Annotated in this window: 187 protein-coding genes, 2 tRNA genes and 4 pseudogenes; 146 read left to right on the top strand and 47 right to left on the bottom strand. The window is 53.2% G+C overall.

What is annotated here, in order from left to right:
- The 15 genes from VV869_RS10070 to VV869_RS10000 form a co-directional block, all read left to right on the top strand.
- A partial coding sequence (locus VV869_RS10070; protein WP_337734812.1) for an Hsp70 family protein occupies positions 1-1,049 on the top strand: 1,049 nt, incomplete at its 5' end.
- A 2-nt stretch (positions 1,050-1,051) separates the two neighbouring features.
- Positions 1,052-1,390 carry an ISC system 2Fe-2S type ferredoxin gene (fdx, locus tag VV869_RS10065; RefSeq protein ID WP_337734811.1) on the top strand — a complete coding sequence of 113 codons (339 nt, stop codon included), beginning with the start codon at positions 1,052-1,054 and terminating at the stop codon, positions 1,388-1,390.
- Between the two features lie 84 nt (positions 1,391-1,474).
- Positions 1,475-1,675 carry a Fe-S cluster assembly protein IscX gene (iscX, locus tag VV869_RS10060; RefSeq protein WP_337734810.1) on the top strand — a complete coding sequence of 67 codons (201 nt, stop codon included), beginning with the start codon at positions 1,475-1,477 and terminating at the stop codon, positions 1,673-1,675.
- Between the two features lie 450 nt (positions 1,676-2,125).
- A complete protein-coding gene (gene pepB / locus VV869_RS10055; RefSeq protein WP_337734809.1) occupies positions 2,126-3,409 on the top strand; it encodes an aminopeptidase PepB in 1,284 nt (427 codons plus the stop codon).
- Positions 3,410-3,487: 78 nt separating this feature from the next.
- A complete protein-coding gene (gene pepB / locus VV869_RS10050; protein ID WP_337734808.1) occupies positions 3,488-4,765 on the top strand; it encodes an aminopeptidase PepB in 1,278 nt (425 codons plus the stop codon).
- Between the two features lie 71 nt (positions 4,766-4,836).
- Positions 4,837-5,265: a nucleoside-diphosphate kinase gene (gene ndk / locus VV869_RS10045; protein ID WP_337734807.1), complete on the top strand. Its 429-nt coding sequence runs from the start codon at positions 4,837-4,839 to the stop codon at positions 5,263-5,265.
- Positions 5,266-5,498: 233 nt separating this feature from the next.
- Entirely contained in the window at positions 5,499-6,620 is a 1,122-nt protein-coding gene (locus tag VV869_RS10040) for a bifunctional tRNA (adenosine(37)-C2)-methyltransferase TrmG/ribosomal RNA large subunit methyltransferase RlmN (protein WP_337734806.1), read from the top strand.
- A gap of 77 nt (positions 6,621-6,697) precedes the next feature.
- Positions 6,698-7,453, top strand: a complete 756-nt coding sequence (pilW, locus tag VV869_RS10035; RefSeq protein WP_337734805.1) for a type IV pilus biogenesis/stability protein PilW — start codon at positions 6,698-6,700, stop codon at positions 7,451-7,453.
- A complete protein-coding gene (gene rodZ, locus VV869_RS10030) occupies positions 7,443-8,417 on the top strand; it encodes a cytoskeleton protein RodZ (protein WP_337734804.1) in 975 nt (324 codons plus the stop codon). Before pilW ends, rodZ begins: the two co-directional genes overlap by 11 nt.
- A 14-nt stretch (positions 8,418-8,431) precedes the next feature.
- Positions 8,432-9,547, top strand: coding sequence for a flavodoxin-dependent (E)-4-hydroxy-3-methylbut-2-enyl-diphosphate synthase (gene ispG, locus VV869_RS10025; RefSeq protein ID WP_337734803.1), 1,116 nt, complete (start codon positions 8,432-8,434; stop codon positions 9,545-9,547).
- A 101-nt stretch (positions 9,548-9,648) separates the two neighbouring features.
- On the top strand, positions 9,649-10,917 hold the full coding sequence (gene hisS / locus VV869_RS10020; protein WP_337734802.1) for a histidine--tRNA ligase: 1,269 nt from the start codon (positions 9,649-9,651) through the stop codon (positions 10,915-10,917).
- Positions 10,918-10,930: 13 nt separating this feature from the next.
- Positions 10,931-11,542 carry a YfgM family protein gene (locus tag VV869_RS10015; protein ID WP_337734801.1) on the top strand — a complete coding sequence of 204 codons (612 nt, stop codon included), beginning with the start codon at positions 10,931-10,933 and terminating at the stop codon, positions 11,540-11,542.
- Positions 11,543-11,554: 12 nt separating this feature from the next.
- Positions 11,555-12,712: an outer membrane protein assembly factor BamB gene (bamB, locus tag VV869_RS10010; protein WP_337734800.1), complete on the top strand. Its 1,158-nt coding sequence runs from the start codon at positions 11,555-11,557 to the stop codon at positions 12,710-12,712.
- Positions 12,713-12,891: 179 nt separating this feature from the next.
- On the top strand, positions 12,892-14,385 hold the full coding sequence (gene der / locus VV869_RS10005) for a ribosome biogenesis GTPase Der (RefSeq protein WP_337734799.1): 1,494 nt from the start codon (positions 12,892-12,894) through the stop codon (positions 14,383-14,385).
- Positions 14,386-14,461: 76 nt separating this feature from the next.
- Positions 14,462-15,349: an alanyl-tRNA editing protein gene (locus VV869_RS10000; protein WP_337734798.1), complete on the top strand. Its 888-nt coding sequence runs from the start codon at positions 14,462-14,464 to the stop codon at positions 15,347-15,349.
- Positions 15,350-15,590: 241 nt separating this feature from the next.
- Here the strand turns inward: VV869_RS10000 and VV869_RS09995 are convergent, their stop codons facing one another.
- Positions 15,591-16,595, bottom strand: coding sequence for a LacI family DNA-binding transcriptional regulator (locus VV869_RS09995; protein WP_337734797.1), 1,005 nt, complete (start codon positions 16,593-16,595; stop codon positions 15,591-15,593).
- 229 nt (positions 16,596-16,824) lie between these two features.
- Here VV869_RS09995 and VV869_RS09990 point away from each other — a divergent pair, with 229 nt between their 5' ends.
- Both VV869_RS09990 and VV869_RS09985 read left to right on the top strand, forming a co-directional pair.
- Complete coding sequence (locus VV869_RS09990) at positions 16,825-17,049, top strand: zinc ribbon domain-containing protein (RefSeq protein ID WP_337734822.1); 225 nt, start codon at positions 16,825-16,827, stop codon at positions 17,047-17,049.
- A 116-nt stretch (positions 17,050-17,165) separates the two neighbouring features.
- The gene (locus VV869_RS09985; protein ID WP_337734796.1) at positions 17,166-18,779 is read left to right on the top strand and encodes an ABC transporter ATP-binding protein; all 1,614 of its coding nucleotides are present in this window, start codon (positions 17,166-17,168) and stop codon (positions 18,777-18,779) included.
- A 98-nt stretch (positions 18,780-18,877) separates the two neighbouring features.
- Here the strand turns inward: VV869_RS09985 and xseA are convergent, their stop codons facing one another.
- The gene (gene xseA, locus VV869_RS09980; RefSeq protein WP_337734821.1) at positions 18,878-20,224 is read right to left on the bottom strand and encodes an exodeoxyribonuclease VII large subunit; all 1,347 of its coding nucleotides are present in this window, start codon (positions 20,222-20,224) and stop codon (positions 18,878-18,880) included.
- Positions 20,225-20,487: 263 nt separating this feature from the next.
- Here xseA and guaB point away from each other — a divergent pair, with 263 nt between their 5' ends.
- Positions 20,488-21,954: an IMP dehydrogenase gene (gene guaB / locus VV869_RS09975; protein WP_337734795.1), complete on the top strand. Its 1,467-nt coding sequence runs from the start codon at positions 20,488-20,490 to the stop codon at positions 21,952-21,954.
- Positions 21,955-22,105: 151 nt separating this feature from the next.
- Positions 22,106-23,689 (top strand): glutamine-hydrolyzing GMP synthase, encoded by a 1,584-nt coding sequence (gene guaA, locus VV869_RS09970; RefSeq protein ID WP_337734794.1) that lies wholly within the window; start codon positions 22,106-22,108, stop codon positions 23,687-23,689.
- A 160-nt stretch (positions 23,690-23,849) separates the two neighbouring features.
- Here the strand turns inward: guaA and VV869_RS09965 are convergent, their stop codons facing one another.
- The 3 genes from VV869_RS09965 to VV869_RS09955 all read right to left on the bottom strand — a co-directional run bounded on the left by VV869_RS09965 (position 23,850) and on the right by VV869_RS09955 (position 26,275).
- Complete coding sequence (locus tag VV869_RS09965; protein ID WP_337734793.1) at positions 23,850-24,200, bottom strand: DUF6616 family protein; 351 nt, start codon at positions 24,198-24,200, stop codon at positions 23,850-23,852.
- A 121-nt stretch (positions 24,201-24,321) separates the two neighbouring features.
- Entirely contained in the window at positions 24,322-24,849 is a 528-nt protein-coding gene (locus VV869_RS09960; RefSeq protein ID WP_337734792.1) for a MarR family winged helix-turn-helix transcriptional regulator, read from the bottom strand.
- A 232-nt stretch (positions 24,850-25,081) separates the two neighbouring features.
- Positions 25,082-26,275, bottom strand: a complete 1,194-nt coding sequence (locus tag VV869_RS09955; RefSeq protein ID WP_337734791.1) for an ISL3 family transposase — start codon at positions 26,273-26,275, stop codon at positions 25,082-25,084.
- 333 nt (positions 26,276-26,608) lie between these two features.
- Between VV869_RS09955 and VV869_RS09950 the strand changes: the two genes are divergently transcribed.
- Both VV869_RS09950 and VV869_RS09945 read left to right on the top strand, forming a co-directional pair.
- Positions 26,609-28,168, top strand: a complete 1,560-nt coding sequence (locus VV869_RS09950; RefSeq protein WP_337734790.1) for an AbgT family transporter — start codon at positions 26,609-26,611, stop codon at positions 28,166-28,168.
- 337 nt (positions 28,169-28,505) lie between these two features.
- Positions 28,506-30,062: an AbgT family transporter gene (locus tag VV869_RS09945; protein ID WP_337734789.1), complete on the top strand. Its 1,557-nt coding sequence runs from the start codon at positions 28,506-28,508 to the stop codon at positions 30,060-30,062.
- 147 nt (positions 30,063-30,209) lie between these two features.
- Here VV869_RS09945 and fghA read toward each other — a convergent pair whose 3' ends face one another.
- Positions 30,210-31,058 (bottom strand): S-formylglutathione hydrolase, encoded by an 849-nt coding sequence (gene fghA / locus VV869_RS09940; protein WP_337734788.1) that lies wholly within the window; start codon positions 31,056-31,058, stop codon positions 30,210-30,212.
- Positions 31,059-31,119: 61 nt separating this feature from the next.
- Positions 31,120-32,250, bottom strand: a complete 1,131-nt coding sequence (locus VV869_RS09935) for an S-(hydroxymethyl)glutathione dehydrogenase/class III alcohol dehydrogenase (protein WP_337734787.1) — start codon at positions 32,248-32,250, stop codon at positions 31,120-31,122.
- A 232-nt stretch (positions 32,251-32,482) separates the two neighbouring features.
- Between VV869_RS09935 and tadA the strand changes: the two genes are divergently transcribed.
- On the top strand, positions 32,483-33,067 hold the full coding sequence (gene tadA / locus VV869_RS09930; protein WP_443147304.1) for a tRNA adenosine(34) deaminase TadA: 585 nt from the start codon (positions 32,483-32,485) through the stop codon (positions 33,065-33,067).
- Positions 33,068-33,188: 121 nt separating this feature from the next.
- Here the strand turns inward: tadA and mltF are convergent, their stop codons facing one another.
- Positions 33,189-34,712, bottom strand: coding sequence for a membrane-bound lytic murein transglycosylase MltF (gene mltF / locus VV869_RS09925; RefSeq protein ID WP_337734786.1), 1,524 nt, complete (start codon positions 34,710-34,712; stop codon positions 33,189-33,191).
- A 422-nt stretch (positions 34,713-35,134) separates the two neighbouring features.
- Between mltF and purL the strand changes: the two genes are divergently transcribed.
- The 3 genes from purL to glnB all read left to right on the top strand — a co-directional run bounded on the left by purL (position 35,135) and on the right by glnB (position 40,087).
- Positions 35,135-39,040 carry a phosphoribosylformylglycinamidine synthase gene (gene purL, locus VV869_RS09920; protein ID WP_337734785.1) on the top strand — a complete coding sequence of 1,302 codons (3,906 nt, stop codon included), beginning with the start codon at positions 35,135-35,137 and terminating at the stop codon, positions 39,038-39,040.
- Positions 39,041-39,228: 188 nt separating this feature from the next.
- Complete coding sequence (locus VV869_RS09915) at positions 39,229-39,624, top strand: hypothetical protein (RefSeq protein WP_337734784.1); 396 nt, start codon at positions 39,229-39,231, stop codon at positions 39,622-39,624.
- A gap of 124 nt (positions 39,625-39,748) precedes the next feature.
- Positions 39,749-40,087 (top strand): nitrogen regulatory protein P-II, encoded by a 339-nt coding sequence (glnB, locus tag VV869_RS09910; RefSeq protein WP_261600737.1) that lies wholly within the window; start codon positions 39,749-39,751, stop codon positions 40,085-40,087.
- A gap of 94 nt (positions 40,088-40,181) precedes the next feature.
- Here glnB and VV869_RS09905 read toward each other — a convergent pair whose 3' ends face one another.
- Positions 40,182-40,793: a YitT family protein gene (locus VV869_RS09905; protein ID WP_337734783.1), complete on the bottom strand. Its 612-nt coding sequence runs from the start codon at positions 40,791-40,793 to the stop codon at positions 40,182-40,184.
- A 511-nt stretch (positions 40,794-41,304) separates the two neighbouring features.
- Here VV869_RS09905 and glyA point away from each other — a divergent pair.
- The 10 genes from glyA (at position 41,305) to VV869_RS09855 (ending at position 51,036) form a co-directional block, all read left to right on the top strand.
- The gene (gene glyA, locus VV869_RS09900; RefSeq protein WP_337734782.1) at positions 41,305-42,555 is read left to right on the top strand and encodes a serine hydroxymethyltransferase; all 1,251 of its coding nucleotides are present in this window, start codon (positions 41,305-41,307) and stop codon (positions 42,553-42,555) included.
- A gap of 179 nt (positions 42,556-42,734) precedes the next feature.
- On the top strand, positions 42,735-43,184 hold the full coding sequence (gene nrdR / locus VV869_RS09895) for a transcriptional regulator NrdR (RefSeq protein ID WP_261600734.1): 450 nt from the start codon (positions 42,735-42,737) through the stop codon (positions 43,182-43,184).
- 48 nt (positions 43,185-43,232) lie between these two features.
- Positions 43,233-44,357: a bifunctional diaminohydroxyphosphoribosylaminopyrimidine deaminase/5-amino-6-(5-phosphoribosylamino)uracil reductase RibD gene (gene ribD / locus VV869_RS09890; protein WP_337734781.1), complete on the top strand. Its 1,125-nt coding sequence runs from the start codon at positions 43,233-43,235 to the stop codon at positions 44,355-44,357.
- A gap of 12 nt (positions 44,358-44,369) precedes the next feature.
- Positions 44,370-45,029, top strand: a complete 660-nt coding sequence (locus VV869_RS09885; RefSeq protein ID WP_337734780.1) for a riboflavin synthase — start codon at positions 44,370-44,372, stop codon at positions 45,027-45,029.
- Positions 45,030-45,055: 26 nt separating this feature from the next.
- Positions 45,056-46,159, top strand: coding sequence for a bifunctional 3,4-dihydroxy-2-butanone-4-phosphate synthase/GTP cyclohydrolase II (gene ribBA / locus VV869_RS09880; protein WP_337734779.1), 1,104 nt, complete (start codon positions 45,056-45,058; stop codon positions 46,157-46,159).
- Positions 46,160-46,360: 201 nt separating this feature from the next.
- Entirely contained in the window at positions 46,361-46,831 is a 471-nt protein-coding gene (gene ribH, locus VV869_RS09875) for a 6,7-dimethyl-8-ribityllumazine synthase (RefSeq protein ID WP_261600730.1), read from the top strand.
- Entirely contained in the window at positions 46,831-47,301 is a 471-nt protein-coding gene (nusB, locus tag VV869_RS09870) for a transcription antitermination factor NusB (protein ID WP_337734778.1), read from the top strand. Before ribH ends, nusB begins: the two co-directional genes overlap by 1 nt.
- A 62-nt stretch (positions 47,302-47,363) precedes the next feature.
- On the top strand, positions 47,364-48,338 hold the full coding sequence (thiL, locus tag VV869_RS09865) for a thiamine-phosphate kinase (RefSeq protein ID WP_337734777.1): 975 nt from the start codon (positions 47,364-47,366) through the stop codon (positions 48,336-48,338).
- A gap of 3 nt (positions 48,339-48,341) precedes the next feature.
- Entirely contained in the window at positions 48,342-48,827 is a 486-nt protein-coding gene (gene pgpA / locus VV869_RS09860; RefSeq protein WP_337734776.1) for a phosphatidylglycerophosphatase A, read from the top strand.
- 172 nt (positions 48,828-48,999) lie between these two features.
- Entirely contained in the window at positions 49,000-51,036 is a 2,037-nt protein-coding gene (locus tag VV869_RS09855; RefSeq protein ID WP_337734819.1) for a hypothetical protein, read from the top strand.
- Between the two features lie 57 nt (positions 51,037-51,093).
- On the opposite strand, the gene dxs is transcribed toward VV869_RS09855, so the two are convergent.
- From dxs to xseB, 3 genes are read right to left on the bottom strand one after another with little or no spacing between them, the layout of a single operon-like run.
- Positions 51,094-52,953: a 1-deoxy-D-xylulose-5-phosphate synthase gene (gene dxs / locus VV869_RS09850; RefSeq protein ID WP_337734775.1), complete on the bottom strand. Its 1,860-nt coding sequence runs from the start codon at positions 52,951-52,953 to the stop codon at positions 51,094-51,096.
- A 21-nt stretch (positions 52,954-52,974) separates the two neighbouring features.
- Positions 52,975-53,877, bottom strand: a complete 903-nt coding sequence (gene ispA, locus VV869_RS09845) for a (2E,6E)-farnesyl diphosphate synthase (RefSeq protein WP_337734774.1) — start codon at positions 53,875-53,877, stop codon at positions 52,975-52,977.
- The gene (xseB, locus tag VV869_RS09840) at positions 53,870-54,112 is read right to left on the bottom strand and encodes an exodeoxyribonuclease VII small subunit (RefSeq protein WP_337734773.1); all 243 of its coding nucleotides are present in this window, start codon (positions 54,110-54,112) and stop codon (positions 53,870-53,872) included. The genes ispA and xseB overlap by 8 nt, the downstream gene beginning before the upstream one ends.
- A gap of 203 nt (positions 54,113-54,315) precedes the next feature.
- Between xseB and pomA the strand changes: the two genes are divergently transcribed.
- The 3 genes from pomA to thiI all read left to right on the top strand — a co-directional run bounded on the left by pomA (position 54,316) and on the right by thiI (position 57,646).
- A complete protein-coding gene (pomA, locus tag VV869_RS09835; RefSeq protein WP_337734772.1) occupies positions 54,316-55,077 on the top strand; it encodes a flagellar motor protein PomA in 762 nt (253 codons plus the stop codon).
- 9 nt (positions 55,078-55,086) lie between these two features.
- Positions 55,087-56,004 carry a flagellar motor protein MotB gene (locus tag VV869_RS09830; protein ID WP_337734771.1) on the top strand — a complete coding sequence of 306 codons (918 nt, stop codon included), beginning with the start codon at positions 55,087-55,089 and terminating at the stop codon, positions 56,002-56,004.
- 193 nt (positions 56,005-56,197) lie between these two features.
- On the top strand, positions 56,198-57,646 hold the full coding sequence (thiI, locus tag VV869_RS09825; protein WP_337734770.1) for a tRNA uracil 4-sulfurtransferase ThiI: 1,449 nt from the start codon (positions 56,198-56,200) through the stop codon (positions 57,644-57,646).
- A gap of 134 nt (positions 57,647-57,780) precedes the next feature.
- On the opposite strand, the gene yajL is transcribed toward thiI, so the two are convergent.
- From yajL to VV869_RS09780, 9 genes are all read right to left on the bottom strand, one after another.
- On the bottom strand, positions 57,781-58,401 hold the full coding sequence (gene yajL, locus VV869_RS09820; RefSeq protein ID WP_337734769.1) for a protein deglycase YajL: 621 nt from the start codon (positions 58,399-58,401) through the stop codon (positions 57,781-57,783).
- Positions 58,391-59,293, bottom strand: coding sequence for a 2-dehydropantoate 2-reductase (gene panE / locus VV869_RS09815; RefSeq protein WP_337734768.1), 903 nt, complete (start codon positions 59,291-59,293; stop codon positions 58,391-58,393). Before panE ends, yajL begins: the two co-directional genes overlap by 11 nt.
- A gap of 110 nt (positions 59,294-59,403) precedes the next feature.
- Positions 59,404-60,243: a nucleoside-specific channel-forming Tsx family protein gene (locus VV869_RS09810; protein ID WP_337734767.1), complete on the bottom strand. Its 840-nt coding sequence runs from the start codon at positions 60,241-60,243 to the stop codon at positions 59,404-59,406.
- Between the two features lie 329 nt (positions 60,244-60,572).
- Positions 60,573-61,364: a nucleoside-specific channel-forming Tsx family protein gene (locus VV869_RS09805; protein ID WP_337734766.1), complete on the bottom strand. Its 792-nt coding sequence runs from the start codon at positions 61,362-61,364 to the stop codon at positions 60,573-60,575.
- Positions 61,365-61,714: 350 nt separating this feature from the next.
- The gene (locus VV869_RS09800) at positions 61,715-63,097 is read right to left on the bottom strand and encodes an AmpG family muropeptide MFS transporter (RefSeq protein WP_337734765.1); all 1,383 of its coding nucleotides are present in this window, start codon (positions 63,095-63,097) and stop codon (positions 61,715-61,717) included.
- A 125-nt stretch (positions 63,098-63,222) separates the two neighbouring features.
- Positions 63,223-63,585 carry a hypothetical protein gene (locus tag VV869_RS09795; protein ID WP_337734764.1) on the bottom strand — a complete coding sequence of 121 codons (363 nt, stop codon included), beginning with the start codon at positions 63,583-63,585 and terminating at the stop codon, positions 63,223-63,225.
- A gap of 48 nt (positions 63,586-63,633) precedes the next feature.
- Positions 63,634-64,188, bottom strand: a complete 555-nt coding sequence (locus tag VV869_RS09790; RefSeq protein ID WP_337734763.1) for a peptidylprolyl isomerase — start codon at positions 64,186-64,188, stop codon at positions 63,634-63,636.
- Entirely contained in the window at positions 64,188-64,757 is a 570-nt protein-coding gene (locus VV869_RS09785) for a YajG family lipoprotein (protein WP_337734762.1), read from the bottom strand. The genes VV869_RS09790 and VV869_RS09785 overlap by 1 nt, the downstream gene beginning before the upstream one ends.
- Before the next feature lie 67 nt (positions 64,758-64,824).
- On the bottom strand, positions 64,825-65,955 hold the full coding sequence (locus VV869_RS09780; RefSeq protein ID WP_337734761.1) for a methyltransferase: 1,131 nt from the start codon (positions 65,953-65,955) through the stop codon (positions 64,825-64,827).
- Between the two features lie 224 nt (positions 65,956-66,179).
- Between VV869_RS09780 and bolA the strand changes: the two genes are divergently transcribed.
- The 11 genes from bolA (at position 66,180) to dinB (ending at position 76,821) form a co-directional block, all read left to right on the top strand.
- Positions 66,180-66,494, top strand: coding sequence for a transcriptional regulator BolA (gene bolA / locus VV869_RS09775; RefSeq protein WP_337734760.1), 315 nt, complete (start codon positions 66,180-66,182; stop codon positions 66,492-66,494).
- Positions 66,495-66,836: 342 nt separating this feature from the next.
- Positions 66,837-67,922: a TRAP transporter substrate-binding protein gene (locus VV869_RS09770; protein WP_337734759.1), complete on the top strand. Its 1,086-nt coding sequence runs from the start codon at positions 66,837-66,839 to the stop codon at positions 67,920-67,922.
- 408 nt (positions 67,923-68,330) lie between these two features.
- Positions 68,331-69,671: a Na(+)-translocating NADH-quinone reductase subunit A gene (locus VV869_RS09765; RefSeq protein WP_337734758.1), complete on the top strand. Its 1,341-nt coding sequence runs from the start codon at positions 68,331-68,333 to the stop codon at positions 69,669-69,671.
- A gap of 3 nt (positions 69,672-69,674) precedes the next feature.
- Complete coding sequence (locus VV869_RS09760; RefSeq protein WP_337734757.1) at positions 69,675-70,919, top strand: NADH:ubiquinone reductase (Na(+)-transporting) subunit B; 1,245 nt, start codon at positions 69,675-69,677, stop codon at positions 70,917-70,919.
- Complete coding sequence (locus tag VV869_RS09755; protein ID WP_337734756.1) at positions 70,909-71,700, top strand: Na(+)-translocating NADH-quinone reductase subunit C; 792 nt, start codon at positions 70,909-70,911, stop codon at positions 71,698-71,700. Before VV869_RS09760 ends, VV869_RS09755 begins: the two co-directional genes overlap by 11 nt.
- Entirely contained in the window at positions 71,693-72,325 is a 633-nt protein-coding gene (locus VV869_RS09750) for an NADH:ubiquinone reductase (Na(+)-transporting) subunit D (RefSeq protein ID WP_261600706.1), read from the top strand. The genes VV869_RS09755 and VV869_RS09750 overlap by 8 nt, the downstream gene beginning before the upstream one ends.
- A 7-nt stretch (positions 72,326-72,332) precedes the next feature.
- Positions 72,333-72,929, top strand: a complete 597-nt coding sequence (gene nqrE, locus VV869_RS09745) for an NADH:ubiquinone reductase (Na(+)-transporting) subunit E (RefSeq protein ID WP_337734755.1) — start codon at positions 72,333-72,335, stop codon at positions 72,927-72,929.
- A gap of 21 nt (positions 72,930-72,950) precedes the next feature.
- The gene (gene nqrF / locus VV869_RS09740; RefSeq protein WP_337734754.1) at positions 72,951-74,174 is read left to right on the top strand and encodes an NADH:ubiquinone reductase (Na(+)-transporting) subunit F; all 1,224 of its coding nucleotides are present in this window, start codon (positions 72,951-72,953) and stop codon (positions 74,172-74,174) included.
- A 142-nt stretch (positions 74,175-74,316) separates the two neighbouring features.
- Positions 74,317-75,327: an FAD:protein FMN transferase gene (locus VV869_RS09735; RefSeq protein WP_337734818.1), complete on the top strand. Its 1,011-nt coding sequence runs from the start codon at positions 74,317-74,319 to the stop codon at positions 75,325-75,327.
- A 9-nt stretch (positions 75,328-75,336) separates the two neighbouring features.
- The gene (gene nqrM, locus VV869_RS09730) at positions 75,337-75,558 is read left to right on the top strand and encodes a (Na+)-NQR maturation NqrM (RefSeq protein WP_261600703.1); all 222 of its coding nucleotides are present in this window, start codon (positions 75,337-75,339) and stop codon (positions 75,556-75,558) included.
- 174 nt (positions 75,559-75,732) lie between these two features.
- A complete protein-coding gene (dinB, locus tag VV869_RS09725) occupies positions 75,733-76,821 on the top strand; it encodes a DNA polymerase IV (RefSeq protein WP_337734753.1) in 1,089 nt (362 codons plus the stop codon).
- Between the two features lie 75 nt (positions 76,822-76,896).
- Here dinB and VV869_RS09720 read toward each other — a convergent pair whose 3' ends face one another.
- Complete coding sequence (locus VV869_RS09720; protein ID WP_337734752.1) at positions 76,897-78,357, bottom strand: aminoacyl-histidine dipeptidase; 1,461 nt, start codon at positions 78,355-78,357, stop codon at positions 76,897-76,899.
- A 131-nt stretch (positions 78,358-78,488) separates the two neighbouring features.
- Positions 78,489-80,123, bottom strand: a complete 1,635-nt coding sequence (locus VV869_RS09715) for a methyl-accepting chemotaxis protein (protein WP_337734751.1) — start codon at positions 80,121-80,123, stop codon at positions 78,489-78,491.
- 1,005 nt (positions 80,124-81,128) lie between these two features.
- On the opposite strand from VV869_RS09715, the gene VV869_RS09710 reads away from it, so the two are divergent.
- Both VV869_RS09710 and gpt read left to right on the top strand, forming a co-directional pair.
- The gene (locus VV869_RS09710) at positions 81,129-82,418 is read left to right on the top strand and encodes an NCS2 family permease (RefSeq protein ID WP_337734750.1); all 1,290 of its coding nucleotides are present in this window, start codon (positions 81,129-81,131) and stop codon (positions 82,416-82,418) included.
- 52 nt (positions 82,419-82,470) lie between these two features.
- Complete coding sequence (gene gpt / locus VV869_RS09705; RefSeq protein WP_337734749.1) at positions 82,471-82,929, top strand: xanthine phosphoribosyltransferase; 459 nt, start codon at positions 82,471-82,473, stop codon at positions 82,927-82,929.
- 67 nt (positions 82,930-82,996) lie between these two features.
- On the opposite strand, the gene VV869_RS09700 is transcribed toward gpt, so the two are convergent.
- Complete coding sequence (locus tag VV869_RS09700; protein ID WP_337734748.1) at positions 82,997-83,296, bottom strand: hypothetical protein; 300 nt, start codon at positions 83,294-83,296, stop codon at positions 82,997-82,999.
- 213 nt (positions 83,297-83,509) lie between these two features.
- Here VV869_RS09700 and frsA point away from each other — a divergent pair, with 213 nt between their 5' ends.
- The 4 genes from frsA to VV869_RS09680 all read left to right on the top strand — a co-directional run bounded on the left by frsA (position 83,510) and on the right by VV869_RS09680 (position 87,948).
- Entirely contained in the window at positions 83,510-84,769 is a 1,260-nt protein-coding gene (frsA, locus tag VV869_RS09695) for an esterase FrsA (RefSeq protein WP_337734747.1), read from the top strand.
- A 155-nt stretch (positions 84,770-84,924) separates the two neighbouring features.
- Positions 84,925-85,326: a sigma factor-binding protein Crl gene (crl, locus tag VV869_RS09690; protein WP_337734746.1), complete on the top strand. Its 402-nt coding sequence runs from the start codon at positions 84,925-84,927 to the stop codon at positions 85,324-85,326.
- 129 nt (positions 85,327-85,455) lie between these two features.
- On the top strand, positions 85,456-86,637 hold the full coding sequence (proB, locus tag VV869_RS09685) for a glutamate 5-kinase (RefSeq protein WP_337734745.1): 1,182 nt from the start codon (positions 85,456-85,458) through the stop codon (positions 86,635-86,637).
- A gap of 54 nt (positions 86,638-86,691) precedes the next feature.
- Positions 86,692-87,948 (top strand): glutamate-5-semialdehyde dehydrogenase, encoded by a 1,257-nt coding sequence (locus VV869_RS09680; protein WP_337734744.1) that lies wholly within the window; start codon positions 86,692-86,694, stop codon positions 87,946-87,948.
- Between the two features lie 210 nt (positions 87,949-88,158).
- Here VV869_RS09680 and VV869_RS09675 read toward each other — a convergent pair whose 3' ends face one another.
- The 4 genes from VV869_RS09675 to VV869_RS09660 are packed head-to-tail and all read right to left on the bottom strand — an operon-like array spanning position 88,159 to position 90,583.
- Positions 88,159-88,386, bottom strand: coding sequence for a DUF2897 family protein (locus VV869_RS09675; protein ID WP_337734743.1), 228 nt, complete (start codon positions 88,384-88,386; stop codon positions 88,159-88,161).
- Positions 88,387-89,082: a M15 family metallopeptidase gene (locus tag VV869_RS09670; protein ID WP_337734742.1), complete on the bottom strand. Its 696-nt coding sequence runs from the start codon at positions 89,080-89,082 to the stop codon at positions 88,387-88,389.
- Positions 89,079-90,212: a succinyl-diaminopimelate desuccinylase gene (gene dapE, locus VV869_RS09665; RefSeq protein WP_337734741.1), complete on the bottom strand. Its 1,134-nt coding sequence runs from the start codon at positions 90,210-90,212 to the stop codon at positions 89,079-89,081. Before dapE ends, VV869_RS09670 begins: the two co-directional genes overlap by 4 nt.
- A 14-nt stretch (positions 90,213-90,226) precedes the next feature.
- Positions 90,227-90,583 (bottom strand): ArsC family reductase, encoded by a 357-nt coding sequence (locus tag VV869_RS09660; RefSeq protein WP_337734740.1) that lies wholly within the window; start codon positions 90,581-90,583, stop codon positions 90,227-90,229.
- Between the two features lie 439 nt (positions 90,584-91,022).
- Here VV869_RS09660 and ompW point away from each other — a divergent pair, with 439 nt between their 5' ends.
- Complete coding sequence (gene ompW, locus VV869_RS09655) at positions 91,023-91,661, top strand: outer membrane protein OmpW (protein WP_337734739.1); 639 nt, start codon at positions 91,023-91,025, stop codon at positions 91,659-91,661.
- A gap of 246 nt (positions 91,662-91,907) precedes the next feature.
- A complete protein-coding gene (locus VV869_RS09650) occupies positions 91,908-92,189 on the top strand; it encodes a winged helix-turn-helix domain-containing protein (RefSeq protein ID WP_261600687.1) in 282 nt (93 codons plus the stop codon).
- A gap of 109 nt (positions 92,190-92,298) precedes the next feature.
- On the opposite strand, the gene VV869_RS09645 is transcribed toward VV869_RS09650, so the two are convergent.
- Together VV869_RS09645 and narQ are read right to left on the bottom strand one after the other, a co-directional pair.
- Positions 92,299-92,922 carry a response regulator gene (locus VV869_RS09645; protein ID WP_337734738.1) on the bottom strand — a complete coding sequence of 208 codons (624 nt, stop codon included), beginning with the start codon at positions 92,920-92,922 and terminating at the stop codon, positions 92,299-92,301.
- Between the two features lie 5 nt (positions 92,923-92,927).
- Entirely contained in the window at positions 92,928-94,625 is a 1,698-nt protein-coding gene (narQ, locus tag VV869_RS09640) for a nitrate/nitrite two-component system sensor histidine kinase NarQ (protein WP_337734817.1), read from the bottom strand.
- A gap of 365 nt (positions 94,626-94,990) precedes the next feature.
- Between narQ and napF the strand changes: the two genes are divergently transcribed.
- From napF to VV869_RS09610, 6 genes are all read left to right on the top strand, one after another.
- A complete protein-coding gene (napF, locus tag VV869_RS09635) occupies positions 94,991-95,476 on the top strand; it encodes a ferredoxin-type protein NapF (RefSeq protein ID WP_337734737.1) in 486 nt (161 codons plus the stop codon).
- 11 nt (positions 95,477-95,487) lie between these two features.
- Positions 95,488-95,760: a chaperone NapD gene (locus tag VV869_RS09630; RefSeq protein ID WP_337734736.1), complete on the top strand. Its 273-nt coding sequence runs from the start codon at positions 95,488-95,490 to the stop codon at positions 95,758-95,760.
- A complete protein-coding gene (gene napA / locus VV869_RS09625; protein WP_337734735.1) occupies positions 95,757-98,243 on the top strand; it encodes a periplasmic nitrate reductase subunit alpha in 2,487 nt (828 codons plus the stop codon). The genes VV869_RS09630 and napA overlap by 4 nt, the downstream gene beginning before the upstream one ends.
- Before the next feature lie 109 nt (positions 98,244-98,352).
- Positions 98,353-98,799 (top strand): nitrate reductase cytochrome c-type subunit, encoded by a 447-nt coding sequence (locus tag VV869_RS09620; protein ID WP_443147303.1) that lies wholly within the window; start codon positions 98,353-98,355, stop codon positions 98,797-98,799.
- A gap of 24 nt (positions 98,800-98,823) precedes the next feature.
- A complete protein-coding gene (locus VV869_RS09615; RefSeq protein ID WP_337734733.1) occupies positions 98,824-99,396 on the top strand; it encodes a NapC/NirT family cytochrome c in 573 nt (190 codons plus the stop codon).
- A 46-nt stretch (positions 99,397-99,442) separates the two neighbouring features.
- Positions 99,443-99,580 (top strand): TIGR02808 family protein, encoded by a 138-nt coding sequence (locus VV869_RS09610; RefSeq protein ID WP_337734732.1) that lies wholly within the window; start codon positions 99,443-99,445, stop codon positions 99,578-99,580.
- A 16-nt stretch (positions 99,581-99,596) separates the two neighbouring features.
- Here the strand turns inward: VV869_RS09610 and VV869_RS09605 are convergent, their stop codons facing one another.
- From VV869_RS09605 to VV869_RS09595, 3 genes are all read right to left on the bottom strand, one after another.
- A complete protein-coding gene (locus VV869_RS09605) occupies positions 99,597-99,818 on the bottom strand; it encodes a hypothetical protein (RefSeq protein ID WP_337734731.1) in 222 nt (73 codons plus the stop codon).
- An 80-nt stretch (positions 99,819-99,898) separates the two neighbouring features.
- Positions 99,899-100,342 (bottom strand): DUF1499 domain-containing protein, encoded by a 444-nt coding sequence (locus VV869_RS09600; RefSeq protein WP_337734730.1) that lies wholly within the window; start codon positions 100,340-100,342, stop codon positions 99,899-99,901.
- A gap of 63 nt (positions 100,343-100,405) precedes the next feature.
- The gene (locus VV869_RS09595) at positions 100,406-100,756 is read right to left on the bottom strand and encodes a DUF2956 domain-containing protein (RefSeq protein ID WP_337734729.1); all 351 of its coding nucleotides are present in this window, start codon (positions 100,754-100,756) and stop codon (positions 100,406-100,408) included.
- Positions 100,757-101,216: 460 nt separating this feature from the next.
- Here VV869_RS09595 and VV869_RS09590 point away from each other — a divergent pair, with 460 nt between their 5' ends.
- Both VV869_RS09590 and VV869_RS09585 read left to right on the top strand, forming a co-directional pair.
- A complete protein-coding gene (locus VV869_RS09590; RefSeq protein WP_337734728.1) occupies positions 101,217-101,678 on the top strand; it encodes a DUF2919 domain-containing protein in 462 nt (153 codons plus the stop codon).
- 6 nt (positions 101,679-101,684) lie between these two features.
- Positions 101,685-102,107, top strand: a complete 423-nt coding sequence (locus VV869_RS09585) for a hypothetical protein (protein WP_337734727.1) — start codon at positions 101,685-101,687, stop codon at positions 102,105-102,107.
- On the opposite strand, the gene VV869_RS09580 is transcribed toward VV869_RS09585, so the two are convergent.
- Positions 102,104-103,711: an ABC transporter substrate-binding protein gene (locus VV869_RS09580; protein WP_337734726.1), complete on the bottom strand. Its 1,608-nt coding sequence runs from the start codon at positions 103,709-103,711 to the stop codon at positions 102,104-102,106. The two genes, VV869_RS09585 and VV869_RS09580, sit on opposite strands and share 4 nt — an antisense overlap.
- A 167-nt stretch (positions 103,712-103,878) precedes the next feature.
- Here VV869_RS09580 and VV869_RS09575 point away from each other — a divergent pair, with 167 nt between their 5' ends.
- The gene (locus VV869_RS09575; protein WP_337734725.1) at positions 103,879-104,775 is read left to right on the top strand and encodes a Dyp-type peroxidase; all 897 of its coding nucleotides are present in this window, start codon (positions 103,879-103,881) and stop codon (positions 104,773-104,775) included.
- Between the two features lie 82 nt (positions 104,776-104,857).
- On the opposite strand, the gene crr is transcribed toward VV869_RS09575, so the two are convergent.
- The 5 genes from crr to cysZ form a co-directional block, all read right to left on the bottom strand.
- Entirely contained in the window at positions 104,858-105,367 is a 510-nt protein-coding gene (gene crr, locus VV869_RS09570) for a PTS glucose transporter subunit IIA (protein WP_261600672.1), read from the bottom strand.
- A 40-nt stretch (positions 105,368-105,407) separates the two neighbouring features.
- Positions 105,408-107,135, bottom strand: coding sequence for a phosphoenolpyruvate-protein phosphotransferase PtsI (gene ptsI, locus VV869_RS09565; RefSeq protein ID WP_337734724.1), 1,728 nt, complete (start codon positions 107,133-107,135; stop codon positions 105,408-105,410).
- 52 nt (positions 107,136-107,187) lie between these two features.
- Positions 107,188-107,445, bottom strand: a complete 258-nt coding sequence (gene ptsH / locus VV869_RS09560) for a phosphocarrier protein Hpr (RefSeq protein WP_261600670.1) — start codon at positions 107,443-107,445, stop codon at positions 107,188-107,190.
- Positions 107,446-107,758: 313 nt separating this feature from the next.
- Positions 107,759-108,727: a cysteine synthase A gene (cysK, locus tag VV869_RS09555; protein ID WP_337734723.1), complete on the bottom strand. Its 969-nt coding sequence runs from the start codon at positions 108,725-108,727 to the stop codon at positions 107,759-107,761.
- A gap of 187 nt (positions 108,728-108,914) precedes the next feature.
- Positions 108,915-109,673: a sulfate transporter CysZ gene (gene cysZ / locus VV869_RS09550; protein ID WP_337734722.1), complete on the bottom strand. Its 759-nt coding sequence runs from the start codon at positions 109,671-109,673 to the stop codon at positions 108,915-108,917.
- Between the two features lie 398 nt (positions 109,674-110,071).
- Here cysZ and zipA point away from each other — a divergent pair, with 398 nt between their 5' ends.
- The 3 genes from zipA (at position 110,072) to VV869_RS09535 (ending at position 114,918) form a co-directional block, all read left to right on the top strand.
- Positions 110,072-111,301 carry a cell division protein ZipA gene (gene zipA, locus VV869_RS09545; RefSeq protein WP_337734721.1) on the top strand — a complete coding sequence of 410 codons (1,230 nt, stop codon included), beginning with the start codon at positions 110,072-110,074 and terminating at the stop codon, positions 111,299-111,301.
- Between the two features lie 68 nt (positions 111,302-111,369).
- Positions 111,370-113,385, top strand: a complete 2,016-nt coding sequence (ligA, locus tag VV869_RS09540) for an NAD-dependent DNA ligase LigA (RefSeq protein ID WP_337734720.1) — start codon at positions 111,370-111,372, stop codon at positions 113,383-113,385.
- A gap of 504 nt (positions 113,386-113,889) precedes the next feature.
- Entirely contained in the window at positions 113,890-114,918 is a 1,029-nt protein-coding gene (locus VV869_RS09535) for a porin (protein ID WP_337734719.1), read from the top strand.
- Between the two features lie 152 nt (positions 114,919-115,070).
- Here the strand turns inward: VV869_RS09535 and VV869_RS09530 are convergent, their stop codons facing one another.
- Entirely contained in the window at positions 115,071-115,754 is a 684-nt protein-coding gene (locus VV869_RS09530; RefSeq protein WP_337734718.1) for a YccT family protein, read from the bottom strand.
- A gap of 704 nt (positions 115,755-116,458) precedes the next feature.
- On the opposite strand from VV869_RS09530, the gene gltX reads away from it, so the two are divergent.
- Complete coding sequence (gene gltX, locus VV869_RS09525) at positions 116,459-117,883, top strand: glutamate--tRNA ligase (protein ID WP_337734717.1); 1,425 nt, start codon at positions 116,459-116,461, stop codon at positions 117,881-117,883.
- 565 nt (positions 117,884-118,448) lie between these two features.
- A tRNA-Ala gene (locus VV869_RS09520) sits at positions 118,449-118,524 on the top strand.
- Between the two features lie 230 nt (positions 118,525-118,754).
- Here VV869_RS09520 and VV869_RS09515 read toward each other — a convergent pair.
- Together VV869_RS09515 and VV869_RS09510 are read right to left on the bottom strand one after the other, a co-directional pair.
- A tRNA-Arg gene (locus VV869_RS09515) sits at positions 118,755-118,831 on the bottom strand.
- Positions 118,832-118,891: 60 nt separating this feature from the next.
- Complete coding sequence (locus VV869_RS09510; protein ID WP_337734716.1) at positions 118,892-120,034, bottom strand: flagella assembly protein FlgT; 1,143 nt, start codon at positions 120,032-120,034, stop codon at positions 118,892-118,894.
- 193 nt (positions 120,035-120,227) lie between these two features.
- Here VV869_RS09510 and VV869_RS09505 point away from each other — a divergent pair, with 193 nt between their 5' ends.
- Together VV869_RS09505 and VV869_RS09500 are read left to right on the top strand one after the other, a co-directional pair.
- A complete protein-coding gene (locus VV869_RS09505) occupies positions 120,228-120,863 on the top strand; it encodes a FlgO family outer membrane protein (RefSeq protein WP_261600661.1) in 636 nt (211 codons plus the stop codon).
- A gap of 8 nt (positions 120,864-120,871) precedes the next feature.
- Positions 120,872-121,297 (top strand): LPP20 family lipoprotein, encoded by a 426-nt coding sequence (locus VV869_RS09500; protein WP_337734715.1) that lies wholly within the window; start codon positions 120,872-120,874, stop codon positions 121,295-121,297.
- A 309-nt stretch (positions 121,298-121,606) separates the two neighbouring features.
- Here the strand turns inward: VV869_RS09500 and VV869_RS09495 are convergent, their stop codons facing one another.
- The 3 genes from VV869_RS09495 to flgA all read right to left on the bottom strand — a co-directional run bounded on the left by VV869_RS09495 (position 121,607) and on the right by flgA (position 123,146).
- On the bottom strand, positions 121,607-122,035 hold the full coding sequence (locus VV869_RS09495) for a flagella synthesis protein FlgN (protein ID WP_337734714.1): 429 nt from the start codon (positions 122,033-122,035) through the stop codon (positions 121,607-121,609).
- 55 nt (positions 122,036-122,090) lie between these two features.
- A complete protein-coding gene (gene flgM / locus VV869_RS09490) occupies positions 122,091-122,414 on the bottom strand; it encodes a flagellar biosynthesis anti-sigma factor FlgM (RefSeq protein WP_337734713.1) in 324 nt (107 codons plus the stop codon).
- 72 nt (positions 122,415-122,486) lie between these two features.
- Positions 122,487-123,146, bottom strand: a complete 660-nt coding sequence (gene flgA, locus VV869_RS09485; RefSeq protein ID WP_337734816.1) for a flagellar basal body P-ring formation chaperone FlgA — start codon at positions 123,144-123,146, stop codon at positions 122,487-122,489.
- 175 nt (positions 123,147-123,321) lie between these two features.
- On the opposite strand from flgA, the gene VV869_RS09480 reads away from it, so the two are divergent.
- The 50 genes from VV869_RS09480 (at position 123,322) to VV869_RS09235 (ending at position 173,256) form a co-directional block, all read left to right on the top strand.
- Positions 123,322-124,239 (top strand): chemotaxis protein CheV, encoded by a 918-nt coding sequence (locus VV869_RS09480; protein ID WP_337734712.1) that lies wholly within the window; start codon positions 123,322-123,324, stop codon positions 124,237-124,239.
- An 18-nt stretch (positions 124,240-124,257) separates the two neighbouring features.
- A complete protein-coding gene (locus VV869_RS09475) occupies positions 124,258-125,088 on the top strand; it encodes a CheR family methyltransferase (protein ID WP_337734711.1) in 831 nt (276 codons plus the stop codon).
- A gap of 145 nt (positions 125,089-125,233) precedes the next feature.
- Positions 125,234-125,629, top strand: coding sequence for a flagellar basal body rod protein FlgB (gene flgB / locus VV869_RS09470; RefSeq protein WP_261600654.1), 396 nt, complete (start codon positions 125,234-125,236; stop codon positions 125,627-125,629).
- Positions 125,630-125,631: 2 nt separating this feature from the next.
- Entirely contained in the window at positions 125,632-126,048 is a 417-nt protein-coding gene (gene flgC / locus VV869_RS09465) for a flagellar basal body rod protein FlgC (protein WP_261600653.1), read from the top strand.
- Positions 126,049-126,066: 18 nt separating this feature from the next.
- Positions 126,067-126,780, top strand: coding sequence for a flagellar hook assembly protein FlgD (gene flgD, locus VV869_RS09460; protein ID WP_337734710.1), 714 nt, complete (start codon positions 126,067-126,069; stop codon positions 126,778-126,780).
- 22 nt (positions 126,781-126,802) lie between these two features.
- Complete coding sequence (gene flgE, locus VV869_RS09455) at positions 126,803-128,218, top strand: flagellar hook protein FlgE (protein WP_337734709.1); 1,416 nt, start codon at positions 126,803-126,805, stop codon at positions 128,216-128,218.
- A 231-nt stretch (positions 128,219-128,449) separates the two neighbouring features.
- Complete coding sequence (flgF, locus tag VV869_RS09450; RefSeq protein WP_337734708.1) at positions 128,450-129,199, top strand: flagellar basal-body rod protein FlgF; 750 nt, start codon at positions 128,450-128,452, stop codon at positions 129,197-129,199.
- Positions 129,200-129,219: 20 nt separating this feature from the next.
- Positions 129,220-130,008 (top strand): flagellar basal-body rod protein FlgG, encoded by a 789-nt coding sequence (gene flgG / locus VV869_RS09445; protein ID WP_337734707.1) that lies wholly within the window; start codon positions 129,220-129,222, stop codon positions 130,006-130,008.
- Between the two features lie 18 nt (positions 130,009-130,026).
- Positions 130,027-130,800, top strand: coding sequence for a flagellar basal body L-ring protein FlgH (flgH, locus tag VV869_RS09440; RefSeq protein ID WP_337734706.1), 774 nt, complete (start codon positions 130,027-130,029; stop codon positions 130,798-130,800).
- A 94-nt stretch (positions 130,801-130,894) separates the two neighbouring features.
- Positions 130,895-131,971: a flagellar basal body P-ring protein FlgI gene (locus VV869_RS09435; RefSeq protein ID WP_337734815.1), complete on the top strand. Its 1,077-nt coding sequence runs from the start codon at positions 130,895-130,897 to the stop codon at positions 131,969-131,971.
- Positions 131,972-132,018: 47 nt separating this feature from the next.
- Entirely contained in the window at positions 132,019-133,041 is a 1,023-nt protein-coding gene (flgJ, locus tag VV869_RS09430) for a flagellar assembly peptidoglycan hydrolase FlgJ (RefSeq protein WP_337734705.1), read from the top strand.
- 244 nt (positions 133,042-133,285) lie between these two features.
- The gene (gene flgK / locus VV869_RS09425) at positions 133,286-135,169 is read left to right on the top strand and encodes a flagellar hook-associated protein FlgK (RefSeq protein WP_337734704.1); all 1,884 of its coding nucleotides are present in this window, start codon (positions 133,286-133,288) and stop codon (positions 135,167-135,169) included.
- Between the two features lie 15 nt (positions 135,170-135,184).
- The gene (gene flgL / locus VV869_RS09420) at positions 135,185-136,375 is read left to right on the top strand and encodes a flagellar hook-associated protein FlgL (protein WP_337734703.1); all 1,191 of its coding nucleotides are present in this window, start codon (positions 135,185-135,187) and stop codon (positions 136,373-136,375) included.
- A gap of 49 nt (positions 136,376-136,424) precedes the next feature.
- Positions 136,425-136,580: a hypothetical protein gene (locus VV869_RS09415; protein ID WP_337734702.1), complete on the top strand. Its 156-nt coding sequence runs from the start codon at positions 136,425-136,427 to the stop codon at positions 136,578-136,580.
- Positions 136,581-136,722: 142 nt separating this feature from the next.
- Positions 136,723-137,868 carry a flagellin gene (locus VV869_RS09410; protein ID WP_337734701.1) on the top strand — a complete coding sequence of 382 codons (1,146 nt, stop codon included), beginning with the start codon at positions 136,723-136,725 and terminating at the stop codon, positions 137,866-137,868.
- A gap of 315 nt (positions 137,869-138,183) precedes the next feature.
- Complete coding sequence (locus VV869_RS09405; RefSeq protein WP_337734700.1) at positions 138,184-139,332, top strand: flagellin; 1,149 nt, start codon at positions 138,184-138,186, stop codon at positions 139,330-139,332.
- Positions 139,333-139,395: 63 nt separating this feature from the next.
- Positions 139,396-139,848 carry a flagellar protein FlaG gene (locus VV869_RS09400; protein ID WP_337734699.1) on the top strand — a complete coding sequence of 151 codons (453 nt, stop codon included), beginning with the start codon at positions 139,396-139,398 and terminating at the stop codon, positions 139,846-139,848.
- 22 nt (positions 139,849-139,870) lie between these two features.
- Positions 139,871-141,256 carry a flagellar filament capping protein FliD gene (gene fliD / locus VV869_RS09395; protein ID WP_337734698.1) on the top strand — a complete coding sequence of 462 codons (1,386 nt, stop codon included), beginning with the start codon at positions 139,871-139,873 and terminating at the stop codon, positions 141,254-141,256.
- Between the two features lie 23 nt (positions 141,257-141,279).
- Positions 141,280-141,564 carry a flagellar rod protein FlaI gene (locus VV869_RS09390; RefSeq protein WP_337734697.1) on the top strand — a complete coding sequence of 95 codons (285 nt, stop codon included), beginning with the start codon at positions 141,280-141,282 and terminating at the stop codon, positions 141,562-141,564.
- Between the two features lie 16 nt (positions 141,565-141,580).
- Complete coding sequence (gene fliS, locus VV869_RS09385; RefSeq protein WP_337734696.1) at positions 141,581-141,985, top strand: flagellar export chaperone FliS; 405 nt, start codon at positions 141,581-141,583, stop codon at positions 141,983-141,985.
- A gap of 286 nt (positions 141,986-142,271) precedes the next feature.
- Positions 142,272-143,729: a sigma-54 dependent transcriptional regulator gene (locus tag VV869_RS09380; RefSeq protein ID WP_337734695.1), complete on the top strand. Its 1,458-nt coding sequence runs from the start codon at positions 142,272-142,274 to the stop codon at positions 143,727-143,729.
- A gap of 142 nt (positions 143,730-143,871) precedes the next feature.
- Complete coding sequence (locus VV869_RS09375) at positions 143,872-144,936, top strand: sensor histidine kinase (protein ID WP_337734694.1); 1,065 nt, start codon at positions 143,872-143,874, stop codon at positions 144,934-144,936.
- The gene (locus tag VV869_RS09370; RefSeq protein ID WP_337734693.1) at positions 144,936-146,318 is read left to right on the top strand and encodes a sigma-54-dependent transcriptional regulator; all 1,383 of its coding nucleotides are present in this window, start codon (positions 144,936-144,938) and stop codon (positions 146,316-146,318) included. The genes VV869_RS09375 and VV869_RS09370 overlap by 1 nt, the downstream gene beginning before the upstream one ends.
- Before the next feature lie 160 nt (positions 146,319-146,478).
- Positions 146,479-146,790 carry a flagellar hook-basal body complex protein FliE gene (gene fliE / locus VV869_RS09365; protein ID WP_337734692.1) on the top strand — a complete coding sequence of 104 codons (312 nt, stop codon included), beginning with the start codon at positions 146,479-146,481 and terminating at the stop codon, positions 146,788-146,790.
- 16 nt (positions 146,791-146,806) lie between these two features.
- On the top strand, positions 146,807-148,555 hold the full coding sequence (gene fliF / locus VV869_RS09360) for a flagellar basal-body MS-ring/collar protein FliF (RefSeq protein WP_337734691.1): 1,749 nt from the start codon (positions 146,807-146,809) through the stop codon (positions 148,553-148,555).
- On the top strand, positions 148,548-149,588 hold the full coding sequence (gene fliG, locus VV869_RS09355; RefSeq protein ID WP_337734690.1) for a flagellar motor switch protein FliG: 1,041 nt from the start codon (positions 148,548-148,550) through the stop codon (positions 149,586-149,588). Before fliF ends, fliG begins: the two co-directional genes overlap by 8 nt.
- Before the next feature lie 39 nt (positions 149,589-149,627).
- Positions 149,628-150,431 carry a flagellar assembly protein FliH gene (fliH, locus tag VV869_RS09350; RefSeq protein ID WP_337734689.1) on the top strand — a complete coding sequence of 268 codons (804 nt, stop codon included), beginning with the start codon at positions 149,628-149,630 and terminating at the stop codon, positions 150,429-150,431.
- Positions 150,431-151,753, top strand: a complete 1,323-nt coding sequence (gene fliI, locus VV869_RS09345; RefSeq protein ID WP_337734688.1) for a flagellar protein export ATPase FliI — start codon at positions 150,431-150,433, stop codon at positions 151,751-151,753. The genes fliH and fliI overlap by 1 nt, the downstream gene beginning before the upstream one ends.
- Before the next feature lie 23 nt (positions 151,754-151,776).
- Complete coding sequence (gene fliJ, locus VV869_RS09340; RefSeq protein ID WP_337734687.1) at positions 151,777-152,220, top strand: flagellar export protein FliJ; 444 nt, start codon at positions 151,777-151,779, stop codon at positions 152,218-152,220.
- A 170-nt stretch (positions 152,221-152,390) separates the two neighbouring features.
- The gene (locus VV869_RS09335) at positions 152,391-154,244 is read left to right on the top strand and encodes a flagellar hook-length control protein FliK (RefSeq protein WP_337734686.1); all 1,854 of its coding nucleotides are present in this window, start codon (positions 152,391-152,393) and stop codon (positions 154,242-154,244) included.
- A 51-nt stretch (positions 154,245-154,295) separates the two neighbouring features.
- The gene (gene fliL / locus VV869_RS09330) at positions 154,296-154,790 is read left to right on the top strand and encodes a flagellar basal body-associated protein FliL (RefSeq protein WP_337734685.1); all 495 of its coding nucleotides are present in this window, start codon (positions 154,296-154,298) and stop codon (positions 154,788-154,790) included.
- 7 nt (positions 154,791-154,797) lie between these two features.
- Entirely contained in the window at positions 154,798-155,847 is a 1,050-nt protein-coding gene (gene fliM, locus VV869_RS09325) for a flagellar motor switch protein FliM (protein ID WP_337734684.1), read from the top strand.
- A gap of 12 nt (positions 155,848-155,859) precedes the next feature.
- A complete protein-coding gene (fliN, locus tag VV869_RS09320) occupies positions 155,860-156,252 on the top strand; it encodes a flagellar motor switch protein FliN (protein WP_443147302.1) in 393 nt (130 codons plus the stop codon).
- 8 nt (positions 156,253-156,260) lie between these two features.
- Entirely contained in the window at positions 156,261-156,671 is a 411-nt protein-coding gene (fliO, locus tag VV869_RS09315) for a flagellar biosynthetic protein FliO (RefSeq protein WP_337734682.1), read from the top strand.
- 19 nt (positions 156,672-156,690) lie between these two features.
- Positions 156,691-157,485: a flagellar type III secretion system pore protein FliP gene (gene fliP, locus VV869_RS09310; RefSeq protein WP_337734814.1), complete on the top strand. Its 795-nt coding sequence runs from the start codon at positions 156,691-156,693 to the stop codon at positions 157,483-157,485.
- Positions 157,486-157,499: 14 nt separating this feature from the next.
- Positions 157,500-157,769: a flagellar biosynthesis protein FliQ gene (gene fliQ, locus VV869_RS09305; protein ID WP_255388230.1), complete on the top strand. Its 270-nt coding sequence runs from the start codon at positions 157,500-157,502 to the stop codon at positions 157,767-157,769.
- A gap of 35 nt (positions 157,770-157,804) precedes the next feature.
- Positions 157,805-158,587 carry a flagellar biosynthetic protein FliR gene (fliR, locus tag VV869_RS09300; protein WP_337734681.1) on the top strand — a complete coding sequence of 261 codons (783 nt, stop codon included), beginning with the start codon at positions 157,805-157,807 and terminating at the stop codon, positions 158,585-158,587.
- Positions 158,587-159,717, top strand: a complete 1,131-nt coding sequence (flhB, locus tag VV869_RS09295; RefSeq protein ID WP_337734680.1) for a flagellar biosynthesis protein FlhB — start codon at positions 158,587-158,589, stop codon at positions 159,715-159,717. The genes fliR and flhB overlap by 1 nt, the downstream gene beginning before the upstream one ends.
- Positions 159,718-159,891: 174 nt before the next feature.
- Complete coding sequence (flhA, locus tag VV869_RS09290) at positions 159,892-161,988, top strand: flagellar biosynthesis protein FlhA (RefSeq protein ID WP_337734679.1); 2,097 nt, start codon at positions 159,892-159,894, stop codon at positions 161,986-161,988.
- 68 nt (positions 161,989-162,056) lie between these two features.
- The gene (flhF, locus tag VV869_RS09285) at positions 162,057-163,673 is read left to right on the top strand and encodes a flagellar biosynthesis protein FlhF (RefSeq protein WP_337734678.1); all 1,617 of its coding nucleotides are present in this window, start codon (positions 162,057-162,059) and stop codon (positions 163,671-163,673) included.
- Positions 163,666-164,553: a MinD/ParA family protein gene (locus tag VV869_RS09280; protein WP_337734677.1), complete on the top strand. Its 888-nt coding sequence runs from the start codon at positions 163,666-163,668 to the stop codon at positions 164,551-164,553. Before flhF ends, VV869_RS09280 begins: the two co-directional genes overlap by 8 nt.
- Positions 164,546-165,268 carry an RNA polymerase sigma factor FliA gene (locus VV869_RS09275; RefSeq protein WP_337734676.1) on the top strand — a complete coding sequence of 241 codons (723 nt, stop codon included), beginning with the start codon at positions 164,546-164,548 and terminating at the stop codon, positions 165,266-165,268. The genes VV869_RS09280 and VV869_RS09275 overlap by 8 nt, the downstream gene beginning before the upstream one ends.
- 54 nt (positions 165,269-165,322) lie before the next feature.
- Entirely contained in the window at positions 165,323-165,694 is a 372-nt protein-coding gene (cheY, locus tag VV869_RS09270; protein ID WP_036827714.1) for a chemotaxis response regulator CheY, read from the top strand.
- 36 nt (positions 165,695-165,730) lie between these two features.
- Positions 165,731-166,450 (top strand): protein phosphatase CheZ, encoded by a 720-nt coding sequence (locus VV869_RS09265; RefSeq protein WP_337734675.1) that lies wholly within the window; start codon positions 165,731-165,733, stop codon positions 166,448-166,450.
- 9 nt (positions 166,451-166,459) lie between these two features.
- A complete protein-coding gene (locus VV869_RS09260) occupies positions 166,460-168,724 on the top strand; it encodes a chemotaxis protein CheA (RefSeq protein WP_337734674.1) in 2,265 nt (754 codons plus the stop codon).
- Positions 168,725-168,901: 177 nt separating this feature from the next.
- Positions 168,902-170,050, top strand: a complete 1,149-nt coding sequence (locus tag VV869_RS09255; protein WP_337734673.1) for a protein-glutamate methylesterase/protein-glutamine glutaminase — start codon at positions 168,902-168,904, stop codon at positions 170,048-170,050.
- 10 nt (positions 170,051-170,060) lie between these two features.
- Positions 170,061-170,840: a ParA family protein gene (locus VV869_RS09250; protein WP_337734672.1), complete on the top strand. Its 780-nt coding sequence runs from the start codon at positions 170,061-170,063 to the stop codon at positions 170,838-170,840.
- A complete protein-coding gene (locus VV869_RS09245; protein ID WP_337734671.1) occupies positions 170,830-172,305 on the top strand; it encodes a chemotaxis protein CheW in 1,476 nt (491 codons plus the stop codon). The genes VV869_RS09250 and VV869_RS09245 overlap by 11 nt, the downstream gene beginning before the upstream one ends.
- A gap of 22 nt (positions 172,306-172,327) precedes the next feature.
- Positions 172,328-172,822: a chemotaxis protein CheW gene (locus VV869_RS09240; RefSeq protein ID WP_337734670.1), complete on the top strand. Its 495-nt coding sequence runs from the start codon at positions 172,328-172,330 to the stop codon at positions 172,820-172,822.
- A complete protein-coding gene (locus VV869_RS09235; protein ID WP_337734669.1) occupies positions 172,822-173,256 on the top strand; it encodes a DUF2802 domain-containing protein in 435 nt (144 codons plus the stop codon). The genes VV869_RS09240 and VV869_RS09235 overlap by 1 nt, the downstream gene beginning before the upstream one ends.
- 84 nt (positions 173,257-173,340) lie before the next feature.
- Here the strand turns inward: VV869_RS09235 and VV869_RS09230 are convergent, their stop codons facing one another.
- Both VV869_RS09230 and VV869_RS09225 read right to left on the bottom strand, forming a co-directional pair.
- Positions 173,341-173,634: an EscU/YscU/HrcU family type III secretion system export apparatus switch protein gene (locus VV869_RS09230; RefSeq protein WP_337734668.1), complete on the bottom strand. Its 294-nt coding sequence runs from the start codon at positions 173,632-173,634 to the stop codon at positions 173,341-173,343.
- A gap of 11 nt (positions 173,635-173,645) precedes the next feature.
- A complete protein-coding gene (locus VV869_RS09225; RefSeq protein WP_337734667.1) occupies positions 173,646-174,269 on the bottom strand; it encodes a hypothetical protein in 624 nt (207 codons plus the stop codon).
- 330 nt (positions 174,270-174,599) lie between these two features.
- Here VV869_RS09225 and ccmA point away from each other — a divergent pair, with 330 nt between their 5' ends.
- The 23 genes and pseudogenes from ccmA to VV869_RS09110 form a co-directional block, all read left to right on the top strand.
- Positions 174,600-175,250: a cytochrome c biogenesis heme-transporting ATPase CcmA gene (gene ccmA / locus VV869_RS09220; protein WP_337734666.1), complete on the top strand. Its 651-nt coding sequence runs from the start codon at positions 174,600-174,602 to the stop codon at positions 175,248-175,250.
- A gap of 3 nt (positions 175,251-175,253) precedes the next feature.
- Positions 175,254-175,922, top strand: coding sequence for a heme exporter protein CcmB (gene ccmB / locus VV869_RS09215; protein ID WP_337734665.1), 669 nt, complete (start codon positions 175,254-175,256; stop codon positions 175,920-175,922).
- Positions 175,923-176,155: 233 nt separating this feature from the next.
- Complete coding sequence (locus VV869_RS09210) at positions 176,156-176,887, top strand: heme ABC transporter permease (protein ID WP_261600609.1); 732 nt, start codon at positions 176,156-176,158, stop codon at positions 176,885-176,887.
- Between the two features lie 7 nt (positions 176,888-176,894).
- Positions 176,895-177,101 carry a heme exporter protein CcmD gene (gene ccmD / locus VV869_RS09205; protein WP_337734664.1) on the top strand — a complete coding sequence of 69 codons (207 nt, stop codon included), beginning with the start codon at positions 176,895-176,897 and terminating at the stop codon, positions 177,099-177,101.
- Positions 177,098-177,583: a cytochrome c maturation protein CcmE gene (gene ccmE, locus VV869_RS09200; RefSeq protein WP_337734663.1), complete on the top strand. Its 486-nt coding sequence runs from the start codon at positions 177,098-177,100 to the stop codon at positions 177,581-177,583. The genes ccmD and ccmE overlap by 4 nt, the downstream gene beginning before the upstream one ends.
- Complete coding sequence (locus VV869_RS09195) at positions 177,580-179,565, top strand: heme lyase CcmF/NrfE family subunit (protein WP_337734662.1); 1,986 nt, start codon at positions 177,580-177,582, stop codon at positions 179,563-179,565. Before ccmE ends, VV869_RS09195 begins: the two co-directional genes overlap by 4 nt.
- Positions 179,565-180,119, top strand: coding sequence for a DsbE family thiol:disulfide interchange protein (locus VV869_RS09190; RefSeq protein WP_337734661.1), 555 nt, complete (start codon positions 179,565-179,567; stop codon positions 180,117-180,119). Before VV869_RS09195 ends, VV869_RS09190 begins: the two co-directional genes overlap by 1 nt.
- The gene (locus tag VV869_RS09185) at positions 180,116-180,625 is read left to right on the top strand and encodes a cytochrome c-type biogenesis protein (RefSeq protein WP_337734660.1); all 510 of its coding nucleotides are present in this window, start codon (positions 180,116-180,118) and stop codon (positions 180,623-180,625) included. Before VV869_RS09190 ends, VV869_RS09185 begins: the two co-directional genes overlap by 4 nt.
- A complete protein-coding gene (ccmI, locus tag VV869_RS09180) occupies positions 180,622-181,845 on the top strand; it encodes a c-type cytochrome biogenesis protein CcmI (protein ID WP_337734659.1) in 1,224 nt (407 codons plus the stop codon). The genes VV869_RS09185 and ccmI overlap by 4 nt, the downstream gene beginning before the upstream one ends.
- A gap of 76 nt (positions 181,846-181,921) precedes the next feature.
- Positions 181,922-182,737, top strand: a complete 816-nt coding sequence (locus VV869_RS09175; RefSeq protein ID WP_337734658.1) for an MlaA family lipoprotein — start codon at positions 181,922-181,924, stop codon at positions 182,735-182,737.
- Positions 182,738-183,077: 340 nt separating this feature from the next.
- Positions 183,078-184,145 (top strand): dTDP-glucose 4,6-dehydratase, encoded by a 1,068-nt coding sequence (gene rfbB, locus VV869_RS09170; RefSeq protein WP_337734657.1) that lies wholly within the window; start codon positions 183,078-183,080, stop codon positions 184,143-184,145.
- Positions 184,145-185,005: a glucose-1-phosphate thymidylyltransferase RfbA gene (rfbA, locus tag VV869_RS09165; protein ID WP_337734813.1), complete on the top strand. Its 861-nt coding sequence runs from the start codon at positions 184,145-184,147 to the stop codon at positions 185,003-185,005. Before rfbB ends, rfbA begins: the two co-directional genes overlap by 1 nt.
- Positions 185,006-185,054: 49 nt before the next feature.
- Positions 185,055-185,813: an ABC transporter permease gene (locus VV869_RS09160; RefSeq protein ID WP_337734656.1), complete on the top strand. Its 759-nt coding sequence runs from the start codon at positions 185,055-185,057 to the stop codon at positions 185,811-185,813.
- On the top strand, positions 185,813-186,547 hold the full coding sequence (locus VV869_RS09155) for an ABC transporter ATP-binding protein (protein ID WP_337734655.1): 735 nt from the start codon (positions 185,813-185,815) through the stop codon (positions 186,545-186,547). The genes VV869_RS09160 and VV869_RS09155 overlap by 1 nt, the downstream gene beginning before the upstream one ends.
- A 3-nt stretch (positions 186,548-186,550) precedes the next feature.
- Entirely contained in the window at positions 186,551-187,510 is a 960-nt protein-coding gene (locus VV869_RS09150; protein ID WP_337734654.1) for an NAD-dependent epimerase/dehydratase family protein, read from the top strand.
- 2 nt (positions 187,511-187,512) lie between these two features.
- Entirely contained in the window at positions 187,513-188,643 is a 1,131-nt protein-coding gene (gene glf / locus VV869_RS09145; protein ID WP_337734653.1) for a UDP-galactopyranose mutase, read from the top strand.
- Complete coding sequence (locus VV869_RS09140) at positions 188,640-189,530, top strand: glycosyltransferase (RefSeq protein ID WP_337734652.1); 891 nt, start codon at positions 188,640-188,642, stop codon at positions 189,528-189,530. The genes glf and VV869_RS09140 overlap by 4 nt, the downstream gene beginning before the upstream one ends.
- Positions 189,531-191,408 (top strand): DUF4422 domain-containing protein, encoded by a 1,878-nt coding sequence (locus tag VV869_RS09135; protein ID WP_337734651.1) that lies wholly within the window; start codon positions 189,531-189,533, stop codon positions 191,406-191,408.
- A gap of 64 nt (positions 191,409-191,472) precedes the next feature.
- Positions 191,473-191,847: pseudogene (locus VV869_RS09130) on the top strand (transposase); the annotation flags it as partial.
- Positions 191,848-191,949: 102 nt separating this feature from the next.
- A pseudogene (locus VV869_RS09125) lies at positions 191,950-192,985 on the top strand (IS3 family transposase).
- Positions 192,986-193,275: 290 nt separating this feature from the next.
- The gene (locus VV869_RS09120) at positions 193,276-194,403 is read left to right on the top strand and encodes a glycosyltransferase family 4 protein (RefSeq protein ID WP_337734649.1); all 1,128 of its coding nucleotides are present in this window, start codon (positions 193,276-193,278) and stop codon (positions 194,401-194,403) included.
- A 268-nt stretch (positions 194,404-194,671) separates the two neighbouring features.
- Positions 194,672-194,878, top strand: a pseudogene (locus tag VV869_RS09115) (transposase); the annotation flags it as partial.
- Positions 194,879-194,954: 76 nt separating this feature from the next.
- A pseudogene (locus VV869_RS09110) lies at positions 194,955-195,278 on the top strand (IS110 family transposase); the annotation flags it as partial.
- Positions 195,279-195,403: the final 125 nt, after the last annotated feature.

The following is a 195,403-nucleotide window of genomic DNA, read 5'->3' as shown; positions in this document are numbered from 1 at the left end:
ATGTTGCGACCGAAGCCAAAATTGCCCTGACCGATAGCGATACCACGACGCTGGATGTGCTGGGCTGGCAAGGGGAGCTTACCCGCGCGCAGTTCAATGACCTTATCCAGCCACTGGTGAAGAAGACGCTGATGGCCTGTCGCCGGGCGATTAAAGATGCCGATGTCGCGCTGGATGAAGTGATCGAAACCGTGATGGTGGGCGGTTCGACCCGCGTGCCGCTGGTCCGTGAGCTGGTCGGCAACTATTTCGGCAAGACCCCGTTAACATCGATCGACCCGGACAAAGTGGTCGCGATCGGGGCGGCAATCCAGGCGGATATCCTGGCCGGTAACAAGCCGGATACCGAGATGCTGCTGCTGGATGTGATCCCGCTGTCCCTGGGGATTGAAACCATGGGTGGCATGGTGGAGAAAATCATTCCGCGTAATACCACGATTCCGGTGGCCCGCGCGCAGGAGTTCACCACCTTCAAAGATGGTCAGACCGCGATGTCGGTCCACGTGGTGCAAGGCGAGCGGGAAATGGTGGATGACTGTCGTTCGCTGGCGCGCTTTACCCTGCGCGGTATCCCGGCAATGGCGGCTGGCGCGGCGCATATCCGCGTGACCTACCAGGTCGATGCCGACGGTTTGTTGTCCGTCACGGCGATGGAAAAGAGCAGCGAAGTTCAGCAATCGATTCAGGTGAAACCGTCTTACGGCTTGACCGATGATGAAATCACCACCATGATCCGCGATTCCATGACCCACGCGCAGGAAGACAAAGACGCGCGTGCGCTCGCTGAGCAGCGGGTTGAAGCGGATCGGGTGCTGGAAGGGTTAATTTCTGCCCTGGCCGCAGATGGCGATACATTGCTCTCGAAGGAAGAACGTGACGCGCTGGAAGTGGTCATGATGGAATTGGTTCAGTTGCGTCAGGGCGATAATCCGCGCGCGATTGAAGAAGGTATAAAGAAAACAGATAAGGCAAGCCAGGAATTTGCGTCCCGCCGAATGGATCAGTCTATTCGTCAGGCCCTGGCAGGCCATTCGATTGATGAGGTTTAGGCATGCCTAAAATTGTTGTATTACCCCACGAAGAACTTTGCCCGGAAGGTGCCGTACTGGAAGCCAAGACCGGTGAAACTGTCCTGGACGTCGCGCTGAAAAACGGCATTGGCATTGAGCATGCGTGTGAAAAGTCATGCGCTTGCACCACATGTCATGTGATCATCCGTGAAGGTTTTGATTCGCTGGAAGAAAGTGACGAGCTGGAAGACGATATGCTGGACAAAGCCTGGGGACTGGAGCCTGAATCACGTTTGGGCTGTCAGGCGAAAGTTGCCGATGAAGATTTGGTGGTGGAGATCCCGCGTTACACCATCAACCTGGCATCTGAAAACCACTAAAGCGTCTCTGATTGTCTGTCTGCCCTGCTCGGGGCAGACAGGCGAGCTACAATAGAAGAACGGCGACCACAAACAGGTATCAGCATGGGACTGAAATGGAGTGATTCACGTGCGCTGGCCATCGAGCTGGCCGAGCAGTATCCGGACATCGATCCCCGAACCCTTCGCTTTACCGATCTGCGGGATTGGATCCTCGCCCTCGAGCATTTCGATGACGACCCGCACCACTGCGGCGAGCGGGTGCTGGAAGCCGTGCAGCAATGCTGGATTGAAGAGGCGGACTAATCGCGTCGTCTCGCTTCGATCTTGCCCCTTCTTTTACCCATCCAGTCCCAACAGTGCCTGACAATACGATCTTGCTCTTAGTCCTGATGTAAACAGCTTGTTTCTTTGGTGATACCTAGGCAGAGTACCAATCATTCTGATTTTTTGGTTTTTTTTGAAATGATTAACCAAGTTCCAGGCAAACTTCGCAGAACATCGCATTTTGAAGTTGTTTGGACAAAAGAGGCAGATCGATTGGTCTGCTTTGTTGTGATTGGGCTCGCCATTCCCTTGTAATACCTGACAACGCCCCCATAATCTCAGCTATATACGGTAACAGTGATGTCATCGTTTTGTTACTGCGTCTGCTTGGCGCGGGTGAAGTCAGCGTATCTGCTGGTGCGTCCGACAATAGGGTTTTGCCACACCGCAATGGACGGGTGGTGAAACACAGAACTCAAGGAGTAATTCATGTCTGCCAATATGTTTGTTTTTCTTTCCCGGGAAGCTGCCGATGAGAAGTGGGGCAACAATGCCCTGCTGACGTTTAACACCGAAGGCGCGGTCGTGCACCTGAACGGAAACCAACCGCTGATCGCTATCCAACGCGCCGGCCGCAAGCTGGACGGCCAGGGGATTAAGCAGGTGACATTGGCAGGTGAAGGCTGGGATTTGGAAGCGATTTGGGCATTCATCCAGGGTCATCGCAATGCCAAGCCAGGCAACGAAGTGAGCTGGAGCGGATTGAGCGAAGCCGATGAAGCAGAGCTGCAAGCGCGTCTGACCGCAACCGAGTGGGTCCGTGAGATTATCAACCAGCCGGCTGAAATTGTCCGTCCGTCACAACTGGCCGCTCGTGCCGGTGAATTCATCAAATCGCTGGCACCGGACCATGTCACGTACAAAATTATCAAAGGCAATGATTTGCTTGATGAAGGCTGGAATGGCACCCATACGGTCGGCCGCGGCTCTGCGTGTTCGCCGGCGATGCTTCGCCTGGACTATAACCCGACCGGTGATGCTAACGCACCGGTCCACACGTGCCTGGTCGGCAAAGGGATCACCTTTGACTCGGGCGGTTACAGCATGAAGCCGTCGGCCGGGATGTCGGCGATGAAAGCGGACATGGGCGGCTCGGCACTGGCGACCGGCGGTCTGGCGCTGGCGATTGCCCGCGGGACCAACAAGCGCATCAAGCTGATCCTGTGCTGTGCGGAAAACATGGTTTCGGGCAACGCGTTCAAACTGGGCGATATCATCACCTATAAAAACGGGACGACGGTTGAAATTCTGAACACCGACGCCGAAGGACGCCTGGTGCTGGCGGACGGCCTGATCTACGCCAGCGCGCAGAAACCGAAGCTGATCATTGACTGCGCCACTCTGACCGGGGCGGCGAAAAATGCCCTGGGCAACGATTATCATGCGCTGCTGAGCTTTGATCAGGCGCTGTCGCAAAAAGCCCTGAAGGCTGCGGCGGCTGAAAATGAAGGCCTGTGGCCGCTGCCACTGGCAGAAAACCACCGCGAGATGATGCCATCCAGCTTTGCCGATCTGTCGAATGTCTCCATGGGTGATTTCATGCCGGGAGCCAGCACCGCCGCTGCTTTCTTGTCGTACTTTGTCGACAATTACCAGCAGGGCTGGATGCACATTGATGCCAGCGGCACCTACCGCAAGAGCGGCAATGACATGTGGGGCACCGGAGCGACCGGGATGGGCGTACGGACCCTGGCGAATATCATCTGCCAGTAAGCGTCGAATCGACATGGAATCAATCGCAGGGCACCGTCTGCAGGTGGTGCCCTGCATCGAAACAAACAAGGGTAACCAATGTTAACAGTGCAACTTTCGGCAGAGCCGAGCAATGGCGTATGGGGCAGCAATGCGCTGATTTCTTATCAGGGCGAGAGCGCGACCATTCATTTCAGCGGTGATTTCCCGCTGCGACGGATCCAGCAGGCAGCGCGTCAGCTACAGGCTCAGGGCGTGACCCAGGCGAGCCTGGAAGGCGAGGGATGGAGCTATGAGCGTCAGTGGAGCTTTTACTGTGGTTTTGCCGCCACTTCAGTGCCGGTCGCACTGAAGTGGGCGTCTATCGACGAAGATGAACTGGAGTTGCTCAATGCCCGTCGCCGCAGCAACGACTGGGTCCGTCAAGTGGTGAATGCCACGCCGGAAGAGATGTATCCGGAAAAACTGGCTGCAGAAGCGATTGAATATCTGTCTTCGATTGCCGGTGACAAGGTCAGCCACGAGCTGCTGATCGGTGAGCAATTGCTGGCGCACGGTTGGATCGGGACCCACAGCGTGGGCCGTGCCAGTAGCCGTCCGCCGGTGATGCTGACCCTGGACTACAACCCGACCGGCAATGCTGATGCCCCGGTCGCAGCTTGTCTGGTCGGTAAGGGGATCACGTTTGACTCGGGCGGTTACAGCCTCAAATCAAGTGAAGGCATGGTGTCCATGAAGTGTGACATGGGCGGTGCGGCAACGGTCACGGCGGCGTTGGGCTATGCGATTGAGCAAGGTTTGCGTCAACGTGTGAAGTTGATCTTGTGTTGTGCAGAAAACATGGTGGCCGGTAACGCTTACAAGCTGGGAGATGTGTTAACGTACAAGAACGGGTTGACCGTCGAAGTCGTCAATACGGATGCGGAAGGACGCCTGGTGCTGGCGGACGGCTTGATTGCGGCCAGTGAAACCCAAGCGCCATTGATCATCGATGCAGCGACCCTAACCGGGGCAGCCATGATGGCCGTCGGCACGGACTATAATGCGCTGTTCTCGATGGATCGTGAGCTGCTGTACAAGGCGCAGCAGTTGTCTGAGCTGGTCAATGAGCCGGCCTGGCCGCTGCCGCTGGAGAAATGGCATCAGGGTAACTGCCCGTCACACTATGCGGATACGGCGAACAGCCGGGCGCAAAAAGGCGGCGGCATGGGTGGCGCGTCGAACGCAGCCGCATTCCTGTCCCGTTTTGTCGATACAGAGCAAAGCCGCTGGATCCACTTCGACCTGGCTTCTTGTTTCCGGGATGCACCGGACAGCCGCTGGGCGGCCGGGGCAACGGGTCTGGGTATTGCAAACATTGCGGCAATGCTGTTGTAATGGGGAAAGCAGGCCATGAGCGCCTGCTGACTCACCTGACAGTGATGAACTGATTCAAAGGAACAACAATAATGACAACTGAAAGAACACTCTCGATTATTAAGCCTGACGCTGTACAACGTGATTTGATTGGTGCGATTTACCAGCGCATTGAAACGGCTGGTCTGAAGATTGTGGCAGCGAAAATGCTGCATCTGGATGCGGCCAAAGCCCAGGGATTTTATGCCGAGCATGAAGGCAAGCCATTTTACGACGGACTGGTTGAGTTCATGACCTCCGGGCCGGTGATGGTACAGGTCCTGGAAGGGGAGAATGCGATTGCCCGTTACCGTGAGCTGATGGGTAAAACTAACCCGGAAGAAGCCGCGTGCGGGACCATCCGTGCCGATTATGCCGAGAGCATGCGTTTCAACTCCGTTCATGGTTCTGACAGCCCGACGTCAGCGGCACGCGAAATTGCGTATTTCTTTGCCGATGATGAAATTTGCCCGCGCGGCTAAGCGTGTGGTTAAATTTTAGTCGCAACAAGTGATTAACGGGAAGCCTTGGCTTCCCGTTTTATTTTCCTGTCGAAAACAGCTGCTTCACTACAATATCCTTAGGGTTAACAAGTGGAAACCGGGATGCAAAGGCTGTACAATTTCGCGCCTTGAATCGTCCTGTTCCATGCAACCCCCCTACACTTGGTTGCCAAGGCGCATCAACAGTCATTTTTTTTGTGAGGCAACAACCGATGACAACAGTCAAAACTAATCTGCTGGATTTCGATCGCAAGGGTTTGCGTCAGTATTTCGCCGACGAGTTGGGCGAGAAAGCATTCCGTGCTGATCAGGTAATGAAGTGGATTTATCATTTCGGTTGTGATGATTTCGATCAGATGACCAACATCAACAAGAAGCTGCGCGAGAAACTCAAGCGGGTGGCCGAAATTCGTGCGCCGTATGTGTCGGAAGCGCAGCACTCACAAGATGGCACGATCAAGTGGGCGATGCGTGTCGGTGATCAGGATGTTGAAACCGTGTATATCCCGGAAGATGATCGCGCCACCCTGTGTATCTCTTCCCAGGTCGGTTGTGCCCTGGACTGTAAATTCTGTTCAACGGCTCAGCAGGGCTTTAACCGTAACCTACGGGTGTCGGAAATCATCGGCCAGGTATGGCGTGCCGCCAAAGAAATTGGGGTTGAGAAAGAAACCGGTCGCCGTCCGATCACCAACGTGGTGATGATGGGCATGGGTGAGCCGCTGCTGAATATGAAAAACCTGATCCCGGCGCTGGAACTGATGCTTGACGATCTGGGCTTTGGCCTGTCGAAGCGTCGCGTGACCGTCTCGACCTCCGGGGTCGTTTCCGGCCTGGATCAGATGACCGGCAAAATTGACGTGGCGCTGGCGATTTCTCTGCACGCACCGACGGACGAACTTCGCTCTGAAATCATGCCGATCAATGATCGCTGGAATATTGATGATTTCCTGGCATCGGTGCGCCGTTACATCGCTTCTTCTAATGCCAACCGCGGCCGGGTGACGGTAGAGTATATCCTGCTGGATCATGTCAACGACGACATGGAACACGCCCGTCAGCTGGCGCACACACTGCGTGATACACCAGCCAAGATTAACCTGATCCCGTTCAACCCGTATCCGGGTTCGCCGTATAAAAAGCCGAGTAACTCCCGGATTGACCGCTTCATGAAAACTCTGATGGAGTACGACTTCACCGTAACCGTGCGCAAGACCCGCGGCGATGATATTGATGCGGCGTGCGGACAATTAGTGGGAGATGTGATTGATCGCACGAAACGAACGCTGGCCAAACAGGCAAAAGGTGAACAAATCCCTGTAAAAGCAGTCTAATAGCCGGGTGCTTCGCAGGTAGGGCTCCGGTGGTTTGTACCGGACCGTGAAGCGCGTGGATATCAGATGGGGATGTTATGGTACGATGGATTGTGTACCCGTTATTGTGCGGTGTGCTGGCTGGCTGTGTCACGATTGATGAAACAGGAAGCCTGCAACGTGTTGATAACATTGAAGCTTCTGAGGCCAGGGTCACCCTTGGCCTGAATTATTTAAAAGCTGGGCAATGGCAGCGTGCCCGTGATAATCTTGAAAAAGCCCTCGACTTTGCCCCGAACTATGATCGGGCTTTGGGCGCTATGGCCTATTATTATCAGCAGGTTGATGAGCCGGAGGCCGCAGAGGCGATGTATCGTCGGGCATTACGTCAGTCGCCGAAAAACGGTGACATGCAGAATAATTATGGTGTGTTTTTGTGCAGCCAGCAGCGTTATGATGAGGCGATTGCGGCATTTGAAAAAGCGCTGAAACAACCCGATTATCATCAGACTTCGGCCAGTTACGAAAATGCCGCGTTTTGCAGCCTGAAAAACGGCGCCGGACAACAAGCCAGAGATTACTTTTTGAAAGCTCTGGCATACGATCCACATCGTCCGAAGTCTATCTTGCAGCTGGCACGGCTGGAGATGGATGCGCAGAATGTGAAAGAAGCGCGTGCCAGACTGTTAAAGTTTAATCAGCGATACGGTTACCAGGCAGACAGCTTGTGGCTGCTGTACCAGCTTGAACTTCAAGCGGGACGCCCGGACACGGCGGCGCAGTATGTTGAACTGCTTGGGCAGAAGTATCCAAACTCACAGCAATATCAAAAATATCTAGCCAATGAATACTGAACAGAACGAAGAGATCTCAACAGAGGAAGTCATTCGCCCGGGGGATATGCTACGTCAGGCGCGTGAGCAGCTTGGTTATTCACAGAAGGATATTGCCAGCCGGTTGAGGCTGCGCCTCTCGGTGATCAATGACATTGAAGACAATAAGTTTGAACAATCGCAACTGGCCACGTTTACACGTGGCTATGTGCGTTCTTATGCCAAGTTTGTTGGCCTGGATGAGCGAGAGGTCTTAGCTCGTCTGGATCAGGAAGGGCATGCTCAGCCCGAAAACCATGAAATGCAGAGTTTTTCCCGCCGGACGAAGCGGGAGGCTCATGATAACCGGATTATGCGCCTGACCTGGGTCCTGGCCATCGTGATTATCGGCTTGACGGGGGTTTGGTGGTGGCAGAGCCTGCAAATGGAGCCGGATGCTCTGGAATATGCCGAGCAGCAAACTCAGCCGCTGGATGAGAGCCTGGCCGGTGCCAATGGCGAGAGCAGTCTCGATGCTGAAATGGCCGGGATCGACTATGAAGAGCCGGTGTTGACGGAAACGGGAAGCGCCTCGGATCTGATGGCTTCTGAAGCCGTCACTCAGGTTGAAGAGCCGGTGCCGGTCACCAGTTTTGACGAACCATCGATGCCGGTGGTGACAGAAGGTGAAGCTGGGGAGCTGGCTGATGCTCAGGCGGCATCCACCGCGCAGGAAGCCGAGCCGGCTCGGGTGATTGATGCGATGTCGGCCGATCTGCAACTGACCTTCAGTGGTGACTGCTGGATCGACATCCGGGATGCCAATGGCAAGCGACTGGAAAGCGGGATTAAAAAATCCGGCGATGTGCTGAGTTTAGAAGGCGCAGAACCCTATAAGCTGGTGCTAGGTGCGCCAAGTGTTGTTAAAATTAGCTATAAAGGTGAGCCGGTTGATCTGAGTCAGTACCCGGCCGGAAAAGTCGCGCGATTCAAGCTGCCGCAGTAAACAGAGTGAATGTAATGCATAACGAGTCTCCAATTAAACGTCGCCAGTCTACCCGGATCTATGTCGGGAATGTTCCGATTGGCGATGGTGCCCCTATTGCTGTTCAGTCGATGACCAATACGCGTACAACGGATGTCGACGCGACGGTTGCGCAGATCAAAGCGCTGGAAACGGTGGGGGCTGATATTGTTCGTGTCTCCGTCCCGACCATGGACGCGGCTGAAGCGTTCAAGCTGATCAAGCAACAGGTCAATGTTCCGCTGGTGGCGGATATTCATTTTGACTACCGGATTGCGCTGAAAGTGGCGGAATACGGCGTCGATTGCCTGCGGATCAACCCGGGCAACATCGGCCGTGAAGACCGGATCCGTGCCGTGGTTGACTGCGCGCGTGACAACAACATCCCAATCCGTATCGGGGTGAACGGCGGCTCGCTGGAAAAAGATCTCCAGCAGAAATACGGAGAGCCGACGCCGGATGCGCTGGTTGAATCGGCGCTACGCCATGTCGAAATTTTGGATCGCCTCAACTTTGACCAGTTCAAAGTGAGTGTGAAAGCGTCGGATGTGTTCCTGGCGGTAGAATCCTACCGCAAACTGGCGCAGCAGATTAAGCAACCGCTGCACCTCGGGATCACCGAGGCCGGCGGTGCCCGCGCCGGTGCGGTGAAATCTGCAGTCGGTCTTGGCATGCTGCTGGCGGAAGGCATTGGGGACACTTTGCGTGTTTCTCTGGCCGCTGATCCGGTCGAAGAGATCAAAGTCGGGTTTGATATTCTCAAATCGTTGCGCATTCGCTCGCGCGGGATCAACTTCATTGCCTGTCCGACCTGCTCCCGCCAGGAGTTTGATGTGATCGGGACGGTCAACGAGCTGGAGCAACGCCTGGAAGATATCACGGTTCCGATGGACGTGTCGGTGATCGGTTGTGTGGTCAACGGTCCGGGTGAAGCGGAGGTGTCGCACATGGGCATCGCTGGCGGTAACCGCAAGAGTGCCTTCTATGAAGACGGCGTTCGTCAGAAAGAGCGGTTCGACAACGATAACGTGATTGACCAGCTCGAAACAAAAATCCGTGCCAAGGCTGCGATGCTCGATCTGAACAATCGCATCCAGATTACGGAAAAATAGAGAAATACCCGAAATCACACCCTGAAACCGGGGTGTGGTTTCTTATTTCCGCAAGAACCTATATATTCAACTCCATTCCCCATCGATTAACGAGAATCAACGTGGCGAAACAAATTCAAGCTATTCGAGGCATGAACGACTGCCTCCCATCGCAATCTCCGCTTTGGCAAAAAGTGGAAACTACCATTAAACAAGTTGTGAGCGCATACGGCTACAGCGAAGTCCGGATGCCGATCGTTGAGTCGACCCATTTGTTTAGTCGGGCCATCGGTGAAGTGACGGATGTAGTTGAAAAGGAAATGTACACCTTTGACGACCGCAATGGTGACAGCCTGACCCTGCGTCCGGAAGGTACAGCCGGCTGTGTTCGTTCAGGGATCCAGAACGGCCTGCTGTATAACCAGGAGCAGCGTCTGTGGTATACCGGCCCGATGTTCCGCCATGAGCGTCCGCAGAAAGGCCGCTACCGCCAGTTCCACCAGTTTGGGGTGGAAGTGTTCGGCCTGAATGGCCCGGATGTCGATGCGGAACTGATCATGATGACGGCACGCATGTGGCGTGAGCTGGGGATCGACAAGCACGTTCGCCTGGAGCTGAACTCGATTGGTTCACTGGAAGCCCGTGCGAACTACCGTCAGGCCCTGGTGACTTTCCTTGAGCAATATGTCGAAGTGCTGGATGACGACTGTAAACGTCGCATGCACACCAACCCGCTGCGCGTGCTGGATACCAAGAACATGGCGATCCAGGAAATTCTGCGCGATGCACCGAAGCTGTCTGATTACCTGGACGAAGAATCTAAGCAACATTTTGCCGGATTGTGTGAACTATTAGACGCTGCGGGTATCGAATACCAGGTAAATGAACGTCTTGTGCGTGGTTTGGATTATTATAACCGCACCGTATTTGAGTGGATCACCGAGAGCCTGGGCTCCCAGGGCACGGTTTGTGGTGGTGGCCGCTACGATGGCCTGGTGGAGCAACTGGGCGGTAAAGCGAGCCCGGCCGTCGGGTTTGCCATGGGCCTGGAGCGTCTGGTGCTGATGATGGAAACCCTGGAGCTGACCGATGTGCGCCGTCCGGTGGACGTGTACATGGTCACCGCTGGCGAAGGTACTATGATGGCCGGCATGAAACTGGCTGAGAAGCTGCGTGAACTGGTTCCGGGCCTGCGTGTGATGACACACTTTGGCGGCGGGAACTTCAAGAAGCAGTTCAAGCGTGCGGACAATGTTGGCGCGGCGGTGGCGCTGGTGCTGGGCGAGAATGAAATTGCCGATCACAGCGTGGTGGTGAAAGATCTGCGGGGTGGCGAGCAAATCACCATGTCACAGGACGAAGTGGCAGCGAAGCTGGCAGAATTGATTTAAGAGAGGACAGGAAGTGGACGTCAACATCACAGAAGAACAGCAGGTCGAACAGATCAAAGCATGGTGGAAAGAAAACGGTAAAGCCGTGATTCTCGGTGCCGTTATTGGTCTGGGTGGCCTGTGGGGCTGGCGCTACTATCAAGGTGAAATCCAGGCCGCGAAAGAGCAGGCTTCGGAAGCCTACACACAGGCAATCACCAGCCTGGAAAGCAACCCTGAAACCAGCGTTGCACTGGTTCAGGCGTTTATCACTGAACATGAAAGCAGCCAATATTCCGTGCTGGCGGCCCTTCAGCTGGCCAAATCTCTGGTTGACCAAGAGAAACTGGATGCTGCGGCCGAACAACTGAGCTGGGTGATTACCCATACTCAGGATGAAGCCATTCTGCCGATTGCCCAGACGCGTCTGGCCCGCGTGCATGCCCAGATGGGACAACATGATGCGGCGCTGGCTGAGCTGGATAAAGTGACGGCGCAAGGCTGGCTGGCGAAAGTGGCTGAACTGCGTGGCGATATCTTGCTGGAGAAAGGGGATACCACCGCTGCCCGCGAAGCTTACGTTCAGTCGCAGCAGTTGGGTGCATCACCGGCACTGCAGATCAAACTTGACGATCTGGCACAGTAAAGGTTGAGACGTATGCAGAAGGTATGGAAGCAAGCCGTCTCAGTTGCCCTGGCGACCGCATTATTGGCTGGTTGTGCCGGTGAGGAAGATACCATCCAGATGGCCCCGTTGCCGAAGGTTGAGAGTGCTTTCACACCGCAGTCACTCTGGTCACAGTCTGTCGGAGAAGGGGTGGGACACTACTTCTCCGTCCTGAAACCTGCCGTGGGTTACGGCAAGGTGTTCGCAGCGGACCGGGACGGCGTAGTGAAGGCGCTGGACCCGGCAGACGGCAGTGTGCTCTGGGAGCAGGATCTGGAAGCAGATGTGACAGCCAAACTGGCTGGCGGGATTTCCCTTTCCTACGGCAAGCTGTTTATCGGCTCTGAAAACGGGGAAGTCATTGCCCTGGATGAAGAGACGGGCGAGATCGCCTGGCGCACACCGGTTGAAGGTGAAGTGCTGGCGAAACCTTTGGTCGATGAAGGGCTGGTGGTTGTCAACACCGGTCGCGGCGTGCTGCAGGCCCTGGATGCGGATACCGGTAAACCGGCCTGGCAACTGAGTAGTGAAGTCCCGAATTTGACCCTGCGCGGTGACAGCGCCCCGGTATCGATTTCCGGTGGAATTTTCTGGGGGCAGGCCAATGGCCGTCTGGCTGGTGCGCTGATGAATACCGGTCAGATGCTGTGGCAACAGCCGATTGGCTCACCGAAAGGCGGGACCGAGATTGATCGCCTGGTGGATGTTGATGCTGCGCCGGTGATTGCCGGTGATCGTCTGTACGCCGTGGGATATAATGGCAACCTGGTGTCGATTGAATTGCGAACCGGGCAGGCCGCCTGGAAACGCAGCTATTCTTCGGCCAAAGATTTTGTGATTGACGGCAGCCAGTTGTATCTGGTGACCGAGCAGGATCATGTGGTGGCAGTCGATATCCGCAGTGGTACGGAACTGTGGCAGAATCCGGATCTGGAATACCGGCTGCTCAGTGCCCCGGCGTTGATCAACGGTTATGTGGTGTTGGGCGACAGTGAAGGCTATCTGCACTGGCTGGATCCGATGAGCGGTGAGTTTGTTGCCCAGCAGCAGACCGATGGCAGCGGTATTGCTGTGCCGCCGGTTGCTCTGGAAGATGGCTATCTGGTGATCACCCGTGACGGCCGAATGAACAAAATGCAAATGCCTTAAATTGCCGCTATAATACGCGCCAGAATAAATGCCGGCTCCTGCTGTGGTCTACAGTCAGGAGCCGTTATCGTTATATCCATTCGCTATATTATTGTCGGATGAAGGGGGCCAAAGGGCCGCTGGAGGCAAGAATGAATGGAAAAATATGTCAGTAAGACTATGAAAAGTAAGAGGTAGTTATGATTCCTGTTGTTGCCCTTGTCGGGCGCCCGAATGTGGGTAAATCGACGCTATTTAACCGTCTTACCCGGACTAGGGATGCGCTGGTTGCAGATTTTCCTGGCCTAACAAGGGATCGTAAGTACGGTAAAGCTGAGCTCGAAGAGCACGAATTTATTGTGATCGATACCGGCGGTATCGACGGCACCGAAGATGGTGTGGAAACTAAAATGGCAGAGCAGTCGCTGGCCGCGATTGAAGAAGCAGACGTGGTGCTGTTTCTGGTCGATGGCCGCGCCGGTCTGACGGCCGCGGATGAAGCGATTGCCAAGCACCTGCGCAGCCGTGACAAGCCGACGTTCCTGGTGGTGAATAAGATCGACGGGATTGATGCCGACAGCGCCAGTGCCGAGTTCTGGCAACTGGGGATGGACGCCATGTACCAGATCGCCGCAGCCCAGAACCGTGGTGTGACGGCGCTGATGGAGCGCGCACTGGCTCCGTTTGCCGAAACGCTGAAGGCGCAGGCTGGTGAAGGGGAAGAAATTGCGATCGAAGATCTGACTTCGGTTGAAGATATCGAGAAAGCCAACCTGTCGGAAGCGGATGCGGAAGCGGCGTATAAGCGTCTGCAGGAGCAGCCGATCAAGATGGCGATTATCGGCCGTCCGAATGTCGGCAAATCGACCCTGACCAACCGGATCCTGGGTGAAGAGCGCGTGGTGGTGTACGATATGCCGGGAACCACTCGCGACTCGATCTACATCCCGATGGAGCGTGAAGGGCAGGAGTACGTCCTGATCGATACCGCCGGAATTCGCCGTCGTAAGAATATGCACCAGGCGGTTGAGAAATTCTCGGTGATCCAGACCCTGAAAGCGATTGAAGATGCCAACGTGGTGCTGATGGTGATTGATGCGCGGGAGAATATCTCGGATCAGGACCTGAGCCTGCTGGGCTTTGCGCTGAACGCCGGTCGTTCGCTGGTAATTGCAGTCAACAAATGGGATGGTCTGGATAACGAAGTCAAAGAGCGAGTGAAATCAGAACTCGACCGCCGTCTGGGCTTTGTTGATTTTGCCCGGATCCACTTTATTTCGGCGTTGCACGGCACCGGTGTCGGCCACCTGTATGAGTCGGTGAAGGAAGCTTACCAGTCTGCAACCAAGCGGATCAGCACCTCTATGCTGACGCGTATCATGCAGATGGCACAGGACGATCACCAGCCGCCGATGGTGCGTGGTCGCCGGGTGAAACTGAAGTATGCTCACGCCGGGGGCTATAACCCGCCGATCATCGTGGTCCACGGTAACCTGGTGCATGAGCTGCCGGGCTCGTACAAGCGGTATCTGATGAACTATTACCGCAAGTCGCTGGAAATGATGGGGACGCCAATCCGGATTCAGTTCCAGAGCAGCGAGAACCCGTTCGAAGGCAAGAAGCAAAAACTGACCATTTCTCAGGAACGTCAGCGCAAGCGTCTGACTACAGCCCTGAAGAACCGAGACAAGTAACAGTATCCCGGTGTGAAAACCCAGCTTCGGCTGGGTTTTTTATACCCGAAATTCGAGACTATTTAGAGGAGAGTGCATGTTTCCCGTGACCGCAACCCGCGTCCTGTTTGCCGATCATCAAACTCAGGCTCCGGCGACCCTGCAAGCTTGTGTTGCCGCCACTTCTGGCGGTACCTGGCTGGTCACTGATCAGACCCCGTTTCATCCGGTAAGCCATATCTGGCCGGATCATCCGGCAGATCGGGGCACGTGTGATATTGCCGGGGTGCCTTATCCGGTGATCGGCTGTTATACCGGCGCCGTTGAGCTGGCCTCTGGTCAGCTGTTTGTCGATCAGGCGATCCCGGTGAAGCGCAGTGAGCCGGGGTGGGTGTTTGTGGTGGTGCACCGGATCGCCGAGACCGTGACAGCCCAGCCGGGTGAGTCGGCGTTGCTGCAGGTGGATGCGACCTACCAGCAGGCTCTGAGCCGGGGTCACAGCGCCGGCCATTTGTCATCTCTGGCCCTGAATCAGGTGCTCCACCACGACTTCTGGCGTAAAGATGCTTCTCGCAAAGACGAGCTTGGCCATTATGACTTTCACGGGTATGCGCAGACGCAAAGCCGGGTCACTGAAGATTGCAGTACCGATACCTACCGGCTCGGCAAGACCCTGCGTAAGCGCGGTCTCAATAGCGCCGATTTGATCCAGCAACTGGATGTCGTCGCTGAGCGGGTCAATATGTTGCTGGAAACCTGGCGGCAAGGCGGCGCGGCGGTCACGATGCGTTGCGAAGGTCCGGCTCTGACGGATTCGCGCTATTGGCAATGTGAGCTAATCCCGGGGAGCCTGATCACTATCCCTTGCGGTGGCACGCATGTTCGTTCGCTGGCGGATTATGCCCGTATCACGGTCAGTTTTGAGCTCAAGGGAGAGCAGGAGTTGGTGATGATCACTCGGACGGCAGCCGCCGATGAATCTTGACTCCCTTCAGCGGACCGATAGAAAACCGAATTTTTTCGAGGCGAGCAGTCCGGAAATGTTGGGGATTTCCGGTTCAGAACCGCTGGTTTTTGGGGTTGATCTGATTTTAGGTCCTGCTTGATCTTTAGCATTCTACCGGAAGTGTAAGATGATTATCCTGCCTGAAATCCAAAAACAGAATATGTAACTTATGCTTTCGGGATGTGTATTGATAAATGTTCTTTTGGGTGCAGATCGCTGATCACGATGGCTTTTGAGGTTGATCAACCGATTCGCGAAGGATCAGCTTACCCGAAAATAAGCGGACAGGGCTGATCGGGTCGCCCTGAACCAAGCGCAATGCCTGCTCGACGGCGGCCTGTGCCATGGCTTCGATCGGCAGCATGATGGTCGTCAGGCTGGGGATGAGGTAGGCGCCGGCCGGATCGTTATCAAATCCCAGCACGGAAATTTGCTCAGGCACCCGGAAACCGGCTTCATGCAGCGCGCGAATCGCCCCCATGGCCATGTTGTCATTGGCGGCAAACAGCGCGCTGAAATCACAGCCGCTGGCCAGTAAACGTTGGCAGGCCTGATAACCACTGGCAGTGAAGTAATTGCCGTGTTCAACTGCAACCGGACTGAGCTGGTGGCGGGCGAGGGTGTCCTGAAATCCCTCCAGCCGCAGCCGGGAGTTCGAGGAATCCGGCGGCCCGCTGATGTAGGCGATCTGCCGGTGCCCCTGAGCAAACAACAACTCGGCTGCTTCACTGGCGGCTTCGTATTGCCCGAAACAGACGCATTGGGCCTCAAAGCCTTCGACCATTTGGTTCATCACCACCAGAGGCACCGACAGGGTGGTGATGAGCTGCTTTAATTGATCCATCGGCATTTGCCGGGTGTAGAGAATGACCGCATCGACCTGGCGCTCCACCAGGCTGGTGATGGCCTGGAGCTCAGATGCCTGGTTGTGGCCGCCATCCATAATGATCAGTTGCTTGCCGGCCTGACTTGCGGTCGCGGAGGCCTGTTGCAACAGGCTGCTGAAATAGGCCCCTTCGAAGGCAGACACCACCAGTCCCAGCGTATGGGTCCGTTTGCTGGCCAAGGCCCGGGCCAGGCTATTGGGTTTGTAGCTCAATGTCTGCATCGCCTGATAGACCGCTTCCGCCGTCGCAGGTTTGACCTGCCCGGTATTATTGATCACCCGGGAGACGGTGGCTTTGGAGACACCGGCCAGTTTACAGACGTCGTTAATGGTTGCCATGAATGGATCGTTTCCTGCTAAAAAGACGGAGGTAAAGGCTGACGGAAGAACCTGTGTGCCTATTGTCTGCGAAGATCCTCGGGCAGATCAACCCGGATCCACCTGAGATCAGTTATTGCGCTGAAGCGCAGGGGCTCGCAAAATTGTCGTCAGGGGCCAAGGCCTGTGTTTGTGATGTGAACGGCATGGCTGACCTGAGACGCGCTGCATGATGAAAGGAGAGAAGATGATGCATGAGAATACCTGCCCAAGCTGCCAGCACCCGCTCAGCTGGAAAGAGAACGGATATTACTGTGATCACTGTCGGCACCCGGTGCAGAAGCGGGCATTTTGCCCGGACTGCGAGCAGGAGTTGGAGACGTTGAATGCCTGCGGGTCGGCCAGTTATTTCTGTCCGCAGTGTAATGAACTCAAATCTAAATCCCGGGTACGGATTTGTTTTGAGCTGACCTGAATTGAGGTGCTCTGAATTGAGCTGATCTGCGTCTTTCCCGATTACCGGAGGGTTGAATGTTCTTGATTTTTGTTGATAATGATTATCATTAAATTATCAAGGAAAGGATGATGGTTATGGATTCAGCGGCGCCGCTATTGCAGGTCAGTCATTTGTCTGTGTCATTTACCATGGAAGATGAAACTGTTGCTGCGGTGAAAAATATTTCATTTCAGCTTGAGAAGGGCCAGACGCTGGCTCTAGTCGGGGAGTCCGGCTCCGGTAAGTCCGTTTCTTCCAGCAGTATCATGGGCCTGTTGCCGGCCAATGCGACGATTGCACCCGGGAGCTCGGTTCGTTTTCAGCAACAAGAATTGCTCACGCTGAGCGAAAAGCAGCTGCGACGGGTGCGGGGCGATCGGATCGCGATGATCTTCCAGGAGCCGATGACTTCGCTCAATCCGTACATGTCCGTCGGCGAGCAGGTTGCGGAAGCTATTATGTGCCACCGTAAAGTCAACCGGAAGCGCGCAATGGCTGAAACGATAGCGCTGTTTGAGAAAGTGCAGCTTCCGGATCCGGCCAAGCGACTCGGTCATTACCCACATGAGTTCTCCGGCGGCCAGTTGCAGCGGATCATGATCGCCATGGCGCTCGCCAACAAGCCGGACATTCTGATTGCCGATGAACCGACCACGGCGCTGGATGTGACCGTCCAGGCTGAAGTGCTCAAGCTGCTGAAAGATATTCAGGCAGAAATGGGGATGGCGATTTTGTTTATCACCCATGATCTGGGCGTGGTGAAGCACTTTGCCGACGATGTCGTCGTGATGTGCAAAGGCGAAGTGGTTGAAACCGGCAGCGTCCAGCAGATTTTTGAACAGCCCCGCCACAGCTATACCAAGATGCTGCTTGATGCCGAGCCGAAAGCCCATGGTCCGGCCAATGCTGCCCCGGCAGAAGCTGTGCTGACGGCCGAAGATGTCCGGGTGCGCTATGTGCTGAAAACCAACTGGCTCGGGCAGGAAACAGAACATCTCGATGCGGTAAAAGGGATCAGCCTGACGGTGCGCCCCGGCCAGACGGTCGGTATCGTCGGTGAATCCGGCTCCGGCAAGTCGACGCTGGGCAGGGCGCTGATGCAGCTGTTGCCCTCGAGCGGCCGGATTGCGTTTGAAGGCAAAAACATTCAGGCGATGAGCAAGCAGGAGCGCTATGCCCTGAAGCAGAACATGCAGATGGTCTTCCAGGACCCATATGGTTCGCTGTCGCCGCGGATGACCATCGGGGAAATTATCACCGAGCCGCTGACGGTGTTTACCACGCTGACCAAACCGGAACGGATGCAGCGCGCCCGCCAAGCGCTGGAAGAAGTGCGGCTGGATCCCCACTGCATCAACCGTTATCCGCATGAGTTCTCCGGCGGCCAGCGCCAGCGGATTGCGATTGCCCGGGCGCTGATTATGGAGCCGAAGTTTATTCTGCTCGACGAGCCGACCTCGGCACTGGATCGCTCGGTTCAGCTCACGGTGCTTGAGCTGCTGAAAGATATCCAGCAGCGCCATAACATCGGGTATTTATTTATCAGCCATGATTTGTCAGTGATCCGGGCGATTTCCGATGAAGTGATTGTGATGCAGCGCGGCGAGGTGGTTGAGCGGGGCACGGCGCAGCAAGTGTTCGATGCACCGCAACAGCCGTATACCCAGCGCCTGATTGATGCTTGCATGCTGATTGATGAAGCCGCCTGAATCAGGCGATTTGTCGGTAACATTCAGAAAAAAGAAGCCAAAAACGCCGCAATTGCGGCGTTTTTTGAACGGGAACTTTTTGATCGGGTACGCAGCGGTTAAGACTCACTGACCACCGAGCGGATCTCGCCATCGGCGACCCGGGTGTGAAGGCGGTCGCCGGCCTGAACCTGGCTGGTTGAGCGGATCACCTGGCCCTGGTCGTTGCGGGTGATAGAGTAACCGCGTCCGAGGGTTGCCAGCGGACTGACGGTCTCCAGTTTTTCTGCCAGCATGCTCAGGCGGTGGCCGGCATTGAGCAGGCGGCGGTCCATGGCATCATGTAACCGGCGTTGGGTTTGTTCCAGACGGCTGGCTTGTTGGGCCAGGGTTTGTGCCGGAGAGTGCAGTGCCAGCTTGTATTCGTTGCGATGAAGGTGCTGCTGGTGGTTGCTGAGCATCTGGCGCATGGCTCGCTCCATCCGGCTGGCCAGTTCGTCAAGGAGCTGTTGCTGCTGGTTGAGCTGGACCTGCGGGTGCTGGCGATCGAGTCGGTGTTGCAAGTTGATTAGCCGGGCCTGATGTGCGGTCAGATAATGGCGCAGGGCGTGACGGAGCTGTTGCTTCCGTTGGCTGATCTGCTGCGTTTGATGGGTCATATCGCGGCTGATCAGCTCAGCGGCGGCAGATGGGGTCGGGGCCCGGACATCGGCGACAAAGTCGGCGATGGTGACATCCACTTCGTGGCCAACGGCACTGACAATCGGGATCTGGCTGGCGACGATGGTGCGGGCGACGATTTCTTCGTTAAAGGCCCACAAATCCTCCAGCGAGCCGCCGCCACGCCCGACAATCAGCACATCACATTCCTGACGAGCATTGGCCCGGCCGATCGCCTGGGCAATTGAAATGGCCGCACCGTCGCCCTGAACCATCGTCGGATAGATGACCACCGGCAGACTGGGATCGCGTCGTTTCAGCACGTTGAGAATATCATGTAGGGCCGCTCCGGTTTTCGAGGTCACGATCCCGACCCGGCGTGGCTGCTCGGGCAGGGGCTTTTTGAGCGACTGGGCAAACAGTCCCTCGGCGGCCAGCGACAGCTTCAGTTGCTCAAACTGTTGCTGCAATCGACCGTCCCCTTCGGGCTGCATGCTCTCGATGATCAGCTGGTAATCCCCGCGTGGCTCGTACAGCGACAGCCGGGCTTTGACCAGCACCTGGATGCCGTTCGCCGGTTTAAACGTCACCCGGCGGTTGTTGCCGCGAAACATGGCGCATTTCACCTGGGCCCGGGAATCCTTCAGGGTAAAGTACCAGTGGCCGGAGACCGGCATCGACAGGTTGGACAATTCACCGATCAGCCAGACGACGCCCATTTCATTTTCCAGGATCAGACGAACCTGGGCATTGAGGCTGGAGACGGTATAAATGCGATCATTGGATTGGGTCTGTGGGGCGAACATCGTCACGAAGCAAGACACCTGTAATCGGAGGATGACGGTGCGGGAAAAAAGGTCGAAAAATCAACAGGCAGAATACTGGACAGATCTTGGCCGTTATTGAGAGACCGTAACACCGGAAACTTAACCGAAATATATTACAGATCAAGGAAAAATAAGCAAGAAAAAAATATAAAAAATTTCTAGCCAAACGATTGCACCCTACGTATAATTCGTTCGCAATATTTTATCCTTCTTTCCATTTCTACTTGGTGTGAGATATTGCAATGTTACGAATCAAACAAGAAGCTTTGACTTTCGATGATGTCCTGCTGGTCCCAGCTCATTCAACCGTCCTGCCGAACACTGCCGATCTGCGCACCCGTCTGACCAAAGACATTACGCTGAACATCCCGATGGTGTCGGCGTCAATGGACACGGTCACTGAAGGTCGCCTGGCCATTGCCCTGGCCCAGGAAGGCGGTATCGGTTTTATTCACAAAAACATGTCGATTGAGCAGCAGGCTCGTGAAGTCAGCATGGTGAAAAAATTCGAAGCCGGTGTGGTTTCTGAGCCGGTCACGGTCAAGCCGGACAACACGATTGAAGATGTGAAGCGCCTGACCGAAGAGAACGGCTTCGCCGGTTATCCGGTGGTCACCGACAATCACGAGCTGGTGGGCATTATTACCGGCCGTGACGTTCGCTTCGTGACTGACCTTTCCCTGAAAGTAGAAGACGTGATGACACCGAAGGGCAAGCTGGCTGCGGCCAAAGAAGGTGCTTCACGCGAAGAAGTTGAACAAATCATGCAGCAGCACCGCGTTGAGAAAGTGCTGCTGGTGAACGACAACTTCCAACTGCGCGGTATGATCACCGCCAAAGATTTCCAGAAAGCTGAACGTAAGCCGAATGCATGTAAAGATGATCGCGGTCGCCTGCGTGTCGGTGCTGCTGTTGGTGCCGGTGCCGGCAACGAAGCGCGTGTGAAAGCGCTGGTTGAAGCTGGGGTTGACGTACTGCTGATCGATTCCTCACACGGCCACTCTGAAGGGGTGCTGCAGCGTATCCGTGAAACCCGCGAAGCCTATCCTGAGCTGCCAATCGTCGGCGGTAACGTTGCTACGGCTGAAGGGGCCCGTGCCCTGATTGAAGCTGGTGTCAGCGCAGTGAAAGTCGGGATTGGCCCGGGCTCTATCTGTACCACCCGTATCGTCACCGGTGTGGGTGTTCCTCAAATCACGGCCATTGCCGATGCGGCTGCGGTTGCCAACGAATTCGGTATCCCGGTCATTGCTGACGGCGGTATTCGCTTCTCGGGCGATATGTGTAAAGCCATTGCGGCCGGTGCCTCATGTGTGATGGTTGGCTCAATGTTCGCCGGGACAGAAGAAGCACCGGGCGAAGTTGAACTGTACCAGGGCCGTGCTTATAAATCATACCGCGGCATGGGCTCACTGGGCGCGATGTCGAAAGGCTCTTCTGACCGTTATTTCCAAACTGACAATGCAGCCGACAAGCTGGTGCCGGAAGGGATTGAAGGCCGTGTAGCCTACAAAGGCCATCTGAAAGAGATCGTTCACCAGCAACTGGGTGGCCTGCGCTCCAGCATGGGTCTGACCGGTTCTGCGACCATCGAAGATCTGCGCACCAAAGCGGAATTTGTTCGCATCTCCGGTGCCGGGATGCAAGAATCTCACGTGCATGATGTGACGATTACTAAAGAAGCGCCAAACTACCGTATGGGGAACTAATCCCCTGTTTTTGGAAGCAAATGGCGTTTGGGTTAAATTTCGCCACCCGAATAGTGGGGCGGCGAAAACGTTTGCCTAAAGACAAAACTTGTATAAGATCGGGGGCGTTGTTTAGCCCCCACCTTTCAAACTGATTTGAGACAGCTCGATAATGACCACAACCACAAATATTCATGACCAACGTATCCTGATCCTGGATTTCGGTTCTCAGTACACGCAACTTATTGCCCGTCGCATTCGTGAAATCGGTGTTTACTGTGAGCTGTGGAGCTGGGATGTTGCTGAGTCGGATATCCGCGATTTTAATCCGAACGGCATTATTCTTTCTGGTGGTCCGGAGAGCGTCACGGAAGCAGGCTCCCCACGTGCGCCGCAATATGTTTTCGAAGCCGGTGTACCGGTGCTGGGTGTATGTTACGGCATGCAGACCATGGCCGAGCAATTGGGTGGCAAGGTGGCCGGTTCGACCGAGCGTGAGTTTGGTTACGCCCAGGTGAAAGTAGTTGAGCCGACTGACTTCTTCCACAACATCGAAGATGCGATTTCTGAAGACGGCAAAGGTCTGCTGGATGTCTGGATGAGCCACGGCGACAAAGTGGTTGAGATCCCGGAAGGCTTCGTGAAAGTGGCGGAAACCGAGACCTGTCCGTACGCGGCGATGGCCAATGAAGCCAAGCACTTTTACGGCGTGCAATTCCACCCGGAAGTAACCCATACCCGTCAGGGCATGCGAATCATTGAAAGCTTCGTTCTGGGGATCTGTGGCTGTCAGAAGCTGTGGACGTCTGAAAATATCATCGAAGATGCGATTGCCCGTATTAAAGAGCAAGTCGGTGACGATGAAGTGGTGCTGGGTCTGTCCGGCGGCGTGGATTCTTCTGTCGTTGCCATGCTGGTTCACCGCGCGATTGGTGACAGACTGACCTGTGTGTTTGTTGACAATGGTCTGCTGCGTCTGAACGAAGGCGAGCAGGTGATGGAAATGTTCGGTGACCACTTCGGCCTGAATATCGTGCACGTGAAAGCGGAAGAGCGCTTCCTGTCTGCGCTGGAAGGTGTGGATGAGCCGGAAGCCAAGCGGAAGATCATCGGCCGTGTGTTTGTTGAAGTCTTCGATGAAGAAGCCGGCAAACTGCAAAATGCCAAATGGCTGGCGCAGGGCACTATCTATCCGGATGTGATTGAGTCTGCCGCTTCGAAAACCGGTAAAGCACACGTGATCAAGTCACACCACAACGTGGGTGGCCTGCCGGAAGAAATGGAGATGGGTCTGGTTGAGCCGCTGAAAGAGCTGTTCAAAGACGAAGTCCGTAAGATCGGTCTGGAGCTGGGCCTGCCGTACAACATGCTGTACCGCCACCCGTTCCCGGGTCCAGGTCTGGGTGTTCGCGTGCTGGGCGAAGTGAAGAAAGAGTACTGTGATCTGCTGCGCCGTGCTGATGCTATCTTTATCGAAGAGCTGCACAAAGCCGATCTGTATAACAAGGTTTCTCAAGCGTTCACCGTCTTCCTGCCGGTTCGCTCGGTTGGCGTGATGGGCGATGGCCGCAAATATGACTGGGTCGTTTCCCTGCGTGCGGTTGAGACGATTGATTTCATGACCGCGCACTGGGCGCACCTGCCGTACGACTTCCTGGGTAAGGTTTCAAACCGTATCATCAACGAAGTCGATGGCATTTCCCGTGTGGTTTACGATGTATCCGGCAAGCCGCCGGCCACGATTGAGTGGGAATAATTCCTTACTCGTTTAACGCGGACGTTGATCTGCAATAAATGATAAAAAAGCCCATGTTCTCATGGGCTTTTTTGTTTTTTGAGGTTAAGAGACGGACGCCATCTACGCGGGTCAGAGACGAAGCCCTTCGGTTGCTGCGATGGCGCTTGAATGGCTCCCGTCAGTCACTGTGGTTCAGTGCGGCAAGTTGTGAAAGATGGCCATTCAAATCATCTCCCGCGCCTGATGCATTGATCGTTTCGAAATAATCATGCCACCCCGATGTGGCGATGCCGGAGATCAGGGCGTCTATCGCCGCTTCGTCAGGTGCTTGCCAGATGGCGAAAAATTGCTGGGATGCGGCATGCAGTTTTGTAGCATTGGTTTCGCCTAAGGCGATGGCTTCCACGCCAAGCGCTGAGAGCTCGGACATGCCTGCGCCGACGGCCGCAAAAAACTGACGGCGGGCGTCCAGGTCAAGTGCCAGCCAGGCGGGTTTCGGCGTGTAGAGTTCGGTTAGATAATGGGTCATGTGGGGTTCCTTTTACATGTTGACGGTGAATGGTTCGTCGCGTGCGTTTACAGATGTTGGCCGTTGCCGGTCTCGGATTTCCTGTCGAGCTGTGTGAGCAGAGGCTCTGCCATTGTACTCATCAACGTTCACCCGTAGCGGCACTGCGCTTCTCTTCTTGCATTTCGAGGTTTGTCCAGGCGCGTTTGAGCAGGGTACTGAGCGCCTCACATTCCTGCGGGTCAAATCCTGCGAACAGGGCGCTGATCCATTGGTTATGTTCGCTGAACAGGCGTCGCGCCATGGCCAGACCTTGAGCGGTCAGTTGTACCGAGACCCTGCGCCGATCTTTGGGATCCAGATGGCGTTCGAGATAGCCGTCGCGCTGTAGTCCGTCGAGCAGCCCTGTCACTGTGGCGCGTGTGACGCCGGCCTGTTTGGCCAGCTCATGCGGTGCCAGCCCTTCCGACACGTCCCGGAGCAAAAACAGCAGCACGAACTTCCCTTCTGAAAGGCGGTGGGGGGCCAGCCGAGCGGCGCAAGCCCGGTCAATGGCTGATGCCAGCGTCAAAACCTCGAAACACATTCGCATATTCTCGATGCCGGTTTGCCCGCAACGTTCCGCTTCATCCAGGAGGGCGAGGTGCTTCTGCTCCAGAGTCATCATCATAAAATGGCCTATAAAAATAGTATGGTGCCATACTATATGGCGACTAATTATGAGTCAAGATGCGCAATGATTGATTTGATTCGTATCTGGTTGGCGGTGATGGGATCAAGGACGGTTCGAGCGTTGATTGAACGCAGGGCTGGTTTCGCGGCGTGTTGCGTTTGAATCACCTTCGCGCGGCGGGACACATCCATGTGATCAAAAAGACACTTTCGAGTGTCTTTTTTGTGGTTCATCTCGGATCTCCGGGGAAGACGGATCGAATTTTCAGAAAGAAGTAATCAGTATCTCGATAGCCATAAGCCATTCGCTTCATTACTTTGATCCTGTTGTTCATTCCTTCCAGGCGACAAGTATGAAGCGCATGTACCGCAGAGGAAGTTATTCCAGACCGATACTTTTTAAGCTTTTGGGCAAACTGGATGAGCGGTTGAACACCGCTCTCCATGACCTGTCGCCACCAGACTCCCCACAGTCTCTGGCTTTCCTTTTCAGTGCGGCAATACCAAAGTTCCTTCAGTTGCTCTTTCATTAAGTAGGCCACCATTAAGTCTTTGTTCGCGGCGAGCAATTCTTCCAGATATCCTACTTGCTTATCATTCAGGTTGTTTCGGTTTTTCAGCAACACCCACCGCCCCCGCTTGACCCGACGACGAGCAGGTTTGTCGTGCTTAAGTTGGTTAGCGCAGTCAACCCGCACACGGTCAATCACCTCCCGGCCATACTTGGCAACAACATGGAATAAGTCATAAACAACCATGGCTTTAGGACAATGCGCTTGTACTTCTAAATCAAACGCTGTGTTCATATCCATTGCAACGGCTTCAATCTGCTTGCAGTGGTCACCCAACTTTTCAAAAAACGGGCGGATGGATTCTCGGCTGCGCCCTTCGTTAATCCAGAGAACTTGGTGTGTATCGGCATCAGCGATGACCGTGGCGTAGCGGTGCCCTTTGAACAGTGCAAATTCATCCATAACCAGGCGCTTTACTTTGCTCCAGTCTGGCTCTTTGACCTCTCGTGCCAAACGCCTCTTATCGATGTTTTTGATGGTCGTCCAGTGGAGCTTCACCAGTTCAGAAATATGTTTGATGGGAAGCTTGGTGAGCAGCTTTTCGACAAAGCGGACTAAACGGGTTGTTTGCCTAGAGTAAGGCTCAAGCCAAGTGATTTGTTCAGTCAGGATGCCACACTGAGGACACCGTAATCTCCTCACTGGAACCTTCAGGGTTACAGCATAGTCCATAATGTTTCTGTCCGAGATTGTCCGGATGGAAGTATCATGCACTTCAGCAGAAATTGAGCCGCACTGGCATCTTGGGTGGCTGGTTGGAGACAAGTGAATGGTCAGGGAATTGCTATGCTGCTCAATTTTAGCAGGTGTAAATCCTTCCCAAAGAGGGAAAGGTAATGTAGTGTTCAGCATGTAAAAACGGTTGGTTGTTATAGTGTTTTTTGGCGATTACACAATAACGTATCCAACCGTTTTTCGTATCTGTTACCCGCTAATCCGAGATGAACCTTTTTTGTTTGGTATTTGTGATTACCATTGATGCATATTGTTGGCTTGATGTTTTGTTTTAATATCATTTTACAAAATTTATTCTTGTGTGATATCGGTTATTGAGTTGAAAGTACGTTTTTGATATTGATGTTCGATACAATTTTCCAATCAGGTTTTTCCGGCCTGATCCGAGCGGCCATAAAACGATAAACAGAGCGCCGCGACAACCAACATCACACTTACCATGGAGCTCCCATGAGTCATCAAGCTGTCAATCACACGTCTGAAGCGCCGTCAGGGGCGATGAATAAATTCCTGAACTTCATTGAACGGGCAGGGAACAAGATCCCGGATCCGGCGCTGCTGTTTTTCTGGGCGTTGCTGCTCGTCTGGGCTTTGTCCGCCCTCCTTTCCCTGTTCGAATTCGGACTGATCCATCCTGTCACCGGACAAGCCATTGAAATTAATAACCTGCTCACCGGCCAGTCACTGGCTGAGTTTCTGGCCGGCATGGTGAAAACCTTTACCGGGTTTGCGCCGCTGGGCATTGTGCTGGTCGCGATGCTGGGGGTTGGGGTTGCAGAAGCGTCTGGCTTTATCAATACCGGCCTGAAGAAAATGCTGAATTTCACACCGGCCAAGTTGCTGACACCGATGCTGATCCTGGTCGCTATTGTGTCGCATACCGCGGCCGATGCCGGTTATGTGCTGGTGATCCCGCTGGGGGGGATCATCTTCCATGCTGCCGGTCGCCATCCCCTGGCCGGGATTGCGGCAGCGTTTGCCGGGGTGTCCGGCGGTTTTTCTGCGAACTTTATTCCATCCGGAATTGACCCGCTGCTGGCCGGTTTTACCCAGTCGGCGGCCCAGATCCTGGATCCGGCTTATATCGTTAACCCGTTGGCGAACCTGATGTTCACCGGACTTTCTTCCATTGTGGTGGTCAGTATCGGCTGGTATGTGACGGAAAAAATCATTGAGCCGCGCCTGAGCAAGACCGCGATTGATGAGGATGCTGAAGAAGCGCCGGATCTGGGCTCTTTTACGGCGATTGAATCGAAAGCCTTTAACCGTGCCGGTTGGGCGATGGTGCTGGGCATTGTGGCCTTGATTGCTGCGGTGTTCCCGGAGTCTTCACCATTACGTTCGCCTCAAGGCGAGATCACCGCGTTCGCGGCACCGCTGATGCAGTCCATTGTGCCGCTGATCTTTATTCTGTTTGTGATCCCGGGTGTGGTGTATGGCCGGGTGTCCGGGACCTTCAAGTCCAGTGACGACATTATCAAAGCCATGTCGAGCACTATGGGGACCATGGGCGGCTACATCGTAATGGCTTTCTTCTGTGCTCAGTTCCTGGCAGCCTTCAGTCAGTCCAACCTGGGTACCTTGCTGGCGTTGTCGGGCGCTGACTTGCTGAAAGCGATGAACCTGCCGGGCCAGGTGACCATTGTCGGGATGATTCTGTTGACCGCTTTTGTCAACCTGCTGGTGGGCTCGGCTTCGGCGAAGTGGGCCCTGATTGGTCCGATCCTGGTACCGATGCTGATGGCGGTCGGGATTTCACCTGAGTTGACGCAGGCGGCGTACCGGGTCGGGGATTCGGTGTCGAATATTATTTCGCCGCTGATGGTGTTCTTCCCGCTGGTGGTGGTTTATATGCAGCGCTACGTGAAGAGTGCCGGGATTGGCACCCTGGCATCGCTGATGATGCCGTACTCCATTGCGCTGCTGATTGGTTGGACCTTGTTCCTGCTGGCCTACTGGGCGTTGGGGATCCCACTGGGTATCCAGGCACCTTACACCTATCAGCTGTAATTTGACCATTTGTTCATCATGGGCCCTGCACTGCAGGGCCTTTTTTGATCCGGAGACTGGGGAGTCGGGGAAAGTGATAATTCCAATATGGAATATTGTTTTATATTCGTTGTTGAGATTAATTCACTAAAGAGTTTTGTATTAATAAATTTGTAAATTTTAGTGATCTTTTGTGGTGATATTTGTGAATCTTGATTAATATGACCGTCTTGTCATATTAGATTGGATTTAAAGTCTGATTTTGCTGATTTGTCACCAGTTAAACTATTGAATTAATCCTCTATCTCTGGTGTTAAATGAAGCATAAACTCAATCGAAGTAGTAAGGATGTACGATTATGAGTGATACCATGGCTTCACCACCGTCCCAATCGGGCGTGATTGGATTCATTGAACGCGTCGGAAAAAAAATTCCGGATCCGGTCATTATCTTCATGTCTCTGTTGGTGTTCTGTCTGGCGCTGACCGGGCTGATCGGTGGTCTTCAGTTTGAAACCACAGGGGCCGACGGGAATGCGGTCACCCACACCATTAAAAATATGCTGGCGACGGAAAATGTCCGTTGGATGTTCGATAATGCGCTGCTGACCAACTGGCTGTCATTCGGACGCGGCGTGCTGGGCGTGATCCTGATTGTGATGGTCGGGGTCGGGATTGCCGAGCATTCCGGTCTGCTGTCGACCGTCATCAAGAAAGTTGGCCTGCGGATCAACGACCGCTGGCTGCCGCTTTTGGTGGTGTTCCTTGGGATTATGAGCTCCATTGCCAGCGATGCTGGTTACCTGATCCTGATCCCGTTGGCCGGTCTGCTGTATGCCGGATTGGGCAAGAACCCGCTGATCGGGATGGCCGCTGCTTTTGCCGGTGTCTCGGCAGGCTTCTCGGCTAACCTGATCCCGGCCACGCCATCGGATGTGATTCTTGGGGTGAACGCCCGTATTTTTGCCGAATCTCAGGGGATCCCGTTTGTCACCGCCAGTGGCGATCCGATCAACCCGGCGACCATGCACTATTTCTTCATTGCCACGTCGACCTTCCTGTTGGCGGGTCTGGGGGCCTGGGTCACCGTGCGTTTCGTGACGCCGCGTCTGGAAAAGATGTCGTATCAGATCCCGGAAGATCTCAACCTGGATGACTTCCAGGTGACTGAAGCCGAAAACAAAGGCCTGCGTGCCGCCGGGATTGGCCTGATCCTGGCGCTGGGTGCAGTGGCGGCGCTGGCCATGGGACCGCTCGCGACCTATACCAATGACGCCGGCCGGGAAGTGACCCCTTACCTGGAGAATGTGATCCTGCTGATTGCGATGGTGTTTGCCACGATTGGGATCTTCTTCGGGGTGGCTACAGGCAAGTTCAAGTCGATGCAGGATGTCGTATCGGCGATGGTGAAGCAGATGAACACCATGGGTTATATCCTGGTGCTGACCTTCTTCTCATATAACTTCCTGGCGCTGTTAAGTTTCTCCGGTCTGGGCACGTACGTGACCTACCTGGGCGCGTCTTTCCTGGCTTCACTGGGCCTGCAGGACTTCCCGATTCTGCTGATTCTGGGCTTTATCCTGACTACGGCGGTGATCAACCTGTTTGTTGGTGGCCTGACATCGAAGTGGATGCTGCTGGGTCCGATTTTTGTGCCGATGTTGTACCAGGTGAACCCGGATATGACGCCGGATATGGTCACCGCGGCATACCGTGTTGCCGACTCCTCGACCAACATCATCACGCCGATGATGAGCTACGCCGGGGTGGTGCTGGCCTTCATGCGTAAATATAAGCCTGAACTGTCGTTTGGCGATGTGATCGCTATGATGGTGCCTTACTCGATGGCCTTCCTGGTGGTTTGGTCAGCGGTGCTGGTGGGCTTCTTTACTTTCGGTATTCCGTTGGGTTTCTAATTCGAACGGCAATGCATTCGCAGCCCGGCCTTGTGCCGGGCTGTTTGTTTTCAGACGCTGTCTTTCGGGGCACATGCTCAGAAGCCAGAAGCCAGAAGCCAGAAGCCAGAAGCCAGAAGCCAGAAGCCAGAAACTGGCGTGTTGCGATCAATTCGCTCTAAAGTGCCCGGCATGGAAGCGTAGGTGGTCTTCGATGAAGCTGGCGATGAAGTAATAGCTGTGGTCATAGCCGGTCTGCATACGCAGCTCCAGCGGATACCGACCTTGTTTGGCGGCATGCTGCAGGGCTTCGGGGTTCAGCTGCTCGTTGAGGAACGGGTCCTGATCGCCTTGATCCACCAGTGCCGGTATCGCGTCGGTGGCTTGTTTCATCAGCTCGCAACTGTCGTACTGGGCCCACTGCGATTGGTCATCGCCCAGATACCCGGTGAAGGCTTTTTGCCCCCATGGACAATTCATTGGGTGGCTGATCGGGCTGAAGGCAGACACCGAGCTGTAGCGGGTCGGATTGCGCAGGCTGATCATCAGTGCGCCGTGGCCGCCCATGGAGTGGCCGCAAATCGCCCGTTGCGTACTGACTGGGAAATTGGCCTCGATCAGGGCCGGCAGCTCCTGAACCACATAGTCGTACATGCGGTAGTGGCGGTTCCACGGCGGTTGAGTGGCGTTGACATAAAAACCGGCCCCGAGGCCGAAATCATAGCTGCCGTCCGGATCGTCTGCCACCTCGTCGCCGCGCGGGCTGGTATCCGGCGCGACGATGGCAATCCCCAGCTCGGCGGCAATGCGATGCGCCCCGGCTTTTTGCATAAAGTTCTCGTCGGTACAGGTCAGGCCCGAAAGCCAGTAGACCACCGGTACCTTGGTTCCGGTCGCGACCTGTGGCGGCAGGTAGATAGCAAAGCGCATCTCACAGTTGAGGGTGTCAGCGCGGTGGGTATATTGCTTGTGCCAGCCGCCGAAGCTTTTGTTGGCACTGATATTTTCAATCGTCATTCGTGATGGGCTCTCGCGTGTGCACCACAGCGTTGCCGGGGCAGCGCTGTGGTGGTGAAGATTATTTGGCGTAGTGGATCACACTGCGGATACTCTTGCCTTCATGCATCAGGTCAAACGCGTCATTGATGTCTTCCAGCGCCATGGTGTGGGTGATGAAATCATCCAGCTTGAATTTCCCTGCCATGTAGTCTTCCACAATGCCAGGCAGCTCAGAGCGCCCTTTGACGCCGCCAAACGCAGAGCCACGCCAAACGCGGCCGGTGACCAGCTGGAACGGACGGGTCGAAATTTCCTGTCCGGCGCCAGCGACTCCGATGATCACCGACTCTCCCCAGCCTTTGTGGCAGCACTCGAGTGCTGAGCGCATCACGTTGACGTTGCCGATACACTCGAACGAGAAATCCACCCCGCCATCGGTCATCTCGATAATCACCTCTTGGATCGGCTTGTCGTAATCGTTCGGATTGATGCAGTCGGTCGCGCCCAGCTTTTTCGCCAGCGTAAACTTGTCTTCGTTGATGTCGACCCCGATGATCCGGCTGGCTCCGGCCATGGCAGCGCCGATAATCGCCGACAGGCCGATCCCGCCCAGACCGAAGATGGCGACGGTATCACCGGCCTGAACCTTGGCGGTTTTCAGCACCGCGCCCATCCCGGTGGTGACCCCGCAGCCGAGCAGGCAGACTTCTTCCAGCGGTGCATCTTTGTTGACCTTGGCCAGCGAGATCTCCGGCAGGACTGTGTATTCCGAGAACGTCGAACAGCCCATGTAGTGGTAAATCGGCTGACCGTCTTTGTAGAAGCGGGTGGTGCCGTCCGGCATCAGGCCCTTGCCCTGGGTTTCGCGGATTTTCTGGCACAGGTTGGTTTTGCCGGATCGGCAGAACTTACACTCGCCGCATTCCGGTGTGTACAGCGGGATCACATGATCACCGACCTGAACACTGGTCACCCCTTCGCCGACCTGTTCGACAATCCCGCCGCCTTCATGGCCGAGGATGGCCGGGAAAATGCCTTCCGGATCGTCACCGGACAAGGTAAAGGCATCGGTGTGGCAGACCCCGGTGGCGACGATACGGACCAACACCTCACCGGCTTTCGGCAGCATGACATCGACTTCTTCAATCGAGAGGGGCTGGTTTGGTCCCCAGGCAATAGCGGCTTTGGATTTGATAAAGGATTCAGACATGGTTTCCCTCTTGGACTTGGCGGGGCGGACCCCGGATTGGCTCCTGATGCTGCTATAACAGTAGGAGACTTTATAGAAAGGGAAAAAGGGTGCTGGCCTTTTCCCTGGCTGATTGTGATGGACTTAGTATATTTATTTCGTTCAGGTTGATAATTGCCATATATTGAAAATAACTTTTACTCATGAGCAATAATTGGAGTGGTGCTTGGTGGTCCGGGGGATTGGCTCTATAATGCGCGGCCTGATTGAAAGCCGCGACTACGGGAAGAACGACGCCGTGACTGAGCAAAGCCAAGATGAACTGTTTATGCGCCGGGCGATGGCGTTGGCGGCAAATGCCGAAGCCGAAGGCGAGGTGCCGGTAGGGGCTGTGGTGGTCCACAACGGCCAGGTGATTGGCGAAGGCTGGAACCGCTCGATCGGCCAGCACGATGCAACGGCCCATGCCGAGATCATGGCGCTGCGCCAGGCCGGGCAGGCGTTGCAAAATTATCGTCTGATCGATACCACGCTGTATGTCACCCTGGAGCCTTGTCCGATGTGTGCCGGTGCTATGGTGCACAGCCGGGTGGGCAAAGTCATTTATGGGGCCAGCGATCCGAAAACGGGCGCTGCCGGCAGTATCATGAACCTGTTGAGCTATGACGAAGTCAACCACCATGTTGCTTACGAGGTCGGTGTGTTGGAAGCCGAATGCCGGGCCCAGTTGCAGGCCTTTTTTAAGCGCCGCCGGGCAGAGAAGAAAGCTGAAAAGAAAGCCAGGCAAGCAGCCGAGGCCCTGAAACCTGCTCAGGACTTAAAACCAATGGATGGCTAGTGTTGCCTGATGTTTGACGGCAGGCTGCTGCCGACAAGGGACAGAATATAGAAACAAATCAGCCCTGCAAATGCAGGGCTGAACGTTTTGGATTGATAGCCCCAATTGGGACTGATCAATTTTAATTGCTGGCCGTTCGGGTCGGTTTGGCAGCTTTGGCTGCTTCCTCAATGGCCTCAGGTTTCACCAGCGGCGTTTCCGGTGGCGTAATGGTGTGCAGGCCATCGACTTCGGCGATTTGCTCTTTCTGAAGCTGCTGCCGGTGTGCCTGCTCATAGCCCATGATGCTCTGGTAGTAGCGGCGGATATTTTCCACGTAATTGAGCGCTTCATCTCCGCGGGCATAGCCATAGCGCGTCTGCTGGTAGTACTTACGCTGACGCAGCATCGGCAGGCGTTGTTTCACATCACTCCAGGCATCCGGATCACCGCCTTGTTTCTTGGTCAGGCGGCGGGCATCCATCAGGTGACCAAACCCGACATTGTAGGAGGCGAGGGCAAACCAGACTTTCTCATGCCCTTCGACGCTGTCTGGGATCCGGTTGATCATCTTGCGCAGGTACTGCACCCCACCCCGAACACTTTGCTCCGGATCCAGACGGTTGGTCACCCCGACTGATTTCGCCGTCGGCAAGGTCAGCATCATCATCCCGCGAACCCCGGTCGGTGAGACCGCTCTCGGGTTCCAGTGCGACTCCTGATAGGAAAGCGCAGCGATCAAACGCCAGTCCAGGTCTTCGGAATATTTCTTGAACAGGCTTTCCCAGCGCGGCAGTTTATTCTCAATGGCACGCAGGAAGGCGCGGGTGTCGACATAATCAAAGGTGGCGACATGGCCGAAGTATTTCTCTTCCAGTTTGGCCAGCTCGCCGCTCTGCTTTAGCTCACCGAAAAATTCGATCAGCAGCGCATACAGGCTGTCGTCGGCTGCCCGGTTGAGGAACCAGGCAATGGGCTCATCTTCAGTGAGCTCCAGTGCCGTGGCAATATCGGGGTGGATGCGCTGGCTGAGCGCGACATCGACCGAGTCCGCCAGGGTGTAGTCCAGTTCGCCGGTCGCCACTAGGCGCAGCAGCTCGTCGCTGTCGGTTTCGGCTTGTGCTTCCCAGGTCAGGTTCGGGTGCAGGACTTTTAAGGTTTCCAGGCTGCGTTCGTGGCTTGAGCCTTTCACGACCACAAGTTTGCCTTTGTTTTCGGCTAAATCTTCAATGCTGCGCGGGCGCCACTGGCCTTTCTTATAGACCACAATCTGGCTGGCATAGTAGTACGCGGGCGCGGCTCGGAACTCCGCCAGACGCTCTTTGGTCATGGTCAGGCCGGCGGCCACGAGATCGACATCGCCGCGTTTGAGCGTCGGAAAAAGTCCGGAGAGGGTAAACATCGGCTGCATTTCCAGCTTGACGCCCAGTTTGTCGGCGAAGCGCTGCGCCAACTCATAGTCGAGCCCGGTCGGACCTTCGTTGCCGATAAAGTAAGACAACTGGTTATTCAGGGTACCCACGCGCAGGACGCCGCTGTCGCGGATCCGCTCAAGGTCGCTTTTCTCCGGGGCTTCGAGCCAGTTGCAGCCGCTGAGCAGCGTCAGGCTGAGCACCGCAGCCAGCAACAGGCGCAGGCGTTGGGGAAGTAGAATGTTGTTCAACAATACATGCTCATCGTTTTTATTTGACGTTCTTTATACCAAAGCTCTGGAAGTCCGCAAAGCCACGACGCGCCTTAACCCGTAACAGCTTGTTATTCTGATATGTGCGTTCAGGCATATGGGTTGGTGTCATTTTGAACCTCCGGGTCAGAAACGGGCAGGATAAAAGCAGCTTACGCGACAATTCCGGGGCTGGGACCCGAGAATTGTCGCGGATTGAAAAAAAAACGCGCAAACGGTTGCGTCAGGTGTTACGTCACAAAAAAATTTCCCTTATACTACGCCCCATCGCGTGCTTCTTCGTGGCCTGGATGCCTCGGAATGTGCTGGAAAACGAGGTGGCATTGACGTAATTGTCCCGGCTTTGACCGGGGGATTAGGCCAATATCACCTTCATTCAACTGCTAATCGAGAGACGTACGCACATGGAAATTTTGCGTGGTTCACCCGCACTGTCTGAGTTTCGCGTTCAAAAGCTGCTAGAGCGCTGCCGCGAATTGGAGCTGCCTGTGTCAGGCATTTACGCTGAGTTCATGCATTTTGCTGATCTGTCAGCGCCGCTGAGCAAGGACGAGCAAGACAAGCTGGCTAGCCTGTTAACCTACGGTCCGACGATTGCAGAGCATGAGCCGTCCGGCCTGTTGCTTCTGGTCACCCCGCGTCCGGGGACGATCTCTCCCTGGTCTTCCAAATCTACCGACATCGCCCGTAACTGTGCCCTGACTCAGGTCAAACGCCTGGAGCGCGGGACAGCGTATTACATCGAGACCACGGCTGCCCTCACCGACGCTCAACTTGTTGAGCTGAAAGGTCTGATCCATGATCGCATGATGGAAGTCGTGTTTACCGAGTTGAACGCTGCAGCGGCCCTGTTTACTCAGGCTGAGCCGGCACCGGTGAAGAGTGTGGATATTCTGGCGGGTGGTCGTCAGGCACTGGCAGAGGCGAATGTGGCGTTGGGTCTGGCGCTGGCGGAAGATGAAATTGATTACCTGGTGGAGAACTTCACCAAACTGGGCCGTAACCCGAACGACATCGAGCTGATGATGTTTGCCCAGGCGAACTCTGAGCACTGCCGTCATAAGATCTTCAATGCCGATTGGACGATTGACGGGGTGGAGCAGGAGAAGTCGCTGTTCAAGATGATCAAGAACACCTATGAGCTGCACAGCGACTACGTGCTGTCTGCTTATAAAGATAATGCTGCGGTGATGACCGGCTCCAAAGTGGGTCGCTTCTTCCCGGATCCGGCCTCGCGCCAGTACAACTATCACCAGGAAGATGCTCATATCCTGATGAAGGTGGAAACCCACAACCACCCAACCGCGATTTCGCCTTGGCCGGGCGCATCAACCGGCTCAGGCGGTGAGATCCGTGACGAAGGCGCCACCGGGATCGGCGGCAAGCCGAAAGCCGGTCTGGTTGGCTTTACGGTGTCGAACCTGCGGATTCCGAACTTCGAGCAGCCTTGGGAAAGTGATTTCGGCAAACCGGGCCGGATCGTCAACGCGCTGGATATTATGCTGGAAGGCCCGCTGGGCGGTGCGGCATTTAACAACGAATTCGGTCGTCCGAACCTGTTGGGTTACTTCCGGACTTACGAAGAGAAAGTCACCTCTCATAACGGTGAAGAGATCCGCGGCTACCACAAGCCGATCATGATTGCCGGCGGGATGGGCAACATCCGTGACGAGCATGTTCAGAAAAAAGAAATCCCGGTCGGCGCCAAGCTGATTGTGCTGGGCGGTCCGGCAATGAACATTGGCCTCGGTGGCGGTGCGGCTTCTTCGATGGCCTCCGGTCAGTCGGCAGAAGATCTCGACTTTGCTTCGGTGCAGCGCGAAAACCCGGAAATGGAGCGTCGCTGTCAGGAAGTGATCGACCGCTGCTGGCAGATGGGCGAAGCTAACCCAATCGCCTTCATCCACGATGTGGGCGCGGGCGGGATTTCCAATGCCCTGCCGGAGCTGGTGGATGATGGTGAGCGCGGCGGCAAATTCCAGCTGCGTGATGTGCCAAATGATGAGCCGGGCATGAGCCCGCTGGAGATCTGGTGTAACGAATCGCAAGAGCGTTATGTACTGGCGGTTGCGCCGGAGCATATGGACATCTTCGATGCGATTTGTCAGCGCGAGCGTGCGCCGTATGCCGTGGTGGGTGAAGCCACTGAAGAGCGTCATCTGACGCTGGAAGACAGCCATTTCGACAATACGCCAATCGATATGCCGATGGATATCCTGCTCGGCAAGCCGCCGAAGATGCACCGGGATGTGACCTCGCAGAAAGCCGAAGGTCAGGCGATTGATCGTAGCGGTATTGCGCTGGAAGAAGCCACCCACCGCGTATTGCGTCTGCCGGCCGTTGCCGAGAAGACCTTCCTGATCACCATCGGTGACCGCACCGTGACCGGTCTGGTTGCCCGTGATCAGATGGTCGGTCCATGGCAGGTGCCGGTCGCCAACTGTGCGGTCACGGCAGCAAGCTACGACACCTACCACGGTGAAGCCATGTCGATGGGTGAGCGGACACCGGTTGCGTTGCTGGACTTTGCCGCGTCGGCCCGTCTGGCGGTCGGTGAAGCGATCACCAACATCGCCAGTGCCGATATCGGCGATCTGAAACGCATCAAGCTGTCGGCCAACTGGATGTCACCAGCCGGTCACCCGGGTGAAGACGCCGGTCTGTATGAAGCGGTGAAAGCCGTTGGTGAAGAGCTGTGTCCGGCGCTGGGCCTGACCATTCCGGTCGGCAAAGACTCGATGTCGATGAAGACCCAGTGGGAAGAGAACGGCGAAACCAAAGAGGTGACGTCACCGCTGTCGCTGGTCATCACCGCGTTTGGTCGCGTTGAAGATGTCCGCAAGACGGTGACTCCGCAACTGCGCACGGACAAAGGCGAATCAAGCCTGCTGCTGATTGACCTCGGCTGCGGTCAGAACCGCCTGGGCGCAACAGCCCTGGCACAAGTGTACAAGCAACTGGGCGACAAGCCGGCGGATGTCGATAGCCCTGAACTGCTGAAAGGCTTCTTCCACGCGGTGCAGGCGCTGATCCGCGATGAGAAACTGCTGGCCTACCATGACCGCGGTGACGGCGGCCTGTATGTGACGCTGGCCGAGATGGCCTTTGCCGGTCATACCGGGGTGGAAGTTGATTTGAACACCACCGACGGCGATGCTTGTGATGATGTCCTGGCAACCCTGTTCAACGAAGAGCTGGGCGCGGTGATCCAGGTCCGGACCGAAGATCTGGATGCGGTGCAGTCGGTGCTGGCGACCCACGGCCTGGAGGCGTGCAGCCATGTGATTGGCACTGTGGTGGACGAAGATGTGCTGCGGATCTGGAACGGCAATGACCGCGTGCTGGAGCAAAGTCGCACAGAGCTGCGCACCATCTGGGCGGAAACCACCTACCAGATGCAGGCGATGCGTGACAATCCGGCGGGTGCGTTGCAGGAATTCGAAGCCAAGCAGGATGCAGCCGATCCGGGTCTGAACACCAAGCTGAGCTTCAATCTGGACGAAGATGTGGCCGCGCCGTTTATTGCAACCGGAGCCCGTCCGCAGATGGCCATCCTGCGTGAGCAGGGCGTGAACTCGCATGTTGAAATGGCAGCAGCATTTGACCGTGCCGGCTTTGATGCCCGTGATGTCCACATGAGCGATATTCTCTCCGGTCGTGTGGCGCTGGATGGCTTTAACGGCCTGGTGGCCTGTGGCGGCTTCTCGTACGGGGACGTGCTGGGTGCCGGTGAAGGCTGGGCGAAGTCGATTCTGTTCAACAGCATGGCGCGTGAGCAGTTCGAGCGTTTCTTCCATCGCAACGACACCTTCGCTCTGGGCGTGTGTAACGGCTGTCAGATGATGTCGAACCTGCGCGAGCTGATCCCGGGTGCTGATCTGTGGCCACGCTTCGTGCGTAATGAATCCGAGCGTTTTGAAGCACGCTTCAGCCTGGTGGAAGTGCAGCAGAGCGACTCGCTGTTCTTCAACGGCATGGCTGGTTCGCGGATGCCGATTGCGGTTTCGCACGGAGAAGGTCGCGTGGAGGTTCGCGACGGCGCGCACCTGAATGCGATTGAACAATCCGGCACGGTGGCCCTGCGTTACCTGGATAACTACGGCAACGTCACTCAGAACTACCCGGCGAACCCGAACGGCTCTCCGAATGGGATCACCGGCCTGACCACTCAGGACGGCCGCGTCACCATCATGATGCCGCACCCGGAGCGGGTATTCCGCACCGTGGCGAACTCCTGGCATCCGGATGACTGGAATGAGAACAGCCCGTGGATGCGGATGTTCCGCAACGCCCGGGTGAACCTGGGTTAATTCTCGCTTTGATGTGATAGGAAACAGCCGCTCTTCGGAGCGGCTGTTTGGTTTTTGGCGGTACCGTTCACAACATACGGATGCGAGCGGAGAATCAATTGAGTTGTTTAATCTTTACTCATAAAATGTCGCCTGGAAAGATGACTGCCATACGATGATGGCCCCCGTTTTATGGAAGAGAGCAGGGAATGGAACAACCCGGGTCCCACCGCAGGTTCAGCGCAGCGAAAGCGTTAGCGCTCCTCGTCATGATTTGTCTGATTCGATATCTGGAAAGCTTTGCCCTGATTTTCAGTGTGAAGCAAATCGGCATCGTGCCGTGGATCATTGCGATCCTGGTGCTGTTGTCCGGTATTGCGGCGGTTTTCGGTCTGTTTCGCGGCAACCAGTGGGGCTTCATCCCGCTGTATTTTTTCATCCCCGCAGCCACGTTGTTTTTTGGCATGAGCCTGATCCCGTATGTTCCCTTGTTAATTGAACCGGCCTACCGCGGTCTGGCGGTATTGGCGATCAATAGCGGCATCCTGATCTATGCGGTCTGGCTGTTGCTCAAGATGATGGAGACCCATGATCTGCGGTATTAACCGTTTGTTGCATCGCCGGATTTGGTATTAACCGGCCAGATCTGTGATAATACAGCCATGATTAATCAGGCAATTGGCGCAGACTGTGCGTTGATGACCTCTGCTCAGCATAGGACGAGGAAAGATGAAAAAAATTGAAGCCGTTATTAAGCCGTTTAAGCTTGATGATGTTCGAGAAGCGCTTGCAGAAGTCGGCATCACCGGGATGACGGTGTCGGAAGTCAAGGGCTTTGGACGCCAGAAAGGGCACACGGAGCTGTATCGTGGGGCCGAGTATATGGTTGATTTCCTGCCGAAAGTGAAGCTGGAAATTGTGGTGGCGGACGATGTCGCTGAACAATGCATCGAGACCATTATCGAGACGGCGCAAACCGGTAAAATCGGTGACGGTAAGATCTTTATGTTCGATGTTGAGCGTGTGGTGCGGATCCGCACCGGCGAAGAAGACGAAGACGCTATCTAAGACGCCTAAGATGCATTGCGGCGTTACTGAAAATGATGAAAAAGGCTTGCCCGTGGGCAAGCCTTTTTTGATCCGCTCGGTTGCAGTATGACAACTAACCGGCCACCGCCGAGCCACTGTATCGGCCGGGTTTGTGGTTCATGGCCAGTACCAGGTTCAGCATCACTGCCCCCAGTACAGACAGCGCCAGCGTCATCGGGCTGACCAGGAAGTAGGAGGCGATCAGGATACAGAGGTCAATCCCCATTTGCAGTTTGCCGGCCGACCAGCCGAACTTTTCCTGTAAATAGAGGACCAGCACATTGAACCCGCCCAGGCTGGTCTGATGGCGAAACAGGATCAGCATCCCCAGGCCCATCAGCAGGCCGCCGATCATGGCACAGTAAAGCGGCTCCAACCGGCTGATTTCCAAGACGTAGTGCATATGGTCAGTGATCAGCGAGACCAGACCGCCGGAAATAATGCTGGTGACGGCAAAAGCACGGCTCATCCGGCACCAAGCCATCAGGTAGAACGGGGTATTGAGCAGAAAATACAGCTGGCCGAACGACAGGTCGATAAACTGGCTGAGCAAAAGGGCAAGACCTGTGGTGCCGCCGGTTAGCAAGTGGGCTTGCTGAAGAAAGAACACGCCCTGGGCGACGACAAAGGTGCCGGTCAGGATCGCAATGATGTTCTCTTTATGGGAATGATGATAACCGCTCAAAAAATCAGACTCCTTGTTTCTGACTAGATCCGAGCGCCGTGACCGGGTGATCAGGACGGTGGGATCTGAAGATGCTTGCTGGCGGCAATCATACTGGGTGAGTCCGCAAAACGAGAAGTCGGTCTCGGAAATGGCTAATTCAACTGTGTCATTAAATTTGTACAACTTTGTAAACTATTAATTTCATAATTTCCTTGCAAAATTGAGATGGTGAACTAAAGAGCGCTGATGATGGCTTCATCAAGATGAAAGGAATTCATGCAGGCATGGAAAATAAACATGTAGAAATCGTAAGAAAAAGGGTAATCAGGACTATCTGATCCGGATCAAATTCTGTAAAATACAGCGCTATGTACCAAGGTGACGAAAACGTTTGCGTTCAGGCGGTGCCTGGCCTCATGTTTTTTCAGTTTTCACCGAAAATTACGGTTTACCATTCATTCGCAGACAGAACGGTTTTTTTAGTGCTTCTGCGGGTGTGTATGAGAACAATCTGAGTCAGGAGATACAGATGCTAAAGCGCGACATGAATATTGCCGATTATGACGCAGAACTTTTTGCAGCTATTCAGGAAGAGACTGCGCGTCAGGAAGAGCACATCGAGTTAATTGCCTCTGAAAACTACACCAGCCCGCGTGTAATGGAAGCACAAGGTTCTCAGCTGACCAACAAATATGCCGAAGGTTACCCGGGTAAGCGTTACTACGGCGGTTGTGAGTACGTTGATAAAGCAGAGCAACTGGCGATCGATCGTGCTTGCCAACTGTTCGGTGCCGAGTACGCCAACGTTCAGCCGCATTCCGGCTCACAAGCCAATAACGCGGTTTACATGGCCTTGCTGAATGCCGGGGATACCGTTCTGGGTATGAGCCTGGCCCACGGTGGTCACCTGACCCACGGTTCTCCGGTAAACTTCTCCGGCCGTCTGTACAACATCGTGCCTTACGGCATCGATGAAGCGGGCAAAATCGATTACGAAGAAATGGAAGCCCTGGCGGTTGAGCACAAGCCGAAAATGATCATCGGTGGCTTCTCTGCCTACTCACAGGTCGTTGACTGGAAACGCATGCGTGAAATCGCAGACAAAGTGGGTGCTTACCTGTTTGTCGATATGGCGCACGTGGCGGGCCTGATCGCGGCTGGCGTTTATCCGAACCCGGTACCGCACGCACACGTGGTCACCACCACAACGCACAAAACCCTGGCCGGTCCTCGCGGCGGTCTGATCCTGTCGAACGGCGGCGAAGATCTGTACAAGAAACTGAACTCAGCCGTGTTCCCGGGCGCGCAGGGCGGCCCGCTGATGCACGTGATTGCAGCCAAAGCGGTGGCCTTCAAAGAAGCGATGGAACCAGAATTCAAAGAATACCAGGCGCGCGTGGTTGAGAACGCCAAGGCGATGGTCGGTGAGTTCCTGGAGCGTGGCTACAAGATTGTTTCCGGCAGCACCGAAAACCACCTGTTCCTGGTTGATCTGATCGACAAAGGCATCACCGGGAAAGAAGCGGACGCAGCACTGGGCGCGGCCAACATCACCGTGAACAAGAACAGTGTGCCGAACGATCCGCGCAGCCCGTTTGTCACCTCAGGCATTCGTCTGGGTACACCGGCCATCACCCGTCGTGGCTTCACCGCGGAAGATGCCAAGCAACTGGCTGGCTGGATCTGTGACATCCTGGACGACGTGAACAATCCTGCTGTGATTGAAGCAACCAAGGCGAAAGTGCTGGAAATCTGTCAGCGCCTGCCTGTCTACGCCTAATCCGGCGGAGCTCGCCCGGCGCAGCGCAACCGGGGCGGCAAAACGCAAGTGAAAGCAAACGGCACCTGATTCAGGTGCCGTTTTGTTTTATCCGCCAGAATCATAAGAAAAACCCGGCCCGAAGGCTCAACAGCGGCGAGAAATGGGTTACACTGAGGCGACGAGTATGAGGAGGCAAGATGCATTGTCCTTTTTGCGGTGCAAATGACACCAAAGTAATCGATTCCCGTCTGGTGGCAGACGGTCATCAAGTCCGTCGCCGTCGTCAGTGTCTGGCCTGTAATGAGCGTTACACGACGTTTGAAACGGCAGAATTAGTGATGCCTCGGGTGATTAAAACCAATGGCAGCCGTGATCCGTTTAATGAAGAGAAGCTGCGGGGCGGGATTCAACGCGCCCTGGAAAAGCGGCCGGTCAGCGCGGATGATATCGAGCGCGCCATTAATACAATTAAATCCCGTCTGCGGGCAACCGGGGAGCGGGAAGTGCCGTCTGAAATGATTGGCAACCTGGTGATGGAAGCGCTGAAAGAGCTGGATAAAGTTGCCTATATCCGCTTCGCATCCGTGTACCGTAGTTTTGAAGATATTCGTGAATTTGGTGAAGAGATCGCCAGATTGGAAAAATAAGTGCTGGCGGCACCCTGCCGCCGCCTGAACCATGATAAGCAAACCCTGATGTTTTCATCGACTGACCATGCCATGATGCTGCGGGCCATTGAACTGGCAAAACGCGGCCGTTTCACCACTGCCCCGAATCCTAATGTTGGCTGTGTCATTGCCCACGGCAGCGACATTGTCGGCGAAGGGTATCACTATCAGGCCGGCCAGCCTCACGCGGAAGTGTTTGCTTTGCGGGCGGCTGGCGACAAAGCCCAAGGGGCCACCGCCTATGTCACCCTGGAGCCGTGCTCTCATTTTGGCCGGACGCCGCCGTGTGCCGAGGCGCTGATCAGTGCCGGGGTTGCCCGGGTGGTCTGTGCCATGGTTGATCCGAACCCGCAAGTAGCCGGGCGCGGGCTGAAAATGCTGCGTGCAGCCGGGATTGCAGTGCAGTCGGGCTTACTCGAAGCAGATGCCGAAGCGCTGAATCCGGGGTTCATCAAACGGATGAAAACCGGCAAGCCGTTCGTGCAGCTTAAGCTGGCGGCCAGCCTTGACGGTCGCACTGCCCTGGCGAACGGCGAGAGCAAGTGGATCACCTCACCGGCGGCGCGGGCAGACGTGCAGCGTTACCGCGCTCAGGCCGGGGCGATTCTGTCAACCAGCGCCACGGTGCTGGCCGATGATCCGTCGCTCAATGTACGCTGGGAAGAGCTGGGCGAGGCCGCGCAGCAGGATTATCCGCAGGCATCACTGCGCCAGCCGACCCGGGTGGTGATTGATAGCCAGAACCGGATCACTCCGGCCCATCGCCTGATTGGCCTGCCGGGACAGACCCTGCTTGCGCGGCGTGCGGCGGGGAGTGAATCCTGGCCGGCATCGGTGCAGCAGCTAGTGGTGCCGACGACAGAATGCGGCCTGCTGGATCTCGACGCCCTGATGAGCGCGCTGGTGAAGCAGGATATCAACCATGTATGGGTGGAAGCCGGGGCCGCGCTGGCGGGGGCCTTGCTCTCTGCCGGGCTGGTCGATGAGCTGATTGTCTATCAGGCACCAAAGCTGATGGGCAGCGACAGCCGGGGACTGATTGACCTGCAAGGGTTGACCACGATGACCCAGGTACCGCTGCTGGATATCCGGGATGTTCGCATGGTGGGTCCGGATATTCGGATCACCGCGCAAATCAAACAAGCAATTTAAGGAAACGCCTTCATGTTTACTGGCATTATTGAAGCCGTCGGAACCATTACGGCGCTGACTCCGAAAGGCAAAGACATTTCTGTGACGGTAGATTCCGGCAAGCTCGATCTATCCGATGTAAAATTGGGAGACAGTATTGCAACCAACGGCGTCTGCCTCACGGTGGTTGCACTGACCGGTAAGGGTTATGTGGCCGATTTGTCGTTAGAGACCCTCCAGCGGACCGCGTTTGCGACGTACCGTACCGGCCAGGCGGTGAACTTGGAAAAAGCCATGCTGCCGACGACCCGGTTCGGCGGCCATATGGTGTCCGGCCACGTGGATGAGGTGGCGGAAATTATCGAGCGGAGCCACACCGGCCGAGCCATTGAATTCTGGGTTCGGGTGCCGGCGCATCTGGCCAAATACATTGCTGAAAAAGGCTCGATCACGATTGATGGGATCAGTCTGACCGTCAATGCCATCCGGGGCGATGAGTTTAAACTGACCATCGTGCCGCACACCGCTGCCGAAACCACGATGGAATCTTTCCAGCCGGGCCGCAAAGTCAACCTGGAAGTGGATGTGATCGCCCGCTATCTGGAGCGATTGATGCTGGGGGATCGCGCCGCTGAAAAAGCGCCGGCAGTGACAATGGATCTGTTGGCAAAATCCGGATTCTTGAAATCATAAAGAGCAAACAGGAGAAGGGGAACATAATGGCTTTAAGTAGTGCAGCAGAGATCATCGAGGATATTCGTCAGGGTAAGATGGTGATCCTGATGGATGATGAAGATCGCGAAAATGAAGGCGATCTGATCATGGCCGCGGAAAAGATCACCCCTGATGCCATTAACTTCATGGCAACCCACGGACGGGGACTGATTTGCTTGACCCTGACGCAAGACCGTTGCCGGCAGCTGAATCTGCCGCTGATGGTGCAGGACAATACCGAGCAGTTCAGCACTAACTTCACCATTTCGATTGAAGCGGCCGAAGGTGTGACCACCGGGATTTCTGCGGCAGATCGCGCCCGGACGGTGCAGGCAGCCGTAGCGGCGAATGCGACACCGTCGGATATCGTGATGCCGGGCCATGTGTTCCCGCTGATGGCGCAGCAGGGTGGAGTACTGGCCCGTGCCGGTCACACAGAAGCCGGTTGTGATATCGCCCGCCTGGCTGGTCTGGAGCCGTCGAGCGTGATCGTTGAAATTCTCAATGAAGACGGCACCATGGCCCGTCGCCCGGATCTGGAAGTGTTCGCCGAGAAGCACGGCCTGAAGCTGGGCACCATTGCCGACTTGATCGAATACCGCAATACCAACGAAACCACCATTGAGCGCGTGGCCGAGTGCCGCCTGCCGACGGCGTTCGGTGAGTTTGACCTCATCACCTACCGTGACACTATCGATAACGAAATCCATTATGCGTTGCGCCAGGGACAAGTCAGCCCGGCTGAGCCGACGCTGGTGCGGGTGCATGTACAGGATACCTTCAAAGACATTCTGCACTCCGGGGCGTCGCAATGGACCCTGTCGGCAGCGATGCAGCGAATTGCTGATGAAGGTGGGGTGATGGTGATCCTCAATCGCCATGAATCACAAGAGGCGACGCTGACCAAGATCCAGCATCTGGCCGCGCAGGAAGCCGGCAAGCCGATGGTGAAACTGAATCCGAAAGATCAGTCGCGTCAGGTCGGGGTTGGCTCGCAAATCCTTGCCGATCTCGGGGTGGCCAAAATGCGCCTGTTGTCCTCAACGCACCAGCGCTATCATTCGCTGTCCGGTTTTGGCTTGGAAGTGGTTGAGTATATCTGCGAATAGCAGGGCCCGGCGCTAACCCGTTGGTTCACTTCTCAGCGGCGCTCAAGCTGCCGGGAATTTCAAATTGAATTGGATTGAGAAGCCACAGGAGGCCGGATGCCATTGCGGGATGCGGCCCATAAGTAAATTGGTATAACCCATAAATTGTGGTAGACTCCCGCGGTTTCTCAAACCGGAAAAGACATAGTCACAGGAAGGCCCATGAAGGTTATTGAAGGCGCCATCGCGGCACCAAATGCAAAAGTTGCTATCGTAATTTCACGTTTCAACAGCTTCATCAACGAAAGTCTGTTGGAAGGCGCACTTGATGCGCTGAAACGTCAGGGTCAGGTGAGTGATGACAACATCACAGTTGTTCGTTGCCCGGGTGCCTATGAGCTGCCGCTGGTGGCACAGCAGATTGCCAAGAGCGATCGTTACGATGCGATTGTTGCGCTGGGCTCTGTGATCCGTGGCGGTACACCGCACTTTGATTATGTTGCCGGAGAGTGTAACAAAGGTCTGGCGCAGGTTGCTTTGGAGTACAATACTCCGGTTGCATTCGGTGTTCTGACTGTTGATTCTATCGAACAAGCCATTGAGCGTGCCGGTACCAAGGCTGGTAATAAAGGGGCAGAGGCTGCACTAAGCGCGCTTGAAATGGTCAATGTCCTGTCCCAAATCGAATCCTAATGGGGGTTACTGTGAAACCAGCCGCACGTCGAAATGCACGTCAGTTTGCTGTCCAAGCGATTTATTCTTGGCAAATTACCAAAGGCAATGTTGCCGATATCGAGCAACATTTCCTGTCCGGGGATAAGTTTGAAGAAGAAGAGTTCCAGGCTGAAGCACCAGTTCTGGCCGCTCCGCATACAGACGTCGCCTACTTCCGTGATCTGTTCACTGGTGTGGTTCTGAACCACCAGGAACTGGACAGCAAAATGCGTCCGTACCTGTCGCGCCCGCTGCAGGATCTGGATCAGATGGAACTGGCACTGCTTCGCCTGGCGATGTACGAAATGGTCAAGCGTGACGACGTTCCTTACAAAGTGGTTATTAACGAAGCGATCGAGTTGGCGAAAATCTTCGGCGCGGAAGACAGCCACAAGTTTGTGAACGGCGTGCTGGATAAAGCAGCACCAACACTTCGCAACAAAAAGTAAGCGATTGAAGACGATAGAGGGCCAGCTAAGCTGGCCTTTTTTCTATCTGGATCTGAAAAAGTATGGCTAGTAACGAATTTGATTTGATTGCCCGCTATTTTGAGCATCAGGCCGTCAGCCGCCGCGATGTGATCTTACCGATTGGGGATGATTGCGCGCTGTTGGCGGTGCCGGTTGGCAGCCAGTTGGCCGTCAGTACCGATACCCTGGTAGCGGGAACCCACTTTCTGGCTGAGGCCGATCCGGCCAGAGTCGCCCATAAAGCCTTGGCTTCCAACCTGAGCGATCTGGCGGCCATGGGCGCGACTCCGGCCTGGGTGTCGCTGGCACTGACCCTGCCCGAGCCGGATGAGATCTGGCTGGCCGGTTTCTGTCAGGGCTTTTTTGCCTTGGCTGAATATTACAATGTTCAGCTGGTCGGCGGGGATACCACCAAGGGCCCGCTCAGCATTACCATCACCGTGCATGGCTTTGTGCCACAGGGCGAGGCGCTGACCCGAAGCGGAGCGAACTCGGGCGATTGGGTGTACGTCACCGGCAACCTGGGCGACAGTGCCGCCGGTCTGGCACTGGTGCTGGGGCAACAGCAGGTGGAAGACCCGCAGCTTCGGGACTGTCTGCTGGCGCGTCATTATCTGCCGCAACCGCGGATCCTGGCCGGACAGGCCCTGCGTGGCATTGCAACCGCCGCGCTGGATATCTCTGACGGCCTGATTGCCGATCTCGGCCACATCCTGACCCGCTCCGGCCTGGCGGCGGTGATCGATGTGGATAAACTGCCGCTGTCGCCGGAATTGTGCCGGTTTGCGCCAGAGCGGGATCGCGCCTTGCAACTGGCCCTGAGCAGCGGCGAAGAGTACGAGCTTTGCTTTACCGTGCCGGAGCAAAATCGCGGCGCGATCGAGACTGCGCTGGCGCACAGTGGGGTTCAGGCAACCTGTATCGGTCAGCTCCGCTCCGGTCAGGGGATCACCCTAATGCGCGGTGAGGTGCCGCTGGATTGGCAGCTTCATGGCTATGACCACTTTGCGGAGTAACTTGTGGCAAATCCAAAAGATAAAATTAACCTGAAAAATCCCTGGCATTTGTTGGCCACCGGCTTCGGTAGCGGCCTGTCGCCGGTGGTGCCGGGTACCATGGGCACGCTGGCTGCGGTCCCGTTTTACCTGTTGATGGCCGAATTGCCGTTTACCCTCTACCTGCTTCTGATCCTGGTGGCGTCGCTGGTGGGGATCACTATCTGTCAGAAAACCTCCGATGATATGGGCGTGCATGATCACGGCAGTATTGTCTGGGATGAGTTTGTCGGCTTCTGGATCACCATGGCGGTTGCGCCAGTGGTGAATTGGCAGTGGCTGCTGGCCGGTTTTGTGCTGTTTCGCTTTTTTGACATGGTTAAGCCGTGGCCGATCAGCTGGCTGGACAAGCATGTTCACGGCGGGCTCGGGATCATGGCCGATGATCTGTTGGCCGGGGTGATGGCGATGATCAGCTTATGGGCTCTGGGCTACGGCCTAGGCTGGTAATTTCCCGCATGACACACGGAAAAACACCGCGCACTCGCGCGGTGTTTTATTTTTAAGAAAAATAATAAAAATCAGGAGACTAGCTGCACATCGACTAGGCTGTAAGTAAGTTATCCGGTGAAACCTGTGGTGAGTCATGCTGAATCGGTGGTGGCGGTGCGCCTTGCTCTTGATGGTTTGGATCGTGTTTCCGGGCTATTCCCAAGTCTTTCCTTCGACAGGTACGGCCTGGGTCCTGCCCGGCGGGTGGGATGAGCCGGAGGCCACCTCTTACTTCGATACCGCGGATGCGGTGAAACAGTGGGAAGGGCGTCACGCTGATCTGGTGCTGGGGAGCATGCACGATGCCACGGTCAACGAGTCGTTGATTGCCATCGGCTACATCTACAGCCAAAAGCTCAATTGTCGCCCCGGTCCACAGACGGCTTGGCTGAGCCGCGAAGCGGCGAGCCGGGGACTGGACCTGGAAGACGGCTACCTGCACTTTGCCGAAGATACGGTGCTGGCGGTTGAGCAATTCAGCAGCGGTCTGGATTACCTGCTGGAAGCTCAACCGTACCATTTATTGCTGGTTCGCAATGATCAGTATTCGACTGCTCGTCTTCCGCTCACCCTCCAGCCCGGCGATGCCCTGATCGCCATGGCCTCTTATCCGTTTGACAGCGTGCAGATCACGGCCCTTCAGCCGCCGCAGGCGAGCCGGGCCGTTGCCGATGACGCGGGAGCCGTCGGGGACTGGCAGCCGGTGGCGCTGCGCTGGCAGAGCCAGGTTGGCGAGGCAAAACAGCTGATCCAGACCGGTACAATGGTGCAGGCTGGCGCCTGGCACAGTGTCAGGGCCGTGTATCAGGGGCGTCAGCTTAACAGTGGTAAGCGCGGCCTGCAGAATGGCCTGAAAACCTGGATGATCCGGCTCCAGTGGCCGATGGCCACCCGGGTGCACGGGCTGCGGTTTGAGCCTTGGCTGGCGCAGGAGCCGGGCAGTTTAGCCATTCCGGGGTGGGATGGGAAAAACGATCGCAATGGGGACGGTTACATTGATGATGCTGAATTTGCTGATCGGGCGAACGGCAATGCCAGTGCCCGCTTTCGCCATCAGGCCCGATTGATCCCGGCCGGTCACCAATGGCCCGGCACCTGCTGGTACCGGACGAATTTTGCAGATCCGGTCTGGAATCAGCTCAGAGCGGGCTGGTATCAGGCCGACTGGCTGCGCCAGGGGCTCAGCGGTGGTTACAACGATGATATGGCCAAGCTGCTGGGCGAGAATCAGTTCCGGGTGACTCAGGGGGGCCGGATTGCAGAGCTGTCCGAGCGGGCCGGAACGGCTTCGGCGGCCACCACTTACGCGGCGCAGCAGGCCGATTTTTTACAGTTGGTGAAACAGCGCACCGATACCCATTGGCTGGCGGCCAATATTTCGCGCCTGAACGTGTGGCAGGATTCGGTCTGGCCGGCCGAGCTGCGGTCAGTGGTCGATCTCTGGCTGCGGGAGCACTATCTCCATCCGTCGATGGGGCTGACGCGGATGCAGCAGGGCTGGGAGCAGTTTGCACTGGGCAAAGCCGGGGACAAAAGCCTGATCATGGCTTCGGTGAAGGGCGGCAGAAGTGATCTGTCACCGACGTCGGCCCGGGCCTGGCAGCTGGATATCGAAACCGGTCTGGCGCAGTATTATTTCTTTAATTTGCCGGGGCTGACTTACTATCACAGCTGGAATCAAACCCACCTGTATGGCAGCGGGAACACCACGGCGCGCAACTGGTACCGCGGGGGCGTGCCGAAGAACTGGGCCTACCAGCCGACCGGGATGCTGAATGTCGATATCGGTCACCCGATCGCCCCGCCCGGCGGCTATAAGCTGGTGCAGTGGGTGAACGGCAAGGACAGCGCGAAGAGTACGGCCACCCAGCTGGGCAATATTCCATTGCTGCCGGCCAACTGGTTCTGGCTCTACCGGAGCGGTTGGTATGGCGCGGTGCCGAATGAAGGGGTGATGGCGCGCCGTTACAGTGACGGCTTGGTGGTGTACCGGGCGGTGAAAGCGCACGATGTGCAGGGTTTCCTGCTGGCTCAGCCGCTGCGGGTATCGCTGCCGGGCGATTACCAGCGGGTGTATTATGACGGTAGCCTGAGCGAGCCGATCCGCTATATTGAGCTGGGCGGTTATGAAGGGGCGGTGATGAAACGTGTGACGTCTTCGGAGTAACGACAAAAACGGCTCCGCAAGGGAGCCGTTTGAACGCGTTGAACGAGAAGGGCGGACTTAGTCCAGGTAAGCGCGGATCTGCTTTTCGATGCCCGGGCCGTCAATCTCCAGCAGGGCATGGAGCTCGGCCTGGGTGCCTTGCTCGATGAAGCGATCCGGCAGGCCCAGGTTCAGCACCGGCTTGAGGACTTTCTGCTTCATCAGGAATTCATTGACGCCGCTGCCGGCACCGCCAGCGATGGCATTCTCTTCAACGGTCACCAGCACATCATGGTTGGCGGCCAGTTCCAGGATCAGCGCCTCATCCAGCGGTTTGACAAACCGCATGTCTGCCACTGTGGCATTGAGGTTTTCGGCCGCTTCCAGCGCGTAGCCCAGCATGGTGCCGAAGCTGAGGATCGCAATCTTTTCTCCCTGACGGCGCACCACGCCTTTGCCGATTTCCAGTGCCGTCATCTCGCGCTCCGGCGTGATGCCGGTGCCGCTGCCGCGCGGATAGCGTACTGCGCTCGGCCCCTGGTGCATGTGGCCGGTGTAGAGCATCTGGCGGCATTCGTTCTCATCGCTCGGTGCCATGATCACCAGATTCGGGATACAGCGCATATAGCTGAGATCAAACGAGCCTTGGTGCGTCTGGCCGTCGGCACCGACCAGACCGCCGCGGTCGATGGCAAACATCACCGGCAGGTTCATGATGGCGACATCGTGGATCAGCTGATCATAGCCGCGTTGCAGGAAGGTCGAGTAAATCGCCACGACCGGGTGATAGCCGCCGATGGCCATCCCGGTTGCCAGGGTGACGGCATGCTGCTCGGCAATCGCGACGTCAAAATACTGATCCGGGTATTCTTTGGAGAAGCGGACCATGCCGGAGCCTTCACGCATCGCCGGGGTGATCGCCATCAGCTTGCTGTCTTTGGCGGCCATGTCGCACAGCCAGTCGCCAAAGATATTGGAGAAGGTCGGCAGGCTCTTGGCTTTCGGGATTGGATTCTGGGTCAGGTCGAACTTCGGCACCGCGTGGTAGTTGATCGGATCGGCTTCCGCCGGCGCATACCCTTTGCCTTTTTTGGTCATGATATGCAGGAACTGCGGCCCTTTGAGGTTGCGCATGTTCTTCAGCGTTTTGACCAGCTCTCCCACATCGTGGCCGTCGATTGGGCCGATATAGTTAAAGCCCAGCTCTTCGAACATGGTGCCGGGCACCACCATCCCTTTAAGATGCTCTTCAGCGCGTTTGACCAGCTCTTTGATCGGCGGCGCGCCGGAAAGCACTTTCTTGCCGCCTTCGCGGAAGGTGGTATAGAGGTTGCCGGACAGGATCCGCGCCAGTTGATTGTTCAGGGCGCCGACGTTTTCCGAAATTGACATCTCGTTGTCGTTGAGGATCACCAGCATGTCGGAATGCACATCTCCGGCATGGTTCATGGCTTCAAACGCCATCCCGGCCGTAATGGCGCCGTCGCCGATCACGCTGACCACCTTGCGGCCCAGGCCTTCTTTCTCGGCGGCAATCGCCATGCCGAGACCGGCGCTGATGGAGGTCGACGAGTGGCCGACCGACAGGACGTCGTATTCGCTCTCTTCCCGCCACGGGAACGGATGGATACCATCCTTCTGGCGAATCGTCGGCATCGCCTCGCGGCGGCCGGTCAGAATTTTGTGCGGATAGGCCTGGTGACCCACATCCCAGATCAGGTGATCAAACGGGGTGTTGTAGACATAGTGCAGGGCCACGGTCAGCTCTACGGCACCCAGGCCGGAGGCAAAATGACCACTGCTGCGGCTTACCGTATTCAGTAAATAGGTCCGTAGCTCATCACAAACCGCAGGCAGGCTGTCTGCAGGGAGCAAACGGAGTTCATCTGGGGTGTTGGCCAGAGCCAGATGCGGGTATTTTGAAATATCCAGTGTCATAATTTGGCGCTTTTACTGATTTTAGTTATTGCGCTCGATGACGTATCGGGCGAAAACTTCGAGTTGGTCTGTATTGTAGGGTATTGCAGCCAAGGCTTGTAGCGCTTCTTGGTAAAGTTGCTGTGCTTTTTGTTGCGCGCCCCCCAGACCGAGCAGGGCCGGGTAGGTGCTTTTGTTCAGCGCGATGTCGGAGCCCTGTGGTTTGCCCAGGGTATCGGTATCACTGGTGATATCGAGAATATCGTCCTGAACCTGGAAAGCCAGCCCGATGGCTTCTGCGTAGCGGTCCAGTTGCGGCAGGACGGCCACGCCACGCTCTCCGGCCGCCAGGGCACCAAGGCGGATCGCACACCGGATCAGTGCCCCGGTTTTGTGCTTATGAATGGTTTCTAGTTGCGCCAGCGAGATTTGCTGGCCTTCGGCGGCCAGATCCAGTGCCTGACCGAGACACATGCCGGCGGCTCCGGAAGCCTGGGCCAGTTCGCGGACCATGCGGATCCGGTATGCCTCGCCCTGCTCGCTCAGTTGTCCGGTCGCCAGAATTTCAAACGCCAGTGTCTGCAGGGCATCCCCGGCCAGAATGGCGCTGGCTTCGTCAAACGCGATGTGACAGGTCGGCTGGCCGCGGCGCAGCTCGTCATCATCCATCGCCGGCAGATCATCATGGATCAATGAATAGGCGTGGATACACTCGACCGCAGCGGCCGGGGTATCCAAATCATCACAGTCAGCTCCCAGCATCTGGCCGGTGACATAGGTCAGATAAGGGCGGGCCCGTTTGCCGCCCAGCAGGGTTCCGTGTTTCATGGCTTCGACCAGGGTCTGTTCGGCGTAAGGTTGTGCCGCCAGCCACTGGGCCAGTTGTTGGTTATTCCGCTGGAGGTAGTACTGCAGGGAGGATGACAGGGATGAAGAGTTATTCATTATTCGCATCAAATTCAGTCAGGGGGGCTTGATCATCTGCCTGAAGCAGAATTTCTACACGCTGTTCAGCCTGGGTCAGCTTCTGCTGGCTGCTGCGCGCTAGCGCGATACCACGCTCAAATTTTTTTAATGCGTCCTCGAGGGCAATGTCACCGGATTCCAGTTCATTGACGATGCCGTCGAGTTCGTCCAGTGCGGCTTCAAACGCCATTTTTTCAGGTTTTTTAGCTGCCATACGGGGTTCACTGTAATTTAAGTGCAGGAAAAATAACGTAGAGACGTATTAGGGTCAAATTATCTCACAGGATTCTGTGGGACCAACAGTTATTTTCGTATTTTGCCGACAACCAGGCTAAATCTAAATTCAAGGGTGCCGATACAGTTTGAGTTAGTTAGAATACCCCAAGCAAAGTAATTGGCTAAGTTGGAGAACTCTCGGTGGATTTGGCGACCCTTATCGGCTTAATCGGCTCTTTTGCCTTTGTCATCATGGCAATGGTATTGGGCGGCAGTATCAATATGTTTATTGATACACAGTCGATCCTGATCGTATTTTGTGGCTCGACGTTCGTGGCGTTGATGCAGTACAGCGTCGGCCAGTTTTTCGGCGCGACCAAAATTGCGGTCAAGGCATTTATGTTCAAGACCGATAATCCGGAAGATCTGATTGCCAAAATTGTTGAAATGGCAGATGCCGCGCGTAAAGGGGGCTTCCTGGCCCTGGAAGAGATGGAAGTCGAGAACTCTTTTTTGCGCAAGGGGATTGACCTGCTGGTGGATGGCCACGATGCCGATGTGGTACGGGCGACGCTGCAGAAAGATATTGCCCTGACTAACGAACGCCATGAGCAGGGGGCAGGGATTTTCAAAGCGCTGGGGGATGTGGCCCCGGCGATGGGGATGATCGGGACCCTGATCGGTCTGGTGGCCATGCTGTCGAACATGGATGATCCTAAATCGATCGGTCCGGCGATGGCGGTGGCCCTGTTGACGACCCTGTATGGGGCGATGCTGGCTAACATGGTGATGTTGCCGATCGCCGCTAAGCTGGAGCTGCGCAAAGACGAAGAGAAGCTCAATCGCCGCTTGATCCTGGACGGAGTGCTGGCGATTCAGGATGGCCAGAACCCACGGGTGATCGACGGCTACCTGAAGAACTATCTCAACGAGAAGAAACGTACCATCGACGGCGATCAGTAAGGGGCGCGTATGGAAGAAGAATGCAAGTGCCCCCCTCCGGGGCTACCGCCATGGATGGGCACCTTTGCCGATCTGATGTCGCTGTTGATGTGTTTCTTCGTACTCTTGCTGTCGTTTTCTGAGATGGACGTTTTGAAGTTCAAACAGATCGCCGGCTCGATGAAATTTGCCTTCGGGGTGCAGAACATGCTGGAGGTGAAGGATATTCCCAAGGGAACCAGTGTGATTGCCCAGGAGTTCCGTCCGGGCCGTCCGGAGCCGACACCGATCGAAGTGATCATGCAGCAGACGATTGACATGACCCAGCGTTCGCTGGATTTCCATGAAGGGGAGTCGGATCGGGCCGGGGGAACCCAGCGGGATGCCGGGAAACTGACCGGTGGCCAGAGTGCCCAATTGTCGACCGAGCTCAACCAGAATGATCAATCTGAGATGATGGAGGCCCAGCAGCAGCTGATGGAAGTGTTGCAGCAGGCGCTGAACCGGGAAATCGAAGACGGGGCCATCGAAGTGGAGAATTTCGGCCAGCAGGTGGTGATCCGGATTCGCGAGAAAGGCTCCTTTCCGGCCGGCTCTGCCTTCCTGCAGCCGAAGTTTCGCCCGCTGGTGCGCCAGATCGCGGATTTGGTGAAAGACGTTCCCGGGGTGATCCGGGTTTCCGGCCATACCGATAATCAGAAACTGGACTCTGAGTTGTATCGCTCGAACTGGGATCTTTCCGCACAACGCGCGGTGTCGGTTGCCCAGGAGATGGAAAAAGTGGATGGCTTTGATCACAAACGCCTGCGGGTGATGGGGCTGGCCGACACGGCACCGCTCAATGACAACAAGACCGAAGCGGAGCGCGTGGCGAACCGCCGGGTCGAGATCTCGATAATGCAGGGCGAACCGCACTATTCCGAGGAACTGAGCAGCGGCGGGAAATAAGCCTACACTAAGAGGATGGACAGGGCCGTGAGTCGTGCCCTGTATCCGCAGACAGCCTCCGTGAGCGATGAGCACGGTTTGGGGATATATCCTTGTTTCAGCAACAGCCTGCTTGCTGTATAATCCGCGCCTTTGATCCTTTTGGTATTGTTTGCCTTTTGGTATTGTTTGGCCCAGTGTAGCGAAGCGTGTTATGAAATTTATTGTTAAACCCCATCCAGAGATTTTTGTGAAGAGTGAATCGGTTCGCAAGCGCTTCACCAGAATCCTGGAATGTAACATCCGCATTATTCTTCAGCGTTTGTCCGATTCTGTGGCGGTGTATAACCGACGCAGCTACATCGAAGTGACTTCGAAAGATGACAGCATTCGCGATCAGGTGCTGGCGGTGCTGACGCAGACTCCGGGTATCCACCATTCGCTGGAAGTCAAACAGACCGAATTCAAGGACATGCACGACATCTATGAGCAGACGTTGGCGCATGTTGCCGATCAACTCGAAGACAAGACCTTCTGTGTCCGCGCGAAGCGGACTGGTAAGCATGATTTCACGTCTATTGATCTTGAGCGCTATGTGGGCGGCGGTCTGAACCAGGCCGTTGCCTCGGCGTCGGTGAAGCTGAAAAACCCGGACGTGACGGTTAACATCGAGGTTGAGAACGAGAAGTTGAACCAGATCCTGGCGCGCCATAAAGGGCTGGGCGGCTTCCCGCTGGGCACGCAGGAAGATGTCCTGAGCCTGATCTCCGGGGGCTTTGACTCCGGGGTGTCGAGCTACCTGCATATCAAGCGCGGCAGCAAGGTGCATTACTGTTTCTTCAATCTGGGTGGCCCGGCGCATGAAATCGGCGTGAAGCAGGTGGCTCACTACCTGTGGAAGAAGTATGGCTCCTCGGCCAAAGTGAAATTCATTGCGATTGATTTTGAGCCGGTGGTGGCGGAAATCCTGGAAAAAGTCGATGACGGCCAGATGGGCGTGATCCTGAAGCGGATGTTCATGCGCGCGGCCGGCCAGGTGGCGGAGCGTTTCGGGATCCAGGCGCTGGTGACCGGTGAGGCACTGGGCCAGGTTTCCAGCCAGACCCTGACCAACCTGCGCCATATTGATAACGTGACCGACACGCTGATCCTGCGTCCGCTGATCAACTGGGATAAAGAAGACATTATCAACGTGGCCCGTGAGATCGGCACCGAAGATTTTGCCAAGACGATGCCGGAATTTTGCGGCGTGATATCGAAAAGCCCGACCGTGAAAGCCGTGAAAGAGAAGCTGGAAGCGGAAGAAGCCAAGTTTGACTTTGCGGTGCTGGATCGCGTGGTGACCGAAGCCCGGGTGATCGATATCCGTGATATCGAGAAAGAGAGCCAGGAGCAGGCGCCGGAAATCGAGCTGGTGGATCAGATTGACGCCGATGCCATCGTCCTGGATATCCGCAGCCCGGATGAAGAAGACGAGAATCCGCTGGAGCTGGAGAACATCGAGGTTCGGCATCTGCCGTTCTACAAGCTGGCTACCCAGTTTGGCGATCTGCCGCAGGATAAAACTTACCTGCTGTACTGTGACCGCGGGGTGATGAGCCGTCTGCAGGCGCTGTACCTGAAAGAAAACGGGTTTGAGAACGTGAAGGTGTACCGTCCGTAAGACGTCTTGCGGTTCTTCGCGATAAAAAAACGAGAGCTTCGGCTCTCGTTTTTGTTTTCAGGCCCTGAACATTGCGGTGAAGACGGCTGTGGTGTCGGCGTCTTTCCGGCATTGCTGGCGGTGGCAGGAAGCGCTTACTTTCGCGGCAGCACGGTGTAGTGCATATTCGGCCAGACGACCATCGGCTCGGCGACTTCGGCGGCCAATGCCTTGCTAGCCAGATGGCCGATGATTTCAAACGCAAACTCCTGTGCCGTGCCCGGTCCCTGGCTGGTCAGCAGACGGTGGTTGATATCATAGACCACGCGTTTGCTCCGGCGGCGGGCTTCCGGAATTTGCTCCAGGAAGGCCGGGTGTGCCGTCATCAGGGCGTTCGGAAACAGATTGTGGTGCTCCAATACCACTGCCGGGGCGGCGCAGATAGCGGCAACCAGCTTGCCGTCATACTTATGTTGGTTGACAAACTCGACCAGCAGCGGGCTGTCGCGGAAACATTCGGCCCCGGCGACACCGCCCGGCAGGACGACACAGTCAAACGGCTCGTCGGCAATGGCTACCAGCGCGACGTCGGCGACCAGCTTGATCCCGCGAGAGCCGGCCATGATCAATGCCCCGTCGGAAGCGACACTGGCAGTGGTGACCTGAAAACCGGCCCGGATCAGAATATCGATGGTGGTGACGGCTTCCATCTCTTCGCTGCCGGGGGCGATACAGACGGCAACTTTAATCGGGCGCTGCTGCTCCTCATGCGTCATGGTGTTGTTGCTCCAGTTGTTTGATTTGTTGCCACAGCCGGGTATTTTCCGGAACCGCAATCCCGTGTTCCTGTGCCCGGTCAATCAGATATCCCGTAATATAGTCGATTTCCGTCGGCCGGTGCTGAGAAATGTCCTGATTCATCGACGAATAGTTTCCGGCGGTATTGTTTATCACCTGATCGACCTGGTGGCGCAGGGTGGTGCGGTCGCAGGCGATCCCTTCGGCATTCATCACGGCCGCAACCTCTGTGCAGATGGCATCCAACTGCTGGTGGTACCTGGCCTGCGCCAGCTCCCCGTTGCGGCACTGCATCATGGCGGTGAGCGGATTGATCGCACAGTTGATGGCCAGCTTTTGCCACAGCGGGATCAGGATATGCTCATGCCACTGGCAGGGTGGCAGCGCCTGGTTCAGCAGCCCGGCAAGTACAGCCTGTGCTTTGCCGCTGGCGTTGATCGCCCCGATCCAGGTTTGCCCCAGCCCGGTATGGTTGAGTTGCCCCGAGGTCGGGCGATAGGCTGCCTGGGCAGTTGTGGCATACAGCAGCGGGTTGTCCGGCAGCAACGCTGAGACATTTTTATGAGTACCCATCCCGTTGTGCATCACGATGACCGGTGTGCGGGACGGCAAATACGGCAAAATGGATGTGAGTGCTTGCTCAACCTGGAATGCTTTCACGGTGAGTAACACCGCGTCGGCTTGCTGTAATTGCGCGGGCTGGTTGGCGGCAAAGGTATAGTGCTGCGGGGGTGTTTGCGCCAGGGGATTGAAGGTCAGGGACAGCTCAGAGGCGCTATCCCGGGTCCAGAATTGGACGGCATGGTATTGGCTCAGGTGACATCCCCATAAGCGGCCAATCGCACCGGCGCCGACAATGGTCAGGTTCAACTCGGGTATCCTTTCTTGGTCAGATCTGCCGTCAGCATACCATGTTCTTGGGCCGCCGTTGACTGGAGGGGGCACGTCCGGGTTGTGCCGTTTGCGCTGAAAGGAGCGGATCAGAATTTGTAGTTGGCCGAGAGGTAATGACCAAAGCCGGTGGTATCGCCGGCAAAACCCCCGTCTTTAAACAGGGCCATGTTGTGGTAGTACTTCAGGCCGTAGCCGAAGGCCCATTGCGGGGTATGGTAGTAGATGCCATTGAACCATTCGATGGCGGTGGTGGTCCGGTTGATATCATCGGAAATTTTCGAGGCACCGAATTTATAGTCCAGATACCCTTGGTAGGTGACGAAGTCGCCACTGCTGAGGGTCAGCCAGGGTTTGAACCAGTTGGTGGAAACCATATAGCCATCCCACTCACCTTCATTGGCGGCACCGAAATTTTCCCGCACATAGCGGGCATAGGTATTGAGGCCGACTTTGCCGAACCAGGGCACCTGCACATCAGACCCAAGGCCGATATAGTGTTCAAACAGTGCGTTGTCACCGACATTGGTCAAGGTGGAAATATAGAGCTCCATCACCGGGCCGAAGGATAGATCGGTGCCGCTGATCCCATCTAAAGAGAAGCGGGGAGCAAATTTAAAGAAGAAGTTGTCGGCAAAGTCGTCACTGCCTTCCTGCTTGTTGCGATCGGAGTTGCTGGAGTTGAGCACATCAAACACATCCAGGTAACCATAGAGATCCAGCCAACCAGAGCGGCCGCCGAATTCCATCTCGAAATAGGTATCGTCCTGGAATCCGAAGGGGATCCGGTTGTTGATGCTCTGCATCAGATTAAGGGTGAACCACTTGTAATCATTTTTATGGATATCGTCGGAGTAATCGACGGCACTGCTGGTGCCCGGCAGGGCAAGGGCGGCACCAACACTGAGAGCAGCCAAAGTTCTGTTCATAATGAGTTCTCGCTAGCCAAATGCCATTGCTTCGGGTGTCTGCGGATGACCGGTTGGGCCATCGCAGAAGCCCTGTTCAGCGCGCTGTTATAGAAATGAAATGGGCACGCTTCTATTAGCAAAGGCTAGCGTATTCTTTCCCGGCCGGTTGACTGTCTTAAGGTTAAGGCGTGATTCTTAATCACCGGGCAGTGTCGCAAGGGGAAAAATTGAGAATAATGAAAGAGAAAACGGGGTTGTCTTGAAAATAAGGATCCTCTTAACATTGAGAGCGCAAAAAAAAAAGCACCCACAGTGTGGGTGCTTTTCAGGATATAGCTGTCTGGAACTTAGAACTTGTAAGTTACAGAAACATAGTGGCCGACGCCTGTAGACTTGAAGCCATCAGAGTCTTTGATACCGTAGATGTCTTTGTAGGCTTTCAGGCCGTAACCCACAGCGTAGCGATCAGAGTGCCAGTACAGGCCGTTGAACATTGCACCACCGCTGCTCGCGCCGCCAGTGTTCGGGCCATCGTCCAGGCCAAATTCGTAATCGATGTAACCTTGGTAAGACAGGAAGCTGCCATTCTCGAAGAAGTAGAATGGTTTGAACCAGTTCGTTGCAAGGTGGTAACCATTCCACTCATGGTCGTTACCGCGGTAAGACGCATACAGGTTCAGACCGATTTTGCCTAGCCATGGTACGTTTACGTCAGAACCCAGACCGATTTTCTGGTTGTTAACACCTGCGTTACCACCCCATTCCATCAGTGTCGCAACATATAGTTCCTGTACTGGACCGAACGACAGATCTTTACCGGTCACGGCATCCAGAGAAACACGCGGTGCGAATTTCATGAACATTTTTTCTGCGCCAGCTTTGTCGCTGTCTTTATCGCTGCTCAGGTTGAATACGTCAACGTAACCGTACAGGTCGAAGATGCCAGAGCGGCCACCGAATTCCATTTCCATGTAATCGTGGTCTGATTCACCTGGCAGTTCATTGATGGCGTACATCAGGTTGAATTGTGACCAGCTGTAGTCGTTCTTGTGGATGTCGTCAGAATAATCGGCGGCGTTAACAGTGGCCGGCAGTGCTGTTGCTGCCAGCACGCTCAGTGCTGCTAGGGATTTGCGCATGGGTAAACTCTCGCTCATTGTGTATTGGTATCAGGCTCTTTTGCGGCCTGTTTCGTTGTGGAGGTGATTCTATGGTTTTATGTCACCATTGGGAATGTAACGATTGCGCAATCATTTGCTAATTGTGATCACGATCTTTTGAAAACGATTACATTTCCAGTGTTTAGTGATCGTGATCGTCATTTTTGATGTTTTCAGTGATATTTTTCTGAACTAAGTGATAAATCCATCATCTAATGGCGACTTTTGGCACCGGTTTTCACGCTCTGGCATGCGGAAATAAAAAAGGGAGATGTTTGTCGTCAACAAAACACCTCCCCAATGCCCGGTCATGCGCGGATGTTGGCGGGTTAGGTCACTTCTGAACGGGGTTGCACACTGACTTTCTGGCGTCGGCTGACGGTATAAATCAGCATCAGCACCGGCAAGCCGATCAGGGCTGTGGCGAAGAAAAAGACGTTGTAGCCGAAGTTGTCGACAAACATGCCCGAGAAACCGGCAATGAATTTCGGGAACAGCAGCATGATGGAGCTGAACAGGGCATATTGGGTGGCGGAAAAGGCAACGTTGGTCAGGCTGGACATATAGGTAATAAACGCTGCGGTGGCAATGCCGGCGCTGAGGTTATCTACCGAGATCACCAGGGTCAGCATGCTCAGGCTGTTGCCCAGATAGGTGAAAATCATGAACAGGATATTGGTGGCAGCGGCCAGGACTGCCCCCAGGGCTAGGATCCGCAGAGTGCCGAACTTGCTGACCAGGATACCGCCCAGGCCTGCCCCGAGCAGGGTCATGATCACCCCGTAGATTTTGGAGACGGAAGCGACTTCGGTTTTGCTAAAGCCCATATCGACATAAAAAGCATTGGCCATGACACCCATCACCACATCCGAGATCCGATAGGTCCCGATGAGCACCAGGATCACCAGCGCTTCGCGACCGTAGCGGGTAAAGAAATCCTGGAACGGCAGCACCGCCGCAGTATAGAACCAGGCCGTCAGGCGGGCCGGAATCGCCGGCATGCCTTTGTCGCGCAATTGCTGGCGCATCTGGCGCTCAAGGTTGTCTACCGCTGAGTTATCGATGGTCGGTTCGTGAATGCACAGGGCCGTGATCAAGCCCACCAGCATCAGCCCGGCCATAGAGAAATAGGCGACTTGCCAGCCATGGGCATTGTATTCGGTGTCGGAGCCGAACCAGGCGGCCAGGGCCATGGCCCCAGCGCCTGCGGTGATCATGGCCAGACGGTAGCCGGTCATATAGGCCGCGGCGAGTGCGGCCTGCAGTCGCTCCGAAGCCATTTCAATCCGGTAGGCATCGATGACGATATCCTGCGAGGCTGAGGAGAAGGCTACGATGACGGCGAAGATCGCCAGTTGGATCAGATCAATCTGAGGGTTGCTGACGGCCATGCCGTAGAGCGAAGCGATGATCAGCAGTTGGGAGAACACCATCCAGCCCCGGCGGCGGCCCAGTAAGTGCGACAGGAACGGCACCGGAAACCGGTCGATCAGCGGCGACCAAATCCACTTGAAGCCGTAGGCCAGTGCGACCCAACTAAAAAATCCGATATCCGTTCGGCTGACTTCGGCTTCCCTGAGCCAGAAAGACAGGGTGCCGAAGACCAACAGGATCGGCAGGCCGGATGAAAAGCCCAGTGCCAGCATGATCAGGACTTTTTTCTCCAGATAGACCCGCCAGCCCTGGCGATTGTCCGCGAGTGGTTGCGACATGGTTCCCTCAGTATTGATTGTGTTGTGTTTACGAGCTTCGATTATAAGGCGAAGTCGCTTCGAACTTCAGTAAAATGCGGGTAAAAAGATGATGGGGTGAGATCCGGGTCGGGGCGGGCCATCCGCTATGGCCGGATCCCCTGCATTTTCGCCAGGTGTTCACCGATCCCAAGTAAAAACTGGGCGGTTGACGTAACTTTGAATTGGATAAAATGGTTGCCCAGCAACTCGTGCTCCTCCAGCGATTCGAGTAAATGCAGCAGGTACCAGTAAGCGGATTCATACCGGTTGGCTGGTGTTCCGGCGGGGACCGACAACTTCCACCAGTCATGGAGGTGCTCGGTGCAGGTTTTCTTCAGAGAATCGTAACTGGCTTCGCCGCAAAGCACACCAAGTGCGCTCAGAGCCAGGGCCGGGGCGTAATCTGAAATGTGCTGATCGACCTGTCGGTTAGGCGTTTCAGGTTGGGAGGAAATCAGTCTGAGCATAGGGGCCACCTGGTCGTTGCGGTAGGCGAACGACCAGGTGACGTTTACCTACTTTTTGAGAATCTTTATTTCTTTAATAACTATAGGTTGCTGCGGGACATCTTTCATACCCATCGAGCGAACGGTTGTGGTAGGAATTTCAGCCATTTTTTCAATAACTGAGAACCCCTTCACAACTTTGCCGAACACGGCGTAGCCCGGTTGGTTGCCGCGGGCATCCAGGAACGCATTGTTGTTGTAGTTGATGAAGAACTGACGGGTGGCAGAGTCCGGTACGTTGGTACGGGCCATCGCGATGGTGGCACGGTCATTCTTCAGACCATTGGTGGACTCGTTTTTAATCGGCGGGTAGGTATCCCGTCGGTTCAGATCCTGATCGAAGCCGCCGCCCTGAGCCATAAAACCCGGGATCACGCGGTGAAAAATGGTGCCGATATAACTGCCGTCTTCAACGTAGCGCAGAAAGTTCTGACTTGAGATCGGCGCACTTTTCTCATCCAGCTGAATCGTAAAGTCACCCAAATTGGTGGAAACCAGGACTTGGGTCGCGGCGCTGACCGGCAGGGCGATACTCAGAAGCAGGGCTAATAAGGCCTGACGCATTACAGTTTCTCCTGCAGGTAGCTGTTGAGTTCCGGATCAGCGTAGATGTCTTTCAGCACCGCAGTGATCAGGTTATTCAGCGCCAGTTCCATATCTTCTACGGAAGCGCTCATGGCACCGTTACGCTCCGACTTCCCGGCGTAGCGTTTGACAAACTTCCCGGTCGGGGTTTCAACCACCAGTTGCAGTTGTAGTTTGCTGCTCAGTTCATGGCTCATCACACTGTGCTTCACGTTGACCATGGCTTCCAGGATATCCAGACGCAGGGTGCCTTTGCTGTCCTGGGTAATGCTGTAGCCTTGCGAGCTCAGTTGGCGGGACAGGGCATCTTCCAGAGTGATCCGCAAGTTTTGGGAGGCATGCAGCGGCTGAACATTCTGGCGGCCGCTGTCAACCACGGCCACGAATTGGGCAGTGCGCAGATCACGGCTTTCCAGATTCAGCGTTTTCCCGGACGTGCTCGGTTGCTGGGCAATGACAGGCGTCGGGTTCAGGGTGAGCTGTGGCTCGGATGGTGCCGAGCAGGCGGTCAGCGCCATCACGGAGGCGGCAATAAGAAGCTTTTTCATCGATTTCTCTATCCTTAACAAACTGCGGCGGAATTGAGCGCCGCAACAGTGTATGTAAATGTCAAAATTATTTTCTGGCTTGATAAACCACGAACTTATTGTTCTGGGCAATGACCGATACGTTACCAAATAAACGTTTAAGTTTTCCATCGTAGCCCAGGTGGCGGTTCCCAATCACGATCAGCCGACCCTGAGATGTCAGAACATGCTTTGCATCACAAAACATTTGCCAGGCAATGTGATCGGTAATGGTGGTTTGCTGATGGAACGGCGGGTTGCACAGGACGACATCGGCGCTGTCGGGCTGAAAGCCGCTCAGGCAGTTGTTCACCGTGGCGGTCAGTTGCGTCGGATCCGGCAAATTCAGCGCGGTATTGGCCTGGCACGACGCTACGGCCATGTAGCTTTCATCGACACAGGTGACCCTGGCTTTCGGATTGAGCTGGGCAGCTTTAATGCCAATCACGCCGTTACCGCAACCTAAGTCAATGATGTGCAGCGGGTGATCGTGGCTGGGAATATGCTCTAACAGCAACCGCGCCCCGATATCCAGGCTGTCACCTGAGAAGACATTGGCATGGTTGGTGAGGGTCAGACCGTGCTCCGGGACTTCCCAGCGCAGCGGCTCCGGCAGTGGTTGTGCCAGCGCCGGGTTCACCTCGCAGAATATGAGCCGGGCTTTTTTCACCGCCAGTGAGGTTTTGGTTTGGCCCAGATATTTTTCAAACAGTTTCAGGGTTGAAGTATGAATGTCCTTGGCTTTGGCCGCAGCGATCACGGTGCAGTCTGCAGGCAGTTTCTGGCAGAGCTGCTGGAGCTGCCAGGTGAGCAGGCGGTTGGTTTTCGGCAGCTTGAGCAATACCAGCTGCGGGTTCTCCGGCAGCTCGGCCAGGCAGTCGATGATATTGACGGCAGGGCGCTGGTTAGCTTCCAGATTGGCCAGACACCCCTGATGGGCGATATAGGAGTCCGTGACGCAAGTCACCGGCCCTTGATTGGCAAACCAGCAGCTGAGCGCGCCGAAACTGTCGTTCATGATCAGGATCGGACGGGCGGGATCCAGGGTGATGTCCTGGTCATGGACGTGGTTGATAAGGTACTCATCTGCGGCGTCCCATGCCTGGAGCGTTTCATTTGTTCTGGTCGGGAAACGCTTGAGGGTCAGCGTTTGCCCATGCAGGTTGAGCTCTGGTTTCATTGCCGGTTACTTTCAGGTATGTTTACAGTTTGGTTATCTATTTTCGCAGAACATGCCTGCGCTGCAAACTAAAACCCTTGCCGAGTCACTGATTTCAGTCATTCTTCCTGCCGAACTGCACTGGGACTGAACCCGATTCGGTCGCTTTGACGGCTCGTTTGGTGGGGCTATTGAGGGCGTGAGTTCAAGCGAAGGGAAACAGGTCAGCGCTGAAGGTGAGAGTTATGATCCAGGATCGCATTACAGAAAAATTGTATCAGGCATTTGCCCCGGTACACCTTGAAGTCATCAATGAAAGCTACATGCACAATGTCCCGGCCGGGTCGGAAAGCCACTTTAAAGTGGTGATTGTCAGCACGCAGTTCGACGGACAGCGTCTGATTGGGCGCCATCGTGCGGTTAATACGGTGCTGGCCGATGAGCTGGCCAATCATATTCATGCCCTGGCGATCCATACCTATACCGACAGTGAATGGCAAGCCCAGCAAGGGCAAGCACCCGATTCCCCGGCGTGTCGCGGCGGCAGTAAACTGGGCTGACGAGACTCGGCCTGAGCACGGCAGCGCAGTCGTGTCAACGCGGCGCAATCCTACCGTCCAGACTCGGACCTGTTTGACTGGTCCGACGTTTCAAAGTTTGAGATAGCGGGCAATATTCGTGTCCGCAATCGCGTATGATAAGTCCTTGATCGTTTCTGATCTCAATTCTGTGCCTGCGGGTGTGAGCTTGTCGGAGTGGACTGGCTATACTGGTTTAGGCGTGTTCTTGCTGAGCGCGGCAGTCGTGGCGCTGTGACGAAAGGCCCGGAATGGGGACTCGTTCAGTGGGCCTTCAGGTCAAGCAGGAGATCATTGAGTGAAAATCAAGCAAAAGGATATTGCATGATGAGACGTTGTCGTCAGTGGTTACTTGGCATGCTGTGCGTACTCACCCTGGCCGCTTGCAGCGAACCGGGCGGCGAGGGCGAAACATCGGCAGCCAAGGCTGTCGAATGGAAGCTGGTAACCTCCTGGCCTAAAGGATTTCCCGGAATGGGGGTGGCGCCGGAGCGATTTGCTGACACGGTGAACCGGCTCAGCGATGGCCGCCTGGTGATCCGGGTCTATGGTGCCGGTGAGCTGGTGCCAAGTTTCGATGTTTTCAATGCCGTATCGAAAGGTACGGTACAGATGGGCCATTCGGCCGCGTTCTATTGGCAGGAGAAGATTCCGGCCGCGCCATTTTTTTCATCCGTCCCTTTTGGACTCTCTGCACAGGAAATGAACGCCTGGCTTCACTACGGCGGTGGTTTGGCGCTGTGGCAGTCGCTCTATGAGCCATACGGGGTCGTTCCGATGGCGGGCGGCAATACCGGCGCTCAGATGGGGGGCTGGTTTAACAAAGAAATTCAGACCATGGATGATCTCAAGGGGCTGAAGATGCGTTTACCGGGATATGGCGCGGATGTGTTCAAGCGGGCTGGTGGGATTCCGGTCAGTCTGTCCGGTGGGGAGCTCTTTACGGCGCTGGAGACCGGGGCGATCGACGCCGCGGAGTGGGTCGGCCCCTATAATGATTTAGCATTCGGTTTACATAATGCCGCGAAATACTACTATTACCCAGGGTGGCAGGAGCCCAGTACCACCCTCGAGTTTCTGGTCAATCAGCAGGCGTTACAAAGTTTACCGGATGATTTGCAACAATTGGTGATCACGGCAGCCCGGGCAGTGAACCAGGATCTGCTGGATGAGTACACGGTGAAGAATATGCAGGCGCTGGATGTGCTGGTCCACGAGCATGATGTGGCGTTGCGGCGCTTTCCGGCTCCGGTCCTGGCAGAACTGCAGCGACTGACCCGGGAATTGCTGGTGGAAAAAAGCGAAAATGACCCGGTGTTGGCTCGAATTTACGCGTCATACCGGCAGTTTCAGGCTGATACCCAGTTGTATAACCGGGTATCGTCTGGCGAAATTGTGAACGGCAATTAACATCTTGTGACAGATTATAACCAAACGAAATGGGGCTGTGTTGCCCCATTATTGTAGGTGTTTTCACTTTATTGGATTTTTGTTAAAGACGTGTCTGTCATGAGAATGTTTTGATAAATCGACCAACAGTTCACAATTGTGCGTTGGCTCAAATTTACAGCCTTATAAATGTGTTGCGTTTGAAATCTTCGCTGATTTTCACCGCGTTTAGCGTGGTTTGGCATAGTAAAAAGCCGTGGATTAATGATAGAATCGCGGCCTCAAATTATTCGTCACAGAGGCTGTGATCGATAAGTAAATAGGATGTTGCGGTGCCGGCGGTGTTCCAGCTGGTTTCGGACGAAGGAAAGTCGTGTCTAAATTACGCAATAGAAAATTCTTTTTCCCTTTAATGTAGTGCAAGTGCGTATGATTACAATAAAAAAGGGTTTGGATATCCCAATTGCAGGGACTCCTGCCCAGGCGATAAATGATGGTAAAGCCATCACACGAGTCGCCTTGCTTGGCGAAGAATATGTTGGTATGCGTCCTACAATGCATACCCGCGTAGGGGATGTAGTGAAAAAAGGTCAGATTCTTTTTGAAGATAAAAAGAATCCTGGCGTGAAGTTCACTGCACCAGCCAGCGGCAAGGTCGTTGAAATCAACCGTGGCGCGAAGCGCGTGCTGCAATCCGTTGTGATTGAAGCCGAAGGCGACGAGCAGGTCACATTTAACCGCTACGAAGCAGACCAGCTGACCCAGCTGGATCGCAATGCGATTGTTGAGCAGTTGGTTGAATCTGGCATGTGGACCGCGCTGCGGACCCGTCCGTTCAGCAAGGTGCCTGCCATCGACGCTGAAACCCAGGCGATTTTCGTCACTGCCATGGATACCAATCCGCTGGCAGCGAACCCGGAAATCATCATCAATGAGCAGAGCGACGCGTTTGTGGCCGGTCTGACACTGCTGTCAAAACTGACCAGCGGGAAGGTGATGGTTTGTAAATCAGGCGCCAGCCTGCCGCGTTCGAAGCAGTCGAATGTCGAAGAGCATGTCTTCAACGGTCCGCACCCTGCGGGTCTGGTCGGCACGCACATCCACACTCTGTTCGGCGCTGACATGCACAACGTCGCATGGCACATCAACTATCAGGACGTGATCGCTTTCGGTCAACTGTTCCTGACCGGTGCACTATACACCGACCGTGTGGTTTCTCTGGCAGGTCCTGCCGTGAATACCCCGCGTCTGGTTCGTACCACCCTGGGTGCTTCGATTGAGCAACTGACGGATGCCGAGCTGATGCCTGGCGAACTGCGTGTGCTGTCTGGCTCTGTGCTGAACGGTAAGCATGCTGCGGGTCCTCAAGCCTACCTGGGTCGTTACCATCTGCAGGTGACTGCGCTGCGTGAAGGCCGTGAAAAAGAGTTCATGGGCTGGATTGCGCCAGGTAAGAACAAGTTCTCGGTCACCCGTGCGTTCCTGAGCCAGTTCTTCCCAAGCCAGTTGTTTAACATGACCACGTCAACCAACGGTTCTGAGCGTTCGATGGTGCCAATCGGCAACTACGAGCGTGTGATGCCGCTGGACATCGAGCCGACCTTACTATTGCGTGACCTGTGTGCTGGTGACAGTGACAGTGCTCAGCAACTGGGTGCGCTGGAGCTTGACGAAGAAGATCTGGCACTGTGTACGTTTGTATGCCCAGGTAAGTATGAGTTCGGTCCTCTGCTGCGTGAGTGTCTGGACAAGATTGAGAAGGAAGGGTAATTCATGAGCCTCAAGAATTTCCTAGAGCAAATCGAGCCCCATTTTGAGCCGGGCGGTAAGCACGAGAAGTGGTTTGCGCTGTATGAAGCGGTTGCCACGTTGTTGTATACCCCAGGTCAAGTGACGCGTACCGGTGCTCACGTGCGTGACAACATCGATCTGAAACGTATCATGATCATGGTGTGGTTCGCGGTTTTCCCAGCTATGTTCTGGGGCATGTACAACACCGGTCACCAAGCAATTGTTGCGCTGAACCACATGTATGCTGGTGAGCAACTGGCTGCGGTGATTGCCGGCGACTGGCACTACTGGCTGACGCAAATGCTGGGTGGAACCCTGGCAGCCGATGCGGGCTGGGGCAGCAAAATGCTGCTGGGTGCAACCTTCTTCCTGCCGATTTACGCGACAGTATTTGCTGTCGGTGGTATCTGGGAAGTCCTGTTCTGTATGGTCCGTAAGCACGAAGTGAACGAAGGCTTCTTCGTTACTTCGATCCTGTTTGCACTGATCGTGCCGCCAACACTACCACTATGGCAAGCAGCTCTGGGGATCACCTTCGGTGTTGTTGTTGCAAAAGAAATCTTTGGTGGTACAGGCCGTAACTTCCTGAACCCTGCATTGGCAGGCCGTGCGTTCCTGTTCTTCGCATACCCGGCTCAGATCTCTGGTGATCTGGTCTGGACTGCGGCAGACGGCTTCTCTGGCGCGACTGCGCTGAGCCAGTGGGCGAACGGTGGTCAGGCTGCGTTGATCAACACGGTAACTGGCGAAGCGATTAGCTGGATGGACGCGTTCATCGGCCGCATTCCTGGTTCAATTGGTGAAGTATCGACGCTGTTCATCGTCCTGGGTGGTGCCATGATCGTGTTCATGGGGATTGCTTCCTGGCGCATCATTGCCGGTACCATGATTGGTATGGTCGCGACAGCAACCCTGTTTAACATCATCGGTTCTGACACCAACGCAATGTTCAGCATGCCTTGGCACTGGCACCTGGTTCTGGGTGGCTTTGCATTCGGGATGATGTTCATGGCGACCGACCCTGTCTCTGCTGCTTTCACCAATAAAGGTAAATGGTGGTACGGTGCACTGATCGGTGTGATGGCTGTTCTGGTTCGTGTGGTGAACCCGGCATTCCCTGAAGGGATGATGCTGGCAATCCTGTTTGCAAACCTATTTGCACCTCTATTTGACAACCTAGTAGTTCAGGGCAACATCAAGCGGAGGCTAGCACGTCATGTCAAGTAATAACGATAGCATTAAAAAGACGCTGATTGTTGTTATCGCACTGAGCCTGGTGTGCTCGATCGTGGTATCAGCTGCGGCGGTTGCTCTGCGTCCACTACAGCAGAAAAATGCTGTGCTTGACGTTCAGCGCAATATCCTTTCTGTTGCCGGTCTTCTCCAAGAAGGCATCAACGTACCAGAGACTTACGAGCAGTTCATCGAGCCACGGCTGGTTGATCTGAACACAGGCAACTTTGTAGAGTCTGTGGACGGTCAAAATGCCGCTCAGTACGATCAGCGCAATGCCGCGAAAACGCCGGCACAGTCTGAGAAGCTGGATCCGGCCGTTGACTTCGGTAAAATCATTCGCCGTGCCAACGTGGCCAAGGTATACCTGGTTCGCGATGACAACAACGGTGTTGAGAAAGTGATCCTGCCGGTTCACGGTAATGGCCTGTGGTCGATGATGTACGCGTTTGTGGCAGTCGAAACTGACGGCAACACGGTTTCAGGCATCACTTACTACCAGCAGGGTGAAACTGCCGGTCTGGGTGGTGAAGTTGTGAATCCGAGATGGCGTGCACAGTGGGAAGGCAAGAAACTGTATGATGAAAACGGTAAACCTGCCATCCGTGTCGTGAAAGGCGGTGCACCAGCCGGTAGTGAGCATGGTGTAGATGCGCTGTCTGGTGCGACGTTGACCAGTACCGGTGTCGAGAATACCTTCAAATTCTGGCTGGGTGAAAATGGCTTCGGTCCGTTCCTGGCGAAGGTTCGTGAAGGAGGCCTGAACAATGGCTGATACTAAAGAAATGAAGAAGGTTCTGTTTGGACCGCTGATCAGTAATAACCCGATCGCCCTGCAGATCCTGGGTGTGTGTTCTGCCCTGGCAGTGACCACCAAACTGGAAACAGCGTTTGTAATGACGCTGGCGGTAACCTTCGTAACGGCGTTTTCGAACTTTTTCGTATCGCTGATCCGTAACCACATTCCAAACAGCGTGCGTATTATTGCCCAGATGGCAATCATCGCCTCTCTGGTAATCGTGGTTGACCAGATACTGAAAGCCTATGTTTACGATATTTCGAAGCAGCTTACTGTATTTGTTGGTCTGATCATTACCAACTGTATCGTTATGGGGCGTGCAGAAGCATACGCCATGAAATCAGCACCGCTGCCATCGCTGCTTGATGGTATCGGGAACGGTCTGGGTTACGGCTTCGTCCTGATCACTGTCGGTTTCTTCCGTGAGCTGCTGGGCTCCGGCAAACTGTTCGGTGCACAGGTTCTGCCTCTGATTTCAGAAGGTGGCTGGTATCAGCCGAACGGCATCATGCTGCTGGCACCGTCTGCTTTCTTCCTGATCGGTTTCCTGATCTGGACGATTCGTACCTTCCGTCCTGAACAAGTAGAAGCGAAGGAGTAAGGGGAACATGGAACATTATCTAAGCCTGCTGGTTCGTTCGATTTTCATCGAGAACATGGCGCTGTCATTCTTCCTGGGTATGTGTACCTTCCTGGCGGTATCCAAGAAAGTAAAGACGTCTTTCGGTCTGGGTGTAGCAGTAACGGTTGTACTGACCATTTCTGTACCGGTGAACAACCTGGTTTACAACCTGTTGCTGAAAGATGGCGCGCTGGTTCAAGGTGTTGATCTCACCTTCCTGAACTTCATCACCTTCATTGGTGTTATCGCGGCGCTGGTACAGATTCTGGAAATGATTCTGGACCGCTTCTTCCCGCCGCTATATAACGCGCTGGGTATTTTCCTACCGCTGATCACAGTAAACTGTGCGATCTTCGGTGGTGTATCTTTCATGGTGCAGCGTGACTATAACTTTGCTGAATCTGTGGTTTACGGCTTCGGTTCTGGTATCGGTTGGATGCTGGCAATCGTTGCGCTTGCGGGTATCCGCGAGAAGATGAAGTACTCTGATGTTCCTGCGGGTCTGCGTGGCCTGGGCATCACCTTCATCTCTGTCGGCCTTATGGCGTTGGGCTTTATGTCCTTCTCCGGTGTTCAGCTGTAAACAGGATAAAAGGAATAATCAATGGATATTATTCTTGGCGTAGTCATGTTCACCCTGATTATCCTGGCTTTGGTTTTAGTGATTCTGTTCGCTAAATCCAAGCTGGTACCATCAGGTGACATTACTATCTCAGTCAATGGCGACCCGGAAAAAGCGATTACAACCGCTGCGGGTGGCAAGCTGCTAGGTGTTCTGGCAGGAAACGGTATCTTCGTATCATCTGCCTGTGGTGGCGGTGGTTCATGTGGCCAGTGCCGCGTGAAAGTGAGATCAGGTGGCGGTGATATTCTGCCGACTGAGCTTGACCACATCACCAAAGGTGAAGCCCGTGAAGGCGAGCGTCTGGCCTGTCAGGTCAACGTGAAGACCGACATGGACATCGAACTGCCTGAAGAAATCTTCGGCGTGAAGAAGTGGGAATGTACGGTTATCTCGAACGATAACAAAGCGACATTCATCAAAGAGCTGAAATTGCAAATTCCGGATGGCGAGTCAGTACCATTCCGTGCTGGTGGTTACATCCAGATTGAAGCGCCGGCTCACCACGTGAAATATGCCGATTACGATATTCCGCAGGAATACCGTGAGGACTGGGATAAGTTCAACCTGTTCCGCTACGAGTCTAAAGTCAATGACGAGACGATTCGTGCGTACTCTATGGCGAACTACCCGGAAGAACATGGCATCATCATGCTGAACGTGCGTATCGCAACGCCGCCGCCGAACAATCCAAATGTACCACCAGGCATCATGTCTTCTTACATCTGGTCACTGAAAGCGGGTGACAAGTGTACGATTTCTGGTCCGTTTGGTGAGTTCTTCGCAAAAGACACCGATGCAGAGATGGTCTTCGTGGGCGGTGGTGCAGGTATGGCACCAATGCGTTCTCACATCTTCGATCAGCTGAAGCGTCTGAACTCTACGCGTAAGATGTCGTTCTGGTACGGCGCCCGTTCTAAGCGCGAAATGTTCTACGTAGAAGACTTCGACATGCTGCAGGCCGAAAACGATAACTTCGTTTGGCACTGTGCCCTGTCTGATCCGCTACCGGAAGACAACTGGGATGGTTACACAGGCTTCATCCATAACGTGCTTTATGAAAACTACCTGAAAGATCATGAAGCACCGGAAGACTGTGAATACTACATGTGTGGTCCACCAATGATGAACGCAGCCGTGATCGGCATGCTGAAAGACCTTGGTGTTGAAGACGAAAACATCCTGCTGGATGACTTCGGTGGCTAATTAGCCTGACCCATGCAAAGACTGGCTGACCCTTCCGGGGTCAGCCTTTTTTCGTCCTGTAGCTTGCAGCGATTTGCTGCTTTTATCGGTGCATGGCAGTTTTGCACTTGTGTACAGTTGGAGTTGTTGAATGAAGACGTTCTTGAGCAAATGTATGCTCTTGTTGGCCCTTGTGGTGACCTTATCCGCCTGTAGTGATCAGCGTGATATGATCCACCTAAACGGTTCGACCATGGGGACCTATTACTCGATTAAGTTGATTAAGCAGGAAGGCTTACCCCCTGCGACAGACATTCAGGCCGAGATTGATCGTCGGCTAGAGCTGGTTAATGATCAGATGTCGACCTATCGTAAGCATTCCGAGCTCAGCCAATTTAACCAATCCCGCTCTACTGAGCCGGTGGCGGTCTCGGCGGACACTGCCAAGGTCGTTCGCGAGGCGATTCGCCTGGCAGAGCTGACCGACGGCGCGCTGGATGTTACTATTGGGCCTGTTGTCAATTTGTGGAGTTTCGGTCCGGAAGCCCGTCCGGAAACCACCCCGACGGCAGAGGAAATCGCTACCCGTCAGCGTCAAGTCGGGATCCGTCATCTGTCGGTCCATGGCAATTCGCTGCAAAAGGGTATTCCGGAGCTGTATGTGGATCTGTCCTCGATTGCCAAAGGCTACGGTGTGGATGTGGTCGCCGACTATTTTGAAGAGCTGCAGGTGGCCGATTACCTGGTGGAAATCGGTGGTGAGCTTCGTCTGAAGGGCAACAACCTGGAAGGCACCCCATGGCGAATCGCGATTGAGAAGCCGACCGAGGATGGCAGCCGGGCCGTACAGGAAATTATTGAGCCGGGTGATATGGCGGTTGCAACCTCCGGGGATTACCGAAACTATTTTGAGCAGGACGGCGTCCGTTATTCGCACCTGATTGATCCGAAAACCTGCAAGCCGATCAGCAACCGTGTAGTCTCGGTCAGTGTGCTGCACCCGTCCAGTATGACAGCAGACGCCCTGGCGACCGCATTTTCGGTGATGGGGAAAGAAAAATCTTTGGCCCTGGCAGAGCGGGAGAAATTGCCTGTATTGCTGGTGGTAAAAACTGACGAAGGCTTCAGCGAATATGCTTCGAGCGCTTTTGTCCCTTATTTACAGAAAAAGTAGAGAATTATCATGTTTGTCTATTTAACGACCTTTGCTGTTTTTGTTCTGGTGATCGCGGCGATGGCGGTCGGCTACATTTTCCAGCGTAAAACGGTCAGCGGCAGCTGCGGCGGGCTGGGCAGTATCGGCATCGAGAAGGAATGTGATTGTCCTGAGCCGTGCGATGCGCGTAAACGTCGCGAAGCCCGTGCGGCACGCCAGGCGGAGTGGAAGAAAAATCAGATCCTCTGAGCATCTTTCCCCGAAATCATGATCACAACCCCGGCCATGGCCGGGGTTGCTGTTTTTCCGCTCCGCCACTTCCCACCAGCGTCTTCGCTCTCTATAATATTCACTGTATATAAAAACAGTTACCATCAGGCGTTCGGCATAACAGCCGGGCACCGGTGTAGTACATGAGCGGACATGGCCAACACTCCCTTTTCGACATCGCCGGAGCAACGCAAAATCATCCATGTCGATATGGATTGCTTTTTCGCGGCGGTCGAAATGCGGGATAATCCGGCTCTGCGAGACATCCCCATCGCCATCGGCGGTCGCTCGGAGCAGCGCGGGGTGCTCAGTACCTGTAATTACCTCGCCCGTGAATACGGCGTGCGCTCGGCGATGCCGACGGCCAGAGCCATGCAGCTCTGTCCGCATCTGACCTTGGTCCCGGGACGAATGGAAGCGTATAAATCGGTCTCGCGTGAGATCCGGGCCATTTTCCAGCGCTATACCGACAAAATCGAGCCGCTGTCTCTCGATGAAGCTTACCTGGATGTGACTGATTGCGAGTTATTGCACGGCTCGGCGACCCTGATTGCGCAGGATATTCGCCGGGCAATCCGCGAGGAGCTGGAACTGACGGCATCGGCGGGGATTGCGCCGGTGAAGTTTATTGCCAAGATTGCCTCGGATTTGAATAAGCCGGATGGCCAGTTCGTGGTGACGCCGGACGAAGTGCCGGCGTTTGTTGCTGATCTCAAACTCGAAAAGATACCGGGGGTCGGCAAGGTGACCATTCAAAAGTTGCATGAAAGAGGGCTGTATATCGGCCGGGATGTCCAGCAGTATGATCGGCATTTGCTGCTCAAGCAGTTCGGCAAATTCGGCCAGTCGCTTTGGTCGCGTGCCCACGGTGTTGATGAGCGCGAGGTGGTGGCTGAACGCGAACGTAAATCGGTTGGCGTAGAGCGGACGTTTGCCCAGAATATCAGCCGTTATGAAGAGTGCTGGGATGTCGTCGAGCGGCTGTACCCGGAGCTTGAAAAGCGACTGCGTCGGGTCAGACCGGGGTTGAATATTGCTAAGCAGGGGGTGAAAGTCAAATTTGCCGATTTTCAGCAGACCACGGTGGAACACACCCAGCATCAATTGGATAAAGCCCAGTTCGTCGGGTTGCTCAAAGAAGCCCTGACCCGGCAGAAAGATCGAGAGATTCGCCTGATTGGGATCAGTGTCGGGTTGGAGCAGGGGATCAAAGCCCAGCAGTTGTCTTTTGAGGGTTTTTAACCCAGGAAGGGTGGCGATCCGGAAATAAAAATGGCGAGTGTCACACTCGCCTTTGTCGCGCGGGAAAAGCGTGGGTTACGCTTTGACCGGGATATTTTTCAGGATGGCAACCATCTGCTCCCAGAACAGGCCAACAGTTTCAATGTTGACTTTCTCATCCGGAGAGTGCGGGAATTTGATGGTCGGGCCGAACGAGATCATATCCATGGTCGGATACGGCTCTTTGAACAGACCACATTCCAGACCGGCGTGGATCACCATGATGTTCGGTTTCTTGCCGTAGATCGACTCATAGGTTTCACGGAACAGGTGCATCACTTCAGAGTCGGCATCTGGTTTCCAGCCCGGGTAAGCGCCGGAGAATTCACAGGTCGCGCCAGCCAGTTCGGCCACGGCCTTGAGCATCCCTTCCACATTGCTGCGCCCGCTGTCGATCAGTGAGCGAACCAGACACAGGATCGTCACCTGGTCGGCCTCTGTGGTGATCACACCGACGTTCAGTGAGGTTTCAACCACCCCTTCGATGTCATCGCTCATGCGGATCACGCCGTTCGGGCAAGCGTTCAGGACAGCCAGCAGGCGCTGTTGGGCACTAGTGGTCATCACATCAGCAGTCAGTGTTACCGGCTCGACAAACAGGTTCAGATTCGTCTCAACTTTACCCAGCTCGGCCGTCAGGATGGACTGATAATGGGCGAACAGCGTGTTCAGCTTGTCGACGTTGGCGGCCGGTAGGGAAGCCAGGGCAAATGCTTCACGCGGAATCGCGTTTCGCAGCGTCCCCCCGTTGAAGTGGTTCAGGCGCAGGCCCAGCTCTTCGGCGTGAGCATACAGGAAGCGGCCCAGTAGCTTGTTGGCGTTGCCGCGACCGGTGTGGATATCACAGCCGGAGTGACCGCCTTTCAGCCCTTTGATCACCAGCTTGACGCCGGCATGATCGTCCGGGGCAGCTTCGCGTGCGATGTTCAGGGTGATGGCACCGTCAACGCCGCCCGCACAGCCCATGTACACTTCGCCTTCCTGCTCAGAGTCGGTGTTAAGCAGGATATCGCCTTCCAGCCAACCGGCTTCCAGGCCAAATGCCCCGGTCATTCCGGCTTCTTCATCAATGGTCAGCAGCACTTCCAGCGGGCCGTGCTCGATATCCTTGGCTGCCAGAACGGCCAGACAAGTCGCCATGCCCATGCCGTTGTCTGCACCCAGGGTTGTGCCCTTGGCAGTGACCCATTCCCCGTCGATGTACGGTTGGATCGGATCACGGGTGAAATCATGCGCCGTGTCTTCATTTTTCTGCGGCACCATATCGATATGGGCTTGCAGCACAACGCCTTTACGGTTTTCCATTCCCGGAGTTGCAGGCTTTTTGATGAAGACGTTCCCGACCGCATCACGACGCACGTCCAGGCCTTCGCTCTCGGCAAAGCGGATGATGTGCTGAGCAAGTTGCTCTTCGTGCTTGGAAGGGTGAGGAATCGAACAGATTTGATCAAAGAATTGCCACACAGGTTGCGGTGACAGTTGACTGATTTCAGACACAGCAGTCTCCCTTATAAACTTTTGGACTGAAGCGATTCACCAGCTGATTATCGGTCAATGAGCCAATAAACTCAGCAGATTAAACTATCGCGGTTGTCACAAGGATACCACTGTGCCCGAAACGGTGACAGCTAAATCTTAAAATGCGACAGATGTCGATTGAGTTTGTGACCGCTCGCAAGCAACTGCTCACTGGCCGACGAAATCTGCTCGCCCTGATGAACTGTCGTCTGGCTGTGCTCGGCCAATTGCAGCAAGTTGTTGTTGATGTTCTCGGCGGCTTCAGTCTGCTGCGTACTGGCGGCCGCGATGTGCTGGTTCAGCTCGCGGATGGTGCGGATCTGCTGGCCGATTGCAGTCAACGCATCTGCGACATCTTCAGAGTGCTTAGCAGTATTGGTCGATTGCTCCCGGGTTTGCTGCAATGCCTGGCTTACTTCCATGGCCCGGGTTTGCAGGCTGTCGATAATGGTCTCGATTTCGTTGGTGCTGCTCTGGGTCCGGGTGGCCAGCGTCCGCACTTCGTCTGCGACGACGGCAAAGCCGCGGCCTTGCTCACCGGCACGGGCCGCTTCAATGGCTGCATTCAAGGCCAGCAGGTTGGTTTGCTCGGCAATTTCCCGGATCACCACCAGGACGGAGCCGATGGTTTGCGAGTCTTTGGCCAAGGCCTGGGCGCTGGCTTCAGTATTGTCGAGGAGCTGGAGCAGGGCGTGCATTTCGGAAGACGAGTTTGATACCACCGCAATACTGCTTTCGCTCTGCTGATGGGCGGCGGTTGCTGCTTCTGCCGCCTGTTGGGCCGAGTCGGAGACTTGCTGGTTATTGGTATGGAGCTGCTGCATCGCGGTCGTCACACTGTCGACCCCGGTATGGGACTCGGTGGCGCTGTGGACGGTCTGGCGAGAGACCGCGTTGAGCTGGGTCGCCGTTGAGCTGATATGCTCGCTGACCGGCGCGACATCCCGGAGCATGTCACAGATCCGATCGGCGAAGGTATTATAGGCACCGGCAAGGCGCCCGAGCTCATCCTTGCCGTCACTCGGCAGGCGCAGGGTGAGGTCGCCATCGCCCTCGGCAATGTCGGTCATCGCCGCCAGGGTTTCTTCACAAGGAGCGGTGATTGAGCGGCCGATCATCCAGGCCATGATAAACATTACCGACAGAAAGCCCAGCAGGATCAGTCCGAGGGTTTTCACCTCAGACATAAACTGGGCTTGGATATCATCGATATACACGCCCGAGCCGACCAGCCAGCCCCAGGGCTCAAAACCTTTCACGTAGGAAATTTTGGCCACCGGTATCTCAGCGCCCGGTTTCTCCCAGTAATAGTCGACAAATCCGGCGCCCTGAGTTTTGACAACCTGGACCATTTCACTAAAGAGGCGGGTGCCGTGCGGATCGGCAAAGCTGCCCAGTGGTTTACCATTGAGGGCTGGTTTAAAAGGGTGCATGACCATTCTGGGCTCGAAGTCGTTAATCCAGAAATAGTCTTTCTCTTCATAGCGGAGCGCAGCAATGGCCTGGGTCGCCTGTGCTTGTGCTTGCTCCCGGCTGAGCAGCCCCTGTTGCTCCTGCTGGTAATAAAAGCGAAACAGACTATGAGCAGACTCAACCAGATGGCGGGTTTTGATCCGTTTTTGCTCCAGCATGTTGGATTGGTAATTGGAAGCAAAGATTATCAGAGGAATGAGCGATAGTACGGTGATGGTGATACCCAGCAAATACAGCCGGCGACTGATCGAGATCATTCTGAGTTTTTGCATTATGCCCATAGCCAGTCCTTTGTCTTGTTGTACTTATTATCTGTCCATCATTGCTTAGATTAGGTTGATGTCCGGCTTTAGATCAACAAGGTCGGGATTACACTTTAGTCGCGAGTGGTGAAAAGTGTGAGCGTCATTGGTTTGTAATAAAATTACACTAATGAGTGATGGTTATCATGAATTTGATAAAACTGTGACGAGGTTAAAGAAAATGGTTGAAAGTTTATTACGTGGTGGTATAGTTGCATCATCTTCTGCTGAAGACCGTATGACACAGTAAATTGCTCTGGGATGAGCCCGAGATATCGCCTCCAAGGAACCGAGATTAAGTCATGCCACGAAGGCAAAGCACTGTAACAGTGTTGTAATTACTTAATATGAATGGTGATAAAAGATGAAAGTATTTGATTCAATTGCAAGTTATTGGAATAACCGCGCTGTGTATACCGGTAATTTCCAGTACCCAAGCTCTTTCGGCTATTAATTTGAATTGCGTCGGTTTATGTCAATAGACCGGCACAACCCCCTGAACAGTGTTGCATTGTTCACCCCCACTCTAAATTGAGAATTCAGGGCTACCCGTTTGGGAGGCTCAAGACATTCTTACGCCACGCCATTTTGGGTGTGGCGTTTTTTTTACCTGCAGTATATCAACCGTCAGATCGGTTGCTTTCGCGTGTATTCGATTACATCGCAGGTTAAGCGCTGTTTTCATCATTAACCCTGTGCATATTAAACGTTTGCGGCATGATTAAAAAAGTCTGATGTTTAAAAGTTGACCTGTATCAATTTTAATTAAGTATTTGATTTTGTTTGTTTTTGTGTTTCTCTTGTTTTTTGGTGCTGTGCTTTTGCCCAGTTGGCGCGACGTGCTACTGATAATTGCGTGATTGGCTGGAAATTACCAATGAAGGGGACTATAATCGCCCCCCAAAAATAGAGCGCGCAAACGTTTTCTATTGCCCATATTAACCAGCACAGATTATCTCCAAGGAACCGAGAGCAATGCTTGAGCAAATTTTCAAACTGAAAGAGCACGGGACCGACGTCCGCACCGAAGTGCTCGCCGGTGTGACAACCTTCCTGACGATGGCTTACATCATTTTTGTGAACCCGACGATGTTGTCGACAACGGGGATGGATCAGGGGGCGGTGTTTGTCGCGACCTGTTTGGCTGCCATGGTCGGCTGTTTTATCATGGGGTTTGTTGCCAACTATCCGGTTGCACAGGCACCGGGCATGGGGCTCAATGCATTCTTTACTTACAGTGTTGTTCTGGGCATGGGGCATACCTGGCAGGTTGCGCTGGCAGCGGTCTTCTTTTCCGGCTTGTGTTTTATTGCGCTGAGCGTGTTCCGGGTTCGTGAATGGATTATTAATGCCATTCCGACCGCCCTGCGGACCGGGATCTCCGCCGGTATCGGCCTGTTTCTGGCGTTTATCGCCCTGCAAAGCTCCGGCATTGTGGTAGACAACCCGGCGACTCTGGTCCATGTGGGCGATCTGACCAGCTTCCCGGCCGTGATGGCCTCGCTGGGTTTCTTCCTGACGATTGGTCTGGTGCATCGCGGCTATAAGGCTGCCGTGCTGATTGCCATTCTGGCGGTGACCGTGCTGGGGATTCTGTTTGGTGATATCCAATATGCCGGTATCGTGTCCATGCCACCGAGCATTGCACCGACCTTCATGCAGATGGACTTTAACGGTGCGCTGGAAGTGGGCCTGGTGTCGGTGGTCTTTGCCTTCCTGTTCGTGGATCTGTTTGATACCGCCGGCACTCTGGTGGGCGTTGCTACCAAGGCGGACCTGATTGATAAAGACGGTAAGCTCCCTCGTCTGAACCGTGCGTTGCTGGCTGACAGTACAGCGACCTCTGTCGGGGCTGTTCTGGGAACCTCAAATACCACCTCGTTTGTTGAAAGTGTATCGGGCGTTGCCGTGGGCGGTCGTACCGGTCTTACTGCGGTGACCGTTGGGGTGATGTTCCTGCTGGCGCTGTTCTTTGCACCACTGGCGGGGATGGTTCCGGCATATGCAACCGCAGGTGCTTTGTTCTATGTTGCGATTTTGATGATGTCCGGTTTGGTCAGTGTAGACTGGCGTGACTTAACAGAAGCAGCACCGGTAGTTGTCGTTTGCCTGCTAATGCCGTTAACATACTCAATTGCTGAAGGTATTGGCCTTGGTTTTATTACATATGCTGCGGTTAAAGTCCTGAGCGGCAAGGGAAGGGATGTCAATATTAGCGTCTGGGCTATCTCAGCTCTGTTTCTTGCTAAAATTATCTTCTTATAACAGTTTTATAAATATCCAGCGGCACAGCCGCTGATTTAGAGGTTCATCGGATATGAGTAACAAGTTCGTCATCACCTGGGACAATATGCAAATGTACACACGTCAGCTGGCTGAGAAGCTGCTTCCGGCTGATCAGTGGAAAGGAATTATTGCAGTGAGCCGCGGTGGTCTGGTTCCTTCTGCGATCCTGGCGCGTGAGCTGGGTATCCGTCATGTCGATACCGTTTGTATTTCCAGCTACGATCATGATCATCAGCGTGAGATGAAAGTGCTGAAGAAAGCGGACGGTGACGGCGAAGGTTTCCTGGTGGTTGACGATCTGGTGGACACCGGCGGTACGGCAGAGATGATCCGTGCGATGTATCCGAAAGCTAAGTTTGTCACCGTGTGTGCCAAGCCAGCGGGTAAGCACCTGGTAGACGATTATGTTGTTGATATCTCACAGGACACTTGGATTGAACAGCCTTGGGATATGGCAGTGACTTTCGTTGATCCGATCGCCAAGAAATAAGCGGCTCACCCGATGAGTCGAGAAAAAGGAGCCTGTGGCTCCTTTTTTGTCTGGGATCGAGAGAAGTTCAGGAAGAACGCCTGGCTCGGATGTCAGCCAGGGACTCGCCGTTGGGTTTATTGCGGTAAAAGTTGTTGTAGTTGATGAGATCAATCTTATCATCGCCGGTGACCTGGCATTGCCGGTCCAGCTTAGTCTGGTAAGAACCGGGGATTTGTTGGCCCGACGCATCAAGACACACCGCTATTCTGGCTTTGACGGCACCGGAGGCCTCTCCTGGGTTGCCTCCCAGAACGCCACCACTGCCGAAGGCCAATACGGCATTTGAAAACATCAGCAGGCTTGCTGCTGCGATTACATTTTTCATACCCACCTCACTGAAATACTGCCTCAGTCGTCTCAGCATAGTTCAGAAAACTTGACTGACGGGTCTTGTTTTTGCTTCCGGCAACACACAGAACCTTTCAGGTCAGTGATATACTATTGAGATCAAAACGATTGTACACAGGCAAGACAAGCGCTTGTGTGGTCAGCCCCAAGTGCCTGATGTACCCAGAGCACCGGATCAGTGGAGCCTATTGTGTCTGAACCATCAAAAACCAATTTATCAGAAAAACTCTTCGCCCCCCGGCAAACCTCCAAAGAAACCTCCAGCTTGGTCCGGTTGGCCCACGTGACGGATAAGCCGATCCATAACCCGATTGACGGGGACAGTGAAGTGGGATGGTATCGGGTGCTGAGACGTCCGCAGTGGGTCTGGCAAGGAATCGATCCAATTGAAATGGAAGCGATTTTCGCCCGGATGGCCCATGCGAATGCGCCGCGGACCCGGGATGACTTGCTCGATACCGTGATTGGGTATAAGCCCGGTAACTGGATTTATGAATGGTGTCAGTCCGGTGCCAAGTACCAGCACAAAGCCCGGTATCTGGTGGAGCAGGGGCAACAGGCATCGGCCGGGGAAGCCCTGCTCAATGCCAGCATGTATTACAGCGTGGCTGCTTATCCCCACATTAAAGGGGATGAACTGGCTGCGCAGGCTGAGGTCCAGGCCAACCAGACCTACCGGGAGGCGATGAAGCATCTGCCGACCAAAATGAAAACCATTGACGTCAAGTATGAAGGGAAAACCTTCCAGGCCTTTATTCACATGCCCCGGATGGATAAGTTGCTGCCGACCGTGGTCGTCACTGGCGGTCTGGATACCCTGCAGACAGACTTGTGGCGTTTATACCACGATTATCTCGGCCCGGCCGGGTTTGCGATGGTCACGCTCGACATGCCGTCGGTGGGTCATAGTGCACGTTGGTCGCTCACGGAAGATACCAGCCGCTTACATCAAGCGCTGCTCCAGCAGATCCGGGATGTGCCTTGGGTTGACCACCATCGGGTCGCCATGCTCGGGCTGCGTTTTGGCGGCAATGCGGCGATTCGGTTGGGCTTTCTTGAGCCAACCCGTTTGAAAACCTGCATCAGCCTTGGGGGGGTGATCCACAACGCGTTGGCAAACCCGACCGTGCTCGATCAGATGCCGCGCATGTATTTGGACATGATTGCCTCGCGGATGGGCAAACGGGGGATCTCGAAAGCCAGCCTGACCTCGCATTTACCGGCCTGGTCGCTGAAGAATCAGGGCCTGTTGGGACGGCGCAAGATTGATATCCCGATGCTGGGCATCAGCCTCAAGCACGATCCGATCTGTCCGGAAACCGATAATCAGCTGATTGCTATTTCCAGCCGTGGCGGGAAAGCGATCACTTTGCCTGAAAAGCCGCTGCATGATGGGTATCACAGAGCCATGCTCACCGTGGTGGACTGGCTGAAGGAAAAGCTGGCTTAAAAGGGTGGTGAAAAATGCAACAGTTGTAAATAAACTGTTGCCATTTTCGATGGTTATAGCTTAAATGGAATACAACAGGATGCGGCGTTGGGCATGACACCCTGATGTTCGGCGATTGCTGTTCCTGCGCGATTGTCTAAGGATGGAGAAACGCTATGACTACAACAATCTTCCCGCCACATGGCCGATTGATGACGAAACTGACGGCGCTGGGGCCTTATCTGCGTCAGCAGCACTCATCGGAAGGCTATTTTTTCTTCGATTGTCTGGCCAGCTGTATCAGCGCCAAAAAAGAGCCCGAAGAACGAGAGTTCTGGGGCTGGTGGCTGATCCTGTCGGCGACTGAAACCGGCTTTGAATATCGATACTTCTTCGGCCGCTATGACAGCGAAGGCGAATGGTTGAAAGAATCCGTTCCAGCCAAGCATGAGCAGGCGGTGCTGCAAACCCTCAATGATTTTTATCCCAAGTTGACCGGCCTGCTTCAGGATGAGCTGAATTTGACCGTCACCCCGGCACGGGAGCTGGAGGAAGCTGAGCTGGGAAGCCCGGCCTGATTAGTTGCGGCCTCGTGTAACGCGCTACTGACTTGATAAATGCGCTTTTCAGCGCATTTTTCTTGTGATCTACCAAGGGGATTGATAAAACATCGGGTAATCTTTTTTTCATCACAGTTGTTTATCCCAATGGCAGAGACGAATCATTTTCAGGTGACCGCGCAGACGTTTTCCGGCGCGCACGCTTCCGACACTCAGTCGGTTCATTCCCCTCAGCAAACCATTGTCATTAAACTGGGCACCAGTGTATTGACCGGTGGGACCCTGCAGCTGGATCGCGCCCATATGGTCGAGTTGGTTCGCCAGTGTGCATCCTTGCGCAAGCAAGGTCACAAGGTGATCCTGGTGACTTCCGGAGCGATTGCAGCAGGGCGCGAGCATCTGGGATACCCCGAACTCCCCAAAACCATGGCCAGCAAACAATTGCTGGCGGCCGTCGGCCAGAGCCGTTTGATCCAGGAATGGGAGCGCCTGTTCGGAATTTATGGCCTGCATGTCGGGCAAATGTTGCTGACCCGGGCCGATCTTGATGACCGTGAGCGCTTCCTCAATGCGCGCGATATGATCGTTGCGCTGCTGGACAACGGGATTATTCCGGTCGTCAATGAGAATGATGCCGTGGCGACCACGGAAATCAAAGTGGGCGATAACGATAACCTGTCCGCCCTGGTGGGTATCTTGACCTCCGCCGATAAACTGCTGTTGCTGACCGATCAGCCGGGCCTGTTTACGGCCGATCCGCGCCGGAATCCGGAGGCGGAATTGATCCGCGAAGTGCACACGATTGATGAAACCCTGCACAAACTGGCTGGCGGGAGCGTCGGCGGTTTGGGCACCGGCGGCATGGCAACCAAGCTGCAAGCCGCGGATGTTGCCCGTCGGGCCGGGATCGAAGTCGTCATCGCAGCAGGCAGCCGTCCGGAAGTGATTGCTGATCTGGTCCGGGGTGAATCGGTGGGAACCCGCTTCCTGCCGTTGGAATCGCCGCTGGAGAGCCGTAAACGTTGGATCCTGGCCGGGCCACCACCTGCCGGGGACATCGTGATTGATGACGGTGCGGCTGTGGCGGTTCAGCAGCGCGGCAGCAGCCTGTTGTCGAAAGGGATCCTGACCGTGAAAGGTGAATTTGAGCGCGGGGAAGTGACCCGGATTTTCAATGCCCAGGGCGTGTTGCTGGCACGCGGGATCTGCCGCTATTCAAGCCGGGATATAGCGAAAATTGCCGGCAAACACAGCCAGGAAATTCATCAGGTGTTGGGCTATGAATATGGGCCGGTGGCCATTCACCGTGATGATCTGGTCCTGATCTGAGCTGACTCAATGTCGGTTTAGCATCAACGTATAAGAAAAGAATAGGGGAAGACAGTGGATCTTGAATTGATGGGGCAAGCGGCGCAACAAGCCGCGTTTGCACTGGCAACGGCAGCGACCAAACAGAAAAATCATGCCCTGGCGATTATTGCCGATGAGCTGGAAGCCAACCGTGATGTGATTTTGGCGGCCAACGCCCAAGACATTGAAGCGGCAAAAGCATCGGGCATGAGTGACGCGCTGGTGGATCGCCTGCTGCTGAACGAAGAACGCCTGAGCGGTATCGCCAATGATGTCCGTAATGTCATCGGACTCAATGATCCGGTGGGTGCCGAGCTGGACTGTAAAGTCCTGGAGAACGGTATGCGCCTGAGCCGCCGTCGGGTGCCGCTGGGAGTGGTCGGGGTGATTTACGAAGCCCGGCCGAATGTGACCATCGATATTGCGGCGCTGTGCCTGAAAACCGGCAACGCCAGTATTTTGCGCGGTGGCCGCGAAACCTTCCATTCCAACATGGCGCTGGTCAAAGTGATCCAGACCGCGCTTGAGAAAGCGGGTCTGCCGGCCGCGTCGGTGCAGTACATTGAGAAACCGGACCGTGAGCTGGTGTCTCAATTGCTGAAAATGGATCAGTACGTCGATATGATCATCCCGCGCGGTGGTGCCGGCCTGCACAAAATGTGTAAGGAAAACAGCACGATTCCGGTAATTATCGGCGGATTCGGCATCAGTCATGTGTATGTGGATGATAGCGCCGACCTGGCCCGCGCCATTGATGTGGTCGAAAATGCCAAGGTACAGCGCCCGTCGGCCTGTAACGCCCTCGATACCCTGCTGGTGCACGAAGGCGTGGCGGAAGCGTTTCTGCCACGCCTTGCCGAGCGGCTGAATAAGCCGAACGTGGCCTTTGTCGCCGATGAGGGCAGTTTTGCCCTGCTGGAAGGCAAGGCTGCTTCGCTGCGCCCTGTCTCAGAAGGGGACTTTGATACCGAATGGCTCAGCTATACCTTGGGCGTGAAACTCGTCAAGGATGTTGATGAAGCGATCGCCCACATGCGCCGCCACAATGCCAGCCATTCTGATGCGATCCTGACCAACAACCTGCAGGCCGCCGAGCGGTTCGTCAATGCCGCCGGCTCCGCTGCAGTGTATGTCAATGCATCTACTCGCTTTACCGACGGCGCACAGTTTGGCCTGGGTGCGGAAGTGGCCGTTTCAACTCAGAAACTACACGCTCGCGGCCCGATGGGGCTGGAAGAGCTGACCAGCTATAAATGGGTGGGGGTGGCAGATTACTTGTCTCGCCCGTAACAAACAGCCAGTCGTCAGTCTTGCGATAACTGCATCACAAGTGCTCATTTACATGCGTAAACTCCGCGCTTGTTCTTTGTTCTCACAAGACTGACTGTGGGCTGATTGCTCTGGGTCTGGTTCCATGGGAAACGAGAAAGTGCGAAGACAAAAAAGCGAGTGTCGTTGACGCTCGCTTTTTTATGGAGTGCGTTTCTTGATTGAGTGTGCTCAGTGATCGCGGCGTTCGCTGTCGTTGCTTTGCTCGGCACTGTGAGAATTGCTGTCCGGGTCGTCCTGCTGCGCCTGTTCGCGCTTGTGTTTCTCTTGCATGTATTTGACTTTATCCCGGTAGCCAAACTTCATATTGGCCGTGTATTTGATTGCTGCAATGTTACTGACGATCACACTGACGATAATGATCGAGATCACCCAGGGGTTAAGGAGCCATTCCGCCATTTAAACCTCACAAACATTTGCAATGTACCTTGTATAAAGCGTATCAAGATTTGCCAAAATCTGCGACTTTCCAGCGATTTGGCTGGCATGAAGTGTGCGATGGAGCAACTCGGGCGTCAGTTGGGCCAGCAGGGGCGAGCTGACGGGCGCATGGCTGATGTGCCAGGGCTCCACCGCAACGCCGTTGCGATCTTCAGCGTAGGGTAAATAAAAGTCGAACATGGCGAGGGACGCCTGCAACCATTGGCTGAATTCGGCCTGATGGCCGCCCGGCGCATACTCCCAGGGCTCTAATTGCAGGTTGACCCCGTCCGGCAGGCAGTTGGCCGCATAGACGTCAAGATCCGTGCCCCAGTGATGACGGCTCGCACCGGGCAGGGCCGACCAGCGCATAATGGTATGAATGCGGTCAAGCTCACTGAGCGATGCGGCGTCGACCGGCTGGCTGTTGCTGTCCAGCAGCGGCCGGTTGCCGTTGAACTTGTGGTTCCAAATCATCAGCTGGCGCTCGAAGCTACGAAACGCGCTGGCAATTCTGAGATCGAATCCGGCCTGTTTGGCGGCTTGCTGTAAGGCCAGAAATGCCGGGTGTGTCTCGTGGTGCAGCAGGTATTGCTGGTGGCTGACCAGATGGGTTTCAGATTGGCCGGTGAGTTGCCCGGCCGTGAGAGGCCGGGCACCAGTAGGAACGGTCATTGCAAAGATTTTTCCAGGATTTTCTGATACATATCCGTCAGCTTTTCCAGGTCGGCTACTTTCACGCATTCGTTCACTTTATGAATGGTCGCGTTTACCGGCCCCAGCTCCACAACCTGGGCGCCGGTACGGGCGATAAAGCGTCCGTCCGAGGTGCCACCGGTGGTCAGGAGCGCGGGTTTCTGGTGGTTGACCTCTTCAATGGCCTCGACCACCGCAGCCAGCAGTGTGCCCTCATCGGTCAGGAACGGATGGCCGCTGAAGGTCCACTTCAGATCATAGTCCAGACCGTGGGCGTCGAGCACGGAATGCACTTTTCGCTTGATATCATCGGCAGTCAGTTCAGTGCTGAAGCGGAAATTGAACTGGACATGGAACTCACCCGGGATCACATTCGACGCGCCGGTGCCGGCCTGTAAGTTGGCAATCTGGAAGCTGGTCGGCGGGAAATAGTCGTTGCCGTTGTCCCAGGTGGTGGCGGCCAGTTCTGCCAGCGCCGGCATTGCCCGGTGCACTGGGTTATCCGCCAGATGCGGGTAAGCGACATGGCCTTGGGTCCCTTTGATGGTGATATCCCCGGTGATTGAGCCGCGACGGCCGTTCTTCACCACATCACCCACGAAATGAGTACTGGAGGGCTCACCGACAATACACATGTCGATTTTCTCGTTGCGCGTTTCCAGGGTATCGATCACCCGGGTGGTGCCGTTGATAAACGGCCCTTCTTCATCTGAGGTGATCAGCAGGCCGATCGAACCCGGATGGTTCGGGTTGTCTGCCAGAAAGCGTTCAATGGCGACGATGAAGCAGGCCAGTGAGCCTTTCATATCGGCGGCCCCACGGCCGTGGAGGTAGCCATCAATGATGGTGGGCTCAAACGGCGGGGTATGCCATTGCTCTGACGGCCCGGCCGGGACGACATCTGTGTGTCCGGCGAACACCAGCAGTGGCGCTTCGGTGCCGCGACGTGCCCACAGGTTGGTTGTGTCTTCAAAAATCATGGGCTCGATGGTAAAACCGAGCTTTTCAAGACGTTCAATCATCACGTCCTGGCAACCGGCATCTGCCGGGGTCACGGAAATACGGCTGATCAAGTCTTTCGCCAGAGCGATAACCGGGCTGTCTGACATCCTTGTATCCTTACTTATTGGTGAGCATGAAAAATGGCTTGGTATTGCTCCGGCTTGAAGCCGAGGTGATAGCTGTCGTTGTGAACCAGCAGCGGGCGCTTGATCATCGCCGGGTATTCCAGCAGCAGAGCCAGGGCAGTTTCGCGGTTCAGGCCGGCTTTCTGTTCATCACTCAGCTGGCGGTAGGTGGTGCCCCGTTTGTTGACCATAGCTTCCCAACCCAGTTGGGCTTCAAAGGTTTCCAGCAGGGCTGCATCCAGGCCATCAACGCGGTAGTCATGGAAGTTGTAGGGAATGTTTTCCGCATCCAGCCACTTCTTCATTTTTTTGATGGTGTCGCAATTCTTAATGCCGTAGGCAATTGTACTCATAATGGGACTGACTTTTGGTTGTTATCGCTAGGCCTTCCTTTATAACGAGATTGCCCGGGCTTCGCAATGGTCTTGATGGGGAGCGATGCATTCGCCGCTAGCCTTGAGGTGGTCTGGGATGTTGAGATATTTAACATTACAAAACAAGTGGTTATTGCAATTTCCCGAAGGTGTGATCTTGTGCCAGATCAAAAAATAATTGCGAGTCATGTTGCATAAAATGCGTGGGAAATGTAACACGGGCCTCCCACCGGGTGAAACCTGTAGTGCCTGGGTGTAAGTTATTGATCTGTATCAAGAGTTATTTATTGTGGTTAATTTTTTTAAATTGATTTCAATCAATACGGGCAGGTTTCAATCTCGTTACATTTGGCTCCGTTCAATAAGAAGCCCAATTTATTCCCATCCGGGATCTTCAAAAGGAATGGAGTCAATAATAATGAAAACAACAATTTGTGCTGCAGCTGTGCTCGCTGCAATGACCCTTGCACCTCAGGCTCTTGCTCACCAGAAAGGCGACATTCTGGTTCGTGTCGGCGCCGCGACAGTGATGCCGAATGAAAGCAGCGATGATGTCGCTGGTGCCGGCGAGTTCGGCATTGATTCTGATACCCAACTGGGTCTGACCGTGGGGTATATGCTCACCGATAACCTCAGTATTGAATTGCTGGCGGCAACGCCGTTCAAGCACACCGTGTCATTGGGCCCGATGGGCGATATCGCCGAAGTGGAACACCTGCCGCCGACACTGATGGTTCAATACTACTTTATGGACAGCAACAGCAAGTTGCGCCCATATGTCGGTGCCGGCCTGAACTACACCACCTTTTTTAACGAAGATTTCAACGGTAAAGCCAAAGATGCGGGATTAGCTAATCTGTCACTGGATGATTCCTGGGGACTGGCGGCTAATGTCGGCCTGGACTATCAGGTGAAAGATAACTGGTATGTCGGTGCGTCTGTCTGGTATGCCGACATTGAAACTGATGTGAACTTCACCTTGGAAGGTAACCCAGTATCGATCAACACCGAGATCGATCCTTGGGTCTTCATGCTGTCTGCCGGCTACAGCTTCTAAGCCAAGCCGCGTCAAATGAGCGATTCGGATAACCAGGCCGGGCCTTTGGCCCGGCCTGTTTGTTTGCGTGTGTCTGGTTTGAGCGCGTCGTCAGCTCCCCCAATATGATGGTGAAAAGTCCTGAAATTCGCGCTTCATCGTGAAATGAACGCCGGCATGGCGAAATTTCACTTCATATTGATCAAACGCAACATCCCCGCAGCAGAAGTCGGAATAATAACTAACCATTACAGATTGGAGGTCTCAATGGAATTGAATCCGGTTTTTGCCCGTCGTTTATATTTAGCCCTGTTGGTTGAAAAGGTCGAGCGGCCGAATGTGCCGAAGCTCATCGAAATTACCGGCTGGCCACGTCGTACGATTCAGGATGTACTCAAGGCGTTGCCCGGTTTCGGGATCGAGCTGGCCTTTGTGCAGGATGGCAAACGCCATAATGATGGCTATTATCAACTGAGCGACTGGGGACCGTTTGACTTACAGTGGGTGGTGTCCAAAGAGCAGGATATCATTACATCCGTGTCCGGCTGATGGCTGCCGTGACCAAGGTTTCGTAGATGCAGCGATGGAGGCCGATGGACAGTGGATAACCTGTCCGTCGGCGGATTGAACTGCAATGGTGATTGACCGCGGCAGATGGCTATCCCTGGGTTTCCAGGTAGAGCACGGTGGCTGCGGTGCGTGATTTCACCTGAAGTTTCTTGAGCAGGCTCTTCATGTGAACCTTGACGGTGGCTTCCGAGATATACAGGGATTCGGCAATCTGGCGGTTGCGGTGCCCTTTGGCTACTTCACGCAGGATCTGCATCTCCCGGTCGGTCAGTGTATCGAGCAGGGATTCATATTCGGTGTCGTCTTCAAGAAATTCTTTCACCTGATCGCTGTAGGCCTTGCCGCCGTTCAGCGCTTGCTTCAACAGCGCGACCAACTGGTCCGGCTCGGTATCTTTCAAGAGGTAGCCGTCGGCCCCGGCGTTGATCAGCGCCCGGATATCTGCGCGGCTGTCGGAGACCGTCAGCACGACAATCCTGGCCGAAATATCTTCTGCGCGCATGGCATTCAAGGTGTCCAGGCCGGACATCCCTTTCATATTCAGATCCAGCAGGATCAGGTCCGGTTCATGTTCCGCGGCTAGTCGTACGGCATCGGAGCCGTTGCTGGCCTCGGCGATAATGTCGAATTCAGGTTCAAAACTCAGCAGCTGACTGATCCCCCGACGGATCAGCGGGTGATCATCCACGATCATTAATTTCCAGTGTGTCATCGTTATTATCCTTGAGGATCAAGCGAAAAACTTAGGGCGACTTTGCAGCCAGCGCCTAGGGTTGTGTGAATCGAAAGCTCACCATGCAGGCGGGATGCGCGCTCGATCATGATGGCCAGTCCGTAGTGATTGCGTTTTTCATCGGCCGGGTCAAAACCCTGGCCATCATCGGTGATCAGAATATTCACCTGCTCGCCATCCTGGGCACAGTGCACCGTGATTTCATCTGCTTCGGCATGTTTAATGGCGTTCAGTACTGCCTCACGGATCAGTTGCAGCAGATGGACCTGGTGGTGGGCATCCAGGTTCAGCGATGACAGATGGTTCTCTATGATGAGCATAGCATCGGTTTGCTCATCGAGGGGCTTCAGCATTTCCACTAGCGCTTCGCCGAAGTTGGCTTCCTTAATCGTTAGGCGGAAGGTACTGAGCAGCTCCCGCAGCTGGGTATAAGCCCCGGACAGGCCCTGATCAATCTCGCTGATAATCGCCATCGCACTGTCGTGCTGGTGGTTGCTGAGCTGGCGTTTGAGCAAAGTCATCTGGATTTTGAGATAAGACAGGGATTGCGCCAGCGAATCATGTAATTCCCGGGCAATGGTTGCCCGCTCTTCCATCAGCAGCAACTGCTCAGCCTGTTTCTGGGCGCGGTTGTAGTAGATCCCGCGGGCGAGGGTGCGGGCGAGGTTATCAATCAGGTTCTTGTCCGGACAGGGCAGGGTGTACTGCCACCACAGTTGCCCGAGAACTTGGCCGTCCAGTTCCAGATCCTGGTAATGCCAGGCCCCGTTGTTCGCCGTGCCTGCGGCAATTTCGGTATTGCGTCCATTGCTTTCGTCGATCACCAGCTTGGCCGCAGTCAGTCCTTCAATATTGATCAGGGTATCGAGCATGGCTGAGAAATGCTGCGATGACAAGCGGCTTACCGACAGCTCTTGCGAACATTGGTAGAGCACTTGCAGTGATTCATTGGCATGGCGTAACCGGCGGGTCTTTTCCGCCACAGTCTGCTCCATGCCGCGATACAGTTTGCCGAGTTCTGTTGCCATTTGGCTGAACGTCCCGGCCAGAATGCCCAGTTCGTTGTCACTTTTGACTGCCAGTTTGATATCAAACCGGCCGCTTTGGATCTGCTCACTGGCCGCCACCAGCTGGTTGAGCGGCGAGACGATTTGGCGTCGGGTAAAGTGGATAGTGAACAGGGCTACCAGCAGGATCAGGCTGAGTCCGAGCCCGCCGATGATCGACAGAAATTGTAGCTTGATCTCCGAAAATTCCTGCAATTCAAAAACAAAGCGGTCAAGATCATCCACGAAACTGACGATTTCACCGAGGAAGCCTTGTGGCTCGCCGCGCTGGAGTAGGTGCTGCAGAGACTGCCAGCGCTCGATTAGGCTGAGGTAGTGTTGCTTGATGTCATTCGGGACCGTCCAGTGCTCCAGGGCGACCATCGAGGTTGAAAACAGAGATTGTTCGAACTGTGCCAGGTGGGCCGGTAACTGCGGCGACTGGGTTTGTACATCGTAAGCCAGCCGGTAGCTTTGCATCCGCATCGAGCCGGAGACATTAATGGCTTCTGCATCATTGAGGCTCGAAGCCAGCGTCAGCAGAGCGAAGCTGGTGGTGGTGACCGAAAGCAGCAAAATCACCAGCATGGCCCGGGCGATGGTGGTGGTCACGGGCTTGAGCGGGCGTTTGTTCATGTGATGTTCTTGCGGGTGAAGGTTGTGCTTGTCATGCATATGCTCAGTACTGGCCAGGGCTGCGTTCTCCATTGATTCCTCCCAACAATACCTGATAGCTCAGACGAATGGGCGGTCAGGTCCGCAATAGTGTGAGCATTATCATTTTGCTTTTTTGATCCAAAACAAGGTTCACCCCCATTTAACCCTTCCTGGGTATTTAAGCAAATATTACCGGATTTACACTGGCCGTATAAAAAAATGACGGGTTATGAATAGAGGGGTTGTGGTTCGGTGTTCATCCACCAAAGTTTGGGATGGATGGGCCAAACTTCCCAAGGATGTGCTTTATTCATTGTTATGAACCTGTTACTGGAGTGAGCGCTATGTTTGACCCATCCCGCCGACGACTCCTGACCCGACGCCGGGCAGCAGCTGTGCCACGGTTGCCCTGGGCAATAGAAGACACGGCATTTACCGACGCCTGTACCCGCTGCGGACAATGTCAGGCGGCGTGCGAGACCCAGATTATCGTCCAGGGGGACGGCGGATTTCCCGAGGTGGATTTTCAGCGCGGGGAATGCACCTTCTGTTATCGCTGTGCAGCGGCTTGTCCGGAACCGCTGTTTCAGGCGCAAACGGCATCACCCTGGGCGGTGAAAGCGCAAATCGGGGACAGTTGCCTGGCCCGGCAACGGATTGAATGCCGCAGTTGCGGTGACGCCTGTGAACCCCAGGCGATCCGGTTCCGGTTGCAGGTGGGCGGGGTGGCGACACCTGAGCTGGACTTGCAACAGTGCACCGGGTGTGGCGGATGTGTGTCTGTCTGCCCGGTTTCAGCCATCACCATGACCCAATCGAACCAGGAATAAGAGGCCACAACATGGCGTTACAAGAAGTTCATATTTCAAGTCTGGTTGTTCACGTTCAGCCTGCGTACCTGGCGGCGGTTAAAGACGCCATTTTACAGTTGCCGAAGACAGAGATTCACGGCGAGAGCGCAGAGGGAAAGATCATTGTGGTGCTGGAGACGGAGAACCAGGGCTATGTGACGGACACCATAGATAAAATCAATAACTTAGAGCACGTATTAACAACTTTCTTAGTGTATCACCAAATCGAACACTTTGATTCGCAATCTGAGGACGACGCATGAAAATGACAAGACGCGCATTTGTGAAAGCAAATGCCGCTGCATCGGCAGCAGCTGTAGCAGGCATCTCGTTGCCTGCCTCAGCGACGAACTTAATCGTGAGTACCGATGAAACCAAAATTAAATGGGATAAAGCGCCATGTCGTTTTTGCGGAACGGGGTGTTCAGTTCTGGTCGGAACGCAAAATGGTCGGGTCGTCGCGACGCAAGGGGATCCGGAAGCGCCGGTGAATAAAGGCCTCAACTGTATCAAGGGCTATTTCCTGTCGAAGATCATGTACGGCAAAGATCGCCTGCAAACGCCGATGTTGCGGATGAAAAACGGCAAGTTTGATAAAGACGGTGACTTCCAGCCGGTTTCCTGGGATCAGGCCTTCGATATCATGGCCGAGAAATGGAAAGCGGCGCTGAAAAAACACGGGCCATCCGGGATCGGGATGTTTGGCTCCGGGCAGTGGACCGTGATGGAAGGTTACGCGGCGTCCAAGATGATGAAAGCGGGTTTCCGCTCCAACAATATTGATCCGAACGCACGCCACTGTATGGCTTCCGCGGTGGGTGCCTTTATGCGGACCTTCGGCATTGATGAGCCGATGGGCTGTTATGACGACTTTGAACATGCCGACGCATTCGTGCTGTGGGGTTCGAACATGGCCGAAATGCACCCGGTACTGTGGACCCGGATCACCGATCGCCGCCTGAGCAATCCGCATGTGAAAGTGAATGTCCTGTCGACGTACTACCATCGCACGTTTGAGCTGGCCGATAACGGCATGGTGTTCGCGCCGCAGACGGATCTGGCGATTGCCAACTTTATCGCCAACTACATCATTCAGAACGATGCCGTGAACTGGGATTTCGTCAACAAGCACACCCACTTCAAGCGGGCCGAGACGGATATCGGCTACGGGTTGCGCGACGAGCACCCGCTGCAGCAAAAGGCGGCCAATGCCAACTCGGGCAAACTGCATCCGATGAATTTTGAAGAGTACAAGGCTTCAGTAGCTGAATATACCGTCGAGAAAGCCGCGCAAATGTCTGGCGTGCCGGAAGCTAACTTGCTGGAAATGGCCAAGCTTTACGCCGATCCAAAAGTGAAGGTGATGTCGCTGTGGACCATGGGGATGAACCAGCACACCCGCGGGGTGTGGATGAACAGCCTGGTGTACAACATTCACCTGCTGACCGGCAAAATCTCTCAGCCGGGCTGCGGCCCGTTCTCGCTGACCGGCCAGCCGTCTGCTTGTGGCACGGCGCGTGAAGTGGGGACTTTCTCACATCGCCTGCCGGCCGATATGGTGGTGAACAATCCGAAACACCGGGCGATTGCCGAGAAAATCTGGCAGTTGCCGGAGGGCACGATCCCGCCGAAGCCGGGTTATCACGCCGTGGTGCAGGACCGGATGCTCAAAGACGGCAAAATGAATGCCTACTGGGTGATGTGTAACAACAACATGCAGGCTGGGCCGAATATCAATGAAGAGCGGCTGCCGGGCTACCGCAATCCTGAGAACTTTATTGTCTGCTCCGACCCGTATCCGACAGCGACGGCTCAGGCGGCTGACCTGATCCTGCCGACTGCGATGTGGGTGGAGAAAGAAGGGGCCTACGGTAACGCCGAGCGCCGGACCCAGGTGTGGTATCAGCAGGTGGCGCCGCAGGGGGATGCGAAATCCGATCTGTGGCAGATCATAGAGTTCAGCAAACGCTTCAAAGTCGAAGACGTGTGGGATGACGCCCTGCTGGCCAAAGCGCCGCAGTACCGCGGCAAGACGATGTACGATGTCCTGTTCCGCAATGGCCAGGTTGACCAGTTCCCGCTGGCCCAGGCCCAGGCGCTCAACGATGACGCCCAGTCGCAGGGCTTCTATGTCCAGAAAGGCTTGTTCGAGGAGTATGCCACCTTTGGTCGCGGCCACGGCCACGATCTTGCCCCATATGATGTTTACCATCAGGAGCGTGGGCTGCGCTGGCCAGTGGTGAACGGCAAAGAGACCCGCTGGCGGTTTGTGGAAGGCTCGGATCCGTATGTGCCGGCAGGTGCCGGGTACCGCTTCTACGGTAAGCCCGACGGCAAAGCGAACATTATTTTCGCGCCGTTTGAACCGGCGCCGGAAGTGCCGGATCAGGAATACGACCTGTGGTTGTGTACCGGCCGGGTGCTGGAGCACTGGCACACCGGCACCATGACCCGCCGGGTGCCGGAGCTCTACAAAGCGGTACCAGATGCCGTGTGTTACATCCATCCCGATGATGCTCGCTTGCGCGGTTTGCGCCGGGGCGATGAGGTCTTGCTGGCGTCCCGTCGCGGTGAAGTCCGCTGCCGGGTCGAGACACGCGGCCGGAATCGTCCGCCGGTTGGTCTGGTATTCGTGCCGTTCTTTGACGCCCGGATCCTGGTCAACAAGCTGATCCTTGATGCCACGGATCCACTGTCCAAGCAGACTGACTTTAAGAAGTGTCCGATCAAAATCACCAAAATCTAAGTCAATCCATTTGAGTTTCGATGGCAGCCCGTTGTGCGGGTTGCCATGTGAATCGACCCAGTTTTAGCCGTAGGCGGAGAAGAAAATGAAACGATTTGTGTTAGCGGTCATGGCGGTAGGGATGATGGTCGCCGGTGCCGTACAGAGTGCAGAAGAGCTCCATAATCCCGGTGGGGTGGGTGGTCTGGAGTCCTTACGGGGGATCAGCGAGCTGGAAGATACCCGGGCAGCCGATCCGATGAAGCGCTATCCACGCGATCGCGGCGTGATTGATAGTGACTATGTCTACCAGCCGCCGCTGGTGCCGCATACCATCCGAAATTACGAAGTCTCGCTCAATGCCAATAAATGCCTGGCATGTCACAGCTGGAAAAATGCCAACGAGATGGGGGCGACCAAGATCAGTGTGACTCATTATCAAACTCGGGAAGGCCAAGTACTGTCGGATGTGTCACCGCGCCGCTACTTCTGCTTGCAATGCCATGTGCCTCAGGCAGATGCCAAGCCGCTGGTGGACAATACCTTCCAGCGTGTTGATGCGCTGCGCAGTAAATAGCCACAGTCAAAAGAGAGGCTATCGATGAAATTATTGAAAACTTTTTGGCGCAGGATGGCGTCGCCGAGCAAGGTGGCGGTCGGGCTGGTGCTCTTTATGGGCTTTATGGGCGGCTTGTTATTCTGGGGAGCGTTTAATACCGGCATGGAAGCGACCAATACCGAGGCGTTTTGCTCCGGCTGCCATGCGCCGATCGTGAAAGAGATCCGCGAGACGATCCATTACTCCAACCGCTCCGGGGTGCGGGCGATTTGCTCTGACTGTCACGTGCCGCACAACTGGACCGATAAAATCGTGCGTAAGGTCCAGGCGTCGAAAGAGCTGGTGGCTTTTGCGATGGGGACGATCGACACCGAGGATAAATTCAAGGAGCGCCGGGGCTATCTGGCGAACCGGGAATGGCACCGGATGAAGAATAATGATTCCCAGGAGTGCCGGAACTGCCATAACTTTGAATACATGGATTTCTCGGAGCAGGGGCCACGGAGTGTGAAGCAGCACTCGACCGCGCTGGCGTCCGGTGAGAAAACCTGCGTGGATTGCCACAAGGGAATTGCGCACAAGCTGCCGGATATGAAAGATGTGGAGGGCTGGTGATCTGACGGGTCATCAGGCTTAAACTACTGAACAACAAGGTGCAACCATGAGTACATTAGAATCGATTATCTGGCATGTGCTGGGGTATGCGGCGATGCCGGTGATTATCCTGACCGGTTTTGCTGCCGTTGCCGCGATTTCCATCGGCTTGTTGTCGTTGGGAAAAGATCGGCGCGTTGAATAAAACGGTGTTGGGGCTGTCAGGCATCACCATAACCGGGTGGCTTATTCGATGAAGACGTTGTCCGCGTGAAGCAGCCGATCAGCACCATGCTGATCCACACCAGATACAGGGGGAGCCATTCCAACAGAAATTGATGGAATGCTCCCTCGTTTCGTTGTATCCAGAGATCCGCCAGGTGTAAGGCGGTGATGGTCAGTAATCCGCTGATACTGATCACCAAAAATAATCGCCGCTCCATACGCCAATCCCCCGATGCCTATTGGGGATATTTTAGATCTAAATAGCAATCATTATCAACTTTTACGGCGTAATGAAAGGTTATTTCAGATACCCGGCGGCTTGCAGTTTGGCGCGGAACAATTCGGCCCGCTCCCGATTCACGCCAAAATCCGAGTAGCCCACCCGCGATTCTGAGCGCACTATCAAGGTATCGCCGGTTAACCGGAGTTCGAAATCATCCACGAAACGGAAAATTTTACTCCGGCATTCTACCCGCAGGTAGTGCTGCTGTTGCTGACCCAGGCTGGCACCCGGCAGCGACAGGGCCAGATCCTGGATCTCCGACCAATGGGCTTGCCCCTGCTGGTTGAGCTGGAATGGGGCCAGACGGAAGTCTTCACGTGATTCTAAAGTGGAGACACAGTTCGGCTTCTCACCGCAATGCTGCCCGGTGCGATCCGGCAGGGTGGTCGCCGTCGTCTCACCATGGCTGCAGCCGGTGAGCAGCAGGCCAAACAGGGCTGCTTGGCTGAGGTATTTCATGTTTGGTTTCCTTTTAGACAGTAAGTACCAGGTTAGACAGTAAGTACCAGGCTGGGCCCGCATCTAGGCTTGCAACAGGTAAGCGGCAAATCCACACCAGGATGCCACGAGCAGGAGCCAGGGCAGCCAGTGTTGTTTCTGGATCACGGTCGGACTGTCGGTGTCGTGTTGGGAGGCGTCTTGCTCCGGCTGTGCTGGTAGCCTTTCTTTGCTTTGTTTTTTCCGCAGCTTGTCCCGCTCACGGGCTTTGGCTTTTTGTTGTTTTTTGTATTGCTCGATCCCTTTCTGGATGCCCTGTGCAATGAGCTTGGTTTGCTCTTTGGTCTGACCCGGCTTTTGGGTCGCCCGGGCAATCTGCATGGCTTCTGCCTGGGTTTCCGGTGAAGGCGCAGTTTGTTTCTTACTGGTTGACATATCGGCCCCGTAAAGATCAGTAAATCATTTGGTCATTCATGCTTTCCCGGGAATTATACCGCGCCCTTGCCGGGTTGAAAGCAGCCTTGGTGCTGGATATTTTGTAGGAAAATTTCATCAAAATATTCATCCTCGGTTTATCCTGAACGAACCTGAATCTTGATTAAAGCGCTGATATAGCTATATTTGAATGCTGTTCATAACCTATTCTATCGATAGCGTATTAACCTTGGAAATGCTACGGATTTAATAAAACTACGACTTTTATTACCGAAATCGTGATCTTGGCTACAAGATGAACAATTGAATCGTGCGATGGGCCACAGAATTAATCTCCTCGGGATGGGGATTTTAGCCAGATGAATTATGGTGATTGCATGATGTGCAATTTGTCATTGTGGTTGAAATCCATGACGTGCGTCTCCATAGCATGAACAGAGAGCGTAAATGGAGAGCCGGTTTGCTTTATCCGATAGAAGCTTATGACAAACATGGTTTATTAAAACCTTCCGGGATGCTGTGGCTGGCCCTGGCGTATAGTGCCAAAGCCTGGCTGATTTTTCTGATGGCCGGTGCCAGCCGGGCGCAGGGTGCACAGATCCTGGAGGTGATTTATCCCCTGCGCGACCATTTGTATGTCGGCATGGGCATGGGGTTGCCGGCGCTGCTCTTGATGTGGCTCTCCGGGCAACGACACAAACAGAATCAATGGATCACCGCCATTTGGCAGCAGGGGAAAGTGATTTTACTGTTTGCTTATCTGGCTGATGGTCTGTCACAAGGGTATCAACTGGCGCTGAGCCAGGGTGCTTTTCGCTGGCCTCAGGCTGTCAACTTGCTGTTGACGCTTTGGTTATCAGCTTATCTGATGAGAAGCACCCGAGTCCGCAATACCTTTGCTGATCAACCTGATAAGGGGTAAAGCAATATGAATGAATTGAGCAAGGGACTCATTTTGTTTAGCGCGCTACTGAGTCCGCTGGCGATGGCCGACTGGCTGCTCGATGTTAACTTTGAGCTGTCGAGTGCCGGCCGGACACAAACGGTCAATACGTCACTGTCGCTGCTGCCGGGAGAAGAAACCGTCTTTTTCGGGACGACCGTGCAAGATATGGACGCCACGGTCCAGAATGTGAACGCCAGGCGGCTGGTGGGTAGTGCCGAATTGCTGGAGGTGTCTGCGGAAGAAGTCAAAATTGCCTTTAAAGTCAAAGAGCAACTTGATGATGGCGCCTGGCGGACGCTGATTTCGCCGACTATTTCGACCGGGCTCAATACCCCGACATCGTTTGAAAGCGACGAAGATGCTGAGCAGCAAGTCAAACTTCAGGTTGAAGTGACTTCCGTTTAAGACTCAACTGCGGTTTGACCCGATCCAAGGCGCTCCTTCTGGGAGCGCCTTTTGTTTTTGTACATCATGTTATCTGCCCGGGACAGGAAATAGTCCGGGGTGTCCCCTGGCCGGTAGAAGGTAATGCCGACACTGGCCCCAATTTGGATCTGTGTTTGCTCATGGGGGAAGGGATGCTGCGCGGTGGCGGCCACCTGGCTGACCAGAGCATTGGCTTCATCCTTCGCAGTGGCCTCCAGCAGGATCACAAATTCATCCCCGGCCAGGCGGGCAAAGAAGCTGCGTCGGCCCGCCAGCAGGGTATTCACCCGGGCGCAGAATTGCTGCAAAATCCGATCGCCGACGTGGTGGCCATAGGTATCATTGACTTGTTTAAAATCATCCAGATCGATAAAAAGCAGGGCCGGCTTGGCCTGATAGGGAGTGACCTGGCTGACAACCCGATGCAGCTCTTCGACCAGGGCGTAGCGGTTGGCAATTCCGGTTAAGGTATCTTTACGGGCCATTTCCGAGGCTTTTTGCTCGGCTTCGATCCGGCGGGTGATCTCTCGTTTCAGTTTCCGGTTGACCAGCGTTAAATAGGTGATCACCAGAATGGTCCCGCCCAGCAACATGATGCCGGACTGGAGCCACAGTTTGACATCCTTCCAGGTCAGCTCCGCCCGTTGAGGAAAGAGGAACTCTTCATCAATGTGGGTGCGGGGAATGATATTGAGTTGACTGAGCTCGTCGGCGATCGTTTGCCAGCGATTCGGGTTCATGTGCCCGATTTCTATCAGATCGGACATGATCATTTTGGCGCTGGATTCGAGCTCGAACGCCAGATGTTGGCGGCTTTTCTTCGGTTGGTAATCCCGCTCAATCACGTCCAGCGTTTCTTCGATGTGGGTGAGGGCATAGTACCAGCCTTTCAGGCTGGCCGTCCGAAAGCGTTCAACCGCGCCGGGATGAGTACGGGCGAATTCCTGGTGGGTAAAGATAATGTCGCTGTAAAAACTGACCCCGTAATCCGCCGGGTTGAAAATTAAGGGCAGCTCTCCCTGTTCTTGGAGGTAATAGGGTTCATTGGTGAGGTAGCCATTGAAGGCATCGATCTTTCCGATCAGTAAATCGTCGATGTCGGCTGAAGTGGTGATCTGTTCCAGGTCGGTCAGATAAATATCATTGCGGGCCAGCAGCACCAGCAGCTCGGCATCTTCGGCCCCGGCAAACATCATCACCCGTTTGCCGATTAAGTCATGAATGGTCTGGATGTCGCGGTCGGCCCGGGTAATCAGGACGGATGGGGACTGTTGAAAAATGGCGGCCATGGCAGTGACCGGAAACCCATGACCATAAGCCACCAGGACTTCGGTATTCCCGACCCCGAATTCAGCCCGGCCGCTGAGGACTTCGGTAATGGGGACTTTGTGGTTTCCGCCGGGCTTGATGGTCACGTCTAGCCCGGCATCCCGATAGAATCCCTGTTCTTTGGCCATGTAAAACCCGGCAAATTGTGCCTGGTGAAGCCAACGCAGCTGCAGGCTGACCGGCTCCAGCGCGAAGGCTGGTTGAGCCAGAACCATCAAGAGTAGAGATAGCAGCACAGCGCAGTTTTTTTTCACAATCGCTCATAATTCTTCACAAGGGGCGACCCCAATTTTGTGGAACAAATTCAGGGAAGTAAAGGGGGGAGATGATTTATTGAGAACGCTGGCAGGAATCAAATTCAGGTTATAAAATCCCGTTATAATATATTGATTTATCGTTAATCGAGAATTAGGAGAGGATTATGACTCACCCTCAACCAGCAATTTTGCCGGAAGCGGGCCCTTTTGCACTTTACGTTGTGCTGAAGGTGATTGGGGATCAGGCGGCCGTGGTTCGTCAGTGCCAACAATGGCATGACAGCCTGGCTGAATTGAATCATCAACAACCGGATGCCCACCTGCGTGCCAGCGTGGCATTCGGCCGGTCATTCTGGCAGAGCCTGGACCAGACACTACCGTTACAGTTTGATGATTTCCGACCACTCGGGAGCGGAGAGATCACTGCGCCGGTAACAGGCGGCGATGTGTTGCTGCACCTGAACTCCAGCCGTCATGATCTGAACTTCTTCGCCCTGCGCCAGTTCCTGCAGCCCATCGCGGAAGCGGTTGAGATCCTGGATGAGACTTATGGTTATCGTTATCTGGATGCGCGGGACATGACCGGGTTCATTGACGGTACAGAAAACCCGAAGACCCTGGAATCGCGCGGTGAAGTGGCCCTGATCCCGGACGGTGAGTTTGCCGGGGGGAGTTTTGTCATGGTGCAGCGGTTTGTCCATAACCTACCGGCCTGGCATCGCCTCAACGTCAAGGCGCAGGAGAAAGTGATTGGCCGGACGAAGCCGGATTCTGTTGAGCTCGACGATGTGCCGGAAAACTCTCATGTGGGCCGGGTGGATATCAAAGAAGAAGGGAAAGGCTTGAAGATTGTTCGTCACAGCCTGCCTTATGGCACGGTGAGCGGCGATCATGGCCTGCTGTTTATCGCATACTGCCATACTCAGCATAACTTTCATGCGATGCTCGAGAGCATGTATGGGGAAACGGATGGGAAAACAGACACCATGCTGCGCTTTACCCGGGCGGTGACCGGTGCTTACTTCTTCGCTCCGTCGCTGGAGATGCTTAACGCACTGTAAGGTCTATCGAGCGGATAAATAAAAGCGCTCCCCGAGGGGAGCGCTTTTTCGTGGTCTTTCGCATGGAACACGCGGGCGGTGATTACTTCTTCACGCGCAGAACTGGTGTCTCACCCACAGTCGTTGGGCCAGACAGCTTGTTCAGCTCTTTGATTTCGTCCATATTCGAGATAACAACAGGTGTCAGCGTCGATTTTGCTTTTTCTTCCAGCAGGGCCAGATCGAACTCAATAATGGTGTCACCGATTTTCACGGTCTGGCCTTCTTCCGCAACGCGGGTGAAGCCTTCACCTTTCAGTTCAACGGTGTCGATACCGAAGTGAACAAACAGTTCGATGCCATCGTCAGACTCGATAGAGAACGCGTGGTTGGTTTCGAAAATTTTGCCGATTGTGCCGTTTACCGGGGCAACCATTTTGTTGCCAGCTGGCTTAATTGCGATACCATCACCAACGATTTTTTCTGCAAACACAACATCTGGCACATCTTCGATGTTTACGATTTCGCCAGACAGCGGTGCGATGATGTCAATAGCACCCGCTTCGTTGTTGTCGTCTGATACCAGCTTCTTCAATTTGTCAAACAGACCCATATCGTTGCTCCTAAGCGTTGTTATTCTATCTGCAGCTATATTAGCAGATGGTCTTTTCTGCGATGAATTTTTCTACGTGTGCTTCGATTTCAGCTGCTGTCGGTAGCGCCAGTGCTTGCTCGGCCATTGCCTGAACATCAGCAAAATTCGCGTTACGGATAATTTTCTTAATGCGCGGAATCGAGATTCCACTCATGCTGAATTCGTCCAGGCCCATGCCCAACAGGAGCAGGGTTGCACGCTCGTCACCGGCAAGCTCACCGCACATGCCTGTCCATTTGCCTTCTTTGTGCGACGCATCGATCACTTGTTTGATCACCGTCAGGACAGCAGGAGACAGTGGGTTATACAGGTGAGAGATCAGCTCATTACCACGGTCAACAGCCAGAGTATACTGGGTTAGGTCGTTTGTACCAATACTAAAGAAATCAACTTCTTTGGCAAGGTGGTGAGCTATCGCTGCTGCTGCTGGTGTTTCCACCATCACACCGATTTCGATGCTCTCGTCAAAAGCCAGGCCTTCAGCACGAAGCTCGGCTTTATAGGTGTCCATGGCTGCTTTCAGCTCACGGATCTCTTCAACAGAGATGATCATCGGGAACATGATGCGGATTTTGCCATGGGCAGAGGCGCGCAGGATACCACGCAGCTGATCACGCAGGATCTCGCGACGATCCAGGCTGATCCGTACGGCACGCCAGCCCAGGAATGGATTCATTTCTTGCGGCAGATCCATGTATGGCAGGTCTTTGTCACCACCGATATCCATGGTACGGATAATCACGGGCTCGCCCTGCATGGCTTCAGCAACATCTTTATACGCCTGGTACTGCTCTTCTTCGGTTGGCAGCGCGTCGCGATCCATGAACAGGAATTCAGTCCGGTACAGGCCAACCCCTTCACCGCCATTGCGATTGATGCCGTCGCAGTCTTTCACGGTACCGATGTTGCCGCACACTTCAACTTGCTTGCCGTCTAAAGTGATTGCCGGCAGATCTTTCAGTTTCGCCAGTTCTTCTTTTTCCGCCTGGTGAGCGTCACGGATCGCTTTGAATTTGGTCAGTTCGGCTTCGCTCGGGTTAACGATCACTTCATTGTTAATGGCATCGAGAATCAGCATATCGCCGTTCTTTACTTTTGCCGTGATGTTATTGGTACCGACAATCGCCGGCAGCTCCAGCGAGCGGGCCATGATCGACGTGTGGGATGTCCGGCCGCCGATATCTGTGATGAAGCCCAGAACATAGTTCAGGTTGATTTGCGCAGTTTCTGAAGGGGTCAGGTCGTTGGCAACCAGGATCACTTCTTCATTGATCGAGCTCAGGTTGACAACATTGATCCCCAGCGCGTTTTTGACGACACGGTTACCGATATCCCGGATATCCGTGGCGCGCTCTTTCAGGTATTCGTCATCCAGCGATTCCAGTGTCATGGCTTGCTCTTCAATTACTGAATGAATCGCAAGGTCCGCGGATGCTTTGTTGTCTTTAATGAAGGCTATGATTTCTTCTTCCAGCTCTTCATCTTCCAGTAGCATGATGTGACCTTCAAAGATCGCTTCTTTTTCTTCACCAAAGGTGGCGCGTGCTTTCTCTTTGATCACTTCCAGTTGTTCGGAAGATTTTTTTCGAGCGTCGAAGAAACGCTGAATTTCGTTCTCGATTTGATCTGCAGCGACAGGAGCCTTGTTTAGAACAATCTCTTCTTCCTGCAGGAGTAGTGCTTTACCGAAAGCAATACCCGGAGATGCCAGGATACCTGAAATCATAGCCTTACCTTAAATTAACTAGAAACTTGGATGTGTGACAAACAGCTGCGAATTAATGCAGTTCGTCCATGAGGGCAACCAGGTGATCGACAGCTTGCTGTGCCTGAGTACCTTCAGCTGAGATGGTCACAACAGTACCTTTCACCAGACCCAGAGTTTGTAGTTTGAACAGGCTTTTAGCGCTGGCGCTTTTGCCGTTAGAGGTTACAGTGATGTCCGCGTCAAACGCTTTGGCTTCTTTAACGAATTGTGCAGCCGGACGCGTGTGTAGACCATTTTCTGCAGTAATCTCAACTTGCTTCTGATACATTTTTCACCCCGATTCATTTCGTATTTATTTAATATTAACGTAACTGAAAGTAAGCTTAACCCGGATAACCTGTCTTTGCTCACCTGGAGTATAAACTACCCAACAGTTCGGCGTTTTAGCTTAATCCAAGTCAATGTTTTGTGACATTTATGGCATTTCAAGTGTCAAATCGGTCAATAAGTGACCTTTTATTTCGACGCTAGAAATAAAACGCAACGGTTTTATATTAAAGCTCAGTGCGAAATGCAACAAAAAAGCCCCCACAGGGGGAGCTTTCAGGTAGTTATCTGACCTCTAACTTTTTAAAGTGTGATCACTGTTGGGTTTCTTTTTCAGTGAAAATACCGGCAAAGAGGGCAGTAGAAAGATAGCGCTCACCTGAGCTTGGCAGCACAACAACAATGTTCTTTCCAGAAAATTCAGGACGTTCTGCGATGCGGTTGGCAGCAACCACGGCGGCGCCAGAAGAAATACCGGCCAGGATCCCTTCTTCTTCCATCAGGCGACGTGCCATGTCGATGGCATCTTCTGAGCTGACTAGCGCAACTTCATCAATCAGATCCAGGTCCAGATTGTCCGGAATAAAGCCGGCACCGATCCCCTGAATCTTGTGTGGCGCAGGTTTGATCTCTTCGCCGTTCAACGCTTGGGAGATGACCGGAGACTCAGATGGCTCAACGGCAACTGTGGTGATGGCTTTGCCTTTCTGCTGCTTAATAAAGCGGCTCACGCCTGTCAGGGTTCCGCCGGTGCCGACACCGGAGACAAACACATCAACCTCACCATCGGTAGCTTCCCAAATTTCAGGGCCGGTGGTTTTCTCATGGATTTCCGGGTTTGCCGGGTTGCTGAATTGTTGCAGCAGCAGGTATTTTTCCGGATCCGAGGCCACAATTTCTTCGGCTTTCTCAATGGCGCCTTTCATCCCTTTCGGGGCTTCGGTCAGCACTAGGTTGGCACCCAGCGCTTTGAGCAGCTTGCGGCGCTCCAGGCTCATGCTTTCCGGCATGGTCAGCGTTAACTTGTAACCACGGGCAGCCGCGACAAACGCAAGAGCAATACCGGTATTGCCGCTGGTTGGCTCAACCAGTTCTACGCCTTCTTTCAGCAGACCTTTCTTCTCGGCGTCCCAAATCATGTTGGCACCGATACGGCATTTCACACTGAAGCTTGGGTTACGGGCTTCAACTTTTGCCAGAACGTTACCTTGACTGACACGGTTCAGGCGAACGAGCGGGGTATTACCAATCGTTAGGGAATTATCTTCGTAAATCTTGCTCATGCTGGTCGTTCCTTCGTGACACGTTTAAACAATTAACAGGTTAAGCATAAACCGTGTCTTCAATTTGGAAAGTAATTAATTGTTATATCTTATTGTTATATAGGATGGAATTGTAAGCAGAAATAAGAAAGAACAACGCCATGCTGACCCGAGCAGAATGCACGGGCCAGTATGGTGAGGGACGTGATTAGTAGTTGCGGAACTGGCCGCGGTAATGGTCGACCCACATGGCGGTGGCGCCACACACCGCAATCGGCATCACCACCAGGTTCAGGAGTGGCGTCATGGTAAAGAGCATGACCAGCGCGCCAAAGCCCAGAGACTTGCCGCGTTTTTGCTTCAGGGCATCGCGCATGGCCGGAAACGGCACTTTGTGGTTATCAAACGGGTAGTCAGCATATTGAATGCTCATCATCCAGGCACTGAACAAAAACCAGAGCACCGGACCGATGGTCTGGCCGATGGCCGGAATCCACATCAGGATCAGCAGCCCGATGGCCTTGGGGAGGTAGTATTTCAGCTTGACCCATTCCCGGTGCATGATGCGCGGCAAGTCTTTGAGAATCGTGCGCAATCCGGCATCCGGTGTTTTTGCACCGGTCAGCTTGGCTTCCAGGTGTTCGGCCAGCAGACCGTTAAAGGGCGCGGCAATCCAGTTGGCAATGGTGCTGAAAAAGTAAGAAAACGTGACCAGTGCGGCAATCGCCAGCAGTGGCCAAAGCAGGTATGAGAGCCAGTCGAGCCAGGTAGGCAGAGAGGACATCCAGCTGTTGATCCAGTCATCCAGTTGCATCAGGACATACGTAAAGGCGCTGCCGAACAGCAAAATATTAATGAGTAGCGGCAAGAGCACGAAGCGGCGGGTGCCGGGCTGCATGGCCAGGGACATGCCCTTGAAAAAATAGCCGGCTCCGGTATGTGGCTGTTGGGCCATGGACTGTGACATCGGGTTCTCCTCTGAATGTACCGACGGATGATGCAAAATGCAGATCAGCAACAGGTGGAAGCATGTTAACGGGGAGCCGGGTTGTGAAGCAAATCTCATCTTGGCGTCATGGCTCATAAAAGTCGGAAAATCCAATTTTTAGGCTGAAATTTGCGCGATTTTGTGCTCAGGAGCACTATCTTGCCGGAATCGCAATAATCGTCTTCTCTTTCTGATTTGAGTTTTGGTACATTAGAGCCCATTCCTTTAATTATCTGCGTTGTACTGGCAAGGTGGTTAAAGGAATCGAGCAAAACGGTTGAGGTGATCTTTCAAGTGAGGGCGTTTCGCCGGGTTGCCTGAGTCATAGTCATGGTCATAATCCCTTTACGGGGAAAGAGTAAAGTCAGAGTATTCATATGCAGGAATTGCGTCTGGTCCTTATTATTGTCGGCGCCCTGGCGATTGCAGCCTTATTGCTGCATGGCCTGTGGAGTAGCCGGAAGGAAAAACCCGCTAAGTTTGGCGAAAAGCCGCTGGGAAAGCTGGGTGAAGAAAGCAGTGTTGATGCTGACGGATTTGATCAGGATGGTGTCGGCAGCGTACGGGTGGTTCATGCTGACCACCCAAGCCGGGAGAAAGCATCCCGCAAAGAGCCTGAATTTCATTTTGGCGAAAAACCGGAAGCGGATCCGCTGATGGCTCCGACTCAGCCAGTGCCGCGAACTGAACCGGATCTCCCGTCAATGGCGGTGAATGTATCAGCCACCACCCCGGAGACAATGCTGGAAGCGCCGCAGACGGCAGCCGTTGAACAGGTTGAGCCGGTGATCGCATCAACGAATCCAACAAAATTAACCAATCCGACAGCGCCTCAAGTGATGGCGCCGGAATCAACGCTGGGCGTTACTGAAGCACCGATTGAGGTTGAGGACGTTGTTCAGAAACCTGTTCTGGAGCCCGCTTCGGAATCGATGCCGGTGCCTGACTCCGCGTTAACCGAAACCGCGGAGGCCGGTGCAGCGCCAGCGAAAGCCGAATTTCAAGCGGAATTTGTTGAAGTGCAGGCGAGTTCGGAAGCATTATCGGCAACGCCGTTGGTTGACGAAGCGACGATGACGGCTGTTACAAGCGCTGAAGAAACGGTTGCTGAGACTGTCGTCGAACCGGATGTTCAGGTTGATGCCGACGTTCAGGCTGTCACCGACACCGCAGATGAGCAGCCAGAAATCCTGCCGCCGGATTACTTGGTGCTGAATGTTCATGCCCGTCGTGGCCAAATCATTCGGGGAAGTGCTCTGTTTAGCTGCCTGGAACAAAATGGGTTGTATTTCGGAGAGAATGCGGTGTATCACCGCCATGCTGATCCGGCCGGGACTGGGCCGATCATCTACTCTGTGACTAATATGGTGAATCCGGGGCATTTTCCGGACCATGATGATCCGGCCTTTGAAACACCGGGAGTGGCATTTTACCTGATGCTGCCATGTCCGGGACGGGCGGATAATAACTTTAACCAGATGTTGCTGACCGTTCAGCGTGTTGCGGATGAACTGGGAGCCGACATTCTGGATCACGAGCGTGCGCTGATTACGCCACATCGGATTGAGTCGTACCGTGAAAAAGCGAAGCGGTACATCCAGGCGTAATCGCAGGTCGTGAATGAATTGGTATGGGCCCCTTCTTGGGGCCTTATTTTTATACGATAGGATTAAGAATGAGTCACGATATTCAGCAGCAACTGACAGCGCTGCGCGAACAGCTTGCTTATCATGGTCATCGGTATTATGTCGAAGACAGCCCGGAAATTCCGGATGCCGAATATGATCGCATGATGCAACAATTGCTTGCCCTGGAAGCAACGCATCCTGAGTTGATCACGGCTGACTCGCCAAGCCAGCGGGTGGGCGGCAAGCCGTTGGATGGCTTTAGCGAAGTGCGTCATGAGCTGCCGATGTTGTCTTTGGATAATGCGTTCAGTGACGAAGACCTGAAAGCATTTGAGAAGCGGATGATCGATCGTTTGCCGGCAAGCTATGCACTGACCTTCTGCTGTGAGCCCAAGCTTGATGGTCTGGCGGTCAGCCTGTTGTATGAGAATGGCATCTTGGTGCAGGCCGCGACGCGCGGGGACGGCACCACCGGGGAGAATATTACCGCCAACGTGCGTACTATTCGTGCGGTGCCGCTTAAATTGTACGGTGAAGGCTGGCCGGCCCGGCTGGAAGTCCGGGGCGAAGTCTTTATGCCGAAGCCGGGTTTTGAGGCGCTTAATGCGAATGCGCAGAAGAAAGGTGAGAAGACCTTTGTCAACCCGCGAAATGCGGCGGCAGGCAGCCTGCGCCAGCTGGATCCGAAAATTACGGCCACCCGACCGCTGAGTTTTTACGCTTACTCTGTGGGCGTGATGGAAGGCGGGACGCTGGCGGCAGGTCAGTTTGAGCGCCTGACGCAGCTCAAAGGCTGGGGGATCCCCATGTGCCCCGAAAGCCGTCACCTGAGCAGCATTGAGGACGTCATTCAATATTATCAGGACATTGGCGAGCGCCGTGGAAACCTGCCTTATGAGATTGACGGGGTGGTGATCAAGGTTGACGATATCGAAACTCAGCAACGGCTGGGATTCGTTGCCCGGGCACCACGCTGGGCCATTGCCTATAAATTTCCGGCCCAGGAAGAAATTACCCGGCTCAATAATGTCGAGTTTCAGGTTGGACGAACCGGGGCGATTACACCGGTAGCCAAACTGGAGCCGGTGTTTGTTGGTGGCGTGACCGTGAGTAATGCCACTTTGCACAATGCCGACGAGGTTGCTCGCTTAGGGGTGATGATCGGAGATACGGTGATCGTTCGCCGGGCGGGGGATGTGATCCCACAAATTGTCTCTGTGGTGACATCCAAGCGTCCTGACGATGCCGAAGCGATTGTGTTTCCCTCGGAATGCCCGGTGTGTCAGTCCAAGGTCGAGCGGGTCGAAGGCGAAGCGGTGACACGCTGCTCCGGTGGCTTGTACTGCCGCGCTCAGCGCAAAGAGGCATTGAAGCATTTTGTTTCTCGCAAGGCTCTGGATGTGGATGGCTGCGGTGACAAAGTGATTGAGCAATTGGTTGAGCGGGAAATGGTGACGACTCCGGCCGACTTGTTCACACTGTCCGCCGGCGTGTTGACGGTGCTCGATCGGATGGGACCGAAATCTGCGCAAAACCTGGTGGCGGCGCTGGAAAAATCAAAGCTGACGACCCTGCCGCGCTTTCTGTATTCCCTCGGGATCCGGGAAGTCGGGGAGGCCACCGCAGCCAACCTCGCCAAGCACTTCGAAACCATTGAGGCCCTGAGCCAGGCGACGTTGGAACAGCTCGTCGAAGTGCCTGATGTTGGGACCATTGTGGCAGCACATGTGGTGAACTTCTTCCGGGAAGCCCATAACCTGGAGGTCATCCAGTCCCTTCGTGAAGCTGGCGTTCACTGGCCGGCCATTGAAAAACCGGCAGATGATGCCGACTTACCGCTCGATGGTAAAACGGTCGTCCTGACGGGCTCTTTGTCACAATTGACGCGTGCTGAAGCCAAAGCGGCACTGCAGGAGATGGGGGCCAAAGTGACGGGCAGCGTCTCGAAGAAAACGGATTTGTTGGTTGCCGGAGAAGCGGCAGGTTCCAAACTGGCAAAAGCCCAAGAGCTTGGGATTGAAATCTGGGATGAGCAAGCGCTGGTCAACTTTATGCAGCGTTAATTAATTCGTCGAAGCAATTCAATAAAGTGGCATAGGGGTAACCTGTGCCACTTTTTTATCACCCTTGCATTATTCCTTTTGCATATTTTTTATCTTGAAAATACCATCTGATCATACTTCAATTTTCGGTCTTATTTACTTGAAACGAACCAAGTGATAGATCACTTATTTCTCGAGCTAGATCACGCATCAAAAACAAAATAATCATAAGCCGTTGTAAATATTGAGTTTATTTTGTTTTTCCGAACTCATTTGACCTGGATCACTAACGGAGTAAAAGTTTGCACTGCCTCATATTTTTTAAACAATTAAGTAAGTTATCGTTGATGTTTTGCGCTGCGAAAGTAGTCTAGTGAGTGAAGTAAATAAGACGTTCTAACGAACTGAACGAATATGATTTAGCGCGGTTTTTTAACGGCGTTGACATATGGGGAGTTGCTTAGTGCCTTCGGCGGCCAACCTTTTAGGCACGGGTAAATCAGCTAAAATTTTAGGAGTTATTCCATGGGTAAAGTATTTAAGTGTTCGGTACTAGGTATGGCAGTTGCTGCGGCTTCAATGGCTTCAGTATCAGTTCAAGCGAAACCAGCAACGGATACCGTCGATCTCTATGGTCAGGTTGCTGTTTCTGTATGGGGCGGTGAGGCAGAAGGCGATACGCTGAATGTCCTGAATGAATCACGTTTTGGCTTACGTGGTACTGTTGATCTTGAAAAAGGTCCGAAGGTGTTCTGGCAGATGGAAGCCGGCGATGTTGGCGATGGCCAGAAAGAGGAAGACGGTGGTATCTCTCGAATGGGCTTCCGTGACACCTATATCGGATTTGAATTTGATGGCGTAGGTAAACTACGCGTGGGCCGTGTACTGACACCTGCGTATGAAATTGTTGACTGGCCATATTCAGGCCAAGCACGTGGTAAAGTGTTTGATTGGACAACTGATGTCGAAGGTGGTGTAAACTACGATCGCCATGGTGATAGTGTTCGTTTTGATTCAGCTCAATTTGGCGCAGTCAACTTCTCGCTAGCTGCTGGTAAAGGGAACGTCACTGAAGAAGATAACAACTTCTATGGTGCAGCTGCTCATGTTAAAGCTGGTCCTGTCGTACTTCACCTGGGCTATGAATACGGCACTGATCGTCGTCTAGATGTAAAGGATGAGAAAAAAGGACGTTCCGATACTCAGTTGATCATTGCTGGTTTTGAAGCAACGTTTGGCTCATTTGGCCTGCATGGTGCTTATAAAGTCATGGGTGCGGAGTACGATAATAACGCGCCAGATCAGGATCAAACGGCTTACTCCGTCGGTACTTCTTATGCAACGGGTGACTGGCTATTCCGTTTAGGTTATGCAGCGCAGCAAGATCTGGAAACTGGCAATGTAAAAACAACGGCTAAATCCGAAAATATTGTTTCCTTTGATGCGACATACTTCATTGACCCGAATGCAGAAGTATGGGTTCGTCCTTACCAGTTAAAACAAGGTGGTGAAAGTAAATTTGGCGCCGGTGTTGGTATCGGTTACTACTTCTAATCTGAAGCATCTTGATTTAACATAATTTAATCTGTAAAAAAGTCGTCTGTATATCAGGCGACTTTTTTAATTAATATTTTCAGTTTAAAATGTCACATCAATAAAAAGGCTCATCCATTGTTCATGAATGAGCCTTTTCTATTGTTTGGTTTCTATTTAATATTTGTCACTGCCCAGCTCAAAAATTGTTTTTTAGTTTCTTCATCAGCCTGACTGAACCAGTGCTTCAACATCATTTCTGTTTTATTTGATTCAGTGATTTGTGTAGACGTATCCGTTGTCGAATTGGCCACATCTTTTGTGATTGACTCCGGCGCTTGAGCGATTGGAGTAGGGAGAGTATTCAACGTTGCGATACTGGCAATCGCTTGGCTTTGGTTATACTTTTCAACTTCTCGGGTGAAATCAGGAGCAAGATCAAAGCCAATCGCCATAGTATCGTAGACAAATGGGAATTGTTTTCCTGACTCCTTGACACTTATTGAAGGCGATGTATTGAACTGATGTCCCTCATCTAGTGTTCTGATATTCGGAACTTCAAGTTTTAGATGGGTATCCTTTCCTGAAAAACGCATTAGGATCGGAACTGATTTAAACTTGGTTTTCTTACTGCCGGACTCTCTGACAGCTTTTGAAATCCGGAAAGCAATTTGGTTGGTACCATCAGGTAGTTGAATTTCTGGCTGATGATCAAATCCAAAGACAGAATAACCGCTATCTTGGCCATTAATAACCAATAATTGAATCCCCTTCGGTATTTCCATTGTCACTTGTGCTGCAGTTATTGGTGCTAGCGGTAACAATATTGTTGCCAAAGCAAATTGTGTTAATTTCATAAAAACTCCTTGAAGGGGCCGCTGAATTTGGATGCGGCGTTTCCTCTTTAAAATACAAATCATTAATTATTTTACGTTGCTGAAGTAAGGTGAGAAAGATTATTTCATTTATCTATAGTCGTAATCAGAACTTAGTCACAACCATGAATGGAATCACTGGTTTTATTATGCTTTATGAGAGGGTAATAAATTTTGGGCGAACTGGATATGATTATTAGACTAATAAATATTGAATTAGTATTCAGAAATGGCGGGTTGTTAACCGAGCCTTTAGGTGAGAGAAGCACATTTGTGTCTGCGCATTTTTGAGCTCAGATCAGGAGGGGAGCATCTGTTTTATTATCCTCCTGAATCATGCTTGAACGCCAACCGAGATTCTGGCGGGGCATACCTTGAACGATGTGCATTTGTTTCAGCGATACCATTACAGGGCGCAGGTTGTTGTTTGACTAAAAACCTTCAACTTATTGAATATTCGAGTGATTTTTGGTTTTCTCCGTGTTTTCAACACGGAGAATAGCGAGTACGTATGGCGTCAATCTCACCGGGGGTGAGCCTTGCTGAAGGTTTACCTAAGTCTGCTTGCGTATGTGTTCAACACTGCTACTTTTGTACAATTGGTTCTTGGTGCTAGAATAGCTGCCATCTTTAGTAAGGCAGTAATTTTGCTGCCAGATGCATCTTCTTTCATTTAGGTATTTCAGATGACGGTGAAAACTCGCTTCGCACCGAGCCCGACAGGCTTTTTACATGTTGGTGGTGCTCGTACTGCGCTGTACTCTTGGCTATTTGCGAAACATATGGGCGGTGAATTCGTCCTGCGGATCGAAGACACGGATCTCGAGCGTTCGACTCAGGAAGCGATTGACGCCATTTTGGAAGGGATGGAGTGGCTTGGCCTGACTTGGGATGAGGGTCCTTACTATCAGACCAAGCGTTTTGACCGTTACAATCAGTTGATTGACCAACTGCTGACGGAAGATAAGGCGTACAAGTGCTACTGCCCGAAAGAGCTGCTGGATGAAATCCGTGAAGAGCAAATGGCTGCGGGCGTGAAGCCGCGCTACGATGCTAATCATCCGAAAGTGATCGCGGCGAACGACGCGGCGACTGAAGACAGCCCATGTGTGATCCGCTTCCGTAACCCGAAGGAGGGGACCGTGGTCTTCAACGATCACATACGTGGTCGGATTGAAATTGCCAACAGCGAGCTGGATGATCTGATCATTCGCCGGACCGATGGCAGCCCAACTTATAACTTCTGTGTGGTGGTTGATGATTGGGATATGGGGATCACCCAGGTTGTCCGTGGGGAAGACCATATCAACAATACGCCGCGCCAGATTAATATCTATCACGCCCTGGGTGCACCGGTACCTGAGTTTGCCCACTGTGCGATGATCCTGGGCGATGATGGCACCAAGCTGTCCAAACGTCACGGCGCAGTCAGCGTGATGCAGTATCGCGATGAAGGTTATCTGCCGCACGCGCTGCTGAACTATCTGGTTCGTCTGGGTTGGTCTCATGGCGATCAAGAAATTTTCTCGCTGGAAGAGATGATCAAGCTGTTCAGCCTGGATTCGATCAGCAAGTCAGCTTCAGCCTTTAACACCGATAAGCTGCTGTGGTTGAACAACCACTATATCAAATCATCTGATCCTGAGTATGTCGCGAAATATCTGCAATGGCATCTGGATAAGAAAGAAATTGATACGGCGAATGGCCCGGCTGTGACGGATGTGATTCAGCTGGTTGGTGAGCGTTGCAACACCCTGATTGAACTGGCAGAGCAGTCTCGTTACTTCTATCAGGACTTCAGCGAGTTTGAAGCGGGTGCGGCGAAGAAACACTTACGTCCTGTCGCGAAAGAAGCGCTTGAATTGGCGTTGGCCAAAGTTGAAGCGTTGGAAGCCTGGACAACGGAGAATCTGCACACCGTGATCCAAGACACCTGTACCGAGCTGGAGCTGGGCATGGGCAAGGTCGGGATGCCGCTGCGTGTTGCCGTAACCGGTCAGGGTCAATCCCCATCGGTTGATGCGGTAATGACGCTGGTTGGCAAGGCGCGTGTTGTTGCCCGGATTAAGATGGCGTTGGAATACATTGCCGGACGCGAAGCTAGCGCATAATAGAATAAGCGGAATGGGAACCCATTCCGCTTTTTTCACTTCATGATAGACATGCTGATAATTAATTTTTATCCGATTTATGGATTAGTATATAACGTTCCATACAGACTCGGATGTTTTGCGACCCAGCACAGTATCTGAAAGCGTCTTGGTCTAGAACCAATGGAGTACCTGCAAGAGTATATGCCATTGAGTTAAAGCTGGTCGATATCAATGCCGCGGTGACAAAAATCAATAACTTCTTCATACGCAATCTCCCATTTATTGTTGAAGTCCCCACTTCTTATTATTGCAAGTTGTATCAATAAACTTTCAAAATACTGTATAAGTCACATTAAATTGAATATTTACAGCACTTATCAATAAAATAATAGATCAGGATCATTTTTTTCAAATCTTAATAAGCACCTATTTTTATGTACGTAAATCGGTACTTATAAGATGCAGTAAGTTTTAAAAATGACATTAGTTTGATCTGGTTAACAAAACTGTGGCATGCGGAAAACTAGGAGAAGTGAATCTATTGACATGAATTTATTAACTATTTAGTATGTCTACGTCATTTGGGGCTATAGCTCAGCTGGGAGAGCGCTTGCATGGCATGCAAGAGGTCAGCGGTTCGATCCCGCTTAGCTCCACCAAATTTGTATCGCTTTGTCTTAGATATGAGACGACGATAGTACGAACGTTAAAAAACCTCGCTATTTGCGGGGTTTTTTTGTTTTCCAGTATGCATGCACCGCAATCAAAGTTGCTGTGTCCATATATCGAGCTAAGTTGGCGGCGGGTAGAAGGCATAGCGCTCTAGTTCTCAAACGCTATCTGTTCGGTCTTCATGAAATGTTTGTATCGATGAAAGCGGATTGGGGAATGGCGCTCCCTGCAGGAGTTGAACCTGCGGCCTTCCCCTTAGGAGGGGGACGCTCTATCCGGCTGAGCTAAGGGAGCCTTGTCCGTCAATGACGTCGCCATTATACCTAAAATCCGCCATTTTTTAAGCGCTTATTGCTAGCGTGGTCGTTGCTTGGTCAGTAAATCACCAGGCTGAATGCTGCTCGCCAGATCCGGTTGCAGGACTGTCAGCTCGGCAGATTTTTCGTACACGCGCTCCACCTGCAACGTAATCTCGGTCTGGACCATCCGGTTACGCGGAATGCCTTGTTGATCAATAAAGCCGGCACTGTGCCAGAGCGCTAGCTGATCGCCCCGTCTTACCCCGTGGATCCGGCCGACGTTCACCTGAACATTGGTCCCGAAGACATTGACCACTTCCGGCAAGCTGGTACGGCAGGACAGGGCATTTTCCAAGTCCAGCATCATGTTCCGGCTCACGCGCTGGACCGCCTGTCCGAACGGCGATTGCCAGAACCGGGCGCTTTGGGTATCGACATGGCTGGCACGGTCAAAGGGCCATTGTGCAATTTCGCGGTAGTTCTTTTGCAGCAGCATTTCGCCGGTTTTACCGTCCATGATCTCCATCGTGGCGGCGAACTGGCGGTTGACCTGATCATTACTAAAACGGTTTTGCTCCAGCGTTGAGGTCAAGTCGGTAATTTGGCCGCTGATAATGTACTGGGCGTCATTATCTTCCGCCAGCATCATCATCGCTGAAGGCAGGCCGGGATTGACGGCGACCCGGGTGGAACCGGAGACAACAAAGCTTTGCGAATGGCGGGTGATCTGTCTTTGCAATAAGGCGGTAAAGTCGTTGCCGAGCTGATAAATCCCCCCCAGTGCCGCATGCTGCGGGGAGATCAGCGAAAAGTTGCTCAGCAGAACCCCTTTCTTGTACTGTACTTTGTGGCAAGTATTTGCCGACGGATAAATATCGATGCGAGCGGTCAGGTAATATTTGCCGCTCTGCTGGCCGGACTTGAGGACAATGATATGCCGAACTTCGTTACCGCTGAATTGGTACTCTGCCCGTGCCGTGGACAGATACGGTTTGAGATGGGAAAAACTGGCAATATCAGCCCCGGCGTGAGCCATGGCCTGGTAGACCGCATCTTCCAGCGCGTTGGTCCGGGCATTGTGTTCACTTTCCAGCATCACGGCTGAGCCGGTGACTTCCAGCCAGGCGGCATACAGCGGCGCCGAAGCAAAGAGGGCGGGCAGGCAAAGCGTTGTGAGGAAATTGATTAATTTTTTCATTGCATCTCTAGTTCGGTATGAAAATTGCTTACCACTGTTTAGTGTTAGAAAGTTTGCCGTGTCGGATGATTGACACTCTGACATCATATGCAAAGAGCGTTCCCGACAGCAGAATCATAGATTCATTGGTAAAGTTTTTCTTTCTTTGAACGATAACAGGCTACAAGACTATTTTCACCCGGAGCTGGCAAGAATGAAAAAATGGATAGTCCTGATACTGGCAGCGATGACTGTATCTTGCTCATACTCTCCGATTTATAACGGTAAAGAGCCGTATATGGGGAGTGCTTTCCTGCTGAAGGAGACGCCGCGTCATACCATGGACTTCTTCATTGAAGGGCTGACTGAGCAACTGCTGACGTCAAATCAATATCTGAGCGCCAAAACCCCGCTGGCGGTGACCTCATTTGTCGACCTCCAAGAGATGAACGAAACCAACTGGCTCGGGAATTCGGTCACCGAAGGGTTTATGTATCAGATGCAGCAACGCGGTTTTACCGTGGTTGATTATAAGGCGACCGGGGCGATCAAAGTGACGCCGGATGGTGATTTCGCGATCAGCCGCAACTGGCGTGATTTGGTCGGGGAGCAGCCGGTTGATTACGTCCTGACCGGAACCATGCTGCGCCAGGGCGCTGGCGTTCTGATCAACGCCCGGATTATCGGGATGCGCTCACGGGTCGTCATTGCGTCGGCTCAGGGGTTCCTGCCGGCTGATCGGATTGGACGTGACCTGGATACTTTGAATAAAATGCGACTCCAGAACGGCGTCATTATTCGAAATGATGCAACGACCTTCGATCGAAATACTGTGATTCTGAAACCCTAGGAGTTGATATGCGCTACTGGTTTGTGCTGCTTGTAACCCTGCTGGTGGGATGTCAGCCGTTAACGGAAATCCGTAATGAGAATCTGATCACCGCCGTAGGCTATGCCTCGATTAGCGAGCAACGTGGCAGCACGCTGGAAGAGAAACGTGTCCGGGCGATGCGGGCCTCAAAAATCGATGCTTACCGTGAATTGACGGAGCAGGTCTACGGCATGCGGATCAGTGCCAGAGCGGGAATGGAAGATCAACAACTGGGGATTGAGCGAACGGACGGGGCTGTGGACGGTATTATCCGCGGCGCGGAAGTGATCCGCAGTTATCCGGTCGGCGATAGTTTTGTGACGGAGATGCAACTGGATCTGAGCAAGATGAATCGGATGAAAGAGCACGGTGAAGTGTTCCATGTCCCGACCAATCAGGAAACCCTCTTTTAACGCCCTCACTCGAAAACATGCCTGTTTAATCGTTAGGCTATTTTCTCAACCGGGAAAATAGCCTAACGGCAGATGAGACCGCCATCAAGGCGATGACAGCATCATGACCCTCGGCTCTGACCAACACAATGACTCGCCATAAGCGCCCACACTACGGCTTGATCGCTTGGGCTACAATGGAAGTTGCTGCCACCATTTGCTTAGTGATATCTGGAAATTTATTGAAGCACAGGGAATCTGGCGGATAGATAAGTTCGCTTGACTGACTGAAATGGCTCAGGGAAAGGCAAAGATTGGAAGTAAGGCTGCTCAGGCTTTGATGTTGGTGCCCAAAGAACGCACGTTTTGTGCGACACCGCTGCTGTTGTAGGTCATCTGCTGTTTACCGCGGCTTTGTTGGAACAAGTTATTGAGCTTGTGAAAACTGAGTTGCGCACGTTGCAGTGCTTCGCCATTGACCTCGTTGATTTCCTTGCATTGGGCCACGGTGGTTTTGATCAGGCTGACTTGATTCGCCAGCTGAGGGTTTTCCGTCAGTTGTTGACGATGGGCATGACTGGCTATCAGGTGATCCTGCTGCTGAACCTGATTGAGCAGGGCCAGCTTGTCATTGGCAAGGCGGGCAATATCCGTCGATTTTCGCGTCACGATCGCAGTCTTTTCCTGTTCAAGCAGGCGACTGAGAGACTCCAGCGTTGCCAGTTGCAGTGCCAGAAGTTGTTCAATACTTTGTGCCATAACAGATTGCTTCGCCATTCAGATAAGACTGCCGCGTGATAGACTCGCGCCCAATTTACAGGCCGCGTAACTCGTCTTCGAATTTAAGCATATTCGATGCCAGTTTTTCAGCATCAACTTTGTAAGCGCCATTGGCAATGGCATCTTTAATCGCAGCAACCTTGGCGCTGTCGAAGCTTGGTTCGGTAGCAAGTTGTTGGTGAATTTGACCCACGGCTTTCCCTTGTGAGCTGAGCGAAACGGCGTCTTTCTGGGGACTGCCAATTCCCTGGGACTGCTGGTTTTTCGCAGTCGATGTCGCCGCATTTGACGTATTACCGCCAGTGCTACGGGTGGTGGTCATCAGATGGCCAGCGCGAAGCTGATCAATACTTGCCATAGTAAAAGCCTTTGCATAAAAAACTAGATACAGCCACTACATCGGCAGCCCATGAGATAACTTTAGCATTTTTTAAAAGCTAACCGTCACTTCTCCGACGCCGGTGATCACGCCATCGACGATGCGTTTGGATTTGCTGTTCTGGACCCGGACTTGCTCACCGAGGGAGCCGTCGGACAGGGCGATGCCTTTGGTGATCACATTGAACCCGCTGTGGCCGGCTTTGATCAGAACGGCATCGTTGCGGCATACCAGACAAATATCGTTGCCTTCAATCGCTTCGCCAATATTAACATTGCGCTTAACCTTAGAGCCAATAATTTGTTCCGGAGCATCGAATAGCACCCCGCGTTGAAAGCGGGCCTCAACCAGCTGAACGTCGAGATCCGCGTTGGTCAGGACGGCACCGCGTGCCAGTGGCTTGATCGCGACGACCCGTGGTAATAAGAGTTGCGTCTGAACGGGGACGTAAACCTGCCAACCATCGGTTGGACATCGGACCAGGACGGTAATATTGCCGCTCAGAGACTGCTTCCCCGGAACGGATACATCCAGCGGGGCCGTACAGTGGCCTAGTTTTAATCGTGAGTCCAAATTGGCCGCTTTAACCGTCAGTTGACCCTTTGTCGGCTTATCAACAATTGTCTTTACGTATTCTTCAGCGGTATGCTGGATGATATCGAGCGGATTTTGGGTTTCAGCTGACACAAAAGGGCTAAAGAAAATGGCCATAAGGCCGAAAAGCAAAGACAAGAGTGTGAAATGTGTTCTTTGGGTCACGGTTTTTACTCTTTAATGCAAAGTCGAAGGGGCTACAATTAGCCTCGAGCTGATCTTATGAAATTTGCGGTGAGAATGCTCATCAAACACGCATCGTCAGAAAACACGAATAACATGGAGTCACCTTATGTCGGGGATACTGGATTCAGTGAATCAGCGCACCCAGCTTGTTGGGCAAAACCGTTTGGAGCTACTCACCTTTCGGCTCAAGAGACGCCAGCGCTACGGAATAAACGTATTTAAAGTCAAAGAGGTGCTACAGTGCCCGAAACTGACCACTATGCCTAACCTGCACCCGTTGGTCAAAGGGATCGCTCACATTCGTGGTCAGACGATCTCGGTGATTGACATGAGCCTGGCAACTGGTGGCCGCCCGATTGACGATTTGGACAACTGCTTTGTGATCATCTCCGAGTTTAACCGCTCGGTGCAGGGCTTCCTGGTGTCGTCGGTTGAGCGCATCATTAACATGAACTGGGAATCAATCCTGCCGCCGCCGAAAGGGGCCGGCAAAGAGAACTACCTGACCGCGGTGACTGAAATTGATAACGAGCTGGTCGAAATTCTCGATGTGGAAAAGATCCTTGATGAGATTTCGCCGGTTAGTACTGATATCAGCGGCACTGTGCTGGAAGAGTTGGTCGAAGCTTCGCCGACCGTGCGTCGTGTACTGGTCGCGGATGACTCCAGTGTTGCGCGCAAGCAGGTACAGCGGGCAATTGAAGCGATCGGTTGTGAGTGCGTGTTGGTTAAAGACGGTAAAGAAGCGATTGAGAAGCTGCGGCAGATGGCTTCGGAGCAGAGCATTTACGAGCAGCTGGCCCTGGTGATTTCCGATATTGAAATGCCCGAAATGGATGGGTATACCCTGACGGCCGAGATCCGCAATGATGCCAAGTTGAAGGATTTACATGTTATCCTTCATACCTCCCTGAGTGGGGTGTTTAATCAGGCGATGGTTGAGCGAGTCGGCGCCAATGCGTTCATTCCTAAATTTAACCCGGATGAACTGGGTGCGGCGGTGAAAGCCGCCATGCCGCAATAATCGGAATAAGAGTAGTAGATGACAGCTATAACAATAAAAGACCAGGAATACCGTGACTTTTGCCGTTTTTTAGAAGCGCAATGCGGCATAGTACTAGGCGATAGCAAGCAGTATTTGGTCCGGAGCCGGTTAAGTCCGTTGGTCAGCCGATTTTCGCTATCATCTCTTTCTGAGTTACTGCAACTGGTGATCAGTGGCCGTAACCGGGAGTTACGGGTCGCAGCGGTCGATGCGATGACAACCAACGAAACGCTGTGGTTTCGTGATACCTATCCGTTTACGGTGCTGGCAGACAAAATTTTGCCGGAGCTGGCGGCAAACAAGCGTCCGATTAAGATCTGGTCATCGGCCAGCTCTTCCGGTCAGGAGCCGTATTCCATTGCCATGACGGTACTGGAGACTCAGAACCGACGGCCGGGGATGTTGGGCGGTGGGGTACAGATCACCGCTACGGACATTTCTCAGACAATGCTGGATACCTGTCGCGCCGGGGTCTACGACAACTTGGCCCTGAGTCGCGGTTTGTCACCGGAACGTCGCCGGACGTTTTTTGAAAACAACGGCGACGGACGAATGAAGGTCAATGACAAAGTCAAACGCATGGTGAGTTTTCGCCCGCAGAACCTCAAAGACAGTTACGCGCTGCTGGGGAAGTTCGATGTCATTTTTTGCCGTAATGTCCTGATTTACTTTTCACCGGAAATGAAGGCCAAGGTACTCAATCAAATGGCTGCCAGCCTCAATCCCGGCGGCTATCTGCTGCTGGGTGCCTCGGAGTCGCTGACCGGTTTGACCGATAAGTTTGAGATGATCCGCTGTAACCCGGGCATTATCTACAAGCTGAAGTAATCCCCATTACGCTGAGCCTGTTGCAATTCAGGCTCAGCCTTCTCCTCTGGCGCTAACCGCCACCTCCTTTTTCTTATTGACATCGCTTATTGATAAAATTGGCACAGCCTTTGCTTTATATCGTTAACGATTTTTGGAGGCTGCAATGTCCATCTCATTCGATAAAGCATTAGGTATTCATCAGCATACAGTTGGCGTACGTGGTAAACGTGCGGAAACCCTGGCGAGTAATATCGCCAATGCCAACACGCCGGGATACAAAGCAAAAGATATCGACTTTCAGCGTGCGCTGAATGCGGCAACCTCAGAGGCAAACATTGGCCTTAGCCGGACCAATGAACGGCATATCTCTGCCTCTACGATGGTGATGGGTGAGCAAAAGTATCGGGTGCCGACCCAGCCGGATACCGGTGACGGCAACACGGTGGATGCGCAGCTGGAACAAAACCTCTTCATGCAAAACGCACTGGAGTATCAGGCGTCACTTGACTTTCTGGGCTCTAAATTCAAGAACCTGAGCAAGGCATTAAAAGGAGAATAATCATGAGCTTGTTTAACGTTTTTAATGTCACGGGTTCTGCCATGAGTGCGGAGTCGGTTCGCCTGAACACCACTTCAAGCAACCTGGCCAATGCCAACAGTGTGAGTAGCTCGGCGGAAGAAACTTACCGCGCCCGCCATCCGGTGTTTGCCGCTGCGCTGGAAAGTGCCCGCTATAACCGTGAAGAGAGCGTGCCGGTACAGGTGAAAGGCATTGTGGAAAGTGAAAAGCCGCTGCGAGCCGAATATAACCCGGAGCACCCGCTGGCCAACGCGGAAGGGTATATCTATAAGCCGAATGTGAATGTGATGGAAGAAATGGCCAACATGATTTCAGCTTCTCGTTCCTATCAAAGCAATGTGCAGGTTGCTGATGCCAGCAAGCAGATGCTGATGCAAACATTGCAGATGGGTAAATAAGGGTAAGGAGTGACTGTTATGACCGGTATTAACGGCGCAGGTCAAAGCAATTTGTCCTACCTTGATCAACTCAAGGGGATGCAAGAGAAAAAGCTGCAGGAAGAGCAAAAAGTCACCGGCCAGAATGAGCTGAAGCAGGAAGACTTTCTCTCATTGCTGACCAAGCAGCTTGCCCAGCAGGATCCGTTCAAACCTGTCGGGAACGATCAGATGATTGCCCAGATGGCTTCTTTTGCCACCGTGGACGGCATCAACCAAATGAACGAGCAGTTTGGCAGTCTGAACTCTGCCATGACCTCGAATCAGGCGTTGCAGGCCTCTTCTCTGGTCGGTCGGGATGTCTTGGTCCCGAGTGCTACCGGAGTGAAAACGGCCGAGGGTTCAGTGGCCGGGATGGTGAAACTGCCGCAAGCACTGAACAACATGATGCTGCGCATTGAAAATGAGCAGGGCCAATTGATTAAAACCCTGGATATGGGCGCCAAACCGCCGGGGGAACACCGGATAGAGTGGGACGGTAAGGACGACAACGGCAATCTATTGCCGGAGGGTCGCTACCAGCTCAAGGTCGCCGGGTTAGTCGATGGCGAAAACCGTGAGTTTGACGTCTCCACGTATGCCAACGTCAACAGCGTGTTGCTGGGGAATGGCGACGGGAATGTCATGCTGAATCTGGCGGGCTATGATTCGCCATTCAAACTGTCTGAAGTTCTGGAAGTCGGCAAGGTTTAACCGGTTTTAGGAGATGTAACACATGGGATTTAATATTTCGCTCAGCGGTATCGGGGCTTCGCAGAAAGACCTCAATACCACCAGTAACAACATTGCCAACTCCAATACCTACGGTTTTAAAGAGTCCCGTGCCGAGTTCGGTGATGTGTATTCAAGCTCGATCTTTTCGAATGCCAAAACCACCACCGGGGGCGGGGTACAAACTTCTGTGGTGGCTCAGCAGTTCCACGAAGGGTCGAGTATCTATACCAATAACCCGATGGATTTGCGGATCTCCGGCAGCGGTTTCTTCGCGGTTGCGGATGATAAGTTGCAGCCGCAAAATAACAGCCTGACCCGAAACGGCGCGTTTCACCTCGATAAAGACAATAACATTGTCAACTCTGAGGGCCAGTACCTGCTGGGTTATCAGGTGGATCAGGAAACCGATCAGGTCATCTCATATGAAGCGCAGTCGCTCAAGGTGCCGGACCAGTTCGGTCAGCCGCGCGAGTCGCAAAATATCGAGATTGGTGTCAACTTACCGGCCTCAGCTCCAGCTAAAGATCCGTCTCAGTTTGATTTTAATGATGCCAGTACCTATAACAAGTCGTCGTCGTTGACCATGTATGATTCCCTGGGTCAACCCTATAAAATGACGACCTACTACGTGAAAGACAATGGTGGTAATACAGCCGAACCAACGGTGGACGAGAATGGCAATCCAGTTCCACCAGCACAAGATGCTGAAAATCGCTGGGCGGTTTACTATACCGTGACCGATGCCAGTGGGGAAAAGCCGGTTAGTATCAATTTGACACCGGAAGGTGACGGCGAAGTTGCCTCGGGAGATGCAAATGGTCCACGAGCTAACGGACATGTCGGTCACTTTGTTGAGTTTAATAACGATGGTTCGGTTAAGTCAGTCAATAACGGTAATCGTATTACCACTCAAGCTCTAGGCAAGCCTGTGGCAGAAGGTGGTGCGGGTGTCGAGATGAATGGAGCCAATGTTGATCAACTGCTGAACATTAATTTCGCTGAACCAACTCAATATGCGGCACCGTTTGAAATCCGTCGCTTTAACGAAGATGGGGCAACAACCGGTTATTTAGCCCGGGTTGATATTGATGCCAAAGGCTCGATTGTCGGCACCTATAGTAATGGCGAAAACGTGACCTTGGGTCGTGTGGGGATGGTGCGGGTCCCGAACGAGCAGGGGCTGGTCTCCAAGGGCGGCACCCAGTGGGTAGCGAGCCAGGATTCCGGCGCAGCCATCTGGGGTGAAGCCAGCCAGGGGGCCTTTGGCGCCGTGAAGAGCGGAACTCTGGAGCAGTCCAACATCGATATGACCCAGGAGCTGGTGGATCTGATCACCGCGCAGCGGAACTTCCAGGCCAACTCGCGTGCCCTGGAGGTGGATAACCAGCTGCAGCAGACCATTCTGCAAATCCGCTAATCCCATCCATCCGGGCTTCAGGCGGCGCCCCTCGCGTCACCTGAACCGGCCATTGCCGCTGCTTTGCCTTCGCGTTAAAAAAGCGGCAATGGTTGTCCGGACCTGCCATAAAATTGTCTCTCTCTGGCTGCCTGCGTTTGCAGAGTTGGCTAACTTCCTGATTTATAGTTGCTATCTTTGGTGGCATAGTTATTGCTTAATTTTGTCTAGATTGTGATTGGAGAGGCAATAATGGATCGTTCACTGTATTTGGCCATGAGTGGCGCCAAGCAAGACATGTATGGGTTGCAGTTGCATGCCAACAACCTGGCCAACGTGCGAACCACGGGTTTTCGCGCCGATTTGGCGCAGGCGCGCAGTATGCAGGCTTACGGTGAAGGGTTGCCGACCCGGGTTTTCTCGATGACGGAGCGTCCGGGGCAGGACATGTCACAAGGCTCGGTCATGACCACAGGTCGGGATCTTGACGTTGCCGTTGAAGGTGACGGTTGGTTGACGGTGCTGGACCCGACTGGCCAGGAAGCCTACACCCGCGCCGGTCATCTCAAGATCGATCAGACCGGGATGCTGCAAAACAGCAGCGGTCACCTGATGATGGGTGAAAGCGGCGGCCCGATTTTTATTCCACTCCCAATCAGCAAAATTGAAGTCGGTAAGGACGGAACCATTTCCGTGCTGCCGCAGGGGGCGCCACCGGAAGCGATGGAAGTGATCGATCGCCTGAAACTGGTTCGCCCGGATCATGCTGACCTTCGTAAAGACGCCAATGGCCTGTTCAAATCCAAAACCCCGAATCAAGTGTTTGACGCAGATGCCGGCGTCACACTGCTGAAGGGAGCGCTGGAAGGCAGCAATGTCAATGCGGTGGGTGAAATGACCAGCATGATCGACCTGCAACGCCATTTTGAAATGCAGGTCAAACTCATGAAAACAGCAGAAGAAATGGATGCGGCATCTTCGTCACTGCTGCGTTTAGGCTAAACCGATAAGAGGAATTCAATATGCATCCGGCACTATGGGTCAGTAAAACAGGTCTTGACGCGCAGCAAACCAATATTTCAACTATTTCGAACAACCTGGCGAACGCCTCGACCGTGGGCTTTAAGAAAAGCCGTGCGGTGTTTGAAGATCTGTTCTATCAAAATATTAACCAGCCGGGCGGCCAGTCGACGCAGGATACGCAACTGCCATCCGGCTTGATGCTGGGGGCCGGCTCGAAAGTGGTCGCGACCCAGAAAGTCCATACGCAAGGCAATACCCAAACCACCAACAACGCGATGGACATGATGATCGAAGGGGACGGCTTCTTCCAGATCCTGCTGCCGGACGGCAACATGGGGTATACCCGCAATGGTCAGTTCACCATCAATGGCGAAGGTCAGCTGGTGACCAGTGGTTCTGGCTATGTGCTGCAACCGGAGATTGTGGTGCCGGAAGATGCGGTTGGGATCACCATTGGGACCGACGGTGAAGTATCGGCGCGGATCCGGGGCCAGCAGGAAAACCAGGTACTGGGTCAGATCACCACGGTTGACTTCATTAACCCGGGCGGCCTGGAGCCGATTGGTCAGAACATGTTTTTGCCGACTGGTGCCAGCGGGGATGCCCAGGAAGGAGTTCCGGGTCTGGACGGACTCGGTTCAATCCGCCAGTCCATGCTGGAGACGTCGAACGTGAACGTCACCGAGGAGCTGGTGAACATGATTGAAGCCCAGCGGGTTTACGAGATGAACTCGAAAGTGATCTCGACCGTGGATCAGATGCTGAGTTACGTCAACCAGCAACTCTAACCGGGAGTTAATGTGGCGATGAAAAAACTCATTTTGGGCTTGGTCCTGGCGCTCTCCGGCTGTACCCAGTTTCAATTAGAGCAGGAACAAACGTCGGATGTTGCGCAGGCAACGTCGCCGATTGATGCCGTGGAAGGTACCACCAAGCAGGACAGTGACCTGATCGACCGCATGCGTCGCCGCGACGATCCGCAAGCCGGTGATCCGGCATGGGCCAGTATCCGGCCGCAAGAAAAACCGGAGCATTATTCTACGGCAACCGGTTCGCTGTTCGATGCCGCCGGGGCCCAGGATCTGTATGACGACACCAAACCGCGCGGGATCGGCGATATCGTCACCGTGATGCTGGAAGAAAAAACGCAGGCTAAGAAAAGTGCCAGTTCGGATCTGGATAAATCGGCAGATCTGTCGATGGATCCGATTGTCCTGGGCGGGAAGCCGCTGATGATTGGCGAGCGGGACTTGTCGTACGCCCTGAGCAACGCCAATACCTTTGCCGGCAGCTCCTCTGCGGATCAGAGCAACAGCATCCAGGGCTCAATCTCAGTAGAAGTGGTTGAGGTGCTGGCCAACGGCAATCTGTTGGTCCGTGGCGAGAAATGGCTGACATTAAACACCGGGGATGAATATATCCGGGTCAGCGGCACTATTCGACCGGATGATATCAGCCAGGAAAATACTATTGCCTCGACCCGGATTGCTAATGCCCGGATCCAGTACTCCGGTACCGGCGATCGTCAGGACGTTCAGGAGCAGGGTTGGCTGGCCCGGTTCTTTAACGTCAGTATTTAATCCGGTTGATTGAAGTAAGTGATCACCCAGCCCTATTTAATTCAGTGATGCCTGAGCATCGGGATCTGCGGAGCACCAAGTGAAATTTTCGACAATGTTTATGGGCCTGATCCTGCTGCTGGCGATGCCGACACATGCGGCCCGGATCAAAGACGTGGCGCAGGTTGCCGGCGTGCGCAGTAACCAACTGGTGGGTTATGGCCTGGTGGTTGGTTTGCCGGGCACCGGGGAAACCACGCCGTTTACCGATCAGAGCTTTAATGCCATGTTGCAAAACTTTGGCATTCAGCTTCCGGCGGGGACCAAGCCGAAAACCAAGAACGTTGCGGCAGTCGCTGTGAATGCAACCTTGCCACCGTTTACCAAGCAGGGGCAGACCATCGACATTACGGTCTCTTCCATCGGTTCGGCCAAGAGCCTTCGGGGCGGAACCCTGCTGCAAACCTTCCTTAAAGGCCTGGATGGTAAAGTCTATGCGATCGCGCAGGGGAGTTTGGTAGTCGGGGGTTTTAGTGCCGAGGGGGCCGATGGCTCCAAGATCGTCGGCAATACACCGACTGTCGGCAATATCTCCAATGGGGCCATGGTGGAACGGGAAGTCCCGAATCCGTTTGGCCGCGGGGATTTTCTGACCTTTAACCTGCTGGAGTCCGATTTCACGACCGCCCAGCGGATGGCCGACGCGGTGAACCAGTTCCTCGGGCCGCAGATGGCTGCTGCCGTCGATGCCACGTCGGTTCGGGTACGGGCGCCGCGTGATGTCAGCCAGCGGGTCGCATTTCTGGCGACCATTGAGAATCTCGAGTTCGAGCCTGCAGACGGCTCGGCCAAAATTATTGTCAACTCGCGTACCGGCACGATAGTGGTCGGCCAGCATGTCCGGTTGAAACCGGCGGCCATTACCCATGGCGGGATGACGGTAACGATCAAGGAAAACCTCACGGCCAGCCAGCCGAATGCATTTTCCGGCGGCAATACTGTGCTGGTTCCGAATTCGGACATCAGTGTTGAGGAAGAAGATTCCCGGATGTTCAAGTTCGAGCCGGGTGTGACACTGGATGAGCTGGTCCGGGCCGTGAACCAGGTCGGTGCGGCGCCGTCAGATTTGATGGCAATTTTGCAATCCCTGAAACAGGCTGGGGCCATTGAAGGCCAGTTGATTATTATTTAAACCTTTTCTCCAAGAACTGTAGCGCTACTGACTGTAGGTTTATGACTATGAAGACCACCGATCCGGGCTTTATTCATGATATCTCCAACCTGGAACGGTTGCGGGCCGGGATTAACAACGACGAAAGTGCCTCATTGCGTGGTGCGGCGCAGCAGTTTGAGGCGCTGTTCACCCAGATGTTGTTTAAATCCATGCGTCAGGCGAACGAGGCATTCGAGTCGGATTTAATGAGTAGTAATAACACCAAGTTCTTCGAGCAGATGCGCGACGAGCAGTTGGCCAGTGAACTCAGCACCACCGGATCGCTCGGGCTGGCCGATCTGATTGTTGCGCAGTTGGGCGGGGTGGAAGATCAGGCGGTGTCTGCCGATGAGCCGGCGTTTCGGGAAGCAGCCAAGGAAGTTCCGCTGAACTGGCCGCCGGAGCCGAAGCCGCTGGCGGATCGCCAGTCGGACAAAGCGATGCCCGTGGATAAAGCGATGCTTGCGGACAAAGCCCTGATCGAAAAAGCCGCGGATGATGCGCTGTCGTTGATGCAAAAAACGCAACCTGCGACTTTTACCGCGCCGCTACCGCCCCGGAAAATGGCGGCCCCTGAGCCTGAGTTTCATTCTCCGGAAGATTTTGTGACCCGTATGCGGCCCTTTGCGGAAAAGGCCGCCCATGCCTTAGGCACGGATCCATCGGTGCTGATCGCGCAAGCCGCGCTGGAGACCGGCTGGGGCAAGAAGGTGATCCGCAATGCGGCCGGAAACAGCAATAACTTGTTCAACATTAAGGCCGATCCGCGTTGGTCGGGTAACAAGGTCGCGACCAGTACCCTGGAGTTCCACAACGGGATCCCGGTGCAGGAGACTGCGGCGTTTCGCTCTTATGACAACTATCAGCAGAGCTTTAATGATTATGTTCGCTTCCTCAATGAGAACCCGCGCTACTCGCAGGCCCTGGAGCAGCCGGCAGATCCGGTCCGTTTTATCCGCAACCTGCATCAGGCCGGCTATGCCACCGACCCCAAATATTCCGATAAAGTTCTCAGCGTGATGGATACCGTCAAACGCTTGATGAAATAACCGGGTTGCTGCCGGATGCCTGAAGGGCTGCGACGTTGAGCGCCGCAGCACGCATAAATGAACCGAACAGCCTCGGCAACCGCCCGAACCGGAACGGCAAACTCTTGCCTTTCAGCGTCACACGCCACTCACTTCATTTGGAAAGTCGATATAAATCAATTGATTAGTAATGATTTATTCATGTGGCGCGATTCTTGCTTGTTAACCTCCAGATGATACTCACCCCCTCAGTGACGGAGGATCCATGGGGTTTGACTTGCTCAACCTTGGCTCGCAGGGGTTGATGACTGCTCAACGGCAGCTCAATACCACCAGCCATAACATTAACAATGTTAATACCGAAGGCTACAGCCGTCAGTCTGTGGTCCAGCAAGCCAATGATCCGATTTGGTGGGGGGGGAACCAATACGGCACCGGGGTTCATGCGGCAGAAGTTCGCCGCGGGTTTGATCAGTTTGCCACCAACGAACTGAACCTGACCACCACTAATCTGAGCTATGCCATGGAGCGGGAAGGCCAACTGGGCCGACTGGATAACATGTTGGCCAACAGTGCCAAGAAAATCCCGGAAGATATGAACCAGTGGTATGACGCCGTGAAAGCGCTGGCCGACAGCCCGAATGATATCGGCTCGCGCAAAGTGGTGCTGGAAAAAGGCAAGATGGTGGCGGCTGGTCTGAATGACAACTACACCATTCTCGCGCGTCAGCAATCGGAAACCAACGAAATCCTGTCACGCACCCTGAACCGGGTCAATGACATTGCCCGGGAGCTGGTGGATGTTCACAAAGCGCTGGTGAAAACGCCGGCATCCGGCCACGACAACGATCTGCTGGATCGCCATCAGAGCTTGATCAATGAGCTGTCTGAATACACCAAGGTCACGGTGACCCGTAAGAATGACGAAAGCTTCAATGTCATGATTGGCAGCGGTCATACCCTGGTTTCCGGAACGGAATCCAGTGAGCTGCGTATGGTCAGCGGCAAACCGGATCCGCAACAGACCCAATTGGCGATTGTAGAAGGAAAATCGCTGAAAACCATTAACAATGATGGTATCGGCGGGAAAATGGCCGCCTTGTTTCAATTTCGTGATGAAACGCTGACCCATGCGATGGACGAGATCGGGCGGATTGCGATCGGTTTTTCCCATTCAGTGAACGAACTTCAGCAGCAGGGGTTGGATTTGCAGGGGCAGGTCGGCCAGCACATGTTTCGGGATGTCAACGATCCGGCGGTTGCAGCGGCACGGGTGATGCTCCCGGCGGGGTCGAATGCGGATCTGAAAGTCTATGTCGAAGATCTCAGCCGGATCAAAATCGGCGAATATGGCCTGACGTTTGATGGCAGCCAGCACACCCTGGCGATGCCGGATGGCAGCCGCCAGACGGTGATCCCAAGCGGCAACCCGGCGGCATTTTCGATGGATGGCTTCCGGGTGGAAATAGATGCGCCGATGAAAGCCGGGGAGCGGGTTGTGCTGCGGCCGACCCGTTCGGCGGCCGGAGAGATCAGCATGACCCTGGCCGATCCGGCCGGCATTGCCGCCCAGAGTTATTTAAGCTCTGCCAGCCAGATCCAGGGTGGCGCAGAGTTTAACGTGACCCGCGCCGGGGGATTGCAGGAATTTCAGGTGGCGGTGTCGCCGGATGCCAGCCAGTTTGCCGTGCTGGATAAGCAAGGCAATATTTTGCAGCCGCCGCAGCCCTATCCGCCGTCTGGGGAAGTGCTCGTGGGCGGCAATGGCTTCACGCTGGGGCCGGGTGCTGCGGGAGGCGATCTGTTTGCGGTGAACCTCAATGCGGCGGACGGGGACAACGGTAACCTGATCAGGATGCAGAATCTGCAAGCGGACAAATTCATGGACAATGGCCGCTCCACCGTGATTGATGTCTATCAGGGGCTGAATACCGAGATGGGCGTTCAGAAGGCCTCAGCCTCGCGCCTGAAAGACGTCGGGCTGGTGGAGAAAGATGCGGCCGAGGGCCGGGTGGCAGAAATTGCCGGGGTCAACCTCGATGAGGAAGCGGCAAACATGATGAAGTTCCAGCAAGCCTATATGGCTTCATCCCGGATCATGACCGTTGCCAACGAAACGTTTGACACCTTATTGAATGCTTCACGCTAGGGAGACTGACAGATCATGATTAGCCGAATTGCCAGCTTCCATAATTATCAGTCGGTAGCCAATGACATGAATCGCCAGCAGGTGAAAGTGGCGGAAAACCAGCAGCAGCTGGCTTCCGGCAAGCGCTTGCTGACGGCCGGAGACGACCCGGTCTCCTCCATTTATATTCAGAATTTTGATCAGCAAAATACCCAGATTGAACAATCGCTGAAGTCGATCACCCTGGCCCGGAACCGGCTGGACAATGAAGAAACCGCGATCACTGAGGTTGAAAACCTGCTCGATGAAGCCAAGCGCAAGTCGATGATGATGGTGAACGGCTCCTTGTCCGGTGATGACCGCATCGCACACAAACAGGATATGCAGGGGCTGTTTGATTCGTTTATGAACCTGGTCAACACCCAGGATGAGTCCGGGAACTACGTGTTTGCCGGAACGCAGTACAGCAAGCAGCCGTTTTTCCGCGATAACAACGGTCATGTCAGTTATGTCGGTGACAGCTACCAGCGCATGGCCAAGGTGGCGCCGGCCGTGGAAGTGCCGATGAATGATGCCGGTGACAAACTGTTCCTGGAAGTTTCCAATCCGTATGGGAATTACCAGCCGGACTATCAGTTGCAGGAAGGCTCGATGTTGCTGCTCTCGCAGGCAACCAACAGCAACGATGCCGATCAGTCCGCCTATCGGGTGGAGTTCACGACCTCGCCGTCCGGGACATCGTACCAGCTGTACCAGAATGGTGCGGTGGTCAGCAGTGCACCGTTCGAACCCGGCAAAGGGATTGAATGGGGCACTTTGCAGGTGAACATCGACGGGGAAATCAAGAACGGCGATGTGATCGACTTGTCCCGCCAGGACAAAGTGAACGTGTTTGATGCCTTTCGCCGCGGAATCGAGCTGTCGGATCGCAGCGTGTCCGATGCTTCTGCGTCTGCCGAGCTGCACCAGGTTGCAGCCGAGTTATCCGAAGGGTTCAAGCATATCAACCGGGCCCGCTCAGAAATCGGAACCCGGCTGCAAACCTTAGATCGCCAGGAAGATATGCATGAGGATTTCCGGATCGTGATGAAGCAGGCCCGCGGAACCCTGGAAGATCTGGATTACGCCACTGCGGTGATTGAACTGAATGAAAACATGATGGCGTTGCAGGCATCCCAGCAGGCCTTTGCCAAAACCAAAGATTTAAACTTGTTTAACTACATCTGATCCGATTGATCGGGGCGGGTGCAAAGAACCAAGTACAGCAGGATTGCGGGTGCTGGCGGCAAAAGATGAACGCGGCTTCCGGCAAAGTTTCGGCAAAGTGGCAACTGAACTGGCACGGGCTTGCCGCTTTGGCCAAGACAGAGCGACAAAAAGGCATATTTTGCTGATATCAAAAGGAATTATTTTTGGCATGATGATTGCTTAATAAGATTACGATTATGAATTCTCGGCATTGATGTTGCCGATATGATTTACAACTTATAGCTGGCCCCGCTTCAAGGTCTTTGTTCCGATTGTTGCGGGTAGGCTGTTTCGCCAACCAAGAGCGAAAGTCAAAGGAGAGCAAAATGGCTGTAACCGTGAACACTAACGTCTCTGCCATGACGGCGCAGCGTTACCTGGGCAAAGCAACGAGTGACCTGAGTACATCGATGGAGCGTCTGTCGACCGGTAGCAAAATTAACAGCGCAAAAGATGATGCGGCAGGTCTGCAAATCTCGAACCGTCTGGTTGCCCAGACGCGTGGTCTGAATGTTGCCATGCGTAACGCCAATGATGGCATCTCGATTGCCCAGACTGCGGAAGGGGCAATGCAAGAATCAACCAGTATCCTGCAGCGGATGCGGGATCTGTCCCTGCAGTCAGCCAACGGCGCGAACTCAGATGATGACCGTGTGGCGATCCAGGAAGAAGTGAACGCCCTGCAGGACGAGCTGAACCGGATTGCTGAAACGACCGCTTTTGGTGGCCGCAAGCTGCTCAACGGCACTTTCGGTGAAGCCGCTTTCCAGATCGGTGCCGATTCCGGTGAAGCCATCATCATGGGGATGGACAGCGTGCGTGCCGACTACGAGAAAATGGGCGGCAGTCTGTTGCAGTCCAACACCCCGATCCAGGCCGATGCGAAGCTGAGCGCCGATACCCCAGTCCAGTTTAGTATCACCGATAGCCTGGGCAATGTAACGAACGTCGATGTGACGCTGGTGGCTGGCGATGACATCGAAGAAATCGCGACCCGCATCAATGGTCAGAATGACAAGCTCAATGCATCCGTCGATGAAAAAGGCCAGCTGCAGCTCTTCTCCGGTGACGGTACGGTTGCCATGGCATCAGGCAGTGTGGTGATGAACAATGAAGACGGCACGCAGACCACCATGGCAATGGGCGCGGCGAAAGATGTCACCGTGGCTTCGGTTGATGTGGAAACCGTCGGCGGCGCACAGCACGCGGTGCCGATCATTGATGCGGCGCTGAAGTATATCGACAGCCAGCGCGCCGATCTGGGTGCGAAGCAAAACCGTCTGGGTCATACCATCAATAACCTGGCGAATGTGTCTGAGAACGTGTCGGCCTCGAACAGTCGGATCCGCGATACCGACTTTGCCAAGGAAACCACCGAAATGACGAAGAGCCAGATCCTGCAACAGGCGTCGACGTCTATCTTGGCCCAGGCCAAGCAGGTGCCGCAGGCGGCGATGAGCTTGCTGCAGTAAGTTTCCGCGCAGACGCGAGGCATACCTTTTACAAAAACGGCAAGGGGCAATCCCTTGCCGTTTTTGTATTTCGCGACACGATTTTCTGTGAATCAATCCCTTGGGATCTGAACAAGGGCCCACATCTTCGCCGGACTTGAGGAACCGCCGCAGTTATTTTCCCGCGCGTGATCACATTTCTCAGCGACCGCAAAAAAATTCCAAAAAAAGCTTAAAGGTTTTTCAATCCATGCCGTTACAACTCATGAACACAGAATAACAAGGTTTTTCCGGCTGAGCTGGTCAAGCCATGATGAATAGGAAAGGAGAGACACTATGGCAGTTACAGTAAATACGAACGTTTCTGCAATGACCGCTCAGCGCTACCTGGGTCAGGCGACTGACGCGACCGCAAACTCAATGGAGCGCCTGGCAACTGGTAGCAAAATCAACAGTGCAAAAGATGACGCTGCGGGTCTGCAGATCTCGAACCGTTTGATGACGCAAAGCCGTGGCCTGGATGTGGCCGTTCGTAACGCCAACGATGGTATTTCAATGGCGCAGACCGCAGAAGGCTCGATGCAGGAAACCACGAATATCCTGCAACGGATGCGTGACCTGGCCCTGCAATCGTCTAACGGCTCGAATTCTCAGGAAGACCGTGACTCGATCCAGGAAGAAGTGACCGCGCTGAACGACGAGCTGAACCGTATCGCAGAAACCACCTCTTTCGGTGGGACCAAGCTGCTGAACGGGACTTTCGGTTCTCGTTCATTCCAGGTGGGTGCTGACTCGGGTGAAGCGGTTCAAATGAACTTCAACAACATCCGTTCTGACGAAACGAAAATGGGCGGCAGCATTTTGGTTTCCGACAAAAAAGTCGCTGCAGATGCCACCCTGGATGCCGATACCGCAATTTCACTGACCGTGACCGACTCTGCCGGTAACGCAACAGCAGTCGATGTTGGGCTTGTGAAAGGCGATGACATTGAAGAAATTGCCACCCGGATCAATGGCCAGAATGACAAAATCAATGCTTCGGTTTCTGAAGACGGTGAACTGCAGTTGTTCTCCGCTGAAGGGACGGTTGGCGTTGCCACAGGCGGTATCGCGATGACCGACAGCAAAGGTGCTGCGGTTGATGCCACGATTGCCGGTACAGCAGCCAACACCACGGTGTCTGAGATTGACGTGACCTCTGTTGGTGGTGCTCAGAAAGCCGTTGCCATTCTGGACGGCGCGATGAAGTATGTGGATTCAAACCGTGCTGAGCTGGGTGCCTCTCAGAACCGTCTGAACCACACCATCAACAACCTGAACAACGTGAACGAAAACGTCAATGCGTCGAACAGCCGTATCCGTGACACCGACTTCGCGAAAGAAACAACGAACATGACGAAGAACCAAATCCTGCAACAGGCTTCAACGTCTATCCTGGCGCAAGCCAAACAAGCACCTCAGGCCGCACTGAGCCTGCTGGGCTAATCCCTCTGAAAGCGGCAAGGGGCTGCCCCCTTGCCGCTTTCTGCTTTCAGAAGGTGAACGAATATGGATGTCAAATCTGTTTCAACTTCTTCACTTCTCTCCCGTTCCCCCGAGAATGGCACCCATGCTTCTGTTGGCACAAGTCTTGCTAATAACTCCAAGCGTCAATCCCCAGAAATCCCAGCGGCCTCGGTCGCCAGTGCACCGATCACCACCAGCAGCGACAGCGGTAAAAGCGATGTCCGGCGGGTCGAGCAGTCCGGCAAAGCTGAGCAGCAGCATCAACTGCAGCGGGAGCAACTGGAGAAGGTGGTGGCGCGGATTGAAGAATTTGTAGGGACGACGTTCAATAAAGGCCTGGCATTTCGGATTGATGAAGAGTCAGGTAAGAATGTGGTCACGATTTACGATAAGCGTACCGGAGAGGTGGTTCGCCAAATTCCTGACGAAGAGATGTTGTCGCTGTCGCGAAAGTTGGCACATCATTCGGGAGGCTTGGTCATGACGAAAGTCTGATGCGATATCGATAGAGGTGGTAATGAACATAGGCGCAGCCGCGACGGCTTCCGGTCTCGACATTAACAGCATGGTGAACAAAATTGTCGAGGCGGAGCGGGCACCGAAAGAAGCGCGTATTAACGAACGCCGCGACAATGTTGATGTCAGTATCAGTGCCTACGGAAAGCTCAAGGGTGCTCTGGACGACATGAAGTACCTGATGGGAGACTTTCGTCGCAATCACTCTTTATCGGCGCGGACGGTCAGCACGGATACGCCGGAAGTCCTGACGGCGAGTGCGTCGCATGAGGCGCTCCCCGGTAAGTACAGTGTGAAGGTTGAGCAACTGGCACAGTCGCACAAGATTGTCTCCGGGACCTTTGACGACAAAGAAAAAATAGGCGCCGGAAAACTGGCGATCTCTCTTGGCGCCAGTGCGTTTAACGTCGACATCCCGGAAGATGAGAGCAAGATTCTCGATGTGGTTCGGCTGATCAACCGCCATCCCGGAAATACCGGGGTGATGGCGTCGGTGATTCAGGACGACGCCGGCGCACGTCTGGTGTTGTCGGCGGATAAAAGCGGCGAACAGAACAACATTAAGGTCCGGGTGGATGCCCCGATGGCCAGCACCCTGCAAAAATTCGGGTTTAACCCCAACAACGAGATCAACTCGATGCGGGAGATGCAGGCGGCAGGGGATGCGAAAGTGGTGATTGACGGGCTGGCTGTTGTGACCAGCGATACCAACACCATTGAAGATGCCATTAAAGGGGTTGATCTCAACCTGCAGGCGCTGACGCATCGGGATGAATCCGGTCTGCCTCAGGACAAGCCGGTGGTCGTGGATGTCGCTTATGACCGCAATGCGGTGGGCGGCGCCATCGAGCAGTTCGTTAATGCCTACAATCAGTTCTATGCCACGTCCCAGGAGCTGGCTAAGTTTGATCCGGAAACTCAGGACAAAGGCCCGCTGGTGGGCGATAGTATTATCCGGACCATCGACAGCCAATTGCGTACGGTGTTTTCGTCGCCGGTTGAAGGTGCGCCGGAGAGCATCAAGACCCTGAGTGAGCTGGGGATCACCACCACACTGCAGGGTCAGCTTGAGATTGACTATGATCTGCTGGATCGCCAATTGGAAAAGAACTTTGCCGATGTCGGTGAGTTTTTTTCCAGTCGAGAAGGATTTGCCCGTAAGGTGGAAGATCTGATCCATGCGCATACCGGGATCACCGGGAGTATCAAAGGGCGACAAGACAGCCTGAATGAACAGCGGATGACGCTCAACAGTGAGCAGGAGCAGCTGGATCGCCGGATGGACAGTGTCCAGAAGCGGGTGCATGATCAATTTACGGCCATGGATAAGGCGATGGGAGACATGAAAGGTCAGCTCAGCTCAATGATGAGCATGCTGCCGTCCTGATGGCCGGATGAATGAGGTGACCCATGCAGCGATTACAACAGCTTGATGATCAATTAGAAGCACTTCTGGCAACAGACGGGGAAGTTGATGCCGGGCAATTGCAGCAATTGCTTCAGCAGCGTCATCAGTTGTTACAACAACTCATGGCAGCGCCTGAACACTTGGAACACAACGAGTGGCGGGCTGCCGTAGAACGCACGTCGGGCTTACTTGACCGGATTCGCCAACACAGAGAGCGATCGGCAGGGCAGCTACAGCGACTACAGCACGGGCAACGCTCGATGCAGATTTACAATACATTTCGGTAAGGTTAGAAAAATGGCAATGAGAGGATCACTACAGGCTTACAAGCGTGTATCTGTAGACAGTCAGTTAACTTCGGCATCACCCCACCGTGTGATCTCGATGCTGATGGCCGGGGCAATCGAGCGTTTGATCCAGGGCAAAGCGGCCATGGGTCAGAACAATATTGCGATGAAAGGCGAACGTCTGGGTAAGGCGCTGGATATTGTGATCAGTCTGCGTAGCTGTCTGTCGATGGAAGATGGTGCTGAGATTGCGGTGAATCTGGATGCGCTGTATGACTATATGATCCAGCAGATCTACAAAGCCAACCAGGAGAACCTGGACGCGCCGATCGACGAAGTGATCGACATGCTGCGGGAAATTAAATCCGCTTGGGATCAAATTCCAGCTGAATATCACAACATGACGCAGCTTGACGTCTAGTCCCGCCGTTTCCCAAACCAGGGTATTGGTTATTGGCTGCTCGCTTGGATAGTCAAAATACCACCACCAATGCCTTGATCTACACTTTCCTTTGTACTGGGGTCACAGCTTTTGCGTGTCCCCGGTTGCCTTATCCTGTGCTTTTATTACAATGGTCGCCAATACTTTTGGTTGCTGTTCCTCAGTAATACCCAATTGAATGAAGATCAGTGGCTCTGCTGATGACTCAATTTGGTATAAAAGCCATAGAATAGAAAATCCTATAAAGGCAGGCAATATCTCTCCTATGCAAGGTTTAGCAAAAACCCTCGTTATTGATGACGACCAACAGCACCGTCATGACCTCAGTGTCATCTTGAATTTTGTTGGTGAGCAACACGAAGCTGTGTCGGCTGCTGAGGTTGATCATTCGCTTTGGGAAAAGGAATGGGGTGCCTGTTTACTGGGAAAAGTAAGTAATGGGAAAACCCTGAAAAAGATTCTGGATGAGTTAAGAGTCCATAATCATATTCCTGTCATTGCATTATCATGTCATGCCGAAGAGCTGGCGGGGTTACCCAATTATGTGGGTGAACTGGAGTTGCCGTTATATTACGGCCAGCTGTCTGATGCGCTACGCCATTGCCAGGAATTCCTCGGCAAGCGGGCATTTCAGGTCCCGCAGTTGGGTCGGAAAAACACCTTATTCCGCAGTATGGTGGGTCGCAGCGATGCGATTAGCCAGGTCCGTCATCTGATTGAACAGGTATCCTCTACGGATGCCAGCGTGTTGATCCTGGGTGAGTCCGGTACCGGAAAAGAAGTGGTGGCCCGTAATGTTCACTACCATTCTTCCCGTGGCAAAGGGCCGTTTGTGCCGGTCAACTGTGGCGCGATCCCGCCGGAATTGCTGGAAAGCGAACTGTTCGGCCATGAGAAAGGCGCGTTCACTGGGGCGATTTCTGCACGTAAGGGGCGTTTCGAACTGGCTGAAGGCGGCACCCTATTCCTGGATGAGATCGGCGATATGCCGATGCCGATGCAGGTAAAACTTCTGCGGGTCTTGCAGGAGCGCTGCTTCGAGCGGGTGGGGGGCAACGATACCATCAAGGTTAATGTCCGGATCATTGCGGCAACGCACCGTAATCTGGACGAGATGATCCTGAATAATACGTTCCGCGAAGATCTCTATTACCGCCTGAATGTGTTCCCGATTGAGATGCCGGCGCTGCGCGAGCGGATCGGCGATATTCCGTTGCTGTTGCAAGAGTTGCTGGCGCGGATGGAAGCCGAAGGGGCGAAGCTGATCCACTTTACGCCGCGTGCCATTACCTCCCTGATGGAGCACGACTGGCCGGGCAACGTGCGTGAACTGGCGAATCTGGTTGAGCGCCTGATCATCCTGTATCCGGGTGAGATGGTAGACGTTAACCATCTGCCGATGAAGTATCGCTATAACGATTTACCGGAGTTCCAGCCGGAAGATCATTTTCTGTCGACGGAAGATCAGGAGCGGGCCGCCCTGGCCGACATGTTCGCTTCCAGTTATGTCGATCAGGATGAGCATGCCGGAATGAGCGATCTGCCGCCGGAAGGGGTCAACCTGAAAGAAATGCTGGCTGACTTGGAAGTCGACATGATCCGTCAGGCCCTGGAGGCTCAATCCGGTGTGGTTGCCCGCGCGGCAGATATGCTCGGCATGCGACGGACCACGCTGGTTGAAAAAATGCGCAAATATGGTCTGAATAAAGACGACCTGCGCTAATTTTCCTCTCTATCGCAGGCAGTGTCACCTTCTTGACACTGCCTGCTTTCTTTTCTTTTCGCCAAGCCATTGATAAGATGCAATTTATTTTGGCATAAAACATGCTTGATTGGTGTTTTTATGCGTTTTTATCAGGGAACTCATGGCTGACAATGCTCCACCATCCGGTACGCTCACCCAGCAGGTAAGCCGCTATCAGCAGGTTCTGGACGTCATGCCGTCCGGCGTCATTTTTCTCGATTCGACTGGCGTCGTGGATGAAGCGAACCCGGAAGCCCGGCGCTTGCTCGGCGAGCCGTTGGTCGGGGAGCGTTGGTTTTCCGTCATCCAGCGGGCATTCGCCCCACAGGACGATGACGGCCATGAGGTCTCGTTGCGCAGCGGACGGAAAGTCAAACTGGCCATTTCAGCCACGGACAGCGGTCAGCTGATTTTTATTACCGACATGACGGAAACCCGGCTGTTGCAATCGCGGATCAGTGAAATGCAGCGGTTATCTTCTTTAGGTAAAATGGTCGCTTCGCTGGCGCACCAGGTGCGGACCCCGCTCTCGAGTGCCATGCTGTACGCCGCCAATTTATCGGCGCCGAATCTGAACCAGCAAACCCGGCAGCGGTTTCAGACCAAATTAGTTGATCGCCTGCATGATCTGGAAAAGCAGGTTAATGATATGCTCTTGTTTGCAAAGGGCGGAGACAATAAGGTGGTCGCCACCTTTACCCTGGAGAGTTTGCTGAATGAACTCGATACCATGGTCGAAGCTCAGGTTGTCTCCAACCAGGTCGATTTCAGTATTGATTGCGAAGACGAAAGCCTGACCCTGCTCGGCAACGCCAATGCCCTGGCCAGCGCGCTGGGGAATTTAATCACCAATGCCATTCAGATGTCCGGAAAACAGTGCCGGGTCGTGTTGGATTGTCGGCAGCAGGGAGAGGCCGTGCAGATTTCCGTTGCCGACAACGGGCCGGGGATCGCGCCGGAGATGCAAGCAAAAATTTTGGAGCCATTCTTTACCACCCGCCAGCAGGGAACGGGGTTAGGGCTGGCTGTGGTCCAGATGGTGGCAACCGCCCATAAAGGGCAACTGTCTCTTGAGTCCGAACCTGGCCAGGGCGCCTGTTTCACCCTGACTTTACCCCTGGCAGGCACGTCGGCGCAGGCTGATGCCGCAACAACCCATCAACAACAAGCAATTGGAGAGTCGTGATGAATCAAAGCCGTGTATTGGTCGTCGAAGATGATGAAGGGCTGCGTGAGGCGCTGGTCGATACGTTAGCCCTGGCCGGCTACCAATGGCTGGAAGCGGACAGTGCCGAGCAGGCATTGCTGTTGTTGAAATCTGAGCCGGTCGATATCGTGGTTTCCGATGTGCAGATGACCGGCATGGATGGTCTGGGCTTGCTGCGCAGCATTAAACAACACTGGCCGAAGCTGCCGGTGTTGCTGATGACTGCCTACGCCAATATTGAAGATGCGGTGTCCGCGATGAAAGAAGGGGCCATCGACTATATGGCCAAGCCTTTTGCGCCGGAAGTACTGTTGAACATGGTCAGCCGCTATGCTCCGGTCAAGAGCGAATCCAGCCACGCCATTGCCGAGGATGAAAAGTCGAAGAAGCTGCTGGCTTTGGCAGAGAAAGTCGCAAAAACCGACGCCAGCGTGATGGTGCTGGGGCCAAGCGGCTCCGGTAAAGAAGTGATGTCCCGCTATATTCACGAACATTCTGAGCGCCGGGATGGACCCTTTGTGGCCATAAACTGTGCGGCGATTCCGGATAATATGCTGGAAGCGACTCTATTCGGTTACGAAAAAGGCGCCTTTACCGGCGCCGTCCAGGCTTGTCCCGGCAAGTTTGAGCAGGCGCAGGACGGCACGATCCTGCTCGATGAAATCAGCGAGATGGACTTGAACCTGCAGGCTAAACTGCTGCGGGTGTTGCAGGAGCGGGAAGTCGAGCGGCTCGGCAGCCGCAAGAGTATCAAGCTCAATGTCCGGGTGCTGGCGACCAGTAACCGGGATCTTAAGCAATATGTGGCGGAAGGGCACTTTCGCGAAGATCTGTATTATCGCCTCAATGTTTTTCCGCTTGTGTGGCCGGCATTGGCCGAACGCGTCGGCGATATTGCCCCGTTAGCCGGTTACTTGACAGAGCGCCATTGCATGAAGCAGGGACTGCCGGTCCCGGCGCTGAGTACTAGCGCGATTCAAAAGCTCCAGCAATATCGTTGGCCGGGAAATGTGCGGGAGCTGGATAACGTGATCCAGCGGGCGTTGATCCTGGCCGATGGCCACCGAATTGAAAGCGAACATATTTTATTGGAAGGTTTGGATTGGCTGGATGCACAAAGCCTGCAAACCGCGGTAGAATTGACGTCACCAGTGCCGACGATCGAGCCGCTGCAAATCCCATCCGGTGTCGAAGGGTTGGGGGGAGAGCTGCGCGAGCAGGAGTTTGCCATCATCCTCGATACGATCCGCGCTTGCGAAGGTCGGCGCAAGGATGTTGCGGAGAAATTGGGGATCAGCCCGCGCACGCTGCGTTATAAGCTGGCAAAGATGCGCGATGCTGGAATCGAGATCCCAGTTTAAGGAAAAACTGCGCTGAGGCTGGGTTATCCGCTTGCACTGGCGGTAAGCTTGCTCTTTGTTTCACGAGACGACGTGAAGACTAGGCAACACGAATTCAAATGAATAAAATCCGTCACTGCATCTAAAGCGGTGACACTTTTTTGACTGAACGGGGAATATCATGAAAGTTAACGGATTTCAGGCAGAAATGCAGGCGATGAAACTGGAAGCCCAGAATACGTCGCGTCCGGCAACCGGTCAGCAGGTGAGCGCAGACTTCGGCGCGGTCCTGGGTGATGCGATTAAAACCGTCAATCAACTGCAGTCCGCTTCTGGCGAACTGGCCACACGTTTCGATCAGGGCGATCGCAGCGTGTCCCTTTCAGATGTCATGATTGCCCGGAATAAGTCCAGCGTCGCCTTTGAAGCAACCGTGCAGGTTCGCAACAAGCTGGTGGACGCCTATAAGCAACTGATGAACATGCCGGTTTAAGGTCAGGAAATAGTTAGTGTCGGAATCATCTTCAAACCACGAGCTGGCGGTTGCCGGTAATGCGCCTCCGCCGGCAGTGACCGACTCCGAGCTGGAGCTGCAAAACCCGGATGCCGAGGAAAAAAGTGCCGGTCGCGTCGATAGCCTGCTGGGGAACCTGGACTTATTGCGTCAGGTGATCCTGGTTTTGTCGATCGCGATTTGTGTGGCGTTGATTGTGCTGGTCGTGGTCTGGATCAAAGAGCCGGAAATGCGGCCGCTCGGGACGTTTGAAACCGAGGAGCTCATTCCGATCCTGGATCATTTTGATCAGAAAAAGATCGAATACACCCTCGATGGTAATACGATCCGGGTCGCGGCAGACAAATTCTCGTCGATCAAGCTGGAAATGAGCCGAGCCGGCCTGAATAACAATGTCGCCGAAGGTGATGAGATCCTGCTGCAGGATATGGGATTCGGGGTATCTCAGCGTCTGGAACGCGAGCGACTGAAGCTGAGCCGGGAGCGTCAGCTGGCCCGGGCCATTGAGCAAATCCGCCAGGTGCGTAAAGCCCAGGTGTTGCTGGCGATGCCGAAGCAAAGCGTGTTCGTGCGGCATAACCAGGAAGCTTCGGCCTCGGTGTTTCTGACCCTGGGCACCAACAGCAGCTTGCGCCAGGAAGAAGTCGACTCGATTGTGGATATGGTTGCGACCGCGGTGCCCGGCCTGAGACCGACCCGGGTCACGGTGACCGATCAACACGGGCGTCTGCTGAGTTCAGGCACCGAAGACCCGAGCGCGGCGGCGCAGCGTAAAGAATATGAGCTCGAGCGCAAGCAAGAGCAGGCGCTGCGGGAGAAAATTGACGCGATTCTGATCCCGGTGCTGGGGCTGGGCAACTATACATCGCAGGTCGATGTGTCGCTGGATTTCAGTGCGATCGAAGAAACCCGCAAGCAGTACGACCCGACCACGCCGTCGACCCGAAGCGAATATACGCTGGAAGATTATAACAACGGCCATGTGGTGGCCGGCATCCCGGGGGCGCTGAGTAACCAGCCGCCGGCAGATTCGTCGATCCCGCAGGACATTGCGGAAATGCAAGCGGGCAAAGGTTCGAGCAATGGCTCGGTTCACCGGGAATCGACCCGGAACTTTGAGCTCGACACGACCATTCGTCACAAGCGAGCGCAGACTGGGATCGTCAATCGCCAGACCGTATCGGTCGCCGTTGATTACAAGCAAATCACCAACCCGGAAACCGGCGAGATCACCCGGGTGCCGGTCAGTGAGGCTGAACTGGCGAAAATTGCCCGCCTGCTGAAAGGCGGGGTCGGGTTCTCCGAGCGTCGGGGCGATATGCTGGAAGTGATTTCGGTGCCGTTCGCGATGCCTGAGGAGCAGGTGGTGCCGGATCTGCCAATTTGGGAACATCCGAACTTCAATACCTGGATCCGCTGGCTGGCAGCTGCCCTGGTGATTGTCGTCGTGGTTCTGGTCTTGGTCCGCCCGGCGATGCGCAAGCTGCTGTATCCGAATCAGGCCCCGGATGGCACGCCGTTGGATGAAAATGGCATGCCGATTGGGCGTCTGGGCGAAGACGGCGTGGATCTGATCGGCGCCGAGCTCGATGGCGTCGAAGGACTGGAACTGAGCAGTAGTACGCTTGATTTGCCGAATCTGCATAAAGACGAAGATTTGCTGAAAGCGGTGCGGGCCCTGGTGGCCAATGAGCCGGATCTGGCCGCGCAAGTTGTGAAAAGTTGGGTAAGCGAAGATGGCTAACGAAGTCGCAACAACGGAAGAAAAAAAATTCGATGTGTCGTCCCTGACCGGGGCCGACAAAGCGGCCATCCTCTTGCTGAGCCTCAGCGAGCAGGATGCGGCCAGTATTATTCGCCATCTGGAGCCGAAACAGGTCCAGCGGGTGGGGAGCGTGATGGCTTCCATGTCTGATCTGAGCCAGGAAAAAGTCTCGGCGGTGCATCGCCACTTCCTGGAAGATATCCAGAAATACACCAGTATCGGGATGGGAAGCGAAGACTTCGTCCGCAATACCCTGGTGGCAGCCCTGGGTGAAGACAAAGCCAATAACCTGGTGGATCAAATCCTGATGGGCAGCGGCTCGCGCGGCCTGGATTCCCTGAAGTGGATGGATCCGCGCCAGGTGGCCAGCATTATTCTCAATGAGCACCCGCAGATCCAGACCATTGTGTTGTCTTATCTTGAGCCGGAGCAGTCAGCGGAAATCCTGGCTCAGTTTCCGGAGCGGACCCGTCTTGATCTGATGATGCGGATCGCCAACCTGGAAGAAGTCCAACCGGCGGCCCTGCATGAGCTGAATGACATCATGGAGAAACAGTTTGCCGGTCAGGCCGGTGCCCAGGCGGCGAAGATTGGCGGCCTGAAGGCGGCGGCAGAGATCATGAACTACCTCGACAACAATGTTGAAGGGTTGTTGATGGAGCAAATCCGTGAAGCCGATGAAGATATGGCGACCCAGATCGACGATCTGATGTTTGTCTTTGACAACCTGGCTGAAGTGGATGACCGCGGGATACAGACCTTGTTGCGTGATGTGCCGCAAGATCTACTGCAACAGGCCCTCAAAGGGGCCGACGATGTGCTGCGTGATAAAATTCTGCGCAATATGTCCAAGCGGGCTGCGGAAATGCTGCAGGACGATCTGGAAGCGATGGGACCGATCCGCGTTTCCGATGTGGAAGCTGCGCAGAAAGAAATTCTGTCGATTGCCCGTCGCTTGTCTGATGCCGGTGAACTGATGTTGACCGGAGGCGGCGCGGATGAATTCCTGTAATGATTGGATGTTATCGGGACGTGGTCCTGAGGAGCGGCTATGAGTCTTGAACGCCGTCGCGGCTTTTTGCGGGTGTCTGAACACCAGGCTCAGGAGCTTGAGCGCTGGGCATACCCGGATTATGCCGATGAACAGCAGGGGCCGGTGGATAACGCCCTGAACTACGATCCGCAGTGGCATCCCGAGTTGGAAGAAGTGCCGGAAGAGCAAGACCCGCCGCCGTTGACGGCAGCCGATCTCGAAGAAATCCGTCATTCGGCCTACGAAGAAGGGCTGGCCGAAGGCCGGGCTACCGGTCATGCCGAAGGGCTACAGGCCGGGCATGAAGCCGGTCTGGTCTCCGGTCACCAGGAAGGGTTTGAGCAGGGGCTGGCTCAGGGCCTGGAGCAGGGCCAGTCACAAATTACCGAGCAGGTATCGCATCTGACTTCGCTGATTGAACAGCTGGCGATGCCGTTGCAGCAGGTGGATGCTGAAGTTGAACAGCAAATGGTGTCATTGGTCACCAGCTTGGCCCGGGAGCTGATCCGGGTTGAAGTGCAAACCAACCCTCAAATTATATTAAACACCATTCGTGAGGTAATGGGCGCGCTGCCGATTGCCGGTCGAAAGGTGCAAATGAACCTGCACCCAGACGATTTAACGTTAGTGAAAGATGCCTACGGCGCAGACAATCTCGCGGAGCGTCGATGGACGCTTCAGGCTGAGCCATCGCTCAACCGTGGCGACCTGCAGGTCGTGTCAGGTGATGCCAGCGTGGACTACCTGATCGAGGATCGGATCCGCCATCTATTGCAACAGTTTCAGGGCGCCAATAGCCAGCACAGTACCGGAGGCCAGTAATGGCAGCCACGTTGGCCGAGCGCCTGGGCCGTTACAAAACAGAAAATCTGGCCTGTCGGCCGGTGGCCTCAGGTCGCCTGGTTCGGGTGGTCGGGTTGACTCTGGAAGCCGTCGGGTGCCGGGCGCCGGTCGGTAGCCTGTGCCGGGTGGAAACCCTCAGCGGGGATATTGAGGCTGAAGTCGTCGGCTTTTCCGGGGAGACCTTATTCCTGATGCCCAGCGAGCAGCTCACCGGTATTATGCCTGGGGCCAGAGTCACCCCGGTGTTGCAAAACAATGGCCTGCCGGTCGGGCCGGAACTGCTGGGGCGGGTGATCGACGGCGTCGGCAACCCGCTCGATGGCTTAGGTGATATTTACACTGCCGAGCGGGCCGCGTTTAACGCCGATCCGATCAACCCGCTCACCCGTAAGCCGATTAAAGAGCCATTGGACGTTGGACTGAAAGCGATCAACGGCCTGCTGACGGTTGGTAAAGGCCAGCGAATCGGCCTGTTTGCCGGCTCCGGGGTCGGCAAGTCGGTGACACTCGGGATGATGACCCGGGGAACGACCGCCCAAGTGGTGGTGGTGGGACTGATTGGCGAGCGGGGCCGTGAGGTCAAAGAATTCATCGATGAAATCCTGGGCGTCGAAGGGCGCCAGCGGGCGGTGGTCGTGGCGGCCCCGGCTGATGCATCCCCGTTGATGCGTCTGAAAGGTTGTCAGACGGCCCTGACTATCGCCGAGTACTTCCGCGATCAGGGGTTGGACGTGCTGCTGTTGATGGATTCACTTACCCGCTTTGCGCAGGCCCAGCGGGAAATCGCCCTGTCTGTCGGCGAGCCGCCGGCGACCAAAGGGTATCCGCCGTCGGTGTTTGCCAAATTGCCGGCGCTGGTTGAACGCGCCGGGAACGGGGGCGAGCATCAGGGATCGATCACGGCCTTTTTTACCGTGCTGACGGAAGGGGATGATCTGCAGGATCCAATCGCCGATGCCTCGCGGGCGATCCTTGACGGTCACGTGGTGCTGTCGCGCGAAATGGCAGATGCCGGTCATTATCCGGCGATAGATGTCGAACGCTCCGTCAGTCGGGTGATGCCGGCGATTGTCAGTGAAGAGCACATGCTGATGGCAAAAGCCGTGCGCCAGATCCTGTCGATTTGCCGCAAGAACCAGGACCTGGTGTCGATTGGTGCCTATAAACCGGGCACGGATCAGGGGATCGATCAGGCATTCAGTTATAAGCCCAAACTGGATGCCTACCTGCAACAGTCGATGAAAGAGTCGGTGCCATATGAAATGTGCATCAACATGCTTCGCTCGACCCTGAGCGGTTAATCTGAAACGCAAACGGAGCTGACATGGCGGACACGGCACTGACGTTGATTCTGGAGAAAACCAAAGAAGATGAGCACCAGGCATCCCTGGCGCTCAATCAGGCGCGTCTGGAGCTGGATAGCTATTACCAGCAGCTGCAGCAGATCGAGCAGTACCGGTTTGATTACAGTAAGCAACTGACGGCTCGGGGGCAGAACGGGCTCACGGCCAGCAGTTTTGGCCACTTGCAGAAATTTCTCAACCAGCTCGATGAAACGCTGTTGAAGCAGAAAGCCGCCGGGGCACAATTCGAAAGTCAGGTTGAACAGTGCAGTACCCATTGGCACGAGATGCGTAAAAAGCGTCGCTCGGTGGAATGGTTGCTGGAAAAAAAACAGGCAGAGCAGCAGCGGCTCCGGGATAAACAGGAGCAAAAGCTGATGGATGAATTCGCGACCTTGCAGTTTGCCCGGAAGCTGTCCCGTTAGTTGCCCTGAAACCTTTCTCACGAGCCGAAAACCATGATCGACCGGAGAAAACCGTAATCGACCGGAACTGTTGCTATCTTGTTCAGCCGGTCGCCTCTCTCATCTTTATGGTTCACTTCTTGCATGATTTCTGTATAACCCTTGAAGATTATACCCAGACGAGCATTGCTATGTTTTCATCTCGCATATTTTCTGCCGAGCCAACACCGCCTGCCGCCCAAACGAGCGGCGGTAAAGCCAGCCCGAATGGGGCTGAACTAAAGCAAGATGTTGATTCCAATGAAAAAGGGAAATTTGCAGAGACGTTTGAGTCGGTGGCGAATCCGCGTGATCGCCAGCGCCAGACAGCCTTGAAAGCGGCAGAAGGCCGTGAGGCGGTCTCTGGCACGGCAGAGACCAAGCAGACAACGCCAGATTTGGCAGTATCGGGCGAAGTCATTGCGGAATCATCGACATCCAGGCAAACGGACCCGGAAGAGCGACACCTGAACGCAGCGGTGGAGCAGGGGGATGCCGTCGCGCTTGGTGCTTCGTTGCCGGTCCAAACGGATGCGGGTGAGCCGGGCGAACCGGTTCATCGTCAGAATAATGGCGATAAGGGACTTGATCCCAGCCAGAAGCGACAGATAATGGACGACGGCGAAGCGTTGCTGAGTCGGTTGGCCGCTGCGGAAAAACAGCTGGCGTCTCCGGCGACGCAAGCAGCGTCATCGGCTGCACTTCAGACCGAGTCGGTCAATGGCAAAGAATTGCCGCTCTCGGCTGCCGCTGGCGTGTCCGGGGCACCGTTGGCGCAATCTCTGACCGAGGCTGAGGCGGCTGAAACTGCAGCACTCACGGCTGAGCTGAATGCGTCAGGGAACGCGGAGAGTGCTCATGAGGCGCTGCTTCAAGGCGTGATGGTCGATAAACAAGCGGTTGCCGAGGCAACACCACAAGCGCAGGATTCGTCAGATCTCGATCCATCAAAGCGGGATCCGAGCCAACTGGCGGCCATGGCGCAGTTGAGCGCCGAAGGCGTCAAGGCGCCAGGCACTCCGGCGGCGATGGTCGCTGAGGCTGAATTTTCTGAATCTGGTGGCACAAATGCGCAAATGCTTTCCCGCCAGCAAGCGGCGTGGTTAGAAGCTGTGGCGCAGAAAGTCAAAGCGGCTGCCGGTGCTGAATCGGCAGAAGCGCAACTCCGAGCGGCTCAGGGCGCACCGGGAACGCCCCAGGCTGTGGCCGAGGCGGTATCCGGCTCTTTGGGAACGAGCGCCTTGGGTTCGGGCACCTTGGGGACTGGTATTTCCGGGAGCGGGGCGTCCATGACTTTGCAGGCTGGCGGCTTATTACCGGGGCTGATGAGTGCTTCCGGGGACGGTGCAACAGGTGAAGAGACTCAGGCGATGATCGCGCAGGGGATCACCGAAGCGCTGCCGACGGCCTTAGCCCATGGTGCGATGTCGCACGGGGCGGAAGGTGCTGAAGGGCGCGGCCCTGAAGCGGCACAGGGGATCAGCTCGGTGAATCAAACGCAAGCCATGCCGCCGTCACCATTACGGCCCGAGGTTGTACAAGCGCCTTTAATGCTTAGTAAAGAGCAAGCCGGAGAACAACTGGCTGAGCGGGTTCAGGTGATGGCCTCGAAAAACCTCAAGCACGTGGATATCCGCCTGGACCCACCGGAATTGGGGCGTTTACAAATTAAATTGTCGTTGAATCAGGATCAGGCCAGCGTGCAGTTCCATGTCAGCAACGCGCAAACGCGTGACTTGGTGGAGCAGGCGATGCCAAGGCTGCGCGAACTGATGAACCAGCAGGGGCTGCAACTGGCGCAAAGTAGTGTCCAGCAAGACAGCAGCCGCCAGCAGTTTGCCGGTCAATCCGGTCAACAGCAACAGGCGACCAGCGGTCAGTCCGGAGATGGGCAGGGTGGCGGTGGCCAGTCCGGTCACGCGGGCAGTCAGTCTCAGCAGGCCGACAGTGACGCATTAGAAATGTACGTGAGTCAGCCGACTGACCGCGTTGATTATTACGCATAATAACCACACCCCGCAGTAATGCGGCTTGAACAACAAAGGGTAATCAGAAATATGGCAGATGGCGCAGAAAACGGCGGCGGGAAGAAAAAGCTGATCATCATCATCGCATTGGTGGTGCTGCTCCTGGGCGGCGGTGCCGGTGCATGGTTTTTCCTGACGGGGGATGAGGAGCCTGAGGCCGAGACGGCGGAAGCGTTGCCGCAGGTCCAGCAACCTGCGCAGGTGGGACCGGCATACTATGTGATTTTGCCGCAGCCGTTTATTTTCAACGTCACCGGGGACAAGCGGGATCGTCTGGTCCAGGTGAAAGTTCAGCTGATGGTGCGCGGGGACGACAATGAATCCCAGGCGAATCAGCATATTCCGCTGATCGAAAGCACGCTGCTGCAAACATTTGGGGCTGCGACCGTTGAGCAATTGCGGACTCCGACCGGCCGGGCAGATCTGCGCCAACAGGCGTTGGCGTCGGTGCAGGATGCCATGGTCAAGGTGTCCGGCCAGAAAGTTGTCGAACGCGTATTGTTTACTGGCTTTGTAATGCAATAGGTTTAATGTGAGTGACTTATTAACCCAAGACGAAATTGATGCCCTGCTTCACGGGGTCGATGACGTAGACGATGATGACAGTGGCGGTCAAAACGAAGCTGGTGTGGTCCAGTTTGACTTTTCATCGCAAGACCGGATTGTCCGTGGGCGGATGCCCACCCTGGAGTTGATCAACGAGCGTTTTGCCCGTCATATGCGGATCAGCCTGTTTAACATGCTGCGCAAAACGGCGGAAGTGTCGATCAACGGCGTCCAGATGATCAAGTTTGGTGAATACCAGAATACGCTCTATGTCCCGACCAGCTTGAACATGGTGCGTTTTCGGCCACTGAAAGGTACCGCGCTGATCACCATGGAAGCGCGGCTGGTCTTTATTCTGGTCGAAAACTTTTTCGGTGGTGACGGCCGCTTTCACGCCAAGATAGAGGGGCGGGAATTTACCCCGACCGAGCGTCGGATTGTCCAGATGCTGCTCAAGCTGGTGTTTGAAGATTACCGCGAGGCCTGGTCCCCGGTGATGGGGGTAGAGTTCGAATACCTGGACTCGGAAGTGAACCCGACCATGGCCAATATCGTCAGCCCGACTGAGGTTATTGTGGTCAGCTCGTTCCATATTGAAATTGATGGCGGCGGCGGCGACTTCCATGTCGTGATGCCGTATTCCATGGTTGAGCCGATTCGTGAACTGCTCGACGCCGGTGTCCAGAGTGACAAAATGGATACCGACGTACGCTGGAGCAAAGCGCTGCGCGACGAGATCATGGATGTACCGGTGAATCTGCGGGCCAAGTTACTGGATGTCCAGCTCTCCCTACGGGACTTAATGGAGCTGCAACCGGGCGATGTGATCCCGATTGATATGCCGGAGGCGGCGACGGTGTTTGTCGAAGATTTGCCGACTTACCGGGCCAAAATGGGGAAATCCGGTGATAACGTGGCGTTGAAGATCACCGAGAAGCTTAAACGGCCAGCAATGGTGAAAACCGATCTGGCGTTCCTTGAACATGATGCGATCGGCGAGGCGCTATTCCATGCCGATGTAAATGACGATGATTAACAGGTGTAAGTGATGTCTCAAGATGATCAACAAATTGCGGACGACTGGGCAGCAGCGCTGGCCGAGCAAGCCAGTGACGAAGGGGTTCAACCCGCGCCGCTGGAAGAGCTGACGGATGAAAGTAAGCCGATTACGGATGACGAACGTCGTAAGCTCGACACCATTTTGGATATCCCGGTCACCATCTCGATGGAAGTGGGCCGCTCCCAAATCAGTATTCGGAACTTGTTGCAACTGAACCAGGGCTCCGTGGTTGAACTGGACCGGATTGCCGGGGAATCTCTGGATGTGATGGTCAACGGCACCCTGATTGCCCACGGGGAAGTGGTGGTGGTGAATGATAAGTTTGGTATCCGCCTGACCGATGTGATCAGCCAGACTGAACGAATTAAGAAATTGCGTTAGGTTGAGATATGCTGAAGTTGCACCATGACAAATGGGTGTTGGGCGCGCTGGGGCTGGTGATGAGTGTCCCGGCCAGTGCCGCACCACCGACGGATATGAACATTGCGACCACACTGGCAGCGTTGATGCTGGTGGTGATGGTGATCCTGTTTCTGGCCTGGCTGCTCAAACGGATGAAGCTGCCGGGGATCCAGGGGGGAGACGGGGCCCTGAAGATCCTCCGCCAGTTGCCGGTCGGCCAGCGCGAGCGGATTGTGTTGTTGCAAGTCGGCGAGGAGCAGATGCTGGTGGGGATCACTCAACAGAATATTTCGCTGATCAGCAAGGTGGATCAGCCCCTGTCCACCGATGAAGTCACCGGTGGTGGTGAATTTGCCAGTCATTTAACGAACTTATTAAGAAAGCATGATAAAAAATAGTCTGCTCGCCGCCGTGCTGATGGCGATGACGCTGCTGCTGGCCATACCGGCCTTCGCAGAGACGGCCGGCAACAGCGTGACGGTCAGCGAAATGCAAAGTGAAGCCGGGGCAACCCGGCTGGTTGCAACCGGAAAGGGCGGCGGGATCCCGGCGCTGTCGGTGACGGTCAACCCGGACGGCAGTGAAGATTACTCCGTGACTTTGCAGATCCTGGCGCTGATGACCGCGCTGGGCTTCCTGCCGGCCATCGTGATCCTGATGACTTCTTTTACCCGGATTGTGGTGGTGATGTCGATCCTGCGTCAGGCGATGGGTCTGCAGCAGACACCGTCCAACCAAGTGATTATCGGCATCGCGATGTTTATGACTTTCTTCGTGATGTCTCCGGTGCTGGACCAAATCAACACCACCGCACTGCAGCCCTATATCAATGAGCAAATGACCGCCCAGGAAGCCCTGACGGCGGCGCAGAAGCCGCTGCGGGCCTTTATGCTCAAGCAAACCCGGGTCAAGGACCTGGAGAGTTTCGTCAACATGTCGGGCTCGACGGCGACCGACCCGCAGGACGTGCCGATGACGGTGCTGATCCCGGCCTTTATTACCTCGGAGCTGAAAACCGCCTTCCAGATTGGTTTTATGCTGTTTTTACCGTTTCTGATCATCGACTTGGTAGTGGCCTCGGTACTGATGGCGATGGGGATGATGATGCTGTCGCCGATGATTGTCTCGCTGCCGTTTAAACTCATGCTGTTTGTCCTGGTCGATGGCTGGAACCTGATCCTGTCGACCCTGGCCGGCAGTTTTGGCACCTGATCGGAGGCGTTGCCGTGAATCCTGAAGCCTTTGTCGAGATTTTCCAGGACGCCCTGTACATGGTGCTGGTAATGGTCAGTGCGATTGTGGTGCCGGGCTTGCTGATCGGTTTGGTGGTGGCGGTGTTTCAGGCCGCAACCTCAATCAACGAACAAACCCTGAGCTTTCTGCCGCGCTTGATCGTTACCCTGCTGGCCCTGATGTTTTTCGGCCATATGATGACGCAGATGCTGATGGATTACTTTTATCGCATCATTGAGCAGATCCCGCAGCTACTGTATTAATGCAGCAGCTGTCGAATTGAAATGAGTATTGCGTGATGACGTATCCCTCCGCCGTGCTACTGGACTGGATTGCCAATTATTTTTGGCCGCTGACACGCATCTCCTCCATGATGATGGTGATGACCTTTTTCGGTGCCCGCTTCGTGTCGGCGAAAGTGCGGCTGTATTTGTCAGTTACCATGACCTTCGCCGTCATGCCGGTGTTACCCAAAGTCCCGGAAACCATTGAGCTGTTGTCGGTGGGCGGGTTTATTGTTACCGCGCAGCAGGTCATCATCGGTATCGCCATGGGCCTGGTCACTCAGTTTATTACCCAAACCTTCGTGCTGCTTGGCCAGATCCTCGGGATGCAGTCGAGCCTCGGCTTTGCTTCCATGGTCGACCCCGCCAACGGCCAGAATACGCCAGTGCTGGGGCAGTTTTTCATGTTTCTGGCGGTGATGCTGTTTCTGGTGACCGACGGTCATCTGACCATGCTGAACATGGTGGTACTCAGTTTCAAAACCTTGCCGATTGGTGAGTCGATGCTGCAACCGGCCGATTATTACCAGCTGGCTGGTTGGTTCGGCCTGATGTTTAAGGCGGGGCTGAATATGGCCTTGGCGGGAATTGTGGCGCTGCTGACGGTGAACCTGTCGTTTGGCGTGATGACCCGGGCCGCGCCGCAGCTGAATATTTTCTCGCTCGGTTTTTCGTTTGCCCTGTTACTCGGACTGGTCATTTGCTGGTTTCTGGTGGCTTCCATCATGCCGCAATATGAGTACCACTGGGATATGGGCTTCTCACAAATCTGTAGTTTGATCCGGGTGGATTGCTGATGGCAGAGTCAGACGGTCAGGAAAGAACCGAAGAAGCCACGCCCCGAAGGCTTCAGCAGGCGCGGGAAAAGGGGCAAGTACCGCGCTCAAGAGAGCTTGCTTCTGTAGCCGTCCTGGTGGCGGGTGCTGTGGGGCTGATGTGGTTCGGTGAATCCCTGGGCAAGGGGTTGGCCGAAGTCATGGCGAAAATGTTTACCCTGAGCCGGGAAGAGGTGTTTGACCTCAACAAACTGTTTGCGCTGATCACCGGTTCGGTCTGGCATGTGACATTACCGCTGGTGCTGGTGCTGGCATTTTTGTTTGCTGCTGCGGTGATTGGGGCTGCCGGGCTGGGGGGGATCAGTTTTTCCGCTGAAGCGGCACGGCCGAAGCTGTCGAAAATGAACCCGATGAGCGGTCTTAAGCGAATGATTGGCAAGCAGAGCCTAGTGGAGCTGATCAAATCAATTTTGAAAGTCGCCCTGGTTGCCGGGGTGGCCTTTTTTCTGATGCGATCGAACCTTGAAGATTTCTTCCAGCTCAATATTGAGGTTTATCCGCAGAATCTGTTTCATGCCCTGGATATTCTGTCAGGGTTTATCCTCCTGATCTGTTGTTCACTGCTGGTGGTGGTTGCCATTGATATTCCTTATCAAATCTGGCAACACAATGAGCAGTTGAAAATGACCAAGCAGGAAATCAAGGATGAGTTCAAGGAGCAGGAAGGCAAGCCGGAAGTCAAAGGACGGATCCGGATGTTGCAGCGGGAGATGGCCCAGCGTCGGATGATGGCGGACGTACCGCAGGCCGATGTGGTGATCACCAACCCGGAGCACTTCTCGGTCGCGCTGCGTTATGATCCGAAAGTTGACTCGGCCCCAGTGGTGGTCGCCAAGGGCACGGATCATATCGCCCTGAAGATCAGGGAAATCGCCAATAAGCATCATGTGGATATTGTACCGGCCCCGCCTCTGGCCCGAGCCCTGTACCACACTACGGAATTAGAGCAGCAAATCCCGGATGGGTTGTTCGCCGCGGTAGCGCAGGTGCTGGCCTATATTTTCCAGCTGAAGCAGTACCGCAAGGGACGGGGACAGCGGCCGAAGCTGTCGAAAGATGCGATGAATCTGCCGCCGGAATACCATTATTGAGGCAGTTTGTTGCCGCATCGCCGTGTAGCAGCAACGACTTCGAATGGTGACGGGACGGTTGTCAAAATTATGGCTGAAAACCGGGAACGGGATTTGCTAGGAAGGTTCCGGTTTCGCAATGAAAGCGATACTATAGCCGCGGCCACCCAATCATACCAACGACGATAAAACCGAATGAAGTTCTCGATACCTTTTGCGGATAAATTGCCTGTATCCCGCCTGCAGTCCATGCCGGGCGTGGGTGCACCGATCATGGTTCTGGCGACCCTGGCGATGGTCGTGCTGCCGATGCCGCCGTTGCTGCTGGATATGGCTTTCTCCTTTAATATCGCGTTGGCACTGGTGGTGCTGCTGGTAACCGTCTATACCCGTCGCCCGCTGGATTTTGCTGCGTTCCCGACCGTGTTGCTGATTGCCACCTTGTTACGTCTGGCGCTGAATGTGGCTTCGACCCGGGTGGTTTTGCTCTACGGCCATGAAGGGCCGGATGCGGCCGGTCAGGTGATTGATGCCTTTGGTTCGGTAGTGATTGGCGGCAACTATGCCGTGGGTCTGGTGGTCTTCCTGATCCTGATGATTATCAACTTTATGGTGGTGACCAAAGGTGCTGGGCGGATTTCCGAGGTGAGTGCCCGCTTTACCCTGGATGCGTTGCCGGGTAAACAAATGGCGATTGATGCGGACTTGAATGCTGGCTTGATTGATCAGGAGCAGGCAAGAACCCGCCGCTTTGAGGTGACCAAAGAAGCCGATTTCTACGGGTCGATGGACGGTGCCTCGAAATTTGTCAAAGGGGATGCCATTGCCGGAATCCTGATCCTCGGAATTAACATTATCGGCGGCCTGGTGATTGGCATGGGCCAGCACGGGCTGGGCTTTGGCGAAGCGATTGAAATCTATAGTTTGCTGACGATTGGTGATGGCCTGGTGGCGCAAATTCCGTCACTGCTGCTGTCGATCGGTGCCGCCATGATGGTGACGCGTCAAAATACTGACGAGGATATGGGGCAGCAGATGATGTTCCAGATGTTCAACAATCCTCAGGCGTTAATCATCACCGGGGTAATTTTGTTCGTGATGGGGATTGTCCCCGGTATGCCTCATATACCGTTTCTGTTACTGGCAGCGCTGATTGGTGGCATCGCCTACTGGCGGATCAAGAAAGCAAAAGAAGCGGAGGCGGCCAAAGCCGACGCGCCGTCGACAGAATTGGCAACGCAGCCGAGCCAGCGGGAGCTGTCCTGGGATGATGTGCAGCCGGTCGACGTGATTGGCCTGGAAGTCGGGTATCGTTTGATCCCGATGGTCGATAAAGAGCAGGGCGGGGAATTGCTTGAGCGGGTGAAAGGAGTGCGCAAGAAATTGTCGCAGGACTTTGGCTTTTTGATCCCGCCTGTGCATATCCGCGATAACCTGGAGCTGCCGCCGAATACCTATCGCTTAAGTCTGATGGGCGTCGCGTGCGGGGAGGCCAGTATTCACCCGAATATGGAGCTGGCAATTAACCCGGGCCAGGTGTTCGGTACCATTGACGGGGAAGCGACGACCGATCCGGCGTTTGGCCTGGAGGCGGTATGGATCCTGGAATCACAGCGTGAACATGCCCAGGCGCTGGGCTATACCGTGGTTGACTCGGCGACGGTGCTGGCTACGCACTTGAGCCAGATCCTGACCAATAATGCCTCGCAGCTGCTGGGCCATGAAGAAGTTCAGAACCTGCTCGAGATGCTCGGGCAGACGGCGCCGAAGCTGGTGGAAGCGTTTGTGCCGGATCAGCTCTCGCTTGGCGTGGTGGTGAAAGTGCTGCAGAACCTGCTTCATGAAGGGATCCCGATCCGGGATATCCGGACCATTGTCCAGACGCTCTCGGAGTACGCCTCGAAGAGTCAAGATCCTGACATCCTAACGGCGGCGGTCCGAATTGGCCTGAAACGCCTAATCTGTCAGGAAATCAATGGCATAGAGCCTGAGCTACCGGTGATTACTTTGGTGCCGGAATTGGAACAAATATTGCATAGAACAATGCAGTCTGCTGGCGGTGAATCGTCCGGCATTGAGCCGGGTCTGGCGGAGCGTCTGCAAAGCTCCCTGACCGAGGCAACACAGCAGCAAGAGCTCAAAGGGGAACCTGCCGTATTACTGACTTCCGGAGTATTGCGGTCCACGCTCGCTAAGTTTGTCAAAAATACCATCCCGTCACTGCGGGTCCTGTCATACCAGGAAGTGCCGGATGAAAAACAGATCCGGATTGTCCATGCTGTGGGCAATTAAATCGCCACCGGGTGGAAGCTGGCCGGCCGGAACCGTCGGGAATAGCGTGATGAAACGGGAAGACGAGATTGAAGATTAAGCGATTTTTTGCCAAAGACATGCGCACTGCATTGAGCGAAGTAAAAGAAGAGCTCGGTGCTGATGCAGTGATCATGTCGAATAAAAAAGTGACGGGCGGCGTCGAAATTGTCGCGGCGGTTGATACCGACGCCGGCAGCGAACCTCCGAAGGCTTCCCAGGCAACGCGGGAAGCGCTGTCGAACCGTCTGGGACAGGCGCGGCGCAAGCTGGCTGATGATAAGGTCCAGCTCAAGCAATCGGCTGCCAGCCGGTTTGCCAATGTGCTGCAAAATTATACCGGCGGTAGCCGGGAGCCGGCAGAGACGGAAGTCGATTCTTTATCTGCGCTGCTCAAACGTCAGGCAAAAAATTCACCAGGTCAGGAGCGCGGTTATGAACCGCTGGAACGTCCTGAGCGACGTTCAATCCAGGGGGGCTATGATCAACCGAACCCAAGGCAGGGGAACCGCCGACTGGGGCACTATGATCCCGAAGCCCGCCCGGAGCGCCGACAGCAACGGGGTGGCAACGAAAGCCGCCTGTCCGGGCAATCACCCAAGCATGCGCTGGATATCGGTGATTACCGCCGTCCGCAGGCGCACGGGCCGGAAACCAAGCCGGGCAATCCACGCAACGGCAATCGTCTCGATCCCAGCCGTTATGAACCGCGCGGCGGGCATTCCGGCGATGAAATCGAATCAATGCGCAACGAAATGGCCTCGATTCGCCGTCTGTTGGAGCATCAGCTGTCCGGGCTGATGTGGCAGGAAGTTGAACGTCGTGAGCCGATGCGGGCGATGATGATTAAGCGCCTGGAAAAAATGGGTCTGTCACCGGAACTGGCCGATCAGCTGGCCTGTTATATTCCTGAAGATGTGCCGGCGAACGAAGCCTGGCCAGCGCTGCTCGATCTGCTTTCCGACCAGCTCATCACCACCGATGACTGTATTTTGGAAACCGGCGGGGTCGTTGCGCTGCTCGGACCGACCGGAGTGGGGAAAACCACGACGATTGCCAAGCTCGCCGCCCGTGCGGCGATGGATTTCGGCCCGGACCAGATTGCTCTGGTGACCACCGATACCTATCGGATCGGCGCCCACGAACAGCTGGCGACTTATGGCCGGATTATGGGCTGCCCGGTACGGGTTGCTAAAGATGCGGAAGAATTGGCCGATATACTGCATCAGCTGAGACACCGACGCCTGGTGCTGCTCGATACCGCAGGGATGGGGCAGCGGGATATCCGCCTGTCGGAGCAACTGGATACCCTGATGCAAAACAGTGGCTCACAGATCCGCAGCTTCCTGGTGCTGCCGTCGACGGCGCAGCGCCGGGTATTGAACGAAACGATTGAACATTTCCGCCGGATCCCATTGTCAGGTTGTGTACTGACAAAGTTGGATGAGTCACTCAGTCTGGGGGAAGTGATTTGTGTGTCGATTCAGAACGCACTGCCGATTGCTTACCTGGCCGACGGCCAACGGGTACCGGAAGATATTAAGGTGGCTACCGGGGATTACCTGGTAGCACGTGCCAATGAATTACTAGAGCAAGAATTAAGCCAGCAATCTCATTTCTGGAGTAGTGATAGTTCAGATAATCAGGCGGCGGACTTTTATGATTGAGAAGGCAATGTACGATCAAGCGAGCGGTTTGCGCCGTATGACAAAATTAACGTCCACCAAAGTCATTACCGTTACGGGCGGCAAAGGTGGGGTCGGCAAGACGAACGTGACGCTGAATATTGCGCTGAGCATGGCTCGCGAAGGCAAGCGTGTCATGGTGCTGGATGCCGATTTGGGATTGGCAAATGTCGATGTCATGCTGGGTCTACGCGCACATCGTAACCTGTCCCATGTGCTGGCGGGCCAATGCGACTTGCAGGACATCATCGTCGAAGGCCCTTACGGGGTGAAAATTATCCCGGCGGCTTCAGGCACCCAGAATATGGCTGAACTGACGGCAGCGCAGCATATGGGACTCATCCGGGCATTCAGTAGCCTGGAAGAGGAAGTGGATGTCCTGCTGGTGGATACCGCAGCCGGGATCTCCGACATGGTACTCAGCTTTGCCCGTGCCGCCCAGGATGTGCTGGTGGTGGTGTGTGATGAGCCGACGTCCATCACCGATGCCTACGCCCTGATTAAGATCCTCAGCCGGGAATATGATGTCCAGCGCTTTAAAATTGTTGCCAATATGGTGCGCAGTTACCGCGAAGGCCGCGAGTTATTTGCCAAGCTGACCCGGGTCACGGAGCGTTTCCTGAATGCCAACCTGGAGTTGGTGGCCTGTGTGCCGCTGGATGATCGGGTTCGCCAGGCGGTCAAGCGGCAGAAAGTGGTCGTTGAGGCCTTCCCGCGCAGCCCGGCAGCCCTGGCATTGAGCTCACTGGCATCCAAAGCGCTGACCTGGCCGGTGCCGAGCAGTGCCGGCGGGCATTTGGAATTCTTCGTGGAGAAGCTCTTGGTCAAACCTGCACCCGATGAGGTTTCTCTAGGTGAATAAAGCACTGACATACGGACGTTACCAGGAAAGTCCGCATGCCTTTATTGAACGTTATTCGTCTTTAGTAAAGCGCATAGCCCATCACCTGATGGGGCGGTTGCCGCCTAACGTTCTACTAGAAGATTTAATTCAGGCAGGTATGATCGGCCTGCTTGAAGCACAGCAGAATTATGATCCCACCAAAGGTGCCAGTTTTGAGACCTTTGCCGGGATCCGGATTCGCGGGGCGATGTTGGACGACATCCGCCGTGGTGATTGGGTTCCGCGTTCGGTGTACAAAAACAGTCGCCGGATATCGGAAGCCATTTCTTTCCTTGAGGGAGAGCTTGGGCGAGATCCGAATGATCAGGAAATTGCCGAACATCTCGAAATGACACTCGAACAGTACCATCAGGCTTTAAATGATGTTAATTGTGGTCGCCTAGTGGGGATGGATGATTTGGGTGTGTCCGAAGATGCTATCGCGACTGAGGCCGCGGTTGAAGAAAATCTTCCCTTTCAGGGTGTTGTAGATGATAATTTCCGTCATTCACTGGCTGAAGCAATAAAGACACTGCCGGAAAGAGAGGCGCTGGTCTTGTCTCTTTACTATGATGAGGAGCTCAATCTCAAAGAGATTGGTGCGGTGATCGGGGTCAGTGAGTCCCGGGTCTGCCAGATTCATAGTCAGGCGATGCAACGCTTACGTTCCAAGCTGAAATCTTGGACGGCTTAATAAACACTAGATAAAAACACTGTGACCTCAGTGGAGGCAACTTTGAATAAAAACATGAAAATCCTCATTGTTGATGACTTCTCGACAATGCGCCGAATCGTTAAAAATTTGCTACGTGATCTGGGCTTTAACAATACCCAGGAGGCGGATGATGGATTGACTGCCCTACCAATGCTGAAAAAAGGCGGCTTTGATTTCGTCGTAACTGACTGGAATATGCCGGGTATGCAAGGCATTGATTTGCTCAAACATATTCGTGCGGATGCTGATCTGAAGCATTTGCCGGTGTTGATGATCACCGCTGAAGCCAAGCGTGAGCAAATTATCGAAGCGGCTCAGGCTGGTGTGAACGGCTATATCGTCAAGCCATTTACCGCGGCAACGTTGAAAGAGAAATTAGATAAAATTTTCGAGCGGATGCAGTAATCATTTTCGTCAGGCGCGAATAGGGTAATTATTAGAATGATATCACTCGATCAGGCGAAACAGCTTGTCAGCTTGCTTGAAGAGGGCAAGCAGGACGAAGCAAATACCTTGCTGCAATCGGCGATTTCTGACAGCCGTGATCCTGTCTATGCAGAAGTGGGGAAGCTGACCCGTCAACTGCACGACTCCCTGGCCAACTTTCGCCTTGATCCCCGCATCAACGATATTGCGAAAAACGAAATCCCGGATGCCCGCGACCGTTTGTCTTATGTCATTGATAAGACGGAAGCCGCGGCCAACACCACGATGGATGCCATCGACAATATCGAGCCATTGGCCAACCGGATGAGCGAGACCCTGAGTCAGGTCCATCCCCAGTGGAAGCGGTTGATGGGCGGGCAAATTGCGCTGAACGAGTTTAAGACGCTCTGCCATGAGATCGATCGTTTGCTGGAGCAGGTCGACAGTGACAACAATGCGCTGCGCAGTCAACTGACCGAAATTTTAATGGCTCAAGACTTTCAGGATCTGACCGGACAAATCATACGCCGTGTTATCGAGCTGGTGCACGAAGTGGAAGATCAATTAGTCGATATCCTTAAAGCCTTTGGTATGGAACAAGAAGACAGGGCAGATGCGAAAAAGGCCATCTGCGTGCTTTCTCCCGAGGGGCCAATCGTCAATAGCGAACATCGTGAAGATGTCATGTCATCGCAGGATGATGTTGACGACTTGCTGTCTAGTCTTGGATTTTAGGGGAAATATATGAGCTTTGATTTAGACGAAGACATCCTGCAAGACTTTTTAATTGAAGCAGGGGAGATCCTTGAGCTGTTATCTGAGCAGTTAGTCGAGCTGGAACGCAGCCCGGAAGACTCTGATTTGCTCAATGCGATTTTCCGTGGCTTTCACACCGTGAAAGGCGGTGCCGGTTTTCTCTCTCTGACGTCGTTGGTTGATGCCTGCCACGGGGCGGAAAACGTATTCGATTTATTACGCACCGGCAAGCGCAGCGTCACACCGGAACTGATGGATGTGATCCTGGAAGCCCTGGATACCATCAATGCGATGTTCAGCCAGGTTCAGGACCGTGAACCGGTTGATCCGGCTGAGCAACATTTGCTGGACGCACTGCACCGTTTCAGTCAGCCGCCGGGTGACGATGAGCTGGCGGCAGCCGCCGAGCCGGTTGCGCCACCGCCGCCTCCGGCACCTGAAGTTGAGCCTGCACCGGTGGCGGCCCCTGCGCCGGAGCCGATGAGCGCACCAGAGCCGACAGCCATTGCCGGGAATTCGGTCGACGAAATCACCCAGGATGAGTTTGATCGCTTGCTGGATGAACTGCACGGCAGCGGTTGTGGTCCTTCTGTGAACAAAACCGAACCTGCCCTGCAAGCTGCGCCCCAGTCTCAGGCGGTCGAAGCGCCAGAGTCCGGTGATATCACCGATGACGAATTTGAACGTCTGCTGGATGAGCTTCACGGTGCCGGAAAAGGCCCGGGGAACAGTGAGTTTACCGAATCACCAGCAGTTCAGCCGGCACAAGTTGCGCCGGTGGTCAGTGCAGCCGCCTTTGACGGTGATGATGATTTAATGACCGACGACGAGTTTGAACGTCTGTTGGATGAGTTGCACGGCAGCGGGAAAGGACCGAGCGCGGAAGAGCTGGAGATGGCGACCAAGTCGGTCTCAGAAATGCTCGCGGCCCAACCGGCACCTGTGTCCGCCCCGGTACCACAACCCGCACCCGTTCAGGCGAGTGCGCCTGTTGCGGCAGCACCGGCACCGGTCTCAGAAGCACCGAAGCCTGCTGTGGCAGCGAAGCCGAAAGCAGCCGCTGCACGGGATAAAGCCAAGTCGGCACCTGAAGCCACTGTACGCGTGGATACCTCAACCCTAGATACCATCATGAACATGGTAGGTGAACTGGTGTTGGTGCGTAACCGTCTGGTCAGCCTGGGCCTCAATACCAACGATGAAGAGATGTCGAAAGCCGTCTCGAACCTGGACGTGGTCACGGCCGATCTACAAGGCGCTGTGATGAAAACCCGGATGCAGCCGATCAAGAAAGTGTTTGGCCGTTTCCCTCGGGTCGTTCGTGACTTGGCCCGCAACCTGAAGAAAGAAATCGTGCTGGAGTTGCGCGGTGAAGAGACCGACCTGGATAAAAACCTGGTTGAAGCGCTGGCCGATCCCCTGGTTCACTTGGTGCGGAACTCGGTCGATCACGGCATTGAAATGCCGGATGTGCGCGAGAAAGCCGGTAAGCCACGAGTCGGAACCGTGCTACTGGGCGCTTCTCAGGAAGGTGACCACATTCTGCTGACCATCGAGGATGATGGGGGCGGTATGGATCCGGACAAACTGCGTGGGATTGCGGTCGAGCGTGGTTTGATGGATACCGACGCGGCTTCCCGTCTGACCGATACGGAATGTTACAACCTGATTTTTGCACCGGGCTTCTCGACCAAGAAAGATATTTCGGATATCTCCGGCCGCGGCGTCGGAATGGATGTGGTGAAAACCGGGATCAGCCAGCTCAATGGTTCGATCAGCATTGATTCGGCCATGGGCCGCGGGACGCGGATTGACATTAAAGTACCGCTGACACTGGCGATCCTGCCGACCCTGATGGTCGGGGTTGCTGACCAGCCGTTTGCGTTACCGCTGGCGAGCGTGAATGAGATCTTCCATCTGGATTTGCGCAAAACCAACACGGTTGACGGCCAGCTCACGATTATCGTTCGCGACAAAGCGATTCCGCTGTTCTATCTGCAAGACTGGCTGATTGCGATGGGCTTGCCCAAGCGTGATCGGGACCATGGCCATGTGGTCATTGTTCAGATCGGTCACCAGCGTATCGGGTTCGTGGTCGATACTCTGATTGGTCAGGAAGAAGTCGTGATCAAGCCATTGGATGAGCTGCTGCAGGGGACACCGGGTATGGCCGGAGCAACGATTACCAGCGATGGTCATATCGCATTGATCCTCGACGTGCCGAATCTGCTCAAACACTACGCTGGCCGCTAGGCGCAACGTAGTCCCCTTGGCAAACAAATCATAATAAAAAGTTAGGGGCGTCGAGCCCCTAACCCGTAACTAGCGTTGAATTATTTTCCGGCGTGAAATAGTCGCCTTGTTCAGGGCAGAAAATGATTCAGCCTGTTGTTCGGCTGGGTAACTCATATATCACGGGATAGAAACGACATGGCAGTAAAAGTATTGGTGGTGGATGATTCGAGCTTTTTCCGCCGCCGTGTCAGCGAGATCATAAATGCCGATCCCCGGTTGGAGGTGATTGGCAGTGCTGTGAATGGTAAGGAAGCGGTAGAGCTGACGAGTAAGCTTCAGCCGGATGTCATTACCATGGACATTGAGATGCCGGTGATGGACGGCATTACTGCGGTGCGTGAAATCATGCAGCGAACGCCGACGCCTATTTTGATGTTCTCTTCGCTGACCCACGAAGGTGCGAAAGCCACCCTGGATGCGCTGGATGCCGGTGCGTTGGACTTTTTGCCGAAAAAGTTTGAAGACATTGCCCGTAACCGGGATGAAGCGGTGAGCCTGTTGCAAAAACGCGTCGGGGAGCTGGCTCGTAAACGCCTGTTCATGCGCCGTCCGGTCCGCCCGGCGGTGACCCCAACCGCGGCACCAGCGCTGGAGCGGGATGTAAGATCACCTCTGGCGGGACGTACGGGGACCACATCGGTCGCTGCGCCGGCTCGCCCGGCAGCGCGACCCGTGAAACCGGCTGTCCGGTTTAAAGCTTCCGGGAAGAAATATCAGCTGATGGCGATTGGTACATCAACCGGCGGACCGGTTGCCCTGCAAAAAATTCTGACGCAACTTCCGGCAAACTTTCCGTATCCGATTGTGCTGATCCAGCACATGCCGGCGACCTTTACCGCTGCGTTTGCGTCGCGCCTGAACAACCTGTGTAAGATCGGGGTGAAGGAAGCGGCGGACGGAGACACCCTCAAGCCGGGGATGGCCTATCTGGCACCGGGTGGTCAACAGATGATGCTGGAAGGGCGCCCGGGTGCGGCCCGGATCCGGATTATCGACGGGGGTGATCGGATGAACTACAAGCCTTGTGTGGATGTGACCTTTGGCTCTGCAGCAAAAGTTTATCACGACAAAGTGCTCTCCATGGTCCTGACCGGGATGGGCGCGGACGGCCGGGAAGGAGCGCGGATGCTCAAGACCAACGGTTCGACCATCTGGGCACAGGATGAAGAAAGCTGTGTGGTGTACGGGATGCCGCAGGCGGTTGCCAAAGCCGGGATTTCCAGTGAAGACTTGCCGCTTGATCGGATAGCTGAACGGATTCTGGTTGAGATCGGAATGGCCTAGGGAGCACGTTTTGATCGTTTGGAGCATTGCCAACCAGAAAGGTGGGGTGGGGAAAACCACGACAACGGTGACCCTGGCCGGCCTGTTGAGTGAACGAAATCAGCGCGTGTTGCTGGTCGATACCGATCCGCACTCCTCGCTGACGACGTACCTGAATTTTGATGCCGACCGGGTTGCGTCCAGCCTGTTTGACCTGTTTCAACTGCGTGAGATTTCGCGGGATACGGTCAAGCCGCTGATTTTACCAACCCAGTTTAAGAATATTGATATTATTCCGGCGCATATGTCGCTGGCGACCCTGGATCGGGTCATGGGGAACCGGGGAGGCATGGGCTTGATCCTGAAAAAAGCCCTGCAGTGTCTGGCACAGGATTATGACTATGTCTTAATTGACTGCCCGCCGATCCTGGGCGTGATGATGGTCAATGCCCTGGCTGCCAGCGATCGGATCCTGATTCCGGTCCAGACTGAATTTTTGGCAATGAAAGGCCTGGAGCGGATGATGCGGACGCTGCAGATTATGCAGAAATCCCGCACTTCAGCGTTCCGGGTGACCATTGTCCCGACGATGTACGACAAGCGGACTCGCGCCTCGCTGCAAACGTTGCAGGAGCTGAAAGTGCGGTTTCCGGAACAGGTTTGGGCTTCGGCAGTGCCGATTGATACCAAGTTCCGGGATGCCAGCATCAAGCATATGCCGCCGTCCTTGTATGCGCGCAGTTGTCGCGGGGTGTTTGCGTATAAAACCCTGTTAAATTATTTACAGCGGTTGGAGCAAGATGAACGATAAACAGCCCCTATCCAGTGAGCAGGCGCTGGATGACTATTTTTCAGATCTGCTGGCGGAGCCGGCAGAGGAATGTTCGGATGTCGCAATCGCAGGCTTGCCTGTCACGGCGTCTGAAGAGACATCCGTGCAGCCCCCGGAAGAACGCTCGGCTTCGCTGACATGCGAGTCGCCACAAGGGGATGTGATTTGCACGGATGATGACAATGCCGACAACGCGGATGCAGGTGCCGACACTGCCATCGCGGCTTCTGAAATCGCTGAGCCTGTCGACATGGCGCAAGCGTCTGAAGCGGATGCACTGGAAACCGATGCACTTGAAACTGATGATGTTGACGCGCATGCGCCGGAAGAAACCGTCTCTGAAGACGAGCTGCTTTCGGATCATCAGTCAACAGACGAGATGCCCCCCAAATTCGCTACGGCGGGAGAAGCACCTCTGAACTCGGCACCGGTTATGCCGTTTGATTTTGACCGGCTGGACCACAGTGTGTCAGAGGATGCCGCGTCGTCGACGGAGGCGCCGTCGTTGTCGGTAGCGCTGAACTTGTCGGCCCCGGCCGGAAATGTCTCGGGTTGGGCGCCACAGCCGCAAATGCAGCCTGCTTCCCTGGATTGGTCGCAAGTGGATACCGCTCCGGAAACGGTCACGTTTGCCGATAAACCGGATCTGGACACGGTCCAGCGGTTGCTGAGTCAGGTTAGTCAGCTCCAGCCGGAACATGAAACGCGCATCGAGACTGAATCTGCAGCCCTGACTGAGCCGGTGCTCCAGGAATACGAGCCGGAGCCTGAGGTCAGTTGGGAAGATGTCCTTCGGGAAGAGGCAGCAGCATCCGAGGTGGTTGCGGCTGCAACCAATATGCCGAGTTTTGAACAGGAACCGCTCGCTCCTGTCCCTGAAGCGGATGTGGCTGTAGCTTTAGCAGTCGCTGAGGGGGAGCCTGAGACTGACGTTGCACTGGAAACGCAGGCGGGCCATGGGGAGCCGCCGCAGATCTGGCAGTCGCGGCAGGAGCTGGGGGCAGAGTTCCAGGCGCTGTTTTTTGAAGTCAATGGGGTGACGTTTGCTGTGCCCCTGACTGAACTTGGTGGCATTCATCAGCTCACGCAGGTCAATCACTTGCTGGGTCGGCCGCCATGGTATTTAGGCCTGATGACCAATCGCGAGCATCAACTGGATGTGGTGGATACCGCACGCTGGGTGATGCCAGAGAAGTTAACTTCTGATGATCATCAGGAAGATTATCGCTACATCGTGATGTTAGGGACCAGTAAATGGGGGCTTGCGTGCAGTGTCCTTCATGGAACTGAAACCCTGACAGCGCAAAGTGTTCGTTGGCGGGAGCAGGCGGGGAAACGCCCGTGGCTTGCCGGAATGGTTAAAGAAAAAATGTGTGCTCTAATTCATGTTCACGAATTAATATCTATGCTGAATGCGGGTTTAGATGTTAAGAGTGTAGTATGAGCAAGGCCGAAGAGGAAACAACATGTCTCAGGTTAGCGTAGCCGAAATACAAAAAGAAGACGGGAACGATCAGGTCCTGCAATGGGTCACCTTCCAGCTGGAAGATGAAACTTACGGCATTAACGTGATGCAAGTACGTGAAGTCTTGCGTTATACGGAAATTGCGCCGGTTCCGGGCGCGCCGGATTATGTGCTGGGGATTATCAACCTGCGTGGTAATGTGGTCACGGTAATTGACACCCGTGCCCGTTTCGGCCTGATGCCGGGCGAAACGTCTGATAATACCCGGATTGTAATCATCGAAGCTGAAAAGCAGGTGATTGGGATCCTGGTCGACAGTGTTGCGGAAGTGGTTTACCTGCGCAGCTCTGAAATCGACAGCACCCCGAGCGTCGGGACAGAAGAAAGTGCCAAGTTTATCCAGGGCGTCAGCAACCGTGATGGTGAGCTGCTGATCCTGGTTGACCTGAACAAGCTGCTGTCCGACGATGAGTGGGATGAGATGGCGTACCTGTAATGCTTGCGCTGGTTCTGCAATGGGTTCCGTTGGTGATGGCAATTCTGGCCGTCATTCTGGCGTGGCTGTTGGTGAGCCGGGAGCGAAAAGCACGCCAAGCGCTCGAAGCCAAGTTTGCTGCGACGGAGCTGGTTCTGAAAAACTCCCGACAACAGTATGAAAGTTTATTGAAGCAATTTAATGAGCTGCGTGCCGGGACGATTGGGATGAGCCAGAAATTGGCTGATATGGCTGAGCACCTGGAGGTGCTGGATGATCGCCAGGGTGAAATGGCGATGTTGGATCCGGACGGCAAACTGTACAGCCGTGCCAGTAAAATGGTGGAACTGGGTGCCGATGTGAATGAGCTGATGGAAGAGTGCGATTTGCCGAAAGCCGAAGCGGAGCTACTGTTACGCTTACAGCAGAAAATGGCTCAGCCACGGCGACGTTAATCGGGACATTCCCCGATGTTCGTCAGTTTTCCGTCACTAACGGATGCTGACCGACATCAGTATCCGCTGTATCACCTTATCGTACTAGGCTTGCTCATCAATGCCTGAAAACCCCTCCCATCCGGGCGGGGTTTTGCCGTTCAGGACCCAGGAAAATGCCACCAGCTCCGCGATAATCCGGTATAAACTCTCTGGGATTTCATCACCTTCCTCTAAATGATTCAGAAAGTCGCTTAAAGCTTCGTCTTTGTGGATCAACCCGCCTTGTTGCTTAACCTGCGCAATAATGTGCTCGGCAAGTTGGTCATATCCCTTGGCTGCAACGGTCGGTGCCTGTACGCCGTCATAGTGCAGCGCAATTGCTCGTTTTTTGGTCATATGTATGCCTGTCAGATTCGGATCAGCAGCCCGTCGACTTCCGGTTGTTCGATGGACTCTGGAGGCCGCAGTTTGAACTGCGTGGTATCGCAGCGGATCCCCATCGAAGAGAGCCGTGTCGTCAGCATGGGGGTGAGTGATTGCGTCCGTTTCAGCAACACGGGATTGTCCGTTTCAAAGCCGAGGCTTAACTTTTGCTGATCCCACAGGGCGGTGGCAAAGACAGTGTCGATGTCTCCAACCGGCAGCGCGATCCGCACGGTCCAGCGGGGAGGCGTTTGTTTGCCGCGCTGCGGTTGACCCGCGTCTTTTTTGAGGGTCAGTTTGCTTTCCCGGCCATTCGGATACAGTAAGGGCAATTGCAGAACTTGTGGTTCAGCTTCTTTGCCGGCGGGTGTCAGTCGCTGCTCCGCCGCCAAGCGCAGCATGGCCTGAAATTCATCTTTCAGCTCGGGTGGCAGTTGTATCAGCCACTGGTGGATCGGATGGCCAGGTTGATTCATTTGAGCCAGCAATTGCGCCAAGGCCGGTTTGCCTGCACCCTGACGCAGCCACTGGATCAGGGTCGCCTGATTATCCGGCATCAGGAGTTGGGTCAATGCCTGAGTGAGTACCGGTGGTGGTGTTGCGCTCATATGCACGCTATGTGGGGCAAAAGTTGTAAAAAAACGTTGCAGCACATTCATTTGCAGCAGCAGGTTACTGAGCTGCGATACCTGGCTTTGGGACGGCGAAAACGTGCTAACTGATTGAGGTATTTTGTGATTTACCTCAGACCCGGTGGTTTTTTGAAGCCTTGCCGTTTCACTCGGGGTGAAAGCAGTGTGCTGGCTGTTAACGATACGCATAGATGTCACATTTAATGATCTTCGTGATAGAAGTATCCCTCCGGGTGTCTAACATATTCGCGATCCAGTGTGGTAATATGCCCGCTAATTTGTGACACCTAGGATACATCATTTCATATGTTGTCTGTACAAGCGTTAAGTTGTGTCCGCGATGAGCGGGTCTTGTTCGAGGCGTTGAACTTTTCTGTCTCATCGGGCGAGCTGGTTCAGATTGAAGGGCATAACGGTGCCGGTAAAACCACCCTGCTGCGGATTATAGCGGGTCTTGGGCGGGCAGACAGTGGCGATGTGCTGTGGCACGATGAAAAAATTGAATCAGCCCGGGAAGATTATTATCAGGCACTGTTGTTTCTTGGCCATCAGACCGGGGTCAAGCGGGAACTGACCGCCTATGAAAACCTGGCCTACTTTCAGGCCATGCACCGGGAAAGCGATACGGTCGCCCTCAAGGGACAAGCCCAGGTCTGTGGTGAGGATGCTTTATGGCAAGCGCTGGCGCATGTCGGACTGGCTGGTCGCGAAGATGTCCCGGCCGGGCAGCTCTCTGCCGGGCAGCAGCGGCGGGTCGCGCTGGCTCGCTTGTGGATCAGTAATCACCCGTTGTGGATCCTCGATGAGCCCCTGACGGCGATTGATAAGCAAGGCGTGAAAGTGCTGGAGCGCCTGTTCCTGGCTCACGTTGAGCGGGGCGGGATCGTGTTGCTGACCACCCATCAGGACATGTTCACGGACAGCGATCACCTTCGAAAAATCAAATTGGGGCAATAGTTCATGATGAAAGCAATTGTACAGGTGATTCGCCGTGAACTGTTGATCGCCTTTCGTCGCCAGGCCGATGTGTTCAATCCGCTGTGGTTTTTTATTATTGCCATCACCTTGTTCCCGCTGGGGGTTGGGCCGGAGCCGAACCTGCTGGCTCGCATTGCGCCGGGGATCATCTGGGTCGCAGCGCTGCTGGCGGCGTTGTTGTCTCTGGAGCGGCTGTTTCGTGATGACTTTGTCGATGGCTCTCTCGAGCAGATGCTGATGATGCCGACACCGCTGCCGGTGCTGGCTTTTGCGAAGATGGTCGCGCACTGGCTGCTGACCGGGGTACCCCTGCTATTGATTAGCCCTTTGCTGGCCATCTTGCTGTCTTTAGACTGGCAAACCTGGCTGGCGGTGGTACTGACCTTGCTGGTGGGAACACCGACGTTGAGTTTCCTCGGTGCAATCGGGGTAGCCCTGACGGTCGGGCTGCGCAAAGGCGGGGTGCTGCTGAGCTTGCTCATCTTGCCTTTATATATTCCGGTGCTGATTTTTGCGACAGCGGCGATTGATGCCGCCAGCCTGGGTATGGCATATAACGGACAACTGGCCCTGATGGGCGCGATGCTGGTCGGCTCGGCGACGCTGGCGCCCTTTGCTGTCGCAGCTTCGCTACGCATAAGTGTGCAATAAAAGATTACAATTACACACACATCTAAATGGCCTCATGAGACAAAATCTCGTGCGACAACTTTGAGCGAGAACAAGGAAGTGGCTAATAACGCAGCGAATACTCTTAAAGGGGTATTTTGCTTTCGGTACACTGGCTGAATGATCCGGCCATGCACTGATGCCCTGTTCCCCGGTTCTGAGCAATGGGCCGGTAAAAAACGTATTTATTACTATTACACAAGTAGAGCAGAACTATGTGGAAGTGGTTACATCCCTACGCGAAAGCTGAAAATTGCTACCGTCTGTGCGGTACCTTATTGCCTTGGTTTTCTGTGATTGCCTTTTTGGCGATCCTGGCTGGTACCCTTTGGGGGCTGATGTTCGCACCGACCGATTATCAGCAAGGCGATAGTTTCCGAATCATTTACCTGCATGTCCCCGCAGCCATCTGGTCGATGGGCGCTTATATGTCGATGGCTATTGCTGCGTTTATTGGCCTGGTCTGGCAGATTCGACTGTCTGATATGGCGGCGGCGGCCATGGCACCGATTGGTGCGGTGTTTACCGCGGTTGCCCTGCTGACGGGCGCGATTTGGGGGAAACCGATGTGGGGTGCCTGGTGGGTCTGGGATGCGCGGTTGACCTCTGAGTTGATCCTGCTGTTTCTCTACCTTGGGGTGATTGCACTTTACAGCGCCTTTGATGATCAGAAAACGGCCGGTAAAGCAGCTGGCATTCTGGCGATTGTCGGGGTGATTAACCTGCCAATCATTCACTTCTCGGTCGAGTGGTGGAATACCCTGCATCAGGGGGCGACCATCACTAAATTTGCCAAGCCTTCAATCGATAGTTCAATGTTGTGGCCGCTGCTGCTCAATATTGTTGGTTTTGCCTGTTTCTTCGGCGCAGTGACTCTGATCCGACTGCGCAATGACATTATTACCCGTGAAAGCCACCGCCCGTGGGTGCGTGAATTAATGAAGTGAGGCCATTATGCATTTTGACTCTTTCAGTGACTTTTTAGCGATGGGCGGCTATGCCGCTTACGTTTGGGGCGCCTACGGGATCTCATTTGCCGCCTTGCTGTGGATCTTATTTTCAAGCCTGGGCAAGACCCGCCGCCTGTCGGCCGAGATCAAAAACAAAATCGCTCGTGAGCATCGGATTAAAGCTGCGAAAAAACTGGAGAACACACTATGAACCCGAGACGGAAAAAGCGCCTGACGTTAATTGTGGCGTTGGTGGTAGGCCTCGGCGCTACGGTTGGTTTGATGCTTTATGCCTTGAATCAGAATATGGATCTGTTCTATACCCCGACAGAGCTGGTGCAGGGTAAACCTGATGGCACCAAACCATATGTGGGTCAGCGCCTGCGTATTGGGGGCATGGTGGTGGATGGCTCGGTCTCGCGCGATCCAAACTCTTTGAAAGTGAGCTTCCAGGTGGCTGATATCGGCCCGGCCGTGACCGTTGTTTATGACGGGATCTTGCCGGACTTGTTCCGTGAAGGGCAGGGGATTGTCGCCCAGGGTGTTCTGGTGGACGCAACGACGATTGAAGCGCATGAAGTGCTGGCCAAGCACGATGAAGAATACATGCCGCCGGAAATTGCCGAAGCCATGAAGAAAACCCATGAGCCGCTTCAGTACAGCAAAGAGCAAATGCAGGGAAGTGTTCAATGATTGCAGAATTAGGGCATTTCAGCCTGATTATTGCCCTGGGGTTGTCGCTCCTGGTCAGTATTTATCCCTTGTATGGCGCATCGACCGGGAATCAGACCTTGATGCGAATGGCCCGCCCGTTGACCTATGGGGTCTTCGGCATGCTGCTGTTGTCGTTCGTGATTCTGTGTCATGCGTTTTATATCAATGACTTTACCGTCGGTTACGTGGCCAGCAACTCGACCAGTATGTTGCCGTGGTACTACCGGATCACTGCTGTTTGGGGCGCGCACGAAGGTTCGTTGCTGCTGTGGGTACTGATCCAGGCGGCCTGGGCGGCTGCGGTGGCAACGTTCAGTCGTGGCATGCCGCAAGAGTCGGTCTCGCGGGTACTGGCTGTGATGGGGATGATTTCGGTCGGGTTCCTGCTGTTCATTATCTTGACGTCGAATCCGTTTTTGCGCACCTTGCCGTACTTTCCGGTCGAGGGGCGTGACTTGAACCCGCTGCTCCAGGATCCGGGCCTGATCATTCACCCACCGATGCTGTATATGGGCTATGTTGGTTTCTCGGTCGCCTTTGCTTTTGCGATTGCATCCTTGATGACGGGACGGTTGGATACTGCCTGGGCACGCTGGTCGCGTCCGTGGACCATCGCGGCCTGGTCATTTCTGACGCTGGGTATCGCACTTGGCTCCTGGTGGGCCTACTATGAACTCGGCTGGGGAGGCTGGTGGTTCTGGGATCCGGTCGAAAATGCGTCTTTCATGCCGTGGCTGGCCGGGACCGCTTTGATGCACTCGCTGGCAGTGACGGAGAAACGGGGCACATTTAAGGCCTGGACTGTTCTGCTGGCGATTTCGGCATTCTCACTGAGTCTGTTGGGCACCTTCCTGGTTCGCTCTGGCGTCTTGGTTTCGGTGCATGCGTTTGCTTCGGACCCGGCGCGGGGGATGTTTATCCTCGGCTTCCTGATTGTGGTTATCGGTGGCTCGTTGCTGCTCTACGCCCTGCGTGGCGGTCAAATTCGCTCTCATGGCAACTACAGCCTCTTATCACGGGAAAACCTGCTGCTGGCCAATAACCTGTTGCTGGTTGCCGGGTTGCTGGTGGTGCTGATCGGTACCTTGTTGCCGCTGGTTCATAAACAAATTGGCCTAGGGTCGGTGTCTATCGGGGTACCTTTCTTCAATACCCTGTTTACCTGGCTGATGATCCCGTTTGCCTTCTTCCTGGGGATCGGTCCGCTGGTGCGCTGGAAACGTGACCAATTGTCCAGCCTGAGTAAGCAGATGTTGATTTCGGCGGTGATCACGCTGCCGTTGTCCTTTGCGTTGGTTGCCGGTTTCACGGATCGCCTGGAGCCGATGGCCGTCCTGGGAATGGTGATGGCGCTTTGGATCATCGTGATGCATGGATTCGAGTTGTATGAGCGCGCGACCCATCGTCATTCTCTGATGACCGGCTTAGGCAAGTTGGGCCGGAGCCACTGGGCGATGGTGTTGGGTCATATCGGCCTGGCGATTTCGGTCATCGGGATCACCCTGGTCTCAAACTACGATATTGAGAAAGATGTGCGGTTGGCACCCGGGGAAACGGTCACCCTACAGGATTATGATTTCCACTTTGCTGGTCTGCGTAATGCAGACGGTCCGAATTACGACGGTTACATTGCGGATATCAACATCAGCCGCAATGGTAAGCCGGTGACTGTATTGCACGCCGAGAAGCGTTTCTACAGTGTTGCGGGCTCGATGATGACTGAAGCGGCGATTGACAGCGGCGTGACCCGAGACCTGTATGTCGCATTGGGAGAACGCCTGACCGATGACGCTTGGGCGATCCGGATTTACTACAAACCGTTTGTGAACTGGATTTGGTTTGGTGCAACCCTGATGGCACTGGGTGGCGCAATGGCGATTAGCGATAAACGCTACCGTTTCCGGAAGACAGCAAAAGCTGCCCGGCAGGCGAAAATGGATCGTGAAGCTGAGGTTCACTGATGAATAAGAAACTTCTATTTATTCCGCTGGCCGCGTTTCTGGCTCTGGCCGTGGTGCTGATGGTTCAGTTGACCCGCAATGCTGAGGGTGATGACCCGACCAAGCTGGAATCGGTACTGGTCGGGAAACCCGTTCCGGCCTTTAAGCTCGAAGATCTGGTGGAAGCCGGCAAACTCTATGAGCAGGATATCTTCAAGGGTGAGCCGCTCTTGCTGAACGTGTGGGCGACCTGGTGTCCGACCTGTTATGCCGAGCACACGTATCTCAACGAACTGGCGTCTCAGGGCGTGAAAATCATCGGCCTGAACTATAAAGACGAGCGGTTGAAAGCCATTCGTTGGCTCAATGATCTCGGCAACCCCTATCTGCATAGTCTGTTTGACGGCAACGGCATGTTGGGGATGGACTTGGGCGTTTATGGTGCGCCGGAAACCTTCCTGATTGATGCGAACGGAATTATCCGTTATCGCCATGTCGGTGATGTGAATGCCCGGAATTGGTCAGAGACGCTGGAGCCGATGTACCAGGCGTTGCTGGAGGAAGCCAAAGGATGAGAAAGCAAGTTGCAGCGCTGCTGCTTGGGTTGGGATTGGCACTGAGTTTGGCTTTGCCGGTGACAGCCGCGATTGATGTTTATGAATTTGAAAGCGCAGCGCAGGAAAAAGATTTCCATGAGCTGACCGCAACGCTGCGGTGTCCGAAGTGTCAGAATAACAGCATTGCAGACTCGAATGCTGAACTGGCCAAAGATATGCGCCAGAAAGCCTTTGAGATGCTTCATGAAGGGAAGAGCAAACAGGATGTCGTGGATTACATGATTGCCCGCTACGGTAATTTTGTCACCTATGATCCGCCGTTGATGCTCTCAACGATCATTTTGTGGCTGGGGCCGGTGTTGTTTATCGTGATCGGCTTTACCGTACTGGTCGCCCGCTCGCGAAAACACGGTGCGGCAAAATCTTCGGCGGTGATGGATGCCGGCGAAGCCGCACGGCTGAAATCCTTGTTGGACGAGATTGAATCTTCAAAACCAAATGATGACGGGAAGGTGAAGGAATGACGTTGTTTTGGTTAGTAACCGTCGCTTTGGTTGTGCTGGCGATCCTGATTTTTGTGGCGCCGGTCTTTTTTGGCAAGCCGCAGGATGATACCGCCAGCCGTGACGAGTTGAACAAGGCATTTTTTAAAGACCGGGTTGGCGAGCTCGAATCGGAAGCCGATGAAGGCTTGGTGTCGAACCGTGAGGAACTGGTCACTGAGCTGCAACAGTCTCTGCTGGATGATGTTCCGGTGCAGTCTGAGCAGCGTAAGGCGAAAAGTAGCCCGGCCATTCTGATCCCGGGCATCCTGATCCTGATCGGTGTTAGTTACGGCTTATATCTGACGGTCGGGAGCCTGAATAAAGTTGACACCTGGCAGCAGACTGTTCAGAAGTTGCCGGAACTGTCGAAGCGTCTGATGCAAGGGGATAATGCTGCGCCGCTGACGGATCAGGAAATGGATGATTTGACGCTGGGACTGCGTACCAGGCTGCATGAAACTCCGGATGACGCCACGGGGTGGCTGTTACTGGGGCGGATTGGCATGGCGAACCGTGATGCCGATACTGCGCAAGGTGCCATGAAACGAGCTTATACACTGGATCCGAACAATCCGGAAGTTCAATTGAGTTATGCTCAAACCCTGATGATGATTGGTGATCCGGCTCAAAGCGAGCAAGCGCGCCGGTTGCTGAAGGCTGTGGTGAAACAAGATCATGCCAACCTTCGTGCGTTGTCGTTGCTGGCCTTTGATGCCTATGAGCGCTCGGATTATGAGCAGGCGGTGTCTTACTGGACGATGATGAAAACCCTGATTGGGGATAGTGATCCTCGCGCACAGATGCTCGACCGAAGCATTGAAAGGGCACAGGCGCAATTGCAGGCGGTCAATAACGCCGCGAACGGTAATGCCAGCGTCGCCGTGAAAATTGAATTGGATCCAACAGTGACCCTGCCGGCTCAGGGGGTGGTGATTGTCTCAGTCCACTCGGCAGATGGTGCCCCGATGCCGGTTGCTGCACGTCGGATCCCGTTGTCTGAGTTTCCAATGACTCTGACCTTGACTGACGGCGATAGCATGATCCCGGAGCGGCTGATGTCTTCTTTACCAAACCTGATTGTCAAAGCCCGGATTGATACCGATGGTAATGTGACGACCAAGCAGGGGGATTGGTATGGCCAGAGTGAAGTCATTCCGTTGGGTGGTTCCACCAATGTTCTGATTAACAAACAATACTGATCACACAAGACTGGCACAAAGCGAGCAGGCTGGATATCATTGTCCGGTCTGCTTTTTTGTTTCATAGGGTATCTCTTTGAAAAAAATCATATTACTCGCTTGTTTGTTCGGATTGCTGCTGACCGGTTGTGCAGAGACACCCAATGACGACACCGCAGATGCGGTGGCAGCGGAAACCAATGTTGTCCAGGTCGAAGCGGAACCTGAATATAATGTCGTAGGAACCTATGATCCCTTTGAGGGTTTCAACCGTGCAATGTGGGACCTAAACTACAACTATCTGGACCCTTACATCGCCCGGCCGGTCTCTCTGGCATACGTTGATTATGTCCCTTCCCCCTTGCGAAGCGGGATCCGCAACTTCCTGTCCAACCTGGATGAGCCGGCGAATATGGTGAACAGCATCATTATGTTTGATGGCGAGCAGGCGGTGACTCACTTCAACCGTTTCTGGATCAATACGGTATTCGGGATTGGCGGATTGATTGATATCGCCACGGCAGCAGATATCCGCAAGCCAGCTGAACCAGGTTTCGGGGATGCGATGGGCTATCACGGTGTCCCGAATGGACCGTACTTTATGGTGCCTTTCTATGGCCCTACGACCCTGCGAGAGGGAACCGGTGATTATGTTGACGGTTTGTATGCGCCGCTGAGTTTGTTGACCTTCTGGCAGAGTCTGGGCAAATGGGTCTTTGAAGGCATGGAAGATCGCGCAGCGCTGGTCTCCCAGGAAGCAATGCTGAAAGATTCGCCGGATTCATATATCTTCACCCGTGATGCCTACATTCAGAACCGAAATTTCCGCGCCAGCGGTGGTGAGCTGGAACTCGAAGCGCCGCAAGATGAAGAGTATCTGGATGACTTCCTTGATGAGATTAATGAGTATTAACGATACTTGTTGAATGGTGATTCCTTGAAATGAATGGCTCCTGCATGCAGGAGCCATTTTTCTAATGCGCCAACTGAATTTTGGTCAAAATGAGATTTAATCTCAGCCTCATTAAAAATTGATGCATTGAGTTACATTAGGTTCTTAACCTATTGAATATTAAGGGGTGATAAACTCATCATTTAATATTTTTTCAGGTTGGAACCAAAGCAGCTGTTTTGGTAGAATACGGCTCAGTTTACTTAACTGGTTGAATGGCTTTTAACCAGTTTTATCATTTAGACGCTGTGGGGATGCGATTAACCTCAGGGCGGTAGCGTGCTTAAATATAAGGACTGGCATGAAAATTTTAGTAACAGGTGGTGCAGGCTTCATTGGTTCTGCGGTTGTACGCCACATTATTAACCAGACCCAAGATTCAGTGGTGAATGTCGATAAATTGACTTATGCAGGAAACTTAGAATCACTCCTGTCAGTTAAAGACGACAGTCGCTATGCTTTTGAGCAAGCGGACATCTGTGATCGCGACGCGATGGCTCGCGTCTTTGAGGTGCACCAACCAGATTTGGTGATGCACCTGGCAGCAGAGAGCCATGTAGACCGTTCTATTGACGGCCCGGCAGCTTTTATCGAAACCAATATTGTCGGGACTTATACCTTACTGGAAGTCGCGCGAAGCTACTGGAATCAGATGGATGACAGTCGTAAAGCTGCATTTCGCTTTCATCATATCTCTACTGATGAAGTGTACGGTGATTTGGAAGGCACGGACGATCTGTTCACCGAGGAGACGTCTTACGAGCCATCAAGTCCGTATTCTGCGTCCAAGGCATCCAGTGACCACCTTGTTCGTGCCTGGTTACGTACCTATGGCTTGCCGACGATTGTGACCAACTGCTCTAATAACTACGGTCCGTATCATTTTCCGGAAAAACTGATCCCGTTGATGATCTTGAATGCCTTAGAAGGTAAAGCGCTGCCGGTATACGGAGATGGCATGCAAATTCGTGACTGGCTGTATGTGGAAGATCATGCGTCAGCACTTTACAAAGTCGTGACCGAAGGCGAGGTTGGTGAGACGTACAATATCGGTGGCCACAACGAAAAAGCAAACATTGACGTTGTGAAAACGATTTGCACACTGCTTGAAGAGCTGGTACCAGCGAAACCTGAAGGCGTTGCCCATTACCAGGATTTGATCACCTATGTGAAAGACCGCCCGGGCCATGATGTGCGCTATGCCATTGATGCTTCGAAAATTGAACGTGAGCTGGGCTGGAAGCCGGCAGAAACTTTTGAGTCCGGTATTCGTAAGACGGTTCAATGGTATCTTAGCAACAAAGATTGGTGGAGCCGGGTTTTGGACGGTTCGTATAGCCGTGAGCGTTTAGGGGCGGAGGTTGAATGATGAAAGGAATTATTCTCGCTGGTGGCTCAGGCACGCGCCTCTATCCCATTACCCGTGGTGTCTCAAAGCAATTGTTGCCGGTTTACGATAAGCCAATGATTTACTACCCGCTTTCAACTCTAATGCTGGCGGGGATCCGGGACATTTTGGTCATTACCACTCCAGAAGACAATGAAGGCTTTAAGCGTTTATTGGGCGATGGTAGTGACTTTGGAATTAATCTGAAGTATGCAGTTCAAGAGAGTCCGGATGGCTTGGCGCAAGCATTTCTGATCGGCGAGGATTTCATTGGGAATGATCAGTGCTGTCTCGTACTTGGAGACAATATCTATTATGGTCAGGCTTTCAGCCAAACATTACAAAATGCAGTAAGCCGAAAGCACGGTGCAACAGTTTTTGGATACCATGTAAAAGATCCAGAACGTTTTGGTGTCGTTGAGTTTGATAAGGATATGAAAGCCTTATCAATTGAAGAAAAGCCTGAAAATCCTAAGTCGAATTGGGCTGTTACAGGCTTATACTTTTATGATAATAGAGTTGTTGAATTTGCAAAGAAAGTAAAGCCTTCTTCTCGTGGTGAGCTTGAAATTACCAGTATTAACCAAATGTACTTGGAAGAAGATAATTTGAATGTTGAATTACTCGGTCGAGGTTTTGCTTGGTTGGATACTGGGACACATGAGAGTTTACATGAAGCATCTTCCTTCGTACAAACGATTGAACATGTTCAGGGGTTGAAAGTTGCTTGTCTCGAAGAAATTGCATGGCGTAACGGCTGGCTAAGTGATGAAGAAGTGAAGTCACTAGCAACTAATATGTTGAAAAACGAATACGGAAAGTATTTAAATTCTTTAGTTTAATTATTTAAGACTCATGGCTCAAAGCCATGGGTCTTAAAATGAGAAAATAATGAATAATATTATTGATGTAATTTTAGTTCTTACACAAAAAGAAATAAAAGTCAGATATAAAGGTAGTATATTAGGATACCTATGGTCAATTATTCACCCTCTGCTATTTTCTTTAGTTTTCTTTGTGGCCTTTAAAATTTTCATGAGGGTGCCAATAGAAAATTATACACTTTTCTTAATTTGTGCATTATTTCCTTGGCAGTTTTTCGCGAATTCTACTTTAGTATCTATTAATTCATATTTAGCTAATGCTCAAATCGTAAAAAAAACAAACTTCCCTCGGTTTACTTTGCCACTAAGTAACATATTAATGGAAACGGTTCACTTCCTAATATCTGTTCCTGTGATAATAGCGTTCCTATATTACTATAATGTTAGCCCTAATTATTTATCACTTATAACATACATGCCATTTCTGTTAGCTTTGCAAGTTATATTTACCTATGGAATTAGTTTAACTTTTTCATCTCTCAATGTTTTATTCAGAGATACAGAAAGGTTTATTTCTATTGGTATTATGCTTTTGTTTTATATGACCCCAATTATATATTCAGTTGATCTGATACCTGAAGAATATGCTAGTTTTATAAAGTATAACCCAATGTCGTCTTTTGTTACATCATGGCGAGACCTGTTTATAACAGGAGAAATTGAAAATAAGTATTTTGTTTCTATGTTAGCTAGTACAATCATATCAATAACGGTTGGAGTTATAACATATCAGAAGCTAAAGTATAAATTTGCAGAGATATTATAATGAGCACAAAAATAGAATTTATATCAGTAGTAAAAGATTATTTACTTTATTCAAAATTACCATATGGAATTAAAGGGATAATTTTTTCTCCGCTCAAGAGCTTTAGAGCTTTAAAGGCAAATACTTTTAGAGTTCTGAATAATGTCTCTTTCTCAATCGAAGAAGGTGAAGTTGTTGCCATTATTGGTAAAAATGGAGCAGGGAAAAGTACATCTTTAGCTCTAACCGCTGGTGTAATGAAGCCAACGAGTGGAGAAGTTAAGGTTAATGGCAGAATAGCTCCTATGCTTGAACTTGGTGGTGGGTTCCACTTTGAGTTGACGGGAAGAGAAAATATTATTTTAAATGCCTGTTTACTTGGCTTAAAAAAGAGAGTTATTGAAGAAAGAATTGATAAAATCATTGAATACTCAGAACTTCAAGAATTCATTGATCAACCTATACGGACTTATTCAAGTGGAATGTTGGCCAGATTAGGGTTTTCAATAATTACGCAATTAGAACCAGATATTATTATCGTGGATGAGGTTCTTGCAGTTGGCGATCGAAACTTTCAAGAAAAATGCTATAAAACAATAAGAGAATTTAAAGAAAAAGGAGTAACAATTCTCTTAGTTTCACATAATATGAGTGATGTCCTAGCGTTGTGTGATAAAGTTATTTGGATTGAAAATCACATAGTTAAACAAATTGGAACTCCAGAACAGATCGTACCGCTCTACTTGGAAAGCTGAATAATGAATGATAGAAAGAAAGTTTTAATTACCGGAGCTGGTGGTTTTATTGGTAAAAGTTTGACAAGAACTTTAATCGAGCAAGGTTATAAAGTTCTTGCGATTGATATATGTGATATTCCTGAATCTTTGATACCATATTCTGATGATATAAATTGGATAAATGAAAGTTTTATCAACATAATCGATGATCCAGAATTTTATGAAACAAATATTAAAAAAGGTAACGTTGAATATGCTATACACTTAGCTACAACACTGTTTCCTAGTGAGTCTGTTAATAAGATAGAAGATGATTGCTATGAGAATGTCTTCTGCACAGTAAAGCTTTTCTCAAATTTATATAGTTTTGGTTGCAAAAAAATATTATATGCCTCATCCGGAGGTACTGTTTACGGGTTTAATGAAAATAATACTCCGTTTTACGAATATGATAAGTTGAGCCCAGAAATTCCCTATGGCCTTACAAAGGCAACTTGTGAACAATATTTAAGACTGTTATCTAAGAAATATGATGCAGCTGGAATCTCTATTCGTATATCTAATCCATATGGTGAAGAGCAGCGTTTGGTTGGTAATCAAGGCGTAATCCCGATTTTCATGAATAAGATATATACTGAAGCGGGAATTGAAGTTTTTGGCAACATTGAATCTAAACGTGATTATATTTATATAGATGATCTTATTGATGGTTTTGTGAAATGTCTAGATTATCTTGGAGACCAAGATGTTTTTAATCTCTGCTACGGAAAATCATATAGCGTTAAGGATATAATCAGTATATTAGAAAGTAAATTACATAAGAAAGCCAAGATCATGGTTAGCGATAAATCAAATGGACCTGTCAAAAATGTAATCTTAGCCAATGAATTGGCTAGAAAAGAATTGAATTGGTATCCTAAAGTTAACCTAGAAAGTGGAATCAAAGCCCTAGTATTACATCATGATTTAGTGGAGCGTTAATTGTGAAAAAAGTCTTAATTATTGGTGCTGGTTTCAGTGGTTTAACTATAGCTTATAAATTGGCAAATGCAGGAATTAAAGTTAAAGTAATCGAAGAAAGAAATCATATAGGCGGCAATTGCTTTGATGAGAGAGATCAGAAGACCGGGATCAATATTCATGTTTATGGGCCACATATATTTCATACTGATGATAAAGAAGTTTGGGACTTTGTAAATAGCTTTGCTGAGTTTAAACCTTATATTACAAGAATTAAAGCGACAGCCAAAGGTCAAGTATATTCATTGCCGGTAAATTTACATACTATCAATCAATACTATTCAGCGAATCTTTCGCCTAAAGAAGCAGAGGAGTTAATTGCTAGTAAGGGTGATCAATCGATTACTGAACCTAAATCATTTGAAGAACAAGCAATAAAGTTTGTTGGTTATGATTTGTATAAAACTTTTTTCCATGGTTACCCGAAAAAGCAATGGGGTATGGAGCCTAGTAAAATCCCAGCATCGGTTTTGAAAAGACTTCCTGTAAGATTTAATTATGATGATAATTATTTCTTTCATAAATATCAGGGTATTCCTGAAAATGGATATACAGAATTGTTTTACAACATACTTAATTCTAATGATAATATTGAAATAGAATTTTCTCGTTCAATATCAAGAAATGATATTGATGCAATGTTGAAAGAAAATTTTGATCATGTCTTTTTTACTGGAGCTACAGATAAATTTTATGGCTACCGTCATGGCCGTTTGGAATATAGAACATTAAAATTTGAAAAGTTTTATGATAAAGGTGATTACCAAGGCTGTGCGGTAATGTCTTATTGCGATGAAAATATACCGTTTACTAGAATTACTGAGCATAAGTTTTTTACCCCGTGGGAAAAGCATAATGATACTGTATACTATAAAGAATATAGTAGTCTATGTGGTAAGGATGATACACCATATTATCCAGTAAGACATGTAAATGGAGATCAGATGTGGAATAGTTATGAGGAAATCATATCTAAAGAGAAAAACATAACATTTGTTGGCAGGCTTGCAACTTACCGATATATGGATATGGATGTTTGTATTCGCGAAGCAATTAATATCTCTAATGAATTCATTAGACAGTATAACTTATGATTGAATTAATTTGTATCATAGTATCTTTTAATCGTAGGGATAAACTAGAAACTTCAATACAATATTGTCTAAAGAATGGAGCATCAAAAGTTATTATCATTGATAATAACTCTAAATCTGATGTTCAATATTTACTTGATGGCTTAGTAGATGAAGAGAAGTTGTTTATAGTTAGAAATACAACTAATATTGGAGCAACTGCAGCATTCTACCAAGGAATTACATTTTTACCAGAATTAGCAAAAACCGATTCTGCAGTTGTTACTTTTTTAGATGATGATGCCTATATATCTGAAACCTTTATTCATCAATTAAGTGATTTAGATATTTCAAATAGATTTATTGCCCCTAAAGTAACGGATGTTCAAGGTAACCTTTTGTTAATGAATAAACCATTAATAGATCTCCCTGAATCACTATACTCTACCGTTAGGTATTTAATTCATAGGCCAACACCAACAGATTTTAATAAACCCCAAAAAATTCGATGTGCCTCTTTTGTTGGATTAACAATGAAGGTGAAATTGGCTTATCAATATAAACAACTCTTACCTAAAGATTTCTTTTTATATAATGATGATGTTTATTTTACAGCTAGTATGACGAAGAATTTAATAGATGGGGAATTTGTGCCTCAACTTCATGTGTTACATGATACAAATGATAAAAGAAGAGCGCAATCGAGTGAGAAATTATTTTTCATTTTTAGAAATGGTGTAATTACTCATCATCTAATGTCACGCAAGTGGTGGTGGATAATTATTTCGGCTAAGACAATACATTATGCTTTACATATCTTAGCTGATGATGATAAACATAAAATTAAACGCATCGGTGTCATTTTTAAAGCAATCAGTAATGGCTACAGTAAGCTGTCGGAGAAATAAATGAGTTTTGCTATCTATACAACCCATTATTCAGAATCAGATTATATTCCAGTATCTGGTTTTTATCCTATTCAGGTTGGAAAAGCGTTAACAGAGAAGCAATTTTGTGCCATTACAGATGCTACTGGTGATAATATTTCAGTGAAAAATCCTGAATATTGTGAATTGACGGCACAGTATTGGGTTTGGAAAAATAAATTAAAACATGACTACATTGGTTTTATGCATTATCGCCGACATGTTTGTTTCAATGAAAGTATTAATAGAAAAAAAAATGATTGGGGACTAATTGAGTTTGATAAGATCGACTCTAACTATATTAAAGAGTGTGGGTTAGATCAGAAAACCATTTCAGATGCACTTAATGGTTTTGACATACTTGTTGCTGAAGAATGGGATGTAAGTAATGCTGGAGCAACAAGTAATTATGATTTGTACCTCAAAACAGATTTTTTGCATATAAGTGATTATGATAAAGCCATTCGTATAATTAATGAATCATATCCTGAATTTAATGAAGCGGTAAAAAAATACAATAACTCTAACAAAGGTTTTTATACGAATATTTTTATAATGAGAAAAGAAGTTTATGAAAAATATTCTGAGTGGTTGTTTGATATTTTAAGTAAACTGGAAAATCAGTTAGATTTGTCTACTTACTCTCAAGTTGAAAAAAGAGTTATAGGACATATTGCGGAAAGGTTATTTGGTATATATTTAACTAAAGTAAAAAACGACGGTGATTTTAAAATTAAGCAGTTAAAGAGAACTATCGTAAATAATACAAATTGTTATGTTAATTATCCTGAACCAAGCTTTTCTGTAAATAATACACCTATTATTCTTAACTTTAATGATAAATATTCACATGTTGGAGGGGTGTTAATACAGTCTTTAATTGAATGTTCTAATTCTGATATGAATTATGATATTTTTATCCTTGAAAACTCAATTAGCGAAAAGAATAAAGTAAAATTAGTAAAGTTAGTTAAAAGTTTAACTAATTTCAAAATTTCTTTCTTGGACATGAATAAGTTTGATGTATTTTCCAAACTACATACGCATGCTCATTTTTCTAAAGAAACATATTATAGACTGTATATACCAAAGTTGTTCTTTAACTTTGAACGTGTGATATATATCGACGCGGATATGATTGTACAACGTGATGTCCATGAGTTAATGAATATTGATCTTGAACAACAACCAATAGCAGCAGTTCAATGCTATGTAATGCAGATGATGATACAAGATCGAGTTCTATCTCATATAGAATCTGGATGTAAGCCTGCTGATTTGTATGTGAAGAATTATTTAGGCCTCGATGATCCTAGCCGATACTTTCAAGCGGGCCTATTAGTTATGGATATCCCACAACTAAATAAAATTGATTTTACTAATAAATCTGAATCATTGCTTACTGATAATTATTATTGGTTTCTTGACCAAGATATAATGAACGCTGTAATCAACGGTAGAGTAAAATTGATTGAATTTAATTGGAATACCCTACATGGTAATTCAACTGATAATCAGTTAGTTAAGAAACTGCCATATGAGTTACGCTCCTCGTATCTTGCTGCTTGTATAAATCCATATATTGTTCATTATGCAGGTGATAGAAAGCCATGGCTAGATAGACATGTGATGTTTGCTGATTTATGGTGGGGTTTTTTTTCAAGGACTCCTTGGTTTATTGATGATTTATTATCAAGGTTTGAAAAATTAGAAAACAGTAATTATCTGTATTCTAAGAGTATATTTATTAAGTTGAGAAATAAATTAATATTTATTGTTAATAAATCTCTTCCGATAGGTACAAAGCGTAGAATCGTTTCTTTGAAATTTTATCGAAGATTTAGAGCTTATTTATCGTAGTGGTTGGTAGTGTTCAATTTTTTGTGTCTTTTCCTATACTTCCTGAAAAAGGGAGAGACACATCATGGCTAATAAATACGAAATCGATATCCAGGCATTTGCTAAGGCGCTTCAATCTGGTCAAAACCTCAATGGCAAGGATGGCCTTCTCTCGCCGCTGATCAAACTGATTACTGAAGCCGCCCTGGGGGCTGAGGTGAACGAGCACCTGTCAAAAGAGATTTTGACTAATAGCAGAAATGGCTCATCTAAAAAGACCGTCAAGACATCTTCGGGTGAGTTTGAATTGGAAACGCCGAGAGACCGAAACGGCTCATTCGAGCCGCAAACGGTCAAGAAATACCAGACCCGCCTGACAGACGAGATGGAGGGCAAGATCCTCTCCCTGTTCGCGCTTGATAACAGCTATCAGAACATCCGAGAGCACCCCTTAGATCTCGGTAATCCCCCCGAAAAATAACAGCAGCAAAAAGTAGAATTTTCTCATAATCTACACGAAAGGAGATTCTGCATGAAAAAATCACGGTACACGGACAGTTAGATCCTGGCGATCTTATAACAGGCAGAAACAGGTATACCTGTGCCAGAACTCTGCCGCGAACATGAGCAGTGCAACTTTCCATAAGTGGCGCGCCAATTACGGTGGTATGGATGCCTCTCTCATGGCGTGACTGAAAGAATTGGAAGATAAAAACTGTCGTGTGAAAAAGATGTATGCCGAGGAGCGCCTCAAGGCTGAAGTCATCGAAGACGCAATGGAAAAAGTGGTAAAGCCCTGTGAGCGATGCTTGCTTGCTCAGCATTCGGTGGCGCGCTTTTCAATTAGCATTCGCAAGGCTTGCCGGTGGTTCGGCCTCAGCGAAACCGGGTACCGTTATCAGCCTAAGATGGCAACGGAAAACGCTGAGATAGCTCAATGGCTTGTCACGCTCACTTCTGAGCAAAGTGACTGGGGCTTCGGGCTATGTTTTGATTATTTGCGCAATGTTAAAGGCTTCCTGTGGAGTCATAAGCGGGTTTACCGTATCTACTGTGAGTTGGCACTGAACCTACGGATATTTCCCCGGAGAAGGCTCTACCGAAACAAGCCGGAACCATTGTAAGAGCCGACGTGCGCCGCTCAAGTCTGGTCGTTGGACTTCATGCATTACCAATTGTCGGATGGACGGAACTACAGGCTACCCAATATCATCGATGACTTCCGCCGTGAGGCATCGCGATTGAAGCGGGCTTTTCGCTGCCGGCACTGCGTGTGATTAGAGTACTGGAACAACTTTTAGAGTGGCGTGACACACCAGTTGCTATTCGTTGTGATAATGGTCCCGAGTTCATTTCCCATGAGTTTACAGCGTGGGCAAAAAGAAAGGGATACGAATCGATTATATTCAGCCAGGCAATCACAACAGAACGCGTATATTGAGCGTCATAATCGTACGATGAGATATAGCTGGGTGAGCAAACATCTGTTTGACTCACTGGATGAAGTTCAAGACTATGCAACAAAATGGTTGTGGTTCTACAATCATGAACGACCACACAAGGCCAACGGAGGGAAGCCACCTTTGATGGCAGCTTAACTTCTACTTTTAACTGCGGTTAAAAATGGGAGGATTACCGTGAGTCATGACGAGATAGCGAAAATATAGCTCGAATATACCTGGGACGAGGAAATGTCTTGAATTTACGCTGCGTAAAATGATGTATGAAGAACTACGTCAGGCTGCATAAATGGGTATTGTACTTGAGAGTTGAATTCGAGATTTACTCTATTATTATGTTTACTATTCAGTCTTCTTTCATTTTTTGTGTAGTCAATTTCAAGGTTGTACAGGCTAGTGATAGTATTTTTGATCTAATGAGAGAATATATGATAAATAAAAATTTGGTTTTTGTTATTAATGTAGATTGGTATTTTTGTTTGCATTGGATTGAGCGAGCTACCTATTTTAAGGAATTAGGTTTTAATGTTCATGTTATTTCAAATTTCACCAATGAATCGATTAAATCTCAACTTATACAGTCTGGATTTACATGCCATCAGTTTGGCTTAAAGCGAAAGAGTGTGAATCCTTTTCATGAGATTAGTTCGTTTATTGAACTTAAAAGGTTAATTTCTTCATTACAACCTGATTTAATTCACTGTGTAACAGTTAAGCCAAACATTTACACGGGTTTGATCAATAGATTTTTTGTTAAAAAACCTATTATATATAGCATAACAGGTTTGGGTTTGATCTTTAGCTCTTCATCTGTGAAATTTAAGGTTTTGAAGTTGATAATTTGCTTTCTTTATAGATTGGTTTCTATGGGTAATGCAAGATTTATTTTTGAAAATTCTGATGATTTTAAATTATTTCTTTGTGAGGGTATTGTTAAAAATGGTAACGGTCTTGTAATTAAAGGGGCGGGTATTGATTTGAACCGTTTCCAGCCATCAGTTGCGCCAGGTAATAATACAGTATTATTCGCAGCAAGATTGTTAAGAGATAAAGGTCTTCATGAATTAGTTGAAGCAAAGCGTAGACTTTCTAATAGAGGGATTAATTTTACATTAAAAGTTGCTGGTATTATCGACACTGATGTATCTTCAGCTATACCAATGGAGCAGATTAATACTTGGTCGGAAAGTGGTGATATTATTTGGTTAGGTAATGTTTCTGATATGCCTTCTTTAATAAAGTCTTGTGATATAGTTTGCTTACCTACTACATATGGTGAAGGCGTACCAAGGATATTAATCGAGGCTGCTTCTTGTCAGCGGGCGATTGTAACAACAGATGTTGTTGGTTGTCGAGAAATAGTATCAGATACTTATAATGGTTTTTTAGTGAAACCAGCTGATCCTGACTCTCTTGCTACTGCTCTTGAGAAGTTGTTGGCCGATAGCGATATAGTTAATCTCTTTGGTGCAAATGGACGAATAAAAGTTGAAGCTGAGTTTTCTCAAGAACAGGTTTTTCAGAAAACAAAAAATGTATATAATGAATTATTATAATCGCTGAATGATGGGGCTTTATTTAAATAATCGAAGCTCATAATGAACTTTCTATAATCATAATGAATGAGGTTCTGGTGTTGGAATTCAAGATCAATTAAATCAATGTAAAGGCAATCACTCTACTGTTCTCTAAATAGTTGTACAAAATGCAACGGTTTATTTTATAAACTTAGTGGAAAATTGGCTAGTAATTGGTAATCCTCCCGAAAAATAACAGCATTAAAAAGTAGAATTTTCTCGTAACCTAAACGAAAGGAGATTCTGCATGAAAAAATCACGGTACACGGACAGTCAGATCCTAGCGATCTTAAAACAGGCAGAAGTAGGTACACCTGTGCCAGAGCTCTGCCGCGAACATGGTATGAGCAGTGCAACTTTCTATAAGTGGCGAGCCAAATACGGCGGTATGGATGCATCTCTCATGGCACGGCTAAAAGAATTGGAAGATGAAAACCGTCGTTTGAAGAAGATGTAGGCTTTGTTAATGATATGGACACTTCCACTCACCACCTACACTAACAGTTGGTGAACTGAATGAGGAAGAGACCATGACCATCGTATCCTTAGGTATCGATTTAGCTAAATCATCTTTTGCTTTGCATGGCGTTGATTCATCAGGAAAAGTTCTTCTTAAGAAAAACGTCAGTAGAAAGAAGTTATCCGAGACGATAATCAATATCCCTCCCTGTCTTATCGGTATGGAAGCTTGCGCCAGTGCTCACTATTGGGCGAGATTATTCAAGCAATTTGGTCATGACGTAAAGCTCATGCCTCCACAGTTTGTTAAGCCCTATGTGAAATCAAATAAGAATGATATCGCTGATGCTGAAGCAATTTGTGAAGCTGTGACTCGTCCTAACATGCGTTTCGTGCGGCTTTGTTGACTAAATCGGCGTGAACTTTTCTTGCAGTCAGTGATCTGATCTTGTGACGTTTACTGACAGGCCACCCTCATGGGAAAAAGCACTTACCGAACAGATAACTGGAAAGAGTACAA

The organism is Photobacterium sp. MCCC 1A19761 (genome assembly GCF_037389125.1).
GTDB lineage: Bacteria > Pseudomonadota > Gammaproteobacteria > Enterobacterales > Vibrionaceae > Photobacterium.
This window is presented reverse-complemented; position numbering and strand designations above follow the sequence as displayed.

Coding starts and splice junctions, on each gene's coding strand:
- fdx (WP_337734811.1), top strand. CDS start 1,052: ATGCCTAAAATTGTTGTATTACCCCACGAAGAACTTTGCCCGGAAGGT.
- iscX (WP_337734810.1), top strand. CDS start 1,475: ATGGGACTGAAATGGAGTGATTCACGTGCGCTGGCCATCGAGCTGGCC.
- pepB (WP_337734809.1), top strand. CDS start 2,126: ATGTCTGCCAATATGTTTGTTTTTCTTTCCCGGGAAGCTGCCGATGAG.
- pepB (WP_337734808.1), top strand. CDS start 3,488: ATGTTAACAGTGCAACTTTCGGCAGAGCCGAGCAATGGCGTATGGGGC.
- ndk (WP_337734807.1), top strand. CDS start 4,837: ATGACAACTGAAAGAACACTCTCGATTATTAAGCCTGACGCTGTACAA.
- VV869_RS10040 (WP_337734806.1), top strand. CDS start 5,499: ATGACAACAGTCAAAACTAATCTGCTGGATTTCGATCGCAAGGGTTTG.
- pilW (WP_337734805.1), top strand. CDS start 6,698: ATGGTACGATGGATTGTGTACCCGTTATTGTGCGGTGTGCTGGCTGGC.
- rodZ (WP_337734804.1), top strand. CDS start 7,443: ATGAATACTGAACAGAACGAAGAGATCTCAACAGAGGAAGTCATTCGC.
- ispG (WP_337734803.1), top strand. CDS start 8,432: ATGCATAACGAGTCTCCAATTAAACGTCGCCAGTCTACCCGGATCTAT.
- bamB (WP_337734800.1), top strand. CDS start 11,555: ATGCAGAAGGTATGGAAGCAAGCCGTCTCAGTTGCCCTGGCGACCGCA.
- der (WP_337734799.1), top strand. CDS start 12,892: ATGATTCCTGTTGTTGCCCTTGTCGGGCGCCCGAATGTGGGTAAATCG.
- VV869_RS10000 (WP_337734798.1), top strand. CDS start 14,462: ATGTTTCCCGTGACCGCAACCCGCGTCCTGTTTGCCGATCATCAAACT.
- VV869_RS09995 (WP_337734797.1), bottom strand. CDS start 16,595: ATGGCAACCATTAACGACGTCTGTAAACTGGCCGGTGTCTCCAAAGCC.
- VV869_RS09990 (WP_337734822.1), top strand. CDS start 16,825: ATGCATGAGAATACCTGCCCAAGCTGCCAGCACCCGCTCAGCTGGAAA.
- VV869_RS09985 (WP_337734796.1), top strand. CDS start 17,166: ATGGATTCAGCGGCGCCGCTATTGCAGGTCAGTCATTTGTCTGTGTCA.
- xseA (WP_337734821.1), bottom strand. CDS start 20,224: ATGTTCGCCCCACAGACCCAATCCAATGATCGCATTTATACCGTCTCC.
- guaB (WP_337734795.1), top strand. CDS start 20,488: ATGTTACGAATCAAACAAGAAGCTTTGACTTTCGATGATGTCCTGCTG.
- guaA (WP_337734794.1), top strand. CDS start 22,106: ATGACCACAACCACAAATATTCATGACCAACGTATCCTGATCCTGGAT.
- VV869_RS09965 (WP_337734793.1), bottom strand. CDS start 24,200: ATGACCCATTATCTAACCGAACTCTACACGCCGAAACCCGCCTGGCTG.
- VV869_RS09960 (WP_337734792.1), bottom strand. CDS start 24,849: ATGATGATGACTCTGGAGCAGAAGCACCTCGCCCTCCTGGATGAAGCG.
- VV869_RS09955 (WP_337734791.1), bottom strand. CDS start 26,275: ATGCTGAACACTACATTACCTTTCCCTCTTTGGGAAGGATTTACACCT.
- VV869_RS09950 (WP_337734790.1), top strand. CDS start 26,609: ATGAGTCATCAAGCTGTCAATCACACGTCTGAAGCGCCGTCAGGGGCG.
- VV869_RS09945 (WP_337734789.1), top strand. CDS start 28,506: ATGAGTGATACCATGGCTTCACCACCGTCCCAATCGGGCGTGATTGGA.
- fghA (WP_337734788.1), bottom strand. CDS start 31,058: ATGACGATTGAAAATATCAGTGCCAACAAAAGCTTCGGCGGCTGGCAC.
- VV869_RS09935 (WP_337734787.1), bottom strand. CDS start 32,250: ATGTCTGAATCCTTTATCAAATCCAAAGCCGCTATTGCCTGGGGACCA.
- tadA (WP_443147304.1), top strand. CDS start 32,483: ATGCGCGGCCTGATTGAAAGCCGCGACTACGGGAAGAACGACGCCGTG.
- purL (WP_337734785.1), top strand. CDS start 35,135: ATGGAAATTTTGCGTGGTTCACCCGCACTGTCTGAGTTTCGCGTTCAA.
- VV869_RS09915 (WP_337734784.1), top strand. CDS start 39,229: ATGGAACAACCCGGGTCCCACCGCAGGTTCAGCGCAGCGAAAGCGTTA.
- glnB (WP_261600737.1), top strand. CDS start 39,749: ATGAAAAAAATTGAAGCCGTTATTAAGCCGTTTAAGCTTGATGATGTT.
- glyA (WP_337734782.1), top strand. CDS start 41,305: ATGCTAAAGCGCGACATGAATATTGCCGATTATGACGCAGAACTTTTT.
- nrdR (WP_261600734.1), top strand. CDS start 42,735: ATGCATTGTCCTTTTTGCGGTGCAAATGACACCAAAGTAATCGATTCC.
- ribD (WP_337734781.1), top strand. CDS start 43,233: ATGTTTTCATCGACTGACCATGCCATGATGCTGCGGGCCATTGAACTG.
- VV869_RS09885 (WP_337734780.1), top strand. CDS start 44,370: ATGTTTACTGGCATTATTGAAGCCGTCGGAACCATTACGGCGCTGACT.
- ribBA (WP_337734779.1), top strand. CDS start 45,056: ATGGCTTTAAGTAGTGCAGCAGAGATCATCGAGGATATTCGTCAGGGT.
- ribH (WP_261600730.1), top strand. CDS start 46,361: ATGAAGGTTATTGAAGGCGCCATCGCGGCACCAAATGCAAAAGTTGCT.
- nusB (WP_337734778.1), top strand. CDS start 46,831: ATGGGGGTTACTGTGAAACCAGCCGCACGTCGAAATGCACGTCAGTTT.
- thiL (WP_337734777.1), top strand. CDS start 47,364: ATGGCTAGTAACGAATTTGATTTGATTGCCCGCTATTTTGAGCATCAG.
- VV869_RS09855 (WP_337734819.1), top strand. CDS start 49,000: ATGGTTTGGATCGTGTTTCCGGGCTATTCCCAAGTCTTTCCTTCGACA.
- dxs (WP_337734775.1), bottom strand. CDS start 52,953: ATGACACTGGATATTTCAAAATACCCGCATCTGGCTCTGGCCAACACC.
- ispA (WP_337734774.1), bottom strand. CDS start 53,877: ATGAATAACTCTTCATCCCTGTCATCCTCCCTGCAGTACTACCTCCAG.
- xseB (WP_337734773.1), bottom strand. CDS start 54,112: ATGGCAGCTAAAAAACCTGAAAAAATGGCGTTTGAAGCCGCACTGGAC.
- VV869_RS09830 (WP_337734771.1), top strand. CDS start 55,087: ATGGAAGAAGAATGCAAGTGCCCCCCTCCGGGGCTACCGCCATGGATG.
- thiI (WP_337734770.1), top strand. CDS start 56,198: ATGAAATTTATTGTTAAACCCCATCCAGAGATTTTTGTGAAGAGTGAA.
- yajL (WP_337734769.1), bottom strand. CDS start 58,401: ATGACGCATGAGGAGCAGCAGCGCCCGATTAAAGTTGCCGTCTGTATC.
- VV869_RS09810 (WP_337734767.1), bottom strand. CDS start 60,243: ATGAACAGAACTTTGGCTGCTCTCAGTGTTGGTGCCGCCCTTGCCCTG.
- VV869_RS09805 (WP_337734766.1), bottom strand. CDS start 61,364: ATGCGCAAATCCCTAGCAGCACTGAGCGTGCTGGCAGCAACAGCACTG.
- VV869_RS09800 (WP_337734765.1), bottom strand. CDS start 63,097: ATGTCGCAACCACTCGCGGACAATCGCCAGGGCTGGCGGGTCTATCTG.
- VV869_RS09795 (WP_337734764.1), bottom strand. CDS start 63,585: ATGCTCAGACTGATTTCCTCCCAACCTGAAACGCCTAACCGACAGGTC.
- VV869_RS09790 (WP_337734763.1), bottom strand. CDS start 64,188: ATGCGTCAGGCCTTATTAGCCCTGCTTCTGAGTATCGCCCTGCCGGTC.
- VV869_RS09785 (WP_337734762.1), bottom strand. CDS start 64,757: ATGAAAAAGCTTCTTATTGCCGCCTCCGTGATGGCGCTGACCGCCTGC.
- VV869_RS09780 (WP_337734761.1), bottom strand. CDS start 65,955: ATGAAACCAGAGCTCAACCTGCATGGGCAAACGCTGACCCTCAAGCGT.
- bolA (WP_337734760.1), top strand. CDS start 66,180: ATGATCCAGGATCGCATTACAGAAAAATTGTATCAGGCATTTGCCCCG.
- VV869_RS09770 (WP_337734759.1), top strand. CDS start 66,837: ATGATGAGACGTTGTCGTCAGTGGTTACTTGGCATGCTGTGCGTACTC.
- VV869_RS09765 (WP_337734758.1), top strand. CDS start 68,331: ATGATTACAATAAAAAAGGGTTTGGATATCCCAATTGCAGGGACTCCT.
- VV869_RS09760 (WP_337734757.1), top strand. CDS start 69,675: ATGAGCCTCAAGAATTTCCTAGAGCAAATCGAGCCCCATTTTGAGCCG.
- VV869_RS09755 (WP_337734756.1), top strand. CDS start 70,909: ATGTCAAGTAATAACGATAGCATTAAAAAGACGCTGATTGTTGTTATC.
- VV869_RS09750 (WP_261600706.1), top strand. CDS start 71,693: ATGGCTGATACTAAAGAAATGAAGAAGGTTCTGTTTGGACCGCTGATC.
- nqrE (WP_337734755.1), top strand. CDS start 72,333: ATGGAACATTATCTAAGCCTGCTGGTTCGTTCGATTTTCATCGAGAAC.
- nqrF (WP_337734754.1), top strand. CDS start 72,951: ATGGATATTATTCTTGGCGTAGTCATGTTCACCCTGATTATCCTGGCT.
- nqrM (WP_261600703.1), top strand. CDS start 75,337: ATGTTTGTCTATTTAACGACCTTTGCTGTTTTTGTTCTGGTGATCGCG.
- dinB (WP_337734753.1), top strand. CDS start 75,733: ATGGCCAACACTCCCTTTTCGACATCGCCGGAGCAACGCAAAATCATC.
- VV869_RS09715 (WP_337734751.1), bottom strand. CDS start 80,123: ATGCAAAAACTCAGAATGATCTCGATCAGTCGCCGGCTGTATTTGCTG.
- VV869_RS09710 (WP_337734750.1), top strand. CDS start 81,129: ATGCTTGAGCAAATTTTCAAACTGAAAGAGCACGGGACCGACGTCCGC.
- gpt (WP_337734749.1), top strand. CDS start 82,471: ATGAGTAACAAGTTCGTCATCACCTGGGACAATATGCAAATGTACACA.
- VV869_RS09700 (WP_337734748.1), bottom strand. CDS start 83,296: ATGAAAAATGTAATCGCAGCAGCAAGCCTGCTGATGTTTTCAAATGCC.
- crl (WP_337734746.1), top strand. CDS start 84,925: ATGACTACAACAATCTTCCCGCCACATGGCCGATTGATGACGAAACTG.
- proB (WP_337734745.1), top strand. CDS start 85,456: ATGGCAGAGACGAATCATTTTCAGGTGACCGCGCAGACGTTTTCCGGC.
- VV869_RS09675 (WP_337734743.1), bottom strand. CDS start 88,386: ATGGCGGAATGGCTCCTTAACCCCTGGGTGATCTCGATCATTATCGTC.
- VV869_RS09670 (WP_337734742.1), bottom strand. CDS start 89,082: ATGACCGTTCCTACTGGTGCCCGGCCTCTCACGGCCGGGCAACTCACC.
- dapE (WP_337734741.1), bottom strand. CDS start 90,212: ATGTCAGACAGCCCGGTTATCGCTCTGGCGAAAGACTTGATCAGCCGT.
- VV869_RS09660 (WP_337734740.1), bottom strand. CDS start 90,583: ATGAGTACAATTGCCTACGGCATTAAGAATTGCGACACCATCAAAAAA.
- ompW (WP_337734739.1), top strand. CDS start 91,023: ATGAAAACAACAATTTGTGCTGCAGCTGTGCTCGCTGCAATGACCCTT.
- VV869_RS09650 (WP_261600687.1), top strand. CDS start 91,908: ATGGAATTGAATCCGGTTTTTGCCCGTCGTTTATATTTAGCCCTGTTG.
- VV869_RS09645 (WP_337734738.1), bottom strand. CDS start 92,922: ATGACACACTGGAAATTAATGATCGTGGATGATCACCCGCTGATCCGT.
- narQ (WP_337734817.1), bottom strand. CDS start 94,625: ATGAACAAACGCCCGCTCAAGCCCGTGACCACCACCATCGCCCGGGCC.
- napF (WP_337734737.1), top strand. CDS start 94,991: ATGTTTGACCCATCCCGCCGACGACTCCTGACCCGACGCCGGGCAGCA.
- VV869_RS09630 (WP_337734736.1), top strand. CDS start 95,488: ATGGCGTTACAAGAAGTTCATATTTCAAGTCTGGTTGTTCACGTTCAG.
- napA (WP_337734735.1), top strand. CDS start 95,757: ATGAAAATGACAAGACGCGCATTTGTGAAAGCAAATGCCGCTGCATCG.
- VV869_RS09620 (WP_443147303.1), top strand. CDS start 98,353: ATGGCGGTAGGGATGATGGTCGCCGGTGCCGTACAGAGTGCAGAAGAG.
- VV869_RS09615 (WP_337734733.1), top strand. CDS start 98,824: ATGAAATTATTGAAAACTTTTTGGCGCAGGATGGCGTCGCCGAGCAAG.
- VV869_RS09610 (WP_337734732.1), top strand. CDS start 99,443: ATGAGTACATTAGAATCGATTATCTGGCATGTGCTGGGGTATGCGGCG.
- VV869_RS09605 (WP_337734731.1), bottom strand. CDS start 99,818: ATGGAGCGGCGATTATTTTTGGTGATCAGTATCAGCGGATTACTGACC.
- VV869_RS09600 (WP_337734730.1), bottom strand. CDS start 100,342: ATGAAATACCTCAGCCAAGCAGCCCTGTTTGGCCTGCTGCTCACCGGC.
- VV869_RS09595 (WP_337734729.1), bottom strand. CDS start 100,756: ATGTCAACCAGTAAGAAACAAACTGCGCCTTCACCGGAAACCCAGGCA.
- VV869_RS09585 (WP_337734727.1), top strand. CDS start 101,685: ATGAATGAATTGAGCAAGGGACTCATTTTGTTTAGCGCGCTACTGAGT.
- VV869_RS09575 (WP_337734725.1), top strand. CDS start 103,879: ATGACTCACCCTCAACCAGCAATTTTGCCGGAAGCGGGCCCTTTTGCA.
- crr (WP_261600672.1), bottom strand. CDS start 105,367: ATGGGTCTGTTTGACAAATTGAAGAAGCTGGTATCAGACGACAACAAC.
- ptsI (WP_337734724.1), bottom strand. CDS start 107,135: ATGATTTCAGGTATCCTGGCATCTCCGGGTATTGCTTTCGGTAAAGCA.
- ptsH (WP_261600670.1), bottom strand. CDS start 107,445: ATGTATCAGAAGCAAGTTGAGATTACTGCAGAAAATGGTCTACACACG.
- cysK (WP_337734723.1), bottom strand. CDS start 108,727: ATGAGCAAGATTTACGAAGATAATTCCCTAACGATTGGTAATACCCCG.
- cysZ (WP_337734722.1), bottom strand. CDS start 109,673: ATGTCACAGTCCATGGCCCAACAGCCACATACCGGAGCCGGCTATTTT.
- zipA (WP_337734721.1), top strand. CDS start 110,072: ATGCAGGAATTGCGTCTGGTCCTTATTATTGTCGGCGCCCTGGCGATT.
- ligA (WP_337734720.1), top strand. CDS start 111,370: ATGAGTCACGATATTCAGCAGCAACTGACAGCGCTGCGCGAACAGCTT.
- VV869_RS09535 (WP_337734719.1), top strand. CDS start 113,890: ATGGGTAAAGTATTTAAGTGTTCGGTACTAGGTATGGCAGTTGCTGCG.
- VV869_RS09530 (WP_337734718.1), bottom strand. CDS start 115,754: ATGAAATTAACACAATTTGCTTTGGCAACAATATTGTTACCGCTAGCA.
- gltX (WP_337734717.1), top strand. CDS start 116,459: ATGACGGTGAAAACTCGCTTCGCACCGAGCCCGACAGGCTTTTTACAT.
- VV869_RS09510 (WP_337734716.1), bottom strand. CDS start 120,034: ATGAAAAAATTAATCAATTTCCTCACAACGCTTTGCCTGCCCGCCCTC.
- VV869_RS09505 (WP_261600661.1), top strand. CDS start 120,228: ATGAAAAAATGGATAGTCCTGATACTGGCAGCGATGACTGTATCTTGC.
- VV869_RS09500 (WP_337734715.1), top strand. CDS start 120,872: ATGCGCTACTGGTTTGTGCTGCTTGTAACCCTGCTGGTGGGATGTCAG.
- VV869_RS09495 (WP_337734714.1), bottom strand. CDS start 122,035: ATGGCACAAAGTATTGAACAACTTCTGGCACTGCAACTGGCAACGCTG.
- flgM (WP_337734713.1), bottom strand. CDS start 122,414: ATGGCAAGTATTGATCAGCTTCGCGCTGGCCATCTGATGACCACCACC.
- flgA (WP_337734816.1), bottom strand. CDS start 123,146: ATGGCCATTTTCTTTAGCCCTTTTGTGTCAGCTGAAACCCAAAATCCG.
- VV869_RS09480 (WP_337734712.1), top strand. CDS start 123,322: ATGTCGGGGATACTGGATTCAGTGAATCAGCGCACCCAGCTTGTTGGG.
- VV869_RS09475 (WP_337734711.1), top strand. CDS start 124,258: ATGACAGCTATAACAATAAAAGACCAGGAATACCGTGACTTTTGCCGT.
- flgB (WP_261600654.1), top strand. CDS start 125,234: ATGTCCATCTCATTCGATAAAGCATTAGGTATTCATCAGCATACAGTT.
- flgC (WP_261600653.1), top strand. CDS start 125,632: ATGAGCTTGTTTAACGTTTTTAATGTCACGGGTTCTGCCATGAGTGCG.
- flgD (WP_337734710.1), top strand. CDS start 126,067: ATGACCGGTATTAACGGCGCAGGTCAAAGCAATTTGTCCTACCTTGAT.
- flgE (WP_337734709.1), top strand. CDS start 126,803: ATGGGATTTAATATTTCGCTCAGCGGTATCGGGGCTTCGCAGAAAGAC.
- flgF (WP_337734708.1), top strand. CDS start 128,450: ATGGATCGTTCACTGTATTTGGCCATGAGTGGCGCCAAGCAAGACATG.
- flgG (WP_337734707.1), top strand. CDS start 129,220: ATGCATCCGGCACTATGGGTCAGTAAAACAGGTCTTGACGCGCAGCAA.
- flgH (WP_337734706.1), top strand. CDS start 130,027: ATGAAAAAACTCATTTTGGGCTTGGTCCTGGCGCTCTCCGGCTGTACC.
- VV869_RS09435 (WP_337734815.1), top strand. CDS start 130,895: ATGTTTATGGGCCTGATCCTGCTGCTGGCGATGCCGACACATGCGGCC.
- flgJ (WP_337734705.1), top strand. CDS start 132,019: ATGAAGACCACCGATCCGGGCTTTATTCATGATATCTCCAACCTGGAA.
- flgK (WP_337734704.1), top strand. CDS start 133,286: ATGGGGTTTGACTTGCTCAACCTTGGCTCGCAGGGGTTGATGACTGCT.
- flgL (WP_337734703.1), top strand. CDS start 135,185: ATGATTAGCCGAATTGCCAGCTTCCATAATTATCAGTCGGTAGCCAAT.
- VV869_RS09410 (WP_337734701.1), top strand. CDS start 136,723: ATGGCTGTAACCGTGAACACTAACGTCTCTGCCATGACGGCGCAGCGT.
- VV869_RS09405 (WP_337734700.1), top strand. CDS start 138,184: ATGGCAGTTACAGTAAATACGAACGTTTCTGCAATGACCGCTCAGCGC.
- VV869_RS09400 (WP_337734699.1), top strand. CDS start 139,396: ATGGATGTCAAATCTGTTTCAACTTCTTCACTTCTCTCCCGTTCCCCC.
- fliD (WP_337734698.1), top strand. CDS start 139,871: ATGAACATAGGCGCAGCCGCGACGGCTTCCGGTCTCGACATTAACAGC.
- VV869_RS09390 (WP_337734697.1), top strand. CDS start 141,280: ATGCAGCGATTACAACAGCTTGATGATCAATTAGAAGCACTTCTGGCA.
- fliS (WP_337734696.1), top strand. CDS start 141,581: ATGAGAGGATCACTACAGGCTTACAAGCGTGTATCTGTAGACAGTCAG.
- VV869_RS09380 (WP_337734695.1), top strand. CDS start 142,272: ATGCAAGGTTTAGCAAAAACCCTCGTTATTGATGACGACCAACAGCAC.
- VV869_RS09375 (WP_337734694.1), top strand. CDS start 143,872: ATGGCTGACAATGCTCCACCATCCGGTACGCTCACCCAGCAGGTAAGC.
- VV869_RS09370 (WP_337734693.1), top strand. CDS start 144,936: ATGAATCAAAGCCGTGTATTGGTCGTCGAAGATGATGAAGGGCTGCGT.
- fliE (WP_337734692.1), top strand. CDS start 146,479: ATGAAAGTTAACGGATTTCAGGCAGAAATGCAGGCGATGAAACTGGAA.
- fliG (WP_337734690.1), top strand. CDS start 148,548: ATGGCTAACGAAGTCGCAACAACGGAAGAAAAAAAATTCGATGTGTCG.
- fliH (WP_337734689.1), top strand. CDS start 149,628: ATGAGTCTTGAACGCCGTCGCGGCTTTTTGCGGGTGTCTGAACACCAG.
- fliI (WP_337734688.1), top strand. CDS start 150,431: ATGGCAGCCACGTTGGCCGAGCGCCTGGGCCGTTACAAAACAGAAAAT.
- fliJ (WP_337734687.1), top strand. CDS start 151,777: ATGGCGGACACGGCACTGACGTTGATTCTGGAGAAAACCAAAGAAGAT.
- VV869_RS09335 (WP_337734686.1), top strand. CDS start 152,391: ATGTTTTCATCTCGCATATTTTCTGCCGAGCCAACACCGCCTGCCGCC.
- fliL (WP_337734685.1), top strand. CDS start 154,296: ATGGCAGATGGCGCAGAAAACGGCGGCGGGAAGAAAAAGCTGATCATC.
- fliN (WP_443147302.1), top strand. CDS start 155,860: ATGTCTCAAGATGATCAACAAATTGCGGACGACTGGGCAGCAGCGCTG.
- fliO (WP_337734682.1), top strand. CDS start 156,261: ATGCTGAAGTTGCACCATGACAAATGGGTGTTGGGCGCGCTGGGGCTG.
- fliP (WP_337734814.1), top strand. CDS start 156,691: ATGGCGATGACGCTGCTGCTGGCCATACCGGCCTTCGCAGAGACGGCC.
- fliR (WP_337734681.1), top strand. CDS start 157,805: ATGACGTATCCCTCCGCCGTGCTACTGGACTGGATTGCCAATTATTTT.
- flhB (WP_337734680.1), top strand. CDS start 158,587: ATGGCAGAGTCAGACGGTCAGGAAAGAACCGAAGAAGCCACGCCCCGA.
- flhA (WP_337734679.1), top strand. CDS start 159,892: ATGAAGTTCTCGATACCTTTTGCGGATAAATTGCCTGTATCCCGCCTG.
- VV869_RS09280 (WP_337734677.1), top strand. CDS start 163,666: ATGATTGAGAAGGCAATGTACGATCAAGCGAGCGGTTTGCGCCGTATG.
- cheY (WP_036827714.1), top strand. CDS start 165,323: ATGAAAATCCTCATTGTTGATGACTTCTCGACAATGCGCCGAATCGTT.
- VV869_RS09265 (WP_337734675.1), top strand. CDS start 165,731: ATGATATCACTCGATCAGGCGAAACAGCTTGTCAGCTTGCTTGAAGAG.
- VV869_RS09260 (WP_337734674.1), top strand. CDS start 166,460: ATGAGCTTTGATTTAGACGAAGACATCCTGCAAGACTTTTTAATTGAA.
- VV869_RS09255 (WP_337734673.1), top strand. CDS start 168,902: ATGGCAGTAAAAGTATTGGTGGTGGATGATTCGAGCTTTTTCCGCCGC.
- VV869_RS09245 (WP_337734671.1), top strand. CDS start 170,830: ATGAACGATAAACAGCCCCTATCCAGTGAGCAGGCGCTGGATGACTAT.
- VV869_RS09240 (WP_337734670.1), top strand. CDS start 172,328: ATGTCTCAGGTTAGCGTAGCCGAAATACAAAAAGAAGACGGGAACGAT.
- VV869_RS09235 (WP_337734669.1), top strand. CDS start 172,822: ATGCTTGCGCTGGTTCTGCAATGGGTTCCGTTGGTGATGGCAATTCTG.
- VV869_RS09230 (WP_337734668.1), bottom strand. CDS start 173,634: ATGACCAAAAAACGAGCAATTGCGCTGCACTATGACGGCGTACAGGCA.
- VV869_RS09225 (WP_337734667.1), bottom strand. CDS start 174,269: ATGAGCGCAACACCACCACCGGTACTCACTCAGGCATTGACCCAACTC.
- ccmA (WP_337734666.1), top strand. CDS start 174,600: ATGTTGTCTGTACAAGCGTTAAGTTGTGTCCGCGATGAGCGGGTCTTG.
- ccmB (WP_337734665.1), top strand. CDS start 175,254: ATGATGAAAGCAATTGTACAGGTGATTCGCCGTGAACTGTTGATCGCC.
- VV869_RS09210 (WP_261600609.1), top strand. CDS start 176,156: ATGTGGAAGTGGTTACATCCCTACGCGAAAGCTGAAAATTGCTACCGT.
- ccmD (WP_337734664.1), top strand. CDS start 176,895: ATGCATTTTGACTCTTTCAGTGACTTTTTAGCGATGGGCGGCTATGCC.
- ccmE (WP_337734663.1), top strand. CDS start 177,098: ATGAACCCGAGACGGAAAAAGCGCCTGACGTTAATTGTGGCGTTGGTG.
- VV869_RS09195 (WP_337734662.1), top strand. CDS start 177,580: ATGATTGCAGAATTAGGGCATTTCAGCCTGATTATTGCCCTGGGGTTG.
- VV869_RS09190 (WP_337734661.1), top strand. CDS start 179,565: ATGAATAAGAAACTTCTATTTATTCCGCTGGCCGCGTTTCTGGCTCTG.
- VV869_RS09185 (WP_337734660.1), top strand. CDS start 180,116: ATGAGAAAGCAAGTTGCAGCGCTGCTGCTTGGGTTGGGATTGGCACTG.
- ccmI (WP_337734659.1), top strand. CDS start 180,622: ATGACGTTGTTTTGGTTAGTAACCGTCGCTTTGGTTGTGCTGGCGATC.
- rfbB (WP_337734657.1), top strand. CDS start 183,078: ATGAAAATTTTAGTAACAGGTGGTGCAGGCTTCATTGGTTCTGCGGTT.
- rfbA (WP_337734813.1), top strand. CDS start 184,145: ATGAAAGGAATTATTCTCGCTGGTGGCTCAGGCACGCGCCTCTATCCC.
- VV869_RS09160 (WP_337734656.1), top strand. CDS start 185,055: ATGAATAATATTATTGATGTAATTTTAGTTCTTACACAAAAAGAAATA.
- VV869_RS09155 (WP_337734655.1), top strand. CDS start 185,813: ATGAGCACAAAAATAGAATTTATATCAGTAGTAAAAGATTATTTACTT.
- VV869_RS09150 (WP_337734654.1), top strand. CDS start 186,551: ATGAATGATAGAAAGAAAGTTTTAATTACCGGAGCTGGTGGTTTTATT.
- VV869_RS09140 (WP_337734652.1), top strand. CDS start 188,640: ATGATTGAATTAATTTGTATCATAGTATCTTTTAATCGTAGGGATAAA.
- VV869_RS09135 (WP_337734651.1), top strand. CDS start 189,531: ATGAGTTTTGCTATCTATACAACCCATTATTCAGAATCAGATTATATT.
- VV869_RS09120 (WP_337734649.1), top strand. CDS start 193,276: ATGATAAATAAAAATTTGGTTTTTGTTATTAATGTAGATTGGTATTTT.